Source organism: Variovorax sp. 05L425, assembly GCF_056397705.1.
Genome location: NZ_JBFTNY010000002.1, coordinates 166,625 through 384,849, shown reverse-complemented (window position 1 = coordinate 384,849; position 218,225 = coordinate 166,625). Strand labels below are relative to the sequence as shown.

Sequence of the window (218,225 nt, the reverse complement as noted above, 5' to 3'; positions counted from 1 at the left end):
CGCGTCCGGTCGCGGTCGACATTCCGATCGAAGTCCCGGACCGCGCCAAGGCAAAACCCCTGACCCTGCCGTCGACACCGGCGCCTGCACCCGCGGCCTCCGGCAAGGGCGGCGCCGCCGCATCGGCCAACGACAGCATCATCACCGAGACTGCGGACGGCACCGAGATTCCGCCCGGCAAGGTCGCCGCCGCAACACCGCCTGCGGAAGCCAAGCCCGACCCGGCGCCCGAGACGAAGCCGGAACCCAAACCCGAACCGAAACCCAAGGTGGAAGCCAAGGCCGAGCCCAAGCCCGAAGCCAAGCCGGAGCCGAAACCCGCACCTCCCAAGCCGGTAGTTCCCGCCGACGATGGCGGCCGCGCACGCGCCTTGCTCGAAGGCAAGACACCCGTGGCGTCCGCAACCGCTGCAAAGCCTACCGCGACCACCAACGCTGACGAAAACGGCCGCTTCGTGGTCCAGGTCGGCGCCTTTGCCGATGCGGACAAGGCCAAGGAAGTGCGCCAGAAACTCGAAAAGGCGGGGCTCAAGACATATACGCACGTCGCGAAGACGGCCGATGGTGAGCGCACGCGTGTGCGCGTCGGTCCGTTTGCCACACGTGCCGAGGCTGACCGTGCTGCGGGCAAGGTCAAGGGCTTGTCATTGCCGGCAGCCATCCTCAGCTTGTAGCCAGCACCGATCGACGTGGCCCTCCTCGACTGGATCGCCGTCGCCCTGGTGGTGATTTCGATGTTGCTGGGATTGATGCGCGGCCTGGTCTTCGAGGTGATATTGCTCGCAGGCTGGGTGGCTGCCTTCCTGTGCGCCCAGTGGCTGGCGGAAGACGTCGGCCGTTGGTTGCCTTTCGGCGACCCGGCCGCAACTTGGCGCTACGCGGCGGGTTTCGTGCTGGTGTTCGTGGCCGTGGCCTTCAGCGTGGGGCTGGTGGCTTCGCTCACGCGCAAACTCGTGGCGGTGATCGGACTGCGGCCAGTGGATCGTATTTTGGGCGGCGTCTTCGGCGTGGCGCGCGGCGCGACGGCGCTGCTGGCCGCCGCGGTGGTTGTTCATTTGCTGGCGTTGAGCGACAGTGCCTGGTGGCACGAATCGCGAAGCGCCATTGTTCTCGATGCGGCATTGCAGGGCCTGAAGCCCGCCTTGCCTGAAAAGTTGGCAAGCTACCTGCCCTGAGAGGATTGCTTCATGTGTGGAATCGTCGGCGTTGTCAGTAGCGCCCCCGTCAATCAACTGCTCTACGACGCGCTGCTGCTCTTGCAGCACCGCGGCCAGGATGCGGCCGGTATCGTGACGTTGCTGGAGCGCAAGTTCTTCATGCACAAGGCCAAGGGCATGGTGCGCGACGTGTTCCGTACGCGCAACATGCGCGCGCTGCCCGGTGATGTCGGACTGGGCCAGGTACGTTATCCCACCGCAGGCAATGCCTACAGCGAGGAAGAGGCCCAGCCCTTCTACGTGAACGCGCCTTTCGGCATCGTGCTGGTACACAACGGCAACCTGACCAATGCGCATGCGCTGCGGGCCGAACTGTTCTCCACCGACCACCGCCACACCAACACCGAGAGCGATTCCGAAGTGTTGCTCAACGTGCTGGCGCACGAGATCGATCGCGCGACGCGTGGCGGCGCGCTCAATTCGGCAACGCTGTTCGACGCGGTGCGCAACGTGCACAGGCGACTGCGCGGCTCGTACGCCGTGGTGGCGCTGATCGCGGGCCATGGCCTGCTCGCGTTCCGCGATCCCTACGGCATCCGCCCGCTTGCCATCGGCCGCGGCGCCGACGGCACCGTGATGGTCGCGAGCGAATCGGTCGCGCTCGAAGGCTCGGGCCATGTGTTCGAGCGCAACATCGGGCCGGGCGAGGCGGTGTTCGTCGATCTCCAGGGGCAGGTGCATGCGGAGCAATGCGCCGATTCCCCGACGCTCAAGCCTTGCATCTTCGAGTTTGTCTATCTCGCGCGGCCGGATTCCGTGCTCGACGGCATCTCCGTCTACCAGGCCCGCTTGAATCTCGGCGAGACGCTGGCCAAGCGCGTGGTCTCGACCGTGCCGCCCAGCGAGATCGACGTCATCATTCCGATCCCCGAATCGAGTCGACCGAGCGCCACACAGCTTGCTCACCTGCTCGGCGTTCCGTACCGCGAAGGCTTCGTGAAGAACCGCTATGTGGGTCGCACCTTCATCATGCCGGGCCAGGGCGTGCGCAAGAAGTCGGTGCGCCAGAAGCTGAATGTGATCGGCAGCGAGTTCAAGGGCCGTAACGTGCTGCTGGTCGACGACTCCATCGTTCGCGGCACCACCAGCCGTGAGATCGTGCAGATGGCGCGCGATGCCGGTGCACGCAAGGTGTATCTCGCGAGCGCTGCGCCGCCGGTACGCTACCCCAACGTCTACGGCATCGACATGCCCACCAAGGATGAGTTGGTGGCGCACGACCGCACCGTCGAACAGATCCGCGAACTGATCGGCTGCGATGCGCTGATCTACCAGGATGTCGATGCAATGAAGCGCGCCATCGGTTCGCTGAATCCCAAGCTCGACGGGTTCGATGCATCTTGCTTCGACGGCGTCTATGTGACGGGCGACATCGACACGGAGGCCATCTCGCGAATGAACGGAAATCGTCCCCGCGTCGAAGAGACCGAAGAGGATTCCTCGCGTCTCGCGCTGCCCAATCTGAGCTGAAACAACGTGGCCGACCAACCCCTGCCACCCGGACTTCACCGCGACACGCTCGCGGTGCGCACCGCGCTGGAGCGAAGCCAGTATGGCGAGAATTCCGAAGCACTCTTTCTGACGAGCAGCTTCGTGCAGCCCGACGCCGAGACTTCGGCGCGTCGGTTCGCCGGCACCGAAGAAGGCTTTACGTACACGCGCACGTCCAATCCGACGGTGGCCAGCTTCGAGCGACGGCTGGCGGCGCTCGAAGGCACCGAGGCTGCCATCGGCGCGTCCAGCGGGATGGCCGCCATCCTCATGATGTGCATGGGGTTGCTCAAGGCGGGCGACCACGTCGTGTGCTCACGCTCGGTGTTCGGCTCGACACTCAACCTCATTGGCCGCGAGTTCGGCAAGTTCGGCGTTGAAACCACTTTTGTTTCGCAGACGGATGTCGCCGAATGGAAATCAGCCATTCGCTCGACGACCAAGCTGCTGTTCGCCGAAACGCCGACGAATCCACTGACCGACGTGTGCGATATCCGCGCGCTGGCGGACCTTGCGCACAATGCAGGCGCGTTGCTCGTCGTGGACAACTGCTTCTGTTCGCCCGCATTGCAGCGGCCGACCGAACTCGGCGCGGACCTCGTCATTCACTCGGGGACCAAATACCTCGAAGGGCAGGGCCGCGTGCTCGCCGGCGCGATCTGCGGTTCCGCAAAGCTGATCAACGAAGTGTTCGCCCCGGTCGTGCGGACCGCCGGTATGGCGTTGTCGCCATTCAACGCCTGGGTTGTCCTCAAGGGGCTCGAAACGCTCGGCATCCGCATGCAGGCACATTGCGCAGGCGCGTTGGCGCTCGCGCAGTGGCTCGAAACGCAACCCGGTGTCGCGCGCGTCTACTACCCAGGCTTGCCGTCGCATCCGCAGCATGAACTGGCGATGCGACAGCAGTCGGGGCAGGGCGGTGCGGTCGTGTCGTTCGACGTGAGCGGCGACAGCCCCGAGACGGCACGAGCCAATGCGTTCCAGGTCATCGACAGCACGCGCGTGCTGAGCATCACGGCCAACCTCGGCGACACCAAGACCACCATCACTCATCCGGCCACCACCTCGCACGGGCGCCTCAGTGAGGCGCAGCGGCAGGCGGCAGGCATCAGCCAGGGCCTGATCCGCGTCGCGGTCGGGCTCGATCACATTGAAGACATCAAGGCCGACCTGCTGCGCGGCCTGGGCACTCTCGCATGACGCAAAAGACACGCACCCGCTTCGCACCTTCCCCGACCGGATTCATTCACCTCGGCAACATCCGTTCGGCGCTCTATCCGTGGGCCTTTGCACGCTCGACCGGCGGCGACTTCATTCTTCGGATCGAAGACACCGACGTCGAGCGTTCGACACAGGCAGCCGTCGACGTCATCCTTGAAAGCATGCAGTGGCTGGGCCTCGACCACGATGAAGGCCCGTACTACCAGATGCAGCGCACGGACCGCTACAAGTCCGTGCTCGCCGAGATGCAGGCCGCTGGCCTGGTGTATCCCTGCTACATGAGCGTGGCAGAACTCGACGCCCTGCGCGAGAAGCAGATGGCCGCCAGGGAAAAGCCGCGCTATGACGGCACCTGGCGTCCCGAGCCCGGCAAGACCCTGCCATCTGTGCCTGAAGGCGTACAGCCTGTGCTGCGCTTTCGCAATCCGCAGGGCGGTGTCGTTGCGTGGGACGACAAAGTCAAAGGCCGCATCGAAATCGGCAATGACGAACTCGACGACCTCGTGATCGCGCGCCCTGACGGAACGCCGACCTACAACTTCTGCGTCGTGGTCGATGACATCGACATGACCATCACGCACGTGATCCGCGGCGACGACCACGTGAACAACACGCCGCGCCAGATCAATATCTTCCGCGCGCTCGGCAAGGAGCCGCCGGTGTACGCGCATCTGCCTACCGTTCTGAACGAGCAGGGCGAGAAGATGAGCAAGCGCAACGGCGCAAAACCAGTCACGCAATTCCGCGATGAGGGCTTCTTGCCCGACGCGATGGTGAATTACCTTGCGCGCCTCGGCTGGAGTCATGGCGACGACGAGATCTTCTCGCGTGGGCAATTCATCGAGTGGTTCAACCTCGACCACCTGGGCCGCAGCGCTGCGCAGTTCGACGAGACCAAGCTGCGCTGGGTCAATGCGCAGCACCTCAAGGCAATGGCCGATGAGGCACTGGCTCCGCTGGTCGCTGCGCAATTGCAAAAGCGGGGCATCGCTATCGACGAGCGACTTCCCGCGATCTGCGGACTCTTCAAAGATCGTTGCGAAACCACGGTGGCGCTCGCAGACTGGGCTGCGGCCTTCTATGCGGACATCGTTGTAAGCGAAGCCGATCGCGCGCAGCACGTCACCGATGCCGTGCGACCCGCAATTGCGGCGTTGGCAGACAAGCTCGCGAACGTCGCGTGGGACAAGGCTGCGATTGCGTCCGCCATCAAGGAAGTGCTGGCCGCACATGGCCTCAAGATGCCTGCGCTCGCAATGCCGGTGCGCGTTCTTGTGATGGGAACGCCGCAGACGCCATCACTCGACGCAGTGCTCTCTCTTTTTTCTCGCGAGAAAGTGATTGAGAGATTAAAGAAGGCCTAAAAATCTGTATATAATTTGAGGCTCGACACCCACAAGGGGGTATAGCTCAGCTGGGAGAGCGCTTGCATGGCATGCAAGAGGTCAGCGGTTCGATCCCGCTTACCTCCACCAACAGGGCGTCGAGAAAATAGTCCAGGTTTTGACCCTATCGTCTAGAGGCCTAGGACATCACCCTTTCACGGTGAGTACCGGGGTTCGAATCCCCGTAGGGTCGCCAGTTTTCACCATCAGGTGAAGAAGGCACAAGTGGCAACACTTGGCTCCAGTCGGAGTGAACGTTGCCTACCAGGAGTGGTAGTTCAGTTGGTTAGAATACCGGCCTGTCACGCCGGGGGTCGCGGGTTCGAGTCCCGTCCACTCCGCCAGAAAGCAGAAAAGCCGTTGCAAGTCACTGACTTGCAACGGCTTTTTTCATTCTGACTACTACCCTGCACGCTGTTACTCCAAAGGCCCGGTCGGCACGATATCTGCTGCCTATGCTTGGCGTTCTAGTCTTCAACGACTGACCCGTCGCGCTCAATGCAGGCACGCAGCACTGCCGTTCCAACGTGCCGCGCGTAGAAAAGCCCTTGCAAGTTATTAACCTGCAACGGCTTGATTCCTCCACACCGATTCGGTCACACCATAAACGTCACGACACCGTTCGAAAGGTTGTACATCGACCCGAGAATCTTGATCTGCCCCTTCTTCTCGAGGTCGGTCAGGACAGGGCTGCCGCTGCGCACTGCGTCGATCGTCTGCTGCACGTTCGTGCGCGCCACTGCATCCACGAACTCGGGGTTCTTGCTGGATCGGTCGCCCGTGTAGGACGTCGCCGCGACTGCAGGCTTGATGACGTCGAGCAGCCCGGTCAGGCTTCCGAGCTGAACGCCGTCGATAGCGCCTTTGATGGCTCCGCAAGCGGTATGTCCCATGACAAGCACGACCTTGGCACCCGCGGCTGCGCAAGCGAACTCAAGGCTGCCGATCAGGTCCTTGTTGGCGATGTTTCCGGCGACGCGTGCATTGAAGCTGTCGCCGATGCCCATGTCGAGAATGATCTCGGCGGGTGCGCGCGAGTCGATGCAACTCAGGATGACAGCCGCAGGGTATTGCCCCGACGCGCTCGAGCGCTTCTGCGCGAGGTAGTCGTGCGTCTGCATCTTTCCGGATCGGAAGCGCTGGTTCCCTTTCTTCATCATCTCGATGACCTTGTCCGGGCTCATGGCGTCGCGTTGGGCCTGGGTCAGCGAGGCGGCTTCGGCGTCGTCCGTTCGCAGTCCGATGCTGGCCATCAGGACGGCGGCGCCGCCGCCCGCGGCCGTCTTCTTCAACCACGCCCGTCGATCGCCGTTCGCAGGGCCTTGGTTGTCCGATGCACAGCAACTGGTGATCAGTTTCATTGGAGATCCTTTCAAGAATTGGGCTCCAGCGCAGACGCATGGCCGCAAGCCTGCGGCAGATGCTAGGGACTTTGATGGGCGGCTGCCACTTCGGAGGGGCTCGTTCGATGTGCTTGACGCGAGTAAAGAACTGGGCCGCGAGCCCTCAACTTCTTCCTGCCGCTGCCGATATCCGGTTGCAACCCGGAGGAAAGAAAGTGATGCGCAGCAACTCGCGATTCGAACAAGTGTGTGGAACGACAGCGGTGCTGGCGTTGGCAATGTCCTTGTCAGCCTGCGGCGGAGGCGGTGGTGGCGGAGGAGGCGGCAGCTATGCGGGTGCGCAGACTGCTCCACCCCCGACTGTCTCGAAGCCGCCCAGCGAGGCAACGGGAAGCAACGCAGTCAAGGCGTCCTGCAGTTCGTGCGGCGCGCTCGACGACAGCACCTATGCAGGCACGGGCACGGGCATCTGGCAAGGCGTCAATGCGTCGCAGATCCCGATGGATGTTCCGCTCTCGATCGCGGGCCTCAACGGCCAGACCGTGACGCTGGTGTTGACCAACGAAGGCGATTCGGCTGAGGCGCTTCCCGGATTGAGCGTGCGCGCCAGCGAGTTGGCGACGACGGCCAACAAGGCGACGTTCCAGCCGCACGATGACATCGGCGACTATCGCAGTGCCATCGACGAATTCAACCGCTCCGGTTTCGCGAAACTGCTGGACCCTCAGGCCAAGGATCAGCCGGGCCTCATGAAGTCGATGGCGCCGCTCGCCGCGTACGTGCTCAACGACAAGCGCGACATCTATCTCTACGACCACACGCAGCGGACCGTCAAGCTCGCAGCTCAACGTGTGACCGGCGATGGCACGGCGGTGAACCTGTGGGTCGAGGCCGGAGAGCTTTCACCGTCAGCCGTCTCCGATGCACTGGTGACCCGCATGCTGGACAAATTCGCCGCCCAAGGCGGCATCTACGACATGCTGGTTCGCGTCGGCGGGCCGCTCTGGGGCGACCATGGCATGACGCAACTGGTACCGGGCAGCGGCCAGCCGGTCGACATCTTCATCGTCAACTTCGATCACGACCATGAGCCCTACGGCCTCGTCGGCTACTTCTGGGGCCTGAACAACTTCAAGAAGGGCAGCGGTGATCTGGCCTACAGCAATGAGTCGTTGAGCCTGTACCTGGATTCGGAGTCGCTTTATCTCGACGGCGAGACCGGCTTCAAGCAGATCGCAACCGTGATGGCGCACGAAGGCATGCACATGCAGAACTTCTATCGCCGCGGCGTCAAGATGGGCTCGGACTCCACCTTCGACACCTGGTTGGAGGAAATGTCCGCATTGATGATGGAGGACTGGGCGAGCTTCAACATCGACCCCACGCACAACGCGATCCGCGATTCGCGCTACCCGTACTACCTCAGCTACAACGGCGCCGGCAGCTACAACTGCGGGCTGACCGAATGGACGCCGATGGGTGCGACTTGCGAGAGCTACGCGGTGACCGGCTCGTTCGGCGGCTTCCTGAATCGCCAGTTCGGGCTCGATTTCTACAAGGCGCTCCTGAACGGTCCAGCCAAGACAAAATCGGCCGACATCCTTGACAAGGCGATCAAGGCGCGCCGGCCGGATTCGAGCATCGGACAGGAACTGCGTCGCTTCACCGCAGCGTCGGCGGGGCTGATTCCCTTGGGCGCAGGCATTGCCGAATACAGCATGCCGGCGCGCAACGAGGATGTCTTCAGCTTGCCCGCTATCGATCCGGCCAGTCTCGGCCGCGCCAACCGCAAGCTGCCGCAAGCGGCGCCGCAGTTCCTCCAGGCGCTGGCCAGCTTCCCGGTGATTCGACCGAACATCGCGGGCACCTACAGCGAAGTCGTTCGGGTACCGCCGGGCAGCACGCTGTCGGTGGTTGTCAATTAGGGCGTGACGATATTGAAGTAGGGATCGAAGGTCTCGACGTTCGCGAAAACGGTGGCCAGTGCCTTGGGGTCACCGCTCACCTTCACCGCACCGGCCTGGACCATCTCGGGCAGCTTCTTGCCTTGCAGCAGCATCGCGAGGAAAGCCGGGCGCGTCAGCGTGAGCGTGGCGTCGGGGTTCTTCAGCACGCGGCCCTTGGTGTTGTTGAGCACGGAGTTCGAGAGCTCCAGCGCCCACGTCTCGTTCAGGTCGGTGAACACCATGTTGATGTTCGCCTTCATGCCGTCGACCTTCTCGTGGTTCAGGCGCAGCGCGATGTAGTCGAACAGCAGTTCATTGTTCATGCCGCGCACGACATCGGGGCCCTGGGCCGACGTCGGCGGCTTGAGAACGCCTTCGCGCAGCTCTTTGGCGCCGACCAGATAGGAATTGCGCCACGTCCCGGCCTCCGACTGGTAGCCCAGCTGTTCGAGCGCGTCCGCCTGCAGCGCGCGCGCCGCGGTGTTGGACGGATTCGAGAACACGACATGGTTCACCAGTTCCGCCACCCAGCGGTAGTCGCCGGCATCGAAGGCCTTGCGCGCCGTGGCGAGCACCGCGTCTTCGCCGCCCATGGCCGCGACGTAGCGCTTGGCTGTCTCGGTCGGCGGCAGCTTGTGCAGGTTCGCCGGATTGCCGTCGTAGTAGCCGAGATAGAAGTTGTAGACCGCCCGCAGGTTGTGGCTGAGCGTGCCGTAGTAGCCGCGCGAACTTGCGTCTGCAGCGAGCGCCTTGGGGAAGAATTCGGCATCGCCGATCTCGTCCATCACCTGGCCCTTGTTGGCGAGGTTCAAGGCCTGGTCGTGGATGAAGCGATAGGTGTCGCGCTGGTTCGCCATGTACTGGCGGATGTTGTCGCCGCCCCAGGTCGGCCAGTGATGGCTCGCGAATGCGACTTGCACGTCAGGGTACATGTCGATCGTTTCGTTGGCGTACTTGCTCCAGGCCAGCGCATCGCGCATCTTGGCGCCGCGGATCGTGTAGACGTTGTGCATGTGCTTCGTCAACACTTCCGAGAGGCAGAGCGCCTTCTTGTCAGGGAAGTAGAACATCATCTCCGAAGGCGCCTCGGAGCCCTGCGCCATCTGGAACACGATGCGCACGCCGTCCACCGTCATCTCCTGGCCGGTCTTGCTGATGAGATCGGTCGGCGGAATCAGGCCCGTGGTGCCGCTGCTCAGCGCCTTGCCCAGTCCGGTGCCGACGCCTTGCTTCTCGTTCGAATCGAGACCCGCGCCGAACTGGTAAACCGCACGGCGCGTCATCGCCGTACCGGCGAGCACGTTCTCCGCCACGGCGTTGTCCATGAAGCCTTCGGGTGCGATTACCTTCACCTTGCCGGCCTGTACGTCGGCCTCGTTGATCACGCCGCGCACGCCGCCGAAGTGGTCGGCATGGCTGTGGGTGTAGATCACCGCGACCACCGGCTTCTTGCTGCCGAGCTTTTCCATCGCGAAGGCAAGCGTCGCGCGCGAGATCTCCGCGGTGAGCAGCGTGTCGATCACGATCCAGCCGGTCTTGCCCTCCACGAGCGTCATGTTCGCGATGTCGTAGCCGCGGATCTGGTAGATGCCGTCCGTCACCTTGAAGAGGCCGCGGGCGTTGTTGAGCTTTTCTTGCCGCCAGAGGCTGGGGTTGACTGTGGCGGGCGCATCGCCCTCGATGAAGTCGAAGCGGTTGGCGTCCCAAACGAGCTTGCCTTCGGGCGTCTTCACCAGCGGATCAGGCATGGTCGCAATCAGGCCGCGCGTCGCGTCCTCGAAGTCCCGCTTGTCGTTGAAAGACATCGTGCGCGCGACGGCCTGGTTGGCGCGTTCGGTCGCGGGTGTTGCGGGCTTCGGTGCCGTGGTCGTTTGCGCGAAGGCGCCGGGCGCCGTCGCGAGGGTCGATGCGATGAGTGCGGCGAGCGCGCCGCGTGTGCTTGTCTTCATGGGTGATGTGATGCGCCAGCATGGCGCTGCCAAGTTGTTGTTCGAATGGAAAAGGGCCGGCACCGGCGGTGCCGGCCGTGCCGCGTCAGGCGCGCGCGTCGGCGCGGATCATGTCCGCCGCCTTCTCGCCGATCATGATCGTCGGCGCGTTGGTGTTGCCGCCGCACAGGGTCGGCATGATCGATGCGTCGACCACTCGCAGGCCATCGAGGCCGCGCACGCGCAGGCGCTCATCGACCACGGCCATCAGATCGCCGTCGGCACCCATCTTGCAGGTGCCGACGGGGTGGTACTGCGTGTCAGCGCGGTTGCGGATGTCTTCTGCAATGGCCGCCTTGTCATTGCGGTCCACCGGATGCAGCATCTTGCCGCGATAAGGCGCGAAGGGGCTGCTCTGGAGCATGTCCATCTGCAACTGGACGCCTTTCACCAGCAGTTCGAGATCGCGTTCGTCGTCCAGGAACTTCGGGTCGATCAGCGGCGCGGCGCGCGGGTCGCGGCTGGCAAGGCGAACGTGTCCACGGCTCTTGGGGCGCAGGACTTCGATGTGGCAGGAGTATCCGTGACCCAGATGCAGAGTGCGATTGTGGTTGTCCACCATCGCCACGACGAAGACCATCTGCAGATCGGGCACCTTCACCTCGGGCGACGAGCGGATGAACGCGCCGGACTCCGCGAAGTTGGACGTGATCAGGCCGGTGCGTTTCTTCTTCCATTCGAGCATGGCGCCCGTGATCTTCAATCCGCCGCGCACCGACACGCCGAAGGTCGGTGAACTGCTGTTCGTGCGATAGGCCTGCACGTGGTCGATATGGTCCTGGAGGTTCTCACCCACGCCGGGCAGGTCGTGCAGGACCTCGATGCCCAGTCGCTGCAATGCTGCACCTGGTCCGACACCGGACAACATCAGCAATTGCGGTGAGCCGAAGGCCCCGGAGCTGAGGATGACCTCGCGCCGAGCCCGCACGGCGTGTTCGGCGCCGTCCACCGTGCAGACCACGCCGCGCGCACGCTTGCCGTCGAACACGATGCGCGACGAAAGCGCACCGGTCATCACCTTGAGGTTGAGTCGCGAGAGATGAGGCGTGATGTAGCCCTTGGCGGCGCTGCATCGCTCGCCGTTCTTCTGCGTCACCTGGTACATGAAGGCGCCGAACTGCTCGGCGCCGTTGTAGTCCGCGACGGGCGGAACGCCATTCAGCGCGGCCGCGGCGATGAACGCCTGGTTCAACGCGCTGGGGCTGCGAAGCTCGGCCACGTTGAGCGGGCCACCGGTGCCGTGGAAGGGGCATGCGCCGTGCGTCTCGTTGTGCTCGGCTCGCTTGAAGAACGGCAGCACATCGTTGTACGACCAGCCCTCATTGCCGAGCGAGGCCCAATGGTCGTAGTCCCAGCGGTGCCCGCGGACGTACAGCATGGCATTGGTCGAGCTCGATCCGCCGAGCACCTTGCCTCGCGGCTGGTATCCCTGGCGGCCGTTCAGGCCCTTTTGCGGGACGGTCTTGAAAGCCCAGTTCTTGAAGGGCACGGGCAGCGTGGCCGCGACGCCTGCCGGCGCATGAATGAAGACGCTGTTGTCCGCGCCGCCGGCTTCCAGCAGGCAGACCGACACGCCGGGATCCTCGCTCAGGCGCGAGGCGACGACGCAACCGGCCGAGCCGCCCCCAACGACGACGTAATCGAATTCCTCAGTGCTCATGAATGGATTTGCTTCGTTGATGAATCGGCGGCGCGTTGGGTGGCGAGCTTGGGGTCAGCGCTGCGCAGATAGAACTTGAGCGCGAACCGCTGCACGAAGCCGCCGTAGGGTGGGTAGAACAGGTCGATAGGGAAGAAGCGATTGCGCTGGAAGACCGTGCGCGCGTGCGACAGCTCGCGAAAGCCTTCCACGCCGTGGTACGTACCCATGCCCGAATTGCCGATGCCGCCAAAGGGCGCATCGTGGTTCACCACCTGCCATCCCCAGTCGTTCACGGCGACGCCGCCCGAATGCGTGCGGCGCAGCAGTTCGTCGCGCTCGGTACCGTCATGGGTGAAGCAGTAGAGCGCCAGCGGACGCGGCCTGGCATTGACGAATGCGATCGCTTCGTCCGTCGTGTCGTAGGGCACCACCGGCAGGATCGGGCCGAAGAGTTCCTCTTGCAGGATCCGCATGTCGGGCGTCAGGCCGGTCACGATATGCAGCGGCATCTGGCGTCCTGCCCCTTGAGGATCGGGCGCACAGGCCTCGATGCGCGCGCCCTTGGCTCGCGCATCGTCGAGGATGCCGTGCATGCGATCCAGTTGTCGCTGGTTGACCACGGAGGTGTAGTCCGCGTTGCCGTGGGTGCGGTCGTTGTAGAAGCGGCGGAAGGTGCGCTTGACGCCGGCGATGAAATCGTCAACGCGTTCACGCGGCACCAGTGCATAGTCGGGCGACACGCAAATCTGTCCGCTGTTGGTCGACTTGCCATGCGTGATGCGGGTGGCTGCATCGGCGATCGGGTAGTTGCGCGTGACCACCGCCGGCGACTTGCCGCCAAGCTCCAGCGTGACCGGCGTGAGGTTCTCCGCAGCGGTGCGCATCACGATGCGGCCGACGGCCGGCGAGCCGGTGAACACGATGTGATCGAAGGGCTGCGACGTGAAGACGTTGGGGTCGGCCAGTTCTTCGCCGACGACAGCCACCAGATCTTCAGAGAAGACTTCGGCGAGCAGTGTCTTGAGGACCGCATTGGTGGCCGGCGTGACCTCCGGCATCTTGATCATCACGCGATTGCCCGCGGCCAGCGCCGCGACGAGCGGCCCTATCGCGAGATAGATCGGGAAATTCCACGGCACGATGACGCCCACGACGCCCTTGGGCTGGTAGCGCACCTCGACCCGGTTGCCGAGGAACAGCAGTTCGGTCGAACGGCGACTGGGCTTCATCCACCGGCGGACATGCGAGACGGCATGGTCGATTTCGAGCACGGAGCCCAGCAGGTCGAGCATCTTCGATTCCGCCTCCGACCGATAGCCGAAGTCCTTGCTCATGGCTTCCGCGAGGACGTCCTGGTAGCGCTGGATCTGTCGCTTCAGCGCGGTCAGCCAGTCTCGGCGCCGCCCGGCCTCGGGACAGGGCTGCAGGGCGAAGGCGGCCCGTTGCGCGGCGAAGAGGCGGTGGACGCGCTCGGTTGCATCGATGGCCGCGGCCGCGTGCGCCAGATCAGTGGTGTCGTTCATGTGTTGTCTCCTTGGACGCTGCCTTGCACCTGAACCTGCCGCGTCGTGTGGCAACGAATGTAGGTCTTTGCAAGGGTTGCGCACAGGTTCAACTTCGACACATTCGGGTGAAAATCTGCCAATCCCTCCTTTCTCGATCACCGTGACCAAAGAAGCTCTCGCCACCCGGCCTGCAACGCCACGCATCGCGGCACGTTATGCGAGCGACCTGGATGCACCGGCGCACAACATGCTTGGCTTGACGGCGCTCACGGACTCCCTCGCGGAACTCGGGGTCGCGACCGAGGATTTGTTTGCCGGAACAGGCATCGCGCCGGAGGCCATCTCCGATCCGCAAGCGCGCATCTCTCACCGCCAGAAGATCGCGTTCTTCGGCAACGTCAAGCGGCTCAGCCCGGAACCGGCCATCGGCCTCATCGCCGGGCAGCGCCAGCGCCTTTCGGATTTCGGCGTCTTCGGCTACGCGGTGCTGACCAGCGCCACGCTGGCCGATGCAGTGGCCTTCGGCATCCAGCACGTGAAGCTCGCCGGTCCGGTGCTGGAAAAAAGCTTCCGGGTCGAAGGCGATGTCGCGATCTTCGAGGCGCAGGATGTGATGGACCTGGGGCCGCTGCTGCCCCTGGCGACCGAGTTCTGGTTCAGCTCGATCCGGGCGTTGACGAGCCGCGTGCTCGAGCGCGACTACGGCGGCCGGCGCCTGCTGCTGCCCTATCCGGCGCCGCCGTACGCGCAGCGCTACGAGGAAATCCTCCGATGCGAGGCGACCTTCGACACGGGCGTCATGCAATGGCAGTTCGACGCCGCCTTGCTGGGTGTGGCCTTGCCCAACGCCAACCCGATCACGGCCGAGGTGTGCGCCGACTTCTGCGGCCGGATGCTGGGGGAATTCGCGGGCGAGCACGCGCTGGTCAAGGTCATCAAGCAGGCCTGTCTCGACAACGTGGGCGACCTGCCGCGCGCCGAGCAGATGGCCGAGCGGCTGCACCTGTCGACCCGCACGCTGCATCGCCGATTGGTCGATGCAGGCACGAGCTACCAGGAAATCATCGATGGCATCCGGCAGCGCGTGGCGATCGAATTCCTTGAACGCACCGACATGTCGGTCGAGGAAATCGCCGACCGCAGCGGCTTTTCCGACGCATCGAATTTCCGCAAGGCGTTCAAGAAGTGGACCGGCCAGACGCCCGCGTACTTTCGCGATCGCGGGCGCTGAACTAGCGTTGTTGGGTCGCGTGCTCTTTCATCTTCGCGAGCGTGACGGCCAGGGCGGCGCCGCCGATCATCTTGATGAGCCCTGCGTGCTGGGCATAGAACTGGCTCACTTGGTCGACGATGCCCGGATGTGCCTGCTCGGCGTGCGCGGCGATCTCTGTGACCTGCCCGGGCGTCAGCTGCGAAGCCTGGTCGGGCGTCAACTGGGTCTGGCCCGGTGCGAGCACGCGCCCCAAGGCGCCGCCCGCCACTGCCGACAATGCGGCCGGGCCCAGCGTGGCAAGGATCTGGTTCAGAACGCCTGCCTGCTGCTGTGAGGACGACACGTTGAAGAGCTTCCCGACCGTGTCGCTGAAGGGCGGTGTCTGGTCGGACTTCATCGCGGCGGCGAGCCCTGCGCCGAGTTGATCGGTCGAAGCGTTCTGCACGACCTGATCGAAGTGAGCCTCCGGGTTTGCGCCAACCACTTGCTGTAGCAAATCGAGCAATCCCATGGTGTTCTCCCGTGATCGATGAATGCAATGAATGGCGTCAGGCGATGAGTTCCGACGGCACCTTGCCGCCGTTCGCGGCCAGCTTGGTCATGACCTGCCGGTGCAGCCAGATGTTCATCTTGGCGCTGTCGCTCGTGTCCGCGCCATAGCTCAGTTCCTGCGCGAGTTGCTTGCGCGTTTCGAGGCTGCTGTCCAGGCCGAGCAGCTTCATCAAGTCGACGATCGACGTGCGCCAGTTGAGATTCTTCGCGCCGGGCATGCCGTCGAGCAATGCTTCCACATCGACCAGCGTGATCGCGGCCGGCGGCGCTGCAGCGGCTGTCGTGGGCGCTGCAGCGGCAGAGGCCGGTGCTGCCGGCTGCTGCGCCGGGGCGGCGACTGCGGACGGAATGATCTTGGCAAGGATGCTGCTGAAAATGCTCATTGGTTCTTCCTCGAAAAGGATGGGGAGTGATTGAAGGACCGTCCCATTCTGCGACGCGGTTTCGCGATGGGCCGACGGGTGCAAACTGTTACTGACGCTGCTTCATGTTCATGTAGACCGCCATCGATTCGCATGTGGTGCCGGGTTCCACCGAGACAAATCTGTCGATCACCATGTGCTCGCGTGCCGGACCTTCCATCGGCTCCCTGACTTCCAGCCGACCGTCGAAGTTCGCGAGCAGGGGCGCTTGCGGTGCGCTGCGCCATTGCATGTAGGCGCGCTCCAGCGCCAGGTAGTCGCCGCCCATCACGACCGGCCAGCGCTTGCCGCTCGCGCAATCGGTGAATACCGCCGCGTCCGCGAAGTAGACGAAGTCGCCGCGAAAGCGCACGGGCTGCGCGTGCAGGCTGGCCGCGAGTGCGCCGAGCAATGCAGCGGTGATCCACTTCATCTTCGAGTTCGGTCTGCGCATCCGGTCGCCTTTCATGTGTCGCCGCCGTGACGAGATCGTGCACAGCTTAAGAGACGCCCGTACGACTCGCAAGGCGTTCGAAGATGTGCAGGATGGCGCAGATCGCGTACAAAGCGATGACAACACGCCACGATTCCCCCGGAAAGCACTTTCATGTCCAGTTCTCCGTTCGAACCCGATGACACAGCCGACACCAGCGGCATGCGCAAGGGCCTGACCAGCTATGGCGACCAGGGTTTCTCGCTGTTCCTGCGCAAGGCTTTCATCAAGGGCGCGGGCTTCACCGACGTGGCGCTCGACAGGCCCGTGATCGGCATCGCCGACACCGGCAGCGACTACAACCCCTGTCACGGCAATGCACCGCAACTCATCGAGGCCGTCAAGCGCGGCGTGATGCTCGCCGGCGGCCTGCCGATGGCATTCCCGACGATCTCGATCCATGAGAGCTTTGCGGCGCCGACCAGCATGTACCTGCGCAACCTGATGTCGATGGACACGGAAGAGATGCTCCGCGCGCAGCCCATGGACGCCGTGGTGCTCATCGGCGGCTGCGACAAGACAGTGCCGGCGCAGCTCATGGGTGCGGCCTCGGCTGGCATTCCGACGATCCAGCTCATCACCGGCTCGATGCTCACAGGCAGCCATCGCGGCGAGCGCGTCGGCGCCTGCACCGATTGCCGGCGCTACTGGGCGCGCTTCCGCGCCGACGAGATCGACGTCGCCGAAACGGTGGAGGTGAACAACCAGCTCGTGGCGAGCGTGGGCACCTGCTCGGTGATGGGCACCGCCAGCACCATGGCCTGCATCGCCGAAGCGCTGGGCATGACGGTGCCGGGTGGTGCATCGCCGCCGGCCGTCACCGCCGACCGTATCCGCGTTGCAGAGCAGACGGGCGCCCAGGCGGTGCAGATGGCCCGCGACCGGCTGACCATCGACAAGGTGCTGACGCCGGCCGCTTTCGAAAACGCGATGCGAGTGCTGCTGGCGATCGGCGGCTCGACCAATGGCATCGTGCATCTCGCGGCCATCGCCGGCCGCGTGGGGCTCGACATCGACCTGCAGACGCTGGACCGCATGGGCCGCGAGACGCCCGTGCTGCTGGACCTGAAACCTTCGGGCCAGCACTACATGGAAGACTTCCACGCGGCCGGCGGCATGGCAACGCTGTTGCGTGAACTCAAGCCGCTGCTTCGGCTCGACGCCCTGACCGTCACCGGCCGCACGCTGGGCGAGGAAATCGAGCGCGCCGGGCCCGGCTTCGCGCAGGAGGTGGTGCGACCCATCGACCGCCCGATCTATCCGCAAGGCGGCATCGCGGTGCTGTGCGGCAACCTGGCGCCCGGCGGCGCGATCATCAAGCAGTCGGCGGCCGATGCAGCGCTCATGGAGCACGAGGGCAGGGCGGTGGTGTTCGAGAACCTCGAAGACCTCGCGCGGCGCATCGACAGCGACGATCTCGACGTGACGCGCGACGACATCCTCGTGCTCAAGAACATCGGCCCCAAGGGTGCACCGGGCATGCCCGAAGCGGGCTACCTGCCCATTCCGCGCAAGCTGGCGCGTGCGGGCGTCAAGGACATCGTGCGCATCTCCGATGGCCGAATGAGCGGCACGGCCTTCGGCACCATCGTGCTGCACGTGACGCCGGAGTCCGCCATCGGCGGGCCGCTCGCGCATGTGCGCAGCGGCGACCGCATCCACCTCAGCGTGGCGAACCGGGAGTTGTCGCTGCTCGTGACAGACGAAGAGCTCGCGCGCCGCGCCAAGGAAACGCCGATCATCTCGCCGACAGCCGATCGCGGCTATCGCAAACTTTTCCTTCAATCGGTCACGCAGGCCGACCAGGGAGCCGACTTCGATTTCCTTCGCGCGCCGAAGGCAGGAGGATGCCCATGACCCAATACTGGTTGATGAAATCCGAACCCGACGATTGCTCGATCGACGACGCACTCGCCGCCCCGAACGCGACCGTGCCGTGGACCGGCGTGCGCGGTTACCAGGCGCGCAAATTCATGCGCGATGCGATGCATGTCGGCGACGGCGTGCTCTTCTACCACTCGAGCTGCGCCGAGCCCGGCATCGTCGGCATCGCGCGTGTGGCGTCGGACGCCCGGCCCGACCCGACGCAGTTCGATCCCGCGTCGCCCTATTACGATGCCGACTCCAAGACCGATGCCCCGCGGTGGCTGCTGCTCGACGTGCAGGCATTGCGCAAGACGCGGCTGCTGGCATTGCCCGAGATGCGCGCGACACCTGAACTCGCCGACATGCTGGTGCTGCGCAAGGGAAACCGGCTGTCGATCACGCCGGTCGACGAGACGCACTGGCGGTTGATCACCGAGAAGATGCTCGCCTGACGCCGCCGATGCCGCTCACAGGGTCTGGATGACCGCCATGATGTTGCCTTCCGTGTCCTTGAACCACGCCGCCATGGCGCCGCCCTGCGTCACGATGCCGTCTGCATCCTTGCCGGGCATGTCGTAGTCCTCGAACACGACGCCACGCGCCTTCAGTTCGGCGACTTCCTTTCGGATGTCCTGCACTTCCCAGAAGGCCTGGCTCGCCAGTGAGGTACCTGCGTTCGGCGTGGGATACAGGAAGGCACCCGTGCCGCCGCCGAACTCATAATGGACGCCGCCGCCAAGCTCGGCCTTCGGCTTGAAGCCGAGCTTGTCTTCGTAGAACTTCCTGGCTCGCGCGACGTCCTTGACGGGGATGTAGGCAAACATGGGGGATTGCTGCAACATTGCATGCTCCTTTTCGAGTCCTCGAACGGCCGCGATTTTGCGCCGCGGAGCCGTCATTTCGCGCGCGTGCAAGCCGACACCGGGAGTAAGCCATGACCCTCGCCTTCGAATCCAAATACCAGAGCAAGCGGATGTCCGCCGCCGACGCGGTGCGGCTGGTCCACGACGGCGACACGATCGTCGTGCCGACGGGGCCGGGAGAGCCGCCGCACCTGCTGACGGCGCTGTCGAACCAGCGTCGCGATTTCCGCGACGTCCGGGTTTCGCAGATCCTGCCGCTGAAGAAATACGGCTACTTCGATCCCGAGACGGTCCGGCACGTGCGGCACGTCGCCTACTTCTTCGGGCCCGCGTCGCGCGCGGGCGGGCAGGAGGGCTGGAGCGACTACGTGCCGGCCAACTTCTCGGAGCTTCCCGCCTTGATCAAGCGCGGACTCACGCCGGCCGACGTGGTGTTCAGCATGGCCTCGCCGATGGACGAAGAGGGCTACTTCTCGCTCGGCCTGGCCGCCGACTACACGATGGCGGCGGTCGCCAAGGCGCGCGCCATCGTGCTCGAAGTCAATCCCAACGTGCCGTATTCGTATGGCGCCTGCCGCGTGCATCTGTCGCAGGTGAGTGCGCTCGTCGAATCCGAAGACGATCTCCCGGCGGTCGGCCTGCCGACCATCGGCCCTGTGCAGGAGGCCATCGGCAAGCAGGTGGCCGAGATGGTTCCGGACGGCGCCACCTTGCAGATCGGCTACGGCGGCATTCCGGACGCGGTGGTGATGCAGCTCACGCACAAGCGAGACCTCGGCATCCACACGGAGATGGTCGGCGACGGCATCCTGACGCTGGTCGAAGCCGGCGCCGTCACCAACCGGCTGAAGAACATGCATCCGGGCCGGATGTTCGCGACCTTCGCGCTGGGCTCGAAGCGCCTCTACCAGTTCATGCATCGCAATCCGATGCTGGAGATGCATCCAGTGGATGTCACCAACGATCCGCACCTCGCGGGGCAGAACGACCACCTCATTTCCATCAACGCCACCATGCAGGTGGACCTGATCGGGCAGTGCGGCTCCGAAAGCCTCGGCTTCTCGCCGGTGTCGGGGACCGGCGGGCAGAGCGATTTCGTGCGTGCTGCGAATCGCTCGAACGGCGGCAAGTCCTTCATCGTGCTGCCGTCGACGGCCAAGGGCAACACCATCTCGCGCATCGTGCCGACCTTGACGCTGGGCACCCACGTCACGACCAGCAAGAACGACGTCAACTATGTGGTGAGCGAATACGGCGTCGCGCAGTTGCGCGGCAAGAGCGCGAAGCAGCGGGCGGAGGCGCTGATCGCCATCGCGCATCCGGACTTTCGCGCCGAGTTGCGGGAGGCGGCGCAGAAGATGCGGCTGGCCTGAAGCGCCTCAAAGCAAAACCAGCAGCTGTTCGAGATTGACGGGCTTGAGCAAGTGGTGGTCGAAGCCGGCCGTCTCGATGCGCTCCCGGAGGCCGAGTTGCCCCCAGAAGGAACTTGATGGCCACGGTGGTCTTGCCTGCGCCGGGCGCGCCTTCCAGCAGGTAGAGGCGGTTGGCCGTCAGGCCGCCACCCAGGACATCGTCGAGGCCAGGGACTCCGAACTGCAGCAAGGTGGTCGACGTGGCCGCAGCATGCGGCGGCGGCCTACATCGGCGCAGCCCCGGCGCTGTCACGCTATGAGGCCATGAGTTCCGACTTTGGCGGGCTCGATGCCGCAGATCCCACGGACCGCACCAGCGCACTCGCCGCGCTGGTCGTGGCTGGCCGCGCGTCCACACCGACCTTGCAGCGCGCGCTTGCGAGCCCCGACTCCGAAGTGCGCGAGAAAGCCGCGGAGGGCCTCGCTGAAATCGCCGATCCGTCGGCCGCCGAGGCCTTGGCTGGCGCGCTCGGCGATTCAGAGCCGAGAGTGCGCGCCCGCGCCGCGCAGGCGTTGGCCGCCATCGGCGACGAGCGTGCTCTGGAAGCGCTCGTGCGCACCATCGACGACTATCCCGACGATCTGCATCCGCCGCATACCGTCGCGACCTTTGTGCTGATTGCACGCGGTCGCGACGCACTGCCGGCGATCATGCCGCTGCTCGATGCGCCGAATCCCGTCACGCGTCAGCGTGCCTTCGTTGTGCTGGAGACGCTGGTGTCGGACATGCCCGAGGCCGGTGACTGGAGCGCCTTGTGGCAATCGCTCGGTGCCTATGACCCGAAGGGAGCGGACGACGCGGCGCGCCAAGCTGCCAGCATGCAGTGGCGGCAGTGGATTGCTGCGCACTGCCCGTAGAACCCCGCCAAGCAAGCTCAGGCCCGTGCAAGCGGGCCACTGGCGCGTCATGTCGCCACGTTACAGTGCATGACCCATAGCCACAGTCGAAGGGCACCGGCATGCGTCGTGTTCGTGTCGCGTCATTGATCGTCCTTGTCCTCGTCTTGATTGCCGCTTGTGCAACGGTTGCCACGCAGCGCTTCGACGATCTCTTCGGTCCGGCGGACCCGACGCGCTTCGACAAGCCCATCGCGCCGCCCGCAGGTCAGTCGTACGCGCAGACCATCCAGCCCATCCTCGATCGCCGGTGCGTGGTTTGCCACGCGTGCTATGACGCACCTTGCCAGCTGAAGGCCACGAGTTGGGAAGGACTCGCGCGGGGTGCGAACAAGACGCCGGTGTATGACGCGACCCGATTGCTCGCGGCCCCGCCGTCGCGTCTTTTTGTCGACGCCGACAAGCCCTCGGAATGGCGGACACGTGACTTCTTCCCCGTCCTGAACGAGCATGCGCCGACACCGGAAGCGAACCGCACCGCCGGGCTGATGCATCGCCTGCTGTCTCTCAAGCAGCAGCATCCGCTGCCGACCGAAGGTGTCGTCAGCGGCGGATTGGACTTCTCGATCAATCGCAAGGCGACGTGTCCTGCGGGCGAGGAGATCACGCGCTACGAGCGCGAGTCGCCATTGGGCGGGATGCCGTTCGGATTGCCGGGTCTCAGCCCTGCGGAGCACGGTACCCTCACCCAGTGGATCGAGAAGGGAGCGCCGTACGAGGGCCCGCCCGCGCCGTCGGGCCTGGCGATGCAGCGTGTCGCGCAGTGGGAGCTTTTTTTCAACGGCGAGTCGCTGAAGGAAAGGCTCTTCAGCCGCTACGCCTACGAGCACCTGTTTCTCGCGGATCTCTATTTCGACGACGATCCGCAACGCCAATATTTCAAGATGGTGCGTTCGGCCACGCCACCCGGCCAGCCGGTGCAACTTGTCGCCAGCCGTCGACCCGTCGACGATCCCGGCGTGGACCGCGTCTACTACCGGCTCGTGCCCGAGCGCGAGACCATCGTCGCCAAGACGCACATGCCCTATGCCCTGAGCGCACAACGCATGACTCGCTGGCGCTCGCTGTTTCTTGATGCGCCCTATTCGGTGGACCGCCTGCCGGGCTACAGCGCCGAGACGGCGGCGAATCCGTTCTCCACCTTTGCGGCCTTGCCGGTCGGCGCGCGCTATCGCTTCATGCTCGACGAGGCGGAATTCACGATCATGGGCTTCATCAAGGGGCCGGTGTGCCGCGGGCAGATGGCGCTGGATGTGATCGAAGACCACTTCTGGGTCGTGTTCCTCGCGCCCTCCGAGGGCTACGACAGCGCGCTTTCCGGCCAGTTGGCCCGCGATGCCAATCTGCTGCGGCTCCCCACCGGCAGCAGCAACACCGATGTCGTGGTTCCCTGGCTCTACTACGCGAGGCTGGAGAACGACTACCTGAAGGCCCGCACTCAATTTCTGGCCCGGAGCCTCGGCGGACCGCAGAAGCTCGATCTGCGGCTGATCTGGGACGGTGATGGCCGCAACGACAACGCCGCCCTGACGGTGTTCCGCCATTACGACAGCGCGAGCGTGGTCAAGGGCATGGTGGGTGAATCGCCGAAGACGGCGTGGGTCATCGGCTATCCGCTGCTCGAACGCATCCACTATCTGCTGGTCGCCAACTACGACGTCTACGGCAACATCGGACACCAGCTCAACTCGCGGCTCTACATGGACTTCCTGCGCATGGAGGGCGAGTTCAATTTCATCATGCTGCTGCCCAAGGCGCAGCGCACGGTCACGCGGGACGCGTGGTACCGCGACGACAGCCTGAGCACGCGCGAGCAGGTGTATGGCGGCCCCGCGACGACCCTGGCGATCGAGAGCGGCATCCGCTTTCGGACGGCCGACCCCAAGCGCGAGTTGCTCGAAATGATGAAGACGAAGCTGGCTCCCGTGCTCGACACGCGCTTCGATCTCGACCACCATGCGGCGCCGACGCTGAAAGCGCCGCAGCGCGAGCTGGAGGCCGTGCACGGCACCTCACTGCAATGGATGCCTGAAAGCGCGCTCCTGGTCGTCGAGGCGGCCGACGGCACCAGGACCACTTTCAGCCTGCTGCGCAACACGGCGCATTCGAGCGTGTCCCATCTGGTCGGCGAGCGCCGCGAGCTGCGGCCCGATGAGGACACGCTGACGATGGTCCCCGGCGTGATCGGCAGCTACCCGAATGCCTTCTATCGCGCCACCGTGGCCGAATTGCCGGCCATGACTGCGGCAATGCGCGAGCTTCGGTCCGAGGCCGACTACGCGGCCTTCTCGAAACGCTGGGCCGTGCGCCGCACCAATCCCGACTTCTGGGCCTTCAGCGATGCCGTCATCGATCGCTATCAGAAGGATCAGCCATTGGAAGCCGGCATCCTCGACTACAACCGGTTCGAAAATCGATAGGTGCGGGCGCGCCTACTCCGCCAGTTCGTCGAGGATCGGGCAATCGGGGCGGTGATCGCCATGACAGCACTCGGCGAGCCGCTCCAGCGTGCGCTTCATCGCCGCCATCTCCTCGATTCGACGATGCAGGTCTTCAGCGTGCGCGAGGGCGATGCGCTTGACGTCGGCGCTTGCACGGCGCTTGTTCTGCCAGAGCTTCAGCAGTTCGGCGATCTCGGCCATGCTGAAACCCAGATCGCGCGCACGGCGGATGAAGCGCAGCGTGTGCACGTTGCTCTCTGTGTACTGCCGATAGCCCGCGTCAGTGCGGGCCACGTCGGGCAACAGGCCGAGCGACTCGTAGTGCCGCACCATCTTGGCGGAAACGCCGGAGCGGGCCGCGGCCTCGCCGATGTTGAAAGGTTCCATGTCTGCTCTTGCTGCGCTCATCGCGCCTTTCCTTTCCAGCGGCGCAGCAGCAACGCATTGCTCACCACGCTCACGCTGCTGAAGGCCATCGCGGCGCCGGCGATCACAGGGCTCAGCAGGCCGAAGGCCGCCAGGGGAATGCCGACCACGTTGTACGCAAAGGCCCAGAACAGGTTCTGCCGGATCTTGGCGTAAGTGCGGCGCGAGATGTCGATGGCGTCGCTCACCAGCGCCGGATCGCCCCGCATGAGCGTGATGCCGGCTGCGTGCATCGCCACGTCGGTGCCGGTGGACATCGCGATCCCGACATCGGCGGCGGCCAGCGCAGGCGCGTCGTTGATGCCGTCGCCGACCATCGCGACGCGCTCGCCGTCGGCCTTCAGTTGCGCGACGATGGTCGCCTTGTCCTCGGGGAGTACTTCGGCGCGCACGGTGTCGATCTTCAGCACACGCGCCACCGCCTCGGCGCTGCCGCGGTTGTCACCGGAGACCAGCGCGGTGCGAATGCCTTGTGCGTGCAATTGCCGGATGGCTTCGGCCGCCGTGGCTTTCGGTGTGTCGCCGAACGCCAGCATGCCGATCAGCGTCCGGCCTTCGGTCACGTCCGCCAGCCATGAGACGGTGCGCCCTTCCGACTGCAATTGCGAGGCGCGGGCGTCGAGTTTGCCGAGTGGCACCGAGAGTTCGCGCATGAAACGGCTGCTGCCCAGGCGCATCTCGCGACCATCGACGACAGCCGACATGCCGCGTCCCGCAACAGCGCGCACGGCGCTGGCACGCGGGATGTCGATGCCGGCGTTTTTCGCGGCGGCGAGCACCGCACGAGCCAGAGGATGTTCGCTGCCGGCCTGGATGGCGGCGCTGGCGCGGAGCAGGGCTTCCGCGTGGCCGTCGACAGCCTCGCAGGCGACGAGTTCCGGGCGACCTTCGGTCAGCGTGCCGGTCTTGTCGAAGGCGACGACCTTGACGCTGTGCGCCACTTCGAGCGCCTCGGCATCCTTGATCAGCACGCCATGGCGGGCGGCGACGCCGGTCCCGGCCATGATGGCCGTCGGCGTGGCGAGGCCCAGGGCGCAAGGACACGCGATGACGAGCACGGCGACGGCATTCAATATCGCCGTCTCCCAGTTCCCCGTGGCGAGGCCCCAGCCAAGGAAAGTAAGCAGGGCGATACCGACGACCACCGGCACGAACACGCTGCTGACCTGGTCGACCAGCCGCTGAATAGGCGCCTTCTTCGCCTGGGCGGACTCGACCAGCCGAACGATGCGTGCGAGCGTGGATTCCGCGCCCACCGCGGTGGTCCGTATCAGCAGAAGGCCCTGGCCGTTGACGGAGCCGCCGGTCACGGCATCGCCCTTTTGCTTGGCGACCGGCAGACTTTCGCCGGTGATCAGCGACTCGTCGACTTCGCTGTTGCCTTCGATGACCAGCGCATCGACCGGCACCCGCTCGCCAGGGCGGACGACCACCAGGTCGTCGATCCGGACCTGCTCCACGGGCACGTCGTGCTCCGCGCCGTCTCGCCGTACGCGCGCGCGTTCGGGACGCAGCGCGTTCAGCGCCCGGATGGCCTCGGTGGTCTGGCGCTTGGCTCGCGTTTCCAGCCACTTGCCGAGCAGCACCAGCGTGATGACCACCGCCGAAGCCTCGAAATACAGGTGCGGCATGCCATGGTCGGCGTGCGCGAACAGGAGAAGGTAGACGCTGAGTCCGTACGCGGCCGACGTGCCAAGGGCGACCAGCAGGTCCATGTTGCCGGCGCGAGCCTTCAGTGCCTTCCAGCCCGAGCGATAGAAGCGCGCGCCGAGCCAGAACTGAACGGGCGTTGCCAGCGCGAGCTGCAGCCAGCCGTCGAGCATCCATTCCTCGCCGAAGAGCATGCCGAACATCGGCAACACGAGTGGCGCCGACAGAATGGCGGCGGCGATGACCGGCCATGCATCGTTGCGTCCGCGCCGCTGCACGGATGCCAAACCAGGGGTGCGCGCCACGCCGGCCAGTGCCGCCGGAGCCTCTTCCTCGCCGACGGCGTAGCCCGCCTTTTCGACGGCGGCGCGCAGGGCGGCGAGCTCCACCGACCCATCGGTCCGCACGCTGGCCGCTTCGGTCGCCAGGTTGACGCTGGCTTCGGTCACGCCCGGAACGCCGGCAAGCGACCGTTCGACCCGCGCCACGCAGGACGCGCAGGTCATGCCCTCGATCGGGAGCGACCATTCCAGGAGGCCGGTCGTCGTGCCGGGCGAGAGCGCCAAGCTGTGGTTCATGGAGATTTCCTGTCCTTCAAGCCGCCATGTGGGCGGGATGGAAGGAGTTTCAACCTTTCCATGATGGGAGGGTCAAGCGGACTTGATGGGCTTGGTGTTGGGGTCGTTCTTTCGTACTACATCGAACGCCATTTAGTATTTTTTTGTTACATCGCCTATTCTTGCGCAATCACATCGAGGAGGTTTCGATGGGCGCGAGCGAAATCGATCGGATGGCGGCCGTCACGAAGGACTGCCGCATGTGGGTGGACGACCCCCAAGGCTTCACTACGTACAAGGTGGGCAGGCTCCATCACACCTACCACTTGCATCCACTCTTTCAACTGCCTGAACTGGAAGCGCTTGCGCAGGAACTGGTGCCGCTCAAGCAGTGCCGTTTCGTCAGGCCGGGCATCACGCAGGCGTCAGGCTTTGCGCACGACAGCAAGCCTTCGGACGGACGCAGCATCGAGGAAGTGTTCAGACGCATCGAGGAGCCGGGTTCCTGGATTGCGCTCTACGACGTCGAAGCCATTCCGCGCTACAAGGCGCTTCTCGAGAACGTTCTGGACAACGTGCGCGACACCATCATGCGCGAGCAGCGCGGGATCTTCATGGTCACCGGCTTCATCTTCATCTCGGCGCCGCCGTCCGTGACGCCGTTCCACATCGACCGCGAGAACAACTTCTGGCTGATGTTGCAGGGACAGAAGGTGATGAACGTCTGGGACCATACCGACCGCGTGGTCGTGCCGATCGACGGGGTGGAGGACTACATCGTCGCCCACTCGGCGCGCAAGGTCCGGCTGAAGGACGAATTCGTCGCGCGCAGCCATGAATTCGTGACAGGACCGGGAGACGGAATCTACTTCCCGAGCACCTCGCCCCACATGACGCGCTCGGACCCGGAATGGACAACGCCCGGCGACCGCGTGGCGATCTCGGTCGGCGTGAACTTCTACACCGCCCATACACGCAAGACGGCGCGCGTGCACCAGTTCAATCGGATGCTGCGCAAGTGCGGGCTGTCGCCTGCGCAGCCGGGCGAATCGCCGATGGTGGACGCCATCAAGGCGCCCATCGGAAAAGTCATCGGCTTTGCCCATTCGTCGCTGGCCCGCGCGGCCTACGCGATGAAGACGAAGAACGAACTCACCTTCAAGCCGCCGCCCGGCTCCTACTAGGGCGCTGCTCGTCACCGGCGCATCATGTCGCGCGGTGTCACGGGGGGTGCGTCGTTGCCCCACGATCCGCGAACGTAGGTCAGCACGGCGGCGACATCGATGTCGTCGAGCACCGGGCTGAAAGGCGGCATGCCGTAAGGGCGCGGATTGCCTCCGGTCGAAGGCAGGAAACCGCCGTGGCGCACGATCTGGATCAGGTTGACCGCCGAGTCCATCAGCACGGCGCGATTGCCCGCGAGCGGCGGATAGGCGCCCACTGCTCCCTGGCCTGAGTCGCCGTGGCAGTAGGCGCAGCGCTGGTCGAAGATCCTGGCGCCGCGTTCCATGACGCGGGGGTCGCGTCGGGTGGTCGAAGTCGGCGCCGCGGCGGTCGCGGTGCTCGGCAGTTCCTTGAGGTACACACCCATCGCGTGCAGGTCCGCCTCGTCCAGATGCTGGGTGCTGCCGAATACCACGTCGGCCATCGGGCCCATGACCGAGCCGCGCGCCGACCGGCCGTTCTTGAGCAGTTCGACCACGTCCTGCGGGTCCCAGTCGGCGACGCCGGCTTCACGCTTGGAGGTGAGCGAAGGCGCATACCAGTTCTCGACCGCGATGAGGCCGCCCGAGAGGCCCAGCTTCTCCTGCGTGGCGCCGAGCACGTTGCGGGTGCCGTGGCAGGCGATGCAGTGGCCGAGGCCTTCGACGAAGTAGGCGCCGCGGTTCCACTCGGCAGATTTCGCGGGATTCGGTTCGAAGGTGCCGGGCGTGAAGGAGAGCGCACGCCACACCGCGAGCGCAGCCTGCGTGTCATAGGGAAAGCGCAACTGGTGCCGAACGTTCGGCGTCGGCGAAGGCGGGATGCTCCGCAGATACGCAAAGATCGCATCCGAATCGTCGCGCGTCACGCGCGTGAAGTTCGGGTAGGGGAAGGCGGGGTAGAGCAGGCGCCCGTTCTTCGAGCGGCCGTTGTGCAGGGCCCGCCAGAAATGGTCGGCGCTCCAGTCGCCGATGCCGGCTTTCGGGTCGGGTGTCAGGTTGCTCGCGAAGACAGTGCCGAAGGGCGTCTCGATGCCGACGCCGCCCGCGTACGGCGCGCCGCCGAGGGCCGTGTGGCATCCCGCGCAATTGCCGGCCAGCGCGAGATAGCGGCCACGTTCGACCTGGGCCGGCGTGCCATTGAAGGCGGCCGGTGTTTCCGGCAGCTTGTCCTCCCCGCGCAGGTTGAGCCCGACGATGGCCAGGCCGGCCAGCACCGCGAGCGTGACCAGGAAGACCAGCAGATAGAAAAGGCGTCGCATGGCGGGCTCAGTTGGCGTTCAGCGCGCTGCATGCCATCGGCACGGGGCTCGGCGCCGTGGCCTGGGGCTTGGGGTTGGAGGGCACCGGTTGCATCGCGAGCCAGCTCGCCGCGGCGTTGATGTCGGCTGACGTGAGCTTGCGACCCACCTCCGCCATGCAGTCGGGCGCGAGCGCGTGGCGCTCGTTGGTGATCCATGCGCCGAGCTGTGATGAAAGATACAGGCGCGGCAGGCCGACCAGCGCCGGAATTCCGGGCAACACACCGGTCAGTGCCTCGCCGTGGCAGCGCACGCAGGCCGGAATGTCGCGCGCCGCGTCGCCCTGGAACACCAGCGCCTTGCCGCGCGCCAGCATCTCGGGCGTGGCATCGGTGGTGCTGGGAACGGGCGGGTAGGGCAGGTCGATGGAGGAGAAGTACTCGGCGATTTCGCGCAAATAGGCGTCCGACAGGTGCCGGACCATATGCACCATGTCCGTGTTGAAGCGACGGCCGTCCCGGAAGCTTTGCAGCTGGTTGAAAAGATAGCCTGCAGGCTTGCCGGACAAACGCGGGTAATAGCCTGCCTCGGTGCTCGATCCCTCGCGGCCGTGACAGGCAATGCAGGCTGCGACGCGTTGTTCGATGGTGTCGGGAACGTGCCCGGGCGCAGGCGGTGCGGCAAACACCGGCGCCGCCAGGACACAGGCTGTGAGCAGGGGCGCCAGGAGGCGTGGAATGTTCATTCGTGGTTCGTTGGTTGGACGACGGGCACGCCGGAGCGTAGCGCGATCGGATCGGTTCTGCGCGTCGGACGGTTCGCCGTGCTTTTCAGATCGTTCCGCTGTCGCGGAAAGGCCGCACCTCCAGAGAATGGACGCCATGAATCAATACATGAAAGCATTCGAAAGCATCAACTGGCAACAATGGAGCGCACCCGTGCTCTCAGGCCTGCGCATCATGCTGATCATCGCGGTTGCGTGGGCCGCGATCATCGTGCTTCAAAGGGTCGTGGGGGCGGTTCGTCTTCGTGTCGAGGCCCGGCTCGGCGGAGCCGACGGCCCCCAGCGGGCCGAGACGCTCGGACGCGTGGTCCGCTACCTGATCGCCTTGGCTGTCAGCGCCATCGCGGTCATGCTGGTGCTTGCCGAAATCGGCATATCGCTGGCGCCGATTCTCGGCGCCGCCGGCGTCGTGGGATTGGCCGTCGGCTTCGGGGCGCAAAGCCTGGTGAAAGACTACTTCACCGGCTTCTTCATCCTGTTCGAGGACCAGATCCGTACCGGCGACGTCGTGAAGATCGCCGATCTCAGCGGCGTGGTGGAGGACATCACGCTTCGCCACGTCCGGCTGCGGGACTATGAAGGCAACGTTCATTTCGTGCCGAACAATCTCGTGACCACCGTCACCAACATGTCGCGGTCTTTCGCGCAGGCCGTGGTCGAGGTCGGCGTTTCCTGTCAGGAGAACATCGATGAAGTCCTGTCCGTCATGGTGCAAGTCGGCGCAACGCTGCAAGCCGACCCTTCCCATGCAGGAAAGATCCTCGCGGACCTGGAGATGGCGGGCGTCGAGCGCTTCGAGAACGGTGCCGTCGTGCTGCGCTGTCGCTTCAAGGTGTTGCCCCTGCAACAGTGGACGATTCGCCGGGAATACCTTCGGCGCCTCAAGGTCGCGTTCGATCGGGCAGACATCCAGCTGCAGCTTCCCCGCATGGCGCTGTACGGCCCGGCGCCGGCGCATTGGGCGGCTGGCGCTAAAGTCGCCGCATGCGCAAGCAATTCGCGTTGATGACGGGCTGGCAGCGTCTGCTGTGCGGCGCTGTCCTGGGTTTGGTGGTGAGCTTCGGCCTGCCGCTGTTTCATTGGCCGCTCGACGACGCCTCGCGCGGTCTGCTGGGCTGGTGCGTCGCGGCCGCCGCGTACCTGCTGCCCGCCTGGTGGCTGGCAGAGACGTCGGATGCGGAGGGCACACGGTTGCGCGCGCAGCAACTCGACCAGCCCAAGGCATGGATCCTGATCATCATGGTGATCGCGGTCGGCGTCGGTGTCGGAGTGATCGCGATGCTGCTGCAGCAGGTGCCGCGACTGTCTGGTGCGCAGCGTGTCGGCCACATCGCGCTGGGGCTGGCGGGCCTCGCGAGTTCGTGGCTGATGATTCACACCATCTACGCCTTCCACTACGCGCACCGCTACTACCAGCGCGAGAAAAAGGAGAGCGGGAAAGGCCCGAAGGCCGAGCCCCCGGGGCTGAAGTTCCCCGGCAAGTCGGAGCCGGACTACTTCGACTTTCTCTATTACTCCTTCGTGGTCGGCATGACCTCGCAGGTGTCCGATGTGCAGGTCACGTCGCGCGAGATGCGGCGCATCACGCTGATCCACGGCGTGCTCGCGTTCACCTTCAACATGCTGGTGCTGGCGCTGTCCATCAACGTGGTGGCCGCGTCGATGCAGGGCCCGTCGCCGGCGTCTTCAGGCAGCCCGGCGGCTGGTGCGGCCCAGCCTGACCAGACCCGTCGATAGCGCCACGCCGCACACGATCACCACTGCGCAGATCAGCATCCACTGCGTGATCTCTTCGCCGAGAAACACGGCGCCATAGAACAACGCGAACACCGGCACCAGGAAGGTCACCGTGAGCGCGCGCGCCGGGCCCGCGTTCTCGATCAGCCTGAAGAACAGGATGTAGGCCAGTCCGGTGCACGCCGTGCCCACGGCGACCAGCGCAAGCCACGCCTGCACGCTCGGCATCTGGGCGGGCCAGAGCCACAACGCCGGTACGGCGAGCGCGAGCGTCGCACCGATCTGGCTGCCTGTCGCCGTCGCCAATGCAGGGACGCCGACCAGGTACTTGCGCGTCAGGCTGGCGGAAAACGCGTAGCAGATGCATGCGGCAAGGCATGCAGCGATGGCCCATCGCGCGGCACCCTCGTCCGCGCCGGAATGAAAGCCCGCGCCGCGGCCCGCGAGCATCGCGACGCCGACGAAGCCGATCACCAGGCCCAGGATGCGCGAACGGCCAGGTCGATCTCCGAACCACGCCCATGCGACCAGCGCGCCGAACATCGGCACGGTCGCGTTGATCACCGCCGCGAGGCCGCTGTTGATGGTCAGCAGCGCGAACGAGAAGAACGCGAATGGCATGCCGGAGTTGAGCACGCCGATGCCGAGCGCCGGCTTCCAGTACTGCTTCAACGATGACCACTGTCCCCGCATCCCCAACAGGGGCAGCAGGAAGATCATCCCGATCGCGACGCGAACCGCCGCCGTCGGCAGCGCGCCGAATTCGGCGGCCCCGATACGCATGAAAAGAAAGGACGCGCCCCAAAGCATGCCCAGCAGCAACAAGTCCACGACCCATCGGCGGCTCGCCGCCTTCGGCTTCGAAAGAGGTGGCGCGGGATTCGCCGTCGCCGGGCCGCCCGCGGTGCATTCGGCTTCGCTCATGAACCCGTCTCCGCGAGCGGTGCGCCTAGCGCACCTTCCAGTTCGAGCAGCGCAGTCTTGCGATCGAGCCCGCCCGCATAGCCGGTGAGCGATCCGTCGGAGCCGAGAACCCGATGGCAGGGCACGATCACGCTGATCGGATTGCGGCCGACCGCAGCGCCCACGGCGCGCACGGCGGCGGGCTTGCCGACACCCGCACTGATCGAGCCATAACTGGTGGTCTCGCCCGCGGGAATCGCGAGCAGCGCCTGCCATACCGATTGCTGGAAGGGAGTGCCGTGCGAGAGATCCAGCGGCAGGTCGAAATGCTGGCGGCGTCCGGAGAAATACTCGTCGAGCTGTTCGGTCGCCTTGCGCAGCACCGGATGGTCGGTCGCGACTTCCCAGCCGGTCATGTCCGGCGAGTGGCGCTGGCGGTCGAACCAGACACCTGCCAGGCCCTTGTCGGTTGCGGCGAGCGTGATGCCGCCGAGCTTGCTGTCGAAGTGGGTGGTGTAGATCGTTGAAGTCTTGAATTTCATGGCTATCAGACGGTGACGCCGGAATCGATGGTGGGGACGATCGATGCAGCATCGACCGTGGGAGATGAGGCGGGGGCGTACCAGGCGCGCAGCACGGCATAGCCACGCCAGGGACGCCAGGCGAGTGAAGCTTCCGCAGCCGCACGTGCCGTGGTGACGCCGAGCGCCTTCTGCAGCGCGACGTCGCCTGCGGGGAATGCGTCGGGCCAGCGCAGGGCGCGCATCGCGATGTACTGCGCCGTCCAGTCGCCGATGCCTGGCAATGCCTGCAACGCAGCGAGGGTGGCGGGGACGTCGGCGCCGGCATGCAGGGCAAGCCGGCCTTCCATCACTTCGCGCGCCACCGCGAGCAATGCTGCCTGGCGCTGTCGCACGATGCCGAGCTGGCCCAGCGCGTCGCCGCTTGCACCGGCAATGGCCGCAGGTGTGGGGAAGAGCCGGTCGAGCCCGTCGATGGGCGTCGCGATCGGCTCGCCGAAGGCTTGCACCAGCCGCGAGCCCATGGTGCGCGCGGCCGCGACCGTGATCTGCTGGCCGAGGACTGCGCGCACGGCCAGTTCAAAGCCGTCGACCGTACCGGGCACGCGCAGGCCGTCGCCGTGCGGAAAGCTGGCGTGCAGCGCACCGTTGATTGCCATCGGCTCGGCATCGAGATCGAGCATGGCACGCACGCGGCTGATCACGATGGGCAAGACTGAAGCCAGCGAATCGCCCACGCGCAGCAGGACCTGCTCGCGCTGCGGATCGAAGCGAAGCTGCAGCCATCCCTGCAGCGTCCGGCCGCCTTGCGACACGCGCAGCGTGCGTGCGAACTGCTTCGTGCCGTTGCTTTCCGAGAGGAGCTCGACGCCGCGCAGCGCACGGCGCGCGAAGAAATCGAGCATCGCGGCGCTGTCATAGGGCGGACGAAAACCGAGCTTCACTTCGACGCCATCGCCTTCACGGCGATCGGCCGAGCCGCCGGCGCGGCGCAGGGCGCTCGGGTTCAGACCGTAGTGGGCCAAGAAGGCCGCGTTGAAGCGGCGCACGCTCGCAAATCCGCTGGCGAGCGCGACCTGCGTCATCGGCAGTCGCGTGTCGGCGATCAGCTGCTTGGCGGCGAGCAGGCGACGCGTCTGCAGATACTGCAACGGGGACACGCCGAACTGCGCCTCGAAGATGCGGCGCAAGTGGCGGTCGCTGACGCCGAGCCGCGCGGCAATTTGCGCCGCGCCTGGGCCGTCGTCGGACCAGGCGTCGGGCTCGTCGATCAGCCGTGCCGCCTGCAGCGCAAGGATGCGCGACGCGTCCTCGGTCGACCAACTCGCGGCGCGGGGCGCCAGTTCGGGTCGGCAACGCAGGCACGGGCGGAATCCTGCGGCCTCTGCCTGCGCCGCGTGGCGGAAGAAGCAGCAGTTCTCGCGCCGGGGCAGCTTCACGCGGCACACCGGCCGGCAATAGATGCCCGTGGATGTCACGCCGGTGAAGAAGGACCCGTCGAAGCGTGCATCATGGGCCTTCATGGCCAAATAGCATGCATCGCTCTCAAGTCCGGCAGTGGAGGCGGGGGTGGCTGGCATGAAAGGATCATACGTTCGCGCCAGGCCAAGAGTAGCCATTTCCGGACATCTGGCTTCGAAAGGCCATGCCTACAATCGTGTTCAATTTTCGAACTTCCAGGGGTTGCTTTCATGCAGATCAGCGCATCGATCTTCAAGGCCTACGACATCCGCGGCGTGGTTCCCTCCACGCTCGACCCGGAAGTCGCCGAGGCGCTCGGCAAGGCCTTCGGCAGCGCAGCGCGCGCAGCCGGGGAGAAGGCGGTGGCGGTCGGACGTGACGGGCGCCTCTCCGGCCCTTCGCTGTCGGAGGCCCTGATCAAGGGATTGGTCGCCACCGGTGTCGAGGTGATCGATGTCGGCGCCGTCACGACGCCGATGCTCTACTTCGCGGCCCATACGTTGTGCACCAGCGGCATCCAGGTGACCGGCAGCCACAACCCGAAGGACTACAACGGCTTCAAGATGGTGCTCGCCGGACGCGCGATCTACGGCGACGAGATCCAGGGCCTGCGCAAGGTGATGGAAGCCGACAGCGCGAAGCTCGCGCACGGCGGCAGCGTGCGCAAGGTCGACGTGACCGAGGCCTACACGAAGCGCATCACCGGCGACATCAAGCTCGAGCGTCCGCTCAAGATCGTGGTCGATTCGGGCAACGGCATCGCGGGCGCGTCGGCCCCGGCGATCCTGCGCGCGATCGGCTGCGAAGTGACCGAACTCTTCAGCGAGGTCGACGGCAACTTCCCCAATCACCATCCCGATCCCAGCAAGCCCGAGAACCTCCGGGATCTCATCGCCGCGCTGAAGGCCGGTGACGCCGAACTGGGACTGGCCTTCGACGGCGATGGCGATCGCCTGGGCATTGTCACCAAGGACGGCAACAACATCTTTCCCGATCGGCAGATGGCACTTTTCGCGCAGGACGTGCTGTCGCGCGTGCCGGGCGGGACCATCGTGTTCGACGTCAAGTGCTCGCAGCGTCTTGCGCCGGCCATCGAGGCAGCGGGCGGCAAGCCGATGATCTTCAAGACGGGCCATTCGCTCATCAAGGCCAAGATGAAGGAGATCGATTCGCCCCTCGGCGGCGAGATGAGCGGCCACATCTTCTTCAAGGAGCGCTGGTTCGGCTTCGACGACGGCACGTATGCCGGCTGCCGCCTGCTCGAGATCCTGAGCAAGAGCCCGAACGCGAGCGATGTGCTCAACGCATTGCCGACCAGCTTCTCGACGCCCGAACTCAATGTGAAATGCGCCGAAGGCGAGCCGCATGTGGTGGTCGATCAACTCGTCAAGACGGCGACCTTCGACGCGCCGGCCAAGGTGTCGACCATCGACGGCTTGCGCGTCGACTGGCCTGATGGTTTCGGACTCATCCGTGCCTCCAACACCACGCCCGTGCTCGTGTTGCGCTTCGAAGGCCAGACCGATGCGGCGCTCAAGCGCATTGAAAGCGAAATGCTCACGCTGCTCAAGAGCGTGAAGCCGGACGCGACGCTGGCCGAAGCCGCGCACTGAATCCGCGAAGCGTGCGTTCCTTGCTGTTGCGCCTCTACGGCGCCGTCACTACGCTGGCCAAGCCGTTGGTGCGCCGCAAGCTCCGCCGGCGTGCCGCGGCCGAGCCTGGCTACGCGCTGGCCGTCGAAGAGCGCTTCGGTCACTACGACGATGCCGCCAACGGAATGGGCTGGTGCTGGATCCATGCCGTGTCGCTGGGCGAGGCGCGCGCGGCCGGCATCCTCATCGAAGAACTTCGCCGGCAATTGCCCGGCATTCCGATCCTGCTGACCAACGGCACCGCCACCGGCCGCGAGGAGGGCGCCAAGCTGCTGGAGCCTGGGGACCTCCAGGTGTGGCAGCCCTGGGACGCGCCGGAGCCGGTCGCACGCTTTCTCGATCGCTTCCGTCCCCGCATCGGCGTGCTGATGGAAACCGAAGTCTGGCCCGAGATGACCGCCGCCTGCGCCGAGCGCGGGATTCCGCTGGTGCTGGCCAACGCACGGCTCAACGAGAAGTCGCTGGCCGGGGCCGAACGCTTCGGCTGGCTTGCGCGGCCTGCGTACTCCTCGCTGGCGGCCGTGTGGGCGCAAACGGAAGCCGATTCGCACCGGCTGGTGTCGCTGGGCGCCAAGGTCGCGGGCGTTTTCGGAAACTTGAAGTTCGACGCCACGCCGGACGCGCGGCAACTCGCCGCAGCGGCCAAGCTGCGTACGCAACTCCCTCGGCCCGTGGTCATCTTCGCGAGTTCGCGCGATGGCGAGGAGCAGCAACTGCTCGACGTGCTCAAGCGTTTCGGCGCACTGGCACCGGTGCCTCCTGCGCAGGACGCCGTCAAGTCGATCGCCAAGCGCGTGCACGACGTGCAATGGATGATCGTGCCGCGCCATCCGCAGCGTTTCGACGAAGTGGCCGCGCTGATCGAGTCGAACGGATTCGCTGTCGCGCGGCGCAGCGCTGCCGGCGCGCCGACCGAGGCCGAGATCTGGCTCGGCGATTCGCTCGGGGAAATGGCGCTCTACTACGGCCTGGCCGACGTGGCGTTGCTGGGCGGCAGCTTCGAGCCGTTGGGGGGGCAGAACCTGATCGAGGCGGCGGCCTGCGGTTGCCCGGTCATCATGGGGCCGTCGACCTTCAACTTCGCAGAAGCGGCGGAACTCTCGCTGGCCGCCGGCGCTTCCGCGCGAGTGGCCGACATGGAACACGCCGTGACGGCTGCGCTCAAGCTGGTCGAGAAACCCGAGCGTCGTGAGGCGATGGCACAGGCTGCGCTCGCATTCGCTTCATCGAATCGCGGCGCGGCTGAGCGCACGGCAGCGGCATTGCTCGACATCGCCGAACGGGCGTCGCCGACAGTTCCGGAAGAGCGCGCCGAGCCTCACCTCGAATGATTGCGGCCTTGACGACCTACCAGGCGTACTTCATGCCGGCGCGCACGGTCCAGGCTTGATACGGCTGGGACGACGACTGAGTGTTCCACTGCCACCCCAGGTCGCCCCACGCACCGAGTCCCTGCTTGAAGTCGACGTTGACGCCGGCCTTGAGTTCATAGCGATTGTTTGGATAGGTCGTCATCTGGTTGACCAACACCTCGTCGCCCAAGTCATCGTGCCACCAGTTCATGGCGGCATAGGGGCGGAAGCGCCAGCCAGAGGTCTGGACCCAGTTCGGTTGCACCCGAATCCCTATCCTCGACATCCAACCGGCGCGCTTGCTCGTCTCTATGTTGGAAAAGTCAGTGTCCAGGAGGTTGTAGTTGTTGTTGCGCAGGTAGATCAACTGGCCTTGCGGCCGGAGTGTCCAGCCGCTTGTGTCGCCCAGCGGTATCGCGTAGCCGAGCTCGGCGGACGCGATGCCGACGCGGGACTGGCCGTCCGTGCCGGCCAGAGACAGAGGGGCCGCCCGGTTGTCCGACCATGCGTACTGTCCCCGTACGTCGGCGTACCAGCCTTGCCGGGTTCGATCGTCCTGGTACCAGGTGCTGTGGATGCCCATGCTGCCGCTCGGCGTGTCACCGCGCGGCTGGAACAGGTTGCCGATCCCGCTCGAATCGGGGCGCGAGCTGTCGCTGCTGGCCGTGGCGCCGAGGTGGAGGCGGTCGGTGCCACTGAAGAGCGACCATTGCGCGGCGTCGGCCGCGGCTGGGGCGGTGCCAGCTCTGGGATCGGTGTCGAAATTGCTGGGGTTCCGCGAGGCGCACTGGGCGGCCGCGCCGAATCCCGACGAGGAGCATTGCGCATAGGCGCCGATGCTGCCGGCGCACACTGCCGCCGCGACGGCCAGCCGAGGGATGCGCCGCGCGGTCGATGCGCCCGCCAACACAGGAGATGCACTACGCACGGCCGAACCTCCTTCTGGACCGATCCGATGACTCAGGAAAGCCGTGGAGAACGGAAGGCCCGTAACCTATTGTGCGTCGATTGTGAGGGTTTGAGGCGTTGCCTGCAAACGACGATTAGCGATTTTCGTCACGGTGTCACGACGTCGAACATCGGCTCGAATTCGTCGAGCATCGACAGCAACGCCTGGACCTTTGAAGAGTCGCCCGACACCTTGACATGTCCCGTGGCAATCCCGCCGCCGATGGCGGCTGCGACGCCGTCCTGGTGTGCCAGGAGCCCGGCAAGCCCGTCACGGCTCACGGCGAGTGAGGCATCGGCCTTGGCGCCCCGCGCGGATCGCCGGTAGGTCAGGGCCGCATTGCCAAGGGTCAAGGTCCAGTGCTCGTCGGCGTCGACGATGTGCCAGACGATGGCAAGACAGTGGCCGCTGGCGCGCTCAGCAACCAGACGGATGGCAAGGCAGTCGAGGAACATCTCCATCGGGACGGCCTTGAGCAGGTCATTGCCCATGCTGCGCCGCTTCGCGGCCGGCACGCCGGTCCGCAGTTCGCGTGCCGCCAGCAGATAGGCGTTGCGCCAGGTCGCCGACTCGCTGGCGAATCCGAGCGCCTCCAATGATGCGGCGCACAAGGTGCGTGCCGCCTCGTTGGTGGGGTCGGCGAACACCAGATGGTTCGTGACTTCGGCGACCCAGCGGTGGTCGCCGCGCTCGAAATCGCGCCGCGCTTTGCCGAGCGCTGCTGCGGCGCCGCCCATGTATTCCACATAGCGCGAGCCCGCCTCGACAGGCGGAAGCGCATGCAGCCGCGCTGGATTGCCGTCGTACCAGCCGAGGTAGTGCTGCACCACGGCCTTGACGTTGTGGACCAGCGCGCCGTAGTAGCCCTGGGCATGGTCGATGTCGAGCAGCTCGGGCGGCAGGCGCAGTTCCTCGGCGATCTCCACCGCCGTCTGACCCTTGTTCATGAGCCGGACGGTCTGGTCGTGCACGTACTTGTACAGATCGCGTTGCTGGGCGATGAAGCGCGTAAGGGTGCCGTTGCCCCAGGTGGGCCAGTTGTGCTGGGCGAACACGACGTCCGAATGCGGCGCGAACTCGTGCAGCGCTTCGTCGAGGTAGCGCGACCAGAGTCGGGCGTCGCGTACCTGGGCGCCGCGCAACGGACAGAGGTTGTGCATCGTGTGCTGGCCGAGCTCCGCCAGATTGAGCGCGCGCAGCCCCGGGAAGAAGAAAAACATCTCCGACGGCGCCTCGCTCTCGGGCGCGAGTGCGAAGACGATTTCGATGCCGTCGATCACCTGGCGCTCGCGTTCCCGCTCGATCGTTCGCGTGGGCGGAATCAGCGAGACAGTGCCGTGAGGCAGGTTCTTGCCCAGGCCGCAATCTACCTGCCCGCAAACGCCGCGCTTGAGCGTCTGACCGAACTGGAACTGCGATCGCCGCGACATCGCATTGCCCGCGATCATGTTCTCGGCCACCGTGTGCCAAAGGAAACCCGCCGGCGCGATGATCGGCACGCCCTGGCGGATCACCTCCTGCTCGTCGACCACGCCGCGCACGCCGCCGAAGTGATCGACGTGGCTGTGGCTGTAGATGACGGCGGTGACCGGCCGGTCGCCGCGGTGCTCGCGGTAGAGCTTCAGGGCCGCGGCGGCCGTTTCCACGCAGGTCAGCGGGTCGATGATGATCACGCCGCGATCGCCTTCGATCAGCGTCATGTTGGCGAGGTCGAAGCCGCGCACCTGGAAGATGCGATCGGTCACCTCGAAAAGGCCATGTGCCATGTTGCGGCGGGCCTGTTCCCACAGACCGGGATGAACCGTCGGTGCGGGTTGCGGCTCGTCGAGGAATTCGTAGCCGGCCAGGGTCCAGACCACGCGGCCCGTCTCGTCGCGGACCTCGGCGTTCGGCCAGGTGCCGATGAAGCCGCGCGTGACGGGATTCTCGTTCTCGGGGCCGTCGGCGAGGGCGGCGGGCGTCAGTACGTTGGGCATCTTCATCATCAGTCCAGCTTGGCTCCCGAGACCTTCACCAGCTTTTCCCACACCGGCCAATCGGTGCCGTAGTTCTTGCGGAACTGATCGGCGGTGGTGCCCATTGGCACCATGCCCAGCACCTCGAAGCGCTTGACGAGTTCGGGCGACGTGATCGCCTGCAGCGCCGCTTGCTGCAGGCGAGCGACCACGGGCTTCGGCGTTGCCTGCGGCACGGCGATCGCCAGCCAGCCGGACATGCGGTACTCGGGGTCGGCAAAACCCGCTTCGGCGAAGGTCGGCACGTTGGAAAGCTGCGGCATCCGCTGGTCGCCGGTGATGGCGATGGCGCGCAGCTTGCCGCTGTCGAGATAGGGCTTGGCGGAGACGATGCTGCCGAAGGTAAAGCTCAGCTGACCTCCCACCAGGTCTTGCAGCATCGGCGCTTCGCCCTTGTAGGGCACGTGCGTGATGTCGGCCTTCCAGGACTGCGCCATGTGCGCGCAAGCCAGATGCGGATACGAGCCCGCACCCCAAGACCCGCAATTGGTTCCGGCCTTTGAGGCGCGGGTCTCGCGCTGCAGGTCGGCCACGGTCTTGATGGGCGAAGCTCCAGGGACCAGCAGCATCAACGGCGCGGTCGCGATCTGCGTGACCAGGCCCAGTTCCTTGCGCGGGTCGTAGGGCAGCTTGTCGTAGAGGAACTGATTGGTCAGCAGGGACTGCGTCAGCGCCACGAGTACCGTGTAACCGTCGGGCGTGGCCTTCGCCACGGCGTTGGTGCCGAGGATGCCGCTCGCTCCGGGCTTGTTGTCGATGATCACGGGCTGGCCGAACTGCCGGCTCATCTGCTCGGCGAGCGAGCGGGCCACCACGTCGGTGCCGCCGCCGGCCGCATAGGGCACCACCACGGTCACCGCCTTGTGCGGAAAGTCATCGGCGTGCGCGAGATGCATCGCCAAACCAGCCAGCACGATGCCGGCGAACTGTCTCTTGAACGCCGTCTTCATCGGCCTGTCTCCTGCGTCATTGGGATGCAGTCATTCTGGGGACGACTAAAACTAATAGCCAATGCAAAATAGGGCGAACATTTTTAAATGGAGTGCAAAATTCAACTCCGTCAGCTTCGCCACCTGATCGCCTTGGCCGAGCAAGGCAGCTTCGGGCGAGCTGCCGAAGCGGTGCATCTGTCGCAGCCCGCGTTGTCGCGCAGCATCGAAACCCTCGAGGACGTCTTGCAGGCGCGCCTGGTCGATCGGGCCTACGGGCAGGTTCGTTTCACTGCCGCCGGTGAACTTGTGTTGGCCCGCGCACGCGAGCTGGTGGCCGACGCCGCTCAGGTTCAGCGCGATGTGCTGTTGCTGCAGGGGCTTTCCACCGGCAGCCTGCAAGTGGGGCTCGGGCCTTTCGCCGCGGGCATGCTGGGGCGGCCCGCTTTGTCGTTGGTGGCCCAGCGCTATCCGCAGCTGTCGGTTCGCATCGAGGTGGCGGATCCCAATTCGCTGTGCGAGCGGCTGCACCGGCGTCAGCTCGATCTTTTCGTGGCCGACACGCGGGACCTGAAGAAGCAACCGGGGCTGCAGTTCAAGCCGCTGCCCAATGTGGCCGTGTCATTCTTCGTTCGGCCGGAGCATCCGCTGCTGCAATCGGGGGAGGTGACGCTGGACCAGGCCATGGACTATCCGGTCGCCAGCCCCAATCTGCCGAGCGCGGTGCTCGCGCATTTCGACAAACAGGTCAAACGGTCGGATCGGCCTGTGTTCAACATCGTCTGCGACGACCTGGGCACTTTGCGCCATCTGGCGCTGACCGCAAATGCGGTGATCCTCGCGCCCGATGCGGTCGGCCTGAACCACGGCACCGAGTCGCTGCTGCGCCTGCCGGTCAAGCGCATGACCCGCATGCAGACGCACTACAGCATCGTGATGCTCGCCAACCGCACCATGTCGCCCGCGGCGATGGCCTTCTCGAGCCTCGTGCACGACATGATGGATCCGAAGGCTAGCGCGTCGGCGGTGCGATCACCGGCGGCGGTGGCGGCACGGGCATCGTCGGCGGCTGCGAATTGACCGGCGGCGACAAGGTGGGCGGTGCGGTCAAGCTCGGCGTGGGTTCGACGGGCACCGGGCTCACTGTTGCCGCGGAAGGCTGGTCGGGCGAGGCGGCGCTGTCGACCGTCGCGCGGCCGTTGGTCGCGAGCGTGTTGTTGACGGCCACCAGGTCGTCCGACGTCAGTGTGCCGTTGGCCTGCCGCAGCCTGAGGTTACCCACCAGCACGTTGTAGCGCGCGACGGCGAGGTCGCGCTTGGTCTGGAAGAGCTGGCTCTGCGAGTTCAGCACATCGATGTTGATGCGAACGCCCACCTGGTAGCCCAGGCGGTTGGCGTCGAGCGCGCTCTGGCTGGACGACTCGGCCGCTTCGAGCGCCTTGACCTGCCCGGCGCCCGAGACGAGCCCCAGGAAGGCCGAACGCGTGGCCTGCGAGACGCTGCGGCGCGTCGATTCGAGGAACTGGCGCTGCTGCTCCTCGAGCGCCAGCGTTTCCTTGATGCGGTTCTCGGTCGCGAAGCCCGCGAAGAGCGGCAGGTTGAACACCACGCCGATGCTCGCGGCCCGCACGTTCACACGGCCGGTGCTGGTGCTGGTGCTGGTGCCTTGCGGGTTGTTCGTGGCGTTGTAGCCGAGCTGCGCATCGAGCGTCGGCTTGTGGCCGGCCTGGGCCTTGTCCACTTCGAGCTTGGCCACGTCGAGGCCGAGCTGCGCCTGCTGGATGGCGGGATGTACGGCCTCGGCCTGCGTCACCCAGACGTTCATGTCGGCGGGAAGCAGCGGTGGCAGCACCACCGGCGCGGCCAGTGGCGTCGGGTTGGTGCCCGGGCGGCCGACTAATTGGTCGAGCGCGATCCTCCTGACCTGCAGGTCGTTCTCGGCCGTGATCTCCTGTGCGACCACAAGGTCGTAGCGGGCCTGTGCCTCGCGCGAGTCAGTGATGGTGGACGTGCCGACCTCGAAGTTGCGCTTGGCCGAAGCGAACTGTTCGGCCACCGCGATCTTCTGCGCGCGGACCAGCGCCAGGCTGTCCTGCGCCGAGAGTACGTCGAAGTAGGCCTGGCTCACGCGCACGACCAGATCCTGCTCCGCGATGGTGAGCGTCGCCTGCGCGATGTCGACCTGCCGCTTGCTCTGCTCGTAAGCGGCCCAGTTGGCGGGACGGTACAGCGGCTGCGTCGCGTTGATGCCGGCGGACTGGTTCGGAAAGCCGCGGGTGGTGGACAGGTTGTCGGTCGACAGTTCCTGGTGGGTGGCCGAGGCACTGGCTGAAAGCCCGACTGCCGGCAGGATGCCTGCCTTGGCCTGCGCGGCCCGTGCCAGGCTCGCGTCATACTGCGCCCGCGCGCCCTGGTAGGTCGCGTCGTAGCCGCGTGCGGAATCATAAAGTTCGATCAGGCTCTGGCCATGAGCCGGCAGTGCAATCGCCGCTGCGAACAACATCGCGAGCGCTGCCGAAAGAGGAAGAAGCCTGGGAACGGGCATGAAACGTCCTTGAAAAATCAAAAGCTAAGTTGCTAGGCATCGACCGCACCACAGCCCAGCAGCCAAAGCCCAGGAACACCGCGGAACCGGCTTTGCCGGGCCGCTAGTGTTGCCCCCGGCAGGGGGTGGGCGGCTACACGAAGTGAGCCAACCTGGGGGCGAGCAACATGAACACCGCGGAACCGGCTTAGCCGGGCCGCCGGTGTTGCCCCCGGTAGGGGGTGGGCGGCTACACGAAGTGAGCCAACCTGGGGGGGAGCCATCAGTACTTTGGAACGGAGGGATCGTGCTGCGACCAGGCGTCGATGCCGCCGGCGATGTTCGCCACTTCGGCAAAACCGTTCTGAACCAGAAAGGCCGCCACCCGCTGGCTGCGCGCGCCGTGGTGGCACAGGCAGGCGATGCGCTGGCCGGCGTTCAACTCGCCGACGCGCGCGGGGATCTCGTTCATCGGAATCGTCGCCAGCGTGAAGCCCTTGGGCACGACGCTGGCGGTCTGGAGTTCCCACGGCTCGCGCACGTCGAGAACCACCGGCATCGCATTCGGGTTCTGGGCGAACCAGTCGGCAAGGTCGGCCGCTCGGATTTGATCGATCATGAAAAGGCCGGGATCAGAAATTGAAGCGCGAGGGCGCCGGGAAATTGAGAAGGCGAGGCGCAACCATGTCCCACGGCTGGATGGTGTCCCACTTGCCTTCGCTGACGCGGGTGACGAAGTGGGCGCGCATCATGGGCTCGTCGCCGACGATTGCAGCGAGCCGGCCGCCCATCTTCAGGGAGCCCAGCAGGCCTTGCGGAATGCGCGCGACCGAGCCGCTCAGCAAGATCACGTCGAAGGTCGGGCCGCTCGGTAGCGGCTTGGAGCCGTCGGCGTTACGCACTTCGACGTTCATCACGCCGTTGCGGCGCAGCGTCTCGGCGGCGGTAGCGGCCAGCTTGGGGTCGATTTCGAGCGTCAGCACCTGGGCGGCACGGTGAGCCAGCAGCGCGGCCATGAAGCCGGAGCCGGTGCCAATTTCGAGCACGGTCTCGTGCTTCTGGATGTGCAGGTCCTGCAGCATGCGCGCTTCGACCTTGGGCGAGAGCATGCATTGGCCGGGTTCCTTGGGCGTGCCGACGTCTTCGAGCGGGATTTCCATGTCGAAGAAAGCCAGCGCGCGGTGGGCCTTGGGCACGTAGTCTTCGCGCCGGACGTTGGCGAGCAGGTCGAGGATTTCGAGATCGAGCACATCCCAGGGGCGGATCTGCTGTTCGATCATGTTGAAGCGAAGGCGCTCCAGAGAAAGGGTGGGGTTCATGTGCTTTTCCTAGGTCGGGCTCAGGACAAACTTTCAATTTTAGGCGCGGGCTCCTGGGGCTCCCCGGCGGGTGCCGCCTTCGGAGCACCGCTCCAGCGGCGGCGCGCCCAGTTCGCGAGGTCGTCCATGTAGCAATAGACGACCGGCACCACGACCAGCGTCAGCAGCGACGAGGTGATCACGCCGCCGATCACGGCTTGCCCCATCGGCGCGCGCTGCTCGGAGCCTTCGCTGATCGCGAAGGCCAGCGGCACCATGCCGAAGATCATCGCCAGTGTTGTCATGAGGATGGGGCGCAGCCGCACACGGGCGGCGAGCAGCAGCGCTTCCGAGCGCGGCAGTCCCGGCACCGGCATGCCGTCGTCGCCGACGCCAGGCTCCCGCGCCCGGATCGCGAAGTCCACCAGCAGGATGGCGTTCTTCGTCACCAGCCCCATCAGCATCACGATGCCGATGATCGAGAACATCGACAACGTCGAGCCGAAGATGAGCAGCGCCAGCACCACGCCGATCAGCGTCAGCGGCAGCGCCGTCATGAGCGCCAGCGGTTGCAGGAAGCTCTTGAACTGGCTGGCCAGGATCATGTAGATGAAGATGATCGCCAGCGCAAGCGCCGACACGGCGTAGCCGAACGATTCCTGCATGTTCTTGGTCGAGCCGCTGAACTGCCAGCCATAGCCGGGCGGGAAGGGGATTTCCGCGAGCGCCTTGCGAATGTCGGCCGACACCTCGCCCGCCGATCGGCCGTCGACGTTGGCGTTGATGGCGACTTCGCGCGCCAGAGCGCGGCGATTGATCTGGTTCGGCCCGGTGGATTCGCGCACTTCCGCCACCTGCTGAAGCCGCACGATGCGGCTCGACCCGTCGGCGTTGGCGCCCACGGCCGTGCTGATGAAGGGCAGGCGCGCGAGGTCGGCCGGCGAGTTGCGCACCTCGGGCGCGAGCCGCACGTTGACGTCGTAGGTCTGGTCGTCCGGCGCGCGCCAGTTGCCGACCGTGGTGCCGGCCACCAGCGTGCGCAGCGAAGCCGCGATCGGCGCCACGCCCAGGCCGAGGTCCGATGCCGCATCGCGCCGCACCACGACGCTCACCGTGGGCTTGTTGGGCTTCTGGCTCGAATCGAGATCGACCAGCCCGGGAATGGGACGGATCGCATCCATCACACGCTGCGTGAGCCGTTCGAGTTCCTTGAAGTCGGTGCCCTGCAGCGAGAACTCGATGGGCTTGTTGCCGCCCACGGAATCGCGCAGGCCCACGTGCGTGACCGTGATGCCGGGCACCGAACGCAGCCGTTCGCGAAGCACTGTCGACATCTGGTCGACGCTGCGGCTGCGCGCCTTGCGGTCCACCAGCCGCACGTAGATGCTCGCGTACATCTTGCCCTGTGCGTCGCCAGTGTTGATGGTGGTGAGCGTGTAGCGCACCTCGGGCATCTCGCGCAGCACGGCCTCGACCTGCCGCGCCTTCGCCTCGGTCACTTCGAGCGAGGAGCCGACCGGCGTGTAGAAGTTGATGGCGGTCTCGGAGAAGTCGGCCTTGGGTACGAATTCGGTCCCGAGCAGCGGCACCATGAAGACGCTGCCGATGAAGATGCCCACTGCCGCGAGCAGCGTCGCAACCTTGTGCACCAGCGCCCAGCGCAGGATGCCCTGGTAGCCCTCGGCCAGGCGTTCCGTCGCGGCATCGAACCATCCGGTCACGCGGCCGATGGTCTTGTCGTAGAGGGTGACGGGCGCTTCGCGCTTGCCGTGCCGGTCTATGGCAGGGTCGTGCCAGATGCTCGACATCATCGGGTCGAGCGTGAAGCTCACGAACATCGAGATCATCACGGCCGCGACGATGGTGATGCCGAATTCGTGGAAGAACTTGCCGATGATCCCTTCCATGAAGCCGATCGGCAGGAACACCGCGACGATCGACAGCGTGGTCGCGAGCACGGCGAGTCCGATTTCCTGCGTGCCGTCGAGCGAAGCCGTGTAGGGCGCCTTGCCCATCTGGACGTGGCGCACGATGTTCTCGCGCACCACGATCGCGTCGTCGATCAGCAGGCCCACGCAGAGCGACAGCGCCATCAGCGTGACCATGTTGATCGTGAAGCCGAACATCGCCATGAACCAGAAGGTGCCGATCAGCGCGATCGGCAATGTCAGGCCGGTGATGACCGTCGAGCGCCACGAGTTCAGGAACAGGAAGACGATCAGCACCGTGAGCAGCGCGCCTTCGATCAGCGTATGGCGCACGTTCTCGACCGCGACGCGGATCGGCCGCGAAGCATCGGCAATGGGTTCGAGCCGCACGCCCGGCGGCAGTTGAGGCTGGATCTCGGCGATCGCCTTGGTGAGGCCGTCGACCACCTGGATGGTGTTTTCGTCCTGGGCCTTCTGGACCGACAGCAGCAGCGTGCGCTGGCCGTTGTAGAGGGCGAGGCTGTCGATTTCCTCCGCGCCGTCGTTCACGGTCGCGACCTGTTCGACGCGGATCGGCGCGCCGCCCTTGCGCATGATGATGATCTTGCCGAAGTCCTCGGGGCGCTCCATGCGGGCATCGACCTGCACGACGCGGTCCTGCTCGAGCGATCGCACGGAGCCGACCGGCAGCGCCTGGTTCTCGTTGCGTACCGCATCGACCACCTGGGTGGCGCTGACGCCGAAGGCTTCCATCGCCTGCGGATTCAGGTAGATGTTGATTTCGCGCCGGGTGCCGCCGACCAGCGTGACGGAGCCGACGCCTCGGACGTTTTCGAGGCGCTTCTTCAGGACCTGATCCGCCCAGTTCGTCAACTCAACGGCACTGGGCTGCGTGTCCTTGTTGGTGTCCGGCAGCACCGCCACCGACCAGACTGCACGCGAGGCCGGGTCGAAGCGCTGCACGCGCGGGTCTTTCACTTCGTCGCGGAACAACGGCCGCACGGACGCGACCTTCTCCCGCACGTCGTCGGCCGCCTTGCGCCCGTCGACGTAGAGCTGGAATTCGATGATGACGACCGACTGGCCTTCATAGCTGCGCGAGGTGAGGGCGTTGATGCCGGCGATCGAGTTGACGCCTTCCTCGACCTTCTTGGTGACTTCGCTCTCGACGATCTCGGGCGAGGCGCCGGGGTATTCGGTGATCACGACCACGACCGGGAAGTCGATGTTCGGAAACTGGTCGACCTGCAGGCGTTGGTATGAAAAGGCGCCGAGCACGACCAGCGCGAGCATCAGCATCGTCGCGAAGACGGGATTCTTCAGGCTGACACGGGTGAACCACATGGGCGTGCGCCGCTCAGGGGGTGGAGCGCGCGGCGGCGCTCGCAACCGGACCAGTCGAGGCGATCGGCATGAGACGCACCGCGGTGCCTTCGCGAAGCGGGCCGACGCTGCCCGCGATCACTGTCGCGCCATCGTCGATGCCGCGCACGGCGACCATCGTCTGGCCGTCCGCCTGGCCACGCAGGCCGGTCTCGATCGGTCGATGCGCGATGCGGCCGTCGATGACCAACTGCACGTAGGGAGCGGGTTTGTCGGTGCGCACGGCGGACAAGGGCAGGGCGAGCGTCTCCGTGCGGCCCACGTCGATCGTGCCTTGCGCGAACAGCCCCTGACGGAAGCCGGTGCTGCGGTCCAGTTGCAGGTAGACGAGCACGCTGCGGCTGCCTGCCTGCGCGCTGGGATTCACGCGCACCACGGTCGCGCCGACGTTGCGCTCGCCGCTCTTCGGGTCGCTGGCGCTGCCGCCTTCGATCTGGAGCGTCGCACGCTGGCCCACGCGCACGGCCACCGAATCGGCGGCCGCCAGCGTGGCTTCGACTTCGATGCGGCTCAGGTCGACGACCTCGATCACCTTCGTATCGATGGCGACGCGCTCGCCGGACTGCGCCAGCCGCTGCGCCACCTGCCCGGTGATGGGGCTCTTGAGTACGGTGTCATCGAGCGACTTGCGCGCCACATCCACTGCGGCGAGTGCCGCGCGGTGCGTGGAGAGCGCGGAATTGAGATTCGACTGCGAGGTATCCAGCGCTGTCTTGGAGATGAAGCCCTGGTCGACAAGCGCCTTGTTGTTGTCATAGGTGCGCTGGGCCACTTCGGCCTGTGCGCGGGCCGAATCGGCCTGCTCCTGGACCTGACGCATGCGCGAACGGTATTCGATCGGATCGATGCGTGCGATGACCTGACCCGCCTTGACGGTATCGCCTTCGCGCACCGTGAGGCCAATCAATTCGCCGGCCACGCGCGCCTTGACGGCCGCCCAGTCGACCGCCTTGAGCGTGCCAGAGACGGCCAGCGCTTCGGCCAGTTCGCGTCGGGTGGCCCGCACCACATCGGCCGACGAAAGCTCCACGACGGTCTCGGCCGGCTTCGCGCTCGCCGCGACTGCGGCCTGATGCGCCTTGCGCGCACCGATGGCCCGGACGATGCCGCCGAGCACAAGAATGAGGATCAGGGCCGCGACGACCCACTTGACGGAACGCTTCATACGTCGGCCTTGGGCGCACGAAGGCCGTTGAGGACGATCTCGGCCTGGAGGGCCAGGTACTTCTGGGGGTCGATTTCAGATTCTCCGTCGACGCAAATGGCAGCCGAGTGCTTCCACAGCATCAGGAACATCATCGGAGCGATGACGGCATAGATGGCAAGGTCCACGTCGACCGGCGCGAACTCACCGCTGTCGACGCCGCGTCGCACGATGCGCCGCAACAGCGCGTGCCCGGGGCGAACCACTTCGCGGCGATAGAACTCGGCCAGTTCGGGGAAGTTGCGGCCCTCGCTGAGCATGAGCTTGGCGAGACCCGAGACCTTGGTCGAGCCGATGCGCTCCCACCAGATGCGCATGCAATAACGCAACATGTCGGTCGTGGAGCCTTCGAAGGCGTCGAACTCACGGTTCCATTCGGTGAAGCGGCCGGAGAGGTTCTCGACGACCACGGCCTTGAACAGCTCTTCCTTGCTTGGAAAGTAAAGGAAGAGCGTGCCCTTGGAGACGCCGGCCCGGGCCGCCACCTCTTCGGATCGCGTGGCTGCGAAGCCTTTTTCGACGAAGAGGTCCAGCGCAGCTTCGAGCAACTCGCCGGGACGGGCTTCCTTGCGACGCTCGCGCTTGGCGCGCACCGGGCAGATCTTGTCGCTGAGGAATCGGGGGGCGGGCATGAGGGATTACTGACTGGCGGGTTAGTAATGTAGTGAGCCGCCCGATTTGCGTCAAGCCGTCAGAATGTCTGGTTTGGCAATTTCACCCGCCGGAGTTCCCATGACCGACTCGTCACCGCAAACCGAAACCATCGTCCTGGGCGGCGGCTGCTTCTGGTGCACCGAAGCGGTGTTCGATCGCGTGCGGGGCGTGGTCGATGTCGAATCCGGCTACAGCAACGGCCAGGTCATGCATCCGAGCTACGAGCAGGTCTGCACCGGCCGCACCGGGCATGCCGAGGTGGTCAAGGTGGCGTTCGACCCGGCGCAGATCTCGCTGCGGGAGATCCTGGAGATCTTCTTCGTCGTGCACGACCCGACCACGCTCAACCGGCAGGGCAACGACGTCGGCACCCAATACCGCAGCGGCATCTACTACACGAGCGATGCGCAGAAGCAGGTGGCAGAGGATGTGATCCGCGAGATCACCGAGAGCAAGACCTATCGCTCGCCCATCGTGACCGAGGTGAAGCCGCTGGACAACTACTCGACCGCCGAGGCCTATCACCAGGACTATTTCCTGAACAACCCCAACCAGGGCTATTGCGCTTTCGTGGTCGGGCCGAAGGTCGAGAAATTCCAGAAGACCTTCGCGGCGCATCTCAAGGCGTGATCCGGGGCCGGCCATGAGTTCCGGCGACATGAGCGGATTGGAAAGCCGGTTGGTGCGGCTCCACGGCCGCGTGCAGGGCGTCGGTTATCGCGAGACCTGTGTGCATCATGCACGTGCGCTCGGCGTCACGGGGTGGGTGCGCAACCGGTCGGATGGTTCGGTCGAGGTGCTGCTGCAAGGGTCGCCGAATCAACTCGCGCACATGTGCGACTGGTTGCGTACCGGCGTTCCGGGCGCGAAGGTCGACGCGATCGAAGTGAAGGACGTGCCACGGCCCTTCGATCGGCTTGACACATTCGAGCGCCATCCGACCGCGTGAGCCGTCCCGGGTGGGGTGCGCCGATCGACGGCATGTATCCTCGCCGCCGTGAATGCCTCCGTCCTTTCCTCCCTGCTGCCCGTCGTGTTGCTCATAGCCGTCGGGTTCTTCGCGGGCCGGCGGGGGTGGGTCGGCGGCGGCGCGGTGCGGGACCTGTCGAACCTGATCTTCCTGCTGCTCGCGCCGGCGCTGCTTTTCCGGTCGATGAGCACCGTGCATGTGGAGCAACTCAGTCTGCGGCCGGTCGCCGTGTACTTCGTCGCGGCGGGTTTGATCTTCGCGGCGACGATGGTGTGGCGCGGCTTCAACCGGACGGCGGCCGTGCTCGCGCTCGCCAACACCTACAGCAACACCGTGATGATCGGCATCGCGCTGATTGGCCTGGCATATGGGTCCGAGGGCATGGTCGTGCTGCTGACGCTGATCTCACTGCACTCGCTGGTGCTCCTGACGAGCGCGACCGTGGTGCTCGAAATGGCCGTGGCGCACGAGCATGCTGCGACCAGCGGGGAAGCGCGGCGTCCGATGGTGAAGGTCGTCGGCGGCGCGCTCTATCACGCGATCATCCATCCGGTGCCGTTGCCCATCATTGCCGGTCTTCTGTTCGCGCGATCAGGCCTGCAAATGCCCGAAGCCATCGACACGCCGATCGCCTTGCTCGGCGGCGCCTTCAGCCCGGTGGCGCTTGTCATGGTCGGCATCACGCTGGCGTTGACGCCCGTTGGTGAACACTGGCGCGACGCGCTGGTGCAGGCACTGGTCAAGAATGTGGCGCACCCGCTGCTGGTGGCCGGACTCGGTCTTGCACTGGGCCTGCGTGGGCTGCCGCTCACGGTGATGGTCGTGGCCGCGGCGTTGCCGATGGGCGCCAACGTCTTCCTGTTCTCGCAGCGCTACCGGACTGCCGAAGAACTCGTGACAGCCAGCGTCGTGGTGTCGACGGGCTTGGCGCTCGTCACGCTGACCGTCGTCATGGCGCTCGCGAATCGTCTGTAGCGCGGCGCGTCAAGGCGCGAGGCGCTCGCGCACCCAGGCGCCGCTTTCGATGCGATAGCGCAGGCGATCGTGCAGGCGGCTCTTGCGGCCTTGCCAGAATTCCCAGCGATCGGGCATGAGCCGGAAGCCGCCCCAGTGCGGCGGCCTTGGGGGTGAGAGCAGGTGCCGCGCGGCCTGCACGGCGGCGTTCTTCACCAGCACATCGCGGCCGCTGATGACTTCGCTTTGCGGACTGGCCCACGCGCCGATGCGCGAATCGAGCGGGCGGCTCGCAAAGTAGGCGTCGCTTTCGGCGTCGCCGACTCTTTCGACACGGCCTTCGATGCGCACCACGCGCTCAAGCTCGACCCAGTGGAATTGCAGCGCGGCATAGGGGTTGCCGGCGAGGTCCTGCCCTTTGCGGCTGTTGTAGTTGGTGTACCAGACGATGCCGCGCGCGTCGTAGCCCTTGATCAGCACGATGCGCGTGGAAGGGCGCAGGTCGCCGCCGACGGTGGCCAGCGTCATCGCGTTCGGTTCGGGGAGCTTGGCGTCGATGGCCTCGGCAAGCCAGCGCTCGAATTGCTGCAGCGGGTCGGCGGCGCTGCCGTTTTCGTCAAGTTCGGCGCGCTCGTAGCTCTTGCGCAGCGCGGCCAGCGATTCGGTGGGAGAACTCATGGCGCCATTGTTGCGCATGCGAAGCGGAGATACTGCGGATCATGAACGAAGTGAACGACACACCCGTGTCACGTCCGCCCATCGTCATCGTGCTGGCCTCGGGGCGAGGCGAGCGCTTTCTGGCCGCCGGCGGCGTCGGGCACAAGCTGCACGCGCCGCTGGGCGAAGCGACGGTGCTTGCACATACGCTGGCCGCCGTGCGCGCGAGCGGCCTGCCGTGGCACATCGAGGACGTGGGGCATCCCGGCATGGGCGATTCGATCGCCGCCGCCGTCCGGGCCACGGCCGATGCGGGCGGGTGGCTGATTCTCCCGGCCGACCTGCCCTTGGTGCAGCCGGCCACCTTGCAGGCGGTGGCGCGGGCCCTGGTCGATCCGGTGCGGGCGGCCCAGCCGCACTACCGCGGCGGGCGAGGACACCCGGTCGGCTTTGCGGCTGCGTGCGGTCCGCAACTTGCAGCGCTGTCCGGCAACCTGGGTGCGTCGCCGGTACTTCGGGCGCTGCGGGAAGCGCAGCAGGTCGCGGACATCGAAGTCGACGACATCGGCATCGTCACCGACGTCGACACCCCCGAAGAATTGGCGCGCGCCGAAGCGCTGCTGCTGGAACGACTCAGCCGCGCGTGATCACTGCGCAAGCGATGCGCGGGCCGGAATTGCCCGCCGGTTGCGTCGTGAAATCGTCGCGGTCGCGGTGAACCACGAGCGCTCGTCCGACCACGTTGTTGGCCGCGCCGTCGGTCAGCGAAATCGCGTGCACGTCGACGCTGAATCGCGCCACGCCGCTCGCGTCGGCGACCAGGCTGGGCAACTCGCCTGAATGACTGCCCGGGGCGGCGAACTTGCCGTGCGTGCCGCCGGACGGATTGAAGTGACCGCCCGAAGCGTTGCCGTTGTCACCGCAATCGCCCTTTTCGTGGATGTGGAAGCCATGCTCCGTGCCGGGCGGAAGGCCGCGCACTTCACCCGCGACGCGCACGCCATGGTCGAGCGCCGTGAAGGTCACCTTGCCCATCGTCGGATTCGGCGAGATCGCTCCGGTCGGCGCGAGGTTGGCCGTGGCACCCGCTCCCGAAGCCATGGTGCCGCAGGCGGCGAGCAGGCTGGCCGAGAGAAAAGCTGCAGCGATAGCGATGAAACGCGACATGTGTGTTACTCCTTGAATCTTGATTGCGTTGAAGGCTCCGAAGGGTATACCGGAGACGCCAACTCGCGGCTATCAGCCTGCGCCGACAGGCGGGATTCCGCCAGCTTGACCAGGCGCGCCAGCGCCGCGTCGTGGATGCCGTGGTGCTTCAGTTCCAGCAACGTCTGGTGTGCGTAGTCCAGCGAACTGCCGTAGCGGCCAACCGCGGTCTCGAAGATGTGGCGGTAACGCTCGTCGCTCAGTTCGCCGGTGAAATTGGGACTGAGCCGCGACAGCGTGAAGGCCAGTGCGCGCACCGTCGAATGGGGCGTCACGCATTCGAGCCATCGCGGGTCGTAGACGCCGGTCGGCATCTCGCGCAGCCAGAGCCGGCCCAAGGTTTCGAGCCCGTCGGCCGCCGGCACCCGAAAGACCATGCCCCGGCAACTTCCGCCCGACAGGAGCCCGAACACCAGGCCAGGGTTCTCGACCGTGCCGCGATTGACGCGGCTCCACATCTTGAGCGCACGGTGCCAGCCGTGCACCCGAGCGGGGAGTCTTTCGACGAAGCCGAACTCCGGCCGCCAGATCAACGAGCCGTAGCCGAACAGCCACAGATCCTGGTGGCCGCCCCATTCGTCGATCACGCGATCGAGCATCGGCTTCGGGTCGCGCAGCGGCTTCGGCAAAGGGTCCAGTCCGGGCGGCCCGGGATCGCCTCCCGGGTTCGGGGAGCCGACGCCTACAATTTCGCGGTCATGGTTCACCGCACCATTATTTACCGACCCCTCAATTACGGAGACCCGCCCATGTCTGCCATCAACGAAGACGAGAGCCAGCAGAATTTCATCCTCGCCTTTGTACTGGGCTTGATCGCGTTGGTGATCCTCTTTGTGATCGGTATCGTGCTCTTTCAGAGGAACCACATGACTGGCGTGCCGGCCCAACCGGTGGCCGCAACTGCGCCGGCGCCGGCGACGACGGTGGCCGTCGTGACGGAGACGGTGACCGTCGTGATCCCTGACGGCGCGAGCATTCGCGTCGCGGGCGGTGTCGTGAACTTCTACTTCGCCACCGCGAGCGCCGATATCGCGCCTGGTGCCGCCGAGGCGCTGGCGATCGTGATCAAGGGCGTCGAAAGCGGCCACAAATGCGTCGTGTCGGGCTTCCATGACACCACCGGGGACGCCGCGCTGAACGAAGAACTTGCCAAGAGGCGCGCCGAGACCGTCCGCGACGTGCTCACCGGACTTGGCGTGCCGGCGGACAAGATCGAATTGCAGCGGCCTCCTGTCACGGCGAGTACGGGCAACAACGCCGAAGCGCGCCGGGTCGAGGTCAGGCTGAAGGACTGAGATGAAACTCGCCCCCAGGTTGGCTCACTTCGTGTAGCCGCCCACCCCCTGCCGGGGGCAATACCAGCGGCCCGGCAAAGCCGGTTCCGCGGTATTCCTGGACTTGGGGTGCGCCAGTTTCACGCGTCGCCGTGGGGATCGCATCTCAAGGACGCGCCGCGGCCGCAAGGCCGTACAGAAGTAGCGCTGCTCCGACCACGGCAGTGAATCCCACGTGAATCGCGAGCAGCGTGGCCAGCACCGCCCCGGTGACTGACGCGCAGCCGTTGATGCCCCAGGCCCAGGGAATGAGCCGCGCATGGACGGCCTCCATCCTCGCCAATCCCAGCGGGAAGGGCATGCCCATGAAGAAAGCCAGCGGGGCGATGAGGCCCGCCGAAAGCAGAATCTTGACCAGGTCCGGCAACCCCATCGCGTGCCGGAAGAGCCACGGAAGCAGCAGCAGGCAAAGCGCCGCCGACACCGCGATCGCGCCCACGACCGCCGCCTCCGGACGCTTCAGGCCGGCCCCGTGCTGCAGGCGCCCTGCAACGCGGCTGCCGATGCCGGCGAACAGCAGAAAGGCGAACAGCACCACTGCGACGGCACGGAGCGGGTGACTCAGGAACAGGACGAACTTCTGGATGAACGCGATTTCGATGAACATGAAACCGAAGCCGATCGCCAGGAAGTAGGCCAGGATGCGGCCGCGCGAGCCAGCCGAAGGCGCGCGCCGGTCCTGTCGAAGGTCGGCCCGTGCGACCCAGGCCAGAGGCAGTCCGATCAGCAGCAGGCTGGCGAAGATGGCTTGAGCAAGCGTCGCCACCAGCACCGGGTAGCCCCATTCCAGCAGCGTCAGGCCGCCTTGCTCCTTGAGCGAGAGGAGTTCGTGCAGAGAGCGCCACTTGAAGAAGTGGAAGAAGTGCGGCTTGTCGTCGGTGGCCGGGGCGATGTGGAACTTGTAGTCCCGAAGGAACGCGTCTCGGCCCGGACCCAGCAGCGCCGTCGCGCCGTCGAACAGGTCGGGGCCCTGGACCACGTTGTATCGGTTGGCTTCGCCAGGCTGCATGCCGGGATAGAACCCCAGGTCGAACGAGCGGGCGACGCAGAAAGACTTGATCGCCGCGATGTCCTCGCGGTCGAAGGCGCCGTTCTTCACCAGCAGCGTGCTGGTCTTCCAGCTTCGCACCATGGCGAGCCGCGATCCGGGATCGGCGATGCCCGCTTTTTCCAACGCCGCCACGGCGGTGGCAAACAGCTTCAGTGCTTCACGCGGCGGCAGCGTGACCCAGCGTGTGATCGCCAGTAGGCCGCCGGGCTTCAGGTGCCGCAGATCGTCCAGCAAGGCCTCGACCGTGTAGAGATAGTTCTCCGACAGCGCGTAGAGGCCGGCCGAGGACGCGCTGAAGGAATCGAGCAGGGCCAGCTGGATGAGGTCGTAGCGTTCCTCGCTGGCGGCGACGAAGCCGCGTGCTTCGGCCACGTGCACGTGCGCGATCCGCGAATAGAGGCCGCCCGAAGCATCCGCGAAGCGGTGCTGCACCAGATCGACGATCTGCGGGTTGAGCTCCACCGCATCGATCCGGCTTGCGCCGTGGAAATGGGCCTGCAGCACGTCGGCCCCCGCGCCTGCGCCCAGCACCAGCACGCGTGGGTGGTGCAGCAGGTGGTAGGGCAGTGCCGAACTGATCTGGTCGAGATACTCGAGAGACGCGAGGCTGTCGCGCCGTCCGTCGAATCGGGTCAGCGCGTTGAGACCTTCGCCGTCGGTGAAGACGCCCCACTGCGGCGGCGGCTCGGTCGTTGCGTTGAGACTCAGGCCCGGCGCGTGGCGCAGCGGAATGCGCGGACTCTCGACCACGCTGACGAGGCCCAGCGGGCTCGAACGCTCCAGCACCACCCGCGCGTCGGGAATGCGCAAGATCTGCGACAGCTCCTTGTACGGCGACATGACCGGCGCCAGCCATGCTGGCGGCAACAGCAGGGGAAGACCGGCCAGCGCTGCCAGCAGCGCGGCTGGCCATCGCCTGGGGCTTCGGCACTCGATCCAGGCCACGCTGGCGGCGACCCATCCCAGGGCCCCGATCAGCTTCAAGGCCTCGGCTGGCGACAGCACGAGCAACAGCGCCACGATGCCCAGGCTTCCCGCCCCCGCACCGAGGATGTCGAAGCTGTAGATGCGCGACTGCATGCCTCGAAACGAGGCCAGGGCCATGCACGTGCAGGCGCCGGCGCACAGAAAGGGGAGCAGGAGCAGCAGATACACCGCCAGCAGGTAGGCCGGCTGGCGCGGATCCCACAGCATTTCCAGCGGATTGAAAGGCACGCGCTGGGCCAGCAGGAAGCACCCGATGGCGCTGGCACCGAAGGCCCCTGCGGCGGCGCTGAACAGCAGCGCAAAGTGCCGCTGCACCCTGGGGAGTGCCAGGGTCAGCACGGCCCCGCTGGCGCCATAGCCGAGAAGCGCCAGGCTGATGATCATGTAGGCGAAGTGGTGCCACAGCACGATGGAGAAGAGCCGCATCAGCAGGATCTCGTAGGCCAGCGCGGCAGCCGAGATCAGCGCCACGGCCATCACTGGCGCAGCAGCCGGACCGGGGGCGGACGCGCGTGTCCCGGCCATCGAATTCCCCGGCTCAACGCGTGCCCGTCAGAGGAACGAAGGCCACCGGCAGGACCTGCCGGGTCGAGACCGTCCCGTCGGCATTCTTCTCGACCAGCATCAGTTGCTGGATCATGAAGGGCGCGCCTACCGGGATCACCATCCTGCCGCCGACCTTGAGCTGCCGGATCAGCGGCGGCGGGATGTGGCTGGCCGCCGCGGTGACGAGGATCGCGTCGTACGGTGCATGTTCTTTCCACCCGTAGTAGCCGTCACCCAGGCGCACCTGGACGTTGTCGTAGCCCAGCGCCTGGAGGCGCTGCCGGGCCTGCAATCCCAGCGGCTCGATGATCTCGATGGTGTAGACCGCGCCGGCCAGTCGCGCCATCACCGCCGCCTGGTAGCCCGAACCGGTGCCGACCTCGAGCACCGTGTGGCCGGGTTCCACCCTGGCGAGGTCGGTCATGAGCGCCACGATGTAGGGCTGCGAGATGGTCTGGCCGTAGCCGATCGGAAGCGGCCGGTTGCGATAGGCCAATGTCACCTGGTCAGCGGAAACAAAGGCGTGCCGCGGCACCTGGCCCATGGCGGACATCACGCGCTCGTCGAGGGCCTGCTTGCCGGTCTCGGCGCGGGTTTCGCGCACGAACGCCGTGATCTCCTGCGTCATCTGCCGCCGCTGGGACGCAAAGTCGTCGGCTGCGGCGCCCCGTGCGCCTGCCATGGCCAAGAGGAGCGCCGCGGCAACAACGCCACGGAGAGTGGATGCGGTCATTGCTTCGGTTCGGCGACATCTTTCATTCGCCACGGGGCAGCATAGACGTGCTGATCATGGCCGAGCGCGAGATCGCGGTCCAGCGCGTGGCCGCAAGCCCATGTTGGGAAGGCGGTAGCAAATCCTGCAACGGCGACTTGATACCATGCACCTCCGAGCCGCCGCCACATGGCAGCTCACCGGAAGTGCGACAAATCCCATGACTACACACCCCACAGTCCGCGATGTCACCGACCGTATCCGCGAACGCAGCCATACGCTGCGCAGCGCCTACCTCCAGCGTCTGACCGAAACCCGCAACCGCGACCGCGGTTCCGACCGCATGGGCTGCGCCAATGTGGCGCATGCCGTGGCGGGTATTCCGGCGAGCGACAAGATCAGGGTCGTCGCCGAGCGCGCGCCCAACATCGGCGTCGTCACCGCCTACAACGACATGCTCTCGGCTCACGCGCCGTACCAGGGCTATCCGGACATCGTCAAGCACGAGGCTCGCCGTCTCGGCGCGACCGCGCAGGTGGCCGGCGGCGTGCCGGCCATGTGCGACGGCGTGACGCAGGGTACGCCCGGCATGGAGTTGAGCCTCTTCAGCCGGGACGTCATCGCGATGGGCACCGCAGTAGCGCTCACGCACGACATGTTCGATGCCGCGCTGCTGCTCGGCGTCTGCGACAAGATCGTGCCGGGGCTGCTGATCGGCGCATTGCATTTCGGCCATCTGCCGATGGTGTTCGTGCCCGCAGGGCCGATGCCTTCGGGGCTCTCCAACAGCGCCAAGTCCAAGGTCCGCGAGCAGGCCGCACAGGGGCTGGTGGGTCGGCAGGGGCTTCTCGATGCCGAGATGCAGGCCTACCACGGCCAAGGCACCTGCACGTTCTACGGCACGGCCAACAGCAACCAGATGTTGCTCGAAGCCATGGGGCTGCACGTGCCCGGCACCGCATTCATCCAGCCTGGCGACACGATGCGCGAGGCGCTGACGCGCGAGGCGGTGCGCACCGTGCTGGGGCGCGCGTCGGATGCCGCCTATGCCGTTCCGCCCATCGGCGAAATGGTCGACGAGCGCGTCATCGTCAACGCGATGGCCGCATTGCTCGCGACCGGCGGCTCGACCAACCACCTGATCCACTGGGTCGCGGTCGCGCGTGCGGCCGGCATCCTCATCGACTGGAACGATTTCTCGGAGCTGTCGGAAGTCGTGCCGCTGCTCACGCGGGTCTATCCCAACGGCAGCGCCGACGTCAACGAGTTCCAGGCCGCGGGCGGCCCGGGCTTCGTGATCGGCGAACTGCTCGATGCGGGCTTGATGCATGGGGATGTGCTGAGCGTGCGTGCCGGCGGCATTCGCGAATTCGCGAACATCCCGGTGCTGTCCGGCGCGCCATCGGACGAGCATCCACTCCAGTGGCATCCCGCTGCGCCGTCGAAGAACGATGCGGTCGCCCGACCGGTGTCGGCGCCGTTCAGCGCCACCGGCGGGCTCAAGCTGCTCAGCGGCAACCTCGGCCGCAGCGTGATCAAGGTCTCTTCGGTGCCCGACGACCGCCACGTGATCGAGGCGCCGGCCCGCGTGTTCGATTCGCAGGCGGCTTTGCAGCAGGCCTTCAATGCCGGCGAACTGGAGCGCGATGTGGTCTGCGTGGTTCGCTGGCAAGGCCCGCAGGCCAACGGCATGCCCGAACTGCACAAGCTCACCCCGCCGCTGTCGGTATTGCAGGGCAAGGGCTTCCGGGTGGCGCTGGTCACCGATGGGCGCATGAGCGGCGCGTCGGGCAAGGTGCCGGCCGCGATCCACGTGTCGCCTGAGGCCGCCGCGGGAGGCCCGCTCGCCAAGGTGCGCGATGGCGATCTGATCCGGCTCGACGCCGTGGCCGGTACGCTGACCGTGCTGCTTCCCGAAGACGAATGGGCATCGCGGGAGACCTCGACCCAACCCGAAGACCAGCGCACGGCCAACGGCCACGGCCTCGGCCGCGACCTGTTCGCCGGCATGCGCCGCAATGCATTGACAGCAGAAGAAGGAGCCTGCACATGGCTGTGAACCATTCGATTTCCGCGCTCGACGTGATGCGCGACGCGCCGGTGATTCCGGTGATCGTGCTGCACGACGTGAAAGACGCGGTGCCCCTGGCGCGTGCGCTGGTGGCGGGCGGCATCCGCATGCTGGAAGTGACGCTGCGCACGCGCGAGGCGCTCGAATGCATCGAGATCATTGCCAAGGAAGTGCCCGAGGCCGTCCCCGGCGCGGGCACGATCCGCAGTGCGGCCGACGCGCAGGCCTCGGCATTGGCAGGCGCGAAGTTCGGCGTCAGCCCGGGCTATACGCGCGCCGTCGGCAAGGCTTGCCACGACCTGGGCCTGCCGCTGCTGCCGGGCGTTGCCACAGGCAGCGAAATCATGCTGGCCCAGGAGGACGGCTTTACCGAACTCAAGTTCTTCCCGGCGGTGCAGGCCGGCGGCCTTGCCATGCTGAAGGCGTGGCAGGGGCCTTTCGGCGACGTCAAGTTCTGCCCGACCGGCGGCATTCACCTGGGCAACGCGCATGAGTTTCTCGCGCTCTCCAACGTGGCTTGCGTGGGCGGGTCGTGGATCGTGCCGACGGACGCCATCGCCGCCGGCGACTGGGCCCGCATCGAAGCGCTCGCGCGCGAGGCGAGCCAGCTTGCGCGATGAGCGCCGCCCGGCCGCCCGAAGGCGCTTGCACCGCAGTGCGTAGCACGGAGATTTCCTTGTGAACGGCACCGTTGACATCGGCGATCTGAAGGTCGTCGCCTTCGACGTCTTCGGCACGGTGGTGGACTGGTATTCCGGCATCGCGGCCGAGGCCGAGCGAATCCTGCCGGGCGTCGATGGCGGCGCCTTCGCGCTGGCCTGGCGCGCAGGCTACCAGCCTGCGATGCGGAGCGTGATGGAGCGGCTTGCGGCAGGCGAGGGCGGTTTCACGTTGCTCGACGAATTGCACATGGGCATTCTCGAACACGTGTTGCGCGACTTCGGTATCGAGGATCTGGATGCGGCGCGCAAGCGCGATCTCAACAAGGCGTGGCACCGCCTACCCGCATGGCCCGACGCGGTGGAAGGGTTGGCGCGGCTCAAGCGCAAGTACACCATCTGCACGCTCTCGAACGGCAACATCGGCCTGCTGACCGAGATGGCCAAACGCGCCGGCCTGCCGTGGGACTGCGTGCTTTCCGCCGAAGTGTTCAAGGCCTACAAGCCCGATCCGCGCACCTACGTCGGCGTGGCGGGTGTCTTCGATGTCTCGCCGGGCCAGGTGATGCTGGCGGCGGCGCATCACGATGATCTCGCCGCGGCGCGCATGTGCGGGCTTCGCACGGGCTACATCGAGCGGCCGCTGGAGTTCGGGCCTTCGCGGCCGAAGGATGTCTCGCCGCAGCCCGACAACACGCTGCACGCGCGCGACATCGGCGAATTGGCGGATCTGCTGGGCTGCTGAGGGCGGCCGCCCGCGCCGGCCGGCCAGCGGCGAAGTCATCGGTCAGAATTCGGGCTCGCCATGGTTATGCAATCCGTCAGCACGAGTAAGAGACGCCCATGATTCAATCCACGCCCCAGCAGATGGCCCAGGCTGAGCGCCATTTCCGGGCCGGGCAAGCTGCTCTTGCCGAAGATCTGTTGCGCAAGGTCATCGCCCGGGATCCCAGGGTTGCCAAGGCCTACGAGCTTCTGGCGTACATCTGCGGCAATCGCCAGGATCTGGCGGCATGCGAGGAATTCCTGGAGAAGGCCGCGGCCTTGCCCCAGTGTTCCCCGGAAGCGCTGTTCTATCTCGGGCGGGCGCAGCTGCAACGCGGCCGCGCGCGCGAGGCCGTGGAGTCCTTTGGCCGCGCCATGAAGCTGGCTGGCGAATTCTTCGAGGGGCTGCATGAACTGGGCGTCGCGCACAGCGCGCTTGGCGCGCACGAACCGGCGCTGCAGGCCTTCCGGCGCGCGGAGCGCCTCCATCCGCGCTCGCGCGAGTTGCAGTCCAACCTTGCCGACACGCTGGCAGCGCTGCAGCAGTTCGGCCCCGCGCTCCAGCACTATGACCGCGCGCTGACGCTCGATCCGAAGTTCGTGCAGGCCTGGGCGAACCGTGGCACCGTGCTGACCGAACTGGGCCGCGGGCCCGAGGCGCTCGAGAGCTACGAGCGCGCGCTGACGCTGGCCCCCGAAGACGTGCCCACCTGGATGAACCGAGCCGCCACGCTGACGGTGCTCAAACGGCATGCCGAGGCGCTGGCCTGCTACGACGAGGTCGCCCGCCTCGCGCCGGACACGGACTACCTCCGCAGCCAGCGGCTGCATGCGGCGATGTTCGTTTGCCGATGGGACGGCTGGGCGCAGCAGGTCGACGACATCGTGGCGCGCGTCGAGGCCGGCGAGAAGGCGGCGATGCCCTTTGCGCTGACCGCAGTCCCTGCGAGTTCCGCGACGTTGCTCAAATGCGCGCGCAACTTCGCGCTGGACAAGCATCCATCGCGCGGACCCGCTGGGAGTGCCGCTGCGCGCGATCCGGCGCGAAAGCTGCGTGTCGGCTATTTCTCCACCGACTTCCGCGAACATCCGGTGTCGCAACTGATTGCGCGCGTGCTGGAATGCCACGATCGCGATCGATTCGAATGGTTCGGCTTTGCCCTCGGACCGCCCGCGCGCGACGAGATGGGCACGCGCATTGCAGCCGCGTTCGATCATTTCTCCCAGGTCGGGGATCGAAGCGATGCGGCCATTGCGGCCATGGCGCGCGATGCCGGCATCGACATCGCGGTGGACCTCAACGGCTTCACCGAAGGCGCGAGGCCGGACATCTTCGCGCGACGCGCGGCGCCGGTGCAGGTCAACTACCTCGGCTATCCGGGCACGATGGGCTGCGACTACATGGACTACATCGTGGCCGACGCGACGCTCATTCCGCCCGGCGACTACGACTGTTACTCGGAGAAAGTCGTCGTGCTGCCGGGCTCCTACCAGGCGAACGACAACACCAAGCGCATCAGCGAGGCCGTGACGACGCGGGAGCACATGGGCCTGCCGCCGGATGGCTTCGTCTTCGCGTGCTTCAACAGCAACTACAAGATCACGCCGGACGTCTTCGACGTCTGGATGCGGCTGCTCCGGAATGTGCCCGGCAGCGTGCTGTGGCTGCTGCAGGGCAACGCCGATGCGCAACGCGCGATCGAGGCCGAGGCGCGCCAGCGGGGCATCGATCCCGAGCGGATCGTCTGGGCCCAGCGGATGCCCCTGGCGGAGCATCTGGCGCGGCACGCGCACGCGGATCTTTTCCTGGACACCTTCCACTACAACGCCCACACGACCGGCGGCGATGCGCTCTGGAGCGGCCTGCCGGTGCTGACGCTGGCCGGCACGACCTTCGCGTCACGCGTCTGCGCGAGTCTGCTTGGGGCAGTGGGCTTGCCCGAACTCGTGACCCACGGTGTCGAGGCATACGAAGCCTTGGCGACGACGTTGGCGACCTCGCCGCAGCGCCTGGCCGAACTGCGTGGCCGCCTGCAGGCGAATCGCAAGACCATGCCGCTGTTCGACTCGACGCAATTTGCTCGGCGTATCGAGGCGGCGTACGAGGCGATGTCGGACCGCCATCAGCGCGGACTGGCGCCCGATCACATCCGGATCGGGGACGCCGTCGAAGCGGGTTAGCGCAGTCCCCCGCCCGTCGCGCCTTCCGCGCGCTGGATGAGTTCGATCTTGTACCCGTCGGGGTCCGTCACGAAAGCGATCACCGTCGTGCCGCCCTTGACCGGACCGGCCTCCCGCGTGACGTTGCCACCGGCCGTCTTGATCTTTTCGCAGGCCGCGTACGCGTCGGGAACGCCCAGCGCGATGTGGCCGTAGGCGGTGCCGAGCTCGTAGCTTTCGGTGCCCCAGTTGTAGGTCAGCTCGATCTCGGCCTGGGCCGGATTGCCTTCGTAGCCGACGAAGGCAAGGCTGTACTTGTACTCGGGGTTTTCGGAGGTGCGCAGCACTTGCATGCCGAGCACCTTCGTGTAGAAATCGATCGAGCGCTGGAGATTGCCAACGCGCAGCATGGTGTGAAGAAGTCGCATCTCGTGGATCGCCGTTGAAATTGTGGGTCGGCGATTGTCGCGCTTCGAGGCGCGGTCAGCGATTCGGCATCTCGAACACCAGGCACGTCGTCGTTGCATGTGCATACAAGGTGCCGTCCGCGCCCACGAGCCGGGCTTCGGCGGTCGCAAGCTGGCGGCCGCAATGGATCACCTTGCCTTCGGCCCGAACGCGCTGGACCTTGGGCGTCAACGCCTTGACCAGGTTCACGCCGAGCTCCGCCGTGGTGTAGGCGCGGCCGACCGGCATCATGGTGTGCACGGCACAGCCGAGCGCCGAATCGAGCAGCGTGGCAAACCAGCCGCCGTGAATGGTGCCGAGCGGATTCAGGTGCTCTGGCAGCGGTTTCCCCTGGAACACGGCGCGTCCCGGGCCGACTTCGATCAACTGGAAATTGAGCGTCTTTGCGATGTGGGCGTAGGGGAGCTCGGCTCGAAGCATCGCTTGCATCATTTCCAGGCCGGTCTTTCCGGCGATCTGGTCCGGCCGCGCGAGACCCGGGCCAGGGCCTGCATTGAGCCGCTCGTTGATGGCGTCTTCCTCGGCGATCCAGGCAGCCAGTTGATCCGTCGATGTCATCCGATTTTCCTTGAAAGTTGCATATGCAATGATTGTAGCTACAATCATCCGCATGAACGCTATCGCAAAACCCCAGGGTTGCACCAACTTCAGGTTGCGCCACTTGATGCGTCAGGTCTCGCGGCACTATGACGCCGAGGTCGCCAAGAGCGGTCTCAAGACAACGCAGTACTCATTGCTGTCGCATGTGCTGCACCTCGGCCCGCTGCGGCCGGTGGATCTGGCGCAGGCGATGGGCATCGAGGCCTCGACACTGTCGCGCAACCTGAAGCCGATGATTGCCGCCGGCTGGCTCTTGCAGGGCGAGGGGCCTGACGCGCGCAGTCGACTCATCGAGATCACCGACGACGGCCGCAAGAAGCGCACGGAAGCCCAGCGCCACTGGCGCGCGGCCCAGGAGCAACTCAATGAATTGCTCGGCGTCGAGCGCGTGATGGCGCTGCACACGCTGGTCGACGAGAGCATCGCGCTGTTGCAGGCCGCCGACGAAGTGTGCGAGGGAGACATCGATGAGTGACCGAACCGTTGCCGGCACGACGCCCGTCGCGCGCTACGCCATCTGGCTGGTGCTTCTCGCCGCAGCCGGCACTTTCGCGCTGACCATGGGCGTGCGGCAGACGATGGGCCTGTTTCTCTCGTCGCTGAACACCTCTACCGGACTCGGCATCGGCAGCATCAGCCTCGCGTTCGCGTTCGGGCAATTGTGGTGGGGCCTGACGCAACCTTTTGCGGGTGCCGTGGCCGACCGCATCGGCACCGGGCGCGTGATCTTCATCGGCGTGTTGCTCGTCGCGCTCGGCACTTTCATCACGCCGTTGATGACGACGACGGGCGGCCTGATCTTCGCCATCGGCGTGCTGGCCGCGGGGGGCGCGGGCATGGCGGGGCCTTCGGTCCTGATGGCCGCGACGACGCGCCTCGTTCCCGTGCAAAAGCGCGGTCTTGCCACGGGTGTGGTGAACGCGGGCGGCTCGTTCGGCCAGTTCGCCATGGCGCCGATCGCGATCGGGCTGATGGCCACTGTCGGCTGGGCGAGCGCCATGCAGTGGCTGGCGGTGTTGATCCTGCTGGCGCTGCCCGCGATATTCGTGCTCAAGGGCAACTCGAATCAACTTGCGGCACAGTCCGCGGCGGTAAGCGGCGTGAAGCCGCTCACTGCGCGCCAGGCGATCAGCCAGGCGATCGGAACGCCCAGCTACCGTTACCTCAGCCTCGGTTTTCTCGTCTGCGGCTTCCACGTCGCGTTCCTGGCGACGCACCTGCCGGGCGTGGTCGCGGCTTGCGGCCTTCCGCCCGAGATCGGCGGATGGGCGCTCGGGATGATCGGCCTCTTCAACATCGTGGGCAGTCTGGCCATGGGCTGGGCAGTCGGCCGCTGGCGCATGAAGTCGCTGCTGGCGCTGCTTTACGCGACGCGCGGCATCGCGGTGCTGGTTTTCCTGCTGGCACCCAAGACGCCGGCGGTGATGCTGATCTTCGCGGCAGTGATGGGCATCACCTTCCTGTCGACGGTACCGCCGACGGCGGGGCTGGTGGCCAAGATGTTCGGCCCGGCCAACATGGCAATGCTGTTCGGCATCGTGATGCTGGCGCACCAGGTCGGCGGCTTTCTCGGTGCCTTCCTGGGCGGCTACGTGTTCCAGGCCACCGGCAGCTATGACATCGTCTGGTACATCGACATCGCCCTGGCAGCCGGTGCAGCGCTGATCAACCTGCCGATCCGCGAATCGCGGCCCGCGATGCTGGCGAAGGCCGCAGCATGAGCGAATCGACAACCATCGATCCGCGCACACGGCGCCTGCTCGAAGCGCCGATCGTCCCGACGCTGCTGCGGCTTGCCGCGCCCAACGTGCTGGTGATGATTGCGCAGGCCTCCGTTGGCCTGATCGAAACCTACTTCGTCGGCAAGCTCGGCACCGATGCACTCGCCGGCATGGCGCTGGTGTTCCCGATCGTGATGCTGATGCAGATGACGTCGGCCGGCGCGATGGGCGGCGGCATTGCTTCGTCCATCGCACGCGCGCTCGGCGCGCGGCGTCGCGATGATGCGGATTCGCTGGTGCTGCATGCGATCGCGATCGCCTTCGGCTTCGGACTGCTCTTCATGCTCGCGCTGCTGCTTGGCGGGCCCTGGCTGTACACGCTCATGGGCGGGACCGGCGCGTCGCTGGACGCGGCAATGGCCTATTCGAACGTCGTCTTCGCGGGCGCCGTGCTGGTGTGGCTCTTCAACTCGCTGGCCGCTGTGATTCGCGGCACCGGCAACATGGCGGTACCGGCGAATGTGACGGTCGCTGGCGTGGTCGTGCTCATTCCGCTGTCGCCGCTGCTGATCTTCGGCTGGGGGCCGATTCCGGGCCTGGGCATTGCCGGTGGTGCGGTCGCGTTATTGCTCTATTACCTCGGCGGATCGATCGCGCTCTGGATCTATCTTCGGTCGAAGCACAGCCTGCTGAAGCCGTCGATGGCCAATGTACGCTTCCGTTGGCCGCTGTTCCGCGACATCCTGCGCATCGGCCTCGTGGGTGCGGTGTCGACTGTGGCGACCAATCTGTCGATTGGCATCGCGACTGCGCTGTCCGGTCACTTCGGGCCCGGTGCGATTGCCGGCTACGGCACGGCCGCGCGGCTCGAATACCTGCTGGTACCGCTCGTTTTCGGTCTGGGCGCGCCGTTGGTCGCGATGGTCGGCACTTGTATTGGCGCGGGCCAGCGCGAGCGGGCATTGCACGCGACCTGGGCCGGTGCCGCCATCGCGTTCGCGCTCACCGGTGCCATCGGCGTCGCGGCGGCGTTGTTCCCGCGGCCGTGGCTGATGCTGTTCGGCAGCGACCCCGCCATGCTCGAAACGGGTTCGGAATATCTGCGTGCCGCCGGGCCGTTCTATGGCTTCTTCGGCGTCGGGCTGGTGCTGTACTTCGCGTCGCAGGGCGCAGGGCGTTTGCTGTGGCCTGTGATCGGCAACATCGCGCGCCTGATCGTCGCGGGGCTCGGCGGCTGGCTGGCCTTGCGTTGGGGTGGCACGTTGGTGCATGTGTTCCTCGTCCAGGGTATCGCGCTGATGGTGTATGGCGCTGTCAACGCATCGGCGATTGCCGGCGGCGCCTGGTTCGGCCGCATCGGCTGGCCTCGGACCACGACCGGGCTGTTGCGCCGCATCCAGCCTTCCTGAAATCTTTTCGAAACTTCCGAAAGACCGCCATGAAAGTCAAAGACTCCGTCGTATTCATCACCGGCGCCAACCGCGGGTTGGGGCTCGCCTTTGCGAAGGCCGCGGTCGCGGGCGGCGCGAAGAAGGTCTACGCGGCAGCGCGTGATCCGAAGAGCATCACGCTGGCCGGGGTGCATCCCATTGCGCTGGATGTGACGCGGCCCGAACAGGCGGAAGCTGCCGCCCGTGAATGTGGCGACGTCACGCTGCTGATCAACAACGCGGGCATCTCGCGTGGGGTGAATCTGCTCGGCGCGCCGGATGTCTTCGAATCGGCGCGGGCCGAGTTCGAAACCAATTTCTTCGGACCGTGGGCCATGAGCCGGGCCTTCGCACCCGTGCTGAAAGCGAACGGCGGCGGCGCGATCGTGAACGTGTTGTCGATCCTGAGCTGGCTCAGCCTGCCGAGTTCCGCGACCTACAGCGCGTCGAAGTCGGCCGCGTGGTCGTTGAGCAATGGCCTGCGCGACGCGTTGCGCGAGCAGGGCACGCAAGTGCTGAGCTTGCACGTTGCGTTCATGGACACCGACATGGCGAGCAATGCGCCGGGGCCCAAGGCGTTGCCGGACGACGTGGTCGCTCAGACGCTTGCGGCACTGGAAGCCGGTAAGTTCGAAGTGCTGGCGGATGAGTTGACGCGGCAGGTCAAGCAGGGGCTATCGACCGACGCGCCGCCCTACGCGGCGGCTCGTTGACCGATGAATCTTCCGCTCAATTGAAGTTGGACCCACCAGGCCTTCAAAGGGGTCGCGGCACAGGCACCAGGCGATGCAGCGCCTCGAAGAATAGATCGGACTGCTCCCTCTCCCCCTGAATCTGCGCAGCCACATGGGCGGCAAGCGCCGCGTCGACCGGCACGAGCGGCCGGCCGGTCGATTGCGCGATCACCTGGTGCAGGCAGGCGCGTTCGAGGTAGTACAGATCGTCGTAGGCGTGCGCAATGCTCGCACCGGCCACGATCACGCCGTGGTTCGCAAGAAACGCCACGTCCTTGCCCGCCATGGCGTGGGCGATGCGCTCGCCTTCGGTGTCGTCGAGCGCGAGGCCGTTGTAGCGGGCATCAACGGCGATGCGGCCCATGAAACGCATCGCGTTCTGGCTCAGCGTCGGGTCCAGAGCGCGATCGGAGGTGAGCGTTAGCGCGGTCGCGTAAGGCATGTGGCAATGCAGGACCACCGCATGGCCGGTGATGCGATGCACTGCGCCGTGGATGAAGAGCGCGGTGGGCTCGACGCGGTGTCGGCCGGCCAGCGCTTCGCCATGTACATCGATGAGCACGATGTCGTCGGGGCCGATCTCGCTCCAGTGGAGGCCGCGCGGATTGATGAGATAGCGATCCTTCGCGCCCGGCAACGCGACGCTGAAATGGTTGCACACGCCTTCGGACAATCCGTGATGCGCGGCGGCCCGCAGGGCAAGCGCGAGATCCTGGCGCAGGATGCGAACGGCAGGGCTGGCGTATTGGGAATCTGCGTTCATGAGGTCGTGATCAGGTTGACGGGGGTGTCGTCACGCGCGCAGCGTGCCGCCGAAGCCCGCGACGAAACGCCGCGCATCTTCGCGCACCGCCGCCGCACTCTTGCCCGGCTTGTACAGCGCCGAGCCGATGCCGAAGCCGGCCGCGCCGGCGGCGCGCCATGCATCCATGTTGTCGGGCGAGATGCCGCCGACAGGCATCAACGATGTTCCCTTGGGCAGCACCGCGAGCAGCGCCTTCACCACCGCGGGCGAAGCCAGTTCCGCCGGAAACAGCTTGAGGCCGGTCGCACCCGCCGCCAGCGCACCGAAGGCCTCGGTCGGCGTCATCACGCCGGGGAGGCTCACGAGGCCGAGCCGCCTGGCTTCGGCGATGACTTCGGCATTGAAGTTCGGCGCCACGATCAACTCGCCGCCGGCAGCGTGCACGTCGCGCACCTGCTGTGCATCGAGCACCGTGCCGGCACCGACCAGCGCATCCGGAAAGCGTTGGCGCAAGAGCGCGATGCTGTCGAGCGGCCTTGGCGAATTGAGCGGCACTTCAAGCAGGCGAAAGCCGGATTCGACGATGGCGTCGCCCACTTCGGGCGCTTCCTCCGGCGTCAGGCCGCGCAGGATCGCCACGAGCGGCAGGTGCTGCAAGGCAGCGGCGAACTTGTCTGAGGCAGTGGTCATTGCTTTCGATGGCTGTGTGTGTGGAGCGCGTGCAGGCCAGCCCACGTCGCCTCGGCGCCGAGCGTCCTGGCCTTGGTGCCGGAGGCCTGCAGTGCCAGCAGGTAGCGCTGCGTGAGCGCGGGAGTGCCGATCAACACCACCTCGCCGGCCGCGTGGAGGGATTGCGTGCGCAGTTCTTCTCCAATGAGGATGCCGGAGAGATAGCTCGAGAGTTCCCGTGCCGGCATGCGATCGAAGAGCGACAGGGTGCGTGCGCCGAATGCGTTGTGCAGCAGGCCCTGGCCGTTGTCGGACTGCGTGACGCCCTGCAGGAAGGCCGCCTCGTCGAGCGGTGCCGACGTATCGAGCGTGCGCGCGAGGATCGAATGCTGGCTCAGTACGGCATAGAACTCGCCGGTCATGAAGGTCCGAAAGCCGGTCACCATGCCGTTCTTCACGCGGGCCCATTTGTTGTGCGTGCCGGGCAGCACGAACAGACCGTCGCGCAGCTCGGTGAGGACCATCGCGCCGAGGATCTGCACTTCTTCCCCGCGCATCACGTCGGGCACGCCGTCGTGCGTGTCGCTGAGGCCCGGCACGATGGAGATGCGTCCCGGCTCGATTTCCATGATCTTGTTGCGAACTTCGGTGAGACCCGCGGGGCAGGGGCAGTAGGGCGCCTCGACCCATCCCTGCTTGCTTCCGGCCATGCCCGAAATCAGGCAGCGCGTGCCGAGCGGACGCATCCACTCGGCAAAGAGCGTTTCGAACACTTCGGTGAAGCCGCCGTTCTTGATGGTGAGGATGCCGCGCGGGTGGCTCTGCTCTTCCAGCACTTGCCCATCGGGGTCGAGCAGCGCACCGCGCAGCGAACTCGTTCCCCAATCGACGGCAACAAGGCGGGCGTGGCTCATGGGCGTGTCTCTCGCATCTCTCGTGTCTTTCGGTCGAATCAGCCGCGCGGCTTGTAGGCGGTCACGTCGATCTCGACCTTGGCGTCGATCATGAGGCGCGACTCGACGGTCGAGCGTGCGGGCCGATGGTCGCCGAGGCATTCCATGTACACGCGATTGAAGCTGCCGAAGTCACGCGCGTCATTCAACCACACGCTGACCTTGGCGATGTCGGCCAAAGTGCAGTCGGCCAGGGCGAGCGCCTGTTCGATGCGCTTGAAGACCTGGCGCGTCTGCGCTTCGATGCCGCCGACGATCACCTGGCCCTGGTCATCGGTCGGGACCTGGCCGGAGACGAAAACGAAATCGCCCGCGCGGGTGGCGGGCGAGAGGGGGCGAGCCTGGCGGTCCGAGGCGATGGGCGACTGACCGAGCATTTCAACGTGGGACATGGTGATGAATATGTAATGAAATTACAGAAAATGCGAGGGTAAACCCCCGTTTGACGTGGCAAACGACTGTAAATACGATCGCCGATGTAATGTTATTACTCATGGAGCCGCGATGCAAACGTCCGCCATCACTGTACCGATATCTGGTTTTTCTCCACTGAACCCGGTGCGTGCGCCGCGTTGGCGGGCTGTCGCAGGCACGCTCTTCGCTGCCTTCGCGGTGGGCCTTCTGCCCGGCGCCGCATTCGCCGAACCTGCCAAGGGAGGCGCCGCCAACCTGGCGATGGTCGGCGAACCGCAGGGCCTCGACCCGATGATCAGCACGGCCGATCTCGTCGGCACCATCATGCAGCACGTCTACGAGCCGCTCTATACCTTCGATGCGAACTGGAACATCGCTCCGATGCTGGCCGAGGGCATGCCGGTTGTCTCCAAGGACGGCCTGACCTACACCATCGCGATTCGCAAGGGCGTCAAGCTCCACAACGGACGTGACCTGAATGCCGATGACGTGGTGGCCTCGCTGCAGCGCTGGATGGACCTTTCGCCGCGCGGCAAGGCAGTGGGCAAGGAAGTGGCTTCGCTCACGGCCAAGGGCCCGCTCTCCGTCGAGTTGAAGCTCAAGAACCCCTATGCGCCGCTGCTGGCCCAACTGGCGCTGCCCAGCGGCATGGCCGCCATCATGGCCAAGGAAAGCATCGCGCCGCAGCTCAAGGAATTCATCGGCACGGGCCCCTACAAGTTCAAGGAGCGCCGGCCGGACCAATTCACCGTGCTCACGCGCTTTGACGGCTACACCGCGCGCAAGGAAGCGCCGAGTGGCTACGCGGGCCGGCGCGAGGCCTTGCTCGACGAACTGCGCTTCGTGCCGGTGCCCAACGCGAACACGCGTGTCGAAGGCTCCCTGTCGGGGCAATTCCAGTACGCCGACCTGCTGCCCGTGGAGGCCATTGGCCGCATCGAGAAGGGTGCGCCGACCGTGGTGCCGATCGTGACCAAGAACTTCGGCTTCCCTTACATCGTGTTCAACACGAAGGAAGGCGTGCTGGCCTCGCAGCCGCTGCGCCGTGCGGTGCAAGCGGCGGTGGGGCAGGGCGAACTGATGGCCGCTGGTTTCGGCGACAACCGCTTCTTCGTCGTCGAGCCCAATTTCTTCCCGAAGGGCACGCCCTATTACTCGGCCGCCGGCGCCAACGCCTACAACACGCGCAATCCGCAAGCGGCGAAGGATCTCGCAGCCAAGGCGGGCTACAACGGCCAGCCGATCCGCATCATGGCCAGCCGCCAGTACGAGTTCCACTACAACATGGCGCTCGTCATGTCCGAGCAACTCAAGAAGGCAGGCTTCAAGACCGACCTGCAGGTGGTGGACTGGGCCACGCTCGTGCAGCGCCGCAACGACGCCAAGCTGTGGGACGTCTATTTCACGCATTCGGGCCTGTTCCCCGAGCCGATGCTTTCGCCGCCGCAACTGGGCGACGGGGCGCCGGGCTGGTGGGAAACGCCGGCCAAGAAGTCCACGCTCAGCGCCTTCAACCAGGAGAGCGATGCGGCCAAGCGCGGTGCACTGTGGGGCCAGGTCCAGCAGACCGTCTATGACGAAGTCCCGTTCATCGAGGTCGGCAAGTTCAACAGCCTGTCGGCGCGCTCGGCGAAGCTGGAGGGCTACACGCCCGCGATCTGGCCGTTCTTCTGGAACACCGGACTCGCCAAGTAAGCGCCGCGAGACTTTCCCATGTTGCGCTTCCTGCTCACTCGCCTGGCCGGCGCCCTGGTGGTACTCGCCATCGTGGCCGTGCTGGTCTTCGCCCTGACACGCCTTGCCTCAGGAGACCCTGTCGCGCTGCTGCTCGGCGACCAGGCCACTGCCGAGGACATCGCCCATGCCCGCACCCAGTACGGCCTTGACAAGCCCTTGCCGACGCAGTTCGTGCTGTGGGTGGGAGAACTGCTGCAAGGCAACCTGGGGCAGTCGCTGTTCCTGCAGCGGCCGGTGGCGCAGGCGCTGATGGAGCGTGCCGAACCGACCCTGTTCCTTGCGCTTTTCGCGGTGAGCATCGCTGCACTCATCGGCATCCCGGCCGGCATGGCCGCTGCCATCTGGCGCGGCAGTTCAGCCGACCAGGCCGTGAGCGGCGTCGCGATGCTGGGTGCGAGCGTGCCGAGTTTCTGGCTGGGGCTGATCCTGATCCAGTTCTTCGCGGTCAAGCTCGGCTGGTTTCCTGCATCGGGCTACGGCGATCCGAGCGCATCGCTGGGAGAGCGGCTGCATCACCTCCTGCTGCCCGCGCTGGTGCTTGGCCTGCTCAATTCGGCGCTGATCATCCGCTTCACCCGCGCGTCGATGCTCGACATCCTCGGCGAGGACTATGTGCGAACAGCCCGCGCCAAGGGCCTGCCGGAGCACGTGATCATGGTCAAGCACGTGCTGCGCAACGCGCTGGTGCCGATCATCACGGTGCTCGGCCTCACGCTCGCGCTGATGATCGGCGGCACGGTAGTGACGGAGACGGTGTTCAACCTGCCCGGCGTCGGCAACCTCGTGGTGCGCGCGGTGCTTCGGCGCGACTATCCGGTGATCCAGGGCACGCTGCTCGTGATCGCCGCCATCTACGTGTTCATCAATCTTGGTGTCGACTTCGTGTACACGCTGGTCGATCCGCGCATTCGGTTGGAATCCAAATGAAAGCCGCCGTCTCCTCATTCCTTGGCGGTGTGCTTCCCCTCGCGCGGCGGCTGTTTTCGCGCAAGGTGGTGCTGGCTGCCGCGATCGTGCTGCTGCTGGTGGTGGGTGTCGCGGTGATTTATCCGTGGCTCTCGGATGCCGACCCGAGCGCCATCGAGATCAGCGAGCGCCTGCATGCGCCCTCGTGGACGCACTGGGCCGGCACCGACGAACTCGGTCGCGACGTCATGCTGCGCATCGTTCACGGTGCACGCTACTCGCTGCTGATCGGCTTCGTCACTGCGGCTGGCGCGGTGCTGTTCGGCACGCTGATGGGCATGCTCGCCGGCTTCTTCCCCCGTCTCGACGCGCCGCTGATGCGTGTGGTCGACGCCATGATGTCCTTCCCCGACATCCTGCTGGGCATCGCGCTGGTGTCGATCCTCGGCGTGTCGCTGTGGAACGTGATGCTGGCGCTGGTGATCGTCTACACGCCGCGCGTGGCGCGCGTCGTGCGCGCCACCACGCTCGTGCTGCGCGAACTGCTCTTTGTCGATGCGGCGCGCGCGCTCGGCGTACGCACGCCGCGCATCCTGCGCAAGCACATCCTGCCCAACCTGATGTCGCCGATCCTGGTACAGGTGACATTCATCTTCGCCTACGCCATCCTGGCCGAAGCTGGGCTTTCGTTTCTCGGCGTCGGCGTGCCGCCCGATATTCCGACCTGGGGCACCATGATCGCCGGCAGTCTCGAATACGCCGACAAGGCTTTCTGGACCATCTTCTGCCCCGGCCTCGCGATCGTGCTGACCGCCCTGTCGCTGCAGATGCTGGGCGACGGCGTGCGCGATCTGCTCGACCCCAAGCTGAGGAAGGCGACATGAACACGAGCGCTGCTATGTCGACAGAGTCGCCGCGGCTCGAAGTGCACGGGCTTTCCACCTCCTTCGCCACGGAAGCGGGCCGCATCCAGAGCGTGGCCGACGTGAGCTTCTCCATCCGTCCCGGTGAAACGCTCGCGCTCGTGGGTGAATCGGGCTCCGGCAAATCAGTCACCAGCCTCACGCTGATGGGCCTGCATGCCAAGACCTCGCACGCGCAGGTGCAGGGCGAGGCCTGGTTTGTGCGGCGCGACGGCCGGCGGGTCGACCTGCTCGCCATGCCCGAGGCCGACAAGCGGGCCCTGCGCGGCAACGAGCTGGGCATGATCTTCCAGGAGCCGATGACCAGCCTCAATCCGGTGCTCACCATCGGCGAGCAGATCGCCGAGTCGGTGCGTCTGCATCTCAAGCTGGATCGCGGCGCGGCCTTTGCGCACGCGCGGCGCATGCTCGAACTGGTGGAGATCCCCGCCGCCGGTCAGCGCGTCAACGAGTATCCGCACCAGCTCTCCGGCGGCATGCGCCAGCGCGTGATGATTGCGCTGGCGATGGCCTGCAACCCGACCTTGCTGATTGCCGACGAGCCGACCACCGCGCTCGATGTGACCATCCAGGCGCAGATCCTCGCGCTGATGGGGCGGTTGCAGAAAGAGACGGGCATGAGCATGCTCTTCGTCACGCACAACCTCGGCGTCGTTGCGCAGTACGCGGATGCGGTGGCTGTGATGTATGCCGGGCGGATCGTCGAATCCGCGCCGGTGCACGATCTCTTCGCGCGGCCGGACCATCCCTACACGCGCGGGCTTCTTGCCTGCCTGCCGGGCGTGGCGCGTCGGCGCGGTGCGCATGCTGCTTCTGCCGGGCGCCGTCCGCAATTGGTGGCCATCCCGGGTCAGGTCTCCAGCCCGTTCGCGCCGCCGCCCGGTTGTGCCTTCGCGCCGCGCTGCGCGTTCCGGCAAGAGGCGTGCGACGCGCGCATGCCCCTGCTCGAATCGGCGGGCGGCCGGCGCATGGTGCGCTGCATCGGATTCATCGAGGAGAAGGCCGCATGACGACCGCGACAGCCATGGCAACAGCGCCAACCACAGCAGCGGCGGCGGGCGACAACCTGCTCGAGATCCGCAACCTGCGCAAGTACTTCGGCAAGGGCAGCCATCCCGTGCGCGCGGTCGACGATGTGAGCTTCAGCATTCGCAAGGGCGAGACGCTGGGACTGGTCGGCGAATCGGGCTCGGGCAAGAGCACCATCGGCCGCCTGCTCACGCGGCTGGTCGACCCGACCGGCGGGCAGATGCTCTACCAGGCCAGTGGGTCGGATGCGACGCCGCAGGATCTCGCGGGGATGTCGCAATCGCAGTTCAGGCCGTTGCGCTCGAAGGTGCAGATCATCTTCCAGGACCCGTATGCCAGCCTCAACCCGCGCATGCGGATTCGCGATGTATTGGCCGAAGCGCTCGACACGCACGGACTGGCGAAAGGCAGTGCGCGCAAGCCGCGCATCGAGCAACTGCTGCAGCAAGTGGGTTTGCGCCCCGAGCATGCCGATCGCTTTCCGCACGAGTTCTCGGGCGGCCAGCGCCAGCGCATCGGCATCGCACGCGCACTGGCGGTGGAACCGCAGTTCATCGTCGCGGACGAGCCGTTGTCGGCGCTCGACGTGTCGATCCAGGCGCAGGTAGTCAATCTGCTGGGCGAGCTGAAAGAGCAACTCGGCCTCACGCTGCTTTTCATTTCACACGACCTGGACGTGGTGGAGTACCTGTGCGACCGCGTCGTCGTGCTGTACCTCGGCCGGGTGATGGAGATTGCGCCGACGGAGGCGCTCTATGCGAGCCCGCAGCATCCCTACACGCGTGCGCTGCTTGCGGCGGCGCCGATTCCCGATCCGGCGCAGCGGCGCGTGGTGCCATTGCTGCAGGGCGATCTGCCGAGCCCCGCGAATCCGCCTTCGGGCTGCGTGTTTCGCACTCGATGCCCGCTGGCGGAAGAGCGCTGCGCCAGCGCCGACATGCAGCTGCGCGAAGTGCGGCCCGGACACTGGCACGCGTGCTGGAAATGAAGCTCACCCCCAGCCTCGCCCACTTCGTGTGGCTCTGCACCCCCTTGCAGGGGGCAACACCAGCGGCCCGGCAAAGCCGGTTCCGCGGTGTTTCACCAATGGGCCTGGCTTCGCCGGCCGCGCGCGGCGCGCTCGTTCGTGGGCTGCCGTGGAACCGGCTTTGCCGGGCCACGGGCAGCGCCCCCGGTAGGGGGTGGGCGGCTACACGAAGTGAGCAAGCCTGGGGGCGAGCAACAGAAAAGGAATGAACATGACTGAAGAGCTGATCCTCGATCACCGGAGCAAGAGCTATCCGCTGGACGCCGCGCCGTGCCGCGCCGCGGACATCGGGCAAAAGGGATGGAACGTGCTGGCCGACGACCTGGCCTATCCGCTGGCTGTCATCCGCCGCTCGGCGCTCGCGCACAACATCGCCTGGATGCAGGACTATGCGCAGCGCAAGGGCGTGACGCTGGCGCCGCACGGCAAGACGACCATGTCGCCCGAGCTGTTCGCGCAACAGCTTGCCGGCGGCGCATGGGGACTGACTTTCGCCACCATCTTCCAGCTTGCGGTGGGTGTGGAGGCGGGCGCACGGCGCGCCATCATCGCCAACCAGGTCGTGTGCGATGCCGACCTCGATGGGCTCGACATGCTGCTTGCCGGGCACAACGACCTGCGGGTGTGGTTCCTGGTTGATTCGCTCGCGCAGTTGGCGCTGATCGAAGACTGGGCGAAGCGCGGGCAGTGCAAGCGTTGCTTCGACGTGCTCGTCGAGATCGGCATCCCTGGCCAGCGCACCGGTTGCCGGACGCTGGAAGAAGCGCTTGCGCTCGCCGAGGCGATATCGCGCTCGCCCGTCGCGCAGTTGGGTGGCATCGAGTGCTACGAAGGCGGCCTGGCCCGCTGCGACAGCGAACACGATGCGCGCGAAGTCACGGCGCTGGTCGAGCGCGTGCTCGAAGTGGCGCGCCGCTGCGACGCGCAGAACCTGTTCCATGAAGACACCATCATGCTCACGGCCGGCGGCTCGGCGGTGTTCGACCTCGTGGTGCCGCTGCTTCGTGCGCAAGGCTTGTCGCGGCCGGTGCAGGGCGTGTTGCGCTCCGGCTGCTACGTCACGCACGACAACGGAAACTACGCCCGCTTCCTCAAGCAGGTGGAGAAGCGCGAAGGCCTCGACGCATCGCTGCGCGCCGCGCTCGAAGTCTGGGCCATCGTGCAATCGGTGCCCGAGCCTGGCCTGGCGCTGCTGACTTGCGGCCGGCGCGACATCTCGTACGACCTCGAAATGCCGATCCCGGTCCGCCATGCGCCGCGTGGCGCACGCGTGGCGGCCGAAGCGCCCACCGGTTGGACGATCAACGCCCTCAACGACCAACATGCCTATCTGCGCTTCGATCCCGCCGGCACCGCGCCGAAGGTCGGCGATCGCGTGGCGCTCGGCATCTCGCACCCTTGCACGACCTTCGACAAATGGCGCTGGATGGCGTTGGTCGAGGACGACATGGCGATCACAGGTGCCATCAGCACTCGCTTTTGAGGACTGCGTGGCAATGAACAATCCTTCCGCCCATCTGTTGCAGCGCCTGCGCGAACGCATGGCCGAGTTGCCCGCAGCACAGCGCAGCGTGGTCCAGTGCGTGCTGGAAGATCCGCGCGCAGCGGTGGCGGCAACGGTGGAGCAACTCGCGCAGCAGGCCGGTGTCTCGATGCCGACCATCGTGCGAACCTGCCGCAGCTTCGGCTTCGAGTCGGTGCGCGAGTTCATGCTCGCGCTTGCACAGGATCTTGCGGTCACCGGCTCTTACCTGCACCGCAGCGTGCTGGCGGAAGACAGCGCGAGCGATGTCGCGAGCAAGATCATCCATGCGGCCGTGTCTTCGCTGACCGAACTCGGCCGTCGCATCGACGTCGAGGTGCTCGATCAGGTCGCGACACGACTGGCTGCCGCGCGGCGCATCGACTGTTATTCGGTGGGCGCGGCGTCCACCTTCATGGCGAGCGAACTGCAGAGCCGGCTCTTTCGCCTGGGGTGCACCTCCAACGCGATCTTCGACGCGCACCAGCAACTCGTTTCTGCCAGCACCTTGGGCCCTGACGGGGTGGCGTTCGTCATCTCGCACGTGGGGCGCATGCCCTACACGCTGGAGGCCGCGCGCTTCGCGCGCTCGCAGGGCGCAACGGTGGTGGCGCTGACGCAGCCCGATACGCAACTGGCCGAGATCGCCGATCTCGTGCTCGCCGTGTCGGTGCCGCAGGATGCGGTGATGCGCGTCGGCACCGAGGCGTACCTTGCGCATCTCGTGGTGATCGAGATCCTGATGGTGCGACTCGCTCAGAAGCTCGGCCCGGTCGCGACGCATGGTCTGCAGCAATTCAAGCAGCTTCTTCACAAGCACGGCTTCGACAGTGCCGAGTATTCAGGCGCTACCGAGACCTTGAACGACGAGAAATGATGACGCAAGACATTGGCCATTCGACGCTTCTCAAAGGCGGCAAGATCGTCGACGGCAGCGATGGCCCGGGGTGGCTCGGCGATGTGCTGCTGGCGGGCGAGCGCATCGTGTCGGTTGCACCCCCCGGAGAAACCTCGCCCGAATTGCTCGCGGCCTTGCACGCGCAGGGCGTCGTCGTCGAAGAGATCGATTGCAGCAACATGGTCATCGCGCCGGGATTCATCGATGTGCATACGCACGACGACGCCGCGGCCATCGAGAAGGCCGACATGCTGCCCAAGCTGTCGCAGGGCGTGACGACCGTGATCGTCGGCAACTGCGGAATTTCGCTCGCCCCGGTGGTCACAGGCGAACCGCTGGCGCCGCTGTCGCTGCTGGGGCGCGAGCAGTTCCGCCACGGCACGATGCATGCATACGCCGATGCGGTGAATGCCGCGCGCCCCGGCGTCAATGTTGCCGCACTCCTGGGGCATACCGCGCTGCGCATGCGTCATATGGCGTCGCTGGATCGCGCGGCCAACGAGTCGGAGCGGGCCGCGATGGCGGCGAGCATGCAGGAGGCGATGGACGCGGGCGCCTTGGGGCTTTCGTCGGGCGTGTTCTATGAAGAAGCCTACGCGGCCGATCTCGATGAACTGGTGGCGGTTGCCAGCGTGGCGGCGCGCAACGGTGGCGTGTACGCGACGCACATCCGCGATGAATTGGCCGGAATCCTTCCGGCACTGCAGGAGGCTGCGCTGACGGCACGCCAGTCCGGCTTGCCACTCGTCATCTCGCATCACAAGTGCGCGGGGCCGGACAACTGGGGACGCACGCGCGAGACGCTGCCACTCATCGAGCAACTCGCCCGCAACCAGGAGATCGGCATGGACGTGTATCCCTACACCGCCGGCTCCACGGTGCTGCGCGAGGACCTGGTCGACGGCATCATTGACGTGCTGATCACCGGCAGCCAGTCGCATCCCGAGATGGGCGGACGCTATCTCGCAGACATTGCCGCGCAGTGGGACATTTCTCAGCAAGAAGCGGCGGTGCGGCTCAAGCCCGGCAATGCTTGTTACTTCCAGATGCGCGAGGACGACGTGCAGCGCGTGATCACGCACCCGCTCTCGATGATCGGGTCCGACGGCCTGCCGCACGACGAGCGGCCGCATCCTCGCCTGTGGGGCGCATTCCCCCGTGTACTGGCGAGCTATTGGCGCGAGAAGGGACTGCTGCGGCTTGAGCAGGCGATCCACAAGATGACCGGCATGTCCGCAGCGCGCTTTCGCATCGGCGAACGTGGCCTGCTGAAGGCCGGCTACATGGCGGATGTGGTGGTGTTCGACCCGCTACGTGTCAAGGATGGTGCGACCTTCGAGCAGCCGCGCCTGTTCAGCGAAGGCATCGAACGCGTGTGGGTCAACGGCGTGTTGAGCTACACGGCAGAGGGCCGCGCGACCGGTGCGCGTGCCGGCCGCTTCGTGGTGCGCGCGAAGGCACCCTCAGACGCCAACTGACCCCGTTTCCTGACTTCGCCCATCAGGGTTTGTCCTGCCGAGCGTCGATTTCAATCATCATATGATAAGAATCGACAACGCCGAGAGGCTGGAGGGACGAACGCATGACAGCGACCAATGCCGCCAACGAGACTACTCGCCCGGAGTTGCTGGTTGTCGCGCCCTTGATGCCGTTCCTCATGGAGGCCCTGCGGCGTGACTACACGGTGCATGACCGGATTCACGTCAGCGACCCTGCAGCCTTCGCCGTCGTCGCGCCGCGTATACGCGGTGTGGTCGCCAACGGCGAAGCCAAGGTGCCGCGTGAACTGATCGCGCAACTGCCGGCGCTCGAAGTCATCTCGGTTTTCGGTGTCGGCTATGACGGCGTGGATGTGGCCGCGGCCCACGAGCGCGGCGTGCCGGTGACCAACACGCCCGAGGTCCTCAACGACGACGTGGCGGATCTCGCCATCGGGCTGCTGATCGCGGTCGCGCGCCGCATTCCGCAGGCCGATCGCTTCGTGCGTGCGAATGAATGGCCTGCCGGACCCATTTCCCTGAGTCGCAAGGTCACGGGCGGTCGTCTCGGCGTGGTGGGCATGGGTCGCATCGGGCAGGCGATCGCGCATCGCGCCAGCGCGTTCAAGATGAGCATCGCCTACACCGCGCGCTCGCCGCGCGCGAACGTCAACTACACCTACTATCCCGACGCTGTCTCGCTGGCCGCGGCAGTTGATTTTCTGGTCGTGATCACGCCGGGCGGCGCAGGGACGCGAGGCATGATCGACGCGCGCGTCCTTGCTGCATTGGGGCCCGAGGGCTACCTGGTCAATGTGGCGCGCGGCAGCGTGGTCGACGAGCCCGCGCTGATCGAGGCACTGCGCAGCGGTGTCATCGCGGGAGCGGGGCTCGACGTGTTCGCGAACGAACCCAACGTGCCCGAAGCCTTGCGCAACATGCCCAACGTGGTGCTCACACCGCACATCGGCAGCGGAACGAAACAGACGCGCGAAGCCATGGGCAAGCTCACCTTCGACAACCTGCACGCGCACTTCGCCGGCGCGCCGCTGCTGACACCCGTGGACGCCTGAAGGCACTGCATGACCAAGAACACCCACGGCCGTACATTGGACTTGCTGGGTGAGGCGATCGTCTCCCGCCGATATGCGATCGGAGCACCCATGCCTTCTGAGCCGCTGCTTTGCGAAGAGTTCGGCGTCAGTCGCACCGTCGTGCGCGAGGCCGTGAAATCGCTGGTGGCCAAGGGACTGATCGTGACCGGTCCCAAGGTCGGCACGCGCGTGCTGCCCGACGACGAATGGAACTGGTTCGACCCCGACGTCATCACCTGGCAAGCCCGCGCGGGCCTCACTCCCGAATTCCTGCGCGATCTTCAGGATCTGCGCCGCGTCGTCGAACCCGCCGCGGTGCGTCTCGCGGCCGAGCGCGCGACGCCGGAAGACATCGAGGAAATCGAGATCGCCTACGCGGGCATGAAGCACGCCGTCGAGTATGGCGGCGACTATGTCACCTTCGACCTGCGCTTTCATCACGGCCTGCTGCGCGCCGCGCGCAATCGCATGCTCGCGCAGATGAGCAAGGCGCTGCATGCGCTGCTGCGCACCAGTTTCGAGATATCGACGATCAAGAAGGATGGGCCGGCGATGTCGTTGCCGATGCACCGTGCCGTGCTCGACGCCGTGATCGCCCACAACCCCGCTCGTGCCGAAAGGGCCATCACCAAGCTGATCGACGGCGCGCGCGACGACATCGAGGAAGTGCTTCGCTCGCGACGGCGCCTGCCTCGTCTCGGCCGACCGCCCCCGCGACTCAAGGCCACCGCCTGAGGCGCACGCTCCGTTTTTCCGTTTTCCGTTTTCCGTTTCCCAACCCTCGCTCGAGCACCGAGCAATCCCGTTCAAAAAGAAGGAGACAGCAGCATGAAATTGAAGGCATTGATGATCCCCGCGCTGATGGCGATGGGCCTCACGGTCGCCGGCCAGGCGGCGGCGCAGGAGAAGCTCACCGTCTGGTGGGTCAAGGGCTTCTACAAGGCGGAAGACGACGCGCTCTTCGCCGCCATCAAGAAGTTCGAAGAGAAGCACAAGGGCGTCAAGGTCGAGCTGTCTCAATACCCGGTGCAGGACATGATTCCGAAGACCGTCTCGGCGCTCGATTCGGGAAGCCCCCCGGACGTGGCCTATGCCGACGTCTACGACTTCCAGGTCACGGGCAAGTGGGCCTTCGACGGCAAGCTGGAAGACATCAGCAGCGTGATCTCGCCGATGGTGAGCCGCTTCGCGCCCAACACGGTCGAGACGACGTTCCTCTACAACGACCAGACGAAGTCCAAGGCCTACTACGCCTTCCCGATCAAGCAGCAGACGATGCACATCAACTACTGGATCGACATGCTGGCCGAGGCGGGCTTCAAGGAGTCGGACATCCCGACCAACTGGAAGGACTACTGGTCGTTCTGGTGCGAGAAGGTCCAGCCCGCCAGCCGGCAGAAGACCGGCAAGCGCACCTTCGGCATCGGCATGCCGATGGGCGTGGATTCGAGCGATTCTTTCTACTCGTTCCTGACCTTCGCGGACGCCTACAACGTGAAGATGGTCAACGACAGCGGCAAGCTGCTGGTTGACGATCCGGCCGTGCGTACGGGCCTGATCAACGCGTTGACCGACTATGTGGCGCCCTATCAGAAGGGCTGCACGCCGCCGTCGTCCACGAGCTGGAAGGACCCGGACAACAACGTCGCCTTCCACAACAAGACCACGGTCATGACGCACAACGCGACGATCTCGCTGCCCGCCAAGTGGCTCGACGATTCGAACAACGCGTCGCTCACGCCGGAGCAGCGCGAGGAAGCCAAGAAGAACTACTTCGAACGCATCCGCACGGCGGGCTTCCCCAACAAGCCTGACGGCAGCAAGATGGTCTATCGCACGGCGGTGAAGACGGGCGTGGTGTTCAAGGACGGCAAGAACAAGCAGCGCGCCAAGGAGTTCGTGACCTTCCTGCTGCAGGAAGAAAACCTCACGCCGTATGTCGAAGGCTCGCTCGGCCGCTGGTTCCCCGTGACCAAGGCGGGTCAGGCCAGTCCGTTCTGGCAGGCCGATTCGCATCGCAAGTCCGTGTACAACCAGTACGCGGCCGGCACGGTGACCTTCGAATTCACGAAGAACTACAAGTTCACCATCCTCAACAACGAGAACGTGTGGGCCAAGGCGATGAACCGCGTCGTGAGCGACAAGGTGCCGGTGGACAAGGCGGTCGACGAGATGATCGAGCGCATCAAGACGGTCGCGCGTTAAGTCAAACCTGATCGGCGGTTGCCATGAGTTCCACTGCAACAAGCATCGCGACTACTGCTGCTGGCGCCGCCGCAACGCCTGTCTCGAAGACCGGACGCTGGCAGTTCTGGGGGCGCCTGATGGTCGTTCCCTATCTGCTGGTGTTCGTGATCTTCGTTCTCTACCCGGTGTGCTACGGCCTCTGGCTGGCACGCCATCCGCAGAGCTACGAGCACCTGGTGGCGGACCCGATCTTCTTCCGATCGGTCATCAACACCATCGTCTTCCTGGTCGTCGCCATCAATCTGAAGATGGTGGTCGCCCTGGTGCTCTCGGGCTTCTTCGTGCAGTCGCGCTGGTGGATCAAGATCCTTTCGGGGATCTTCATCCTGCCGTGGGCCGTGCCGTCGATCCCGACCATTCTTTCGGTGCGGTTCATGCTCAACCCGGAGTGGGGCGTGATCAACACCACCATCTTTCGCCTGACGGGTCTCGACGGACCGAACTGGCTCAACGACCCGACGCTGGCGCTCAGCCTTGCGATGCTGATGCACATCTGGAAGTCGCTGCCGTTCTGGACGCTGATCCTGGTGGCGGGCCGGCTTTCCATCCCGACGGAGCAGTACGAGGCTGCGTCGGTAGACGGCGCGAGCTCGTGGCAGAAGTTCAAGTTCATCAGCTGGCCGGCGTTGCGCACGCTCTATGTCACGTCGCTGATCCTGTCGATGATCTGGACGCTCGGTGATTTCAACAGCGTCTATCTGCTGACGGGTGGTGGGCCTGCGGATCTCACACACGTTCTTGCCACGCTCGGCATTCGCTACCTGCGCCTCGACCAGGTCGATCTGTCGATGGCGTCGATCGTGGTCGCGATGCCGCTCGTGCTTCCTCTTGTGTACTTCATGATGAAGAGGCTCTCGAAATGAAGCGCTGGACCATGAAGTCCGTCGGCACCGAGGCCAAGCTCCTGCTGATCGGCATCCCCGTGCTGCTATGGACGATCATCCCTGTCTATCACATGGTGCTGTTCGCGATCTCGCCGCGCGGCACCGCGACATCGGGGCGCCTGTGGCCGACGTCGCCGACGCTGGACAACTTCCACACGGTTTTCTTCCAGAAGCACTTCTACCTCGATCACTTCTGGGTGCAACTCGGCAACTCGGTGCTGATCGCGGTGGCGGTGGGCTTGCTCACGCTCTTCGTCGCGACCACGGCCGCTTTCGCGATCAGCCGGCTGCGCGTGCGCGGCGGCCGCACGGTGATGAACATGGCGCTCTTCACCTACTTCATCCCCGCAGCCTTCCTGGCAGTGCCGATGTACAAGACCATGGGCAACTACGGCCTGCTCAACAGCCAGTGGTCACTGATCCTCGCGATGGTGACCATCGCGTCGCCGTACTGCATCTGGGTGCTCAAGCAGGCTTCGGACAAGCTGCCCTATGAACTCGATGAAGCAGCGCGCATGGACGGCGCATCGCCCCTGCAACTTTTCCGGCTGGTGTACCTGCCGCTCATGGTGCCTTCGCTGGTCGCGGTCGGAACCTACGCGCTGCTGTTGGCGTGGAACGAATACCTCTATGCCTTCCTGCTGCTGTCGAACGATACGCAAGTCACTCTCGCCGTGGCGCTGGGCAATTTTCTCGCGGCCGACGATTCGCCGTGGGAACTGCTCATGGCGACTGGCTTGATCTACGCGTTGCCCCCTGCGGCGATCTACTACACCTTCAAACGCTACATGGTCGGCGGCATTACCGCCGGCGCGGTCAAGAGCTAAGGGAAGACAACGATATGGCTTCAGTCACTTTTCAGAACGTCCAGAAGTCCTACGGCAAGACGCAGATCATCGAGCGGCTCGGCTTCGAGATCGAGGATGGCGAATTCGTCGTGCTGGTCGGGCCTTCAGGTTGCGGCAAGTCGACGCTGCTGCGCATGCTCGCGGGCCTGGAGGACATCACCGGCGGCGAGATCATGATCGACGGCCGCGTGGTCAACGAACTCGAATCGAAGGACCGCGACATCGCGATGGTGTTCCAGAGCTATGCGCTCTATCCGCACATGACGGTGGGCGAGAACATGGGCTTCAGCCTGCGCCTGCGCAACGCCGACAAGGGCGTGACCGAGAAGCGCGTCGCGGATGCTGCCAAGATCCTCAATCTGGACAAGCTGCTGGGACGCTACCCGCGAGAGCTGTCGGGTGGTCAGCGGCAACGCGTCGCGATGGGGCGCGCGATTGTGCGTGATCCCAAGGTTTTTCTCTTCGACGAACCCTTGTCGAATCTCGATGCGAAGCTGCGCGTCGCGATGCGCGCCGAGATCAAGGCGCTGCACCAGCGATTGAAGACCACGACGGTGTATGTCACGCACGACCAGATCGAGGCCATGACCATGGCCGACCGCATCGTCGTCATGCACGACGGCGCGGTCGAACAGATCGGCACGCCCCTCGAACTCTATGACCGCCCGGACAACCTGTTCGTCGCGCAGTTCATCGGCTCACCGGCGATGAACGTGATCGAAGGGACTGTGAGGCGCAACAACGGGCGCTGCACCGTCGAGGCGCACGGCGCGATGTGGCCGGTGCCTGCCGGTGCCGCGACGGAAGAGGGCAAGGCCGTGCACTACGGCGTTCGGCCGGGTGACATGACGCTCTCGGATGCCTCCAACGGCGTACCGGCCAAGGTCATCGTGGTCGAGCCGACGGGTGCGGAGACGGAATTGCTGGTCGAGGTCGGGGAAGCGCAGATCACGCTCGCGGTGCACGGGCGGGTGGATGCGCAGCCTGATCAGATGGTGGGGCTCATGATTGCCAGCGAGAGCGTGCATCTGTTTGATCGGGAGAGCGGGAAGCGGTTGGGGTGAGTTCGTCGGCCTACCGCACATTGGCGATGCAAAAGTAGCGCCAATGAAAAAGGGCGCCGAAGCGCCCTTTTTCTGTTGAATGGTCGATCTCAGCGACCGAACGAGCGGCCACCGCCGCCACCACCACCGTAGCCGCCGCCGGAGCGACCGCCACCGCCACCCGAACGTCCACCGCCGCCCGAACGGTTGCCGCCGTAGCCGCCACCGCCGCCACGACGGCCGCGGCCGCCGAGGCTGTCGACGCTGGTGCGCAACGGATCAGGCTGACCCGCGGCACCGGCGATCGCTTCGGCGCGCAGGTGCGCGACCGCATCGGCTTGCGTCGGGCTATGGCTGTTGCCATGATGACGCGGCTGGCGCTCTTCGTGCGGCAGATGGTCGTGATGGTGGTGATGCACCGGTGCATGGTGCGGCGCGCGCGCCGGTCCTTGCGGTCCGCGTGCCGGACCTTGCCCACGGCCACCTTGGCCGCGTCCACCTTGACCGCCACCATTCGCGTTGCGGCTCGGTTGTGCGCCCTGGCCCTGGCCCTGGCCCTGGCCCTGGCCGTTGCCGCGGCGTTGGCCACCGCCATTGCCGCCGCCGTTGCCACCGCCACTGCGCTCGCCCTGGCCGGCCTTGTTCTCGCGGATGCGCTGCATCATTTCCTGACGGGCCGCCTTGGCAGCCGCCTGCATCACTTCGCGGCTCGGCGGACGGCCGGCGCCGCCCCAGATAGTCTGCCGACCCATCGCGATGGGTTCGGCGCGCTCACCTTCTTCAGGGCCGAAACCTTCGATGGTCTTGACCGGGATCTGCTGCTTGGTGAAGCGCTCGATCTCCTGCATGAAGCCTTCTTCGTCCAGGCAGACCAGGCTCACCGCCTCGCCGCTCGCACCCGCGCGGCCGGTACGGCCGATGCGGTGGACGTAGTCTTCGCTGACGTTCGGAATTTCGTAGTTGACGACGTGCGGCAGTTCGTCGATGTCGATGCCGCGTGCGGCGATGTCGGTCGCGACCAGCGCGCGGATGTCGCCGCTCTTGAAGCCGGCCAGTGCTTGCGTACGCGCGCTCTGGCTCTTGTTGCCGTGCAGCGCCATCGCCTGGATGCCGTTCTTGGTCAGGAATTCAGCCACACTGTTGGCGCCGAACTTGGTGCGGGTGAACACCAGCACCTGGCTCCAGTTGTGCTCGTTGATGATGTGCGCGAGCAGCGCCTTCTTCTTGCCACGTCCCACGGGATGGATCACCTGGGTGATGCGCTGGACGGTCGTGTTGCGCGGCGTGACCTGGATGCTCTGCGGATTCTTCAGCAGCGTCGCGGCGAGGTCGCGGATCTCGTCGCTGAAGGTGGCCGAGAAGAGCAGGCTCTGCTTTTCCTTGGGCACCAGCGCGAGGATCTTCTTCACGTCGTGGATGAAGCCCATGTCCAGCATGCGGTCGGCTTCGTCGAGCACCAGCATCTGCACGGTGGAGAGATCGAGCATGCCTTGCTGTTGCAGGTCGAGCAGGCGGCCGGGCGTGGCGACCAGGATGTCGACGCCGCGCTTCAGGCGATCGATCTGCGGGTTCATGCCCACACCGCCGAAGATCACGGTCGAACTCAGCTGAAGGTACTTGCCATAGGTGCGAACGGATTCTTCGACCTGGGCAGCGAGTTCACGAGTGGGGGTCAGCACCAGGGCGCGAACGCCGGTACCGCCGAACTTGTTGGTGGCGCTGCGGCTCATCGTGAGCTTGTGCAGCAGGGGGAGGGTGAAGGCAGCGGTCTTGCCGGTGCCGGTCTGGGCGCCGCCCAGAAGGTCATGGCCGTCGAGGACGGCGGGAATCGCCTGCGCCTGGATCGGCGTGGGATTTTCGTAGCCTTGCTCATGCACGGCCTTCAAGATGGCCGGGGCCAACTTCAGTTCATCAAAGTTCATTGAGTTCAATAAGCGCCCTACACGGCGCAGTGGTATCCACCCGCTCGGGCGTCACGTTGACGTCGAGCCAGTAAGGGTGAATGAAGGTCAGGGGTGGGAGCCTGAAAGCCCGCCCTTTGTCGAGGGAAATGGCCTTCTTCGTCCCCGGCGGAGAGCCGGCGTTGCGGGCAACTGGACCCGACAACAGACGGTATTGTCGCATGAGTCGATAATCGGCGGTTCGGCGCACCCCTTTCCGGGCGAACGCGCAATCCCTCTCACCCTCTGAAATGCAAGCAATCTGATGGCCCAGTACGTCTACACCATGAACAAGGTCAGCAAGACCGTGCCGCCCAAGCGGCAGATCTTGAAGGACATTTCGCTTTCGTTTTTCCCCGGCGCCAAGATTGGCGTCCTGGGCCTGAACGGCTCGGGCAAGTCCTCGCTGCTGAAGATCATGGCCGGCATCGACAAGGAAATCGAGGGCGAGGCGCTGCCGATGCCGGGCCTCACCATCGGCTACCTCGAACAGGAACCCAAGCTCAACCCGGCGCACACCGTGCGCGAATCGGTCGAGGACGCGATGGGCGCCGTCTACGCCGCCAAGGCACGCCTCGAAGAGGTGTACGTGGCCTACGGCGCGGAAGATGCCGATTTCGACGCGCTCGCAGCCGAGCAGGCCGAGCTCGAAGCCATCATTGCCACCGCCGGCACGGATTCGGAGCACCAGTTGGAAATCGCCGCCGATGCGCTGCGACTGCCGCCGTGGGACGCCAACATCGGCGTGCTTTCGGGCGGCGAGAAGCGCCGTGTCGCGCTGTGCCGGCTGCTGCTGAGCAAGCCCGACATGCTGCTGCTCGACGAGCCGACCAACCACCTGGATGCCGAGTCCGTCGAATGGCTGGAAGTGTTCCTGCAGCGCTTTCCGGGCACCGTGGTGGCCATCACCCACGATCGCTACTTCCTGGACAACGCCGCCGAGTGGATTCTCGAACTGGACCGCGGCCGCGGCATTCCATGGAAAGGCAACTACAGCACCTGGCTCGAACAGAAGGGTGAACGTCTGGCTCAGGAACAGAAGAGCGAAGAAGCCCACGCCAAGGCCCTGAAGAAGGAACTCGAATGGTCGCGCCAGAACCCCAAGGCGCGGCAGGCCAAGAGCAAGTCCCGCCTGGCCCGCTTCGAGGAACTGAGCGACTACGAATACCAGCGGCGCAACGAAACGCAGGAAATCTTCATCCCCGTGGCGGAGCGTCTGGGCAACCAGGTGTTCGAGTTCAAGAACGTCAGCAAGTCCTTCGGCGACCGGCTGCTGATCGACAATCTCAGCTTCGAAGTGCCCGCGGGCGCGATCGTCGGCATCATCGGCCCGAACGGCGCCGGCAAGTCGACCTTGTTCAAGCTGATCGCCGGCAAGGAAAAACCGGACAGCGGCGAGGTGGTGGTCGGCCAGACGGTCAAGATGGCTTTCGTCGACCAGACCCGTGACGCGCTCGCCAACGAGAAGACAGTATGGGAAGACATCTCGAACGGCCTCGACATCATCAACGTCGGCAAGTTCCAGATGGCGAGCCGTGCGTATGCAGGCCGCTTCAATTTCAACGGTGCGGATCAACAGAAGAAGGTCGGTACGCTTTCGGGCGGCGAACGCGGACGGTTGCACCTGGCCAAGACGCTCATCGCGGGCGGCAACGTTCTGATGCTCGACGAACCGTCGAACGACCTCGACGTTGAAACGCTTCGTGCGCTGGAAGATGCACTGCTGGAATTCGCGGGCTCGGTGCTGGTGATCAGCCATGACCGCTGGTTCCTCGACCGCATTGCGACGCACATCCTGGCGGCCGAAGGCGACAGCCAGTGGACCTTCTTCAACGGCAACTACCAGGAATACGAAGCCGACAAGAAGAAGCGACTGGGCGAAGAAGGCGCCAAGCCGCACCGGATGCGCTTCAAGGCGCTCAAGTAACAGAGCGCCAGTATCGGCGGTGCCGCAAGGCACCGAAGCTTCGCTACCTTTTCTCAGGCGGACCCCGGCGCAGGGTACGCGTCACCCGCGTCCTCATCGTTCTGCGCGCGCGCCAAGATGCGTTTGCGCACCGCATAGATGTTGTTGCGCAGCGCGTAGAGCTCGTCGGCGTAGGACAGCGGCACGGCCACCTTGTTGACGCGCCGGTCCAGGTCATCGAGTTCCTTGAGAAGCGCGTCGGGGTCGCCCCGGTGCGATTCGAGCCTGGCTTCCACGTCGCGCAACCGGGCATACCAGCGGAACACGCGCCGCCGCACGCGAAACTGATAAAGCGGCGGCACGATGCGGCTCAAGGGCAGCATCAACACCAGCAAGCCGCCCAGCACCAGCCACATCCGTTCCACGAGGTTGCTCGCCCAGAAGGGGAGATAGCGTTGCCAGAACGGCGGCGTGCCGTTGATCGCGCGGTCACCTTCGGGGCTCACCGGCAGTTCGCTCGTGCGCGTATTCGGGAAGTCGCGGGCGCGATTGAACCATCCTGCGCCGCCGTGCAAGGTCTGCGCGCTCTGCGCGAACAACTGCCGGATGGCCGGATGCGTCTCCTCGCGCGCCAGCAGCGACGTCGTCGCGGCGAGCAGCGACACGTCGTGCGAAGGAAGATCGGCGGCCAGGTCGACCACCCCGCGCGGCAGCGTCACGGGCTGCAGGAAAGCGAATCGCCGCGAATACGCGTCGCTCTGCGCGAAATCCAGCAACTGGATGTCGGGAGCGCGCAGCAGGCGCTGCACCAGTGGCGACTGCGGCGCAGAGGCCAGCACGATCACGTCGAGCAGGCCGGCCTGGAGCGCCTCGGTGGCGGGTGTCTGCTCGAGGTTCGACAGCTCCAGCGTGGCCGGGTCCATGTGGTTGGCGCGAAACATCCTGTCCATGATCTCGGGCACGCCGCTTCCGGCCTTGTCGACGTTGATGCGCAGATCCTTGAACTGCGTGAGCGAGGTCAATGTCGCAGTCTTGTGATCGATCTTGCGCGCGGCGTCGGTGCGATAGAAGAACCAGAGCGGCTCGAGGAACAGGCTTCCCAGGGAGGTCAGTCCAGCCTCCTGGTCCTTCACGGGATCGGCGCTCCCGCCGCGGACGAAGGCCACATCGGCTTCGCCGTTGCGAAGCAGTTGCAGGTTGTCCAATGAGCCGTCGGTCGGCTTGAGCACCACTTCGATGCCGTTGGCCTTGAGCGCTGTCGCATAGCGCTTGCCGAATGTGGCGTAGGCGCTGCCTGTGGGTCCGGTCGCCAGCGTCACCTGCTTCGGCGGTTGCGGCTGGAGCCACCAGTACGCCGCGGCCAGCAACCCGACGACGAGAAAGATGACCGGACCGGCGGACGCGATCAGGTCGCGGATGGAGAGGAGGAAGAGTCGGATGGCTTGAGGCATGCGTGGACGTGGGAGAGGACTCTGGATCGAGGCGCTTGCGGCAGCGGCATTTTCAGTTGGATTCAGGCCGGTCCTGGTTACAAAGCGCTCGCTGAGCATGTGTGGCATCGGGCGTTGGCCCGAAGATGTAGGCCGTCGCTTCATCCGAACGAAGGATTGATGGCGACACGGGCCGCGCGTCCAATACACGGACCATGACCCACCTCCACACTCGTTTGCTATTCGTGGGCAGGATCCTCACGGCGGTGCTTGGGATCTCGCTGCTCTTGCTCATCGCCGCGCACGACCTGTTTCCGCTGATTTCACCGGCGAAGCTGCTTCTCTATGCGGGCGTCGGCGCCTTGCTGCTGATCGCGGTGGTTCATGTCTATGCCTTCGCCATCGCGGGCGGCTGGAGGAAGCTGGTTCAACCGAGGTCCCCAGCGCAAGGAAAGTAATGCTCGCCGATGCGGACGGTTTGCGCCGCCCGCACGGCGCGCACCGTCGCCAGCGCAACGACTTCGGCCGCCATCGTGCCCAACACCGTCATGCCCGGCGCGTCACCCTCCAGCGGCACGCGTCCCGTGGCGAGCGCGAACAAGGTGTCGCCGTCGCTCATGGTGTGGACCGGATTGATCGAACGAGCCAGCCCGTCGTGCGCGACGGTGGCCAGACGGTTGGCCTGAACCTTGGTGAGCACCGCATCGGTCGCGATCACGCCCAGCGTGGTGTTGGTGCCCGCGAGCAGCGGCTTGGGGAGTTCGCCGCGAAGGATTGCGCGGCGGGTGTCGAGCAATGCGGCGCCATCCTCGGTGCGCGCGCCGGCGACGACTTGCGCCGTGTCGGGGTCGATCACGTCGCCGAGCGCATTGCAGGCGATCAGCGCGCCGACGGTCACCCCGTTGACCGTGACCGAGGCAGTGCCGACGCCGCCCTTCATCGCTCGATGGACGCCGAACAGCTTGCCGACGAGCGCGCCGCTGCCGGCCCCGACATTGCCTTCGGCCGGTGTCGCGGTCGAGGCCGCCTCGCAGGCCGCGTAGCCGGCTGCCGCGTCGGGCCGGATGCTTGCGTCGCCGACCGGCAGGTCGAACAGCACGGCAGCCGGCACGAGCGGCAGCGTGCCGTAGCGCACGTCGAGTCCGACGCCGCGCTCCTCGAGCCAGCGCATCGCGCCGTCCGCGGCCGCGAGGCCCCAGGCGCTGCCGCCCGCGAGCATCACCGCGTGAATGTGTTGAACGAAGTTGCCGGGCGCAAGGAGATCCGTCTCGCGGGTGCCGGGCGCCGCGCCGCGCACGTCGACGCCGGCGACCGCGCCATCGCGGGCAAGAATGACCGTGCAGCCGGTAGGGCGGCGCGGGTCGCTGAAATGGCCGACCTCGATGCCGGCAACGTCGGTGATGGCGCCCGCGTGGGGTGCCGAAGGGGAGGGGGAATCGCGCATCGGACGATTATGGTTGCTCGCTGCCTGTTTGGCAGGCAACGCAGTGGCAAGCCGCATGGGGCGGTGCTTTGAGGGTGGCTGTCCTTCTTCAACCTACAACGTTATCCACAGAAGTCCGGCGTAACTTGTCGCACGCCGCGCGAACTGCCACGATGTCGGACATGGAAGTCATTTGAGGGCAACCCGTGGTCAACCCAACACAAATCGCCGGACAAGGCTTGCGCATCGGCGAGGCCGCCGCACAAAGCGGCGTGAGCGCCGCCAACATCCGTTACTACGAGAAGGAAGGGCTCATCGAGCCCCAGGCGCGCAGCGACAACAGCTATCGCATCTACAGCGACGCCGACGTGCACCGCCTGCGCTTCATCCGGCTGTGCCGCGCGATGGACATGTCGCTCGACGAAGTGCGCACCTTGCTCGCGCTCGACCTGCGCAGCAAGGCCGATTGCGACGCCGCGTGCGTGGCGCTCGATGCGCACCTCGGCCACGTGCGTGAACGTCTGCGGGAACTGCGCACGCTCGAAAAAGACCTGATCGCCTTGCGCGACTGCTGCGACGGCACCGACGCGCAATGCCACATCATCGAGACCCTGCATGCGCGCGCGGACCGTCAACCGGCCGATCCGCCGCGCACGCGCGCGGCGCGTCACGTGTGACGCGGCAGCGCTGACGCCTCCGAGCGATTGGGCACGTCAGTGGAAGCCCACCGCGCGCTGAGTCGGCGCCTTCGTCAAAATGACTCCGGTTAAGAGTTTGGAGATGACAAATGCCACGCGAGCACGAGTATTGGTTTCCATCAAAGCGCTATGGTTGGGGGTGGGGCATTCCAACCTGCTGGCAAGGCTGGGCAGTGCTTGTCGCGTACTTCACGCTGCTCGGGTTGGCTTTGCTACTTTCCCGTCCAGACCGGGAGCCCTTCACCTTTGTCTTGCTTGTAATGGCCCTGAGCCTCGTTCTTGTCGCCGTGTGCTGGGTCAAGGGGGAGCCGCCCAGATGGCGGTGGGGCAAGGAATGAGAGGCCATTGCGTGCCCTTGCTGTAGGGTTGCGACATGAACCCTACGGCACTCGCCCCCATTCTCGACGTCAAGGATCTATGCTTTGCGCACCCAGGGCAGCCGGCGCTTGCGGCTGGATGGAGCGCGTCCATCGGCGCCGGGGTCACGCTGTTGTACGGCGACACCGGCAGCGGAAAGTCGACGGTCCTTCGATTGATTGCAGGCAGACTACCCGCTGAGGGCCGGCTGACCCTCGCAGGTGCACGCCTTGACGGAGAGCCCGAGGCCTATCAACGAAACGTGTTCTTCTGCGACCCGACGACGGTCGCATTTGATGAGGTCACCGCGGTTGAGTGCACCGCGTCGCTCAACGCCGGCGATGCGCGCTTCAGCGAGGCCAACTGGCGAACCTTCATCGAGGGATTCTCCTTGACCCCGCATCTCGACAAGCCGATGTATATGCTTTCGACCGGGTCAAAGCGCAAGGTCTGGTTGGCGGCTGCGCTCGCATCAGGACGCGCACTCACGTTGCTCGATGAACCCACGGGCGGGCTCGACGCCGCATCGATTCGCTTCTTGTGGCGCGCATTCGCTTGCCTCGTCGAGCAGCCCGATCGGGCCATCGTTGTCGCAAGCGCCGCGCGAATCGATTCGGTCCCGCTTTCCGGTTCGATTGAGCTACCACTTCGTTCAACACGACATATCGGACCGCGTGACATGTGACTTCTGGGCAGCTACCGCTGTGACAATCTCGGAGGAGCTCAGCGCCACGGCGTTCAGCGATTCCGCGCGGGCAGCGGCATGCCTTGTTCGCCCATCACATCGCGGAGGATGGCCGGATCGTCGGTGATGATCCCGTCCACGCCCCAGTCCATCAGCCGGGCCATGTCGGCGCGCTCGTTCACCGTCCACGGCAGCACCTGAAGGCCGAGCGTGTGCGCCTCTTTCACGAGCGCGGGCGTGAGGTCCTTGAAAGCAGGCGACCAGATCACCGGGCCCTTGGCGTTGCCCGCCGCGGCCTTCACCAGACGAGGCGCCGAGCCGAAATCCTCGAGCCGCAGGCCCGCAGTCCAGCGGCTGTCTTTCAGCGTGCCCGCGCTCGTCAGGTAAGCGCGTGGCATTTGCGGCGCCTGTTCGCCGACCAGCGCGAGGGTGCGCCAGTCGAAGCTCTGGATCGTCACGCGCTGTGCCATGCCCGCCTTGTCGATCTCGGCCAGCAACGCGCGCACCATCTGGTCGGGCGCTGCGGTTTCGTCGGGGTGCGTGGGATCGACCTTGGTCTCGATGTTGAAGCGCACCTGGTCTGCGCCGAGTTTGCGGACGCCCTCGAACAAGGCGGCGAGCGTCGGGATACGTTCGCCGTCGCGCGGCAACTGCTTCGGGAAGGACTTGCCGTAGTTGGTCTGCGGGTTGATGAGACCCACGTCGTAGGTCTGCAATTGCGACAGCGTGAGGGTGCGCAAGGGCGGGCCCTTCGACGCGAGGAATCGGCCTTGCGTGTCGCGGGTGTGGTCGGGGTTCAGTGACGTGTCGTGCGAGATCACGACCACGTTGTCGGCCGTCAGTCCGATGTCGAGTTCGAGCGTGTTGACGCCCAAGGCGATCGCGTTGGAGAAGGCCGCAAGCGTGTTCTCTGGCGCGAGCGCGCGACCGCCGCGGTGCGCCTGCAGGTCGATGGCCGGTTTCGCTTCGTGCATCGTCGTCGCGCAACCGCCGAGCAACGAGCCTGCGAGAAGCCAGGGCAGGCACCGTGCGGCCAGGTTGCGCGGCGATTCGTTCATGCGTTCTCCGTTCTTATTTGAGTTGCACCGTGATGCCGTTGTCCTGCACCGTGATGTCGCCGATCTCGTAGGTCTTTCGCCCGACCGTCAGTTCCTGGGCCGTGAAGGTACGCAGAGGCTGGTCGCGCAGCAGTTCCTGGGCGACGACGGCGCCGATCCGCTGGAGCCGCTCTGCGTCGCGGCCGGTCACGCCTTGCAGTTCGAGCCGCTCGGCCTGCGGATTGTCGAGGCGCAATGCACGCGCAGGCGCGTCGTACTTGAGTCCGCTGCTGACGGCGACGACGCCCTCGACCGTCGAAGGGCGAAGCAGCGGGCTGTTGATGGTGAGTGTGGCGGTGATCGCGGCACGGTTTTCACGGGCGTCCAAGCCTAGCTGCGGATCACGCAGGCTCACCGTGAAGATCTCGGCGTAGTGCTTCTGCACCGGGAATTGCTTGGCGATCTGCGCCTGGAGTTCGTCGCGGCTGGCGGTGTATTCGCTGGTGAAGAAGTTGAAACCCGCCATCGCGGCGAACGAGGCGGGCATCGCGGTTGCGCCCAGCAGTGCGCGCAGCAGGAGACGTCGGGAACGGATCGGGGAGCGGTTGCGCATACCGCTCGGAGCTTGCCATAACCGGAGGGTTCCCCGGCCGTCCTGGCCCTCAGTCGTGCAGCGACGAAAGGAACTGTTTCAATTCAGCCGTCTGAGGATTGCCGAAGAGCTCGGTGCGCGGCCCCATCTCGTGGACGCGGCCCTGGTGCATGAAGATCACCCGATCGCTGACTTTTCGCGCGAAGCTCATCTCGTGCGTGACCATCAGCAGCGTCATGCCCTCGACGGCGAGCGATTCGACCACGCGCAGGACCTCGCCCACAAGCTCGGGGTCGAGCGCCGAAGTGATCTCGTCGCACAGCAGGACTGCGGGCTCCATCGCCAGCGCGCGGGCGATGGCGACACGCTGCTGCTGGCCGCCCGAGAGCTGGTCGGGCATGGCGTCGAACTTCTCGGCGAGGCCCACGCGCGTGAGCAGCTTGCGGGCCTGCGAAGCGGCCTCCATCGTGCTGCGCTTCTTGACCAGCGTGGGCGCAAGCATCACGTTGCGTCCGACCGTCAGATGCGGAAACAGGTTGAAACTCTGGAAGATCATGCCCACGCGCTGGCGCAGTTCGCGCATTGCCATCGCGCTTTCGTGGAGCAACGGTTTGCCGTCCACCGTGAGCGAGCCCTCCTGGAACACTTCGAGGCCATTGATGCAGCGCAGGAGCGTGCTCTTGCCCGATCCGCTCTTGCCGATGATGGCGATCACCTCGCCGCGCCTGACATCGAGGTCGATCCCCTTGAGCACTTCGTTGCTGCCGTAGGACTTGCGCAGCGCCGTGATGCGCACGATGGGCGCGGCGGTCGAAACGGGGGCCGGCGCGGGAGCTTCAGCGACGAGCGCCATGGAATTTCCTCTCGAGGTTCTTGGCGTACAGGCTCACGGGAAAGCACAGCACGAAATAGAGCAGGGCGACGCTTCAGCGGCAAGGCTTGTGCCGGCCGCATCTGGGATTCCGAGAGCCGCGTGTTGATCACGATGGACGCCTACTACCGCGCCGGCCATCTGATCGATCACAAGGAAAAGGCCGACACCGCGGTGAAGGAGGCCGCCAGCCTTGGCCAGCAGGTCGACAAGGTCCTGGTCTGGCAGCGCTGCTCGGGGAAGACCTCGAGCGCCACGCCGCTTGTCGAGGGGCGCGACGTGATCGTCAATGACCTGCTCGGCAAGTTCCGCGGGCAGCGTGTCGAGCCCGTGCCGCTGCCGGCCGAGGCGCCGCTGTTTCTGATGTACACGAGCGGCACCACCGGACGGCCGAAAGGTTGCCAACATTCGACTGGCGGCTACCTCGCCTACGTCACCTGGACGTCCAAGTACATCCAGGACATCCACCCCGAGGACGTGTATTGGTGCATGGCCGACATCGGCTGGATCACGGGCCATTCCTACATCGTCTACGGCCCGTTGGCGCTCGCTGCTTCAACGGTCGCGTATGAAGGCGTTCCGACCCATCCGGACGCCGGCCGGCCATGGCGCATCGCCGAACAACTCGATGTCAACATCTTCCATACCTCGCCCACGGCCATCCGCGCGCTGCGGCGCGACGGACCCGACGAGCCGGCGAAATACCAGCACCACTTCAAGCACATGACGACCGTTGGCGAGCCGATCGAGCCTGAGGTGTGGAAGTGGTACCACCGTACGGTCGGCAAGGGCGAAGCCGTCATCGTGGACACCTGGTGGCAGACCGAAACAGGCGGGTTCCTCTGCAGCACGGTGCCGGGCATCCACCCGATGAAACCCGGCAGCGCCGGGCCCGCGATTCCCGGCATTCATCCGGTGATCTACGACGACCTGGGCAAGGAACTCACCAGCGGTTCGGGCAAGGGCGGCAACATCTGTATCCGAAATCCCTGGCCGGGTGGCTTCCAGACGATCTGGAAGGACCCCGAGCGTTATGTGCGCCAGTACTACTCGCGCTACTGCAAGGACCCCGAGAGCAAGGACTGGCGCGACTGGCCCTACCTGGCGGGCGACGGGGCGGTGCAGGCGGCCGATGGGTACTACCGCATCCTCGGCCGCATCGACGACGTGATCAACGTCGCCGGCCACCGCCTGGGCACCAAGGAAATCGAATCGGCCGCGCTGCTTGTGCCAGAGGTCGTCGAGGCGGCCGTGGTTCCGGTGGCCGACCCCATCAAGGGCAAGGTGCCTGATCCCGGCGACGTGTCCACGCTCGCCAATCCGGAGGTCGTCGAACGGATCAGGGAGTCGGCCAAATAGAACCTGTTGCGCGTCACCAAATCCCTTCCCTACTATCAAGCGTGACGCACCTTCTTGGTCTTCGCAATGGCACCAAGCACCAGCTTCTTGACCCCAAAGCGCGCGCCAGGCTCATCGCCTCAAGCATCAATCGCTCACCATAGTGATGTCCCTTGTATTGCTCGCGGACGTACAACCGCCTCACCTCGGCAACACTGGCATCGTGCTTCTGTATTGCGACACAACCGATGATTTCGCTGCCCTTTTCAAGCAACAGCAACACGCCAATCCGGAAAGGGCACCGAGACAAGACCATGGAGAGACGAGAGCATCAAGCATTTCGGAGGTCGGGGCGAGTGTCTGGTCCTGGGCCGGCAGCCGCCTCGCGGCTATTTTGACGCTTCGGCCCGTGTTTCACGGACTCGACAACTGGCTTCGAATCATCGATGACGCTACCGGGCTTCGACGTTGGCGGCGGCGTCAGCTGTCCGCCTCGTGTGCACTTCGCATTCCAATCCTGGGTCCTCATAGCCGCGACAACCGCCTCCCAGGCGCGTTCACCCTTCAACGGCCCAATCTGCCATTCCTCGAAAGAGCCCCGCGCGTTCCAGCATATGCGTCATCTGCGCTGCCGCGTGGATGGTCAAGTGGTGCCGGGTGAAGCCCGGCCGCGGAGAAATATAGGCCGCCATTTCGCGGGCAAGCACGCGCTGCGCGTCCGAGGAATCGGCGAGGAGCGAGATGACCAGATTCTCGAGCGCGATGATGCGGACCTGCAGCTGAACCAGTTCAGCGTTGGTCAACGCGGGGACAGTGGACTGCTCCTCTTCGCCATGTGAGGCCCATTGCGGTCCACATGCGCACGCACCCCCCTCGTTGTCCCATCGCGCAAGTGCCTGCTCGAGCAAGGTTCTGACGTCAGACGGTTTCGTGGCTGTGGACATAGGCGTGCAAGTGGAAATTGCGAACATTTAAACCCGAGCCGAAGCGTGGACCGTCGAAACCGACCGCCAAACCTAGCTGCGGGGTAAAGAACCAAGTACTGAACCTACTTCATCGTGACCTCCTCGACAAGGAACGCCCGCCGTTCGAAGGGCAGTAGGATGCAACTTGCGTCGCAACAGCGGTTCGCCTCGATGCGAAGCCTCAATGTTCGACAGCGCACGTACGGTTTGCCGGAATCACGCGCATACTGCACGAAGGAGTGTCTCTATGACCCCGGCCTTCCCGAGCGACGCGATAGAAAGCGAAACAACCTTTCGCTTGCTGGAAGAACCCAGCAGCGCGCTACTGAAGGGACTCGGCCGATGATGGCTGCAGGCCCCAAAATCGCCGAAGTTGCGCCTCCCCTGTCCGACGTCCGGACTATCGAGCGACTATCACCGTGGTGGCGGCGCGCGAGCCTCATCACGATGGCATTCGGCTTTGCCGTGCTGGTTCTGCTCACCTTCAAGGTCTACCACGAGGCTCCTCCAATTCCAGAGAAAGTTGTCACGTCGGATGGAACCCTCGTCTATACCGGAGCGGACGTCCAAGAAGGCCAGCAGGTTTTCCTGAAGTATGCGCTGATGGAAAATGGCTCCATCTGGGGCCATGGCGCTCTTCTGGGGCCGGATTTCTCGGCCGAGTTCCTTCACAGTTTGGCGCTGTACCAGGCAGAGAGCCTTGCGCGGCAGAAACATGGTGCAAAGCTTGAATCCTTGACGGTGACGCAGCGCGCCCTGGTCGAGGCCGAAGTGAGAACCGGGCTCAAGGACAACCGCTACGACCAGCAGAGCGCAGGCCTGGTGGTCGACCCGTCCTACCGAGAGTGGTTCGAAGGTCGGACACGCGCTTGGGAGGAGTACTTCTCATTGCCTGCGCACAACGGCGGGCTGCGGGCCAAGACAATTTCCGACCCTTCCGAGTTGAAGCAACTCAGCGCGTTCGTCGCATGGACGGCCTGGGCGTCGGTTGCAAATCGGCCGGGGACCGCGCATTCGTACACCAACAACTTCCCCTTCGACCCTGTCGCAGGCAACACGCCGCCGGCTGATGCAGTCCTGTGGAGCGCGTTGAGCCTCATCTTTCTGCTCGGCGGTACTGCCACGGTCCTTCTGGCATTCGGCAAATTCGACTACCTCGGCTGGAAGGCCAGGCCCGGTTACCTGTATCCAAAGGTGCTCGGCGCCTCGGTCACGCCTGCCCAACGCGCGACGCTGAAGTATTTCGCGTTGGTGGCTGTCTTGGTCTTGGCTCAGACTTTGGTCGGGGGCGCCGTGGCGCACTACCGCGCGGAACCGGGCAGCTTCTATGGCTTCGACCTGGCAGCGTGGCTGCCCAGCAATCTGCTGCGCACCTGGCATCTGCAGTTAGCGATATTCTGGATTGCAACCGCCTATGTGGCTGGTGCGCTCTTCCTTGCGGCCGCGTTGGGCGGGGGCGACCCCCCTGGCCAGCGAAGAAACATCGATGCGCTGTTCTGGGCCTTGGCGACGGTCGTGATTGGCAGCCTGCTGGGGGAGTGGGCGGGAATGCGACAACTTCTGCCGCAACTGTGGTTCTGGTTCGGTCATCAGGGCTGGGAGTACCTGGACCTGGGCCGAGCGTGGCAGATGATGCTGGCGGTGGCGCTCCTGTTCTGGTTCGTGCTACTTTTCCGGGCGGTGCTACCCGCACTGCACGACCCTGAGCGGCGAGAGATTGCGGCGCTGTTCTTATGTGCCGCCATTGCGATTCCCGTCTTCTACCTGCCAGCGATGTTCTTCGACGGGAGAACGCATTTTTCAGTCGTCGACGCCTGGCGCTTCTGGATTATTCACCTCTGGGTCGAGGGCTTCTTCGAATTCTTCGTGACGGTGATGGTTGCGATTATCTTTTTTCAGTTTGGCGTCGTGAGTCGCATCACCGCCACGCGCGTCATCTACCTCGATGCCATCCTCTACTTCGCCGGGGGTTTCATCGGAACTGGGCATCACTGGTACTGGACCGGACAGACGAGCTTCAATATGGCGGCGAGCGCCCTCTTTTCAGCGTTGGAGGTCGTGCCGCTCACCCTCATCACCCTGGATGCCTGGGACTTTGTCAGACTGTCGCGCCCCAGCTCTGACCCTGACCGTGAGCGAATCGAGGTGCCACACAAGTGGACCTTTTACTTCCTGATGGCTGTCGGGTTCTGGAACTTTGTCGGAGCGGGCGTCTTTGGCTTCCTCATCAACCTGCCCATCGTGAGCTACTTCGAGACCGGCACGCTCCTCACCATCAACCACGCCCATGCCACGATGATGGGCGTCTTCGGCATGTTGGGCATCGCCCTCATCGTCTTCGCCATCCGGCAGACCGTTGACGAGCCTCTTTGGAAGGTGCTTGAACGGTACGTCAGGGTCGGCTTCTGGGGCATGAACGGCGGCTTGGTGTTGATGGTCGTGCTGAGCTTGTTTCCGGCCGGTGTCTTGCAACTCGCGGACGTGCTCGAAAATGGCTATTGGCACGCTCGCAGTCAAGCGTATACGGCTGGGACGATTCCCATATTTCTGGAATGGAGCCGCCTGCCTGGGGACCTCGTCTTCATATTGCTTGGCGTCGTCCCTGTCACCATTGCGGCCGCTCGGGCTTACCTGGCAAGCAGAACTCCACCTACCGGTGCAGCGATGACCGTGCCTGCGATTCAACCTCACGCATAGGCGCACCCGCCATGGCTCGCTCGTCTCGTCCGGTCTTTCTGAACCCGTTCCAAATCCAGATGCCGGTGGGCGCCATCACCTCTATCGGGCACCGGGTGTCCGGTGTCATTCTCGCTGCGGGCGTCCCGCTCGGCGTCTATCTCTTGGCCCAGTCGCTGCGAGATGAGCAAGGCTTCGAGCGCGTCCTGGCGCTGCTGGGCCATTGGCCTGTCAAGGGCGGCGCGACTATTGTGACCTGGGCGCTCGCGCATCACATCTTCGCAGGCATTCGACATTTGTTGTCGGACTTCAACGTGGGCGCACCATTGCGGCTGGCGCGTCGAAGCGCCTATCTCGCAAATATCGGTGGTATCGCGGTCGCCCTGGCCATGGCGGTGCTCCTATGGTGAAAAGAGGATTCACGGGGTTGCCAGCGTGGTTGGTGCAACGCGTAAGCGCCATCTACATGCTGCTATTCATACTCTTCTCCCTCGCAGCCTTGGCCTTTCAGCCGAGGCGCACCTACCAGGACTGGCGGGCGTGTATCGCCGACCCGCTGGTCGGAATTGCCCTCGCCGTCTTCTTCGTCGCATTGTTCTCGCACATGTGGGTCGGCCTACGCGACGTGCTGCTGGACTATGCGAAGCCGGCCGGCCTACGCCGCACCTTGATTGCTGTCGTGGCGTTGTGCCTGCTGGGTCTGGCGGCGTGGGTCGCTCAAATCATCCTGGGCGCCAGAACATAGCCTCTTCCGTCTTCCGGAACCAAAGGTTGCCAACAATGAAGCTCTCAATCTCTCGCTACAACCCTGAAAAAGACAGCAAGCCGCACATGCGGGACTACGAGATTGAGCCCGCGCCTGAGGACCACATGTTGCTCGATGTCATCCTGAGGCTGAAGAAGCAGGACAACACCCTGACGCTGCGGAAGTCCTGCCGCGAAGGGGTTTGCGGGTCCGACGCGATGAACATCAACGGCCGCAATGGGTTGGCCTGCATCACCCGTGTCCATGGACTGAAGGAGCCGGTGGTCCTGCGCCCGTTGCCCGGCTTCCCCATCATCCGGGACTTGGTCGTTGATATGACCAACTTCTTCAAGCAGTACCGCTCCATCAGTCCATTCCTGATGAACGACGATGCGCCGCCGGAAAAGGAGCGCCTCCAGTCGCCGGCCGAAAGAGACACGCTCAACGGCGCCTACGAGTGCATTTTGTGCGGCTGTTGCAGCAGCCAGTGTCCGTCGTACTGGTGGAACCCGGACAAGTTCGTCGGGCCTGCCGGACTGCTCCAGGCATACCGGTTCATCGTGGACAGCCGGGACCGCGCCACGCCCGCGCGGTTGGAGAATCTGAAGGGCCCCTACCGTCTGTTTCGATGCAGAACCATCATGAACTGTGCAGAGGTATGTCCGAAGGGCCTGGAGCCTTCGCATGCCATCGAGAAAATCAGGTTGAGGATGCTCAACGTCACCGGCCAAGGAGGTGGGCTGGAAGTTCACGAGCCAGGCACCGGTCTCGACAAAAACCCTTAGATGCTCGGTTCACGGACAGACCGGAGCAGGTCCTTTGCGGCAAGGCGTGAACGTCCGGTTGTGGCTGACTGTAGCCGGTGGTCAGGTCCTGCTAAGAACTTGCTCCCTGGCTCGCCACTGGGCTGGACCGACCAGACAGTAGATTCCACGCAGGTGGACTCGCATCGGAGTTGCAGGGGGAGCATAGCCAGCTACCAATGCGACCGTTGCGCACCCAGGCGAAGTCGGGGTTGGGGTTGACCGTCCTTCGACTTTCGGCAACTGAGGGTACGGCATGTCGTAGGAAGTTGTTCTCTCTTGCCGCAAAACCGAGAACACCGGTAAGACCTATGAGCACGCTGTTCTGACCCACATCGGGAAATCCGGCTTCATCAAGGCGCATCAGAAGCTCCTGCCGCGACTCATTGGTGAGGTGCGGCGTCAACGGGGTCACTGCGCTCGCACCGGAGCATCCGAGCAGAAGTGCGGCGCCGGAGAGAAACCTTGAAATCACCATGCCTGTTGGCCTTTTCCTTGAACAGCGGGGACGATGAGCGGCTGCTTTGGCTCGAATTCTGCGGTCTTGACGAAGGGCCGGTCTTGGCCGACTGCGGAAGTCTAAGCGCGAGGCTTCCATTTGGGACTGGCCGCCAGTGCGCATCGCCTGCGCGCGCCGTGCTTCTTCATCGCTTGAACTACCCCGTCAGCCGCTGGAGATCGCAAAGTTTCACGATGCGGCAAAAGAACAGGAAATCGTGTCGCACTCAATGTGTTTTAGTGACGCACGACAAACCGCTCTGTCGCCCGCGGCCCGGTTGTCAAACGACCAACACGACCTTGCCTGTGTTCTTGCGAGCTTCCATGTAGGCCTGCGCTTCGCCTGCCAGTGCCAGCGGAAAGCTTCTGTCCACGTGGGGACGCACCCAACCTGCTTCCACACCATCCAGCAAGGTCCTCATCCAGGCCTGAAGCTTGGGCACCTCATGCCACAGATGGCCGAGGTTGACGCCGAAAACCGATCTGTTCTGGTTCATCAGCGCCACTGGGTTGAACCAGGGCATGCCAAGGCCCACCGAGAGCAGCTTCAGCGGGCCGGGCAGCGCCGACTCTGTCGCCGTGGAGGCGCCGAACATGCCTAGCCTGCCGGTGTGACGCAAGGCGCGATAGCTCTTCTTCCATTCCGCCCCACCCAGCGGATCGGAGATGAGCTCGACGCCGCGGCCTTGTGTGAGCCTTGCGACCTCGCGCGTCCAATCGAGCTTGGTGTAGTCGATCGCCTCGTGCAGGCCGCGTTGCTTGAGAAGAGCATGCTTGCCAGCGCTTGCGGTGCCGTAAATCGTGGCGCCGATATGGCGGGCAATATCGATCGCCGCCAGCCCGACGCCGCCGCCGGCGTTGTGGATCAGTACCGTCTCGTCCGGCTTCAGGCCGCCCATCACGACCATCAGTTGCCAGGCCGTCAGATAGTTGACCGGGATCGCCGCGGCCTGTTCGAAGCTCAAGGCGGCGGGCTTCTCGAAGACCTGGTCGTGGGGCACCACGACGGTGTCGGCATAGCCGCCAAAGCGGGTGAGGGCGAACACCTGCTTGCCGATCCAGCCTGTTTCCGACTGCGTGCCGACCGCATCGACGATGCCCGAGACTTCGTAGCCGATCACGGCCGGCAGCTTCGGTGCATCCGGATAGAGGCCCTTGCGAGCCAGGATGTCCGCAAAGTTGATGCCGCTGGCCCTGACCCTGATGCGCAGTTGCCCGGCCTGTGGTTCCGGGTCGGAAGCCTCTCGCTGCTGCAGGGCTTGCGGGCCGCCCTTGGCGGTGATCCAGACTTGCTTCATGGCGCACCCTCCGTGCTCGGCTCCTGCTGCGGCCGGTCCGCCCGCGAGGCGCGAAGCGTCGCAGCTTACGTCGAGTCAGCTTTTCTGACCACCTCAAAGCTGGCGGTCACAAACGACCGGCCTGAGCACCGCAGTCCGGATGAATGCGCCCTACGGTGCCTACGTGATCGGCGACTACACCGGAATCACGTCCCCGTTCAGAGCGCGCCTCCTGAGGATCAGGCCGTGGGCGGGTCTCGCTTGGAGTCGGACTTCGCACGGACGACCAGCGAGCGCAGTTCGCGCAAGCTGGCCAGTTGCTCGTCACTGCGAAGCTTCATCGCTTCAAGCTCGCGGACGATCTGCAAGAAGGGGTTGGGGTCTTGGGGGCGCGCGGGCGCGCAAGTAGGGTGTGCCATTGATGGCCTCCAACGATTTCGGTTTGCTACAACCGACGCACCCGCTGCTAAACGGGGGCGGCGGCTCGAACGGGTTAGCAGACCGGGAAACCGAAGGAAACCGGCGAGCCTCGCGGCTCCCCGAACGAGCCGCCAAAAAAAGTGGGGCGCGAACGACGAAGCCGCGGAACCCTTCGATTCAACTGCGGCTTCTGGTTTTCAGTTTCTGGGCTGCTAAACCCGATCACGCCATTGTGTGACGTGACGCGGCAAAGTATAGCGACGGGCTCAAGCCTTGCGCGTGGCCTTCAGCGTGATCTCCGGAACACTGGCAAGTGCTTTCGACAGCGGGCAACCCGCTTTCGCCCCGGCCGCGAGTTCCTGGAACTTCGCTTCGTCGATGCCGGGCACGGCCGCTTCCAGTTCAAGCTGGATGCGGTCGATCTTGAATCCCGGGCCGTCCTTCGCGAGGCGCACCGCGGCCTTTGTGTCGATCGACGTTGCGGTGAATCCGGCGGCCTCCAGCGCGAACGCGAAGGCCATCGTTAGGCAGCCCGCATGGGCCGCACCCAGGATCTCTTCAGGATTGGTGCCGCGCGTGTCGTCCTCGAAGCGGCTGGCGAATCCGTAGGGGTACGCTTTCAACGCGCCGGTCTCGGTGCTGATCAGGCCCTTGCCAGTCTTGCCGGCACCTTCCCAGTGAACGCTCGCGTGCTTGTCTGCTGCCATGTGAACTCCTTGACGGTGGGTTGAACGGAGCCTGCCGTTGTACGACAGATCGGCCGCGGCGTCTGTCAGCGGGGCGAGTCACCCATGTGACGCCCTGGGGGCTTCCCCGATGCAGCCGCGCCTTCGCGCGGCGTAGGCTCGCGGGCTGTTTGGAGACTGTATGGACCGCCCGCATTACAAGTTCTGGCCGCAACGCCTGCCTCGCTCGATCACCGTCCCCGCCACCTCCCTGTGGCACAACCTCAAGACCAGCGCCGAGCGCTATCCCGACAAGGCTGCGCTGGTCTTCTTCGGCAGCGAGATCACCTACCGCGAATTCGCCGCCCAGGTCGAACGCCTGGCCGGCACGCTGCATGCGCTGGGCGTGAAGCGCGGCGACCGCGTGATTCTCGACATGCAGAACTGCCCTCAACTCGTGATCGCCCATTTCGCGATCCTGCGGGCCAATGCCGTCGTGGTGCCGGTCAACCCGATGAACCGCGCCGAGGAACTGAAGCACTACATCACCGACCCGGACGCCAAGGTCGCGATCACCACCGGCGACATCGCGCCCGAACTCGCCAAGGCCAGCAATGCACTGGACGCCAAGGACCGACTGGCCCACATGATCGTCACCCAGTTCACCGACACCTTCGATGCCGAGGTGACCGGCGAGGAAGCCCCGGCGCCGGCCTGGCGCGACTGGCTGCTGACCCGCCATCCGCTGCCCGCGCTGGAAGACGGCGCCGTGACGGCGTGGACCGACGCAATGAACGCCGGCCACTCCGCGCCGGAACACGTGGTCGGCGCCAACGACATGGCCTTGCTGCCCTACACCAGCGGCACCACGGGCCTGCCCAAGGGCTGCATCCACAACCATTCGAGCCTGATGCACAACGCCATCGCGGGCCAGCTCTGGGGCCTCGGCTCGATGGAGACGGTGGTGCTGGCCGTTGTGCCGATGTTCCACATCACCGGCGTGGTGAGCATGATGCACACCACCATCATCTTCGGCGGCACCTTGGTCATCATGCCGCGCTGGGATCGCGACGTGGCCGGCCGCCTGATCTCGCGCCGCAAGGTCACGAGCTGGACCAACATCCCGACCATGGTCATCGACCTGTTGGCCAGCCCGAACTTCGCGAACTACGACCTGAGCAGCCTCGTCTACATCGGCGGCGGCGGCGCCGCGATGCCGCAGGCCATCGCCCAAAGGCTGCTGGAGCAGTTCGGCCTCAAGTACCAGGAAGGCTACGGCCTCACCGAGACCGCCGCGCCTTCGCATGCCAATCCGTTCGAGAACCCGAAGCAGCAGTGCCTCGGCATTCCCTACATGAGCACCGACGCGCGCGTGGTCGACCCTGACACGCTGCGGGAAATGCCCATCGGCGAATCGGGCGAGATCATCATCCATGGCCCCGAAGTCTTCGAGGGCTACTGGAAGCGGCCCGACGCCACGGAAGCTGCCTTCGTCGAGTTCGAGGGCAAGCGCTTCTTCCGCTCGGGCGACATGGGGCGGATGGACGAGGACGGCTACTTCTTCATGACCGACCGGCTGAAGCGCATGATCAATGCGAGCGGCTTCAAGGTCTGGCCGGCCGAAGTCGAGCTGCTGATGTTCCGCCATCCAGCGATCCAGGAAGCCTGCGTGATCGCCACCAAGGATGCCTACCGCGGCGAATCGGTGAAGGCCGTGGTCGTGCTGCGCCCGACGCACAAGGACACGACCGAGCAGCAGATCATCGACTGGTGCCGCGAGAACATGGCGGTCTACAAGATCCCGCGCGCGGTGCAGTTCGTCGATGCCTTGCCCAAGAGCGGCAGCGGCAAGGTGATGTGGCGGTTGCTGCAGGAGGCGGAGAGCGCCGAAAAATAAGGTTTTGGACACGCTGCTGCGGGTACCCCCCCATCGACGCTAGCGTCCGCCACGCATAGGCCTCACGCCAGACTCATGTCTAGCCGCCGACCGAGCGCCCGCAGCGCAGCGGCAACCGTGTCGATCTTCGTCGGGTGGTGCAGGTCGATCAGGCGCGTGACCTCCTGCGGGCGCGCGTGCATAAGCCGCGCCAGGTCTGCAGGGCGCTTGCCCTGCGCAATCATCTCGTTGAGCAATAGCACCTTTGCCGACACGCTGGCCGGCAGGTCGACCGTGATCTGTCCGCGCTTCGGAGCCGACGGCGGCGGTACCGGTCGGCGGTCTTCGAAGTAGAAATCCATCGCACTCGTCAGCGCATCGGCTGCGAGCGCAATCGCCTCATCCCGATCCTTCGCGCCGGTCAGGGCCTCGGGGATATCGGGGAAAGAAACCGTGAACCCATCGCCATCGCGGGTCACGCGTGCCGGGTAGCTAAACATTGTTCACCTCTCATCTTTGACACCGAGTTGACGCAAGATGGCCTTGCGCAATCCTTCGCCCAGATCCTGGGCACCGTGTCGCGGCAGCGTCGACTGCTTGCCGTTCAGGTACACCTTGGTGTGCTTCGCACCCTCAGTGAACGTCGCCCCCTTGGCGGCGAGGAAGCGCTTGAATTCCGAATACTTCATGGAGAGTCCCATCCTGTGGTTGTCGTTTGCGGTCCATAGCTCTTTCTCCATGATTTCGTGCACAGCGCACGCACCCTTGGGCGAGGTGCAGGCCGCCGGAATATCCGACTTGCCTGCATAAAGTATAAACAAAAATGTTGAACATTGTCTATGTAGGCAACATTGACCGGCTAGGCGCCGCCGCTGCTTCCAGATTGTCAGCAAGGCCTGCGAACGAGGGTACGGCCGGGCAGGTGAAGCAGGCGTGCGGGTCCTCGCAGAGCCACCGGTACAACTCCATCTTCTGCGAGTACTGCACGCCGTGCAGCACGAGACCAGACAGGTGCCAGATGAAACGCCCTGTTTCAATCGTGGTAACGGTTCGCGAAGGGCAGGCGCTATGGCTTGCGCAGCATATCGATCAGCCGCGCCAACGCCACTGACGGCGTGCCTTGCCACACCAGATGCGTGCGATTGGCGCGCATGCGCTCCGGCAGCACGTGCTGGCGCACATCGGCGGTGGCGCGCAGCGCCTTGAGCACGGACACCGGCACGATCGCAAAGCCGGTGCCCGCTGCCACGCAGGCGATCATGGCCTGGTAGGAAGAAAACTCCAGCGAGCGCGACGGCGATACGCCGCCCTTGCCGAGCCATTGCTCGAGCAGGCGGCGATAGGAACAGCCCTGCGCGAAGGCAATCAGCGTCGCATTGGCCAAGTCGCCGGGCCGGGTCACGGAGCTCACGCTGTGCGCGGTGATCAACACCAGTTCTTCCTCGAACACCGGCAGGGTCTCGAGCCCGGGCGCGGCGAAAGGCTCCGACACGAAGGCGGCTTCGATATCGAAGGCCTTCACCCGTTTGAGCAAAGCGCCAGTGGTGCCGGTGACGAGTTCGACCACCACCCCCGGATAAAGCTTGTGGAAGCGCGACAGCACAGGCGCCAGCCGGCTGCCCGCCGTGCTTTCGAGCGAACCCAGCCTGAAGGTGCCAAGCGGGAGATCGCTGCGCAATTCGCTCTCCGCCTCGTCGGCCAGGCGCAGCAGGCGGTCGGCATAGGGCAGCAGCTTGTGGCCGGCGGGCGCGAGCGCGAGGGTGCGCCCCTGGCGATGGAACAGCTTGTGACCCAGTCGCTCTTCAAGTTGCTGGATGCGGGTCGTGACGTTCGACTGCACGCGGTTGAGCTTGTCGGCCGCGCGGATCACGCCGCCCTCGGCCACGACAGTGCGAAAGATCTCCAGGGAGTCGAGGTCGATCGTTCTCATAAGAAGAATGATTGTTCTGAATAATTCATTTGTGGCCGTTGCGCATTCTGCGTCTAATGACGAGCCATGTCGAACCCATCCATCGCCGTATCGAGACCGTCCTTTGTCACCGTGTGCGCCGCCGGAATGCTGGCGCTGGCGATCGCGATGGGGATCGGCCGCTTCGCCTTCACGCCGATGCTGCCCCTGATGATCCGCGCCGGCAGTGTCGACGTGGCGGCCGGTGGCTGGCTGGCGGCGGCCAACTACGCGGGCTATCTGCTGGGCGCGCTCACGACTGCGCGGCTGCCGCTCACGCCGCAGCGCGTCGGGCTGTTGTCGCTGGCGGTGATCGTGCTGTCGACTGCGGTGATGGGCTGGACCGGCTCCGTCTCGATCTGGCTGCTGCTGCGCTTCGTGGCAGGGGTGGCGAGCGCATGGGCGCTGGTGAGCACCAGCGTGTGGTGTCTGGGCTGGCTGGCGCGCCTCGATCGTCCGGCAGGCGCCGGCGTGCTCTATGCAGGCGTAGGCGTGGGCATCGCGCTCGCAGGCCTCTATTGCTGGCGCGCGGGCGTGGCGGGCGTGGTGCCCGAGGGGCTCTGGATGCAGCTCGGCGCGCTCGCGCTCGTGGGTTTGGTCGTTGTCGCGGTGTTGATGCCGCGCGAGGCGGCGGGGCAGGGCGCGGCCGCGAACGGTCCTTCCGCCGCCGCGCCGACGTCGTCGCCCGGTGTGGTCCCGTGGGGACTCGTGTTGAGCTACGGTGTCCTGGGTTTCGGCTACATCCTGCCGGCGACTTTCTTGCCGGTGCTCGCGCGCGCGGTGGTCGATGACCCTTCCGTGTTCGGCGCCGCCTGGCCCGTGTTCGGCACGGCGGCGGCGTTGTCGACCGTGTTTGCCGGCGCGGCGCTGGTCCACTTGCCAAGGCGGCATGTGCTCGCCGGAAGCCATGCGCTGATGGCGCTCGGCTGCCTGCTGCCGGTGCTGCATCTGTCGGCGGCCACCGTGCTCATGGCTGCGCTGCTGGTGGGCGGCACATTCATGGTCGCGACCATGGCCGGCATGCAGGAAGCAAAGGCGAGCAGCGTGGGCGATCCGACGCGCATGCTGGGGCGAATGACCGCGGCCTTCGCGATCGGCCAGATGGCCGGGCCGGTGTTGTCCTCCGCGCTGAGCGGCAAGGCGGAAGGCTTCGGCGGACTTTTCATCGCGTTGGCGGTCGGCGCCGTGGCGCTGCTGGGCAGTGCCGCATGGTTGGTCCGGAAACCTTCACGCACCGTTTGATCGACAGAACCAGACAGGAACCCATCACATGATTCAGCAAGGTCACACCGAGCCCTGGGTCGAGCGGCTGCCCATGCCCGCCGCCGAGTCCATGAGGGATGCGCAACGCGCCGCCGCGCAGGCCCTGATCGACGGTCCGCGCAAGGCCGTGTTCGGTCCCTTCATCCCGCTGCTGCAGAGCCCGGTGTTGATGGAGCGCATCGGCAGCCTGGGCGAATACCTGCGCTTCGACAGCGCGATCGACCCGCGCGTGCGCGAACTGGTGACCTGCGCCGTCGCGCGCCACGTCGGTAATCAGTTCGAATGGGTGCTGCATGCCGCGGCGGCGGTCAAGGCCGGTGTCAGTGCCGAGGCGATCGAGGCTTTGCGACTCGGGCGCCGCGCTGTGCCGCTGGCGGACGACGAGCAACTCGCGCTCGACTTCGCTCTGGAACTGCTGCGGAACCATGGCGTGAGCGAGCCCACCTACGCGGCCGCCGAGGCGCGCTTCGGCCCGCGCACGGTGGTTGAACTCAGTGCGCTGGTCGGCTACTTCACGATGGTCTGCTGGGTCATGAACGTGGCCCATACGCCGGTCAAGCCGGCGGATGGGCAGCCCGGGCTGGACCCGTTCCCGCTCTAGGGCGCGGCGAACCCGCAGGCCGCCGCGGCGGCCGGGCATGGCGCGTGGTCAGGTTGGTGTCGCAATCGGCAGGCACAATCGCGTCGCGCCGCGGACAGGGTCCGTGAACCGACCCTTCCGATCACTCATGCTCGACAAACGCTTCTTCCCGCGCCAGGCCGTCGCGTCCGGCGGCAACCGCTGGGACTGGGCCCTCCTGCCCCTGGTGCTGGCGACCCTGTTCGCCCTGGCATTTGGTGCCGCCCAGATGGCGCGCCCCTATGAACTGGGCCAGCCGCTGCCGATCAGCCTCGACCCGTGGATGCTGCCGTACTACCTGCTGCGCACGACGCTGCGGATGTTCCTCGCGCTCGGGGCGTCACTGGTGTTCGCCTGCGTCTTCGCCGTGCTGGCGACTCGATACAAGGTGGCCGAGAAGATCCTGGTGCCGATGCTGGACATCCTGCAGTCGATCCCGATCCTGGGCTTTCTGTCGATCACGGTCACCGGCTTCATCGCGCTGTTTCCGGGCAATCTGCTGGGCGTGGAGTGCGCAGCGATCTTTGCGATCTTCACCTCGCAGGCCTGGAACATGGCGTTCAGCCTTTACCAGTCGCTTCGCACGGTGCCCGCCGAGCTGCGGGAGGCGTCGTCGGTGTTCCAGCTCTCGGCCTGGCATCGATTCTGGCGACTCGAACTGCCTTTCGCGATGCCCGGACTGCTGTGGAACATGATGATGTCGATGTCCGGCGGCTGGTTCTTCGTGGTCGCGTCCGAAGCGATCTCGGTGTCGAACCAGAACATCAAGCTGCCCGGTGTCGGCTCCTACATCGCGATGGCCATCGAGGCGCGCGACATCGGCGCGATCGGCTGGGCCATCGGCGGCATGCTGATCGGCATCACGCTGTACGACCAGCTCTTCTTTCGGCCGCTGATCGCATGGGCCGACAAGTTCCGCTTCGAGGAGGGCAGCTCCGAAGACGCGCCGCGCTCCTGGCTGCTCACGTGGCTGCGCCGCACCGATCGACTCAAGCGCATCGTGATCGGGGCGGCGAAGATGCTCGAGCGCTCGCTGGTGCTGTTCCGGCGCGATCACGACGGGACTTCCATCAAGGCGCGCCCGCAACTGCCGAACGAGGCCGTGGCGCGTGTGTGGGACGCCACGATCGCGGCGGCGGTGCTGCTGGCCATCGTGTGGCTGGTGCGCTTCATCCACACCGAGGTCGGCTGGTCCGAGGTGGGCCACGTCTTCCTGCTGGGCTTCTACACGATGCTGCGCGTGCTGGTGCTGATTGCGCTGGCCGCGCTGGTGTGGGTGCCGATCGGCGTTTGGATCGGCATGAATCCACGCTGGGCCGGGCGGCTGCAGGGCGTGGCGCAGTTCATGGCGGCGTTTCCGGCAAACCTGATGTTCCCCGTGGCGGTGCTGTTCATCGTGCGCTGGCAGCTCAACCCGAACATCTGGCTCGCGCCCCTCATGGTGCTGGGCACGCAGTGGTACCTGCTCTTCAACGTGATCGCGGGCGCCTCGACCATCCCGACCGAACTGCGCTACGCGGCCGAGAATTTCGGGCTGAAGGGATGGCTCAAGTGGCGGCGCTACCTGCTGCCGGCGGTGTTCCCGAGCTTCGTCACCGGCGCCATCACGGCCAGCGGAGGCTCATGGAACGCCAGCATCGTGGCCGAATACGTGACCTGGGGCGACACCACGCTGCAAGCCGTGGGTCTGGGCAGCTACATCGCCCACATGACCGCCATCGGCGACTTTCCGCGCATTGCGCTGGGCATCGGCGTGATGTGCGTGTTCGTGATGGCCATGAACCACTTCGTCTGGCGGCGGCTCTATGAGCTTGCAGAGAACCGGATGCATTTCTAATTTCCAATGACTGCGAATGATTGCGCGAGGAACCGCCATGGCTGAAGCCATCGTTGAACTCAGGGGTGTGGGCAAATCCTTCAAGCTCGCCGACGGCGCGGCGCGCTCGGTGCTGGAGGGCGTGGATTTTCGGCTGGCCGAAGGCGAGATCGTGGCGTTGCTCGGGCAGTCGGGTTCGGGCAAGTCGACGCTGCTGCGCATCCTGGCGGGCCTGATCGGCGTCGATGCCGGCAGCGTGAACTACCGCGGCCAACCCTTGTACGGCCCGGCGCGCGGCATCGCGATGGTGTTCCAGTCTTTCGCGCTCTTTCCGTGGCTCACGGTGCAGCAGAACGTCGAACTGGGGCTGGAGGCGCGCGGCGTCGAGCCGGTGGAGCGCGCGCGGCGTGCGAGCGACGCCATTGAATTGATCGGTCTGGCGGGCTTCGAAGGGGCATTGCCGCGCGAGTTGTCGGGCGGCATGCGGCAACGGGTGGGCATTGCACGCGCGCTCGTGGTCGAGCCCGAGGTGCTGCTGATGGACGAGGCCTTCTCCGCGCTCGACGTGCTCACCGGCGAGCGCCTGCGAGACGACATCCTCCAGCTCTGGGGCGGTGGCGAGATGCCGACCAAGGCCATGCTCATCGTGTCGCACAACATCGAGGAAGCCGTGCTGATGGCCGATCGCGTGCTGATCTTCGCGGCGGACCCCGGCCGCGTCCGCGCCGAATTGCCGATCCGCCTGCCGCGCCCGCGCGATGTCGACAGCCTGGAGGTGAGGGCGCTGATCGACGAGGCCTATGCGCTCATGACCGCCGGCGCGCCGGTGGCCGGCCGCGCCGCCGAGGAACCCGTGCGAATGCATCTGGGCGATCGCCTGCCCGACGCCGATGTCGGCCGCATGGAAGCGCTCCTGGAAATGCTCATCGAAGACGGCCGGGAGGGCCGCGCCGACCTGCCGCAACTCGCCGAGGAGGCCGAGCTCACCGACCATGACCTGCTGCCACTCACGCAGGCGCTTTCGTTGTTCGGCTTTGCGCAGCTTGCGGACGCCGACTTGCATCTCACCGAACTGGGTCGTCGCTACGTCGCTGGCACGCACACGTTGCGCCAGCAGTTGCTGGGTCAGCAGTTGCTTGCGCACGTTCCGCTCGCAGCCCACATCCGCCACAGCCTGGAACAGGCCCCCTCGGGCGAGCTGCCGCAAGAACCCTTCCTGGAGTTGCTGAAGGAGAGCCTGGACGAGGCAACCGCCGAGCGCGTCCTGCGCACGGCGATCGAATGGGGCCGATACGGCGAGGTGTTCGAGTACGACCTGCGCACCGGCCTGATCCATCTGCCCGCAGGCGAGGACGAAGCCGCCGAAGCTTCAAGCAACGGCGGCTAGACCAGCGGGCGACCGGATAATGCGGGGCCTGCGGCGCCGGCGCCAGCGATGCTGCGGTCCGGCCCGCCCTCTCTTTCATCTTCGACTGATCTCCCATGAAGCGACTTTTCCTGCAAGGTGCCCTGGCCGCCCTGATGGCCTCCTGCCTCGGCATGGCTGCGCATGCGCAAACCCCCGTCCTGCGCGTTTCGGCCATCCCCGACGAGGCGCCGACCGAGTTGCAACGCAAGTTCAAGCCCTTGGGCGACTACCTGCAGAAAGCCACCGGCATGACGGTGCAGTTCACGCCGGTGACCGACTACGCCGCCGTGGTCGAGGGCCTCGCCACGAACAAGATCGATCTCGCCTGGCTCGGCGGCTTCACCTTCGTGCAGGCCAAGCTGCGCACCAACGGCACGGCCGTGCCGATCGTGCAGCGGGCCGAGGACCAGGTCTTCACCAGCAAGTTCATCGTTCCGGTCGACAGCAAGGCGAAGACGCTGGCCGATCTCAAGGGCGACACCTTCGCCTTCGGCGCACCCTCGTCGACCTCGGGCAGCCTGATGCCGCGCTATTTCCTGATGCAGGCCGGCATCAACCCCGAGAAGGACTTCAAGAGCGTGGCTTACTCCGGCGCACATGACGCCACCGTCGCTTTCGTCGCGGCGGGCCGTGCGCAGGCCGGCGTGCTCAATGCCTCCGTGTGGGACAAGCTGGTCGAGGAAAAGAACCCGAACGCGGGCAAGGTCCGCGTGCTGGCGACGACACCGACCTTCTACGATTACAACTGGACGGTACGTCCCGGCCTCGATCCGGTGATCACGAAGAAGCTGACCGACGCCTTCCTTGCGCTCGACGCGGCGAATCCGGCGCACAAGGACATCCTTGCACTGCAGCGCGCCAGCAAGTTCATCCCCACGCAGGCTTCGAACTACGAAGGCATCGAGGCGGCGGGCAAGGCGGCCGGTCTCATCAAGTAAGGCGGGATTGGCCTTGACGCTGGTGCTGCGCGACGTCGGGCTGGTGCACCCCAACGGCCACCGCGCGCTGAAAGGGGCAACGCTGGCCGTCGAGCGCGGCGAATGTGTCGCCGTGATCGGCCCTTCGGGCGCGGGCAAGACCAGTCTGTTGCGCGTCGCGGGAACCTCGATACGACCGAGCGAAGGCCATGTCGAAGTGCTCGGCCAGGCGCCGTGGGGGTCGTCCGCCCCGGCGCTGAAGGCCTTGCGGGCGCGCATCGGCTTGATTCACCAGACGCCGCCGATCCCGCCTCGTTTGCGTGTCGTCAGCGCGGTGCTGGCGGGGCGGCTCGGCGTGTGGTCGGGGTGGCAGGGCATCGCCTCGCTGCTGCGCCCCGCCGATGCGGCCGGTGCGCAGAACGTGCTGGCGCGGCTCGATCTGGGCGAGCGTGTGTTCGATCGATGCGATCGCTTGTCGGGCGGCCAGTTGCAACGCGTCGGTATTGCGCGCGTGCTCTACCAGGCGCCGGACCTGATCCTGGCGGACGAGCCCGTGTCGGCCCTCGATCCCACGCTGGCCGATGCGGCCATCCGCGAACTCATCGCGCAGAGCGAGGCCACGGGTGCAGCGGTGGTGGCGTCTTTACACGCCGTCGATCTGGCGCTGAAGTGGTTCGGGCGCATCGTCGGCCTGCGCGATGGGGAAGTGCGGTTCGACGTGCCGGCGGCCGATGTCACCCACGCGATGCTGCAGGACCTCTACGCCACCGAAGGCGGTGTGCTGCCGACGCAGGCCCGCGAACTGCCGCTCCCCGGCCCGGATGCGCGGGCGCCGGCAATCATGTGTCGCTGACCATGCATTCCCCGAGCGCCGCGACCCTGCGCGACCCGCTGGCGCGTGGGCGCCTCACGGCAGTGCTGATCGCGCTGGTCGTGCTGTGGCCGATGGCGTTGATCGCGCAATTCAATCCGCTTGCATTGTTCGACCCTGCGAGCCTGCGCGTCATGGGTGGCTTCCTCGCGGGCTTCTTGCCGCCTTCCGCGGCGCCCGACTTCCTGGCGTTGCTCGCCAAGGCCACGCTCGAGACGCTTGCCATGGCGACTGCCGGCATCGCGTTGGCCTTTGTCGTTGCGGTTCCGCTGGCCTTCGCGATGACGCGATCCCTCTCGGTGGCGCGCATCGGGCCCGGGCCGGGGCGCTGGCGGGGGCAGGCGATCCGGTCGGCCGCAAGCGGTCTGCTCGTCGTTCTGCGCGCCATTCCGGAAGTGGTCTGGGCGCTGGTGCTGGTGCGCGCCTTCGGGCTGGGGCCGGCGGCGGGCGTGCTGGCATTGGCCATCACGTACGGCGGGATGCTTGGCAAGGTGTATGGCGAGATCCTCGAATCGGGTGATACGCGCCCGGCACGCGCATTGCTCGAAGCCGGCAGCGGACGGATCGCGGCCTTGTTCTATGGGCTGTTGCCGGGCGCGGCACAAGAACTGGTTTCGTACACCGTGTACCGCTGGGAATGCGCCGTACGCGCATCGGTCGTGATGGGTTTCGTCGGTGCTGGCGGCCTGGGCCAGCTCATGGACCAGTCGATGAAGATGCTCAACGGCGGCGAGGCCAGCAGCATCTTGATCGTCTTTCTGTTGCTGGTGCTGATGGCGGACGGCTTGAGCGCCATGTTGCGCAGGGTGCTCGCATGACGCAACGGCCGTGTGTTGCATGCATCGCGGTGAGCTTGGGCGTGCTCGTCGCGATCATTGCCAGCTTTGCCTATCTCGCGATCGACTTCCGGGCTCTGTTCGCCAGCGAGTCGATGGCATCCATGGCGAGGTTCGTCGCCGAGTTTTTCCCGCCCGATGTTTCGTCGGCCTTTCTGGCAAAGATCGCCTGGGGCGCGCTGCAAACGCTGGCGGTGTCTGCGTTGGGCACCTTGCTGGCATTCGTCGCTGGCGCGTTGCTGGCGCTGCCGGCCTCGGGGCGATTCGGGGTGGTGGGCAAGCAGGGCGCGCGGTTCATGCTGAATGTGTTGCGCAGCGTGCCCGAACTGGTTTGGGCGGCGCTGATGGTCCTGCTGGCCGGCCTGGGTCCTTTCGCGGGCGTGCTTGCACTGGCGCTCCACACCACTGGCGTCTTCGGAAGGCTGTTCGGCGAGGCACTCGAAAACGCGCCCGCAGCGCCCGAGCTCGCGCTGCGCGAGGCGGGCAGCGGCGCGGCAGCCGCCTTCGCCTACGGGAGCCTGCCGTTGGTCTGGCCGCAGTGGCTTGCCTATACGCTCTACCGATGGGAGATGAACATCCGCATGGCGGCAGTGCTCGGCTTCGTGGGTGCCGGCGGGCTCGGGCAGATGCTGTACTTCCATCTGTCGCTGTTCCAGCAGGCGCAGGCCGCGACCGTGATCGGCGCGATGTTCGTGCTGGTCTTCATCGTGGATGGCGCAAGCAGCCGGCTGCGGCGCGGGCTCGTTCCGGCCTACGCCTGAAGGCGAGAGGCTTCCAGCGCCAGCACGGCATCGGCCACGGCCTCGATGCCAGCGTCCGAAAGATCGCTCGCCTCGATTTGGCGTCGGTCGCTCCACGCCGCGAAGTGACGCGCCTGCGATCGCGCATAGTGCGGGTCGTAGTGCAGCGCCATCAGCTCCGCGAACAACGGTGAAAGCTCGCCGGCGCGCGCCCAGGCCTGCCAGCGCTGCACCGTCTCCTTGCCCTGCATTTCCTTGAGCATGCCGAGTTGGGTGGCGAGCGCTTCGGCGTTGTCGCCCAGATAGGCGTAGTCTCGCAGCAGGTAGGTCAACCGCGCCTCGGGCGTCGCGACGACCTCGATGCATGGGCTCTCGCGCATCCGGGCGACCATCGACAAAGGCACCGCGATGCGGCCGATGCGCGCGCTTTCGCCTTCCACGTACAAGGGGCGATCGAGATCGATCGTTTCAAGCACCTGCGCGATGCGCGTCTCGAAATGTTTCTGCGAAGGCTGGGGCACGCCCGGCAGGGCGCCGAGCAGCGATCCCTTGTGCCTCGCGAAATCCTCCAGGTCGAGCACCTGCGCTCCGCGCCGCGCCAGCGCCTGCAGCACGCGGGTCTTCGCGCTGCCCGTGGCGCCACAGAGAATGCGCAGTGGCAGCCGCGGGCACAGCGATTCGAGCTGTTGCAGCACGTGATGGCGAAAGCTCTTGTAGCCGCCGGCCAATTGCTGGGCATCCCAGCCCACGAGCCGCAGCCAGGTCACCATCGAGCCGCTGCGCAGGCCGCCGCGCCAGCAGTACACGAGCGGCTTCCAGTTGGCCGGGCGGTCGGCAAAGACCTCGCGCAGATGCTTCGCGAGATTGGCCGCGACCATCGCACCGCCGACGCGCCGCGCCTCGAATGCGCCCTGCTGCTTGTAGAGCGTGCCGACGATGCGGCGCTCCTCGTCGTCCAGCACCGGGCAGTTGATGGCGCCGGGGATGTGGTCCAGCGCAAACTCGGCGGGCGAGCGTGCGTCGATCAGGGTGTCGAACGCGTGACGATCGGTCACGCGCACAGGAGAACGTTGCATGATGTGTTCAGCGCCGATGCCCGGCGCGCATGGCTGGCAAAATGCCGACCCACGTCGGCTGTCTCGAACACTTCATCATGGAATCGATCGCTCTCACAAGGTTTTCCCACGGCGGCGGTTGCGGCTGCAAGATCGCCCCGGGCCTCCTGGCCGAGATTCTGGCACGCGCCCCGCAAGGCATCGTGCCGCCCGAACTGCTCGTGGGCATCGAGACCAGCGACGATGCGGCCGTCTATCGCCTCAATGCCACGCAGGCGCTGGTGGCCACCACCGATTTCTTCACACCGATCGTCGACGACCCGTACGACTTCGGCCGCATCGCCGCGACCAACGCGCTGTCGGATGTGTACGCGATGGGCGGCACGCCGATCATGGCCCTGGCGCTGGTCGGCATGCCCATCGACAAGCTGCCGCCCGAAGTGATCGGGCGCGTGCTCGAAGGCGGCGCCAGCGTCTGCCGGGAGGCCGGTATCCCCATCGCGGGCGGCCACAGCATCGATGTGCTGGAGCCGATCTACGGCCTGGTCGGGCTGGGGCTGGTCCATCCCGATCGCGTGCGCCGCAACTCGGACGCAAAGGCTGGTGACGTGCTGGTTCTGGGCAAGCCGCTCGGCGTGGGCATCCTCTCGGCGGCGCTCAAGAAAGGGCTGCTCGACGATGACGGTTACGCGCAGATGCTGCGCTACACGACACAACTCAACCGCGTGGGGATCGAACTCGCGGCCATGGACAGCGTGCATGCGATGACCGATGTCACCGGCTTCGGCCTCGCCGGCCACCTGCTGGAAATCTGCCGCGGCGCGAATCTCTCTGCGCGCGTGCAACTGAGCGCGCTGCCGATCATCGAGGCCGCGGCGAAGTTCGCCAAGGAGGGCATCATCACTGGCGCTTCGGGCCGGAACTGGATCGGCTATGGTTCACAGGTCGAATGGCCGGCGTCTGCCGCCACGTGGCAGCATTCGCTGGTGGCCGATCCGCAGACCAGCGGTGGACTGCTGGTGAGTTGCAGCGCCGATGCCGTCGATGCCGTGGTGGCGGTCTTCCGTGCCGCGGGTTTCGAGCATGCCGCACCGATGGGTGCACTCCGCCAGAGCGATGCCGGATCGGCTTCGCGTCTTGAATTCACTGCCTAAGAAAGAAAACCGAGGAGCCTATGAATCGTCGCGCCAGTGCCGTGGTGGCAAGCCTTCTGATTGCCTTGTCGTCATCCGCGGCCTGTGCGCAAGAGTCCGAGGCAGATGAATTTTCCGGAAGACCGTACTGGGAAGTCCTCATCGGACCGTTTGCGATCCACTGGAGCAACAGTACCGAGCACAAGCACGTCTATCTCCTGGGCATCGAGCGAGCCCAGGCGGACGGCTACATCTGGGGCTTCTCCGCCTTCAGCAATTCGTTCGGCCAACCCTCGGCCTACGCCTATTACGGCTATCGATGGGACGACCTGCTCGGCTATCCCAAGGTCTACGCAAAACTCACCGGCGGCATCATCTATGGCTACAAGTACCCGTACGAGAACAAGATTCCGTTCAATCACGATGGCGTCGGGCTCGGGGTCATTCCGGCAATCGGCTATCGGTTCACCCCCAGAGATGCTGTTCAGGTCGAATTGCTGGGGGCAGCCGGACTGATGTTCACATACAACCGCAGGTTCTGAATCTCGACAAAATTTCCCCCTATAATGTGAGGCTCTGCAAAATGCGGAAAAACGCGGGAATAGCTCAGTTGGTAGAGCGCAACCTTGCCAAGGTTGAGGTCGAGAGTTCGAGACTCTTTTCCCGCTCCAGTTTTCAGAAAAAGAGGCCTTGGCCTCTTTTTTTTGGTCTTCAGTCCGACGCGTTCGACGGCCCGATCCGCGCATCCGGCAGCCGGACCGGCACATAGGCCAGCCGGCGATCACGCATCACCAGCAGGGCGACGGACTGCCCGGGCGGGAGATTCGAGAGCCGGTGTCGGTAGTCCTCGACACGATCGACCCGTGCGTCGTTCACCGCAACGATCAGATCCCCCGCCCGAATGCCTTCGCTGCGGGCTGCGCCGGTGGCTTCGCGGACCATCAGACCGCCCTCGATTCCCAACTGCTGGCGTTGTGCCGGCGTCAACTCGCCAAGGCTCAGACCCAGGCCGTCGTTCCACTCGAGAGCGAGGTCGGTCCGCAAATAGCTTCTCTGCACCGGTTCTTCCGAGAGCGTCACCAACATCGTGTGTTTCGTGCCGTGGCGCCACACGTCCAGTCGAGCGCGGCTGCCGGGCGCGCGCTCGGCAATCTGGCGCAAAAGCTCCGTGAAGTGCGCGATCGGCGCACCGTCGAGCATGGTGACGACATCGCCGCGAGCCAACCCGGCCGCCTGCGCCGGACCGCCGGCATCCACGCGAACCACCAGCGCGCCGCCCGCCGTTTCCTTCGATCCGAAGGCTTGGGCCAGCGCTGGCGTCATCTCCTGGAAGTCGGCGCCGATGCGAGCCCGCCGGACCCGCCCTGAGGCCTTCAATTGCGCAGCGACTTTCATCGCGAGGTTGATAGGCACCGCAAAGGACAGGCCCATATAGCCGCCGCTGCCGCTGTAGATCATCGAATTGATGGCGACGACCTCGCCGCGATGGTTGAACAGCGGGCTGCCCGAACTGCCGGGATTGATGGCCACGTCGGTCTGGATGAAGGGAATCTCACCGGCACCTCCGATGAAGCGGTCGACGGCGCTCACCACACCGGCAGTGACGGTGCCGTGAAAGCCGAAGGGCGCTCCGATGGCAGCGACCCAGTCGCCCGGCGCGAGTTTCGACGAATCGCCGATGACGGCGGTCGGAAGGCCGGTCGCGTCGATCTTCAGCAATGCGATGTCGGTGCGCCTGTCGACGCCCAGCACCTTCGCGGGGAACCGACGACCGTCGTCCAGGCGGACTTGGGCTTCGTCGATGGCAGCGACCACGTGGGCGCTGGTCAGGATCAGGCCGTCGCTCGTGAGAACCAGGCCGGAGGCCAGGTCGCGGATCTGGCTGACCCGCACGCTGGCCCGCAACGGCCACGCCAGCCTGTCGGCGAAGTCGGCTTCGGGCGCGATCTCGTCAAGGCCGTCGATCGTTTCGTCGCGCCCGATCCGCAGGGTGCTGATATCGACCACGCTGGCGCTGCGGCTCGCGACGAGCGAAGAGAAGGAGGCCGCCCCGGTCGGTGTTCCGGGGCTGACGGCGCACGCGCCGAGAAGGCATGCAAGACCCACGATGACCACGCGCCGAGACAGGCGCGCCACTGCTTGCGCAACGCAGCCGCTGTTCCACATCCGCATGATCGAAAAATCGCACATGGCGATTCTTCAGATCGAAGAAACCTCAGGCTGGTTCCTGTGCCATGTGCCGCCGACGCGCCGCGCTCACTGCCGGGTCAGTCCGAGCTGGTGAATGATGCTTCCCCACTGTTCGTAAGTCGAATGCGTGAGCTCGTCGAGTTGCTGCGGCGTCGACGATTCGGCCTCGTACGCACCCTGCCGGAAGAAGTCTCGCGTCGCCGGCATCGCGAGCACCTGCGCGAGTGCCGCGTTGAGCTTGGCGACGACCGGTGCGGGCATGTGCGCCGGGCCGTAGAAGCCCAACCAGCTCGGCATGTCGACGCCGGTCACGCCTTGCTCGGTCATCGTCGGCACGTCGGGCAGCATGGGACTGCGCTTCGGCGCGGCGACCGCCAGCATGCGGACCTTCCCGGTCGCGGTGTTCGTGATTGCGTTGGGTGCGGCATCGAAGTAGTACTGCACACGGCCCGCGAGGAAATCCTTGGCCGCATCCGCGCCGCCCTTGTACGGCACGTGGACCACGTCGAGCCCGGCCTGGCGCGCGAAGGCTTCGCCGTAGATGTGCGACGAGGTGCCGGTGCCGAAGGAGGCGTAGCTCATCTTGCCCGGGTTGGCCTTGATGTAGGCGATCAGCTCCTGCACCGTCTTCGCGGGCACGCTGGTGTGCACGGTGAGCACCAGCGGGCCGCGCGCGCCGAGCGAAATCGGCGTGAGGTCCTTGAACGGGTCGTACCGCACCTGCGCCAGCGTCTGCGGGTTCTGCGCGACGACGGAGGAGGGCGCATACATGATCGTGTAGCCGTCAGGCGCTGCCCGGATCACCTCTTCGGTCGCGAGGATGAAGCTCGCGCCGGGCCGGTTCTCGACGATCACCGATGTCTGGAGCACTTCGGCGAGCTTGTTGGCCACGAAACGCGCCTGCGTGTCGGACGCGCCGCCCGCGGCGAGGCCCAGGACGATGCGGATCGTGCGGCCTTTTTCCGGGAAAGGCGCCGGTGCCGCCGCCGAGACGCTCGTTGCGAGCGCTGGCGCAAGACAGAGTGCGAGTGCGCCGAGCGCGCGGCGGCGGTCGATGCGAAGAGGAGGTGGATGCAATTTCATTCCTTGGTCAATCCCACTTGTTTCACCATCGCGCCCCAGCGGTCATAGGTCGACCGGGTGATGCGCGCAAATTCATCCGGCGAGGTGCCGCCGGCTTCGTAACCGCCATTGCGATAGAACGCCTGCACCTGCGGCATTGAGAGCACCTGGGCCAGCGCGCTGTTGAGGCGGGCCAGCACGGGCTTCGGCATGTTCGCCGGGCCGTAGAAGCCGAGCCAACTCGGCAGGTCGAGGCCATCCACGCCTTGTTCGGCAAAGGTGGGTACGTCCGGCAGCGCGGGAATGCGTGATGCCGAGGCCACGGCCAGGATCCTGACCTTGCCGGAAGCGGCCGTGATGACGGCGGACGAGGCCGAATCGAACATGTACTGGACGCGACCGCCGATCAGGTCCTTGGCGGCGTCCGAGCCACCCTTGTAGGGGATGTGCACGGCATCGATGCCGGTCTTCTTGACGAAAGCTTCGCCGTAGATGTGCGAAGAGGTGCCCGTGCCGAACGACGCGTAGCTGATGGTGCCGGGGTGCGCCTTCACGTAGCTCACGAGTTCGCCAACCGTCCTGGCGGGCACTGCGCTGTTCACGGTCAGCACCAGCGGGCCGCGACCGCCCATCGAGATCGCGGTGAAGTCCTTGAACGGGTCGTACGGCACCTGCGCCAGCGTGTGCGGGTTCTGGGCCATGGTGGACGACGGGGCGTAGAGCAGTGTGTAGCCATCCGCCGGGGCGCGCGCGACTTCGCTGGCGGCAAGCATGGTGCTTGCGCCGGGGCGGTTGTCCACGATCACGCTCGTGCCGAGAACGTCGCCGAGCTTCTGCGCCACGATGCGCGCCTGCCCGTCGGTGCCGCCGCCGGCGGTGAAGCCGACCACGATGCGGATCGGCTTGCCCTTGATCGGGAAGTCCTGCGCCCCGGCCACGGGGGCGAGCGCCAGCAGCGCGCAGCCGGCCAGCAGGGCGAACGCCCGGCGGAAAGCTCCCGGCCACCGTGTGGCGAATTCGTGCAACGTCTCCATTCGCTTTATATTGAACACATGATTCATAAAAAGCTAGATTGTTTAGGGAATACCCCAGTAAATGCGATATGTGATTGACAAAATGGACATGAAAATCAAAATACGCATCTAAGAGATACTACGAACCATCGCTGATCCATGAAAACCGTCGTCCGCACCGATGAGCGCATCCTGAGCTCCGACATCTTCGATCGAGACGGCCGTGTCGCCCGACTCGACCACGGCATCTGGTCTGAGCCCGGCCGCGACATCCCCGTCTACCACCGCTGCGGCGTGCTCGTCGTGGGTGGCGGTCCGTCGGGTACCGCGGCGGCGGCAGCGGCGGCGCGGGCCGGCGCAGACGTGGCCTTGCTGGAGCGCTACAACCACCTGGGCGGCCTCTCGACCGGCGGCCTGGTGATCTGGATCGACCGCATGACCGATTGGGAAGGCAAGCTCGTGATCCGCGGCTTCGCAGAGGAACTCTTCGACCGCCTGCCCGCCGATGCCATCGCAGGCCCCGCGCGGGCGGATTGGGGCTCGCAAGACACGGCCAAGGCCGCCCACTGGTCGCAACGCACGGCGGCGTACCACGGCGTCGTCACGTGGTCGCCGACCATCGACCCGGAGCGGCTCAAGCTGCTGTCGCAGGAAATCGTGCTCGAACGCAAGGTCAAGCTCATCTACCACTCGTGGGCCGCCGTGCCGATCGTGCAGGACGGTGTCGTCAAGGGCGTGGTGTTCGAGAGCAAGGAAGGGCGCATGGCGATCATGGCCGACGTGGTGGTCGACGCCACCGGCGACGGCGACCTGTTCGCGCGCGCCGGCGCCGCTTACGTGAACGACATCGAAGAGGCCGACGTGCATCACTGCATGAACACCTCGTGGCTGTTCGGCGGCGTCGACATGAACCGCTGGATCGATTTCAAGGCCGGTCGTCCCGACGAGTTCAGCGCCTTCATGGCGCGCGGGCGCGAAGAACTCGGTCTGTTCGAACGGCCCTTCGTCTCCTGGCGCAACGACGTCGCGCTGTTCATGGGGCCGCGCCAGTCGGGCTACTCGGCGCTCGACGTCGACGATCTCACCGCGGTGGAGGTGCGTTCGCATCGCGCCATGGCCGCGCATCTGGACTACTTCCGCGCGCATGCGCCGGGCTTCGAGGACGCCTACCTGATGCTGAGTGCGCCGCAGATCGGTGTTCGCCATGCGCGTCGGCTCAGCGGCGTCGGCGCGGTGCTGCGCGGCCAGTGGCCCGAAGGCCGCGCGCTGGCCGACGAGATCGGCGTTTCGCCCGCCGTGTCGCCCAAGTTTCCGAACATCTCGATTCCCTACGGCGCATTGGTGCCGCAGCAACTCGACGGCCTGCTGGCCTGCGGCCGGCACGTCTCCTGCGACCGCAATTCGCACGGCTTCATGCGCGAGATTCCGCAGTGCTGGATCACCGGGCAGGCCGCGGGCGTGGCCGCGGCGCTTGCGTCTCAGGGCCGCGTCGCGCCGCGCGCGGTCGATGTGGGCGTGCTGCAGGCGGCGTTGCTGGCGCAGGGCGTCCATCTGCGCGCCGGTGCCGATGCCGCCAACGCCGCGGTTGCCCGACCGCTCGATGCGTTGCAGGCCTGAGCCGCACCGATGAACCCGAAGGCAGCCTCTACATTGGCGGGTTCCTCCAAGGAGTTCTCCATGGCCACCGACAAGAACGATTCATTCCTTCAATCTCCCGAAACCCCCGATGCGCGCGCCGACCGCTCTGACACCGTGAGCGCGCTGGAGCGCGGCATCTCGGTGCTGCGCAGCTTCACCGAGGAACGGCCGCTGCTGAGCCACGCCGAAGTCGCGCGCATCACCGGCATCCCCAGGCCCACGATCAACCGTCTGGTGGCAACGCTGCTCGCGATGGGCATGCTCAAGGTCGCGCCCGGGAGCGATCGCTTTTCGCTGGGGCCCGGTGTCGTGTCACTGGCGCGCGTGTTTCTCGGAGGCCTCGATGTGCGCGCCATCGCGCGGCCGGTGATGCAGGGGCTGGCCGAGGAAATGGGCGCGTCGGTCTACCTCGCCGTGCGCGACGGCATGGAAATGGTGCTGATCGAAGCTTGCCGTCCGCGCTCGACAATGCTTTCGGCGCGGCTCGACGTCGGTTCGCGCGCGCCGCTGCCCAATTCAGCGCTGGGGCGCGCCTACCTCTCGGCGCTCGATGAAGGCACGCGCTCGCAACTCCTCGATTCGATGCGTCTGCTGCGCGGGCCCGAATGGGACAGCCTCGCACCCGCCATGACGCGCGCCATCGGCGAAGCGCAGCGGCTGGGCTACTGCCTGTCGCTGGGTGAATTCCATCGCGAGATCAACTCGGTGTCGGTGCCGCTGATCGGGCCGGGCGACGAGATCATGGCCCTCAATGGCGGCGGTGCGGCTTTTGTCTTCACCGAGGAGCGCTTGCGCAACGAACTCGCGCCGCGCCTGCGCGAGATCGCCGAGCGCATTGCGCACGACATCGGCGGCCGTGTGCCCGGCCTGCCGGCGAAATAGCGTCAACCCACGGAGGTCGCAGGCCATGCACTTGAGCGATGAAGAACAATCGATGCGGGACGGCCGCGACGGAGCGGCCGTGCAGAAGGCCATGGATCTCCTGATCCGCTACGGCGAAGCCCTGGGCGCGGAGCGCCTGGTCGAGACACGCAACGTGTGCGCGACCATCACATCGACCACGCCCTTCCAGCGCGATTTCGCGCTCACGCAGGGCGGCATGGATGCGGTGTTCTCCGAATTCAGCCTCGACAGCCAGGAGGCGGTGCCGATTCCGAAGTTCAAGGTCTTCACCAGCCATCTTCAATTGGGCTTCGATCCCGGACAGCCCGAACGCATGGGTGTCAGCGAAGACATCGTTCGCTTCTACGAGAAGAGCGAGCGCCATGCCGCCGGCCTGGGCGCGCAGATCATGAACACCTGCACGCCCTATCAGGTGGGCAACATCCCGACGCGCGGCGAGCACTGCGCCTGGATGGAGTCGTCGGCGGTGATCTACTGCAACTCGGTGCTCGGCGCCCGCACCAACGCCGAAGGCCGCGAGAGCACCGGTGCGGCGATGCTCACGGGCCGCATCCCTTACTGGGGTTATCACCTCGACGAGAACCGGCTCGGCACGCACGTCGTGGAACTCGACATCGAGATCGAATCGGTGCAGGACTGGGGCCTCCTGGGCTACTACATCGGCGAGCAGGTGCAGGATCGCGTGCCGGTGATCCACAGCCGGCGCGGCATCGGCCGCGTGCCGAATCTGCCGCGGCTCAAGCATTTCGGCGCGGCGGCCTCGTCCTCGGGCGGCGTCGAGATGTACCACGTGGTCGGCGTGACGCCCGAGGCGTTGAGCCTCGAGCAGGCGCTCGGCGGCCGAAAGCCCGTGCAAGTGCTGCGCTACGGCGAGGCCGAGCGCCGTGCCACCTACGAAACCATCAACGCCACGGCGCGCAGCGCGGAGATCCAGTACGTGATGCTCGGCTGCCCGCACTACACGATCGAGCAGATCTGGGAGGCCGCGCAACTCATCGAGGGCCGCAAGGTGCATTCAGATTGCGAACTGTGGATCTTCACGCCGCGCGCGATCAAGTCGCTGGCCGATCGGAACGGCTACACGAAGATCATCGAGGACGCGGGCGGCATCCTCATGACCGACAGTTGTTCGGCCATGAGCCGTGCGGTGCCCAAGGGCACGAAGACCGTTGCCCTCGATTCGGCCAAGCAGGCTCACTACCTGCCGGCCATCCTTGGCGTGCAGGCCTGGTTCGGCAGCACGGCTGAATGCATCGACGCGGCGTGTACGGGCCGCTGGAACGGGAGCCTGGCATGAGCTCGCGAGTTGGCAACACCGACAACACCCTGGTGATCCGCGGCCGCAAGGTGGTCGGCGGCGTCGCCGAAGGCGAGGCGCTGGTCACGCGCGACCGGATCTCGGGCTGGGGCGGCATCGATCCGCGCACGGGCACCGTCATCGAAACGCGGCACTCGCTGCGCGGCCAGAGCTTCGCCGGCAAGGTGCTGGTGTTCCCCGGCGCCAAGGGCTCGTCGGGCTGGTCCGCGATGTTCCATGTGGCGCGGCTGATGAACACCGTACCTGCTGCATTCCTGTTCAACGAAATGACGACCAAGGTGGCGCTCGGCACGGTGGTCACGCATTCGCCATCGATGACCGACTTCGACCGCGACCCTCTGGAGTGCATCGAGACCGGCGACTGGGTGCGCGTCGATGCCGACCGCGGCATCGTCGAGATTACAAGGAAAGCTCACCCCCAGGCTTGCTTACTTCGTGTAGCCACCAACCCCCTCGCCGGGGGCGACACCAGCGGCCTGGCGGAGCCAGTTCCGCGGTGTCTCACGAAGGGGGAAATCACACCATGACCCAGACCCAGCCCATGACCACTCGTCGTCCTCTTCGCAGCAACTTTCCGCGCGGTTCCTATCTATGGTCGGTGCGCAACGCCCACTGGCGCGCGCTCGGCATTCCTGAAGAGGACTGCGAGAAGCCCAAGATCGCGGTCGTCAACAGTTCTTCGGAGCTTGCGGCCTGCTTCAGTCATCTCGACCAGATCGCGGTGCAGGTCAAGGAAGCGATCCGCGCGGCGGGAGGTGTGCCATTCGAAATCCGCACCGCGGCGCCGAGCGACTTCATCACCGGGGCCGGCGCACGCGGCGCCTACATGCTGGCCGCGCGCGACCTGGTGACCAACGACATCGAAGTCGCCGTCGAAGGCGCGCAGCTCGACGGCATGGTGTGCCTCACCTCCTGCGACAAGACGGTGCCGGGCCAATTGATGGCGGCGGCACGGCTGAACATCCCGACGCTGCTCGTGCCGTGCGGCTACCAGCCGAGCGGTGAGTTCCGCGGCCGCCACATGGACATCGAGGAGGTCTTCATCGGCGCGATGCATGCCGTCACCGGCAAGCTGCCATTGGAAGAGCTGGTCGGCATGAGCCGCGAGGCCATTCGCGGCCCGGGCGTGTGCTCAGGCCTTGGCACGGCGAACTCGATGCACATCGTGTGCGAGGCGCTCGGCCTCGCGTTGCCCGGCAGCGCACCGGTCGCGGCACTGAGCCCGAAGATGATGGCCGATGCCCGCGCTGCAGGCGCCCGCATCGTGCAGATGGTGTGGGATGACCTGAAGCCGCGCGACATCCTCACGCCCGGCGCGTTCGCGAACGCCGTGCGTGCGGTGCTGGCCATCGGCGGTTCGCTGAACACGGCGAAGCATCTTCAGGCCGTGGCAACCGAGGGCGAATGCGGCGTCGATGTGTATGGCCTGTTCGAGCGCCTCGGCCCCGAGACGCCGGTGCTCGCGGGCGTGCGTCCGATCGGCGAACACAGCATCGAGCAGTTCGAGGCGGCGGGTGGCTGTCGCGCGCTGATGAGGCAGCTCGAACCGCTGCTCGACACGTCGGCGCGCACCGTCAGCGGTGAGACGGTCGCGGGCAATCTGCGCGACGTCGCGGTGGCCGATGTCGAGGTCATCCGGGCCATCGATCGACCGGTTGCGCAAAAGCCCGCCATCGTGTTGCTGCGCGGCAATCTCGCGCCGGAGTCCGGGCTGATCAAGACCGGCATCGTCGAACGCAAGGTGCGCCGGTTCACCGGACCGGCCGTGTGCTTCTGGAGTTCGGACGAAGCGATCGCTGCGCTGAAGCAGGGAAGCATCCGCCCCGGACAGGTGATCGTCATGCGCGGCGCCGGAGCCTGCGGCGGTCCCGCGATGGGCGGAGGCGCATCGCGTGTCGTGTTCGCGGTCGATGGGGCAGGGCTCGGCGACGACGTTGCGCTGCTGACGGACGGCCACCTCTCTGGCCTCGTGTGCAAGGGGCTGGTGGTGGCCGAGGTGTCTCCCGAGGCGGCGCTTGGCGGTCCGCTGGGGCTGCTCGAAGACGGCGATGTCATCACCATCGACCTCGACGCGCGCCGCCTCGACGTCGAACTCGATGACGCGCAGCTTCAGGCGCGCCGCGCCGGCTGGCGTCCGCCGCCGCCCGCGCACGACACCGGCTGGCTGCAGCAATATCGGCGCAACGTGGGTGCGCTCTCGCAGGGCGCCGTCCTGGTGCGGTCCGAACGGGCACGCTGAAAGGAAGCCGCGATGCAACGCAGAACAATCCTGCAAGGGGCGGCAACCATCGCCGCCGCGCTCGCGCTGCCCATCGCCGCGAGTTGGGGCGCCGAGGCCTATCCGCAGAAGCCGGTGCGCCTGATCGTCGGCTTCGCGCCGGGCGGCGGTGCCGACGTGATCACGCGGATCATGGCGGACGGTCTTTCCAGGCAACTGGGGCAGCAAGTGGTGGTCGAGAACCGACCCGGCGCCGACGGCGTGCTTGCCGCACAGGCGGTGAGCAGCGCGCGTCCCGACGGCTACACGCTGCTGATGGGCACCAACACCGCGATGGTCGCGGCGCCCACGATTCGGCCGACCGCGCCCTACGATCCGTTCAAGGCGTTCACGCCGATCAGCAGCGCGGGGCAGTTCTCGATGTTCCTGGTCGTCCCGTCCGCGCTGCCGGTCAAGAGCGTCAACGACCTGCTGGCGCTGGTCGCGGCCAAGCCTGGTACCTACAACTCGGCTTCGAGCAACAGCGCCTCGGAGCTCGCCATGCTGCAACTGCTCGGCGACCGCAAGGTGGTCAATGCACGCTACAAGGGCGACATGCAGGCGATGACCGATCTGCTTGGCGGTCAGATCCAGATGATGTTCACCACCGGAACGCTGGCGCCGGGCTTTGTCAAGGACGGCCGCATCCGCGCGCTCGTGACACTGCAACCGGAACGCAGTGCCTTGCTGCCCAACGTGCCGTCCGCCGGGGAACTCGGACTCGGCAAGCTCACCATCACACCGTGGGCCGGCTTCTTCGGCCCGCCTGGACTTCCGCCGGAGATCGTCGAGAAGCTCTCGACTGCGCTGCAGGCCACGATGAAGCGGCCCGAGGTGCGCGAGCAACTGGTCCAGCAGGGCTTCGAGGGCTACGGCATGAGCCCGGCGAATTTCGCCGCTTTCTTCCGCACGCAGTACGACGCCTTTGGTTCGACGGTGCGCGAGCACGGCGTCAGGTTCGATCAATAGCGAGTGCCTAGGCAGAGAAGCGCATGACCCCGTCGTCCACCGCGCCGTAGCGCAAGGTGAAGAAGTCCGAAAGGTAGTTCTGGTTGAGCTTCCAGGGCTTCTTTTCGCCCTGCCTGGGCAACTGACCCACGGCGCGCTGGAAGTAACCCGAGGAGAAGTCGACCCAGGGCTGCAAGGGCATGGCCGGATCGTCCGCCATCGCCACGCACCGCCGAGCGCCGGTTTGCTGCATGTGATTGAGCAAGCGACAAACGAAGGTGGCGGACAGGTCCGCCTTGAGCGTCCAGGAAGCGTTGGTGTAGCCGAAGACCGACGCGAAGTTCGGCACGCCGGCGAACATGATGCCCTTGTAGTTGACGAGATCGGCAGGCTCCAGCTTGTGACCATCGACACGAAGCTCGATGCCGCCGACCACCTTGAGCTTCAGGCCGGTTGCCGTCACCACCAGGTCTGCGGGCAACTCCGCGCCGCTCGCGAGCTTCAGGCCGGTCTCGGTGAAGGACGCGATCTGGTCTGTGACCACGCTGGCGCGCTGCGTGCGGATGGCCTTGAAGAGATCGCCATCGGGCACCAGGCACAGGCGCTGCTCCCACGGGTTGTATCGGGGGGTGAAGTGCGTATCGATGTCGTAGTCGGGACCCAACTGGCGCCGGACCTGCTTGATCAACGCGGACTTTGCGAATTCCGGCCTGTGGCGGCAAACCCTGAAGAGGACCAGGGCAAGCAGCATGTTTTTCCACCGTGCGAGGGCGTGGGCAGACGAGGGCCCGAGATGTCGGCGAAGCCAGGTGGCGATCCGGTCGACCGAGGGCTGCGTGGCCACATAGCTGGGCGAGCGCTGCAGCATCGTCACGTGCGCCGCGTGCCGGGCCAACTCGGGCACCATCGTGACGGCAGTGGCGCCGCTGCCGATCACGACCACGCGCTTGCCCGCGTAGTCGATGTCGTCGGTCCATTGCTGGGGGTGCACCACACGGCCGGCGAATCGCTCGCGGCCGGGAAAGTCCGGCGTGTAGCCCCCGGCGTAGTCGTAGTAGCCACTGCACATCAGCAGAAAGGCGCAGCGCAGCGAAAGCGGCTCTCCGTTGCCGTCTTCTGCGTCCACCGTCCACTGGGCCGCCTCCGACGACCAACTGGCGCGTCGGACGCGATGGCCGTAGCGGATCAGTGGGTCGATGCCTTGTTCATGCGCCGTGTCGCGCAGGTATTGCAGGATGGTGGGTCCATCGGCGATGGATCGGGCGTCCGTCCACGGCCGGAACGAGTAGCCCAGCGTGTACATGTCCGAATCCGAACGCACGCCCGGATAGCGAAAAAGATCCCATGTACCGCCAAGCGTCTGTCGCGCTTCCAGGATGGCGACGCTGCGGCCCGGACACAGCCGCCGCAGATGAGACGCCGCCCCGATGCCTGACAGGCCGGCGCCGACGATCAGCACGTCGACGAATTCATCGGCCATCGTTCGGTGATCTGGCGCGTGCCTCAGCCTTTCGCTGCGCCGTCACGGCGATTCGCGCCCAGCGCATAGACGACCGGCTTTTCATCCGTCACCTTCGGGGGCGCCGCCCCGCTGTCGCCGACAGGCACGTGCGAGGTGCCGTAGACCTCCCGCTCCAGTCGCTTGGCGCGGTCCGCATACATGCGGGCGAGGGCGCCGTGGTGTTCGGCGGCGGCCTGGTGCTCGATGCGCGCCAGATTCGCCTCCTCGAGCAAGGTCATGATGCGTCGCAAGTGGCCGTTTCGGCCGTGCTGAAAAATGCTGAACATCGGATTCCTCCAATCAATGCAGCGCTGAGGAAGCTGTTTTAACTTCAATCGCCCGGGCCGTGTGGGTCAGCCGACCCAACCATTGACGTAGTCCTACAGGCCGATGACCGTTCGCCTGACAAGGCAGTAAATTGGAGGGCGTTGCCCGCGGTCAGCGGTCGATGGGGGTCAGGCGTGCCAGCACAGTCGCCTCCATCTCGGCTGCCCAGTCGGAATCGGGAATTTCGATGCGCAGCAGCAGACGGTAGCGGCCTCGGCTGAGCCGATCTACATCTCGTCGATGGCGGTGCTTCGCATCTCGCCCTGAGCGGCGAGCGAATAGCGTTCGCGCGTCTTCACATAAAAGCTCGCACCGAATCGGCCGACCGGAAAGTAGTGCTGCAGGCGAACGCGCCACGCGTCGGTGTCGATGAGTTCGTCGCGCGCGTGCATCCAGCGCACCTGGCCGATGAAGATTTGCCGGCTCTCGGTTTCCAGCGTTTCCCATAGCGTGCATTCGAAGGCGACCGGTGCCTCGGCAATGCGCGGCGGCTTCACCGCATGGCTCGGCAGGGCGGTGAAGCCGACGATGTCGAGTTCGCTCACGTGCGGCGGGTGACGCTCGCCGCAACGGTGCATCTGCTCGGCGATGTCCTCGTCAGCCAGGTGGATGACGAACTCGCCGGTCCGCACGATGTTGGCGGCGGTGTCTTTCAATACGCCGTCCTGCAGCCGGTTGACGCTGATCATCACGATCGGCGGCTCCTCGCCGAGCATGTTGAACATGCTGAAGGGCGCGGCGTTGACGACGCCGTCGGCCCCCAGCGTGGTGACCAGCGCGATCGGTCGTGGCACGATCAGGCTCGCCATGAGCTTGTAGCGTTGGTATTCCGTCAGTGTCGAGAAGTCGATGTTCATGGTGTTCTCGTGGGCGGTCACAGGGCGTTACGGCAAGCCGTGCCGCAGTAGTTTCCAATGGACAGGGAAAGGAAGATTGAAACATGCCCCAACGGGACCCAGCAGAATTCAGGCCAGCTCGCGAATCCTCGATGTGGATTCCCGCGATCGTGGTCGTCGCGATCCTCGCAGCCTCCTTCGCGTGGTGGCGCTGGTCGCTGCAGAAAGAGACGCCACCCGAAGCTCCGCCGGTTGCAACAGCACCGCAGCCCCAACCGGCGCCGCCCGACGTGCCCGCGCCTGTCGCGACGGGGCCGCAGAACCTGGTCGAGCCCCTGGCCGAGCCCGACAAGACGCTCCCGCCCTTGAACGACGCCGACGCGCGCGTGACCGGCGCGCTCACCGACCTGCTGGGCAAGAAGGCGGTCGTGTCGTTTCTCCAGACCGACGGTTTCGTGCGGCGCGTCGTCGCGACGGTGGACAACCTGCCGCGCACGCAAGCGTCTTCGCGCCTGTGGCCGGTGCATCCCACGCCGCAGCGATTCGAGACTCAGGGCGATGGCGAGGTCAAGACCATCGGTATCGACAATGGCAGCCGCTACACGCCCTTCGTGCTCTTTGTCGAGTCGGTCGACACCGCTCGCGCGGCAGCGCTTTACGCGAAGCTCTATCCGCTGTTTCAGCAGGCGTACGAAGAACTGGGCTACCCGGGCCGCTATTTCAACGACCGGCTGGTGGCCGTGCTGGATCACCTGCTGAAGACGCCGGAGCCGGCGGGGCCGGTGCAGGTCAGGCTGACCGAAGTGAAGGGCGAGTTGAAGGACGAGGCGGTCTCCCAGACCCCCTGGTTGCGGTATGAATTCGCCGATCCGCAACTCGAATCGCTGTCCGCGGGCCAGAAGATCCTGATCCGCATGGGTCCGGTGAACGAGCGGCGGATGAAGGCCAAGCTTGGGGAATTTCGCCGGCTCGTCGCGACCGGCGCCGTCGCGAAGAAGTAGGGGACTTCAGTCGGTGGCCGTGTCGCTGCCGGTGCATGCCAGCGCCCGCATCAGCAGCAGCTTGCGTTCCCGGGCGTTGCGCGTGAGTTCGGCGGCACGCTTGAATTCGGCGCGTGCTTCGCGCTTGCGGCCGAGCTTGGCGAGCAGGTCGCCGCGCACGCTCGGCAGCAGGTGATAGCCCTGCAATTGAGGCTCCGAAAGCAGCGTGTCGACAAGTTCGAGACCGACGGCCGGGCCGAAAGCCATCGACAGCGCGACGGCACGATTGAGTTCCACGATGGGAGAGGGCGCGAGCTGGGCGAGCGCCTCGTAAAGCGCGGCGATGCGCGGCCAGTTCGTGTCCGCGGCGGTGCGTGCACGCGCATGGCAGGCGGCGATCGCGGCCTGCAGCGCGTACGGGCCGAGCGCTCCGCCGAGCTTCTCTGCGCGCTCCAACGCGGCGAGGCCACGGCGAATCAGCAGGCCGTCCCAGCGTGCGCGGTTCTGGTCGAGCAACAGGATCGGATCGCCCTGCGCATCGACGCGCGCCGAGGCGCGCGAAGCCTGGATTTCCATCAGCGCGGCCAGGCCGTGGACTTCGGGTTCGTCCGGTACCAGTTCGGCCAGGATGCGGCCGAGGCGCAGCGCTTCCTCACAAAGCGCGGGTCGCATCCAGTCGTCGCCGGCCGTGGCCGAATAGCCTTCGTTGAACACGAGGTAGATGACCTCGAATACCGAGGACAGCCGGGCCGCGAGCTCGTTCGCGCGAGGCGCCTCGAAAGGTACGCGCGCCGCGGCCAGCGTGCGCTTGGCCCGCACGATGCGCTGGGCGATCGTCGGCTCGGGCACGAGGAAGGAACGCGCGATCTCGTCCGTGGTGAGTCCGCCGAGCAAGCGCAGAGTCAAGGCGACCCGCCCTTCGCGCGGCAGGACCGGATGGCAGGCCGTGAACATCAGGCGAAGGATGTCGTCGCCCACCTGGTCGTCGAGCGCCGCGTCGACCGCCTCGGCGAAATCCGACGCCGCCATGGCGTGCTGCGCATCGAGTTCGCGACCGATTTCCGCTTCCTTGCCGGCGTGCAGGCTCCGCTTGCGCAGGAGATCGATGGCGCGGTGCTTCGCGGCGGCCGTGAGCCACGCGGCGGGATTCTCGGGAATGCCTTCGCGCGGCCACTGTTCGAGTGCAGCGACCAGCGCGTCCTGCGCAAGTTCTTCCGCCACGCCGACGTCGCGCACCATGCGCGCGAGCGCACCGATGATCTTGGCGGATTCGATGCGCCAGACGGCATTGAGGGCGCGATGCGCCTCGTCGGCGGGCGCGATCGACGTCATCTATTTCCTCTCGCGGAGGAGCGCTTCATGCCTGCGCATCTCGGGCGTGAACTCGGCGCCGAAGTCCTCTGGTTCGTAGATCTGGCGCAACTCCAGCTCGACATGGCCGTCGCCGTCGATGGGCGGCCAGCGCTTGACCCACTCGAGCGCTTCTTCCCTCGACTTGACCTGGATCAGGGTGAAGCCGGCGACCAGTTCCTTGGCTTCCGCAAAGGGGCCGTCGATCACCGTCGGCTTGCCCGCATTGAACTTGATGCGCGCTCCCTTCGAGCTGGGCTGGAGGCCCATGCCGTCGAACATCACGCCGGCCTTGATCATCTCTTCGTTGTACTTGAGCATGTCGGTGACGAGCTGCTCGGTGGGCATCATGCCGGCTTCGGTGTCCTTGTCGGCCTTGCGAATGATCATGAACTTCATGTCTGGATCTCCTGGGTGTCTTCTGGATGCGTCGCGAGGTCAGGCTTTCTTCGCGGCGACTTCCGCGAGCAGGCGCTCTTCCTGCTCCCTGAGTTCGGGCGTCAATTCGGCGCCGAAGTCGTCCAACTCGAAGACCTGGCGCAGCTCCACTTCGGTGTTGTCGTCGAAGGGCGCGCGCTTGAGCCATTCGATGGCTTCTTCCCGCGAGCGCACCTGCCAAAGCCAGAATCCGGCCACCAGTTCCTTGGTTTCGCTGAAAGGCCCGTCGATGACCGTGCGCTGCTTGCCGGAGAAGCGCACCCGTGCGCCCTTCGAACTCGGGTGCAGCCCATCCATCGCGAGCAGGACGCCAGCCTTGACCAGCTCCTCGTTGTACTTGCCCATGTCGGTCAGCATCTGCTCCGTGGGCATTGCGCCTGCTTCGGATTCCTTGCTGGCCTTGACGATCACCATGTATCGCATGTCGTTGCTCCTTCGAGGTTGCGAGTCCGGTTGCCTATCGATATGACGGCGATTTTCCGGCCTCTGCATGCACGTCGAAGCAGCGACGACGAAATCGACAGGCTCGACGCCTGCCGCTGTAAAAAAATGTTGTTCAGCCGGCAAGGCGCGTTTTCAGCGCCGTGCCGTCCGCCGGTTCAGCGGCAGACCACGGTCGTTCCCACCGGCTGGCAGGTTCTTCCATCGATGCTGCGAAAGCGGTCGAGTTGACCGGAGTGGGTGAAGTGGTTGCCCTGCGTGTCTTCGCAGGTTCTGGATCCGCAATTGCGGATGCGCGGCCGCATGTCGCGTGGCCGGGACGGGCGGGAGATGCCGGGCGCGGGATACAGCCCGTCGTCGATCACGATCGAGTCCACGCCGCGATCGCTCCAGCGCGAGTCGCTCGGCAGCGCGCTGCCGCCATTGCCGTCGCGGCGGCCGTCGATGATGATGGGGCCCGAAGGTGCTTGAGGCGGGATTGCCGCGACCTCCCTCGAATCGCCTGGTGGAGCGCCGGCGTCGATGCTCTGTTCGGGCCGAGGGTCATTGGGCCCGCGCACGACGCTGACCGGCTCCACCGTCGACACGCGCGCCACCTTCTTGGCGCCCGCCGGGCATGTGCCATCGGTGTAGCTCACCCTGCCCGCCGCGTCCGCGCAGCGGATCACGTCGGCGCCGGCCATCGGGCCGACCGCGAACAGAACCGCAAGAAGGACAAGGTTGCGCATGGTGCGTCTATTGTGTTCCTTCTGCGAGACAACAACACGCGAAGTGGGACGAAAGTACTCACCGAAATCTGGGGCTTCAACCCTTGATCGACGCGCTTGACATGCCTCGACGTCGCAGCGCACGATGCATCGCAGCCGGAAGAAGAGCATCCAATCCGGCTGTATGCGTGCGCGGCCGGGCATGCGTGCCGTGGACCGCGATGTGTCCATTCACACGAGGGGAATCCGTTGGAGAACGCAATGACATCGAAACTGCAAGTACGTGCGACCCTGTCGGCGGCGTGCATGGCTCTGGCGCTGACGTGCGTACCAGCCAAGGCGGCCGAAATCCCGGTTGTGACCGGCGAGCAATGGACTACGTCGAACCCCGCCGTGAAGAAGGCGTATCTCGTGGGGCTCGCCAATCTGGTTCAGGTCGAGGCGGCCTATTCGTCGAGAAACCCGCCGAGCGATGCCCAGAGCTTCATTCCGCGACTGGCGAAGGGAATGCAGGGGCAGACGCTGGACGGCGTGAGTTCCGGCATCGACAAGTGGTATGCGGCGAACCCCGACAAGCTCAAGCGTCCGGTGCTCGACATCATCTGGTTTGAAATGGCCGTTCCCGGTCTTCAGAAGAAGTGAAAGGAAACGGATCATGAAACGACTCAACTGGACACTGGCCGTGGCTGCCGCGGTGCTCGCCGTGGGCTGTACCGACATGACCCCGCAGCAACAAGGAACGATGAGTGGCGCCGCCATGGGCGCGGCGGCCGGCGCAGGCATCGCCGCGATCTCCGGAGGCGACGCCTGGACCGGTGCGGCCATCGGCGGACTTGCGGGTGGTGTCGCCGGCAATATCCACGGTGGCAGGCAGCAGCAACGTTGGTGAGCGATGGGCAACGCGAGGCCACGCCGCCTCGTGAAGCCAGGCTGACGCGAGAGATGCGGGCCCTCTTGAAGGCCCGTCGCACCGCTGCCCTGGGGACCATCGATGACGATGGCTCGCCCTTTGTCTCGATGGTTCCTTTCGCCGTGGAGCCTTGGCAAGCTTGCCTTGTCATCCATGTGAGCGGACTGGCCGCCCACAGCCGGCATCTTCAACAGAGGCCGGGACTGTCGCTTCTCGTCACGGCGCGCGAGGTGCATGGCAAGCCCGTGCATGCCTTGCCGCGCGTCACCCTCGATGGGGCGGCGGGACGGCTGGAACCCGGCAGTCCCGAGTGGAAAGCGTGCCGTGACGCGTACCTGAAGCGATTTCCCGAGGCCGAGCCCATGACACAGCTCGGCGATTTCCGGTTCGTCGCCATTCGCGTGACAGGCGGCCGGCACATCGCCGGATTCGGAGCAGCGCGAGATGTCGACGAGGAAGAGATCCGACGCGTCTTGCGCGCGATGAACTGAACCCGTCGGCCCGCGCGCGTTCAGCTCAGCGAGCGGCCGCCCAATCGCCCACCGGCACGCAACTGCAGAACAGGTTGCGATCGCCGTAGACGTTGTCGACTCTTCCGATCGGCGGCCAGTACTTGGCGCCCTTGAGCGTCGCGAGCGGGAACGCGGCCAGTTCGCGCGAATAGGGTCGCGTCCATTCGCTGCCGAGCAGGCTGGCGGCAGTATGGGGTGCGTTCTTGAGCGGGTTGTCTTCCTTCGGCCAGACGCCTTCCTCGATGCGGCGGATCTCGCCGCGAATGGCGATCATCGCGTCGATGAAGCGATCGAGTTCGGCGAGCGGTTCGCTTTCGGTGGGTTCCACCATCAGCGTGCCGGGCACGGGGAAGCTCAGGGTCGGTGCATGGAAGCCGTAGTCGATGAGCCGCTTGGCGACGTCTTCGGCGGTCACGCCGCTGGCATCCTTGAGGGGACGCAAGTCGAGGATGCACTCATGCGCGACGTGGCCATTCGGACTTGCGTAGAGCGTGGGATAGTGATCCTTCAGGCGCGCGCTGATGTAGTTGGCGCTGAGGATCGCGGTCTCGGTCGCCGCCTTCAAGCCGGGCGCGCCCATCATGCGGCAGTACATCCAGCTGATCGGCAGCACGGCCGCATTGCCCAGCGGTGCCGCCGACACCGCGCCCACGCCGTGTGAGGCGATGCCGCCCGTCGCATGGCCCGGCAGATACGGCACCAGGTCCTCGACCACGCACACAGGGCCGACGCCCGGACCGCCGCCGCCATGGGGAATGCAGAAAGTCTTGTGCAGGTTCAGGTGACTCACATCGCCGCCGAACTCGCCGGGCGCTGCCACGCCGACGAGCGCATTCATGTTGGCGCCGTCCACGTACACGCGACCGCCGTGCGCATGCACGATCTCGCACAGCTCCTTCACACGGGTCTCGAAGACGCCATGGGTGCTGGGGTAGGTGATCATCACCGCGGCCAGCTTGTCGCCATGGGCACCGCATGCGCGCTTGAGGTCGTCGATGTCGACATTGCCTTCGGCATCGCAGGCCGTGACCACCACCTTCATGCCGGCCATGTGGGCACTGGCCGGATTGGTGCCGTGCGCCGAGAAGGGAATCAGGCACACATCGCGATGGCCTTCGCCCCTGGCTTCATGAAAGGCCTTGATCGCAAGCAGGCCCGCGTACTCGCCCTGCGAGCCCGCGTTGGGCTGCAGGCTGATGCCCGCGTAGCCGGTGGCTTCGCACAGCCATGCGCGCAGCTGCTTGTCGAGTTGGGCATAGCCCTGGAGCTGTTCAGCCGGCGCGAAGGGATGGATGTTCGCGAATTCGGGCCAGGTGATCGGGATCATCTCGCTCGTCGCGTTGAGCTTCATGGTGCAGCTCCCGAGCGGGATCATGCTGCGATCGAGCGCGAGGTCCTTGTCGCCGAGGCTGCGGATGTAGCGCAGCATCGCGGTTTCGCTCTTGTGCGTGTTGAAGACCGGATGCGTCAGGAATGCGCTGGTGCGGCGCAAGTCCTCGGGGATGCGCGAGGCGATCCGGCCGGCGAGTTCGTCGAAACGCGGCATCGGCGTGCCCGCGGGCACGAACAGCGCCCAGAGCGTCTCGATGTCGGCGCGCGTCGTGGTTTCGTCGAGCGAAATGCCCAGGTGGTTCTGCACGCGCAGACCCAGGTTGATGCAGGCGGCCTCGGCGCGTTCCACGATCTTCGCGGTGTCTTCGCCGGTCTTGACGGTGAGCGTGTCGAACGCCGTCGCGTTGATCAACTCGCGGCCCATCTGTTCGAGACCTTGCGCGAGGATCGACGTGAGTGACGCGACGCGCTGCGCGATGCGACGGATGCCCTCGGGTCCGTGGTAGACCGCGTACATGCTGGCGATCACCGCGGGCAGCACTTGCGCGGTACAGATGTTGGACGTCGCCTTCTCGCGCCGGATGTGCTGCTCGCGTGTCTGCAGCGCGAGGCGGTAGGCGGGCTCGCCGTGCGTGTCGACGCTGACGCCCACGATGCGCCCGGGCAGCGAGCGCTTGAATTCGTCGCGGCATGCCAGGTAGGCGGCATGCGGGCCGCCGTTGCCCATCGGCATGCCGAAGCGCTGTGTGCTGCCGCAGACGATGTCCGCATCCCATTCGCCGGGCGGCGCGAGCAACGTGAGCGCGAGCAGGTCGGCCGCTACGCAGAAGGCTGCGTCGAACTGGTGCGCGTGGCCGGCGAGCGGTCGCAGGTCGTGTACGTGACCCGTCGTGGCGGGGTATTGCGCCAGAACGCCGAAGAATTCGCAGCTCGCCATCAGGTGGGGCAGGGTCTCCGACACCGTGCTGACCCGTACCTCGATGCCCAGCGGCGCCGCGCGCGTCTTGATGACCTCGATGGTCTGCGGGTGGCAGTCGCCCGATACCAGGAACACGTTGCTCTTGCTCTTGACGCTGCGGCGCGCGAGCGTCATCGCCTCGGCCGCCGCGGTGGCCTCGTCGAGCATCGACGCATTCGCGATGGCCATGCCTGTCAGGTCACAAACCATCGTCTGGAAATTGACCAGCGCCTCCATGCGACCTTGCGAGATTTCGGCCTGGTAGGGCGTGTAGGCGGTGTACCAGGCGGGGTTCTCCAGCACGTTGCGCAGGATCACGCCTGGCGTGTGGGTGCCGTAGTAGCCCTGTCCGATGAAGCTCTTCGCCACCTTGTTCTTCGCGGCGATGGCCTTGAGTTCGGCCAGCGCGTCGGCCTCCGTCACCGGCGCAGGCAAGCGCATCGGCCGCGTGCGCCGGATGGCCGGCGGCACGATGCCGTCGATCAGTTCGGCCCGCGTGGCCGAGCCGATCGCCGACAGCATTCGCGATTCGTCAGCAGCTTCGATGCCAATGTGGCGCGCAATGAATTCCTCGGCGTTCTCAAGCTCGCTGAGCGAAGGGAAGAGGGGCAGGACGGGTGTCGACATGGATGGAGGGCTCAGGAGGGCAGGGGACCGGGGTTAGTTCAGTTTTCGGCTGCGAACTTTTCGTACGTGGTGTCGTCGAGCAGGCTTTCGAGTTGCGTCACCTCGCTGACGCGCACCTTGAAGAACCAGCCTGCGTCCATCGGCGCGCTGTTGGCGAGCGAGGGGTCGGCGCGCAGCGCTTCGTTGACTTCGGTGATTTCGCCGGAGACCGGCATGAAGACGTCGGCGGCGGCCTTGACCGACTCGACCACACCCGCGACCTCGCCCTGGGCGAAAGTCTTGCCCACTTCAGGCAGATCGACGAAGACCACGTCACCCAGTGCGTCCTGCGCGTGGACGGTGATGCCGACGGTGACGAGCGTCGCGTCCGCTTCCTGGCGAACCCACTCGTGATCCTTGGTGTACTTGGTGGTCATGAACAAAAGCTCCTTGAGATAAGAAATCGGAACGAAATCGGCAGGACTTGAAGATCGGGTCTCAGCCGCGGAAATAGCGCGCCGGGACGAAAGGCATGGTGCTGACTTCCATCAACACCGGCTTGCCGCGCACCATCGCCTGGATGCGCGTGCCGGGCTCGGAATAGGCCAGCGCAACGTAGGCCATGGCGACGGGCCGGTCGACTGTGGGGCCGAGCAGTCCGCTGGTCACCTGGCCGATGGCGAGGCCTTCGAAGGATTCGAGCAGCGTGCCGTCGCGCACCGGAACACGCTCCAGCGCGACGAGGCCCACGCGTTTGCGCTTGAGGGTGTCGTGGTCGAGATGGCCCGCCGTGCCGTCCGCGGCAGTGAGTTGCGCCAGCACCTTGGCCGCGCCCGGGAAGCCGCCTTCGCGCGCACCACCGGAACGTCGCACTTTCTGCATGGCCCAGACGAGCGAGGCTTCGACTGGCGTGGTCGTCTCGTCGATGTCGTTGCCGTAGAGGCAAAGCCCGGCTTCGAGCCGCAACGAATTGCGCGCTCCCAGGCCGATGGGCTTGACCTCGGGTTGCGCGAGCAGCAGCCGCGCAAGGCGTTCGGCGTCCGCGGCGCCGACGGAGATCTCGAAGCCGTCTTCGCCGGTGTACCCGCTGCGGGTCACGAAAGCCGGAATGCCGCCGATCTGCACGGCGCCGCCGGTCATGAAGACAAAGCGCTCGACGCCGGGCGACAGACGCGCCAGCGTCGCGGCAGCCTGCGGTCCCTGAAGCGCGAGCAACGCGTGGTCGGGCATCGGCAGGACCTGGCAACGGTGCCCGATCTTCGCGGTGATGTGCGCGATGTCGGCCTGCTTGCAGGCGCCGTTGACGATCACGAACAGCGAGTCGTTGCCCTCGTTGAAGAACATCAGGTCGTCGAGGATGCCGCCGTCGTCATTGAGCAGCAGCCCGTAGCGCTGCTTGCCGGGCGCCAGGCCGATCACATCCACCGGCATCAGCGTCTCGAAGGCGGCCGCGGCATCGGGGCCGGACAGGCGCAACTGGCCCATGTGGGAAATATCGAAGAGCCCCGCAGCCTCGCGCGTGTGCTTGTGTTCGGCCATGAGGCCCGCCGGGTATTGCACGGGCATCGAGTAGCCGGCGAAAGGCACCATGCGCGCGCCGAGTTCCACATGCAGGGCGTGAAGCGGGGTCTTCAGAAGATCGTCAGTCGATTCGGAGGCCAAGGCTCTCTCCAAAAGGGGGCAGTCCAGATCCATGACCGAAGCCATGGGCCACCCCTGCTGTCCGCTTTACCTGAGAGATTCACCCCACGATCGGGGCTTGCTCCTTCGGTGGACGAGTCCGTCGTCGCGACGGGTCGTCTCTCTCCAGCAAGGAAACGCCCTGAATGCGGGCGCTTCGCCAGTCCTTTTGCCTGAGCGTTCGGGCCCGCGCTTCGATGGGACCTGCGCCTTCGGCGGCCCCGACGCGGCGGGGCTCTCTCCTGACTGCGCGAGTGTAAGGGATCGAAGGCGTGCCCAACGGCGAATTCAGTGAAGTTGCTGCACCGGAAGAAGCCTGTCGATGCGTTCAGTTTCAAGTTTCAGTATTTGCGACGCATCAGGTATTCGATGCACTCGAAGAATGCCTCGCTGAGCAGGGCCAGCACCGCCGCGGGTATGGCCCCGGCGACCAGCAGTTCGCGATCGTTGAGTGCCAGGCCGGTCACGATGCGTTCGCCGAAACCGCCCGCGCCGATGAAGGCCGCAATCGTCGCGGTGCCGATGGCGATGGTCGTCGCCGTCCGCACGCCGGCAAGGATCGTGGGGAGTGCCAGCGGCAGCAGCACCACCCGCAGGGTCTGGCCGCCGGTCATTCCCAGTGCGGTCCCTGCCTGCCGCAACCCGACCGGGACTTCGGCCAGGCCGGTGACCGTGTTCCGCATGATCGGCAAGAGCGAATAGAGCGTGAGCGCGATCAGCGCCGGCACCAGGCCGATCGCGCCGACGGCCGAGATCAGGATCGCCAGCAGTGCGAGCGAGGGAATGGTCTGCAGCAGGCCCGTGAGCCCCAGGACGAGCGCACGCGCGTTCAGGTGCGGAAAAACGAGGACTCCTAACGGCACCGCGATCAGGATGGCGACGCCGACCGAGACCGCCACCAGCAGCAGATGCTGACGCGCGAGGCGGACAAGGTCGGGGCCGAACAGCTTGGCGAGGAAACCCCGTGCCGCGGCCTCCTTGGGGAGGGCGGAGCCGGTTGTCTTGGCGGCGGGTGCCTGGGCGACGATCTTGCTCTGCGCCAGGAAGTCACGCGCGATCGCGTCGAACGCCACGCCCTGCAATTCGGCACGCGCATTCATTGCGATCATGGCGTGCTCGTCGACGCGGCCTTCGAGTTTCTGCAATGCCGCCCACGCCTTGGGCAATCTTGTCGGCACGTCGAGCCGGTAGAGCACCACCGCGTCGTAGCGAGGGAAATATTGGCGGTCGTCCTCGAGCACACGGAGGCCGAGATGATCGATCTTGGCGTCGGTGGTGTAGATGTCGGTGACGTCGATCTGCTTCGCCGCGATGGCGTCGTAGGCGAGCCCATGATCCAGCCCCGTCGGCGTCTGTGTGAAACCGTATCGAGCAGCCAACCCTTGCCAGCCGTCGGCGCGGCCGATGAATTCGTTCGACAGTCCGAGCTTCAGTTCAGGATGGCTGGCGAGGTCGCTCAGGCTTCGCACGCCGAGGCGGTCCGCATCGGCCGCGCGCATGGCGAGCGCATAGCCGTCGTTGAACCCGAAGGGAATCGCCGCGCCCAGGCCCAGCGGCCGGAGCGCCGCGTTCATGTCCTCGAGCGTCATCGACTGAGGGCTCTTGAGGATCTCCAGGGCGATGGTACCGGTGTATTCGGCATAGAGATCGATGCTGCCGGAACTCAAGGCCTCGTAGACGATGGCCGTGTTGCCGAGTCCCTGCCGGACCACCGGGGGGGTGGCGGTATGCGGCGCCGCAGTCTGCGCGAGAACCTCTGCCAGGATGTACGACTCGGTGAATCGCTTGGAGCCGATGCGAAGCCCGTCGGCCCCGCCTTGCGCGTGCGACGGCGTGGGGTTGCCCAGAAGGCCCATAAGGCCCAGCAGGCCCAGGCAGGCCAGGGTGGTGACCCAGATTCGGCGCAGTGGACGCATCGACCCAGTGTATCGGCGTCATGGCGGCGAGGACCATCCGATGCACAGGCTCCTTCTCCTACAAAGGATGGTGCGCCGTGCCGATGCTGCACTGCAGCGGATGAACGCAGAATGAACAAGTGCGGATCAACTATGTTCGACGCGGTGAAGGCAAGCCCCTGTTGCTGGTCCATGGCCTTGGCGGCACCTGGCGGTCGTGGCGGACCGTGCTGACGCCGCTGGCCGCACAGCGCAGTGTCGTGGCGATCGATCTGCCGGGTTTCGGCAAGAGTCCGGAGCTGAAAGGCGAAGTCTCCATTCGCACGATGTGCGACGCGGTCGCTCAGTTTCTGCATGAACACGACTTGGTGGGCATCGATGCCGCCGGCAGTTCGGAGGGGGCGCAATTGATTCTGGAACTGGCGCGGCGCGGCGGCGTGCTGGGGGCGGTCGTCTCGTTGGGGCCTGTGGGCTTCTGGGAAGGATGGGAGCGCCACGCCTACCGGGCCTCCGTCTGCCTCTCGTGGCGGCTGGCGCGCGCGCTGCAGTTCGCGATGCCCGCGATCACGACGCACGAATGGTCGCGCGTGCTCCTGCTGAGGCAGGTATCGGCCCAGGCCGCCGGCCTTTCGCCTTCGATGGTTCTGGACGAAATGCGCAACTGGGCCTCGGCATCGTCGTTCAGCATGATGCTGAAGAGCCTGGTGCAAGGGTCGCCGCAGGAAGGCGTGGCGGCCGGGAGCCTGGACAAGCAACTCGTGATCGGCTGGGGGCGCTTCGACCGGATCTGCTTCCCGAGGCAGGCCGCTCGCGCGCAGGCGCTTTTCCCCGATGCGCACATCCATTGGTTCGAGCGATGCGGCCACTATCCGCATTGGGATGCGCCGGAGGAAGCCGCACGCCTGATACTTGCGACCACGGCCGACTGAACGGCGCATCCGGGAAACACGATGGCAAAAGAGAAAGTCGAAAAAGACGCGCATCCTCTGCCCGACGTGCACGGCGCACGCGAACTGCCTTCGGTCGTGGTCGAGGGCTACAGCCTCCAGTTGCGCGACAAGGACGGCTTCATCGGCGACCAGGCCAGCCAGACCGCCTTCAGGGAACTGCTGGAACGCTGGCGCCGTCGTCGCCGAAAGAAGGGAAACGACCCGCTGGGCGGTCTTCATTCCACGGAGATGAGCAAGAAGATGCTCGACCAGGCGCTCGGCGAAAAGGCGTCCGAGGCGGCGGACGTGGTCCACGCGGTCATCGAGGAATTCGCGGAAGAACTGGCCTGGGTGATCGATCGTTTCATGCGCCAGCCGTCATGGAAAGGTGTCGAGCGCGTCGTCATCGGCGGCGGCTTCCCCGAAAGTGACGTCGGAGAGCGGGCGATCCTGCAGGCGGCGGCCATGTTGCAGGAGATGAATCAGTCGGTGCAATTGGGGCGCATCAGCCATGCGACAGACGATGGCGGCCTGCTCGGTTGGGTGCACCTCGTGCCGCCGCCGCTGCTGAAGCGCCGCGACGCCATCCTGGCGCTGGACATCGGCGGCACCAATGTGCGCTGCGGCATCGTCAAGACGCGGATCAGACGTTCGCCCGACCTCTCGCACGCCAAAGTGATCCACCGCGAAAAATGGCGCCATGCCGACGATGGCCCGAGCCGCAAGGCGCTGGTCGACCGGCTCGCGAAAATGCTTGAAAAGCAGATCCGCTATTGCAAGAAGAAAGGCATCCGACTCGCGCCGTTCGTCGGCATCGGTTGCCCCGGGCTGATTCGCAAGGACGGATCGATTTCACGCGGTGCGCAGAACCTCCCCGGCGACTGGGAGAGCGAAAACTTCCATCTGCCGAGCGAGCTGTGCAAGAGGCTCCCGCTCATCGACGGCGACCCCACCGTCGCGCTGATGCACAACGACGCGGTCGTCCAGGGGCTGAGCGAGTTGCCCTTCATGCAGGACGTGAAGCGCTGGGCCGTCCTGACCATCGGCACCGGGCTTGGCAACGCGAGCTACACCAACAAGGCCAGCAAGGCCAGCAAGGCGACCGCAAAGCGTTGAAGCGGCTGAGCCCTCAGGCGAGTTCGCGCCCGAAGAATCGCACGGTGCGATCCCACGCACGCTGTGCCCACACGGCGTCGTATTGCGTGATCGGAATGCGCCCCGGGCCTTGGGCGTCTTCATTGGCAAAGGCGTGCTGCGCCTGGTAGCGATGGCCTTCATAGCGCACGCCCGCGCCACGCAGTTTCTCTTCGAGCGCGTCGGCACCCGCGATGGCAAAGGCCGCATCCTGCGTGGCCCAGTGCGCCATCACCGGTGCGGAGATCTTCGATGCATCGACGTACTCCAGCGGCGGATACCCGTACCACACGACGATGGCGTCGGCTTCAGGTGCCATCGTCGAGGCCAGCACCGTCAACGCGCCGCCCATGCAGAAACCGGTGACGCCCACTTTGCCGCCGCGCGCCTTCAGGAACTGCACCGCGCCGCGCACATCTTGCGAGGCCGCGTCGGCGAAGTTCAAGCCGTCCATCAGGTGATGGGCTTCCTCGGCCTCGACGGTGGATTTCCCGCGATAGAGGTCGGGCACCAGGGCCGTGAAGCCGGCCCTGGCAAAGCGTTCGGCCACGCCCCGGATCTGGTCGTTCAAACCCCACCATTCCTGGATCACCACCACCGAGCCGAAGGTCTTGTCGGCCTCCGCGAGATACCCTTGAACGGCGCCGCCGTCCGGACGGTTGAACTGGACAAGCTTTCCCATGCATCTCTCCTGAAGTGTTCGAGATCGAGAAGGCGAGTATCTGACAAGGCGGCGTCGTCGGCACGCCGGCCGGCGAGTTCGATCAGAGCTGGAAGGCGATGGTGAGGAGGAGGCCTTCGGCCAAGTCACGCAGGATGCCGGGTCGGCGCGCGCGATAGTTCTCGCCGGCGGAGGCTGTCGTTTCGATCCACTGCGCGAGCCAGTCGACCTGGTCATGGCCGTAGAACACCACGGCTGCCTCGTGGTTGATCAGCAGGCTGCGCAAGTCGAGATTGATGGAACCGCACATCGCGAGATCCTCGTCCACGACCACCGCCTTGGCGTGCGCCATGAACGGCAGCATCCGGAATGTCACCCCCGCGCGCGCGAGGTCGCGCATCGCGCGTGCCCGGACGAAGTCGGCCAGGCGGTGGTTCGAATGCGCTGGAATCGCGATCGTCACCTGCACACCGCGCCGCGCGGCCAGACGCAGCGCGTCGCGCAGGCCGTCGCCGGGCACGAAGTAAGGCGTGATGGCCAGCAAGCGTTGTTCGGCGCGAAAGCAGGCGTCAACCAGCAGCGCATGTGCCGTGTCCTCGGTCTGGTCGGGGCCGCTCGGCAGGAACTGCGCGAGGTTGCCCTCGGCCGGCTTGTCCACGGCGGCCGCAGCGCGCGCCTTGCGCTTGCGCACCGACGACCAGTCATGGTCGAACTGCCGCGCTGCCGCGGCGGCCACGCTGCCCCGGAGATCGAAGGACAGATCGCGCCATGCGACCGGGTGCTCGTCGTTGCCGGTGAAGTATTCGCCGGCGAGGTTGCGGCCGCCCGACCAGAGCCAGCCGTCGTCCGCAATCGTGACCTTGCGGTGGTTGCGCAGATTGCGCGGACCGGTACGACGCAGGCTGAAGATCGGGCGGAACACGGCAACTTCGGCACCCGCTTCGCGGAGCGTGTCGAAGTGCGAGCGCGGCAGCGAAAGGGCGCCGAAGCCGTCGAGCAGCACGCGCACCGCCACGCCTTCGCCCGCACGCCGCGACAGCCTGTTGATGACCTCGTGGCCCAGCGCGTCGTCGCCGATGATGAACGTGCCCACATCGAGCCGCGTCCGCGCGCCTTCGATCACAGCGAAGAGCGCCTCGCGTGCGGCCGCGCCGTCGGAATGGAAGTGAATCTCGCAGCGGCCGGGCGGCGCCAGGCCGAAGCTCTCGATCAGATCGGCAGCCCAATGTCCCGTCGGACCCGTGCGCGGCGGCCGCGGCGACCCTGGCGGCCGCAGCTTGCGCTGGCCGAACAGCAGGTACATCGGCAGGATGATGTACGGCATCAGCGCGAATCCCATGACCCACGCGATCGCCGTCGAGGGTGCCCGCTGTTCGCGCCGGGCGCGCGTGGTCAGCACATAGACAAGCAGCGCAAACGTGACGACAAGCAAATGCTGCGACGGCGAGGGCAGCCAGTCGAGCAGGTCGTCGATCTGGTTCACGTGCGGAGGTGCGACTGCAGGAATGCAGGGACCGGTCGCCCCTGCGATGCGAGGAAGCGCATCATGGCGCCGACCACTTCGCGCACCGCCGGCCGTGCGCCGACGCGATCGCGCCAGGCCACCAGCCGTGGTGTGGAGGAGCTCATGCCTGCGCCCTTGCGGTCGGCAAATACGTGCGCCATGTAGAAGGCGATGTCGGCGTATGAATAAGGGCCGGCGAGGTAGTCGCGGCCTTCGAGCACCAGGTCCAGTTCCTTGCCGAAGCGATCGCAAGCGGCACAGGCCGCCAAGGCCGCGGGACTCTGCATGTCGTTCTGCAGGCCGAAGAGCTTCACCACCTGAGGAAAGAAGACTTCGTCCGACTTGAGCTCGATCTGCCGTGCTCGGGCGCGCGCTGCGACGCCGGCGGGCCATAGAGGAGGATCGGGAACAAGGTCTTCGAGGTATTCGAAGATCTGCGTCGAATCGAACAGCTCGACCTCGCCGTCGATCAGCACCGGCACCTGTCGCTTGGGATTGACCCGAAGCACCTCGGGGTGCCTGGGCTCGTAGTTGTCGTCCCGATCGAAGGGCACCATGATGCATTCGAACGCGAGCCCCTTTTCAAGGGCCGCGATCTGCGCCTTGGCGCCGAACATGCTGAGGGGACCGGTGAAGAGCTTCATGGACATGACGCTACTTCACCACGGTTACGCCTTCAGGTCGAGCCCCAGACCTCTTGCGCAGTCTCGACGACCAGGCGCAGCTTGGCGCGCTGGGCTTCCACCGCGATGTTGTTGCCATGCACCGTGCTCGAGAAACCGCATTGCGGCGACAGGGCGAGCTGGTCGAGCGAGACGTACTTGGAGGCGGCCTCGATGCGGCTCTTGAGTTCGTCCTTGTCTTCCATTTCGCCGAACTTGGTGGTCACCAGGCCGAGCACGACGGTCTTGCCCTTGGGCAGGAAGCGCAGCGGACGGAAGTCGCCCGAACGCGCGTCGTCGTACTCGAGGAAGTAGGCGTCGAGGTCCATTTCCTTGAGCAGTGCCTCGGCCACCGGCTCGTAATTGCCGGCCGCGGCGTGCGTGCTCTTGAAGTTGCCGCGGCACAGGTGCATCGCCAGCGTCATGCCGGCGGGCTTCTGCGCCACCACCTTGTTGATGAAGGCGGCGTAGCGGTGCGGCAGTTCGTTCGGGTCGTCGCCGCGCTGGCGGGCGGCTTCGCGCATCCTCTCGTCGCAGAGATAGGCGAGGTTGGTGTCGTCCATCTGGACATAGGTGCAACCGGCTTCGGCCAGCGAGCGCAGCTCGTCGCCGTAGGCCTTCGCGACATCGTCGTAGAAGGTCGGGTCGAGTTCGGGGTAGGCCTCCTTGCTGATACCGGCGCGGCCGCCGCGGAAGTGCAGCATCGTGGGCGAGGGGATCGTGACCTTGGGCGTGTTGCCGGCCGACACCTGGCTCTTGAGGTACTGGAAGTCCGCCAGCTGGATGTTCTTGGCGTGGCGCACCTTGTCGATGACGCGCATCACCGGCGGGGCCAATTCCTCGGTGCCATCGGGCTTGCGGATGGTGACCGGGATGTCGGTCTTCACGCCGCCGAGCTGTTCGAGGAAGTCGATGTGGAAATAGGTGCGGCGGAACTCGCCGTCCGTGATGCTCTTGAGGCCGATTTCTTCCTGGAACTTGACGATCTCGGTGATCGCCTTGTCTTCGACCTTGCGAAGCTGCTCGGGCGTGATCTCGCCGTTGGCTTTCTGCTCGCGCGCCTCGAGCAGGTATTTGGGTCGCAGGAAGCTGCCGACGTGGTCGTATCGGGCAGGCAGTTGGGCATGCTGTGACATGGGGATTGGCTCCGTCGAAATCTGGAATAGAACGGTCGATCGTATCCGCACAGGGCTGGGGGAGAGCGGATACATGGAGATGAGTGTTTACCCTCGATTCAGGGCAGAGGGCCGAAATTGTTGGTATTCATGTATACAGTCCGTATCCTGTGAGCACCCCCGCATTTCCAGTAAGCACCCATGCCGCTTCGGTCGCAACCGGCTTGAGCGTCGAACCGGTCGAAGCCGGCGGCTCGCAGGCGGTGAAGGCCCAGTTGCGGTTGCGCGAGATGGTGCTGGCGGGTGAATTGCCCGGTGGTGCACGCATCGCCGAAGTGGCGATCTCTGAAATGCTCGGCGTGTCGCGGACGCCGGTGCGCAGCGCGCTGATGCGTCTCGAACAAGAGGGCTTGCTGGAAGCGCTGCCCAACGGCGGTTATGCCGTCCGGACCTTTTCGGAGCGCGACGTGGCCGATGCGATCGAACTGCGCGGCACGCTCGAAGGCCTGTCGGCCCGGCTTGCAGCGGAGCGCGGCGTGTCGCCGGTGGTGTTGCGCGAGGCGCGCGCCTGCCTCAAACGCATCGATGAACTGTTGCGCGAGCCCGCGCTGGACGATGCGGCGTTCTCACGTTACGTGGCCTTCAACGAGGAATTCCATCGCCTGCTGTCCGAACTCTCGGCCAGTCCGTTGATTGCGTTGCAAACCGAACGCGTGACCAACTTGCCTTTCGCATCGCCTTCCGCCTTCGTCGTCGTGCAGGCGAACGCACCCGCCGCGCGCGACATACTTCTCGTTGCGCAGGACCAGCATTGGCAAGTGCTCGACGCGATCGAGAATCGCGAGGGATCCCGCGCCGAGGCGCTGATGCGCGAGCACAGCCGCATCGCGCAGCGCAACCTCCGCGAAGCGCTGCACGGCGTGCAGGCCCATCCCCTGCCGGGCGTGAATCTCATCCGCCGACGAAACTGAACATGCCCGTCAACACAACGAATCCTGGATACCTCGCCTCGTTCTCAAGTCATTGCGCGATGATCGCGCGCCGTATTCTCTGATCGCGCAGAAATCCATCGCTTCATTGGCAAGCTAGGTGTTTGCCGACGCCCCGGCGCGCTTGCATCTCGTCACAATACCCCCCGTTTCACCATTTCAGCACCTACCGAAAAAGGAGAGCTCCATGCTTCGTCGCCATCTCGTCAAGGCTGCCAGTCTGACTGCCATCGCGCTGGCCATGCCGTTGGCTTACGCCGCGGACAACACGTTCAAGATCGGCCTGATCCTTCCGATGACGGGTCAGCAAGCTTCCACCGGTCGCCAGATCGAGGCGGCAGCGCGCCTCTACATGGCGCAGAACGGCGACACCGTGGCGGGCAAGAAAGTCGAGTTGATCGTCAAGGACGACACCGGCCTGCCCGATGTCACCAAGCGCCTGGCGCAGGAATTGGTGGTCAACGACAAGGTCGACGTGCTCGCCGGCATGGGCATCACGCCGTCCGCGCTGGCGGTCGCACCGATCGCCACGCAGTCGAAGACGCCGCTGGTCGTGATGGCGGCCGCCACGTCGAGCATCACCGAAGCTTCGCCGTACGTCGTGCGCTCGAGCTTCACGCTGCCGCAGGTGTCGGTGGCAATGGGCGACTGGGCGCCCAAGAACGGCATCAAGACGGTCGTCACACTGGTCTCCGACTATGGCCCCGGCAACGACGCCGAAAAGTACTTCAAGGAGCGCTTCCAACTCAACGGCGGCAAGGTGCTCGATTCGCTGCGCGTGCCGCTGCGCAACCCGGACTTCGCGCCGTTCCTGCAGAAGGTGCGCGACGCCAAGCCTGACGCGCTGTTCGTCTTCGTGCCCTCGGGTGCGGGCTCGGCCGTGATGAAGCAGTTCCTCGAACGCGGCATGGACAAGGCCGGCATCAAGCTGATCGCCACCGGCGACGTGACGGACGACGATCAACTCAACGACATGGGCGACGGCGCGCTGGGCGTCGTCACCTCGCACCACTACTCGGCAGCCCATCCGTCGGCGATGAACAAGAAGTTCGTCGAAGCCTTCGAGAAGGCCAACAAGAACATGCGCCCGAACTTCATGGCGGTCGGCGGCTACGACGGCATGCACGTCATCTATGACGCCCTCAAGACCACGAAGGGCCAGGGCGGCGGCGAGGCATTGCTCGCGGCAATGAAGGGCCAGGTCTTCGAAAGCCCGCGCGGCCAGGTGCTCATCGACGCCCAGACCCGCGACATCGTGCAGGACGTGTACTTGCGCAAGGTCGAGAAGAAGGACGGCCAGCTCTACAACGTCGAGTTCGACGTCATCAAGGGCGTGAAAGACCCCGGCAAGACCAAGCAGTGATTCACCACCAGCCATTGACCGACATTGACGCAAAGATCCCACCAAGCGTCTGCCGTGGAACACCGCGGAACCGGCTTAGCCGGGCCGCTGGTGTTGCCCCCGGCAGGGGGTGGGCGCCCGACACGAAGTGCGGGCAACCTGGGGGCGAGCCTTGCTAACCATTCTCTTTGACGGCATCGCCTACGGCATGCTGCTGTTCGTGCTCGCGGTCGGGCTGGCCGTGACGCTCGGGCTGATGAACTTCATCAACCTTGCGCACGGCGCCTTCGCCATGGCCGGCGGCTACCTCACGGTGTTCGCCATGCAGCAGCTCGGCGTTCCCTTCCTCCTTTGCCTGCCGCTGGCGTTCGTGGTGGTGGGCGCCGCGGGCGCGCTGCTCGAGCGCACGCTCTACCGGCCGATGTATGGAAAGCCGCACCTGGACCAGGTGATGTTCTCGATCGGGCTTGCGTTCATGGCGGTTGCAGCAATCGACTACTTCGTCGGCTCCTCGCAGCAGAACATTCACCTGCCCGAATGGCTGCGCGGCCGCAGCGAAATCGGTGACGGCGCATTGCTGCTGGGCATGGGCCACTACCGGATCTTCATCATCGCGGTGTGCGCGGTGCTGACGGTGGTGCTTCAGCTCATCTTGACGAAGACGCGCTTCGGCAGCCGGCTTCGTGCAGCGGTCGACGATCCGCGCGTGGCGGCCGGCATGGGCATCAATGTCAACGTCGTGTTTCTGCTGACCTTCGCGGTCGGCTCCGGCCTTGCAGGCCTGGGAGGAGCGCTGGGCGCCGAGATCCTGGGGCTCGATCCGACCTTTCCGCTGAAGTACATGATCTACTTCCTCATCGTGGTGTCCGTCGGCGGCACCTCATCGATTACCGGGCCGCTCCTGGCCGCCCTGCTGCTCGGCATTGCCGACGTGGCAGGCAAGTACTTCATTCCGAAGATGGGCGCATTCACGGTTTACCTGTTGATGATCTTCATCCTGATGTGGCGGCCGCAGGGCCTGTTCACGCGCAAGGGAGCGCGCTGACATGGATTTCCAGCAACCGCTGCTGCGCAAGGCGCGCTGGCGTCCGTGGGAGTTCGCAGTCTGGGCCGTGGCGTTCGTGCTGCCGCTCTTGCTGCCCTCGCGCGCGCTCATGATCAACGAGATCGCGATCGTCGCGTTGTTCGCGATGTCGCTCGATCTCATCCTCGGCTACACCGGCATCGTCTCGCTGGGGCATGCGGGCTTCTTCGGCCTGGGGGCCTATACGGCGGCGCTCTTCGCCAAATATGTGATGCCCGATCCGACCGTGGGCCTCTTGGTGGCGATCGTGATGTGCGCCATCGTCGGTGCGCTGGCCAGCGTCACCATCCTGCGCGGCACCGACCTGACCCGCCTGATGGTGACGCTCGGCACGGCGTTGCTGCTGCTCGAGCTTGCCAACAAGCTCGACTGGCTCACTGGGGGCGCCGACGGCTTGCAGGGCGTGGTGATGGGGCCGGTGCTCGGTCTCTTCGACTTCGATCTGTTCGGCCGCACGGCCGCGTGGTATTCGATGACTGTGCTGCTGCTGCTCTTCCTGCTGATGCGGCGACTGGTCCATTCGCCCTTCGGCGCCACGCTCATGGCTGTGCGCGACAACCGTCTGCGCGCCATGGCGATCGGCATCCCTGTCGTCTCCCGGCTGGCCGTGATCTACACGGTCGCCGCCGCGGTGGCCGGCGCGGCGGGCGCGTTGCTCGCTCAGACCACCGGCTTTGCGTCGCTCGACGTGCTCTCGTTCGACCGCTCGGCCGATGTGCTGCTGATGCTGGTGATCGGCGGAGTGGGCTGGCTCTATGGCGGCGTCGTGGGCGCGATCGTGTTCAAGCTGTTGCAGGACACGCTCTCCACCGTCACGCCGCAATACTGGATGTTCTGGATCGGCCTGATCCTGGTGCTGATGGTGCTGGTTGGCCGTGACCGGCTGTTCAAGCCCTGGACATGGTTTGGCGCCCGCGGGGGAGCCAGGTCATGAGCGATACCGTGAAAGACATCGTCCTATCTGCGACCGGCCTCGTGATGCGCTTCGGCGGCATCACGGCCACCAACAACGTCACGCTGAATCTGCGGCGCGGCGCGCGACACGCGCTGATCGGACCGAACGGCGCCGGCAAGACAACGCTGATCAATCTGCTGACCGGGGTGCTCACGCCCACCGAGGGCCGCATCGTGCTCGAAGGCGAGGACATCACGCGTCTCGCGCCGCACCGCCGTGTGGCACGCGGGATGGTGCGTACCTTCCAGATCAACCAGTTGTTCGATTCGATGACGCCGCTGGAGACGCTCGCGCTGGTGGTCTCGCAGCACACGGGCGCGGGCACCGATTGGTGGCGGCCGCTTGGCACATCGAAGCAGGTGGCCGAACGGGCAGGGCAACTGCTGGAGCAGTTCCGGTTGGCCGATGTGGCCCGGCAGCAGACGAAGCATCTTGCGTACGGCAAGCGCCGGTTGCTGGAAATCGCCATCGCGCTGGCCTGCGAGCCGCGCGTTCTGCTGCTTGACGAACCTGTGGCTGGCGTGCCGGCGGGCGAGCGCGAAGAACTGCTCGAAACCGTCGCCGCGTTGCCTGCGGATGTCTCGGTTCTTCTCATCGAACACGACATGGACCTGGTCTTCAGTTTTGCCGATCGCATGACTGTGCTGGTCAACGGCACGCTGCTGACCGAAGGCGACCCCGACACGATCGCCAACGACCCGAAGGTGAAAGAGGTCTACCTGGGTCATGGAGCCGAGCATGTCTGAGTTGCTGCGCATTGAAAACCTGAGCGCCGGCTATGGCGAGGCAGTCGTGCTGCACGACATCAATCTCGCGATCGGAGAAGGCCAGACGCTCGCGCTGCTGGGCCGCAACGGCACCGGCAAGACCACGTTGATCAACACCCTGGCCGGCGCCACGCGCCAGCACGGCGGCAGCATCACGCTTGGCGGCGTGGCGCTCCACAAGCTTTCGTCGCACCAGCGCGCCGCAGCGGGCATCGGCTGGGTGCCGCAGGAGCGCAACATCTTCAAGTCGCTCACGGTGGACGAGAACCTCACCGCCGTGGCGCGACCGGGCAAGTGGAATCCCAAGCGCGTGTACGAAATGTTCCCTCGGCTGGCCGAGCGCAAGGGCAACCTGGGGACCCAGTTGTCGGGCGGGGAGCAACAGATGCTGGCCGTTGGACGCGCTCTCGTGGTGAACCCTGCGCTGCTGCTGCTCGACGAGCCGCTCGAAGGGCTGGCGCCCATCATCGTGGAAGAACTCCTGCGCGCCATTCGCCGCATCACGCAGGGCGAAGGACTGTCGGCGATCATCGTCGAGCAGCATCCCCAGGCAATCCTCGCGATTTCCGACGAAGCAGTGGTGCTGGACCACGGCACCGTCGTCCATGCCGACAACGCGGCCACGCTGCGCACGCAGCCCGAAGTGTTGGAGCGGCTGCTGGGGGTTTCGCGCTAGCCACGCCAACCCCCAGCCTCGCCCACTTTCGGGCCTACACTGGCGGGCCGTAATCCCGTTCGGTTGATAGGAGATCTGCTCATGGCTTCCATTCGACGCGAGATGCAGGTGGAGGCAGGCGCCGACGCCATCTGGGACGCTGTTCGTGATGTCGGCGAAATTCACCGCAGGTTGGTGCCGGGCTTCGTGATGGACTGCCGCTTGGAGGCCGACGCACGGATCGTCACTTTCGCCAACGGCATCGTGGCGCGCGAGGTGATCGTCGATGTCGACAATGCGGCGCGGCGCATCGTTTGGTCTGCCACTGGCGGCCGGCTCACGCATCACAACGCCTCGCTGCAAGTGTTCGCCGAGGACGCCGTGCACAGCCGCCTTGTCTGGATCGCCGACCTGCTGCCGCACGCAATGGCGCAGCCGATCGGCGCCATGATCGACGAGGGTATGCGCGCGATGAAGCACACCCTCGAGGCTCAGGCCTGAAGACGAGCTGAGGCGCTCAGTACCCAGCGGTAAAGCGGCGCCGCGAGTGCTTGGGTGATTCGACCTCGTCAGCCATCGCAATGGCGTAGTCCTCGATCGAAATCCAGCTCTTGCCGTTTGCATCCGTCAACAGCGCGTCGCCGCCGAGGCGGAATTTACCCGTGCGCTCGCCGGGCGCGAACAGCGCGGAGGGCGAAAGAAACGTCCAGTCCAGTTCCTTCTCGTCACGCAACGCGTTGAGGAGCCTGCCGCCTGCGCTGGCCTCCAGCTTGTAGGCCTCCGGAAAATTCGGCGTATCGATCAAGGCCTTGCCCGGCGCGACTTCCAGGCTGCCCGCGCCGCCGACGACCAGCAAGCGCGGCACGCCGGCCTTCTTTGTGGCGGCGATGAGTGTGGCGGCGTCGCTGCCGCCGACAAAGCGGGTCGCGCTGATCACCGCGTCGTGTCCGCGAAGAAGCGGGACCAGCGCGTCGAGCGACGTGGCATCCGCCGTCTTCACGGTGAGTCGGGCATGTTGCGGCACGCTTTCCGCTTTGCGGGCGATCCCGGTGACCGTGTGGCCGCGTTGAAGCAGTTCGTTGGCGATGCGCGAGCCGGCGTGGCCGGAGATACCGAGGATGGCAATCTTGCTCATGGTGTGGTCCTTGTGGCGATTGAAGAGGAAGTCGATTCGGCGATGAGGGTTCGCAGTTGCGTCGCCCACGCGTCGGGCTTGCCGAGATAGCGGCCGGCATCCAGCGTGATGAGGCGACTGCCCGGCAATTCGAGCGCGAAGGTCGGGAATCCCTGCCCGCCAGCCCTTGCGAGCCAGCGGCGGCTGTCGGCGATGTGACGCTGGGTGGCTTCGCCGGACAGGTAGTCGAAGGCTTCCGCGAACGCTGCGGGGCTCAGCCCGATCTCCGTCGCAAGCGCTTGCAGCACAGCTGAGTCGGCGATGCGGCGACCCTCCACGTAGTGGGCGCGCTGCACCCTCCGGATCATGTCGAGCCCGCGACCGGCCTCGGCCTGCGCCGCCAGGATGGCGGTCAGCGGTGGGGCGGAGTCCAGGAGCGCACCGCTGTCGTTCAGCAGGCCATCGAAGTAAGCCGCGCCGAAAGGCTGTCCGCTGAGTTGCGCGATCCGATGGTCGTGTGGCATCACGTAGGTGCGCCATTCGGGCGTGATCGTGCGGCGGTTGGGGCCGGTCATCATCCCGCCGCCGTGGAACTCGACCGCCAGACCCGGCACGCCACGTGCGGCCTCGACCAGCGGCTCGGCGGCGTAGCACCAGCCGCAGAGAGGATCGAAAACGTAGTGAAGCGTCGCGCGTTGCTTGTTGGGATTCGGTGCTGTCATGGCGGCCATCGTATGTTTCCTGGGTCGATCGAAAAATCCCGCCAGATGGTCATCTTTGTTGCAGAATTCGATCGAATATGGATCGTGTCACTGCCGCCGAGGTCTTCGTTTCAATCGCCGAGCGCGCGAGCATGACGGCGGCGGCCGAGGCGCTCGACATGTCGCGCGCCATGGTCACGCGCTACCTTGCGCAGATGGAGGAATGGGCCGGCGCCCGGCTGCTGCATCGCACGACGCGGCGATTGAGTCTCACGGAGGCTGGCGAGGAAACGCTCGCCCGCTGCCGCCGCATGCTTGAAGTTGCCGCGGAGATGGCGGTGGCGCCAGTTTCGGAAGCCGGAACGCCTCGTGGGCTGTTGCGGGTGGCCAGTTCGCAGTCGCTTGCGCAGGAGGTGCTTGCCGCCACGGTCGCCGAATTCCTGCGTCGCTACCCGCTCGCGGCCATCGATCTTCACATCGGTCCCAGGTCGGTGAACCTGGTCGAAGAGCGCATTGACCTTGCGATCCGGATCACCAACGACCTCGATCCCAACCTGATCGCCCGGCCGCTGGGTCGTTGCGATTCCGTGATCTGCGCTGCGCCGATCTATCTGGCCGCGCACGGAAGTCCGCGCAGGGTCGAAGACCTCGCGACGCACAACTGCCTGACTTACTCCTACTTCGGCAAGAGTCTTTGGGAGTTCGATGTGGCCGGGGCGCGCATTGCCGTGCCGGTCAGCGGCAATCTCAGCGCGAACGAATCACAGGTGTTGCTTGCCGCCGCCATGGAGGGCGCGGGTATCACGATGCAGCCGGTGTACGCCGCGCGCGGGCCCATTGCGCAAGGGCGGCTGGTGGCACTTCTACCCGAAGCCGTGCCGCAGGCGCTGGGCGTCTATGGTCTCTATGGATCGAGGCGCCAGATGCCGGCGTCGCTGCGCGCGCTGCTCGACCTGCTGGTAGAGCGCTTCTCCGATCCAGGCTATTGGCCGTTCAGTCCTGTGGCCCCACGGCGCGATACAACGCGCGCACGAAATCGGACTGCGTGATCATCCCGACGAGCCGCCTTTCGCTGTCGATGATCGGGATGTGGTGGTGGCCGCCTTCGGAGAACAACGGCACCAGTTCGGCCAGCGGCCGGTCTTCGCTGGCCACGCGCACTTCGCGGGTCATGATCTGCCCCACGACCTCGGGCTTGCTCGACATCACGGTGCGCGTCGCGCGGATGAAGTCGCGCAGACGACCGCCGAGGCCTTCGTGGTGCTGCAGGTCGATGTGTTTGAAGAAATCCGCCTGGGTCACGATCCCGACCACGCGCCGGGTCCTGTCGACGACCGGCAGTGCCTTGATGCGTCGGGCGTGCATCAGCGACCAGGCTTCTTGCAGCGGTGTGCCGAATTCGATGAAAACGAGATCGCGCGACATGATGTCGACGCAATGCACCGTGTCGAGCCTTCGGTGCCACGACTCGACTTCAGTCTCGCGAATCAGCGATTCGAGATCGTCACGGCTGATGTCGAGCACCTGGTTGTAGCGCGCCAGCACGGCGTCGACGTCGGCCGAGCTGAAGCGGCTGTCCGTAGCGGGCTGACGCGGCGCGATCTGGACGTGCGGATAGCGTCGCCCCGTCAGGCTGTTGTAGAGCACACCCGCCAGCACCAGCAGCAGCGAGTTGACCATGGTCGGAAAGAGGGCGAACGAGAACTCTGTGGCGTGCGTCAACACCGCCAGCAACGCGACCGCGCCGCCCGGTGGATGGAGGCAGCGAAGCGCGAACATCAGCGAGATGGCCAGGGCAACGGCGATCGCGCCGACCCAGGCACCGTCCGGCAGCCATTGAACGCAGGCGACACCCGCCAGCGCGGCGACGGTGTTGCCGCCGATCACCGACCAGGGCTGCGCCAACGGACTGCCCGGCACCGCGTACACGAGCACGGCGCTGGCGCCCAGCGGCGCGATCAGCCACGTGCTGCCCCACGTGAGGTGAAGCATCCATTGGCACAGCAGCGCCGTGACGACCAGGCCGACCAAGGCGCCGGAAGCGGCCCGAAGGCGCTCGCGGCCATTCACGGACGTGCGCCCCGGGATCCAGGCGCGGGCAAAAGTCGACAACGCTTCGAGCCGCATGACCATCAGGCGGCTCCGCCGGCGACGAGGCGCCCGATTTCCGGCCATCGCCCGTGCAGCCAGACCCAGGCGACCAGGCCGATGCCCAGCATCAGGATGGAGGTGCCGGCCAGGGCCAGCGTCGAATGCATCACCAGCGGCGCGATCACGCCTGCGACGATTCCGTTGGCGGTCGATCCGATCACGGCTTGCAGCGAAGAGGCCATGCCGCGGCGCTCCGGGTGCAGGTCGAGCACCAGCAGCGTGACCACCGGCACCATCAGCGCCCATCCGAAGGCGAACACGGCCAGGGGCCACAACGCCCAGGCGGCATGCGGAGTGAACAAGGCGTTCGCGATCACGTTCACGACCGAAGTCGCCAGCATGATGACGAAGCCGTCGCGGATCTGCCGCTTCGGCGCCACCTTGCCGGCCATGCGTCCGCTCGCCCACGCGCCGGCCATGATGCCGCCGATGGTCAGCAGGAAGAACCAGAAGAACTGCGTGGGCGCCAGCGCGAGGTGCTCGCCAAGAAAGGCGGGCGCGGCGAGCACGTACAGGAACATGCCGTTGAAGGGCACGCCGCTCGCGAGCGCCAGCAGCAGGAAGCGCGGGTCGGAGCACAGGTCCCAATATCCGCGCAACAGATGCTTCACCTCGAAGGGCTGGCGGTGTTCAGGGTGCAGCGTCTCGGGCAGGAGCTTGTAGTTGGCGACGAACAGCACGACGCCCACTCCGACCAGGAACCAGAAAATGCTGTGCCAGCCGAGGTTCACGAACAGGAAACCGCCCACGATCGGCGCGATCGCCGGCGCGATGCCGAAATAGATCGTGACCTGGCTCATCACCTTCTGCGCTTCGGCCGGCGGAAACATGTCGCGGATCACCGCCCGCGAAACCACAATACCGGCCCCTGTCGACAACCCCTGCAGCGCGCGGAACAGCACGAGTTGCCCGATGGTCTGCGAGAGCGCGCACCCCAGCGATGCGACCGTGAAGACGACGAGGCCCCAGAGCACCACCGGACGGCGGCCAAAACTGTCCGACAGTGCCCCGTGGAACAGGTTCATGAACGCGAAGCCGAAGAGATAAGCCGAGAGCGTCTGCTGCATCTCCACCGGCGTGGCGCCGATCGAGTGCGCGATGCCGGAGAAAGCGGGGATGTAGGTATCGATCGAGAACGGACCGAGCATGCCCAGCACCGCCAGCAGCACGGCCAGCGCCCAGCGCGGGGCCGGCCAGAGTTTGTGGGCGTCGGGGTTCATGCGCGATGTCTCCGGTCGATTCTTGGTGTTCTGAAAAAAGAAGGGCGCCCGAGGGCGCCTTCTTCTCTTGCTTGCAGCGAGTGCGAGCCTACAGGGTATCAATAAAGCTGCGCAGCTTGTCGGAACGCGACGGATGCTTGAGTTTGCGGAGTGCCTTCGCCTCGATCTGGCGGATGCGCTCACGCGTCACGTCGAACTGCTTGCCGACTTCTTCCAGCGTGTGGTCCGTCGACATCTCGATGCCGAAGCGCATGCGCAGCACCTTGGCTTCGCGCGGCGTGAGGCTGTCGAGGATGTCCTTGACCACGTCGCGCAGGCCGGCTTGCATCGCGGCCTCGATCGGCGCCGTGTTGCTGCTGTCCTCGATGAAGTCGCCCAGATGCGAATCGTCGTCGTCGCCGATGGGGGTTTCCATCGAGATCGGCTCCTTCGCGATCTTCATGATCTTGCGGATCTTGTCTTCCGGGATCTCCATCTTCGCGGCCAGGATGCCGGCGTCGGGCTCGAAGCCGAACTCCTGCAGATGCTGGCGGCTGATGCGGTTCATCTTGTTGATGGTCTCGATCATGTGCACCGGGATGCGGATGGTGCGCGCCTGGTCGGCGATCGAGCGGGTGATTGCCTGGCGAATCCACCACGTCGCGTACGTCGAGAATTTGTAGCCGCGACGGTATTCGAACTTGTCGACCGCCTTCATCAGGCCGATGTTGCCTTCCTGGATCAGGTCGAGGAACTGCAGGCCGCGGTTCGTGTACTTCTTGGCGATGGAGATCACGAGACGCAGGTTGGCCTCGATCATTTCCTTCTTGGCATCGCGCGAAGACGATTCGCCTTCGTTCATGCGCTTGTTGATGTCCTTGAGCTCGGCGAGCGGCACCACCACGCGCGATTGGATGTCAGCCAGACGCTGCTGCAGTTCCTGCACCGGCGGGATGTTGCGCGAGAGCACGGCGCTCCAGGGCTTGCCGGCGGCAGCCTGCTTTTCGACCCACTTGAGGTTGAGCAGGTTGGAGGCGACGCGATTGCCGTTCTTGTCATAGCCGCTGAAGTCGCGGATGAACTCTTCCTGCGGGAAGCCGCACTTGTCCACGATGATGCGGCGCAGTTCGCGCTCTTTCTTGCGGACGTCGTCGACCTGCGTGCGTACCAGGTCGCACAGCTTCTCGATCGTGCGGGCCGTGAAGCGGATGGTCATCAGCTCTTCGGAGAGCGAATGCTGTGCCTTCTGGTAGCCGGGCGTGCCGTAGCCTTCCTTGTCGTAGATCTTGTGGATCTTCTCGAACAGCACGGCGATGCGGTCGAAGCGCTCGAGCGCGTCGCGCTTGAGTTCCTCGAGCTTCTTGGTCAGCGCCTTGGAGCCGCCCTTGCCGTCGTCGTCGTCTTCCTCGTCGAACTCGTCAAAGTCTTCTTCGGCCACGTAGTCGTCGGCCTCGTTGGGGTTCGAGAAGCCGTCGACGATGGTCGAGATGACGACCTTGCCCTCGCGGATGTCTTCGCCCAGGCGCAGGATCTCGGCGATCGTCGCGGGCGAAGCCGAGATGGCTTCCATCATGGCCATCAGGCCGCCTTCGATGCGCTTGGCGATTTCGATTTCGCCTTCACGCGTAAGCAATTCGACCGTGCCCATTTCGCGCATGTACATGCGCACGGGGTCGGTGGTGCGGCCGAATTCGCTGTCCACCGTGGAAAGGGCGGCTTCGGCTTCTTCCTCGGCTTCCTCGACCGTGGTGGCGGTCGGGGCGGTGTTGTTCAGCAGCAGGGTTTCCGCGTCGGGCGTCTGCTCGTAGACGGCCACGCCCATGTCGTTGAGCATGGTGACCACGACTTCCATGGTCTCGGCGTCGACCAGCTTGTCGGGCAAGTGGTCGGAGATTTCACCATGGGTGAGATAGCCGCGGGTCTTGCCGAGCGTGATCAGGGTCTTGAGGCGCGAGCGGCGCTTGGCAAGGTCTTCCTCGGAAAGCACGGTCTCGTCGAGGCCGAATTCCTTCATCAAGGCGCGTTCCTTCGCCTTGCTGATCTTCATTCGCAGCGGCTTGACCTTTTCTTCGGTCGCTGCGACCGCCGGTTCTTCACCTGCCAGATCGTCCTCGATGTCGGACAAATCGATGTCGCTGGATACGGGCTCGTTGCCGGCCTTGGGCTTGCGGCCGCGTTTGGCGCCGCCGGCTGCGGCAGGCGTACCGGCTGCCTTGGGGGGGCGGCCGACCTTCTTGGCGGCGGGTTTCGGGGTGTCAGCGGTGGTGGTCGTTTTCGTGGGCACGGTTTTCACTTTCGTTGCTGCAGACGCCTTGGACGCGGCAGCGCCCGTCTTGGTTGCCGGCAGCGCGGCTTTTTTCAACGGCATTTCTGCAGCGGGCTTCTTGGCGGTAGACACGGCAGGCTTCTTTGAACTGGGCATAAGACCTCGAACAACAAGATGGACCAAGCGGAATCAAAGCGCCACAAACCCGGCGCAGGCAGGAGCACAAACAATGAGGCGACGAGGACTCGAGGTCCTCGAACGGCCGTCAAAAGGCAAGATGTCGGGCGAACATTTGGTGTGCAGTCCTTGCGGTGTATTGACCCGTTTCCCGTCGGGAAGTGCATTGCGCTTGGGGTCGGCCCGGAGGTGCTGCTGTCGCTCTTGCCTAATTCGCGTTCTAGCGAAGCCTCACATTATAGCGTGTTACAGATTTTTCAAGCCCCATTTGGCGTGCTCGGCTTGAGGCGCTGGCGCAATTCGAGACGGCGGGCTTCCAGCGCCTTGTAGCGCTCCAATGCCCGCGGGTCGATTTTTGCCGCCTCGACGGCCTCGGTTTGCTGCACCTTGAGCAGGTCGTCGAGCATGTAGTCGAGCACGTTGCGCAATTCCCGGATCGCGTCGGCGGCCTGTTCGCCTTCGGCATTGCCGATGGGGCTGCCGTCGGGGCCGGTCATGACACGGAGGGCCAGGGTTTCGAACGGCTGGTTTCGCAGGCCCTCGCGCAACGCGGCCCAGGATTGAACGCCGTGCTCGTGCAACTGGCTGTCGAGCCACGCGAAAAGCAGCCCGTGATCGCCGGGAAGGTCGCAGAGCAGGGCGTGCAACTCATGGGACAGGCCTTCCCACTCGGCCATGTTCGACAGGATGAGCCTTGCGGCGACGTCGGGGCGACTGGTCGGCAATTTGCGCCCGCCGGGCGGCGGACGAGGCACCGGCGCCCGGGAGGACTTGAAGCGTCGTCTTTCGGAGGTGGGCCGGGGTTGATTGTCGATCCACTCGTTTCGATCATTCCACCCGTTCCAGTCCTCATCCGGAGGGGCCGATTGAGGCGCGGGGGCATGGGTTCTTGCCGGCGCCGGCGCCCACAATTGCTCCAATTCCTGTCCGCTCAACTGCACCAGGGAGGCGATTTCACCGAGCAATTGGCGTTTCAGGGCGCCTTCGGGAAGGGCGGTCCAGAGCGGCCGCGCGTTGCTTGCCATGTGGGCGCGGCCCTCCGCCGTCCCGAGGTCGCAACCATCACTGGCGGCTTCGATCAGGAAGCGGCTCAGCGGCGTCGCGTCGTTCACGAAGCGTGCGAAGGCGTCGGCGCCGAATTCCCGGATGAAGCTGTCGGGATCGTGTTCGGTCGGCAGAAACAGGAACTTGATGCTGCGCACGTCGGTCGCGTACGACAGCGCGCCGTCAAGCGCCTTGCGCGCGGCGCGACGGCCGGCGGCATCGCCGTCGAAACTGAAAACGACCGATTCGGTGAAGCGGAACAGCTTTTGCACATGCTCGGGCGTGCAAGCGGTTCCCAACGTCGCGACGGCATTCGGGAAGCCGAGTTGCGCGAGGGCGACCACGTCCATGTATCCCTCGGTGACAAGAGCGTAGCCCCGGTCGCGGAAGGCCGCACGGGCTTCGTAAAGCCCATACAGCTCGCGCCCCTTGCTGAAAACCGGTGTTTCCGGCGAATTCAGGTACTTGGGCTTCTCGTCGCCCAGCACCCGGCCGCCGAAGCCGATGCATTCCCCCTTGACGTTGCGAATCGGGAACATCACCCGGTCGCGGAAGCGGTCGTAGCGCTTGCCTTCCCCGTTGTCGTCCGCTTCGCCGGCAATCACCAGGCCGGTTTCCACCAGCAGCGGGTCGTCGTAGTCGGGAAACACGCTGGCCAGCGAGCGCCAGCCGGCCGGCGCGTAGCCGATGCCGAACTGTCGCGCGATCTCGCCGGACACGCCACGGCCCTTGAGGTAGCTGATCGCGCCGGGTGCCTGCCGCAGATGCTTCCGATAGGCCTCGCCGGCCTTTTCCAGCACTTCGGACAAGGTGGCTTGCTTCTGGCGTTGGCCGGCGGCCCGGGCCCGTTCTTCGGGGGAGGCGTCGTCCTCGGGAACCTGCATGCCGTACTGGCCGGCAAGATCGTGCACGGCCTCGACGAATCCCATTCCGCCGTGTTCCATGAGGAAGCCGATCGCGTTGCCATGCGCACCGCAGCCGAAGCAGTGATAGAACTGCTTGGTGGGGCTGACCGAAAACGAGGGAGACTTCTCTCCGTGAAACGGGCAAAGCCCCATGAAATTGGCGCCCGCCTTTTTGAGCTGAACGTAGCGCCCGACGATTTCCACCACGTCGGCGCGTGCGATCAGTTCCTGGATGAATGAAGCGGGGATGGTCATGTAGGCGGAGAGCGGCAGATGATACGCAAGCCATCAATCAGTCGCCGGCCGGCGGCATACTGGCCTTCCCGGAATCGACGCATGATTCGCCGAACCATCATCCATGCACCGCCCTTGTTTCGACATCCGTTGAGATTCATTTGGGAGGCCCTCAAGGGCTTCAAGGCCAACCAGGGGCTGTTGCTCGCCGGTGCGGTCGCCTATTACGCGCTGCTGTCGATCGTTCCGCTCCTGATCGTGAGCGTGATCACGCTCTCCCGGTTCATCGAGCAATCCGCGCTGCTCGAGGCTGTCGGGCGCTATCTCGAATGGCTGCTGCCGGGGCAGTCGCGAGCCATCGTCGCCGAGTTGTCGAATTTCCTCGCCCATGCGGATGTCCTCGGGCCGGTGTTGTTGGTGACGATGATTTTTTTCAGTTCGCTCGCCTTCACCGTGCTCGAAAGCGCGATGGCGGTGATCTTTCATCATCGCAAGGCGGATCATTCGCGGCATTTCCTGGTGTCGGTGGTGATGCCGTATATCTACATCCTTTGCCTGTGCTTCGGGCTGCTGCTGGTCACGCTGGTGTCAGGGGCATTGCAGGTCATCGGCGAGGAGACCATCGATTTGTTCGGCCACCGCTGGTCGCTCTCGGGGGTCTCGGGGCTGCTGCTGTATTTGCTCGGATTGGCCGGCGAGATCCTGATGCTGACTTCGCTCTACCTGGTCATGCCCGTCGGCCAGCTCAGGCTGCGGCATGCACTGCTCGGCGGAGTCACCGCGGCGCTGCTCTGGGAAGTCACGCGCCGGTTGCTGGTGCTCTACTTTGCGACGCTGTCGCAGGTCAACGTCGTCTACGGTTCGCTGACAACCGCGATCGTGGTCTTGCTGAGCCTTGAAATCGCGGCGACGCTGGTGCTCTTCGGCGCCCAGGTGATTGCGCAATACGAGCGCCTGGAGCGCACCGGTAGCCTGCTGCCGGAGGACGACACCGAAGGCGCCCTCGGCAGCGTCAGCGCGGCGCCAAACGAATCGCGCCGTCGAGTCGGATCACCTCGCCGTTGAGCATGTCGTTCTCGATGATGTGCTTGGCGAGCTTGGCGTAGTCGTCCGGCGTGCCAAGGCGCGAAGGGAAGGGCACGCTCGCAGCGAGCGCATCCTGGACTTCCTGCGGCATGCCGAAAAGCATCGGCGTCCCGAAAATGCCGGGTGCGATCGTCATGTTGCGGATGCCGTTGCGCGCCAGGTCACGTGCGATCGGCAGCGTCATGCCCACCACGCCGCCCTTCGACGCGCTGTAGGCAGCCTGCCCGATCTGCCCGTCGTAGGCCGCGACCGAGGCGGTGGAAATCAACACGCCGCGTTCCCCGGTCGCTTCCGGTTCGTTCTTGCTCATGGCGTCCGCCGCGAGACGGATCATGTTGAAGCTGCCGATCAGGTTGACCGTGACAGTCTTGCTGAAGACGGCGAGCGCATGCGGCCCGGTCTTGCCAACCGTCTTCTCGGCCGGCGCGATGCCGGCGCAGTTGACCAGCCCCATCAGCTTGCCCAGTTTCAGCGCCGCGGCCACGGCCGCCTGCCCATCCGCTTCCTGACTCACGTCACACTTGACGAAAACACCGCCGATATCCTTGGCGACCGCCTCGCCCTTGTCGGCCTGCATGTCGGCAACGACCACCTTGCCCCCATTCGCCGCCAGCATCCGCGCTGTACCCTCGCCAAGGCCCGAAGCCCCGCCCGTCACGATAAAAACCTTGCCGTCAATTTGCATGTAAGTCTCCAAAGATAAGCCGCCAATTATCAAAGACCCACAGCGGACAAAAGGGCGCAAGTTCGGGAAACACCGCGGAACCGGCTTTGCCGGGCCGCTGGTGTTGCCCCCGGTAGGGGGTGGGCGGCTACACGAAGTGAGCCAACCTGGGGGCGAGCAAAAAAAAGCCCCCGTCCGAAGACGAGGGCCCTGAATTGGATCCCGAAGGACCCAAGGAGACAATCGACGCCCGCTTCAAGCGGGCTCTGAATGACTTTTATGAATTAGCGCTTGCGCGTAGCGGTTTGAGCGGTGCTCTTGGCTGCGTTCACGGCGGTGGTCGACACGGCCTGGAAGTTGGCTTCAGCGACGTCGGTCGCTTGCTTGACGGCCTTTTGCACCGATTCGAAAGCGTTGTTGGCGGCAGCCACGGCGCTCTTCATCACGGCAACGGCGGTTTCCGAACCGGCCGGGGCGTTCTTGGCGGCGCTGTCGACGAGGCCGACAAAGGCTTGCTGAGCTTCAGCGGCCTTCACTTCGAAAGCCTTGGTGAACTCGGCGCCGGTGCCTTGGGCGATGTCGTACAGGTGACGGCTGTAGGCAGCGGTCTTTTCGGCGAGGGGCTGGAACAGGCTTGCTTGCAGGGAGAGCAGCTCTTGCGCGTCCTTGACGTTCAGCAGGGCCTGGCTGGTGCCGGCGGCTTCGGTCAGTGCAGCCTTGGAGGCGGTCACGTTCAGTTCGACGAGCTTTTCGACGCCTTCGAAAGCCTTGGTGGTCAGGCCGAACAGGGTTTCGAGGTTGGCTTTTTGGGCGGCGATGAGTTGGTCAGCAGTAAGGGCCATTGAGGTGCTCCAGTTGAGGTGAAAGATGGATTCGCGGTGAGCTGCCCCTCTATCGATGTTGCGGTGCAGCATGGGCCCAAGTATAGGCAGACGCGAGTTGTAAACAAGAGGATTCTTGTTGCCATGCAGCAATTTAGAACGCTGCTTCTAAATCAAGGCTGACAATGTTTCTGATGCGTGCGTTTTATTCAGGTCAGTTCGTCCTGCCGTTGCCGCCGGGACATCGTTTTCCAATGAGCCGCTATGCCATGCTGCGCGACGGGCTTGAACGCGAGCTGCCGCAAGTCCTCATGATTCAGGCCCCGCGCGCCAGCGATGGTGAACTGGCATTGGCGCACACGCCGCAATGGATCACCGCGATCAGCGATGGCAGCGTCAGCGCCGAGGCGATGCGCGAAATCGGTTTTCCATGGAGCGAGGCGATGGTGGAGCGCTCTCGCCGCTCCACGGGTGCAACCATTGCCGCTTGCCGCGCAGCGCTCGATGAAGGCATCTCGGCGAACATGGCTGGTGGGACGCACCATGCGAGCGCGGGCAAGGGTGGCGGCTTCTGCGTCTTCAACGACGCGGCCGTGGCCGCGAGGCTCATGCAGGCGGAGCACGGGCGGCGCGGCCGCGTACCGCTCCAGGTCGCCATCGTCGACCTCGACGTGCATCAGGGCAACGGCACCGCGAGTATCTTTCGCGATGACCCAAGTGTGTTCACCCTGTCGTTGCACGGTCAGAAGAACTTCCCCTTCCGAAAAGAGGCGAGCGACCTCGACGTCGAGCTTCCGGACGGTTGCGGGGACGCCGACTATCTAGCCGCCCTCGAACAGGCGCTCGACGAACTCGAACGGCGGTTCACGCCCGGACTGGTCATCTATCTTGCCGGCGCCGACCCCTTCGAGCGCGACAGGCTGGGCCGGCTCAAGCTGAGTTTCGACGGCCTGGAGGCGCGCGACCGCCGCGTGTTCGATTTCGCCTGGCAGCGGCGCATTCCCTTGGTATTCGCGATGGCGGGCGGCTATGCGGCGGATATCGCGGAGACCGTGCAGGTGCAGCTAGGCACCTTTCGCGTGGCGTTCGAATACTGGCGGCGCTGGCAAAATGCCGCGCCATGAACGACAGACCCTCCCCGCAGAACCGCAGCAGCTACCGCGCCTTTCGCAGCATCCCGACGCGCTGGGCGGACAACGACATGTACGGGCATGTCAACAACGTCGTCTACTATGGCTGGTTCGACACCGCCGTCAACGCGTACCTGATCGAGCGCGGGGCGCTGGACATCCATCAAGGCACGACGGTGGGATTCGTGGTCGAGACGCAGTGCAACTACTTCGCCCCGCTCGCGTTTCCCCAGACTGTGGAGGCGGGCATCCGCGTGGCGCACGCCGGCAGTTCGAGTGTGCGCTACGAAATCGGCCTGTTCGCCGAGGGCGCAGAGACGGCGGCGGCCCAGGGGCATTTCGTCCATGTGTACGTTGACCGGATCACACAACGCTCCGTCAAACTTCCGCCCGCGCTGCTCGCGGTCATCGACGAACTCCGGATCTGACGGCCTCAAGAAAAACGGCGTCCAGGGACGCCGTTTTTTAGTGGTGCAAGCGATGTCGCTTACATCTTCCTCATGGTTGTCTTGATGACATCTTCATGGTCTGGATTTCGGCCTTTCCTCGAGCCTCCTCGGCCTTGGCTTCCTTTTCGCAAGCGCTCTTGGCCGCGCCCTTCTGGTCGTCGCATTTTTCCTTCGCGACTTCATAGTTGGCCTTTACCTTCTCTTCGGCGACATTGCGGGAGTGACTGTCGCTGGGCTTGTATTGCTGTTCGAGTTCAGCCTTGGCGACGTTTTCCTTGCCCTTGGCCTGCTTGTCGCATACGTCCTTGGCGTTGTCCTTCAAGGTGTCGCACTGGGCCTTGTCGACCTTGTAGTTGGCCTCGATCTTTTCCTTGGCTACTTTGTATTCATCGGACGTCATCGCGCTGGCTTGGCCGGCGACAAGGCAAGTCGATGCGATGGCGATCATGAGCAGTTGCTTTTTCATGGCTTGGTCCCTCTGTAGTTGCTGAATGGGTGGGATCGGACGGGTCTGGGCGGTTGACCGCTTCAGACGCGCTCCATCCAGATCGCAGGTGTGCGGCCGTCACGGGTTTCCCATGCAGCGACCTGCTTCTCGGCTTCGTCCCGGCTGATGCCGTGGCGTTCCTGGATGCGGCCGAGCAACTGGTCGCGCTTGCCCGCGATGACATCGAAGTCATCGTCGGTGAGCTTGCCCCACTGCTCCTTGACCTTTCCCTTGAGTTGCTTCCAGTTGCCTTCGACGGTGTCTTTGTTCATCACGTATCTCCTTCAAGATAAGGTTTCGCCACCGGCCTGGATGTCGTGTGGGCCGGCGTGAAGACACTGTCGCGTGATGCCCTCGGAATGCCGGTAGGACGCTCGGGGAACGGGTCGTAGGCACATGCCGACGCGGCCCGTGATAATCGAACGCACGCCGAACGATTACCCGGAGACCAGCGCGCCGCATCATGATCATCCACAGCCTGCTCGATACCGATCTCTACAAGTTCACGATGATGCAGGTGGTGCTGCACCAGTTTCCGGGGGCGCGCGTCGAATACCGTTTCAAGTGCCGCAATCCCGGCATCGACCTGGCCCGGTTTGCCGGGCAGATACGGGAAGAGGTGCGTCACCTCTGCTCGCTGCAGTTCAAGGATGCCGAGTTGAGCTACCTGCGCTCGATGCGGTTCATCAAGAGTGATTTCGTCGATTTCCTCGGACTGTTCCGCCTCAACGAGAAGTACATCGACATCGTTCCGCAGCCCTCCGGTGAGTTGGAGATCCGCATCAAGGGGCCGTGGCTGCACACGATCCTATTCGAGATCCCCGTGCTGGCGATCGTGAACGAGGTGTACTTCCGAAATACCCAGCCGCAGCCCGACATGGCCGAAGGCCGCCGGCGGCTCGAGACGAAGATCGCGCAGTTGCAGGACGCCGGCCTCGCAGACCTCAAGATCGCCGACTACGGCACGCGTCGTCGCTTCTCCAAGGACTGGCACGAAGAGGTGTTGCGTACGCTCGCCGCGCGCCTGGGGGCTGTCACGGCGCCACCGCAACAAGCCCACGCCCAGGCAAAGCTGCCGCAGTTCGCGGGCACGAGCAACGTGCTGTATGCGATGAAGCTCGGGGTGATCCCGCTCGGGACCATGGCGCACGAATACCTCCAGGCTTGCCAGGCACTCGGGCCGAGGCTGCGCGACAGCCAGATCTTCGGCTTCGAGATCTGGGCCAAGGAGTACCGCGGCGACCTGGGTATTGCGCTCTCCGACGTGTACGGCATGAGCGCGTTCCTGCGCGATTTCGACCTGTACTTCTGCAAGCTGTTCGATGGCGCGCGTCACGACAGCGGCGATCCCTTCCAATGGGGCGAACGCATGCTGGCCCACTACAGCACCAACCGTGTCGATCCGCTCACCAAAACGCTGATCTTCAGCGACAGCCTCACGGTGCCTCGCACCGTCGAGCTCTACCAGCAGTTCCGTGGCCGCTGCCAGCTCGCTTTCGGCATCGGCACCAACCTGACCAACGACCTGGGCTACGAGCCGCTGCAGATCGTGATCAAGATGGTCGCGTGCAACGACCAGCCGGTGGCGAAGCTGTCGGACACGCCCTCCAAGAACATGTGCGAAGACGAACGATACCTGGCCTATCTGCGCCAGGTCTTCGAGATCGCCCAGCCCGTCGCATGACGGTCGCGGCTTCGACGAGGAACGTCGCCCGGTCGCTTGCACTCGTCGCGCTCATGTTGCCGGCGATCGCGCTGGCGGCCGATTTCGACGGCGCTCGCCTGTCGCCACTGTGGGGCGTGCCTTTCGCCGGCGTCCTGCTGTCGATCGCAGTGCTGCCGCTGCTGGCGCCATCGTTCTGGCATCACCACTATGGCAAGGTCGTGGCGGGGTGGGCGTTGGCCTTCCTGCTGCCCTTTGCAGCGAGCTTCGGCGTCTCGCTGGCGCTTGCGCAACTCGTGCATGCGCTGGTCGCCGAATACATTCCCTTCATCATCCTGCTGGCTGCATTGTTCGCCGTCTCGGGAGGCATCCACATTCGCGGGAATCTCCGTGGATCGCCGAAGCTCAACACGGCGATCCTGGCGATCGGCGCGGTGCTTGCCAGCCTCATGGGAACGACTGGGGCTTCGATGCTGCTGATCCGCCCCCTGATACGCGCCAACGATGATCGCAAGCACAAGGTGCATGTGATCGTGTTCTTCATCTTCATCGTCTCGAACGTGGGCGGTTCACTGACGCCGCTGGGCGATCCACCGCTGTTCCTGGGCTTTCTGAAGGGCGTCGACTTCTTCTGGACCGCACGGAACATCTTTCCCGAGACCTTGTTTCTGGTCGGCATCCTGCTGGTGCTGTTCTACATGCTCGATGCGTGGTACTACAGGCACGGTGGCACGTACGCAGTCGACCCGACGCCGGACACACGGAGCATCGGCTTCGACGGAGCGGTCAATTTCTGGTTGCTGGCTGCCACGGTCTTTTTCGTCCTGCTGAGCGGTCTCTGGAAATCGCCGATCAGCTTCGACATTCTTGGCACCGAGATGGGATTGCCTGGCCTTGTGCGCGACGTGGCCTTGATCGCGATCATCCTTTTGTCGCTCAGGATCACCGCACCCCAGGTGCACGCCGACAACCAGTTCAACTGGGGTCCGATGGTGGAGGTTGCGAAGCTCTTCGCCGGCATTTTCCTGACCATCGTGCCGGTGATCGCGATGCTGAAGGCCGGCGTCGACGGTCCTTTCGGCGCGATCGTCTCTGCGGTCACGCATCCCGACGGACAGCCCAATCCGGCGATGTATTTCTGGGCCACCGGAATTCTCAGCTCCTTCCTCGACAATGCGCCMACGTACCTGGTGTTCTTCAATACGGCCGGCGGCGATCCGCAGGCGCTGATGACCACCTATGCGACGACGCTGGCCGCGATATCGGCGGGTGCCGTGTTCATGGGGGCCAACACTTACATCGGCAATGCGCCCAACCTGATGGTCAAGGCCATCGCGGAAAGCCGGGGCGTGCGCATGCCGAGTTTCTTCGGCTACATGGTGTGGTCGGGCGCCATCCTGGTGCCGCTTTTTGTTCTTGCCACCTTCATCTTCTTCCGTTGATCATGAGCAAACCCAAAATCCTCGTCGCGCGTTCGATCTTTCCAGAGACCATCGCGCGACTTGAAGCGCATTTCGACGTCGAGTCCAACCAGAACGACGAAAGCTGGACCAAGGCCCGGCTGATCGACAAGCTCCAGGGCAAGGCCGGTGTCTTCACCACCGGCAGCGAACGCATCGATGCCGAAGTGCTCGACGCCTGCCCCGACCTGAAGATCTGCGCCAACATGGCCGTGGGCTACAACAACTTCGACATCGAGGCCATGACCGCCCACGGCGTGCTCGGCACGAATGCGCCGGACGTGCTGACCGAGACCACGGCCGATTTCGGATTCGCGCTGCTGATGGCCACGGCCCGCCGCATCGCGGAAAGCGAGCATTTCCTGCGCGCGGGCAAGTGGGAAAAGTGGAGCTACGACATGTTCGCGGGCTCCGATATCCACGGCTCCACGCTCGGCATCATCGGCATGGGCCGGATCGGGCAAGGGATCGCGCGGCGCGGGGCGCTGGGTTTCGGCATGAAGGTGATCTATCACAACCGGTCGCGGCTCGACGCCCAACTCGAGGCCGAGTGCAAGGCCAGCTACGTGGGCAAGGAAGAGTTGCTCAAGACCGCCGATCACGTGGTGCTCGTCGTGCCCTATACCCCTGCGTCGCACCACACGATCGGCGCTGCCGAGTTGGCGCTGATGAAACCCACGGCCACCCTGGTCAACATCGCACGCGGCGGGATCGTCGACGACGCGGCGCTTGCCGCGGCTCTAGGCGAGAAGCGCATCGCCGCTGCCGGCCTCGATGTGTTCGAGGGCGAACCGAAGGTGCACCCTGATTTGCTGAAGGTGCCGAACGTCGTGCTGACGCCGCACATCGCGAGCGCCTCCGTGCCGACGCGGCGCGCCATGGCCGACCTGGCAGTGGACAACCTCATCGGCTATCTCGTCAACAACAAACCGGTCACGCCGCTCAATCCCGCCGTGGTCGCCAACCGATAGAAAACAACAAGACCCGTGATCGAAACCTGGATCCTGCTGGCCCTGGCGGCCTTGAATTTCATCCTCGTCGTCTGGCTGCTGGTGCGGAGGCCCGCTCCGCCGGATCACTCCGCGCTGATTGCGACGCTGGCCGCGAACAACGAGCGTGTCGAGCGCGAACTGCGCCACGAGATCGGGGAATCCTCGCGCGGCGCCCGACAGGAGACGGCGCAGGCGTTCTCCACGTTCCAGCAGGCGCTCGTTCATCAGGGCGCCGAAAACACGCGCACGCAAAACGCGCAGATCGACGCCTTCGCGCAGCAACTCAACCTGCTCCAGAAGACGCTGGGTGACACCCTCAACACGCAACTCCAGGGCCTGAGCGAATCGAACGCCCGGCGGCTGGCGGAAGTGCGCGCGACCATGGAGACGCAACTCGCGCAGCTCCAGCAGACCAACACCGCCAAGCTCGACGAGATGCGCAAGACGGTCGACGAGAAGCTCCAGAGTACGCTCGAAGCGCGTCTGGGCGAGAGCTTCAAGCAGGTTGCGGACCGGCTCGAGCAGGTTCACAAGGGGCTGGGCGAGATGCAGACGCTCGCTGTCGGTGTCGGCAGCCTGCAGCGGGTGCTGACCAACGTGAAAACGCGCGGCGTGTTCGGTGAGGTTCAGCTCGAAGCGCTGCTCGAACAGGTGCTGACGACCGACCAGTACGCCAAGCAGATCGAAACCAAGCCGCGCAGCGGACAGCGCGTGGACTTCGCGATCCGCTTTCCGGGGCGGGGCGACGACGGTGCCCCGGTCTGGTTGCCGATCGACGCCAAGTTTCCGCGCGACGATTACGAGCGCTTGCTCGATGCCCACGAACGGGCCGACCCTGGCGCGGCGGAAATCGCTGCCAAGGCGCTGGAGGCGCGCATTCGCACCGAGGCCCGGTCCATCGCCGAGAACTACCTGGCGGCGCCGCACACCACCGACTTCGCGATCCTTTTCCTTCCCGTGGAAAGCCTCTACGCGGAGGTGCTGCGCCGCCCCGGACTGATGGATGCCATCCAGCGCCAGCATCGCGTGACGCTGGCCGGCCCGACCACACTGCTGGCGATGCTCAACAGCCTGCACATGGGCTTTCGCACGCTGGCGCTGGAGCATCAGGCTTCCGAAGTCTGGAAGGTGCTCGGAGCAGTCAAGACCGAGTTCGAGCGCTATGGCGAATGGGTCGCGCGCATCAAGGAGCAAGTGGCGAAGGCATCCGACACGATCGACAAGGCTGACACCCGCGCCAAGCAGATGCGGCTTGCGCTGCGCAAGGTCGAAGCGCTGCCGGAGTCCCAGACACAAGGGATGCTGCCGCTCGCCGACGGCGAGGACGACGGTACCGCGTGAACGCGAGCCTGCTCAGGCTCATTGCTGCGCAGGTTTGCCTGCACGCGGCGATGACGGGCACCCGGCTGGCGGCGCCGCTGCTGGCGCTGAGCGAGGGCTACAGCGCCGCGGCGGTCGGCGTGCTGCTTTCGCTCTTTGCCCTGACGCAGGTCTTCCTGGCGTTGCCGGCGGGCCGCTTTGCTGATCGCCATGGGTTGCGGCGTCCGCTTTTCATTGCCGTGTCTGCGGCCACTGCGGGCGCGGGGCTCGCGGCGGCATTTCCCGTGTTTCCGGTGCTTTGCATTGCCGCACTCCTCACGGGCGGCGCCACCGGCATCGCGGTGATTGCATTGCAGCGTCATGTCGGGCGTGCGGCGAGCAGTCCGACGCAGCTCAAGCAGGTGTTCAGCTGGCTCGCGATCGCGCCGGCGGCCGCGAACTTCGTCGGCCCCTTTGTCACCGGGCTTCTAATCGACCATGCTGGGCCAACGGCGGGCGACCTGATCGGCTATCGGGTGGCCTTCGTGCTGTTGGCACTGTTGCCCGTCGCGTGCTGGATGCTGGCACGCGGCACGCATGAGCTGCCGACGACACGACCGCCCGATGGTGCGCCCAAGCCGCGCGCCTGGGATCTCCTGGGGCAGCCGATGTTCCGTCGCCTGCTGTTCGTGAACTGGCTGCAATCCGCCTCCTGGGACGTGCACACCTTCGTCCTGCCGATCCTGGGCCATGAACGAGGGCTGAGCGCTTCGGTGATCGGCTCCATCCTCGGCGCCTTTGCCGTGGCTGCGGCCGGCATCCGCGTCGTGCTGCCGATGGTGGCTTCGCGCCTGAGCGAACGGACTGTGATCACCGCCTCCAACGTGATCACTGCGCTCGTGTTCGCGGCCTATCCGCTGATGTCGTCGGCGATCGGCATGGGCGCATGTTCGGTGATGCTGGGTATCGCGCTCGGCGCCGTGCAGCCCATGGTGATGAGCATGCTGCACCAGATCACACCGCACGCCCGCCACGGCGAGGCGCTGGGCCTGCGTGTGATGACGCTCAATGCTTCAAGCGTCGCGATGCCGATGCTCTTCGGCGCCGCAGGCGCGGTGATCGGCATAGCGGGCGTGTTCTGGATCGTGGGCGGCGTCGTGGCACTCGGCACGCGCTCGGTCTGGGGCCTGCAGGTCCCCAGCGCGGCCGACGCAGCCTGAGCGCCGGCGCCGGGGAACGCGTCAGAGCTTGTAGAAGCGCTTGATGTAGTCCCACGCGTCTTGCGGCGCGTCGACGTATTCGATCAGCTTCACGTCCTCGGGCGAAATCACGCCTTCCTCGGCGAGAAATTCGAAATTGACGAGCTGCTTCCAATAGTCCGAGCCGAAAAGCACGATCGGGACCGGCTTCGCCTTGCGGGTCTGGACGAGCGTGATCACCTCGAAGAGTTCATCCAGCGTGCCGAACCCGCCCGGAAACGCGACCAGCGCCTTCGCCCGCATCATGAAATGCATCTTGCGGATCGCGAAGTAGTGGAACTTGAAGCTCAGGGCCGGCGTGACGTAGGGGTTGGCTTCTTCCTCCATCGGCAGCGCGATGGCGAGGCCGACAGAAAGCCCCCCGCCTTCGTACGCACCGCGATTGGCGGCCTGCATGATCCCGGGGCCGCCGCCAGTGCAGACGAAGAGCTTGTCTTCCGGCTCCCGGTCGTTGCTGTATTGCGCGACCAGCTTGCCGAAGGCGCGCGCCTTTTCGTAATAGTGCGAACTGCGCGCGAGCTTGCGCCAGCGAGTAGCGGCGACGGTGTCGCCGGCCGCCTCGGCCTGGGCGATCAGGGCGCCGGATTCCTCTTCGCTGCGGAAGCGGGCGCTGCCGAACACCACCACCGTGTTCTCGATGCCGTGGGCGCGCATTTCGATGTCGGGTTTCATCAGTTCCAGCTGCATGCGAAGTCCGCGCGTCTCGCGGCGGAGCAGGAATTCGGGATCGGCGAACGCCAGCCGCGACGGATCGGTGTTCAGCGGGAGTCCCTTGTCCGAATGGGCCTGCAGGGTGGCCCACGCGTCGGCAAGGCGTTTGTCGTGAAGGTCGTGTGTACTGTTGGGCATGTTCTTGCGGGAAAAAACGATCCTGGATCCTGAATTGTGCGCCTTGCAGTTTTTGGGCCCAGTCCGTCGGCGCAGACGCAAAAAAGGCTCCCGAAGGAGCCTTTTTCATGACCGTTCAATGGCTGAGACGGCTTAGACGCGCTTGCGGTATTCGCCGGTGCGAGTGTCGATTTCGATGCGGTCGCCTTGGGCAACGAAGAGCGGCACGCCGATTTCGAAGCCCGTGGAGATCTTGGCAGGCTTCATGACCTTGCCCGAGGTGTCGCCCTTGACGGCCGGCTCGGTCCAGGTGATTTCGCGCTCGACGCTGGTGGGCAGTTCGACCGAAATGGCCTTGCCGTCATAGAACACCACTTCGACGGGCATGCCGTCTTCGAGGTAGTTGAGCGAGTCGCCCATGTTCTCGGCTTCGACTTCGTACTGGTTGTATTCGGTGTCCATGCAGACGTACATCGGATCGGCGAAGTAGGAGTAGGTGCACTCCTTCTTGTCGAGCACGATCTGGTCGATCTTGTCGTCGGCCTTGAAAACCACTTCGGTGTTGAAGTTGGCGATCAGGCTCTTGAGCTTCATGCGCACGGTGGCGGAATTGCGGCCGCCGCGGCTGTATTCGGTCTTGAGGACGACCATCGGGTCCTTGCCGTGCATGATCACGTTGCCGGCGCGAATTTCTTGAGCGATTTTCATAATCAGGGTCTCTGGATGTAAGCCGCTCGTTGCACATGCACCGCGGCGGGTTCAGCGGAAGGCGGGCAACAGGTGAAACCCGGCCGGAAATCCGCAAAGCCCGCAATTTTAGCTTTTTTGGGCGACGAAGCGCCGCAAGCGCGTCAAAAGATCCTCTTGCGACAGCAGGGATGCACGCGCTGCCAGGGCGGTCGTGCTCCAGGTCGTGAGCGTCGGTTTGTCGAGCGGCGGAAGGGCGCCAGGGGTGACGCCGTTCCAGAGATGGTGAAAAAGCCGCAGGGAAGGAGCTGCTTGCAGCCAATCCAGGAGGGCGTCGAGCTTGTTGTGGTGCGCGTCGTCGTCCTGCGGATAGATCTGCCAGACGAAGGGCGCGCCAGCCCAGAGCGCCCGCACCAGCGAATCTTCTCCTCGGACGAAGTTGAGGTCACAGGCCCAGAGAAGATGGTCGAAATCCCGATGCGACACATAGGGCAGCCACGAAATGGAGAGCGCGCCGCGCTGGGCAGGGCCCGGCGGTAGGGCTGCAGTCGCGCGACCGGCCGTGACAAGGAGGCGAGTCGGTTGTTCAGCGCCCTGCAGTTGCGCCAGCAGATCTCCAAGCGCCCGCGGCTCGTAGCAGAACAGCGAGATGAGTCGTTCGCCCTGCCATGGAATTCCCTGCTGCGCCAACCATGCCTTGCGGTCGAAGCGCTCCCTGCGCGCCATCAGGTCGGGCTCGCGCAGCAAGCCACCGGTGGCCGTCGTGAATCCCGGATAGAAAAAGTGCTTGGTCAGGCCGGCGCCGGGTTCACGGAATACGGGGGAGGGCAATCCATGCAGCCGTTCCACATAAGGTTCGGCCGACAGGTATTCCAGGTTGATCCATCTGTTGTCCGTGCCGGCTCCGTGGCGCTGCTGCGCGAAGAGCGCGACGACCTGGGGGGCGGGATCGCAACCGAAGGCTTCGATCAGCACGTCTGGCGCCGGGGTAGCGGGCGAGTCCGCGGCCTCCCGTTCCGTCCAGGTGACGACGGAGACGCCTTCGCAGCCACCGGGCGCCATCCAGTTCAGTGCGGAGGGATCGTCGATCCAGAGGCGCACCGTCTCGCCCTCCGCCGCCAGCGCAGCTGCGAGCCGCCAGCAGACGCCGACGTCGCCATGGTTGTCGATCACCTTGCAGAAAATGTCCCAGCGCATCGCGGGATACTCTACAGCCCCTCATGGCGACATCGGAGACAGCATTCATGTCACAGCACTCGGCCGACATCCTCTGGCAGCGCGGCGACCAGGACTTCCTGGGAAACAAGTACAGCCGCCGCCACCTCATCCGCTTCGACGGCGGTGCCGAATGGCTCGGCTCGTCGTCGCCGCACGTGGTGCCGGTGCCGTTGTCCGATCCCGCGGGCGTCGACCCCGAGGAGGCTTTCGTCGCTTCGCTGTCGAGCTGCCACATGCTGTGGTTCCTGTCGATCGCCGCCGAGCGCGGCTTTTGCGTGGATCGCTACAGCGACCAAGCAATCGGGCAGATGGGCCGCAGCGCCGCGGGAAAGGTCGTGATCACCGTCGTCACGCTGCGACCGGACGTGCGGTTTTCCGGCGAGAAGCTCCCGTCGCATGCGCAGATCGAGGCCATGCACCACGCGGCGCACGACCAGTGCTTCATCGCCAATTCGGTCAAGACCGATGTGCGTTGCGAGCCGGTCCTGGCCCGCGCGGCACCACAATAAAGACGATGTCAGAAACGCATTCCGAACAGTTGCTCAGCGAAGTGGCGTCGTTGCCGCAGTTGCCCGGCGTCTACCGCTACTTCGACGCGGCGGGCGCGGTGCTCTATGTGGGCAAGGCGCGCAATCTCAAGAAGCGCGTGGCGAACTATTTCCAGAAGAATCACGCCGGCACACGCATCGGCCACATGATCTCGAAAATCTCACGCATGGAGACCACGGTGGTGCGCTCCGAGGCGGAGGCGCTGCTTCTTGAGAACAACCTGATCAAGACGCTCAAGCCGCGCTACAACATTCTCTTTCGCGACGACAAGAGCTATCCCTATCTCAAGATCGCTTCGCACACCTTTCCGCGGCTGGCCTATTACCGCGGCTCGGTCGATCGCAAGCATCGCTATTTCGGGCCGTACCCGAGCGCATGGGCGGTGAAGGAGTCGATCCAGCTGCTGCAGAAAGTCTTCAAGCTGCGCACTTGCGAGGACACGGTCTTCAGCAACCGTACGCGGCCGTGCCTGCTCTACCAGATCAAGCGCTGCAGCGGGCCTTGCGTGGATTACATCGCACCGGAAGCCTACGCACAGGACGTCGCCAACGCCGAAGCCTTCCTGATGGGCGATACCCAGGCCGTGCTCACCCAACTCGAGGCGCGAATGATGGCGCATGCCGAGAAGCTCGAGTTCGAGCAGGCGGCCGAGTTGCGCAACCAGATGTCGGCGCTTTCGCGCGTGCTGCACCAGCAGTCTGTCGAGATCGCCTCCGACAAGGATGTCGACATCCTCGCGGTCAAGGTTCAGGGCGGCAAGGCTTGCGTCAACCTGGCGATGGTGCGCGGCGGCCGGCATCTGGGCGATCGGGCGTACTTTCCGGTGCACGTCGAAGACGCAACGCTGATCCAGCATAGCGAGCGCGATGTGGAAGGCGACGACGATGTGCCGGATGTGCCGGATGTGCCGGATGTGCCGGATGTGCCGGATGCGGTCGAGGTCCAGGTTCTCGAGGCTTTCATTGCGCAGCACTACATCGATGTTCCCGTGCCCGCCACGCTGGTGTTGAGCGAGCTTGTGAGCCGTGAGTTGATCGCGGCGGTGTCGCTGCAGGCCGGCACGCGCGTCACGGCCGTATTCCAGCCGCACGAGCAGCGGCGCCACTGGCTCGAGATGGCATGCAAGAACGCCAGCCTGCAACTGGCACGCCTGCTCGCGGAAGAGGGCTCGCAGCAGGCCCGCACGCGCGCCCTGGTCGATGCGCTTGAACTCGCGCCGGATGACCTCGACACCTTCCGCGTCGAGTGCTTCGACATTTCGCACACGGCGGGTGAAGCGACGCAGGCCTCTTGCGTGGTATTCGAGCATCACGCGATGCAGAACCGCGAATACCGCCGCTTCAACATCGAAGGCATCACGCCCGGAGACGACTACGCCGCGATGCGGCAGGTGCTGCATCGCCGCTACGGCAAGCTGGCCGAGGCCATGGCGGCAGAGACCAATGCGCCGCCGGCCGGCGATGCGGCCGGCGCGGGAACGGACGCTCCACCGGGCACTCGCTCGGCCCGCATGCCGGATCTGGTGCTGGTCGACGGCGGCAAGGGCCAGGTCTCGATGGCGCGCGAGGTGTTCAGCGAGCTTGGATTGCCACTCTCGCTGATCGTCGGCGTGGAAAAGGGCGAGGGGCGCAAGGTCGGCCTCGAAGAACTGGTGTTCGCAGACGGCCGGGAAAAGGTCTACCTCGGCCGGGATTCGGCGGCACTGATGCTGGTCGCGCAGATCCGCGACGAGGCGCACCGTTTTGCCATCACCGGCATGCGCGCCAAGCGAGCCAAGGTGCGGGTGGGCGGCAGCCAGCTCGAAGACATCCCCGGTATTGGCCCCAAGCGCCGCGCCCGGTTGCTCCAGCGCTTCGGGGGCATTCGCGGCGTTGCGGCGGCCAGTGTGGAAGATATCGCGTCGGTCGACGGCATCGCGTTCGACCTTGCCGAGGAAATCTACCGGGCGCTGCACTAGACCCTTGGGCTCGAGGCTTCTCGGCGAGCACCCGAGAACAGTCTTCATGCCATGACACAATCGAGCCGATGTTCTGGACTCTGCCAACGATCATGACCTGGGCGCGCATCGTCGCGATTCCGCTGATTGTGGGCGTGTTCTACCTGCCGTTGTCCGAGCCCATGCGCAACCTCATCGCGACGGTGATGTTCATCATCTTCGCGGCGACGGACTGGCTGGACGGTTTTCTGGCGCGCAGGCTCAACCAGACTTCGGCCTTCGGTGCATTCCTCGATCCCGTCGCCGACAAGTTCCTCGTCTGCGCGTCGCTGCTCGTGCTGGTGCACCTGAATCGCGCCGATGTGTTCGTGGCGCTGATCATCATCGGACGTGAAATCGCCATCTCGGCGCTTCGCGAGTGGATGGCGCAGATCGGGGCCGGCAAGAGCGTCGCGGTCCACATGATCGGCAAGGTCAAGACCGCGGTGCAAATGGTCGCCATCCCGTTCCTGCTCTTCAACGGCATGTTGTTCGGCTGGATCGATACAGGCGCCTGGGGCCAGTGGCTGATCTGGATTTCCGCCGTGCTCACGGTCTGGTCGATGGTCTACTACCTGCAAAAAGCGATTCCCGAAATTCGGGCCCGGGCCAAATGACCGACACGGCCCGCTCTGCGGGCTGGTTGCGTGCGATGCCGGGTGTCTTCGTGCTCATCTGGAGTACCGGCTTCATCGTGGCGCGCTATGGCATGCCCTACGCGCCACCGCTCGAGTTCCTGGCGGTGCGCTATGCGCTGTCGGTCGTCTGCTTCCTGATCTGGGTGCGCCTCGCGCGTGTCGCGTGGCCCCGCAAGCGCTTGCAGTGGAGCCATCTCGCCGTCACCGGCGTGCTGATGCAGGCCGGCTATCTGGGTGGCGTGTGGGCGGCGGTTCGGGCCGGCATGGGCTCGGGGCTTGTGGCGCTGCTGGTCGGTATTCAGCCAGTGTTGACCGCGGTCTGGTTGTCTTTGCGCGGCGGCACGGTCACTCGGCGTCAATGGGCGGGACTTCTGCTCGGCTTCGTGGGGCTGGTTCTCGTTGTTTCGCGCAAGCTGGGTGAGGGCGGCGAAGTCAGCATGCTGACCATGGGGCTTGCGATCATGGCGCTGCTATCGATCACGGCGGGCACGCTGTATCAGAAGCGATTCGTGGCGCCCTGCGACGTGCGCAGCGCCAACGCCATCCAGTTGGCGGCAGCGCTGATTGTCACGTTGCCCTTCGCGGCGCTGGAGCAGGACAGCATTCACTGGAACCTGTCTTCGGGCGGCGCGATGGCTTGGTCGGTGCTGGCGTTATCGCTGGGCGGAAGCTCGCTGCTCTACATCCTGATCCAGCGCGGCACGGCGACGGCGGTCACGAGTCTGCTCTATCTGGTGCCGCCATGTACGGCGGTCATGGCATGGCTGCTTTTCGCTGAACCGATCACTGCGATGACGCTTGCAGGCATTGCGCTGACCGCCGTCGGCGTGAGTCTGGCGGTTCGCGGCGCGCGCTGAAACCGCTCAGCGTACGGCCGCGCTACCGCTCTTCCAGGGCTCCGAACGAAAACGTTCCACCAGGAAATCGATTAGCAGGCGTACGCGCTTCGGCGTCTTGGGCCGCCAAGGCGCGATCCATTGCACATCGGCATCAGGCATCGTGTACTGGGGCAACACACGGGCGAGCTTTCCCGATGCGAGCAAAGGCGCGATGTCCCAGAGACTGCGCAACATCACGCCGCGGCCGGCAAGGCACCAGTCTCGAACCAGTTCCCCCGAGTTGCTCGAAAGCGGCCCGCTCACGCGAACACGCGCGCTGGTGCTGTCTCGGGCGTGGTGCAACGTCCAGAGTGCGAATTCACGTTCGTCGGCTTGGTTGTTCTCCCGGGCAATCAGGCAATCGTGCGACGCCAGTGCAGCCGCGTCTGCTGGACGGCCGCGGCGCGCCAGATAGGCTGGGGAGGCTGCCAGGACGCGCTGGTTGCGCGCGATGCGACGGGTGACCCAGTCACTGGCGTGGCGCTCCTGAGGCGCCCACAGCCACACGGCGCCGTCGTAGCGCGCCGCACCAAGGTCGGGCAGTTTTTCCGCCAGGGTGAGCTGGATGTGCAATCCGGGATGCCTCTCGTTGAATATCGCTAGCGCCGGGCCGAGCCACAGCCTGCCGAACCCGAAGGTTGCGACGAGTCTGATGGTCCCGCTCAGTTCGGTCTGGCGCTCGCCCAGTTCGTTTTCCAGTGCCGCGAAGCCCTCGAGCAATCCCTTGGCATGCAGGCACACCGCTTCGCCCTCAGCGGTGGCGCTCAGCCGGCGCGTCGTCCTGTCGAAGAGGCGTTGCCCCAACTGCGCTTCCAGCGCCCCTAGTCGCTTCGTGACGACTGACGGCACGACGTCCAATGCGAGCGCTGCGCCGGCCAGGCTGCCGCGATCTCGGATAGCCATGACGAGTTCGAGATCGCTGCGATCCATTGCTGCCAAATCGGAAAGTATGAATTGGCTGATTGTTGCTTGATGAAGAGCTATGCGCAACGCACAATCCTTCGCATGTTCCCTTCGTTTTCCTCCTTCGATCTTTCGCGCGATGGGGTTCGATTGCACGGGCGGATCGGTGGCAGCGGCAGGCCACTGCTGCTGCTGCACGGGCATCCGCAGACACATGCCATTTGGCATCGCATAGCGCCGGGATTGGCAGAACACTTCAGGGTGGTCCTGGTCGACCTGCGCGGCTACGGCGACTCGGGCAGGCCGACTGCGGACGAAGCCCATGCGCGCTACAGCAAAAGGGAAATGGCGCTCGATGCGCTGGCGGTCATGCGTCATCACGGATTCGAGCGCTTTGGCGTACTGGCTCACGACAGGGGCGCACGAGTGGCGCATCGGCTTGCAGCGGATCATCCGCAAGCCGTGGAGCGGCAGATGCTGCTCGACATCGCGCCGACGCTCGCGATGTACGAAAACACATCGGAAGCTTTTGCGCGAGCCTACTGGCATTGGTTTTTCCTCATTCAACCGCCACCATTGCCCGAGGCACTCATCGAATCGGACCCGGTTCGATACATTCGCAGCGTCATGGGCGGACGCCATGCGGGGCTTGCGCCATTTGCGGCCGAAGCTCTCTCTGAATACGAGCGCTGTGCCGCGATCGACGGCACCGCGCAGGCTATCTGCGAGGACTATCGCGCATCGGCCAGCATCGACCTCGACCATGACCGGGCCGACGTCGCGGCCGGCCGCAAGCTGAGCCAGCCGTTGCGCGTGCTCTGGGGCGAGCATGGCGTGGTTGGCCGTTGCTTCGACGTACTGTCGATGTGGTGTGAGCGTGCCGATGACGTCTCCGGCGGCACGCTTTCGTGCAGCCACTACATTCCCGAAGAAGCGCCCGCCGAATTGCTCGCCGAGGCCCTTTCATTTTTCAACACGACTCCCAAGGATTGAGACATGAGTACCCAACGAATCGCGGTCATCGCCGGTGACGGCATCGGCAAGGAAACGATGCCGGAGGGCTTGCGCGTGCTCGACGCGGCCGCCCGGAAGTTCGGTATCGACCTGAAGTTCGATCACTTCGATTTTTCGAGTTGGGACTACTACGAGAAGCGCGGAAAAATGCTGCCCGACAACTGGAAGGACCAGATCGGTGGTCATGACGCAATCTTCTTCGGCGCGGTCGGCTGGCCAGAGAAGATTCCGGATCATGTCTCGCTCTGGGGCTCGCTGCTGTTGTTTCGGCGCGAGTTCGACCAGTACATCAACCTGCGGCCCGCGCGACTGATGCCAGGCATCGTGGCGCCCGTGGTACGCCGTGACGGCACGCCGCGGCAGCCTGGCGAGATCGACATGTACATCGTGCGCGAGAACACCGAGGGCGAGTATTCGAGCATCGGCGGGCGCATGTATGAAGGCACCGCCCGCGAGATCGTCGTGCAGGAAACGGTGATGTCGCGCGTCGGGGTGGATCGTGTGCTCAAGTTCGCCTTCGAGCTTGCGCAGTCGAGGCCGAAAAAGCATCTCACCAGCGCGACCAAGTCCAACGGCATCTCCATCACGATGCCCTACTGGGACGAACGCGTCGCAGCGATGGCGAAGACCTATCCGGGCGTGAATCTCGACAAGTTCCACATCGACATCCTCACGGCTCATTTCGTGCAGCGGCCGGACTTCTTCGACGTGGTCGTGGCGAGCAATCTTTTCGGGGACATCCTCTCGGACCTTGGGCCGGCGTGCACCGGCACGATCGGCATCGCGCCGAGCGCCAACCTGAATCCGGAGCGCACGACACCTTCGCTTTTCGAACCGGTGCATGGTTCGGCGCCCGATATCGCCGGCAAGGGCATCGCGAATCCCATCGGCCAGATCTGGTGCGGCGCGATGATGCTGGAATTCCTCGGCCACAAGGCGGCCCACGATGCCATCATGGCCGCGATCGAAAAGGTGCTTGCTCCCGACAGCGGCGCTCCGCGCACGCCGGACATCGGCGGTACGGGACGCACGATCGACCTCGGAAAGGCCATTGCCGAGGCGCTTTGAAATCGGCTTCGTCAAAACGCCACTAAAATCGCGCTCCTCGCCGTGGTCTATGGGGTGAGTGTCTTATTGACACCCCGTAGACCAGTGGTTGTAATCCTTGTCGGCAGTGCGCTGCCGGCGCGTCAGAACTGCCACCCTTTTTTCCAGCATGCACCCCGCGGCCTCGTCGCGGGGACGGGATCGCTTCTGACCCTGATCAACATTTTTTCTGCAAGGGGCCCTTGTGAACAAGACCGAACTGATTGAGCACATCGCAAAAAACGCCGATATTTCCAAAGCCGCTGCCACGCGCGCACTCGAATCCACCATCGGCGCCATTCGTACCACGCTCAAAAAGGGCGGTTCCGTGTCGCTCGTCGGTTTTGGCACTTTTGCAGTCGGCAAGCGTGCCGCCCGGACCGGTCGCAATCCGCGCACCGGCGACGCGATTAAAATCAAGGCCGCCAAGATTCCGAAGTTCCGTCCCGGCAAGGCGCTCAAGGACGCATTGAACTGAGATTACTGTTTCGGGGGTGCTTAGCTCAGCTGGTAGAGCGGCGCCCTTACAAGGCGTAGGTCGGGGGTTCGAACCCCTCAGCACCCACCACCCGATGCAAAGGCGAACACAGTGTTCGCCTTTTTTGTTGCCGTTTCGCAATCCGTCAGAGAGAGTCCTCAAGCATGTTTGATTCCTTCCGCAAGTACAACAAGGTCATCATGGTGTTCTTGTTCTTGCTGATCATTCCGTCGTTCGTGCTGTTTGGCGTCGATCGGTATCAGAGCGGCGGCCAGGGCGAGAAGGTCGCCCGCGTGGCGGGTACCGACATCACGCGTCCTGAATGGGACCAGCAGCATCGCAACGAGGTCGACCGGATTCGCCAGCAGGCGCCGAACATCGAACCTGCCATGCTCGATTCGGATGCAGCGCGCTATGCAACGCTGGAGCGCATGGTGCGTGATCGCGTGCTGGCGGCAGCGGCTTCGAAGTCGAACATGACGGTATCCGAAGAGCGGCTTGCCCGTATGTTCGCCGAAGATGCCGGCCTGGCGTCCTTCCGCACGCCCGACGGCAAGTTCGACCGCGAAACCTTCATGCGTGCGACTGGCCGGACGCCGGAGCAATATGAAGCGGCGGTGCGCGCAGACCTGGCAACGCAGCAGGTATCCCTCGGTGTGTCGGGAACTTCGTTTGCGACCGCGGCCCAGGCTGCAGCGACGCTCAATGCTTTCTACGACCGTCGCGAGATTCAGGTGGCGATGTTCAAGCCGGCCGATTTCGCGTCGAAGGTCAGCGTCAGCGACGACGATCTGCAGACTTACTATAAAGAACACACAGTGCAGTTCCGGGCGCCCGAACAAGCCAGCATCGAATACCTCGTTCTAGACCTTGAGGCAGCGAAGAAGAACATTGCGGTGAGCGAGGCTGATCTCCGCAGCTATTACGACCAGAACAGCGCGCGCTTCGGCACCAAGGAAGAGCGGCGCGCAAGCCACATCCTGATTGCCTCCCCCGCCAGCGCGCCTGCTGCTGAACGCGAAAAGGCCCGTGCGAAGGCGGAACAGTTGCTCGCAGAGGTCCGGAAGGCGCCGGCCAGTTTTGCGGACGTGGCTCGCAAGAATTCGCAGGATCCCGGATCGGCTGAAAAGGGAGGCGATCTTGATTTCGTGACGCGCGGCGCGATGGTCAAGCCTTTCGAAGACGCGATGTTTGCCCTCAAGAAGGGTGAAATCAGCAACGTGGTCGAGACTGAATTCGGCTTTCACATCATTCAGCTCAACGACATCAAGCCGGCAGTGGTGCCGCCCTTCGAGAAGGTGCGCGCCACCATCGAGAACGAGGTGCGGGGGCAGCAGGCGACGCAGGAGTTCGCCAAGGCGGCCGAGATCTTCACCGACATCGTCTATCAGCAACCCGATAGTCTGAAGCCCGCAGCCGAGAAGTTGAAACTCACGATTCAAACGGCGAGCAATGTGGGACGGACGCCCGCGCAGGGCGCAACCGGCGTGCTGGCAAGTCGCAATTTCCTGAATGCCCTGTTTGCGCCCGATTCGCTGGAGCGCAAGCACAACACTGAGGCAATTGAAATCGGACCGAACCAACTTGCATCTGGGCGCGTGACCCAATACTCGCCCGCTCGCGCTTTGGCGTTCGACGAGGTCAAGGAAAAGGTCCGCACTCAACTTATCGCGGAGCGATCGGCAGCACTTGCAAAGGCCGAGGGTTTGGCCAAGCTCGCAGCATGGCAGGCGAATCCCACTGGTGCAAACCTCGGTGCGCCGATGACCGTCTCGCGGCTGGAAACCCAGTCGCAGCCCACGTCTGTCATCGAGAGTGCGCTCCGTGCCGATGGCTCCAAGTTGCCGGTGTTCGTCGGCGCGGACCTTGGTGCGCAAGGGTTCGCCGTCGTTCGCGTCAATAAGACAGTTCCACGCACGCCGCCTGCCCCCGAGGCGGCCAAGCAGGAAAGCGAGCAAGTCGGGCAGGCGGTGGGAGCGGCCGAAACGGCGGCTTACTACAACCTGCTGAAGGATCGGTTCAAGGCAGAAATTTTGGTCCCGAAGCCGTCTGACGCCGGGGTTGCCGTCGAAAGGTAGTTTTTTCACGCTACAATTGCCGGCTCTGCGGTGGCTGTAGCTCAGTTGGTAGAGTCCCAGATTGTGATTCTGGTCGTCGTGGGTTCGAGTCCCATCAGCCACCCCAAACCATCTTGATCAAAAGCGCCGACCCATGGTCGGCGCTTTTTTTTGTTCGGCTCGTTGTGGCAATTGGGATTTGAATTAGAATTTTTGCTTTCCAATTCGGAGGATTAGCACCGATGGCCTCAACCCTTGCCGACATCAATTCCCAGATCAAGAAGCATGATGAGCAGATCGCGCAATTGCGCAAGCAAGCCGAAGAGCTCAGAAATCAAGAACGAGCTGGCGTGATCGAGGAACTGCGCAAGAAGATCGCCGAATATGGCCTGACGGCAACCGACCTCAAACTTACGGCGCGCGGTGGCAAGCGGAGCGTCGCTGCGGCACCGGTCAAGGCGGCTGCAAAGTATCGCAGCCCGACCGGTGAAACGTGGTCTGGCGGTCGCGGTCGCAAGCCACGGTGGGTCACCGAGGCCATTGCTGCCGGTAAATCGCTGTCGGAGTTCGAGATCAAGTAAAGATCTTGCACTATAAAAAAGCCCGCAGTCGCGGGCTTTTTGTTGAACTATACCGGCGGCCTCAGTTGACGAGCACCAGCTTGCCCTTCACGCCCCGCGAGCCCATGTGCGCATAGGCTGCTTTCAGTTCGGCCAAGGGCATCGTGCTGTCGATGACTGGCTTGATCTTGCCCAGGCCGTACCACTTTGCCAATTCGGCCATCATCTGCGCATTCGCTTTGGGTTCGCGCTTGGCGAAATCGCCCCAGAACACCCCGACCAGGGCTGCGCCCTTCAAGAGCATCAAATTCAATGGCAGCGAGGGAATGGGTCCAGCTGCGAACCCTACAACCAGGTAGCGACCTCGCCAGCCGATCGAGCGGAATGCCGGCTCTGCGAATTCGCCGCCGACCGGGTCGTAAATGACGTCAGGTCCTTTGCCATCGGTCGCCGCCTTCACTGCGTCACGAAATGCGTTGGGAACACTGTGCGTCGTGTAGTTGATCGTGAGATCCGCGCCAATCGATTTGCAGAGCTCGCATTTTTCGTCGGTCGACGCCGCCGCAATAACTTTTGCGCCCGCCGCTTTTGCGATCTGTATTGCGGCGGTACCGACGCCTCCTGCAGCACCGAGCACCAGCACGGTTTCGCCGGCCTTCAATTGGGCCCGGTCCATCAGTGCGTGCCATGACGTTGCGTAGATCATGATGAATGCCGCTGCGTCAACATATCCGAAACCGTCGGGCAGGGGCATGCACAAGGCCGCTGGCGCAATCGTGTGCGTTCCGAAGCCGCCGGTGCCCGACAGGCATGCAACGTTCTGACCCGCGCGCAGGTGCGTGACGCCTTCACCCACCGCGGCGATGATGCCCGCGTATTCGGACCCTGGAACGAATGGCAATGGCGGCTTCATCTGGTACTTGTTCTGTACGATCAGCAGATCAGGAAAATTCAGGCTGGCAGCCTTGATCTCGATGAGCACCTGGCCTGGACCGGGTTGAGGGGTCGGCAGTTCTTTCCACGTCAGCGCGTCGACGCCGATGGGGTTCTCGCAGAGCCATGCGTGCATGCTCGTGTCTCCTGTAATGAATCTGGATGGTGAAGAATGCGGGCCATGATAGGCGGGGTCCAATGACCGTGTTGTCCCAGTCGCGACGCACCCGCCGCCTACAATCGCGCGGACTCATAGACACCATGAAGATACTTATTTCGAACGACGACGGTTACCAGGCTCCCGGCCTCGTCGCCTTGCACGACGCGTTGATGGAAATTGCCGATGTCGAAGTGGTTGCGCCCGAGCACAACAACAGCGCCAAGTCGAACGCACTCACGCTGGCTGCGCCGCTGTATGTGCATACCGCGCACAACGGTTTTCGATACGTCACTGGAACGCCGGCCGACTGCGTGCATATCGCGCTGAAAGGCCTGCTTGACTATCGACCGGACCTGGTCGTCTCCGGCATCAACAACGGTGCCAACATGGGCGATGACACGATCTATTCGGGCACAGTCGGTGCGGCTATGGAGGCCTATCTTTTCGGCATACCGGCGATCGCCTTTTCTCAGATCGAGAAGGGATGGGCACATGTCGATGCTGCGGCACGTGCGGCGCGGCGTCTCGTCGAGCAGATCGAACAGGAGCGGATGCTTGGGGGTGGCGCATTTCTGCTGAACGTCAATGTGCCGAACCTGCCTTTTGATGCGCTGAAGCCGGTCAAGGTTTGCAGGTTGGGGCGCCGTCATGCCGCTGAAAAGGTGATCACGCAAGACAGTCCGCGCGGCGAGACGATGTACTGGATTGCCGGTGCGGGCGGCGCAAAGGACAGCGGTGAAGGCACGGATTTCCACGCGACGGCAGCTGGCCATATTGCGTTGACGCCGCTGCAGATCGACTTGACGGATCACGCCCATCTCGATCAATGGCGCGACACGGTGGCTCGCCTGGGCGAGCCATCCTGACATGGCCGCCCAGCGACCCGGCTTCCCCGTGCGGCTGACGCCCTCGGCCTCTTCCCCCGCCCGAAGTCGGGCGCCGGCAGTGCCCGCGAAGCCGACTGTTCAAGGGGCGCCCTCAATGGCCTCCGATGCAGTGCGCGCGCGCATGGTCCAACGGCTCGCTGCGCAGGGTATTGCGGACGGGCGCGTGCTGCGCGCAATGGGAGTGGTCGAGAGACATTTGTTCGTCGACAGTGCGCTGGTCAATCAGGCTTATGAAGACACCAGCCTGCCGATCGGATTGGGGCAGACGATTTCCAAGCCCAACGTGGTGGCAAGGATGGTCGAGTTGTTGCTTGGTGCGCCCGCGTTGGCGAACAAGCCGGCGGAGCGATTGGGTCGCGTGCTGGAGATAGGCACTGGATGCGGTTATCAGGCCGCGGTGCTAGGACAAGTGGCGACCGAGGTCTACAGCATCGAGCGATTGCGAGGGCTGCACGAGCGGGCTCGTTCGAATCTGCGACCCTTCCGGTTGGCGACGGTCCATCTCCTGCTCGGCGATGGCATGGTGGGGTACGCCAAGGGCGCGCCATATGCCGGCATCATCGCGGCTGCAGGTGGCGAAGTGGTGCCCGAAACATGGGTCGCGCAACTGGCCGTTGGCGGCCGGATCGTCGCGCCGACACAGTCCGCGCCGGGTGGACAAGCCTTGGTTGTCATTGACAAAACGGCACGTGGACTCGAGCGGCGCATTCTTGAGGCGGTCCACTTTGTCCCCCTAAAATCAGGAATTGCTTGAAGGAAGAACACATGCAGGGTTTTGGCAATCGGGGCTGGCTCGCCGGCATGACGCTGGTGTTCGCGCTCGTGATTGCGGGGTGTGGAGCACCGCGCGGTCCGGTGCCCGTCGAAGATCGCGGCACCATGGCTCGCGCACCGACCGCAGGGGCGAACGGAACTGCAACTCCTGGTGTACCACCTATCACCACCGACGCATCCGGCAAGCCGCTGCCTGGCATCGAGAACTATGGCAAGCCTGGCTACTATGCCGTGCGTCCTGGCGACACCATTCGCCGCATCGGCACCGAAACAGGCCAGAGCTGGCAGAACATCGCGCGCTGGAACAATCTCGATAACCCCGATCTGATTGAAGTGGGGCAGGTTCTGCGCGTCATCCCTCCAGCCGGAGGCAGTGCGACGGCGCCTGCAACATCGGCCGCCGCAGGCACGGATGCATCCGGGGTCGTGACGCGACCTGTGACGCAGCCGATTGTTGCGCCGGCAACCGCGGCGGCTGCGGCGGGTGCTACCGCGGCAACAAGCCCGGCAGCCAAGCCTGCCTCACCCGTGACAGCGTCGCCAACATCACCAGCCGCTGCGGCATCCGGTGATGAAGACGTGGGCTGGATCTGGCCGGCGCAAGGCTCCTTGATCGCCGGCTTCGACGAAGCCAAGAACAAGGGTCTCGACATTGGCGGCAAGGCGGGCGACTCCGTGCTTGCGGCGGCTGATGGGCGTGTGGTCTACGCTGGTGCGGGCTTGAGGGGCTATGGCAACCTCATCATCCTGAAGCACAACAACACTTACCTCACTGCTTACGCGCATAACCGCACGCTGCTGGTCAAGGAGGATCAGTCGGTGCAAAAGGGGCAGAAGATTGCCGAGATGGGCAACAGTGACGCAGACCGTGTCAAGCTGCACTTCGAAATTCGCCGTCAGGGCAAGCCGGTCGACCCGGCTCGGTACCTGCCACCGCGCTAGCATGCCATGGCCGCTTCTCGCCCTTATCGCACTTCGGTCGTGCGGCGAGCGGCGGGTGATGGCGGGATTTCGGGTTTCGATTCGGCGCGAGTCGCCGGAGCTGGGGTCTCGATTGCGTTCCACGGGGCTGTAGATGGGAACGCCGAAGAGGGCCGCGGCGGCAATCCGCGCGATGGCCTTCCGGTTGACGTGGCGGGTGAAGGCGGCGACTCGCTGACGCTCTATTTGCGTGAGATCCGGCGAACTCAGCTTTTCACTCCCGAAGAAGAATACCGAGCCGCGTGCGCTGCGCGTGCCGGTGATTTTGCGGCTCGGCAATCGATGATCGAGCACAACCTTCGCCTGGTGGTCAACATCGCGAAGGCCTATCTCGGACGCGGCGTGCCCATGGCCGACCTGATCGAAGAAGGCAATCTCGGCCTGATGCATGCGATCAACAAGTTCGAGCCGGAGCGCGGGTTCCGCTTCTCGACTTACGCGACATGGTGGATCCGACAGTCGATCGAGCGTGCGGCGATGATGCAAGCACGCGCGATTCGGTTGCCGGTGCATGTGGTGCGCGAACTCCAGCAAGTGATGCGTGCCCGCCGCGCTCTGGAAGGTGATTCAGAGTTTCTCGCTCGCCGGCCTGATGGCGTGCGGGTCGAAGACGTCGCGGCACTTCTCGGGCGTGAGGTGCAAGAGGTGGCGGACTTGATGGCGCTTGCGGAAGCGCCGCGTTCATTGGATGCGGGCAGCGAACGCGGCGATGAAAGCTTTACGCTTGCAGATACCGTGGCGTCGGACGATGAAGGCGCCGACCCGACCGGCGTCACTCAGACGCACGAGGTCGAGAAACTCCTCGATCAATGGATTCTTGTGCTCACCGAGCGCGAGCGCGAAGTCCTCGAAGGCCGCTACGGTTTGCATGATCGCGATCCCGAAACGCTTGAGGTCCTGAGTGTGCGTCTCGGCCTTACGCGTGAACGCGTAAGGCAGATCCAGAACGAGGCGCTCGCCAAGATGCGTCGCCAGTTGGCTCGCGCCGGTGTGCAGCGCGACGCACTTTTGTAGGGTCTGGGAATATCCGTTCCCTTGGCCTGAGACAATTCGGCCATGACGGATTCGATTGAGAAGAAAGAGGCGCAGCGTTCTGGCGGTGAATGGCTGCAGGTCGAGTCGCTCGACCTTGATGCACAAGGCGTGGCGCACAAGGCCGACGGCATGGTGGTGTTCATTGAAGGTGCCTTGCCTTTCGAAGAGGTGCAGTTCAACGTGCACCGCAAGAAGAACAATTGGGAGCAAGGCACCGTGACGGCAATTGGCCGCGAGTCTTCGCAGCGAGTGCGGCCGGGCTGTCCCCATTTCGGCTTGCATGCGGGTGCTTGCGGCGGCTGCAAGATGCAGCACCTCGATGCGGCCGCACAGGTCGCGGTCAAGCAGCGCGCGCTGGAGGACAACCTATGGCATCTCGGCAAGGTGCGTCCCGAGAACATGTTGCGTCCGCTCGAAGGGCCTGCCTGGCACTATCGCTACCGCGCGCGGCTGTCCGTACGCCACGTCGTGAAGAAGGGAACGGTGCTGATCGGCTTCCATGAGCGCAAGAGCCGCTATCTGGCAGACATGAAGGTATGCCCGGTGTTGCCAGCACAGGTCAGCGACATGCTGATGCCGTTGCGGGAACTCATCGGTTCGTTGGATGCTCGCGATACCTGTCCGCAAATCGAGTTGGCCTGTGGCGACGCACCGGACGGTCTTGGCTTGGGCGTCATCGCGCTCGTGCTGCGGCATCTGGAGCCGTTGTCGGGTGCTGACATTGCCCGGCTCAAGGCGTTCGCGGTGCAGCACGAGGGCGTCCAATGGTGGCTGCAATCCAAGGGACCCGAGACGGTCAAGTTGCTTGAAGAGGGGGGCCCCCCTCTGGCCTACCAACTGCCTGAGTTCGGCGTGAGGATGCCGTTCAAGCCGACAGATTTCACACAGGTCAACCCACACATCAATCGCGTGCTCGTAAGTCGCGCGCTTCGTCTGCTTGACGTGCGGTCGGACGAACGCGTGATCGACTGGTTTTGTGGCCTGGGGAATTTCACGCTGCCGCTTGCGAGCCGGGCGCGCGAGGTGCTGGGCATCGAAGGCAGCGATACGCTGGTGGCACGCGCCACCGACAACTTCGAGCGCAATCGACCCGCCGTGCCCGGCCGGCGCTCGCTCGTAGCGACGAGATTCGTTGCGCGCAATTTGTTCGAGATGACGCCTGAGATGCTCGTGGCTGACGGTGCTGCGGAAAAGTGGCTCGTCGACCCGCCGCGCGAAGGAGCATTTGCGCTCGCAAAGGCGCTTGCGGATCTACATCAGCAGGGCAGAGTCGGGCGCGAGGGATGGGCGCCCCCGAAGCGCATCGTCTACGTGAGCTGCAATCCTTCAACGCTTGCGCGTGATGCGGGGCTGCTGGTCCATCAGGCGGGCTATCGGTGCACGTTTGCGGGGGTGGTCAACATGTTCCCGCACACGGCGCATGTGGAGTCGATCGCGGTGTTCGACCACCCATGAAAAAGGGCCCTCAAGGGGCCCTTTTTGAAGGAAGGCGAAGCTGCGTCAATCGCGATCGCCGCCGAAGACGCCGAGCAGGATCAACAGGCTCTGGAACACATTGAAAAGATCCAGATAGAGCGCGAGCGTTGCGCTGATGTAGTTCGTCTCGCCACCGTCGATGATCTGCTTGAGGTCATACAGCATATAGGCCGAGAAGATCCCGATGGCGACAACCGAGATCGCCAGCATGCCAGCGCTCGAACCGACGAACACATTGATGATTGCGCCGACCATCAGAACCATGGCTCCAACGAACAGCCACTTCGCCATCCCCGAGAGGTCGCGTTTGATCACCGTGGCGAGCGAAGCCATCAAGAAGAACACGCCGGCGGTGCCACCGAAGGCGGTCATGATGAGTTCGGAGCCATTCTTGAATCCGAGCACCATCGCGATCAGGCGCGACAGCATCAGGCCCATGAAGAAGGTGAAGCCCAGCAGAACCGGGACGCCCGCCGCCGAATTCTTTGTCTTTTCGATCGCGAACATGAAGCCGAACGCGCCGCCCATGAACACCATGAGTCCCAGGCCGCCCGTGAGGGAGCGAGTAATGCCCGTGGCAACGCCCAACCAGGCGCCGAGGACGGTTGGCAGAAGGCTCAGGGCAAGCAGCCAGTAAGTATTGCGCAGGACGCGCTGCCGATCCGCCTGAGCCAGTGTCTGGCCGTAGGCGACTGATGTATCGAGGGTGTTGACGCGGTCGTTCATTGCTGAAACTCCAGGTGTGTGCTGCAACGCTGCAGTTTGGGCGCATTCTAGGCCGCTGCAAGGGCGGCAATTCACAAATACCCGTGTCCGGACAGTCTTAGCGCGCGCCGGGGTGGCGGCCCTGGACGATGCGAGCGCTATGCTTGGGGGTTACGCAACTTTCCCCGAAGATCATGAAGACAAAGTCATTTCTCGAACTTGCCGATGTCAAGGCGATCGCAGCGGCAGCGGAAGCCGAAGCGCTCAAGAACAACTGGGCAGTGACCATCGCCATTGCCGATGACGGCGGCAATCTGTTGTGGTTGCAGCGCCTCGACGGTGCTGCAGCGCTTTCATCGCACATCGCCCCTGCCAAGGCCCACACGGCCGCGATGGGCCGACGTGAAAGCAAGACTTATGAGGACATGATCAACGGCGGCCGTACGTCCTTCCTGACGGCTCCTGGCGTGCATGGGTTGCTTGAAGGCGGCGTACCCATCGTGAAAGATGGCCACGTGATCGGAGCAGTTGGGGTGAGCGGCGTGAAGTCGAACGAAGACGCGCAGATCGCACGGGCCGGCATCGCCGCAATCGGCCTCTGAGATTGTCGTCCGCGCAAAGCAAAAACGCCGACCTTGGGTCGGCGTTTTTTTGGGGGGCCTCATGGGGAAAAAAAGCTTGGCTGGTCGGCGAACCGTTGGCTAGCAAAAACGACCCTTTGGAGTGGAATCTCCTTGAGTCGCCCCACGATGAAACTTGCCCGAGAAGCGCAGCTGAATCTTATTTGGTCAGGATCAGCTTGCCGAGTTTGGTGGCTTGCAGACGATAGAGCGAGCCGTTGTGCAGGATACCGACCGTCTTGCCGCCTTTGAGAAGTTCCGTGCTTTCGACCAGGGCTGCAGGCCGCATTGCATCGCCTGAAGCGCGGCCGCCACCTGCATGGTCCAATGAGGGATGGCTCAATATGGGGAAGGCGTTGGGCGTAGTTTGCATTTGAAGCTCTTTATCGAAGCGATTCACAAATGATAATGATTCTCAATAAAAAGTCAATCGGATCGATGAAGATTTTTGGCTTGCACCCATGCCTCACTTGGGATCAGGTTCAGTGATGAAGCCGATCTTGCGCACGCCTGCTTCGCGAGCCGCAGACATCGCCTGCGCGACGCGCTCATACCGAACTGCCTTGTCGCCGCGAATATGCAACTCGGGTTGGGGCTCCTTGGCGGCTTCGACGGCGAGCCGCCCCTTCAATTCGGAATCATCGATTTTCTGTTCGTTCCAGTAGTAGGAGCCGTCCGCCGCTACGGTGAACAAGATGTTCTGCGGCTTCGTCTGTTCGGGTTCGCTAGTGGCGCGCGGGAGGTCGATATTCACTGCATGCTTCATGACGGGGACGGTGATGATGAAGATGATCAAGAGCACCAACATGACATCCACCAAAGGGGTCATGTTGATCTCGTTCATGACCTCATCAGGTTCGTCTTGGGTTCCGAAGGCCATGATGCTCAGCCCTTCTTGAGTGCAACGACCGTGGCCTCGCCGCCGCTTTGTACACGGGCGCCGGTTACGAAGTAGGCGTGCAGATCGTGCGCAAAGCTATTGAGCTTGGTCAGCACAAATTTGTTGCCCCGAACCAGCGCGTTGTATCCCAGAACCGCGGGAATCGCGACTGCAAGTCCCAGCGCCGTCATGATCAGCGCTTCGCCGATCGGGCCGGCTACTTTGTCGATCGTTGCTTGGCCGGCGGACCCGATGCTCATTAGCGCGTGATAGATGCCCCACACGGTGCCGAACAAACCGATGAATGGAGCGGTCGAGCCCACTGACGCCAGGATAGCGAGTCCAGTCTGCACGCGTGCTGTAAATTCGTCGATGCCATTGCGCAGTGCGCGCGTGATCCAGTCGCTCACGTCGAGCGCATCGTGGAGGTGGGCTTTCGTGTTGCGATGATGTGCGGCGGCCTCGCGGCCTTCGAGTGCAAGCGCTCGAAACGGATTGGTATCGTCCTTGCCGAGCTTGTTGAGCGCGGTCGCGAAGTCCTCGCTGTGCCAGAAGTCCTGCGAATGCTTGGCCAAGCGCTTGTACCTGATGACGTCGAGCGCTTTGACCAGGATGACGATCCACGAGGCGAGCGACATGCCGATCAACAGGAGGGCGACGGCTTTGGTGACGAAGTCACCTTGATGCCAGACGTTCATCAGGCCAAATTGGGAATTCATGCGAAATTGCTCCAGAAAGATTAATTGAGTACCCAGTTGATCGGCACGTTGAACTCCATGGGTTCAACGACTCCGTTGCGTTTACCTGGCACGTAGCGCCAACTCATGACCGCAGTGCGTGCTGCCTCATCCAGTCGTTCGTAGCCGCTTGATGTGCGAATGCTCGCCTGCTTGGGAAGGCCGTCGACGTCGATCAGTACGCGCACGACCGTCTTCCCTTGCTCGCCAAGGCGCTTGCTGATGGCGGGGTAGATTGGTTTGGGGTTTTGCAGATAGTCTGCATTGCTTGACGGCAACTGGACTGCCGGCGGTGCTGGCGGCGCAGGTGCAGGGGCCGCTGGCTCTGGAGGAGCCGGCGCCGCGATCGGTGCAGGCGGAGGCGGCGGCTCGATGCTGCCCGTCGGTGCGTTTGGCGCGGGTGTCGGCTTCGCCTCTCGAATGGCCTGCGGCCGGGGCGGCGGTGGCGTTTTCGTGATCTGCCGTTTGGGTTCGGGCGGTGGCGGTGGTGGGGGCGGTGGTGGCTCGGTTGGCTTGGGAGGTTCGATGAACTCACCCAAGATTTCCACCGGAATGACCACCTCCGCGGCGCGGCGCAAGAGGCCGCTTTGCAGTGCCCAGAGGGCGGCCACGTGCGCCAAAACTACGCCGCCCGCAATAACAGCATTGCGCGACAGCCCAAGGGCCGATGTAGAGGGGGAGGAGAAGCGGTCAGACACGATCAACCATTCGAGAATGAGCACGCCTTGAAGTGCCCCGGATGCAGCAGAACCGCTAGGCCAACTACTTGCGAAAAATCCACCAGACTGAACTGGCGACGAAGATCAGGCTGCCGACGAGGGCTGCGAAGAGTTCCATGCGTTGCTTTCCTTGATGGAATTGGCAAGCTGGATCGCCCTTGGGTTCGTTTCGCGGGTGAGCGCGGCGACCGGGTGCAAAGCGCTGCATTGGGCGACGACATCGCGCGCGCAGCCTTCACATTGGCCGCACTGGGTGGCCACGCCGAGTTCAAACTGCACTTCGTCAAAAGTCATGCCGGCGCGCACATGGCGTGCGATTTCACGGTCAGAGACACGGCGGCATACGCAAACGATCATGGCCTGGAAGCGACTTGGCTGGCTGTTTTGAAGAGGAGTTCATTATAAATACGAATTCTTCGCATTTGCAATAACTATCGCGCCGGCAAGGCGATAAACGGTGATGCCCCGTCAGTCCCTGAGCGAGTGGTCCGCTGACGCTGCCAAAAAAAGCGGGGTCGTGCCCCGCCAGCGTGATGTTGGGTAGCTCTACTCGATCTCGCCCATCTGCGATTGCAGATAGTTCTGTAACCCTACCTTGCCGACCAGATCGATCTGGGTTTCGAGGAAGTCGATATGGTCTTCCGTGTCGTCGAGGATCTCCTGCAGAAGGTCTCGCGATACATAGTCGCGCACTGCTTCGCAATGGGCGATGCCCGCCTTGATGGTCGCTTGCGCACCGGTTTCCGACTTGAGGTCGCACTCCAGAATTTCGGGGACATCTTCGCCCACGTTGAGCTTGGCCAAGTCCTGGAGGTTGGGAAGGCCATCCAGCATGAAGATGCGGTCCATGAGTTTGTCCGCGTGCTTCATCTCGCCGATCGATTCGTCGTACTCCTTCTTGGCAAGCTTGTCCAAACCCCAATGTTTGAGCATTCGGTAGTGAAGAAAGTACTGGTTGATCGCAGTCAGTTCGTTCTTCAGCTGAGCCTGGAGATGGCCGATGACTTGAGGGTCGCCCTTCATGGTTTTTCCTTGTTCTTGAAAGGGTCGATTGTGAGCTTGTCGTGCCGCGGCGCAAGCAAACCCACGCTGCGCCGCTCTGCATGCGTGTGAGGCTGATAAGTGTTCGCATTCGACGTGACCGCCCTTGCCCTCATAGGGATTGGCTCCGTTTTGCATAGAGTAAAACTATCAATATGATGCAATTGGTAGTTATACTGATTACTCGTTTTTTTCATCAGTAACAAGGAACCCATTAATGTCTCTGATCAATACCGAAATCGTCCCGTTCAAGGCCACCGCGTATCACAACGGCAAGTTCGTGCCGGTCACCAACGAGAACTTCAAGGGCAAATGGTCTGTCGTGGTTTTCTATCCGGCCGACTTCACCTTCGTGTGCCCGACCGAACTCGGCGACCTTGCCGATCACTACGCAGAGTTCAAGAAGCTGGGCGTCGAGGTGTATGGCGTGTCGACGGACACGCACTTCACGCACAAGGCTTGGCACGACACGTCGGACACGATCGGCAAGGTGCAATACCCCCTGATTGGCGACCCGAGCCAGCAACTCGCGCGTGCATTCCAGGTGCTGATCGAAGAGGGTGAGGATGCAGGCCTCGCCTATCGCGGCACCTTCGTGATCGACCCCGCAGGCAAGATCAAGACGATCGAAGTGCACGACAACGGCATCGGCCGCGATGCAGCCGAGTTGTTGCGCCGCGTAAAGGCTGCGCAATATGTCGCGGCCCACCCCGGTGAAGTCTGCCCTGCCAAATGGACGGAAGGCGCCGAAACGCTGAAGCCTTCGTTCGACCTGGTCGGCAAGATCTAAGTCACCTCCGCGCCACGGCCCGGGCGCCCCGGCTCCCGGGCTTTTTTATTTCCGTTCGCAACCACGAAGTGAGTTCCACCATGCTCGACGCCGGCACCAAGTCGCAACTCAAAAGCTACCTCGATCGCATCAGTCAGCCGGTCGAAATCGTCGCGTCGCTCGATGACACCAAGGCATCGAGCGATCTGCAATCGCTGCTGAAGGACATTGAGGAATCTTCCGCACTGGTAAAGGTCACCGAGAGCCGTGGCGACAACCAACGCAAGCCTTCCTTCTCGATCAATCGGCCGAGCGAAAACCACGGGCCACGTTTTGCCGGGCTGCCGATGGGCCATGAGTTCACTTCGCTGGTGCTTGCATTGCTCCAGGTCGGCGGTTACCCGCCCAGGGTCGATGACGCCGTGCTTCAACAGATTCGAGCGCTCGATCGTGATTTCGAGTTTGAGATCTACATCTCGTTGACGTGCCACAACTGTCCGGATGTTGTGCAGGCGCTTAACTTAATGTCGACACAGAACCCACGCATCAAGACGACGATGATCGATGGTTCGCTGTTCCAGGATGAAATCAAGGAGCGCCAGGTCATGGCCGTCCCGACCGTCTTCCTCAATGGAACGGAGTTCGGGCAAGGTCGCATGACCCTTGAAGAAATCCTCGCAAAGATCGATAGCAGCGGCGTCGAGCGCGAAGCCAAGAAGATTGCCGAAAAGGAACCGTTCGACGTACTTATTGTGGGTGGTGGTCCTGCAGGTGCGGCAGCGGCTGTCTATGCGGCGCGCAAAGGAATTCGCACGGGTGTGGCGTCCGAACGGTTCGGTGGCCAGGTGCTCGACACCATGGGTATCGAGAATTTCATCTCGATCAAGGAAACCGAAGGGCCCAAGTTCGCTCTCGCCCTCGAAGAGCATGTGCGCGACTACGACGTCGACATCATGAATTTGCAGCGGGCCGCCGCCCTTGTACCGGGCGACGAAGTGATCGAGATCAAGCTCGAAAGCGGTGCCTCGCTCAGGAGCCGTTCGGTCGTGATTTCGACCGGGGCACGCTGGCGCAATATCAATGTGCCGGGAGAGCACGAATACAAGAACAAAGGCGTGGCCTACTGCCCGCATTGCGACGGTCCGTTGTTCAAGGGCAAACGGGTCGCCGTGATCGGCGGTGGCAATTCGGGCGTCGAAGCTGCGATCGACCTGGCCGGCATCGTTGGGCACGTCACCCTGATCGAATTCGACACGCAGCTCCGAGCCGACGCCGTGCTGCAACGCAAGTTGCACAGCCTGAGCAATGTCGCGGTCGTCACCAATGCGCAGACGACCGAGATCACGGGCGACAGACAGAAGGTCAATGGCCTGATCTACAAGGATCGCGCGACAGGCGAGAGCCACCGAGTGGCACTCGAAGGCGTGTTCGTACAGATTGGATTGGTGCCGAACACCGATTGGCTCAAAGGTACCGTCGAGCTGTCGAAGCACGGGGAAATCGTGGTCGACGCGAGGGGGCAGACTTCCGTGCCGGGCGTGTTTGCAGCCGGCGACGCGACGACGGTGCCGTTCAAGCAGATCATCATCGCGGCGGGCGACGGAGCGAAGGCCGCTCTCAGCGCCTTTGATCACCTGATCCGCACCTCCGCGCCTGCCGAGGAAGCGGTCGCCGCCTGACCTCGACTCCCGGGCGGCTCAGTACGTCAGCCGCTCCGGACGCAACTCCTGCAGGATGGTGGTCGCGATTTCTTCGATCGACTTTGTGGTGGTTGAAAGCCATCGAATGCCCGCGCGTCGCATCATGGCCTCGGCCTCGCTGACTTCGTGCCGGCAGTTCTCGATGCTGGCATAACGCGAGTTTGGCCGGCGTTCGTTGCGAATCTCGCTCAGCCGTTCGGGCTGGATCGTGAGGCCGAAGATCTTCTTGCGGTGCGGCAGCAGGGCGGGCGGCAATTGGCGGCGATCGAAGTCCTCGGGGATGAGCGGATAGTTGGCCGCTTTCAGGCCATGCTGCATGGCGAGATACAGCGAGGTCGGCGTCTTCCCGCTGCGGCTGACGCCGACCAGAATCACGTCCGCTCCGTCGAGATCCCGGTTGCTCTGGCCGTCGTCGTGCGCAAGACTGAAATCGATGGCCTGGATCCGCTCGTTGTATTCCTTGCTCTTGCTCACGTCGCTGAAGCGGCCGATACGATGGTTCGACTTCATCGCCAGTTCGATTTCGAGCGGGCGAACAAAGGTGCCGAACATGTCGAGCAGCATGCCCTTGCAGCCGGTTTCGATCACCTCAAGCACTTCCATGTTTGCCAACGTCGTGAAGACGATTGGGCGCAAGCCCTCGACCTCTGCGGTGTGATTGATCCGTCGAACCGCCTGGTGCGCCTTGTCGACCGTGTCCGTGAAGGGCAGTCGCACATGGCGGGGCTTCATTTCGAATTGAGCGAGAACAGCATTCCCGAAGGTCTCGGCGGTGATGCCGGTCCCGTCAGAGACGAAGAAAACGGTGCGGGTGTGCATGATCTGGCTGCCTTTTCCATAGGCGCGCGCCGATCCGTGGCGCGCCTACAATTCGGCCCATTATCGGGAATGCGGATCGCCGTTCCCTACCGAAATCCTTCCATGCACCCCTCGTCAGCGCCCAAAGCAAGAAGAATGATCGCGTTGAGCCGCCTGCATGCAGCATCAGTTTCAACTTCTGGAGCTTCCCCATGTCTGCACTCTTCGAAGCGACCGCCCTGGTCGTACCGTTTGAAAACCTGAGGATGACCGACGTCGAGTCGGTCGGTGGCAAGAATGCCAGCCTCGGCGAGATGATTTCCCAGTTGCCCCAGGGTGTGCGTGTTCCTACGGGATTTGCGACCACGGCGCACGCATTCCGGCAGTTCCTCGCTCACGATGGCCTGGCCGACAAGATCAGCGCAAGGCTTGCAAAGCTCGATACCGAGGACGTGCGGGCCCTGGCCGCTGCCGGCGCGGAGATCCGCGCGATGGTCGAGGCGCAACCATTCCCGGCCGACCTGCAGAAAGCCATTCAAACGGCATTCGCCACCCTTTCGGCTGGCAATCCCCAGGCCAGTTTTGCCGTTCGTTCGTCGGCCACCGCCGAAGACTTGCCGGATGCTTCCTTCGCGGGTCAGCAGGAAACCTTTCTGAACGTGGTCGGCATTGAAGATGTCCTTCACAAGATGAAAGAGGTCTTCGCTTCGCTCTACAACGACCGCGCGATCAGCTACCGGGTCCACAAGGGCTTTGCGCACGATGTGGTGGCCCTCTCGGCGGGCGTCCAGCGCATGGTACGCAGCGATTTGGGAGCCGCCGGCGTGATGTTCACCATCGATACCGAATCCGGCTTCGAAGATGTGGTTTTCATCACATCCAGCTATGGTCTGGGCGAAACGGTCGTGCAGGGCGCCGTCAACCCTGACGAGTTCTATGTGCACAAGCCGACGCTGAGGGCTGGCAATCGTGCGGTCATTCGCCGGAGTCTGGGTTCGAAGCTGATCCAGATGGAGTTCGCCACCGCGGCAGAGAAGGCGGCCACTGGCAAGCTGGTCAAGACCACCGACGTTCCCGCCGAACAGCGCAACCGCTATTCGCTGAGCGATGCCGACGTCGAGCAACTTGCGAAGTACGCGCTGGTCATCGAAGAGCACTATGGCCGCCCCATGGACATCGAGTGGGGCAAGGACGGCACCGACGGACAGCTGTACATCCTGCAAGCCCGTCCTGAAACCGTGAAAAGCCAGCAGCAGGGCAAGGCTGAACAGCGCTACAAGCTGCTTGGCAGGGGTGCCGTGCTGGCTGAGGGGCGCGCAATCGGGCAGAAGATCGGCACCGGCCCCGTTCGCCTGGTCCACAGCATCAGCGAAATGGACAAGGTGCAAGCCGGCGACGTGCTCGTGACCGACATGACCGACCCCAACTGGGAGCCGGTGATGAAACGCGCCGCCGCCATCGTCACGAATCGTGGCGGGCGTACCTGCCATGCGGCCATCATCGCGCGCGAACTCGGCATTCCGGCTGTCGTCGGTTGCGGTGACGCCACGGACCTCTTGAAGGACGGCACGCTCGTCACGGTGAGCTGCGCCGAGGGCGACACGGGCTTCATCTACGACGGGCTCCTCGAAACCGAAGTGACTGAAGTCAAGCGGGGAGAGATGCCGGACATCGACCTCAAGGTGATGATGAATGTCGGCAATCCGCAATTGGCCTTCGACTTCGCTCAATTGCCGAACCATGGCGTCGGTCTGGCGCGGCTGGAATTCATCATCAACAACAACATCGGAGTGCACCCCAAGGCGATCCTCGACTACCCGAATGTCGACGCCGATCTCAAGAAGGCGGTCGAATCGGTCGCGCGTGGGCATGCATCCCCGCGTGCGTTCTACGTCGACAAGGTGGCGGAGGGTATCGCGACCATCGGCGCCGCTTTCTGGCCGAAGCCGGTGATTGTTCGCCTGTCCGACTTCAAGTCGAACGAATACCGCAAGCTGATCGGTGGCAGCCGCTACGAACCCGAGGAAGAAAACCCGATGCTCGGCTTCCGTGGCGCAGCACGCTATCTCAGCGAGGATTTTGGCGAGGCGTTTGCCATGGAGTGCGAGGCGCTCAAGCGCGTGCGCAATGAAATGGGCCTGACCAATGTCCAGATCATGGTGCCTTTCGTGCGCACGCTCGGCCAAGCCCAGCGGGTGACGGAGCTATTGGGCGAACACGGCCTGAGGCGAGGGGAAAACGAACTCAAGCTGATCATGATGTGTGAGGTGCCGAGCAATGCCGTCCTGCCGGAGGAGTTCCTGGAGTTCTTCGACGGCTTCTCGATCGGATCCAACGATCTGACCCAGCTTACGCTGGGTCTTGATCGCGACTCCGGACTCGAATTGCTCGCAGCGGACTTCGATGAGCGCGATCCGGCCGTCAAGGCTTTGCTCAGTCGCGTGATCAAGGCCTGCAAGGCGCAGGGCAAGTACGTCGGCATCTGTGGACAGGGCCCCAGCGACCATCCCGACTTTGCCCTGTGGTTGGCGGAGCAGGGTATCGAGTCGATTTCGCTCAACCCTGACAGCGTGATTGATACCTGGAAGCAACTTGCTCAACGCTAAAGGGAAGGCGCGGCGGGGACGACCGAACTGTCACCGCTGCGCAACGACTTAGGTCACACGGATCGTTGTAATCCCTATGTCAGCTTGTTGTATTTGCAACCAGATGCATCTTTGATGTCAAACTTGCCTCCCAAGGGGGCGCAGTACAGGGGGCGTACACGCTGGTCGGCTGACCAGCGTTGAGTGCGTTCCGACTTTGGCATCGAAAGCATGATTCTTGTCAAGACAGAAGCTGGGCACCAGGTGCTCAAGGATCGATCGTTGCGGCTGACCGCGCGACAGCGCTCCGCGTTCATTCTTTTTGACGGCAAGCGGTCCGTGAGCGATGTGATCGATGCCGGGGTAGGCATCACCCGAGAGGATATAGATCAACTTGTCCAACTCGGGTTGCTCGAGAATTCACATGGATCGGTGGGGAGCGCCAGCTCAGGCGCGGTGCCGGCGCAGCTCCGATCCGTTTCCGCGGAGCCGGCGCCGGCGGCCATCGTCCCTCAGCCAGTTGATGGTCGCTCGAATCAGCAGCGCTACAAGGATGCGTATCCCATCGCGACGCAGCTCACCGGAGGGCTCGGATTGCGCGGATTCAGGCTCAACCTGTCGGTGGAGAAGACCTCTACCTATGAGGAATTGCTCGACCTACTTCCAAAAATCCGGGGTGCCGTGGGCCCGGAGAAGGTCGTGGCGCTGGAGCGCGCATTGATCGGCGATTGAACGGGCAAGCGCCTGCTATAATTTCTGGCTTTGCCTTGCCACACCGCGACCGACGCTGCGGGTGGCTTAATCCCTTCTACGGAAGACCCACAAGGAGCGCTATGCGTCACTACGAAATCATCTTGCTGATCCACCCGGATCAAAGCGAACAAGTTCCAGCCATGCTGGAGCGCTACAAAGGCCTGATCACGGCCGGCGGCGGCAAGGTCCACCGCGTTGAAGACTGGGGCCGTCGTCAACTGGCCTATCAGATCAACAAGCTCAACAAGGCGCACTACCTGTGCGTGAACATCGAAGCTGAACAAGCTGTGATGGCCGAACTGGAGCATGCGTTCAAGTTCAACGACGCCGTTCTGCGCCACCTCACCGTGGTCAAGAAGAAGGCCGAAACCGGCCCTTCGTCGATGATGAAGACGGTCGAGCGCGAAGAGGCCCGCAAGGCCCAGCAGGCCGAATACGCCGCCAACAACAACTGATTGTGTGAGTGCCGCCGCAGTCAATCAGCTCGTGCTGACTGCCTGCGTCGCCGAAATCGGAGTTCTGCGTTTTACGCCCGCCGGTCTACCCGCTGTCGATTTGAGACTCGAACACGAGTCGACGATTTCCGAGGCAGGACAGCTCAGGCAGGTTAAAACGGCCCTCAAAGCCGTTGCGTTCGGCGTAGTTGCCGAACGACTCGCAAGGCAGGCTCTTGGAAGTCTCTGGCGTTTTCAGGGTTTCCTCGCCACTCCGGGCAACGGCAAGCATGCGGTTCTACACATCCAGGACTTTCAGCAAGATTAATTTTCGATAAGAGGTCCCCAAATGGCCACGTTCAAGAAATTCAACAAAGACAAGCGCCCGAAGCGCAATACCCAGTCGCTGCTGTTCAAGCGCAAGCGCTTCTGCCGCTTCACCGTCGCTGGTGTCGAAGAAATCGACTACAAGGACATCGACACCCTGCGCGATTTCATCAGCGAAAACGGCAAGATCATTCCCGCTCGCCTGACCGGCACGCGCGCTATCTATCAGCGTCAGCTCAACACTGCGATCAAGCGCGCGCGCTTCCTCGCAATGGTGCCGTACAGCGACCAACACCGCGTCTAAGGAGCAGACAACATGCAAGTCATTCTTCTCGACAAGGTTGTGAACCTCGGTGTGCTGGGCGAGATCGTCAAGGTCAAGGACGGCTACGCACGGAATTTTCTGATTCCTACGGGCCGTGCTCGCCGCGCAACTGAAGCCAACAAGGCCGAATTCGAAGCCAAGCGCGTCGAGCTCGAAAAGGCGGCGGCGGCCAAGTTGGCCGAATCGCAAGCCCAGGGCGAAAAGCTCACAGGCACTACAGTCAAGCTGACGCAGAAGGCTGGCGTTGACGGCCGTCTGTTCGGCTCTGTGACCAACCATGACATCGCTGACGAACTCAACAAGCTCGGCTACAAGGTTGCAAAGTCGCAGGTGCGTATGCCCAACGGTCCGATCAAGATCGTCGGCGACAGCACCGTCAGCGTTGCACTGCATACCGACGTGGTGGTTGAAATCGCCGTGACGGTGTACGGCGAAAGCGCCTGATCGCATTGCGGGCTCACACCCGTGCCAAGAGCCGCCTTCGGGCGGCTTTTTTTTCGGCCGGCCGTGTTGTCCCGCACGCTGCACCGGAAGATCACCGTTTATTCACAGCCTTGTCCACGTGACGCCGAGCGATGCGCGGCTTAGCATGCAGGGTTGCAAGGAACTCAATGTCCGCTGTTTTTTCCTACGCCGATAACGACCCGTCGACAGATCGCCAGATCGCGCAGCTACGCATCCCCCCGCATTCGATTGAAGCCGAATCGAGCGTGCTCGGCGGCCTTCTGCTCGACAACGGCGCTTGGGACCGCATGGGTGACGTTGTGGTGGACAGCGATTTCTATCGGCATGAGCACAAGCTGATCTATGCGGCCATCGGCACGCTGATCAACGCCAGCAAGCCTGCGGACGTGATCACCGTCTACGAGCAGTTGCAGAACCTCGGCAAGGCCGAGGAGATCGGTGGTCTTGCCTATCTCAATTCGCTCGCGCAGTACGTGCCGAGCGCGAGCAACATCCGCCGCTATGCAGAGATCGTGCGCGAGCGCTCGATCTTGCGAAAGTTGGTGAGCGCCAGCGACGAGATCGCGACCAACGCGTTCAACACGCAGGGCAAGCCGGTCGACAAGATCCTGGACGAGGCTGAGCAGAAGATCTTCAATATCGGCGAAGAAGGCTCGCGCATGAAGCAAGGCTTCCAGGGCATGGACTCCCTGGTGGTCGAGTTGCTTGACCGCGTGACCGAGATGGCCGAGAACCCCAACGACATTACCGGTGTCCGCACAGGTTTCTACGAATTCGACAAGATGACCTCGGGCCTGCAGCCGGGCGACATGATCGTGCTGGCCGCACGTCCGTCCATGGGCAAGACGTCGCTGGCAATCAATATTGCCGAGCACGTCGCGCTCAACGAAGGGTTGCCGGTTGCGGTGTTCTCGATGGAAATGGGTGCCTCGCAGCTCGCGGTGCGTATCGTCGGTTCAATCGGGCGAATCGACCAAGGGCACCTGCGGACCGGCAAGCTCACTGACGAAGAATGGCCGCGCTTGACCGAGGCGATCGAGAAGTTGCGCAACGTGTCGCTGCACATCGACGAAACACCGGGTCTCACCACCAGCGAACTGCGCGCCAATGCCCGTCGGCTCGCCCGGCAGTACGGGAAACTTGGCCTGATCGTGGTCGACTACCTTCAGCTGATGAGTGTGTCGAGCAGCATGAACGACGAGAATCGAGCCACCGCCGTTGGTGAAATCTCGCGTGGATTGAAGATGCTGGCGAAGGAGCTCAAATGCCCCGTGATCGCGCTGTCGCAGCTCAGCCGCGGGGTGGAAAGCCGGACTGACAAGCGCCCCATGATGAGCGATCTGCGCGAGTCCGGTGCCATCGAGCAGGACGCCGACATCATCATGTTCATCTACCGCGACGACTACTACGACAAGAACAGCAAAGAGCCGGGCGTCGCCGAAGTGATCATCAGCAAGCACCGGAACGGCCCGACCGGCACCGTCAAGCTTGCATTCCTCAAGCCACTCACCAAGTTTGAAAATCTCGCCATGGGTAGCGACGATTTTTGATCAGCCGTTTTGGCGCTCGGGCGAATTTGCTTTCTGCGAGTCCGACTGAAGTCGCCGAAGCATGTCGGCCAGGGTTTTGCCTGGTTCGTCGCGAAAACGCTCCGGCAGGACTTCGATCTGATTGATGCGGTCGATCCTGAAGCCGCGAAAGTCCTCGCGAAGTTCGCACCAGGCGGAGAAGGTCCATACCTTGCCCCAATAGAAGCAGCCCAGCGGTCGCACTGTGCGCTGGCTCGGCGCTCCGGTGACATCGCGATAGTCCATGCGCAGCTTCTGGCGTGCCTGCACCGCTTCGCGCAATGTCTGCAACCGGGCGCGTGTGCCGTCGTCGAGTGAATACGCTGGCGCATAAAGCGCGAGGCTCTCGGCCGACACGCGCGCCGCAGGCGGCAGTACCGACAGAATTTTTCCCAGCGCCGATTCGATGTCGCGCGCCATGGCAGCATCCACCCAACTCTGCGCCAAGCGCGCCGATGCGACCAATGCCGCGGCTTCGTCCTGGGTGAACATAAGCGGTGGCAGATCGAAGCCCGAGCCTAGTCGATAGCCGACGCCCGCTTCGCCTTCGACCGGCACTCCTTGAAGCTGCAGGTCGGCGATGTCGCGGTAAACGGTGCGTTCGGAAATCTCCAGGCGCTGTGCGAGAAAAGCGGCCGTCGTGAGACGGCGCCCGCGAATGATCTGGACGATCTGGAAAAGGCGGTCGGCACGGCGCATAGCAACGATCAGCTTCCGATCAGCTTCTTCTCGAAGTCTTCGACGAAATAGCGCCGTCCACGCTGGACCACGGTGTGGCCTTCGGATTCGAGTCGCTGCATGAGTTCATCGAGACCGCCCGGGTATTTGAGATTCAACTCGCCGTTGCCTTTCAGGGTTCGCCAGTACGGAGTGAATTCTGTCAGACCCGCCTTTCTGTCTTCGTCCGCTGCCCGCGCCGCCATGCTCGCGAAGATCGCAGTGGTCACCGCGCAGCCGATGGTTGTGCCATGCTCACGGGCGAGATGATCGCTGATGCCAAGCACGGTGGCGAGGCGGCCTTCGGGTACCCGTCTCATTGCCGCGTCGACTTCACGCGGCGAGGGTGTGACGATGGTTCCATACCCGAATCGCCCCTGCATGCGTTCCGGAATCGGCTTGACGTTCGGCAGATGCGGGTAGCCTGCGAGTCGTTCTCGCCAGCTCTTGCCGCGCCTGTCGGGGGTCGATTTCATGTCAGTCCAACTGCACCCCGATGTGGATGGCCACCTGCTCGGGGCCGCTGTAGGCCTCGAAGTCGCTGCGGTAGCAACGCTTGATTTCGGGGTGAGCCTCGAAATACTGCCAGATCGTCTGCCACACGGCGAGCACCATTTGCGGCATTTCACCCTGTCCGGTGAACACGAGGTAGTCGCCGCCTTCGATGCGCACCGCTGCAGGCGCATCAGTGACTGCGACGCCGGTGGTGATGTCGAAGGCACCGTGCGCGTCGGTCTCGTAGCCCGAATAGACGCCGTAGAGGTGCATGTCGGCCTTGCGATTCGGCGTTTTCTCGTAGATGCGCTCGTCGAAGAAGCGGGTCCACAGTGAGCCGATTCGCGCATTTTGCGGATCGGTTTCGTCGCGATTGGTGGTGCGCGCTGTGAGGCCGGCGACGTGGAAGGCATCCAGCCGCTGAAGTTCGGGTTGCATGCTTTTCTCCATGAAGAAATCAAAATTCCAATGACTGGAGGTCGGCGTTCATCGCGCCGGCGATCAGACGAATATCGTGCTCATCGACTTCGAACAGGCCGAAGCGAAACTTGGAACTCCATCGCGTGGGGTCTTCGACGAAGTCGAACCGGTCAATCAGAGGCAGGATCGGTGCTTCGCGCGCTGCCGCGTAACGTACGTCCCGACGCCATGGCACGAAGCCATTGCCCATAGCTGCTTCGTAGGGCGTGTCTCCGTGAACGACACCAATCGACACGAAGCTTTGCAGTTTGTCGGCGCGGCCGAGTTCGGTCGTGGGTGAGTAGTAGGCAACGCGGTCGCCGGCGGAGATGCGTTTGAGGGGCGCGAGCTGGCCGTGCCCCACCTGCATGAAGCCGCCTTTCGGATCGTCGCGGCCGCGACGAGCGTGCTCCGCGCTCGCGACCGCGATCCAATTCTTGCGTGTCATCGCCTTCAGACCAGCGCGTGCAGGCCGACCTCGTTGCCCTCGGTATCGCGCAGATGAGCGAAGAAGCCCATTCCCGCCGGCAATTCGGTTTTCAGGAGAATGACTTGCCCGCCCGCCTCCGCCACGCGCCCAAGTGCGGCATCGATGCTCGGTGCGCAGTCGAGGTAGATGCGGACCCCGCTGCCCGATGCAGCCACCTTGGTGGCGCCGGCCGTCAGGCATCCGCCGGTTGCGGGGCTTTCATACGGAAAGACGGCCATGACGCCGCCGCCGAAATCCTCGCGCTTCAGTGTCCGACCAAGAACCTTTTCGTAGAACGACTGCGCGCGATCCATGTTGGCAACCGGGATTTCGAACCAATTGATGGATGTGGTCATGAGTGGCTTCCTCAAGCAGTGAATGAAGCCCTCATGCTGCGCGACAGCTCCTGACAGCGTGTTGTCAGGAGCGTTGGCAGAGGCAAAAAAGGGCGCCTCAGCGCCCTGGGAGCAAGCGGCTGCGGCCTACAGAACGTCGCTCGCGAAGTCCGCCAGGCGTGAGCGTTCGCCGCGCGCCAGGGTGATGTGCCCGCTGTGCGGCCAACCCTTGAACTTGTCGACCGCGAAAGTCAGGCCCGACGAACCTTCCGTGAGATAGGGTGTATCGATCTGTGCCAGATTGCCCATGCAGATGATCTTGGTGCCAGGACCTGCACGGGTGACCAGCGTTTTCATCTGCTTCGGCGTCAGATTCTGCGCCTCGTCGATGATCACGTACTTGTTGAGGAAGGTACGCCCTCGCATGAAGTTCATGCTCTTGATCTTGATCTTGCTGCGGATCAGCTCATTGGTGGCGGCGCGGCCCCATTCGCCCGCGCCGCCGCCATCGCCCTTGGCGAGGAATTCGAGGTTGTCGTCGAGCGCACCCATCCAAGGGCCCATCTTTTCTTCTTCCGTGCCCGGAAGGAAGCCGATGTCCTCGCCCACGCTCACGGTCGCGCGAGTCATGATGATCTCCGTGTAGCGACGATCGTCGAGGACCTGCGTCAGGCCGGAGGCCAGCGCCATCAACGTCTTGCCAGTCCCTGCCGTGCCGGTCAGTGTGACGAAATCGACTTCGGGATCCATCAGCAGGTTCATCGCAAAGTTCTGCTCGCGATTGCGCGTGTTTACGCCCCAGACTGCGTTCTTGACCGAACCGTAGTCCTTGAGCGTCTTGAGGACAGCCGTCTTGTCCCGAATTTCGGTCACTCGCGCATACATGCTCGGCTCGCCAGGCGCCTCGAAGTAGACGAATTGATTGATGTACAGGTTAGGAACGATGGGTCCGCTGATCCGGTAGAACGTGCTGCTACCGCTCTGCCAGCTTTCGATCGTCTTGCTCTGGCG

General features: G+C 64.7%; 214 protein-coding genes, 6 tRNA genes, 3 pseudogenes and 2 riboswitches (2 of these 225 running past the window's edge). Of the genes and pseudogenes, 124 read left to right on the top strand and 99 right to left on the bottom strand.

Features of this window, described 5'->3' with window-relative positions; genetic code table 11:
• The 8 genes from AC1DN9_RS04045 to AC1DN9_RS04010 form a co-directional block, all read left to right on the top strand.
• Window positions 1–674, top strand: partial view of an SPOR domain-containing protein gene (locus tag AC1DN9_RS04045; RefSeq protein WP_478097494.1) — the 3' portion only. 184 nt of this gene lie to the left of the window's left edge; 674 of the gene's 858 nt are visible here — the last part of the coding sequence; its start codon lies off the left edge, out of view; the stop codon is at window positions 672–674.
• Window positions 675–689: 15 nt separating this feature from the next.
• Complete coding sequence (locus AC1DN9_RS04040) at window positions 690–1,175, top strand: CvpA family protein (protein ID WP_478097492.1); 486 nt, start codon at window positions 690–692, stop codon at window positions 1,173–1,175.
• Window positions 1,176–1,187: 12 nt separating this feature from the next.
• Window positions 1,188–2,687, top strand: coding sequence for an amidophosphoribosyltransferase (gene purF, locus AC1DN9_RS04035; protein ID WP_478097490.1), 1,500 nt, complete (start codon window positions 1,188–1,190; stop codon window positions 2,685–2,687).
• A gap of 6 nt (window positions 2,688–2,693) precedes the next feature.
• Entirely contained in the window at window positions 2,694–3,908 is a 1,215-nt protein-coding gene (locus AC1DN9_RS04030; protein WP_478097488.1) for an O-succinylhomoserine sulfhydrylase, read from the top strand.
• Window positions 3,905–5,293, top strand: coding sequence for a glutamate--tRNA ligase (gene gltX, locus AC1DN9_RS04025; protein WP_478097486.1), 1,389 nt, complete (start codon window positions 3,905–3,907; stop codon window positions 5,291–5,293). The genes AC1DN9_RS04030 and gltX overlap by 4 nt, the downstream gene beginning before the upstream one ends.
• 35 nt (window positions 5,294–5,328) lie before the next feature.
• A tRNA-Ala gene (locus AC1DN9_RS04020) sits at window positions 5,329–5,404 on the top strand.
• A gap of 30 nt (window positions 5,405–5,434) precedes the next feature.
• A tRNA-Glu gene (locus tag AC1DN9_RS04015) sits at window positions 5,435–5,510 on the top strand.
• A 71-nt stretch (window positions 5,511–5,581) separates the two neighbouring features.
• A tRNA-Asp gene (locus AC1DN9_RS04010) sits at window positions 5,582–5,658 on the top strand.
• A gap of 252 nt (window positions 5,659–5,910) precedes the next feature.
• Here the strand turns inward: AC1DN9_RS04010 and AC1DN9_RS04005 are convergent.
• Window positions 5,911–6,675, bottom strand: a complete 765-nt coding sequence (locus AC1DN9_RS04005) for a carbonic anhydrase family protein (RefSeq protein ID WP_478097484.1) — start codon at window positions 6,673–6,675, stop codon at window positions 5,911–5,913.
• 260 nt (window positions 6,676–6,935) lie between these two features.
• On the opposite strand from AC1DN9_RS04005, the gene AC1DN9_RS04000 reads away from it, so the two are divergent.
• Window positions 6,936–8,582 (top strand): M30 family zinc metallopeptidase, encoded by a 1,647-nt coding sequence (locus AC1DN9_RS04000; protein ID WP_478097482.1) that lies wholly within the window; start codon window positions 6,936–6,938, stop codon window positions 8,580–8,582.
• On the opposite strand, the gene AC1DN9_RS03995 is transcribed toward AC1DN9_RS04000, so the two are convergent.
• From AC1DN9_RS03995 to AC1DN9_RS03985, 3 genes are all read right to left on the bottom strand, one after another.
• Window positions 8,579–10,552, bottom strand: a complete 1,974-nt coding sequence (locus AC1DN9_RS03995; protein ID WP_478097480.1) for an alkyl/aryl-sulfatase — start codon at window positions 10,550–10,552, stop codon at window positions 8,579–8,581. The genes AC1DN9_RS04000 and AC1DN9_RS03995 overlap by 4 nt on opposite strands.
• An 85-nt stretch (window positions 10,553–10,637) precedes the next feature.
• Window positions 10,638–12,251: a GMC family oxidoreductase gene (locus AC1DN9_RS03990; RefSeq protein ID WP_478097478.1), complete on the bottom strand. Its 1,614-nt coding sequence runs from the start codon at window positions 12,249–12,251 to the stop codon at window positions 10,638–10,640.
• On the bottom strand, window positions 12,248–13,756 hold the full coding sequence (locus tag AC1DN9_RS03985) for a coniferyl aldehyde dehydrogenase (RefSeq protein ID WP_478097476.1): 1,509 nt from the start codon (window positions 13,754–13,756) through the stop codon (window positions 12,248–12,250). Before AC1DN9_RS03985 ends, AC1DN9_RS03990 begins: the two co-directional genes overlap by 4 nt.
• 142 nt (window positions 13,757–13,898) lie before the next feature.
• Here AC1DN9_RS03985 and AC1DN9_RS03980 point away from each other — a divergent pair, with 142 nt between their 5' ends.
• Window positions 13,899–14,969 carry an AraC family transcriptional regulator gene (locus AC1DN9_RS03980; protein WP_478097474.1) on the top strand — a complete coding sequence of 357 codons (1,071 nt, stop codon included), beginning with the start codon at window positions 13,899–13,901 and terminating at the stop codon, window positions 14,967–14,969.
• A gap of 1 nt (window position 14,970) precedes the next feature.
• Here the strand turns inward: AC1DN9_RS03980 and AC1DN9_RS03975 are convergent, their stop codons facing one another.
• From AC1DN9_RS03975 to AC1DN9_RS03965, 3 genes are all read right to left on the bottom strand, one after another.
• On the bottom strand, window positions 14,971–15,462 hold the full coding sequence (locus tag AC1DN9_RS03975; RefSeq protein ID WP_478097472.1) for a hypothetical protein: 492 nt from the start codon (window positions 15,460–15,462) through the stop codon (window positions 14,971–14,973).
• A 37-nt stretch (window positions 15,463–15,499) separates the two neighbouring features.
• Window positions 15,500–15,886 (bottom strand): DUF3597 domain-containing protein, encoded by a 387-nt coding sequence (locus AC1DN9_RS03970; RefSeq protein WP_478097470.1) that lies wholly within the window; start codon window positions 15,884–15,886, stop codon window positions 15,500–15,502.
• 88 nt (window positions 15,887–15,974) lie between these two features.
• The gene (locus AC1DN9_RS03965) at window positions 15,975–16,358 is read right to left on the bottom strand and encodes a hypothetical protein (protein ID WP_478097468.1); all 384 of its coding nucleotides are present in this window, start codon (window positions 16,356–16,358) and stop codon (window positions 15,975–15,977) included.
• Between the two features lie 153 nt (window positions 16,359–16,511).
• On the opposite strand from AC1DN9_RS03965, the gene AC1DN9_RS03960 reads away from it, so the two are divergent.
• Complete coding sequence (locus tag AC1DN9_RS03960; RefSeq protein WP_478097466.1) at window positions 16,512–18,254, top strand: IlvD/Edd family dehydratase; 1,743 nt, start codon at window positions 16,512–16,514, stop codon at window positions 18,252–18,254.
• Window positions 18,251–18,715, top strand: coding sequence for an EVE domain-containing protein (locus AC1DN9_RS03955; protein ID WP_478097464.1), 465 nt, complete (start codon window positions 18,251–18,253; stop codon window positions 18,713–18,715). The genes AC1DN9_RS03960 and AC1DN9_RS03955 overlap by 4 nt, the downstream gene beginning before the upstream one ends.
• Window positions 18,716–18,730: 15 nt before the next feature.
• Here the strand turns inward: AC1DN9_RS03955 and AC1DN9_RS03950 are convergent, their stop codons facing one another.
• Window positions 18,731–19,105 (bottom strand): VOC family protein, encoded by a 375-nt coding sequence (locus tag AC1DN9_RS03950; RefSeq protein WP_478097462.1) that lies wholly within the window; start codon window positions 19,103–19,105, stop codon window positions 18,731–18,733.
• A 92-nt stretch (window positions 19,106–19,197) separates the two neighbouring features.
• Between AC1DN9_RS03950 and AC1DN9_RS03945 the strand changes: the two genes are divergently transcribed.
• Complete coding sequence (locus tag AC1DN9_RS03945) at window positions 19,198–20,499, top strand: acetyl-CoA hydrolase/transferase family protein (protein ID WP_478097460.1); 1,302 nt, start codon at window positions 19,198–19,200, stop codon at window positions 20,497–20,499.
• A 103-nt stretch (window positions 20,500–20,602) separates the two neighbouring features.
• Here the strand turns inward: AC1DN9_RS03945 and AC1DN9_RS03940 are convergent.
• Window positions 20,603–20,728: pseudogene (locus tag AC1DN9_RS03940) on the bottom strand (ATPase domain-containing protein); the annotation flags it as partial.
• Between the two features lie 74 nt (window positions 20,729–20,802).
• Here AC1DN9_RS03940 and AC1DN9_RS03935 point away from each other — a divergent pair.
• Window positions 20,803–21,396 carry a HEAT repeat domain-containing protein gene (locus tag AC1DN9_RS03935; protein ID WP_478097458.1) on the top strand — a complete coding sequence of 198 codons (594 nt, stop codon included), beginning with the start codon at window positions 20,803–20,805 and terminating at the stop codon, window positions 21,394–21,396.
• 101 nt (window positions 21,397–21,497) lie between these two features.
• Window positions 21,498–23,855: a fatty acid cis/trans isomerase gene (locus tag AC1DN9_RS03930; RefSeq protein WP_478097456.1), complete on the top strand. Its 2,358-nt coding sequence runs from the start codon at window positions 21,498–21,500 to the stop codon at window positions 23,853–23,855.
• Between the two features lie 12 nt (window positions 23,856–23,867).
• Here the strand turns inward: AC1DN9_RS03930 and cueR are convergent, their stop codons facing one another.
• Both cueR and AC1DN9_RS03920 read right to left on the bottom strand, forming a co-directional pair.
• The gene (cueR, locus tag AC1DN9_RS03925; RefSeq protein WP_478097454.1) at window positions 23,868–24,284 is read right to left on the bottom strand and encodes a Cu(I)-responsive transcriptional regulator; all 417 of its coding nucleotides are present in this window, start codon (window positions 24,282–24,284) and stop codon (window positions 23,868–23,870) included.
• A complete protein-coding gene (locus tag AC1DN9_RS03920) occupies window positions 24,281–26,530 on the bottom strand; it encodes a heavy metal translocating P-type ATPase (protein ID WP_478097452.1) in 2,250 nt (749 codons plus the stop codon). Before AC1DN9_RS03920 ends, cueR begins: the two co-directional genes overlap by 4 nt.
• A 188-nt stretch (window positions 26,531–26,718) precedes the next feature.
• On the opposite strand from AC1DN9_RS03920, the gene AC1DN9_RS03915 reads away from it, so the two are divergent.
• Window positions 26,719–27,693: a JmjC domain-containing protein gene (locus tag AC1DN9_RS03915; protein ID WP_478097450.1), complete on the top strand. Its 975-nt coding sequence runs from the start codon at window positions 26,719–26,721 to the stop codon at window positions 27,691–27,693.
• Window positions 27,694–27,704: 11 nt separating this feature from the next.
• Here the strand turns inward: AC1DN9_RS03915 and AC1DN9_RS03910 are convergent, their stop codons facing one another.
• Window positions 27,705–28,973, bottom strand: coding sequence for a cytochrome c (locus AC1DN9_RS03910; protein WP_478097448.1), 1,269 nt, complete (start codon window positions 28,971–28,973; stop codon window positions 27,705–27,707).
• A 7-nt stretch (window positions 28,974–28,980) separates the two neighbouring features.
• Window positions 28,981–29,697 carry a c-type cytochrome gene (locus AC1DN9_RS03905; protein WP_478097446.1) on the bottom strand — a complete coding sequence of 239 codons (717 nt, stop codon included), beginning with the start codon at window positions 29,695–29,697 and terminating at the stop codon, window positions 28,981–28,983.
• Window positions 29,698–29,845: 148 nt separating this feature from the next.
• Between AC1DN9_RS03905 and AC1DN9_RS03900 the strand changes: the two genes are divergently transcribed.
• Both AC1DN9_RS03900 and AC1DN9_RS03895 read left to right on the top strand, forming a co-directional pair.
• A complete protein-coding gene (locus AC1DN9_RS03900) occupies window positions 29,846–30,742 on the top strand; it encodes a mechanosensitive ion channel family protein (protein ID WP_478097444.1) in 897 nt (298 codons plus the stop codon).
• Window positions 30,721–31,473 carry a DUF1345 domain-containing protein gene (locus AC1DN9_RS03895; RefSeq protein ID WP_478097442.1) on the top strand — a complete coding sequence of 251 codons (753 nt, stop codon included), beginning with the start codon at window positions 30,721–30,723 and terminating at the stop codon, window positions 31,471–31,473. The genes AC1DN9_RS03900 and AC1DN9_RS03895 overlap by 22 nt, the downstream gene beginning before the upstream one ends.
• Here AC1DN9_RS03895 and AC1DN9_RS03890 read toward each other — a convergent pair.
• The 3 genes from AC1DN9_RS03890 to AC1DN9_RS03880 are packed head-to-tail and all read right to left on the bottom strand — an operon-like array spanning window position 31,423 to window position 34,477.
• Complete coding sequence (locus AC1DN9_RS03890) at window positions 31,423–32,397, bottom strand: DMT family transporter (RefSeq protein WP_478097441.1); 975 nt, start codon at window positions 32,395–32,397, stop codon at window positions 31,423–31,425. The two genes, AC1DN9_RS03895 and AC1DN9_RS03890, sit on opposite strands and share 51 nt — an antisense overlap.
• Window positions 32,394–32,918 carry a methylated-DNA--[protein]-cysteine S-methyltransferase gene (locus AC1DN9_RS03885; protein ID WP_478097439.1) on the bottom strand — a complete coding sequence of 175 codons (525 nt, stop codon included), beginning with the start codon at window positions 32,916–32,918 and terminating at the stop codon, window positions 32,394–32,396. Before AC1DN9_RS03885 ends, AC1DN9_RS03890 begins: the two co-directional genes overlap by 4 nt.
• Before the next feature lie 5 nt (window positions 32,919–32,923).
• Window positions 32,924–34,477, bottom strand: coding sequence for a DNA-3-methyladenine glycosylase 2 family protein (locus tag AC1DN9_RS03880; RefSeq protein ID WP_478097437.1), 1,554 nt, complete (start codon window positions 34,475–34,477; stop codon window positions 32,924–32,926).
• Between the two features lie 111 nt (window positions 34,478–34,588).
• Between AC1DN9_RS03880 and AC1DN9_RS03875 the strand changes: the two genes are divergently transcribed.
• The gene (locus AC1DN9_RS03875) at window positions 34,589–35,971 is read left to right on the top strand and encodes a phosphomannomutase/phosphoglucomutase (RefSeq protein WP_478097435.1); all 1,383 of its coding nucleotides are present in this window, start codon (window positions 34,589–34,591) and stop codon (window positions 35,969–35,971) included.
• A gap of 11 nt (window positions 35,972–35,982) precedes the next feature.
• Window positions 35,983–37,341, top strand: a complete 1,359-nt coding sequence (locus AC1DN9_RS03870) for a 3-deoxy-D-manno-octulosonic acid transferase (RefSeq protein ID WP_478097433.1) — start codon at window positions 35,983–35,985, stop codon at window positions 37,339–37,341.
• Window positions 37,342–37,357: 16 nt separating this feature from the next.
• On the opposite strand, the gene AC1DN9_RS03865 is transcribed toward AC1DN9_RS03870, so the two are convergent.
• From AC1DN9_RS03865 to AC1DN9_RS03855, 3 genes are all read right to left on the bottom strand, one after another.
• Window positions 37,358–38,290 (bottom strand): autotransporter outer membrane beta-barrel domain-containing protein, encoded by a 933-nt coding sequence (locus AC1DN9_RS03865; protein ID WP_478097432.1) that lies wholly within the window; start codon window positions 38,288–38,290, stop codon window positions 37,358–37,360.
• Window positions 38,291–38,418: 128 nt separating this feature from the next.
• Window positions 38,419–40,293, bottom strand: a complete 1,875-nt coding sequence (locus AC1DN9_RS03860; protein WP_478097430.1) for an alkyl/aryl-sulfatase — start codon at window positions 40,291–40,293, stop codon at window positions 38,419–38,421.
• Between the two features lie 2 nt (window positions 40,294–40,295).
• Window positions 40,296–41,276, bottom strand: coding sequence for a Bug family tripartite tricarboxylate transporter substrate binding protein (locus tag AC1DN9_RS03855; protein ID WP_478097428.1), 981 nt, complete (start codon window positions 41,274–41,276; stop codon window positions 40,296–40,298).
• 87 nt (window positions 41,277–41,363) lie between these two features.
• On the opposite strand from AC1DN9_RS03855, the gene AC1DN9_RS03850 reads away from it, so the two are divergent.
• On the top strand, window positions 41,364–42,335 hold the full coding sequence (locus AC1DN9_RS03850; RefSeq protein WP_478097426.1) for a LysR family transcriptional regulator: 972 nt from the start codon (window positions 41,364–41,366) through the stop codon (window positions 42,333–42,335).
• Here the strand turns inward: AC1DN9_RS03850 and AC1DN9_RS03845 are convergent.
• The 6 genes from AC1DN9_RS03845 to AC1DN9_RS03820 form a co-directional block, all read right to left on the bottom strand.
• Window positions 42,268–43,800 (bottom strand): TolC family outer membrane protein, encoded by a 1,533-nt coding sequence (locus AC1DN9_RS03845; RefSeq protein ID WP_478097424.1) that lies wholly within the window; start codon window positions 43,798–43,800, stop codon window positions 42,268–42,270. The genes AC1DN9_RS03850 and AC1DN9_RS03845 overlap by 68 nt on opposite strands.
• 262 nt (window positions 43,801–44,062) lie before the next feature.
• Window positions 44,063–44,398: a rhodanese-like domain-containing protein gene (locus AC1DN9_RS03840; RefSeq protein WP_478097422.1), complete on the bottom strand. Its 336-nt coding sequence runs from the start codon at window positions 44,396–44,398 to the stop codon at window positions 44,063–44,065.
• A gap of 13 nt (window positions 44,399–44,411) precedes the next feature.
• Window positions 44,412–45,098: a protein-L-isoaspartate O-methyltransferase family protein gene (locus tag AC1DN9_RS03835; protein WP_478097420.1), complete on the bottom strand. Its 687-nt coding sequence runs from the start codon at window positions 45,096–45,098 to the stop codon at window positions 44,412–44,414.
• A 20-nt stretch (window positions 45,099–45,118) separates the two neighbouring features.
• Window positions 45,119–48,349, bottom strand: coding sequence for an efflux RND transporter permease subunit (locus AC1DN9_RS03830; protein ID WP_478097418.1), 3,231 nt, complete (start codon window positions 48,347–48,349; stop codon window positions 45,119–45,121).
• A gap of 13 nt (window positions 48,350–48,362) precedes the next feature.
• Complete coding sequence (locus tag AC1DN9_RS03825; RefSeq protein ID WP_478097416.1) at window positions 48,363–49,553, bottom strand: efflux RND transporter periplasmic adaptor subunit; 1,191 nt, start codon at window positions 49,551–49,553, stop codon at window positions 48,363–48,365.
• Window positions 49,550–50,224, bottom strand: coding sequence for a TetR/AcrR family transcriptional regulator (locus AC1DN9_RS03820; RefSeq protein ID WP_478097414.1), 675 nt, complete (start codon window positions 50,222–50,224; stop codon window positions 49,550–49,552). The genes AC1DN9_RS03825 and AC1DN9_RS03820 overlap by 4 nt, the downstream gene beginning before the upstream one ends.
• A gap of 100 nt (window positions 50,225–50,324) precedes the next feature.
• Between AC1DN9_RS03820 and msrA the strand changes: the two genes are divergently transcribed.
• From msrA to AC1DN9_RS03805, 3 genes are read left to right on the top strand one after another with little or no spacing between them, the layout of a single operon-like run.
• Entirely contained in the window at window positions 50,325–50,876 is a 552-nt protein-coding gene (msrA, locus tag AC1DN9_RS03815) for a peptide-methionine (S)-S-oxide reductase MsrA (protein WP_478097412.1), read from the top strand.
• A gap of 13 nt (window positions 50,877–50,889) precedes the next feature.
• Window positions 50,890–51,195 (top strand): acylphosphatase, encoded by a 306-nt coding sequence (locus AC1DN9_RS03810; protein WP_478097410.1) that lies wholly within the window; start codon window positions 50,890–50,892, stop codon window positions 51,193–51,195.
• A 48-nt stretch (window positions 51,196–51,243) separates the two neighbouring features.
• Window positions 51,244–52,191 carry an AEC family transporter gene (locus AC1DN9_RS03805; RefSeq protein ID WP_478097408.1) on the top strand — a complete coding sequence of 316 codons (948 nt, stop codon included), beginning with the start codon at window positions 51,244–51,246 and terminating at the stop codon, window positions 52,189–52,191.
• A gap of 9 nt (window positions 52,192–52,200) precedes the next feature.
• On the opposite strand, the gene pdxH is transcribed toward AC1DN9_RS03805, so the two are convergent.
• Window positions 52,201–52,866, bottom strand: a complete 666-nt coding sequence (pdxH, locus tag AC1DN9_RS03800) for a pyridoxamine 5'-phosphate oxidase (RefSeq protein WP_478097406.1) — start codon at window positions 52,864–52,866, stop codon at window positions 52,201–52,203.
• Between the two features lie 23 nt (window positions 52,867–52,889).
• On the opposite strand from pdxH, the gene AC1DN9_RS03795 reads away from it, so the two are divergent.
• Complete coding sequence (locus tag AC1DN9_RS03795; protein WP_478097404.1) at window positions 52,890–53,474, top strand: nucleotidyltransferase family protein; 585 nt, start codon at window positions 52,890–52,892, stop codon at window positions 53,472–53,474.
• On the opposite strand, the gene AC1DN9_RS03790 is transcribed toward AC1DN9_RS03795, so the two are convergent.
• Together AC1DN9_RS03790 and AC1DN9_RS03785 are read right to left on the bottom strand one after the other, a co-directional pair.
• Complete coding sequence (locus tag AC1DN9_RS03790; protein ID WP_478097402.1) at window positions 53,461–53,994, bottom strand: superoxide dismutase family protein; 534 nt, start codon at window positions 53,992–53,994, stop codon at window positions 53,461–53,463. The two genes, AC1DN9_RS03795 and AC1DN9_RS03790, sit on opposite strands and share 14 nt — an antisense overlap.
• A 5-nt stretch (window positions 53,995–53,999) precedes the next feature.
• The gene (locus tag AC1DN9_RS03785; RefSeq protein ID WP_478097400.1) at window positions 54,000–54,740 is read right to left on the bottom strand and encodes a gamma-glutamylcyclotransferase; all 741 of its coding nucleotides are present in this window, start codon (window positions 54,738–54,740) and stop codon (window positions 54,000–54,002) included.
• Window positions 54,741–54,791: 51 nt separating this feature from the next.
• Between AC1DN9_RS03785 and AC1DN9_RS03780 the strand changes: the two genes are divergently transcribed.
• Window positions 54,792–55,328: an OmpA family protein gene (locus AC1DN9_RS03780; RefSeq protein WP_478097554.1), complete on the top strand. Its 537-nt coding sequence runs from the start codon at window positions 54,792–54,794 to the stop codon at window positions 55,326–55,328.
• Between the two features lie 145 nt (window positions 55,329–55,473).
• Here AC1DN9_RS03780 and AC1DN9_RS03775 read toward each other — a convergent pair whose 3' ends face one another.
• Window positions 55,474–57,930 (bottom strand): spermidine synthase, encoded by a 2,457-nt coding sequence (locus AC1DN9_RS03775; RefSeq protein ID WP_478097398.1) that lies wholly within the window; start codon window positions 57,928–57,930, stop codon window positions 55,474–55,476.
• Between the two features lie 13 nt (window positions 57,931–57,943).
• Window positions 57,944–58,684 carry a protein-L-isoaspartate(D-aspartate) O-methyltransferase gene (locus tag AC1DN9_RS03770; protein ID WP_478097396.1) on the bottom strand — a complete coding sequence of 247 codons (741 nt, stop codon included), beginning with the start codon at window positions 58,682–58,684 and terminating at the stop codon, window positions 57,944–57,946.
• 199 nt (window positions 58,685–58,883) lie between these two features.
• On the opposite strand from AC1DN9_RS03770, the gene edd reads away from it, so the two are divergent.
• The 4 genes from edd to AC1DN9_RS03750 all read left to right on the top strand — a co-directional run bounded on the left by edd (window position 58,884) and on the right by AC1DN9_RS03750 (window position 64,339).
• Complete coding sequence (edd, locus tag AC1DN9_RS03765; RefSeq protein WP_478097395.1) at window positions 58,884–60,722, top strand: phosphogluconate dehydratase; 1,839 nt, start codon at window positions 58,884–58,886, stop codon at window positions 60,720–60,722.
• The gene (gene eda / locus AC1DN9_RS03760; RefSeq protein WP_478097394.1) at window positions 60,713–61,354 is read left to right on the top strand and encodes a bifunctional 4-hydroxy-2-oxoglutarate aldolase/2-dehydro-3-deoxy-phosphogluconate aldolase; all 642 of its coding nucleotides are present in this window, start codon (window positions 60,713–60,715) and stop codon (window positions 61,352–61,354) included. The genes edd and eda overlap by 10 nt, the downstream gene beginning before the upstream one ends.
• Before the next feature lie 58 nt (window positions 61,355–61,412).
• A complete protein-coding gene (locus AC1DN9_RS03755) occupies window positions 61,413–62,138 on the top strand; it encodes a haloacid dehalogenase type II (RefSeq protein WP_478097393.1) in 726 nt (241 codons plus the stop codon).
• A 98-nt stretch (window positions 62,139–62,236) separates the two neighbouring features.
• A complete protein-coding gene (locus tag AC1DN9_RS03750) occupies window positions 62,237–64,339 on the top strand; it encodes a tetratricopeptide repeat protein (protein WP_478097392.1) in 2,103 nt (700 codons plus the stop codon).
• Here AC1DN9_RS03750 and gloA read toward each other — a convergent pair.
• Both gloA and AC1DN9_RS03740 read right to left on the bottom strand, forming a co-directional pair.
• On the bottom strand, window positions 64,336–64,746 hold the full coding sequence (gloA, locus tag AC1DN9_RS03745) for a lactoylglutathione lyase (RefSeq protein ID WP_478097390.1): 411 nt from the start codon (window positions 64,744–64,746) through the stop codon (window positions 64,336–64,338). The two genes, AC1DN9_RS03750 and gloA, sit on opposite strands and share 4 nt — an antisense overlap.
• A 55-nt stretch (window positions 64,747–64,801) precedes the next feature.
• Entirely contained in the window at window positions 64,802–65,344 is a 543-nt protein-coding gene (locus AC1DN9_RS03740; protein ID WP_478097388.1) for a PaaI family thioesterase, read from the bottom strand.
• 52 nt (window positions 65,345–65,396) lie between these two features.
• Here AC1DN9_RS03740 and AC1DN9_RS03735 point away from each other — a divergent pair, with 52 nt between their 5' ends.
• The 4 genes from AC1DN9_RS03735 to AC1DN9_RS03720 are packed head-to-tail and all read left to right on the top strand — an operon-like array spanning window position 65,397 to window position 69,250.
• Window positions 65,397–65,861 carry a MarR family winged helix-turn-helix transcriptional regulator gene (locus tag AC1DN9_RS03735; protein ID WP_478097386.1) on the top strand — a complete coding sequence of 155 codons (465 nt, stop codon included), beginning with the start codon at window positions 65,397–65,399 and terminating at the stop codon, window positions 65,859–65,861.
• A complete protein-coding gene (locus tag AC1DN9_RS03730) occupies window positions 65,854–67,107 on the top strand; it encodes an MFS transporter (protein WP_478097385.1) in 1,254 nt (417 codons plus the stop codon). Before AC1DN9_RS03735 ends, AC1DN9_RS03730 begins: the two co-directional genes overlap by 8 nt.
• Window positions 67,104–68,516: an MATE family efflux transporter gene (locus AC1DN9_RS03725; protein WP_478097380.1), complete on the top strand. Its 1,413-nt coding sequence runs from the start codon at window positions 67,104–67,106 to the stop codon at window positions 68,514–68,516. Before AC1DN9_RS03730 ends, AC1DN9_RS03725 begins: the two co-directional genes overlap by 4 nt.
• A 29-nt stretch (window positions 68,517–68,545) precedes the next feature.
• Window positions 68,546–69,250 carry an SDR family oxidoreductase gene (locus AC1DN9_RS03720; RefSeq protein WP_478097378.1) on the top strand — a complete coding sequence of 235 codons (705 nt, stop codon included), beginning with the start codon at window positions 68,546–68,548 and terminating at the stop codon, window positions 69,248–69,250.
• 43 nt (window positions 69,251–69,293) lie between these two features.
• Here the strand turns inward: AC1DN9_RS03720 and AC1DN9_RS03715 are convergent, their stop codons facing one another.
• The 4 genes from AC1DN9_RS03715 to AC1DN9_RS03700 are packed head-to-tail and all read right to left on the bottom strand — an operon-like array spanning window position 69,294 to window position 72,030.
• The gene (locus tag AC1DN9_RS03715; RefSeq protein ID WP_478097376.1) at window positions 69,294–70,034 is read right to left on the bottom strand and encodes an aldolase; all 741 of its coding nucleotides are present in this window, start codon (window positions 70,032–70,034) and stop codon (window positions 69,294–69,296) included.
• Between the two features lie 30 nt (window positions 70,035–70,064).
• Window positions 70,065–70,706 (bottom strand): 2-dehydro-3-deoxy-6-phosphogalactonate aldolase, encoded by a 642-nt coding sequence (locus tag AC1DN9_RS03710; RefSeq protein ID WP_478097375.1) that lies wholly within the window; start codon window positions 70,704–70,706, stop codon window positions 70,065–70,067.
• Window positions 70,703–71,599, bottom strand: coding sequence for a 2-dehydro-3-deoxygalactonokinase (locus tag AC1DN9_RS03705; RefSeq protein ID WP_478097373.1), 897 nt, complete (start codon window positions 71,597–71,599; stop codon window positions 70,703–70,705). The genes AC1DN9_RS03710 and AC1DN9_RS03705 overlap by 4 nt, the downstream gene beginning before the upstream one ends.
• Window positions 71,600–71,637: 38 nt before the next feature.
• Window positions 71,638–72,030 (bottom strand): RidA family protein, encoded by a 393-nt coding sequence (locus AC1DN9_RS03700; protein WP_478097372.1) that lies wholly within the window; start codon window positions 72,028–72,030, stop codon window positions 71,638–71,640.
• Between the two features lie 112 nt (window positions 72,031–72,142).
• Between AC1DN9_RS03700 and AC1DN9_RS03695 the strand changes: the two genes are divergently transcribed.
• The 14 genes from AC1DN9_RS03695 (at window position 72,143) to AC1DN9_RS03630 (ending at window position 87,709) form a co-directional block, all read left to right on the top strand.
• Entirely contained in the window at window positions 72,143–73,747 is a 1,605-nt protein-coding gene (locus AC1DN9_RS03695) for an ABC transporter substrate-binding protein (RefSeq protein ID WP_478097370.1), read from the top strand.
• 18 nt (window positions 73,748–73,765) lie between these two features.
• Window positions 73,766–74,716 carry an ABC transporter permease gene (locus tag AC1DN9_RS03690; RefSeq protein WP_478097368.1) on the top strand — a complete coding sequence of 317 codons (951 nt, stop codon included), beginning with the start codon at window positions 73,766–73,768 and terminating at the stop codon, window positions 74,714–74,716.
• Window positions 74,713–75,579 (top strand): ABC transporter permease, encoded by an 867-nt coding sequence (locus AC1DN9_RS03685; RefSeq protein WP_478097366.1) that lies wholly within the window; start codon window positions 74,713–74,715, stop codon window positions 75,577–75,579. Before AC1DN9_RS03690 ends, AC1DN9_RS03685 begins: the two co-directional genes overlap by 4 nt.
• The gene (locus AC1DN9_RS03680) at window positions 75,576–76,628 is read left to right on the top strand and encodes an ABC transporter ATP-binding protein (RefSeq protein ID WP_478097364.1); all 1,053 of its coding nucleotides are present in this window, start codon (window positions 75,576–75,578) and stop codon (window positions 76,626–76,628) included. Before AC1DN9_RS03685 ends, AC1DN9_RS03680 begins: the two co-directional genes overlap by 4 nt.
• On the top strand, window positions 76,625–77,635 hold the full coding sequence (locus AC1DN9_RS03675) for an ABC transporter ATP-binding protein (protein ID WP_478097363.1): 1,011 nt from the start codon (window positions 76,625–76,627) through the stop codon (window positions 77,633–77,635). Before AC1DN9_RS03680 ends, AC1DN9_RS03675 begins: the two co-directional genes overlap by 4 nt.
• A 250-nt stretch (window positions 77,636–77,885) precedes the next feature.
• Window positions 77,886–79,157, top strand: coding sequence for an amino acid deaminase (locus AC1DN9_RS03670; RefSeq protein WP_478097361.1), 1,272 nt, complete (start codon window positions 77,886–77,888; stop codon window positions 79,155–79,157).
• A gap of 13 nt (window positions 79,158–79,170) precedes the next feature.
• Window positions 79,171–80,073, top strand: coding sequence for a MurR/RpiR family transcriptional regulator (locus tag AC1DN9_RS03665; protein WP_478097359.1), 903 nt, complete (start codon window positions 79,171–79,173; stop codon window positions 80,071–80,073).
• Entirely contained in the window at window positions 80,073–81,572 is a 1,500-nt protein-coding gene (locus AC1DN9_RS03660; RefSeq protein WP_478097357.1) for an N-acyl-D-amino-acid deacylase family protein, read from the top strand. The genes AC1DN9_RS03665 and AC1DN9_RS03660 overlap by 1 nt, the downstream gene beginning before the upstream one ends.
• Window positions 81,573–81,676: 104 nt before the next feature.
• Complete coding sequence (locus tag AC1DN9_RS03655; RefSeq protein ID WP_478097355.1) at window positions 81,677–82,645, top strand: 2-hydroxyacid dehydrogenase; 969 nt, start codon at window positions 81,677–81,679, stop codon at window positions 82,643–82,645.
• 9 nt (window positions 82,646–82,654) lie between these two features.
• The gene (locus AC1DN9_RS03650; protein ID WP_478097354.1) at window positions 82,655–83,401 is read left to right on the top strand and encodes a FadR/GntR family transcriptional regulator; all 747 of its coding nucleotides are present in this window, start codon (window positions 82,655–82,657) and stop codon (window positions 83,399–83,401) included.
• 93 nt (window positions 83,402–83,494) lie between these two features.
• Complete coding sequence (locus AC1DN9_RS03645) at window positions 83,495–84,871, top strand: ABC transporter substrate-binding protein (RefSeq protein ID WP_478097352.1); 1,377 nt, start codon at window positions 83,495–83,497, stop codon at window positions 84,869–84,871.
• Between the two features lie 23 nt (window positions 84,872–84,894).
• Complete coding sequence (locus AC1DN9_RS03640) at window positions 84,895–85,776, top strand: carbohydrate ABC transporter permease (RefSeq protein ID WP_478097350.1); 882 nt, start codon at window positions 84,895–84,897, stop codon at window positions 85,774–85,776.
• Entirely contained in the window at window positions 85,773–86,624 is an 852-nt protein-coding gene (locus tag AC1DN9_RS03635; protein ID WP_478097349.1) for a carbohydrate ABC transporter permease, read from the top strand. The genes AC1DN9_RS03640 and AC1DN9_RS03635 overlap by 4 nt, the downstream gene beginning before the upstream one ends.
• 14 nt (window positions 86,625–86,638) lie before the next feature.
• Window positions 86,639–87,709: an ABC transporter ATP-binding protein gene (locus AC1DN9_RS03630; protein ID WP_478097347.1), complete on the top strand. Its 1,071-nt coding sequence runs from the start codon at window positions 86,639–86,641 to the stop codon at window positions 87,707–87,709.
• A gap of 89 nt (window positions 87,710–87,798) precedes the next feature.
• Here AC1DN9_RS03630 and AC1DN9_RS03625 read toward each other — a convergent pair whose 3' ends face one another.
• A complete protein-coding gene (locus tag AC1DN9_RS03625; RefSeq protein ID WP_478097346.1) occupies window positions 87,799–89,610 on the bottom strand; it encodes a DEAD/DEAH box helicase in 1,812 nt (603 codons plus the stop codon).
• A 283-nt stretch (window positions 89,611–89,893) separates the two neighbouring features.
• Between AC1DN9_RS03625 and ettA the strand changes: the two genes are divergently transcribed.
• Complete coding sequence (gene ettA, locus AC1DN9_RS03620) at window positions 89,894–91,555, top strand: energy-dependent translational throttle protein EttA (protein WP_478097344.1); 1,662 nt, start codon at window positions 89,894–89,896, stop codon at window positions 91,553–91,555.
• A 53-nt stretch (window positions 91,556–91,608) separates the two neighbouring features.
• On the opposite strand, the gene AC1DN9_RS03615 is transcribed toward ettA, so the two are convergent.
• Window positions 91,609–92,985: a TAXI family TRAP transporter solute-binding subunit gene (locus AC1DN9_RS03615; protein WP_478097342.1), complete on the bottom strand. Its 1,377-nt coding sequence runs from the start codon at window positions 92,983–92,985 to the stop codon at window positions 91,609–91,611.
• A 194-nt stretch (window positions 92,986–93,179) separates the two neighbouring features.
• Between AC1DN9_RS03615 and AC1DN9_RS03610 the strand changes: the two genes are divergently transcribed.
• Window positions 93,180–93,422, top strand: a complete 243-nt coding sequence (locus AC1DN9_RS03610) for a hypothetical protein (protein ID WP_478097340.1) — start codon at window positions 93,180–93,182, stop codon at window positions 93,420–93,422.
• On the opposite strand, the gene AC1DN9_RS03605 is transcribed toward AC1DN9_RS03610, so the two are convergent.
• On the bottom strand, window positions 93,392–94,408 hold the full coding sequence (locus tag AC1DN9_RS03605) for a P1 family peptidase (RefSeq protein ID WP_478097338.1): 1,017 nt from the start codon (window positions 94,406–94,408) through the stop codon (window positions 93,392–93,394). The genes AC1DN9_RS03610 and AC1DN9_RS03605 overlap by 31 nt on opposite strands.
• A gap of 185 nt (window positions 94,409–94,593) precedes the next feature.
• Between AC1DN9_RS03605 and AC1DN9_RS03600 the strand changes: the two genes are divergently transcribed.
• The 3 genes from AC1DN9_RS03600 (at window position 94,594) to AC1DN9_RS03590 (ending at window position 96,127) form a co-directional block, all read left to right on the top strand.
• Window positions 94,594–95,064, top strand: coding sequence for a Cd(II)/Pb(II)-responsive transcriptional regulator (locus AC1DN9_RS03600; protein WP_478097336.1), 471 nt, complete (start codon window positions 94,594–94,596; stop codon window positions 95,062–95,064).
• A 110-nt stretch (window positions 95,065–95,174) separates the two neighbouring features.
• Complete coding sequence (locus AC1DN9_RS03595) at window positions 95,175–95,423, top strand: hypothetical protein (RefSeq protein ID WP_478097334.1); 249 nt, start codon at window positions 95,175–95,177, stop codon at window positions 95,421–95,423.
• A 35-nt stretch (window positions 95,424–95,458) separates the two neighbouring features.
• Window positions 95,459–96,127 carry an ABC transporter ATP-binding protein gene (locus AC1DN9_RS03590; protein ID WP_478097332.1) on the top strand — a complete coding sequence of 223 codons (669 nt, stop codon included), beginning with the start codon at window positions 95,459–95,461 and terminating at the stop codon, window positions 96,125–96,127.
• 53 nt (window positions 96,128–96,180) lie between these two features.
• Here AC1DN9_RS03590 and AC1DN9_RS03585 read toward each other — a convergent pair whose 3' ends face one another.
• The 4 genes and pseudogenes from AC1DN9_RS03585 to AC1DN9_RS03570 form a co-directional block, all read right to left on the bottom strand.
• A complete protein-coding gene (locus tag AC1DN9_RS03585) occupies window positions 96,181–97,185 on the bottom strand; it encodes a glycerophosphodiester phosphodiesterase (protein ID WP_478097331.1) in 1,005 nt (334 codons plus the stop codon).
• A 13-nt stretch (window positions 97,186–97,198) separates the two neighbouring features.
• On the bottom strand, window positions 97,199–97,777 hold the full coding sequence (locus AC1DN9_RS03580) for a DUF1439 domain-containing protein (protein ID WP_478097329.1): 579 nt from the start codon (window positions 97,775–97,777) through the stop codon (window positions 97,199–97,201).
• Between the two features lie 49 nt (window positions 97,778–97,826).
• Window positions 97,827–98,609, bottom strand: a complete 783-nt coding sequence (locus AC1DN9_RS03575; RefSeq protein ID WP_478097327.1) for an amino acid ABC transporter ATP-binding protein — start codon at window positions 98,607–98,609, stop codon at window positions 97,827–97,829.
• Window positions 98,593–98,679 (bottom strand): annotated as a pseudogene (locus AC1DN9_RS03570) (amino acid ABC transporter permease); the annotation flags it as partial. The pseudogene AC1DN9_RS03570 and the gene AC1DN9_RS03575, both read right to left, overlap by 17 nt.
• Before the next feature lie 50 nt (window positions 98,680–98,729).
• On the opposite strand from AC1DN9_RS03570, the gene AC1DN9_RS03565 reads away from it, so the two are divergent.
• Window positions 98,730–99,986 (top strand): AMP-binding protein, encoded by a 1,257-nt coding sequence (locus AC1DN9_RS03565; protein ID WP_478097325.1) that lies wholly within the window; start codon window positions 98,730–98,732, stop codon window positions 99,984–99,986.
• Between the two features lie 13 nt (window positions 99,987–99,999).
• Here the strand turns inward: AC1DN9_RS03565 and AC1DN9_RS03560 are convergent, their stop codons facing one another.
• Together AC1DN9_RS03560 and AC1DN9_RS03555 are read right to left on the bottom strand one after the other, a co-directional pair.
• Window positions 100,000–100,281 (bottom strand): GNAT family N-acetyltransferase, encoded by a 282-nt coding sequence (locus AC1DN9_RS03560; protein ID WP_478097323.1) that lies wholly within the window; start codon window positions 100,279–100,281, stop codon window positions 100,000–100,002.
• Window positions 100,282–100,522: 241 nt separating this feature from the next.
• Entirely contained in the window at window positions 100,523–100,768 is a 246-nt protein-coding gene (locus AC1DN9_RS03555) for a hypothetical protein (RefSeq protein WP_478097321.1), read from the bottom strand.
• Between the two features lie 609 nt (window positions 100,769–101,377).
• On the opposite strand from AC1DN9_RS03555, the gene AC1DN9_RS03550 reads away from it, so the two are divergent.
• Genes AC1DN9_RS03550 through AC1DN9_RS03535 form a run of 4 tightly spaced genes read left to right on the top strand, consistent with a single transcriptional unit; the run spans window position 101,378 to window position 105,136 of the window.
• On the top strand, window positions 101,378–103,627 hold the full coding sequence (locus tag AC1DN9_RS03550) for a nitric-oxide reductase large subunit (protein WP_478097320.1): 2,250 nt from the start codon (window positions 101,378–101,380) through the stop codon (window positions 103,625–103,627).
• An 11-nt stretch (window positions 103,628–103,638) separates the two neighbouring features.
• Window positions 103,639–104,016 carry a succinate dehydrogenase, cytochrome b556 subunit gene (sdhC, locus tag AC1DN9_RS03545; protein ID WP_478097318.1) on the top strand — a complete coding sequence of 126 codons (378 nt, stop codon included), beginning with the start codon at window positions 103,639–103,641 and terminating at the stop codon, window positions 104,014–104,016.
• Window positions 104,010–104,351: a succinate dehydrogenase, hydrophobic membrane anchor protein gene (sdhD, locus tag AC1DN9_RS03540; RefSeq protein WP_478097316.1), complete on the top strand. Its 342-nt coding sequence runs from the start codon at window positions 104,010–104,012 to the stop codon at window positions 104,349–104,351. The genes sdhC and sdhD overlap by 7 nt, the downstream gene beginning before the upstream one ends.
• A 35-nt stretch (window positions 104,352–104,386) precedes the next feature.
• The gene (locus AC1DN9_RS03535; protein WP_478097314.1) at window positions 104,387–105,136 is read left to right on the top strand and encodes a succinate dehydrogenase iron-sulfur subunit; all 750 of its coding nucleotides are present in this window, start codon (window positions 104,387–104,389) and stop codon (window positions 105,134–105,136) included.
• A gap of 797 nt (window positions 105,137–105,933) precedes the next feature.
• Here AC1DN9_RS03535 and AC1DN9_RS03530 read toward each other — a convergent pair.
• From AC1DN9_RS03530 to AC1DN9_RS03520, 3 genes are all read right to left on the bottom strand, one after another.
• Window positions 105,934–106,950, bottom strand: coding sequence for a synaptic vesicle VAT-1 family membrane protein (locus AC1DN9_RS03530; RefSeq protein WP_478097312.1), 1,017 nt, complete (start codon window positions 106,948–106,950; stop codon window positions 105,934–105,936).
• A gap of 218 nt (window positions 106,951–107,168) precedes the next feature.
• Window positions 107,169–107,348, bottom strand: a complete 180-nt coding sequence (locus AC1DN9_RS03525) for a hypothetical protein (protein WP_478097310.1) — start codon at window positions 107,346–107,348, stop codon at window positions 107,169–107,171.
• Between the two features lie 267 nt (window positions 107,349–107,615).
• On the bottom strand, window positions 107,616–108,056 hold the full coding sequence (locus AC1DN9_RS03520; protein WP_478097308.1) for an OsmC family protein: 441 nt from the start codon (window positions 108,054–108,056) through the stop codon (window positions 107,616–107,618).
• A 160-nt stretch (window positions 108,057–108,216) separates the two neighbouring features.
• Between AC1DN9_RS03520 and AC1DN9_RS03515 the strand changes: the two genes are divergently transcribed.
• Window positions 108,217–109,911, top strand: a complete 1,695-nt coding sequence (locus AC1DN9_RS03515; RefSeq protein WP_478097307.1) for a long-chain fatty acid--CoA ligase — start codon at window positions 108,217–108,219, stop codon at window positions 109,909–109,911.
• Window positions 109,912–109,973: 62 nt separating this feature from the next.
• Here AC1DN9_RS03515 and AC1DN9_RS03510 read toward each other — a convergent pair whose 3' ends face one another.
• The 3 genes from AC1DN9_RS03510 to AC1DN9_RS03500 form a co-directional block, all read right to left on the bottom strand.
• Complete coding sequence (locus AC1DN9_RS03510) at window positions 109,974–110,390, bottom strand: type II toxin-antitoxin system HicB family antitoxin (protein WP_478097305.1); 417 nt, start codon at window positions 110,388–110,390, stop codon at window positions 109,974–109,976.
• Window positions 110,391–110,393: 3 nt separating this feature from the next.
• Window positions 110,394–110,579 carry a type II toxin-antitoxin system HicA family toxin gene (locus tag AC1DN9_RS03505; protein ID WP_478097303.1) on the bottom strand — a complete coding sequence of 62 codons (186 nt, stop codon included), beginning with the start codon at window positions 110,577–110,579 and terminating at the stop codon, window positions 110,394–110,396.
• A gap of 377 nt (window positions 110,580–110,956) precedes the next feature.
• Window positions 110,957–111,820, bottom strand: coding sequence for a LysR family transcriptional regulator (locus AC1DN9_RS03500; protein WP_478097301.1), 864 nt, complete (start codon window positions 111,818–111,820; stop codon window positions 110,957–110,959).
• Between the two features lie 66 nt (window positions 111,821–111,886).
• On the opposite strand from AC1DN9_RS03500, the gene AC1DN9_RS03495 reads away from it, so the two are divergent.
• From AC1DN9_RS03495 to phnE, 8 genes are all read left to right on the top strand, one after another.
• The gene (locus AC1DN9_RS03495; protein ID WP_478097299.1) at window positions 111,887–113,080 is read left to right on the top strand and encodes a YbfB/YjiJ family MFS transporter; all 1,194 of its coding nucleotides are present in this window, start codon (window positions 111,887–111,889) and stop codon (window positions 113,078–113,080) included.
• 28 nt (window positions 113,081–113,108) lie between these two features.
• Window positions 113,109–113,702, top strand: a complete 594-nt coding sequence (locus tag AC1DN9_RS03490; RefSeq protein ID WP_478097297.1) for a carboxymuconolactone decarboxylase family protein — start codon at window positions 113,109–113,111, stop codon at window positions 113,700–113,702.
• A gap of 127 nt (window positions 113,703–113,829) precedes the next feature.
• Window positions 113,830–115,557: an ABC transporter permease gene (locus AC1DN9_RS03485; protein WP_478097295.1), complete on the top strand. Its 1,728-nt coding sequence runs from the start codon at window positions 113,830–113,832 to the stop codon at window positions 115,555–115,557.
• 37 nt (window positions 115,558–115,594) lie between these two features.
• Window positions 115,595–116,923 carry an ABC transporter ATP-binding protein gene (locus tag AC1DN9_RS03480; RefSeq protein ID WP_478097293.1) on the top strand — a complete coding sequence of 443 codons (1,329 nt, stop codon included), beginning with the start codon at window positions 115,595–115,597 and terminating at the stop codon, window positions 116,921–116,923.
• A gap of 95 nt (window positions 116,924–117,018) precedes the next feature.
• Window positions 117,019–117,882, top strand: coding sequence for a putative selenate ABC transporter substrate-binding protein (locus AC1DN9_RS03475; protein WP_478097291.1), 864 nt, complete (start codon window positions 117,019–117,021; stop codon window positions 117,880–117,882).
• A 13-nt stretch (window positions 117,883–117,895) separates the two neighbouring features.
• Window positions 117,896–118,714, top strand: a complete 819-nt coding sequence (locus tag AC1DN9_RS03470) for a phosphonate ABC transporter ATP-binding protein (RefSeq protein ID WP_478097552.1) — start codon at window positions 117,896–117,898, stop codon at window positions 118,712–118,714.
• Window positions 118,715–118,716: 2 nt separating this feature from the next.
• On the top strand, window positions 118,717–119,550 hold the full coding sequence (locus AC1DN9_RS03465) for a PhnE/PtxC family ABC transporter permease (RefSeq protein WP_478097289.1): 834 nt from the start codon (window positions 118,717–118,719) through the stop codon (window positions 119,548–119,550).
• Window positions 119,547–120,329 carry a phosphonate ABC transporter, permease protein PhnE gene (phnE, locus tag AC1DN9_RS03460; RefSeq protein ID WP_478097287.1) on the top strand — a complete coding sequence of 261 codons (783 nt, stop codon included), beginning with the start codon at window positions 119,547–119,549 and terminating at the stop codon, window positions 120,327–120,329. Before AC1DN9_RS03465 ends, phnE begins: the two co-directional genes overlap by 4 nt.
• Here phnE and mnmH read toward each other — a convergent pair.
• The gene (gene mnmH, locus AC1DN9_RS03455; protein WP_478097550.1) at window positions 120,320–121,387 is read right to left on the bottom strand and encodes a tRNA 2-selenouridine(34) synthase MnmH; all 1,068 of its coding nucleotides are present in this window, start codon (window positions 121,385–121,387) and stop codon (window positions 120,320–120,322) included. The two genes, phnE and mnmH, sit on opposite strands and share 10 nt — an antisense overlap.
• 74 nt (window positions 121,388–121,461) lie before the next feature.
• On the opposite strand from mnmH, the gene selD reads away from it, so the two are divergent.
• From selD to AC1DN9_RS03440, 3 genes are all read left to right on the top strand, one after another.
• Entirely contained in the window at window positions 121,462–122,517 is a 1,056-nt protein-coding gene (gene selD / locus AC1DN9_RS03450; protein WP_478097285.1) for a selenide, water dikinase SelD, read from the top strand.
• 20 nt (window positions 122,518–122,537) lie between these two features.
• The gene (locus AC1DN9_RS03445) at window positions 122,538–123,038 is read left to right on the top strand and encodes an ABC transporter ATP-binding protein (RefSeq protein WP_478097283.1); all 501 of its coding nucleotides are present in this window, start codon (window positions 122,538–122,540) and stop codon (window positions 123,036–123,038) included.
• A 53-nt stretch (window positions 123,039–123,091) separates the two neighbouring features.
• Window positions 123,092–123,167: transfer RNA gene (locus AC1DN9_RS03440), tRNA-Gly, on the top strand.
• A 40-nt stretch (window positions 123,168–123,207) separates the two neighbouring features.
• Here the strand turns inward: AC1DN9_RS03440 and AC1DN9_RS03435 are convergent.
• The 3 genes from AC1DN9_RS03435 to AC1DN9_RS03425 form a co-directional block, all read right to left on the bottom strand.
• Window positions 123,208–124,686, bottom strand: a complete 1,479-nt coding sequence (locus AC1DN9_RS03435) for a trypsin-like peptidase domain-containing protein (RefSeq protein WP_478097282.1) — start codon at window positions 124,684–124,686, stop codon at window positions 123,208–123,210.
• A 66-nt stretch (window positions 124,687–124,752) separates the two neighbouring features.
• Window positions 124,753–125,763 carry a Bug family tripartite tricarboxylate transporter substrate binding protein gene (locus AC1DN9_RS03430; RefSeq protein ID WP_478097280.1) on the bottom strand — a complete coding sequence of 337 codons (1,011 nt, stop codon included), beginning with the start codon at window positions 125,761–125,763 and terminating at the stop codon, window positions 124,753–124,755.
• A 2-nt stretch (window positions 125,764–125,765) separates the two neighbouring features.
• Window positions 125,766–126,782: a Bug family tripartite tricarboxylate transporter substrate binding protein gene (locus tag AC1DN9_RS03425; protein ID WP_478097278.1), complete on the bottom strand. Its 1,017-nt coding sequence runs from the start codon at window positions 126,780–126,782 to the stop codon at window positions 125,766–125,768.
• A 138-nt stretch (window positions 126,783–126,920) separates the two neighbouring features.
• Between AC1DN9_RS03425 and AC1DN9_RS03420 the strand changes: the two genes are divergently transcribed.
• From AC1DN9_RS03420 to AC1DN9_RS03395, 6 genes and pseudogenes are all read left to right on the top strand, one after another.
• Window positions 126,921–128,378 (top strand): FAD-dependent oxidoreductase, encoded by a 1,458-nt coding sequence (locus AC1DN9_RS03420; RefSeq protein WP_478097276.1) that lies wholly within the window; start codon window positions 126,921–126,923, stop codon window positions 128,376–128,378.
• Between the two features lie 60 nt (window positions 128,379–128,438).
• Window positions 128,439–129,281: an IclR family transcriptional regulator gene (locus AC1DN9_RS03415; protein WP_478097274.1), complete on the top strand. Its 843-nt coding sequence runs from the start codon at window positions 128,439–128,441 to the stop codon at window positions 129,279–129,281.
• 25 nt (window positions 129,282–129,306) lie between these two features.
• The gene (locus AC1DN9_RS03410) at window positions 129,307–130,599 is read left to right on the top strand and encodes an aconitase X (RefSeq protein WP_478097272.1); all 1,293 of its coding nucleotides are present in this window, start codon (window positions 129,307–129,309) and stop codon (window positions 130,597–130,599) included.
• A pseudogene (locus tag AC1DN9_RS03405) lies at window positions 130,596–131,033 on the top strand (aconitase X swivel domain-containing protein); the annotation flags it as partial. The gene AC1DN9_RS03410 and the pseudogene AC1DN9_RS03405, both read left to right, overlap by 4 nt.
• Before the next feature lie 110 nt (window positions 131,034–131,143).
• Window positions 131,144–132,859 carry a dihydroxy-acid dehydratase gene (gene ilvD / locus AC1DN9_RS03400; protein WP_478097271.1) on the top strand — a complete coding sequence of 572 codons (1,716 nt, stop codon included), beginning with the start codon at window positions 131,144–131,146 and terminating at the stop codon, window positions 132,857–132,859.
• A 12-nt stretch (window positions 132,860–132,871) separates the two neighbouring features.
• On the top strand, window positions 132,872–133,846 hold the full coding sequence (locus tag AC1DN9_RS03395) for a Bug family tripartite tricarboxylate transporter substrate binding protein (RefSeq protein WP_478097269.1): 975 nt from the start codon (window positions 132,872–132,874) through the stop codon (window positions 133,844–133,846).
• A gap of 7 nt (window positions 133,847–133,853) precedes the next feature.
• On the opposite strand, the gene AC1DN9_RS03390 is transcribed toward AC1DN9_RS03395, so the two are convergent.
• From AC1DN9_RS03390 to AC1DN9_RS03380, 3 genes are all read right to left on the bottom strand, one after another.
• Window positions 133,854–135,305 carry a flavin-containing monooxygenase gene (locus AC1DN9_RS03390; RefSeq protein ID WP_478097267.1) on the bottom strand — a complete coding sequence of 484 codons (1,452 nt, stop codon included), beginning with the start codon at window positions 135,303–135,305 and terminating at the stop codon, window positions 133,854–133,856.
• A gap of 23 nt (window positions 135,306–135,328) precedes the next feature.
• Entirely contained in the window at window positions 135,329–135,613 is a 285-nt protein-coding gene (locus AC1DN9_RS03385; protein WP_478097265.1) for a hypothetical protein, read from the bottom strand.
• A 267-nt stretch (window positions 135,614–135,880) separates the two neighbouring features.
• Window positions 135,881–136,510, bottom strand: a complete 630-nt coding sequence (locus tag AC1DN9_RS03380; RefSeq protein WP_478097263.1) for a flavin reductase family protein — start codon at window positions 136,508–136,510, stop codon at window positions 135,881–135,883.
• An 83-nt stretch (window positions 136,511–136,593) separates the two neighbouring features.
• On the opposite strand from AC1DN9_RS03380, the gene AC1DN9_RS03375 reads away from it, so the two are divergent.
• Window positions 136,594–137,490: a DUF3014 domain-containing protein gene (locus tag AC1DN9_RS03375; protein ID WP_478097261.1), complete on the top strand. Its 897-nt coding sequence runs from the start codon at window positions 136,594–136,596 to the stop codon at window positions 137,488–137,490.
• 6 nt (window positions 137,491–137,496) lie between these two features.
• On the opposite strand, the gene AC1DN9_RS03370 is transcribed toward AC1DN9_RS03375, so the two are convergent.
• From AC1DN9_RS03370 to AC1DN9_RS03355, 4 genes are all read right to left on the bottom strand, one after another.
• Complete coding sequence (locus AC1DN9_RS03370) at window positions 137,497–138,801, bottom strand: RNA polymerase sigma factor (protein ID WP_478097260.1); 1,305 nt, start codon at window positions 138,799–138,801, stop codon at window positions 137,497–137,499.
• Window positions 138,802–139,218 carry a YciI family protein gene (locus tag AC1DN9_RS03365; protein ID WP_478097258.1) on the bottom strand — a complete coding sequence of 139 codons (417 nt, stop codon included), beginning with the start codon at window positions 139,216–139,218 and terminating at the stop codon, window positions 138,802–138,804. It abuts the gene before it with no gap.
• Between the two features lie 39 nt (window positions 139,219–139,257).
• Window positions 139,258–139,680, bottom strand: coding sequence for a YciI family protein (locus tag AC1DN9_RS03360; protein WP_478097256.1), 423 nt, complete (start codon window positions 139,678–139,680; stop codon window positions 139,258–139,260).
• A 176-nt stretch (window positions 139,681–139,856) separates the two neighbouring features.
• Window positions 139,857–140,426, bottom strand: coding sequence for a DUF4124 domain-containing protein (locus AC1DN9_RS03355; RefSeq protein WP_478097254.1), 570 nt, complete (start codon window positions 140,424–140,426; stop codon window positions 139,857–139,859).
• Window positions 140,427–140,666: 240 nt separating this feature from the next.
• Here AC1DN9_RS03355 and AC1DN9_RS03350 point away from each other — a divergent pair, with 240 nt between their 5' ends.
• From AC1DN9_RS03350 to AC1DN9_RS03340, 3 genes are read left to right on the top strand one after another with little or no spacing between them, the layout of a single operon-like run.
• Window positions 140,667–141,047, top strand: coding sequence for a hypothetical protein (locus AC1DN9_RS03350; protein WP_478097252.1), 381 nt, complete (start codon window positions 140,667–140,669; stop codon window positions 141,045–141,047).
• A gap of 13 nt (window positions 141,048–141,060) precedes the next feature.
• The gene (locus tag AC1DN9_RS03345) at window positions 141,061–141,294 is read left to right on the top strand and encodes a hypothetical protein (protein ID WP_478097250.1); all 234 of its coding nucleotides are present in this window, start codon (window positions 141,061–141,063) and stop codon (window positions 141,292–141,294) included.
• Window positions 141,295–141,347: 53 nt separating this feature from the next.
• Complete coding sequence (locus AC1DN9_RS03340; RefSeq protein WP_478097548.1) at window positions 141,348–141,806, top strand: HugZ family pyridoxamine 5'-phosphate oxidase; 459 nt, start codon at window positions 141,348–141,350, stop codon at window positions 141,804–141,806.
• A 25-nt stretch (window positions 141,807–141,831) separates the two neighbouring features.
• Here the strand turns inward: AC1DN9_RS03340 and gcvP are convergent, their stop codons facing one another.
• From gcvP to AC1DN9_RS03320, 4 genes are all read right to left on the bottom strand, one after another.
• Window positions 141,832–144,744 carry an aminomethyl-transferring glycine dehydrogenase gene (gcvP, locus tag AC1DN9_RS03335; protein WP_478097248.1) on the bottom strand — a complete coding sequence of 971 codons (2,913 nt, stop codon included), beginning with the start codon at window positions 144,742–144,744 and terminating at the stop codon, window positions 141,832–141,834.
• Between the two features lie 38 nt (window positions 144,745–144,782).
• Window positions 144,783–145,160: a glycine cleavage system protein GcvH gene (gene gcvH, locus AC1DN9_RS03330; RefSeq protein ID WP_478097246.1), complete on the bottom strand. Its 378-nt coding sequence runs from the start codon at window positions 145,158–145,160 to the stop codon at window positions 144,783–144,785.
• Window positions 145,161–145,221: 61 nt separating this feature from the next.
• Entirely contained in the window at window positions 145,222–146,385 is a 1,164-nt protein-coding gene (gene gcvT, locus AC1DN9_RS03325) for a glycine cleavage system aminomethyltransferase GcvT (RefSeq protein WP_478097244.1), read from the bottom strand.
• Window positions 146,386–146,432: 47 nt separating this feature from the next.
• Window positions 146,433–146,543: riboswitch (glycine riboswitch) on the bottom strand.
• Between the two features lie 15 nt (window positions 146,544–146,558).
• A riboswitch (glycine riboswitch) is annotated at window positions 146,559–146,658 on the bottom strand.
• 86 nt (window positions 146,659–146,744) lie between these two features.
• Window positions 146,745–148,259 carry an ABC transporter permease/substrate-binding protein gene (locus AC1DN9_RS03320; protein WP_478097546.1) on the bottom strand — a complete coding sequence of 505 codons (1,515 nt, stop codon included), beginning with the start codon at window positions 148,257–148,259 and terminating at the stop codon, window positions 146,745–146,747.
• Window positions 148,260–148,438: 179 nt separating this feature from the next.
• On the opposite strand from AC1DN9_RS03320, the gene AC1DN9_RS03315 reads away from it, so the two are divergent.
• Window positions 148,439–149,227, top strand: a complete 789-nt coding sequence (locus AC1DN9_RS03315; RefSeq protein WP_478097242.1) for an alpha/beta fold hydrolase — start codon at window positions 148,439–148,441, stop codon at window positions 149,225–149,227.
• A 21-nt stretch (window positions 149,228–149,248) separates the two neighbouring features.
• Entirely contained in the window at window positions 149,249–150,343 is a 1,095-nt protein-coding gene (locus AC1DN9_RS03310) for an ROK family protein (RefSeq protein WP_478097240.1), read from the top strand.
• Window positions 150,344–150,356: 13 nt separating this feature from the next.
• On the opposite strand, the gene AC1DN9_RS03305 is transcribed toward AC1DN9_RS03310, so the two are convergent.
• The 4 genes from AC1DN9_RS03305 to AC1DN9_RS03290 form a co-directional block, all read right to left on the bottom strand.
• The gene (locus AC1DN9_RS03305) at window positions 150,357–151,043 is read right to left on the bottom strand and encodes a dienelactone hydrolase family protein (RefSeq protein WP_478097238.1); all 687 of its coding nucleotides are present in this window, start codon (window positions 151,041–151,043) and stop codon (window positions 150,357–150,359) included.
• A gap of 82 nt (window positions 151,044–151,125) precedes the next feature.
• Entirely contained in the window at window positions 151,126–152,505 is a 1,380-nt protein-coding gene (locus AC1DN9_RS03300; protein WP_478097236.1) for a phospholipase D-like domain-containing protein, read from the bottom strand.
• Window positions 152,502–153,170 (bottom strand): glutathione S-transferase family protein, encoded by a 669-nt coding sequence (locus AC1DN9_RS03295; RefSeq protein ID WP_478097544.1) that lies wholly within the window; start codon window positions 153,168–153,170, stop codon window positions 152,502–152,504. The genes AC1DN9_RS03300 and AC1DN9_RS03295 overlap by 4 nt, the downstream gene beginning before the upstream one ends.
• A gap of 32 nt (window positions 153,171–153,202) precedes the next feature.
• A complete protein-coding gene (locus AC1DN9_RS03290; protein ID WP_478097234.1) occupies window positions 153,203–154,324 on the bottom strand; it encodes a 5-methyltetrahydropteroyltriglutamate--homocysteine S-methyltransferase in 1,122 nt (373 codons plus the stop codon).
• A gap of 203 nt (window positions 154,325–154,527) precedes the next feature.
• On the opposite strand from AC1DN9_RS03290, the gene AC1DN9_RS03285 reads away from it, so the two are divergent.
• The 7 genes from AC1DN9_RS03285 (at window position 154,528) to AC1DN9_RS03255 (ending at window position 160,596) form a co-directional block, all read left to right on the top strand.
• Window positions 154,528–155,274 (top strand): GntR family transcriptional regulator, encoded by a 747-nt coding sequence (locus AC1DN9_RS03285; protein ID WP_478097542.1) that lies wholly within the window; start codon window positions 154,528–154,530, stop codon window positions 155,272–155,274.
• 205 nt (window positions 155,275–155,479) lie between these two features.
• Window positions 155,480–156,655 carry an ABC transporter substrate-binding protein gene (locus AC1DN9_RS03280; protein ID WP_478097232.1) on the top strand — a complete coding sequence of 392 codons (1,176 nt, stop codon included), beginning with the start codon at window positions 155,480–155,482 and terminating at the stop codon, window positions 156,653–156,655.
• Window positions 156,656–156,806: 151 nt separating this feature from the next.
• Window positions 156,807–157,679: a branched-chain amino acid ABC transporter permease gene (locus tag AC1DN9_RS03275; protein WP_478097230.1), complete on the top strand. Its 873-nt coding sequence runs from the start codon at window positions 156,807–156,809 to the stop codon at window positions 157,677–157,679.
• 1 nt (window position 157,680) lies between these two features.
• Window positions 157,681–158,652, top strand: a complete 972-nt coding sequence (locus AC1DN9_RS03270) for a branched-chain amino acid ABC transporter permease (RefSeq protein WP_478097228.1) — start codon at window positions 157,681–157,683, stop codon at window positions 158,650–158,652.
• Entirely contained in the window at window positions 158,649–159,419 is a 771-nt protein-coding gene (locus AC1DN9_RS03265; RefSeq protein WP_478097226.1) for an ABC transporter ATP-binding protein, read from the top strand. Before AC1DN9_RS03270 ends, AC1DN9_RS03265 begins: the two co-directional genes overlap by 4 nt.
• The gene (locus AC1DN9_RS03260) at window positions 159,412–160,116 is read left to right on the top strand and encodes an ABC transporter ATP-binding protein (RefSeq protein ID WP_478097224.1); all 705 of its coding nucleotides are present in this window, start codon (window positions 159,412–159,414) and stop codon (window positions 160,114–160,116) included. Before AC1DN9_RS03265 ends, AC1DN9_RS03260 begins: the two co-directional genes overlap by 8 nt.
• A gap of 81 nt (window positions 160,117–160,197) precedes the next feature.
• A complete protein-coding gene (locus AC1DN9_RS03255; RefSeq protein ID WP_478097222.1) occupies window positions 160,198–160,596 on the top strand; it encodes an SRPBCC family protein in 399 nt (132 codons plus the stop codon).
• A 16-nt stretch (window positions 160,597–160,612) separates the two neighbouring features.
• Here AC1DN9_RS03255 and AC1DN9_RS03250 read toward each other — a convergent pair whose 3' ends face one another.
• A complete protein-coding gene (locus tag AC1DN9_RS03250) occupies window positions 160,613–161,230 on the bottom strand; it encodes an NAD(P)-dependent oxidoreductase (protein ID WP_478097220.1) in 618 nt (205 codons plus the stop codon).
• Window positions 161,227–161,940, bottom strand: a complete 714-nt coding sequence (locus AC1DN9_RS03245) for a DsbA family protein (protein ID WP_478097218.1) — start codon at window positions 161,938–161,940, stop codon at window positions 161,227–161,229. Before AC1DN9_RS03245 ends, AC1DN9_RS03250 begins: the two co-directional genes overlap by 4 nt.
• Before the next feature lie 68 nt (window positions 161,941–162,008).
• On the opposite strand from AC1DN9_RS03245, the gene AC1DN9_RS03240 reads away from it, so the two are divergent.
• On the top strand, window positions 162,009–162,959 hold the full coding sequence (locus tag AC1DN9_RS03240; RefSeq protein WP_478097216.1) for a LysR family transcriptional regulator: 951 nt from the start codon (window positions 162,009–162,011) through the stop codon (window positions 162,957–162,959).
• Here AC1DN9_RS03240 and AC1DN9_RS03235 read toward each other — a convergent pair.
• The 4 genes from AC1DN9_RS03235 to dnaG form a co-directional block, all read right to left on the bottom strand.
• A complete protein-coding gene (locus tag AC1DN9_RS03235) occupies window positions 162,904–164,037 on the bottom strand; it encodes an HPP family protein (protein WP_478097540.1) in 1,134 nt (377 codons plus the stop codon). The two genes, AC1DN9_RS03240 and AC1DN9_RS03235, sit on opposite strands and share 56 nt — an antisense overlap.
• 5 nt (window positions 164,038–164,042) lie before the next feature.
• Window positions 164,043–165,281 (bottom strand): multidrug effflux MFS transporter, encoded by a 1,239-nt coding sequence (locus tag AC1DN9_RS03230; protein WP_478097214.1) that lies wholly within the window; start codon window positions 165,279–165,281, stop codon window positions 164,043–164,045.
• Between the two features lie 88 nt (window positions 165,282–165,369).
• Entirely contained in the window at window positions 165,370–167,682 is a 2,313-nt protein-coding gene (gene rpoD / locus AC1DN9_RS03225) for an RNA polymerase sigma factor RpoD (RefSeq protein ID WP_478097212.1), read from the bottom strand.
• 278 nt (window positions 167,683–167,960) lie between these two features.
• Complete coding sequence (dnaG, locus tag AC1DN9_RS03220) at window positions 167,961–169,907, bottom strand: DNA primase (RefSeq protein ID WP_478097210.1); 1,947 nt, start codon at window positions 169,905–169,907, stop codon at window positions 167,961–167,963.
• Window positions 169,908–169,988: 81 nt separating this feature from the next.
• Between dnaG and AC1DN9_RS03215 the strand changes: the two genes are divergently transcribed.
• The gene (locus tag AC1DN9_RS03215) at window positions 169,989–170,951 is read left to right on the top strand and encodes a YihY/virulence factor BrkB family protein (RefSeq protein WP_478097208.1); all 963 of its coding nucleotides are present in this window, start codon (window positions 169,989–169,991) and stop codon (window positions 170,949–170,951) included.
• Here the strand turns inward: AC1DN9_RS03215 and AC1DN9_RS03210 are convergent.
• Both AC1DN9_RS03210 and AC1DN9_RS03205 read right to left on the bottom strand, forming a co-directional pair.
• The gene (locus AC1DN9_RS03210) at window positions 170,899–171,657 is read right to left on the bottom strand and encodes a 3-hydroxyacyl-CoA dehydrogenase (RefSeq protein WP_478097206.1); all 759 of its coding nucleotides are present in this window, start codon (window positions 171,655–171,657) and stop codon (window positions 170,899–170,901) included. The two genes, AC1DN9_RS03215 and AC1DN9_RS03210, sit on opposite strands and share 53 nt — an antisense overlap.
• A 263-nt stretch (window positions 171,658–171,920) precedes the next feature.
• Window positions 171,921–172,478, bottom strand: coding sequence for a phasin family protein (locus AC1DN9_RS03205; protein WP_478097204.1), 558 nt, complete (start codon window positions 172,476–172,478; stop codon window positions 171,921–171,923).
• Window positions 172,479–172,651: 173 nt separating this feature from the next.
• Here AC1DN9_RS03205 and AC1DN9_RS03200 point away from each other — a divergent pair, with 173 nt between their 5' ends.
• Together AC1DN9_RS03200 and AC1DN9_RS03195 are read left to right on the top strand one after the other, a co-directional pair.
• The gene (locus AC1DN9_RS03200; protein WP_478097202.1) at window positions 172,652–173,581 is read left to right on the top strand and encodes a histone deacetylase family protein; all 930 of its coding nucleotides are present in this window, start codon (window positions 172,652–172,654) and stop codon (window positions 173,579–173,581) included.
• Window positions 173,578–174,015: an acyl-CoA thioesterase gene (locus tag AC1DN9_RS03195; RefSeq protein ID WP_478097200.1), complete on the top strand. Its 438-nt coding sequence runs from the start codon at window positions 173,578–173,580 to the stop codon at window positions 174,013–174,015. Before AC1DN9_RS03200 ends, AC1DN9_RS03195 begins: the two co-directional genes overlap by 4 nt.
• 70 nt (window positions 174,016–174,085) lie before the next feature.
• Here the strand turns inward: AC1DN9_RS03195 and AC1DN9_RS03190 are convergent, their stop codons facing one another.
• The gene (locus tag AC1DN9_RS03190; RefSeq protein ID WP_478097198.1) at window positions 174,086–174,502 is read right to left on the bottom strand and encodes a hypothetical protein; all 417 of its coding nucleotides are present in this window, start codon (window positions 174,500–174,502) and stop codon (window positions 174,086–174,088) included.
• A gap of 62 nt (window positions 174,503–174,564) precedes the next feature.
• Window positions 174,565–174,795, bottom strand: coding sequence for a CsbD family protein (locus AC1DN9_RS03185; protein WP_478097196.1), 231 nt, complete (start codon window positions 174,793–174,795; stop codon window positions 174,565–174,567).
• 191 nt (window positions 174,796–174,986) lie between these two features.
• On the opposite strand from AC1DN9_RS03185, the gene pncB reads away from it, so the two are divergent.
• The 5 genes from pncB to AC1DN9_RS03160 are packed head-to-tail and all read left to right on the top strand — an operon-like array spanning window position 174,987 to window position 181,157.
• Entirely contained in the window at window positions 174,987–176,207 is a 1,221-nt protein-coding gene (gene pncB, locus AC1DN9_RS03180) for a nicotinate phosphoribosyltransferase (protein WP_478097193.1), read from the top strand.
• Entirely contained in the window at window positions 176,204–177,628 is a 1,425-nt protein-coding gene (locus AC1DN9_RS03175) for a sodium:proton antiporter (RefSeq protein ID WP_478097191.1), read from the top strand. Before pncB ends, AC1DN9_RS03175 begins: the two co-directional genes overlap by 4 nt.
• Window positions 177,629–177,630: 2 nt before the next feature.
• Window positions 177,631–178,617, top strand: coding sequence for a 2-hydroxyacid dehydrogenase (locus tag AC1DN9_RS03170; protein WP_478097189.1), 987 nt, complete (start codon window positions 177,631–177,633; stop codon window positions 178,615–178,617).
• 18 nt (window positions 178,618–178,635) lie between these two features.
• Window positions 178,636–179,979, top strand: coding sequence for a DNA recombination protein RmuC (locus AC1DN9_RS03165; RefSeq protein ID WP_478097538.1), 1,344 nt, complete (start codon window positions 178,636–178,638; stop codon window positions 179,977–179,979).
• Window positions 179,976–181,157 carry an MFS transporter gene (locus AC1DN9_RS03160; RefSeq protein ID WP_478097187.1) on the top strand — a complete coding sequence of 394 codons (1,182 nt, stop codon included), beginning with the start codon at window positions 179,976–179,978 and terminating at the stop codon, window positions 181,155–181,157. Before AC1DN9_RS03165 ends, AC1DN9_RS03160 begins: the two co-directional genes overlap by 4 nt.
• Window positions 181,158–181,178: 21 nt before the next feature.
• Here the strand turns inward: AC1DN9_RS03160 and AC1DN9_RS03155 are convergent, their stop codons facing one another.
• From AC1DN9_RS03155 to earP, 3 genes are all read right to left on the bottom strand, one after another.
• Window positions 181,179–182,045, bottom strand: a complete 867-nt coding sequence (locus AC1DN9_RS03155; protein ID WP_478097185.1) for an LOG family protein — start codon at window positions 182,043–182,045, stop codon at window positions 181,179–181,181.
• A gap of 132 nt (window positions 182,046–182,177) precedes the next feature.
• Entirely contained in the window at window positions 182,178–182,732 is a 555-nt protein-coding gene (gene efp, locus AC1DN9_RS03150; protein WP_028253416.1) for an elongation factor P, read from the bottom strand.
• A 108-nt stretch (window positions 182,733–182,840) separates the two neighbouring features.
• Window positions 182,841–183,908 (bottom strand): elongation factor P maturation arginine rhamnosyltransferase EarP, encoded by a 1,068-nt coding sequence (earP, locus tag AC1DN9_RS03145; RefSeq protein WP_478097183.1) that lies wholly within the window; start codon window positions 183,906–183,908, stop codon window positions 182,841–182,843.
• 47 nt (window positions 183,909–183,955) lie between these two features.
• On the opposite strand from earP, the gene AC1DN9_RS03140 reads away from it, so the two are divergent.
• From AC1DN9_RS03140 to AC1DN9_RS03125, 4 genes are all read left to right on the top strand, one after another.
• On the top strand, window positions 183,956–184,438 hold the full coding sequence (locus tag AC1DN9_RS03140; protein WP_478097181.1) for an OsmC family protein: 483 nt from the start codon (window positions 183,956–183,958) through the stop codon (window positions 184,436–184,438).
• A gap of 5 nt (window positions 184,439–184,443) precedes the next feature.
• The gene (uvrC, locus tag AC1DN9_RS03135; RefSeq protein ID WP_478097179.1) at window positions 184,444–186,435 is read left to right on the top strand and encodes an excinuclease ABC subunit UvrC; all 1,992 of its coding nucleotides are present in this window, start codon (window positions 184,444–184,446) and stop codon (window positions 186,433–186,435) included.
• A gap of 68 nt (window positions 186,436–186,503) precedes the next feature.
• A complete protein-coding gene (gene pgsA, locus AC1DN9_RS03130) occupies window positions 186,504–187,070 on the top strand; it encodes a CDP-diacylglycerol--glycerol-3-phosphate 3-phosphatidyltransferase (protein ID WP_478097178.1) in 567 nt (188 codons plus the stop codon).
• Window positions 187,067–187,948: a DMT family transporter gene (locus AC1DN9_RS03125; RefSeq protein WP_478097176.1), complete on the top strand. Its 882-nt coding sequence runs from the start codon at window positions 187,067–187,069 to the stop codon at window positions 187,946–187,948. Before pgsA ends, AC1DN9_RS03125 begins: the two co-directional genes overlap by 4 nt.
• 6 nt (window positions 187,949–187,954) lie before the next feature.
• Here the strand turns inward: AC1DN9_RS03125 and AC1DN9_RS03120 are convergent, their stop codons facing one another.
• On the bottom strand, window positions 187,955–188,899 hold the full coding sequence (locus AC1DN9_RS03120; protein WP_478097174.1) for a LysR family transcriptional regulator: 945 nt from the start codon (window positions 188,897–188,899) through the stop codon (window positions 187,955–187,957).
• Between the two features lie 75 nt (window positions 188,900–188,974).
• Here AC1DN9_RS03120 and AC1DN9_RS03115 point away from each other — a divergent pair, with 75 nt between their 5' ends.
• The 7 genes from AC1DN9_RS03115 (at window position 188,975) to AC1DN9_RS03085 (ending at window position 194,088) form a co-directional block, all read left to right on the top strand.
• Complete coding sequence (locus tag AC1DN9_RS03115) at window positions 188,975–189,865, top strand: alpha/beta fold hydrolase (RefSeq protein ID WP_478097172.1); 891 nt, start codon at window positions 188,975–188,977, stop codon at window positions 189,863–189,865.
• A gap of 3 nt (window positions 189,866–189,868) precedes the next feature.
• Entirely contained in the window at window positions 189,869–190,954 is a 1,086-nt protein-coding gene (locus AC1DN9_RS03110; RefSeq protein WP_478097170.1) for a tartrate dehydrogenase, read from the top strand.
• Window positions 190,955–191,177: 223 nt separating this feature from the next.
• The gene (locus AC1DN9_RS03105; RefSeq protein WP_007830705.1) at window positions 191,178–191,450 is read left to right on the top strand and encodes an HU family DNA-binding protein; all 273 of its coding nucleotides are present in this window, start codon (window positions 191,178–191,180) and stop codon (window positions 191,448–191,450) included.
• Between the two features lie 14 nt (window positions 191,451–191,464).
• Window positions 191,465–191,540, top strand: a tRNA-Val gene (locus AC1DN9_RS03100).
• A 74-nt stretch (window positions 191,541–191,614) separates the two neighbouring features.
• Window positions 191,615–193,528, top strand: coding sequence for a SurA N-terminal domain-containing protein (locus tag AC1DN9_RS03095; RefSeq protein WP_478097168.1), 1,914 nt, complete (start codon window positions 191,615–191,617; stop codon window positions 193,526–193,528).
• Window positions 193,529–193,558: 30 nt separating this feature from the next.
• Window positions 193,559–193,634: transfer RNA gene (locus tag AC1DN9_RS03090), tRNA-His, on the top strand.
• A gap of 115 nt (window positions 193,635–193,749) precedes the next feature.
• Window positions 193,750–194,088 (top strand): H-NS histone family protein, encoded by a 339-nt coding sequence (locus AC1DN9_RS03085; RefSeq protein ID WP_478097166.1) that lies wholly within the window; start codon window positions 193,750–193,752, stop codon window positions 194,086–194,088.
• Window positions 194,089–194,149: 61 nt separating this feature from the next.
• On the opposite strand, the gene AC1DN9_RS03080 is transcribed toward AC1DN9_RS03085, so the two are convergent.
• Window positions 194,150–195,136, bottom strand: coding sequence for an NADPH:quinone oxidoreductase family protein (locus AC1DN9_RS03080; RefSeq protein ID WP_478097164.1), 987 nt, complete (start codon window positions 195,134–195,136; stop codon window positions 194,150–194,152).
• 125 nt (window positions 195,137–195,261) lie between these two features.
• Between AC1DN9_RS03080 and surE the strand changes: the two genes are divergently transcribed.
• From surE to rlmD, 5 genes are read left to right on the top strand one after another with little or no spacing between them, the layout of a single operon-like run.
• Window positions 195,262–196,026, top strand: coding sequence for a 5'/3'-nucleotidase SurE (gene surE / locus AC1DN9_RS03075; protein WP_478097536.1), 765 nt, complete (start codon window positions 195,262–195,264; stop codon window positions 196,024–196,026).
• 1 nt (window position 196,027) lies between these two features.
• Window positions 196,028–196,801: a protein-L-isoaspartate(D-aspartate) O-methyltransferase gene (locus AC1DN9_RS03070; protein WP_478097162.1), complete on the top strand. Its 774-nt coding sequence runs from the start codon at window positions 196,028–196,030 to the stop codon at window positions 196,799–196,801.
• A gap of 11 nt (window positions 196,802–196,812) precedes the next feature.
• Window positions 196,813–197,763 (top strand): peptidoglycan DD-metalloendopeptidase family protein, encoded by a 951-nt coding sequence (locus AC1DN9_RS03065; protein ID WP_478097160.1) that lies wholly within the window; start codon window positions 196,813–196,815, stop codon window positions 197,761–197,763.
• Between the two features lie 6 nt (window positions 197,764–197,769).
• Window positions 197,770–198,816, top strand: coding sequence for a sigma-70 family RNA polymerase sigma factor (locus AC1DN9_RS03060; RefSeq protein ID WP_478097158.1), 1,047 nt, complete (start codon window positions 197,770–197,772; stop codon window positions 198,814–198,816).
• Window positions 198,817–198,858: 42 nt separating this feature from the next.
• The gene (gene rlmD, locus AC1DN9_RS03055) at window positions 198,859–200,292 is read left to right on the top strand and encodes a 23S rRNA (uracil(1939)-C(5))-methyltransferase RlmD (RefSeq protein WP_478097156.1); all 1,434 of its coding nucleotides are present in this window, start codon (window positions 198,859–198,861) and stop codon (window positions 200,290–200,292) included.
• A gap of 45 nt (window positions 200,293–200,337) precedes the next feature.
• On the opposite strand, the gene AC1DN9_RS03050 is transcribed toward rlmD, so the two are convergent.
• A complete protein-coding gene (locus AC1DN9_RS03050; protein WP_478097154.1) occupies window positions 200,338–201,039 on the bottom strand; it encodes a Bax inhibitor-1/YccA family protein in 702 nt (233 codons plus the stop codon).
• A gap of 173 nt (window positions 201,040–201,212) precedes the next feature.
• Here AC1DN9_RS03050 and AC1DN9_RS03045 point away from each other — a divergent pair, with 173 nt between their 5' ends.
• On the top strand, window positions 201,213–201,620 hold the full coding sequence (locus tag AC1DN9_RS03045; protein ID WP_478097152.1) for a GlcG/HbpS family heme-binding protein: 408 nt from the start codon (window positions 201,213–201,215) through the stop codon (window positions 201,618–201,620).
• A 178-nt stretch (window positions 201,621–201,798) separates the two neighbouring features.
• Here the strand turns inward: AC1DN9_RS03045 and hemP are convergent, their stop codons facing one another.
• The 6 genes from hemP to bfr all read right to left on the bottom strand — a co-directional run bounded on the left by hemP (window position 201,799) and on the right by bfr (window position 204,997).
• On the bottom strand, window positions 201,799–202,011 hold the full coding sequence (gene hemP, locus AC1DN9_RS03040) for a hemin uptake protein HemP (protein ID WP_478097534.1): 213 nt from the start codon (window positions 202,009–202,011) through the stop codon (window positions 201,799–201,801).
• A 93-nt stretch (window positions 202,012–202,104) separates the two neighbouring features.
• Window positions 202,105–202,518 carry an ExbD/TolR family protein gene (locus tag AC1DN9_RS03035; protein ID WP_478097150.1) on the bottom strand — a complete coding sequence of 138 codons (414 nt, stop codon included), beginning with the start codon at window positions 202,516–202,518 and terminating at the stop codon, window positions 202,105–202,107.
• 5 nt (window positions 202,519–202,523) lie between these two features.
• A complete protein-coding gene (locus tag AC1DN9_RS03030; protein WP_478097148.1) occupies window positions 202,524–203,237 on the bottom strand; it encodes a MotA/TolQ/ExbB proton channel family protein in 714 nt (237 codons plus the stop codon).
• Between the two features lie 20 nt (window positions 203,238–203,257).
• A complete protein-coding gene (locus tag AC1DN9_RS03025) occupies window positions 203,258–203,956 on the bottom strand; it encodes an energy transducer TonB (RefSeq protein ID WP_478097532.1) in 699 nt (232 codons plus the stop codon).
• Window positions 203,957–204,058: 102 nt separating this feature from the next.
• A complete protein-coding gene (locus AC1DN9_RS03020) occupies window positions 204,059–204,331 on the bottom strand; it encodes a (2Fe-2S)-binding protein (RefSeq protein ID WP_478097146.1) in 273 nt (90 codons plus the stop codon).
• A 189-nt stretch (window positions 204,332–204,520) separates the two neighbouring features.
• Entirely contained in the window at window positions 204,521–204,997 is a 477-nt protein-coding gene (bfr, locus tag AC1DN9_RS03015) for a bacterioferritin (RefSeq protein ID WP_478097145.1), read from the bottom strand.
• Between the two features lie 235 nt (window positions 204,998–205,232).
• Between bfr and ahpC the strand changes: the two genes are divergently transcribed.
• Window positions 205,233–205,805, top strand: a complete 573-nt coding sequence (gene ahpC, locus AC1DN9_RS03010) for an alkyl hydroperoxide reductase subunit C (RefSeq protein ID WP_478097143.1) — start codon at window positions 205,233–205,235, stop codon at window positions 205,803–205,805.
• An 80-nt stretch (window positions 205,806–205,885) separates the two neighbouring features.
• Window positions 205,886–207,463, top strand: a complete 1,578-nt coding sequence (ahpF, locus tag AC1DN9_RS03005) for an alkyl hydroperoxide reductase subunit F (protein WP_478097530.1) — start codon at window positions 205,886–205,888, stop codon at window positions 207,461–207,463.
• A gap of 18 nt (window positions 207,464–207,481) precedes the next feature.
• Here the strand turns inward: ahpF and ppsR are convergent, their stop codons facing one another.
• Entirely contained in the window at window positions 207,482–208,303 is an 822-nt protein-coding gene (gene ppsR / locus AC1DN9_RS03000; protein WP_478097142.1) for a posphoenolpyruvate synthetase regulatory kinase/phosphorylase PpsR, read from the bottom strand.
• Window positions 208,304–208,494: 191 nt separating this feature from the next.
• On the opposite strand from ppsR, the gene ppsA reads away from it, so the two are divergent.
• The 7 genes from ppsA to dnaB all read left to right on the top strand — a co-directional run bounded on the left by ppsA (window position 208,495) and on the right by dnaB (window position 214,721).
• Window positions 208,495–210,888 (top strand): phosphoenolpyruvate synthase, encoded by a 2,394-nt coding sequence (gene ppsA, locus AC1DN9_RS02995; protein WP_478097140.1) that lies wholly within the window; start codon window positions 208,495–208,497, stop codon window positions 210,886–210,888.
• Window positions 210,889–211,098: 210 nt separating this feature from the next.
• Window positions 211,099–211,599 carry a hypothetical protein gene (locus AC1DN9_RS02990; protein WP_478097138.1) on the top strand — a complete coding sequence of 167 codons (501 nt, stop codon included), beginning with the start codon at window positions 211,099–211,101 and terminating at the stop codon, window positions 211,597–211,599.
• A gap of 101 nt (window positions 211,600–211,700) precedes the next feature.
• Window positions 211,701–212,075: a 30S ribosomal protein S6 gene (rpsF, locus tag AC1DN9_RS02985; protein WP_093109828.1), complete on the top strand. Its 375-nt coding sequence runs from the start codon at window positions 211,701–211,703 to the stop codon at window positions 212,073–212,075.
• Between the two features lie 4 nt (window positions 212,076–212,079).
• On the top strand, window positions 212,080–212,382 hold the full coding sequence (priB, locus tag AC1DN9_RS02980) for a primosomal replication protein N (RefSeq protein ID WP_478097136.1): 303 nt from the start codon (window positions 212,080–212,082) through the stop codon (window positions 212,380–212,382).
• Between the two features lie 21 nt (window positions 212,383–212,403).
• Window positions 212,404–212,685, top strand: a complete 282-nt coding sequence (gene rpsR, locus AC1DN9_RS02975) for a 30S ribosomal protein S18 (RefSeq protein WP_007830781.1) — start codon at window positions 212,404–212,406, stop codon at window positions 212,683–212,685.
• 12 nt (window positions 212,686–212,697) lie between these two features.
• Entirely contained in the window at window positions 212,698–213,150 is a 453-nt protein-coding gene (gene rplI / locus AC1DN9_RS02970; protein ID WP_478097134.1) for a 50S ribosomal protein L9, read from the top strand.
• 167 nt (window positions 213,151–213,317) lie between these two features.
• Window positions 213,318–214,721 carry a replicative DNA helicase gene (gene dnaB, locus AC1DN9_RS02965; protein WP_478097133.1) on the top strand — a complete coding sequence of 468 codons (1,404 nt, stop codon included), beginning with the start codon at window positions 213,318–213,320 and terminating at the stop codon, window positions 214,719–214,721.
• On the opposite strand, the gene AC1DN9_RS02960 is transcribed toward dnaB, so the two are convergent.
• The 6 genes from AC1DN9_RS02960 to AC1DN9_RS02935 form a co-directional block, all read right to left on the bottom strand.
• The gene (locus tag AC1DN9_RS02960; protein WP_478097132.1) at window positions 214,722–215,438 is read right to left on the bottom strand and encodes a helix-turn-helix transcriptional regulator; all 717 of its coding nucleotides are present in this window, start codon (window positions 215,436–215,438) and stop codon (window positions 214,722–214,724) included.
• 8 nt (window positions 215,439–215,446) lie between these two features.
• Complete coding sequence (locus AC1DN9_RS02955; protein ID WP_478097130.1) at window positions 215,447–215,932, bottom strand: MGMT family protein; 486 nt, start codon at window positions 215,930–215,932, stop codon at window positions 215,447–215,449.
• A gap of 1 nt (window position 215,933) precedes the next feature.
• On the bottom strand, window positions 215,934–216,389 hold the full coding sequence (locus AC1DN9_RS02950; RefSeq protein ID WP_478097128.1) for a GyrI-like domain-containing protein: 456 nt from the start codon (window positions 216,387–216,389) through the stop codon (window positions 215,934–215,936).
• A gap of 19 nt (window positions 216,390–216,408) precedes the next feature.
• A complete protein-coding gene (locus tag AC1DN9_RS02945) occupies window positions 216,409–216,858 on the bottom strand; it encodes an EVE domain-containing protein (protein WP_478097127.1) in 450 nt (149 codons plus the stop codon).
• Window positions 216,859–216,863: 5 nt separating this feature from the next.
• The gene (locus tag AC1DN9_RS02940; RefSeq protein ID WP_478097125.1) at window positions 216,864–217,235 is read right to left on the bottom strand and encodes a VOC family protein; all 372 of its coding nucleotides are present in this window, start codon (window positions 217,233–217,235) and stop codon (window positions 216,864–216,866) included.
• A 126-nt stretch (window positions 217,236–217,361) separates the two neighbouring features.
• Window positions 217,362–218,225, bottom strand: partial view of a PhoH family protein gene (locus AC1DN9_RS02935; RefSeq protein ID WP_478097123.1) — the end only. 879 nt of this gene lie beyond the right edge of the window; the window shows 864 of its 1,743 coding nt (coding positions 880–1,743); the start codon falls outside the window, past its right edge — the gene reads right to left on this strand; it ends in the stop codon at window positions 217,362–217,364.

What these genes read in the sequence shown, in the direction of transcription:
- purF (WP_478097490.1), top strand. Translation starts at nt 1,188, where the DNA reads ATGTGTGGAATCGTCGGCGTTGTCAGTAGCGCCCCCGTCAATCAACTG.
- gltX (WP_478097486.1), top strand. Translation starts at nt 3,905, where the DNA reads ATGACGCAAAAGACACGCACCCGCTTCGCACCTTCCCCGACCGGATTC.
- AC1DN9_RS04005 (WP_478097484.1), bottom strand. Translation starts at nt 6,675, where the DNA reads ATGAAACTGATCACCAGTTGCTGTGCATCGGACAACCAAGGCCCTGCG.
- AC1DN9_RS04000 (WP_478097482.1), top strand. Translation starts at nt 6,936, where the DNA reads ATGTCCTTGTCAGCCTGCGGCGGAGGCGGTGGTGGCGGAGGAGGCGGC.
- AC1DN9_RS03995 (WP_478097480.1), bottom strand. Translation starts at nt 10,552, where the DNA reads ATGAAGACAAGCACACGCGGCGCGCTCGCCGCACTCATCGCATCGACC.
- AC1DN9_RS03990 (WP_478097478.1), bottom strand. Translation starts at nt 12,251, where the DNA reads ATGAGCACTGAGGAATTCGATTACGTCGTCGTTGGGGGCGGCTCGGCC.
- AC1DN9_RS03985 (WP_478097476.1), bottom strand. Translation starts at nt 13,756, where the DNA reads ATGAACGACACCACTGATCTGGCGCACGCGGCCGCGGCCATCGATGCA.
- AC1DN9_RS03975 (WP_478097472.1), bottom strand. Translation starts at nt 15,462, where the DNA reads ATGGGATTGCTCGATTTGCTACAGCAAGTGGTTGGCGCAAACCCGGAG.
- AC1DN9_RS03970 (WP_478097470.1), bottom strand. Translation starts at nt 15,886, where the DNA reads ATGAGCATTTTCAGCAGCATCCTTGCCAAGATCATTCCGTCCGCAGTC.
- AC1DN9_RS03965 (WP_478097468.1), bottom strand. Translation starts at nt 16,358, where the DNA reads ATGCGCAGACCGAACTCGAAGATGAAGTGGATCACCGCTGCATTGCTC.
- AC1DN9_RS03960 (WP_478097466.1), top strand. Translation starts at nt 16,512, where the DNA reads ATGTCCAGTTCTCCGTTCGAACCCGATGACACAGCCGACACCAGCGGC.
- AC1DN9_RS03955 (WP_478097464.1), top strand. Translation starts at nt 18,251, where the DNA reads ATGACCCAATACTGGTTGATGAAATCCGAACCCGACGATTGCTCGATC.
- AC1DN9_RS03950 (WP_478097462.1), bottom strand. Translation starts at nt 19,105, where the DNA reads ATGTTGCAGCAATCCCCCATGTTTGCCTACATCCCCGTCAAGGACGTC.
- AC1DN9_RS03945 (WP_478097460.1), top strand. Translation starts at nt 19,198, where the DNA reads ATGACCCTCGCCTTCGAATCCAAATACCAGAGCAAGCGGATGTCCGCC.
- AC1DN9_RS03935 (WP_478097458.1), top strand. Translation starts at nt 20,803, where the DNA reads ATGAGTTCCGACTTTGGCGGGCTCGATGCCGCAGATCCCACGGACCGC.
- AC1DN9_RS03930 (WP_478097456.1), top strand. Translation starts at nt 21,498, where the DNA reads ATGCGTCGTGTTCGTGTCGCGTCATTGATCGTCCTTGTCCTCGTCTTG.
- cueR (WP_478097454.1), bottom strand. Translation starts at nt 24,284, where the DNA reads ATGAGCGCAGCAAGAGCAGACATGGAACCTTTCAACATCGGCGAGGCC.
- AC1DN9_RS03920 (WP_478097452.1), bottom strand. Translation starts at nt 26,530, where the DNA reads ATGAACCACAGCTTGGCGCTCTCGCCCGGCACGACGACCGGCCTCCTG.
- AC1DN9_RS03915 (WP_478097450.1), top strand. Translation starts at nt 26,719, where the DNA reads ATGGGCGCGAGCGAAATCGATCGGATGGCGGCCGTCACGAAGGACTGC.
- AC1DN9_RS03910 (WP_478097448.1), bottom strand. Translation starts at nt 28,973, where the DNA reads ATGCGACGCCTTTTCTATCTGCTGGTCTTCCTGGTCACGCTCGCGGTG.
- AC1DN9_RS03905 (WP_478097446.1), bottom strand. Translation starts at nt 29,697, where the DNA reads ATGAACATTCCACGCCTCCTGGCGCCCCTGCTCACAGCCTGTGTCCTG.
- AC1DN9_RS03900 (WP_478097444.1), top strand. Translation starts at nt 29,846, where the DNA reads ATGAAAGCATTCGAAAGCATCAACTGGCAACAATGGAGCGCACCCGTG.
- AC1DN9_RS03895 (WP_478097442.1), top strand. Translation starts at nt 30,721, where the DNA reads ATGCGCAAGCAATTCGCGTTGATGACGGGCTGGCAGCGTCTGCTGTGC.
- AC1DN9_RS03890 (WP_478097441.1), bottom strand. Translation starts at nt 32,397, where the DNA reads ATGAGCGAAGCCGAATGCACCGCGGGCGGCCCGGCGACGGCGAATCCC.
- AC1DN9_RS03885 (WP_478097439.1), bottom strand. Translation starts at nt 32,918, where the DNA reads ATGAAATTCAAGACTTCAACGATCTACACCACCCACTTCGACAGCAAG.
- AC1DN9_RS03880 (WP_478097437.1), bottom strand. Translation starts at nt 34,477, where the DNA reads ATGCCAGCCACCCCCGCCTCCACTGCCGGACTTGAGAGCGATGCATGC.
- AC1DN9_RS03875 (WP_478097435.1), top strand. Translation starts at nt 34,589, where the DNA reads ATGCAGATCAGCGCATCGATCTTCAAGGCCTACGACATCCGCGGCGTG.
- AC1DN9_RS03860 (WP_478097430.1), bottom strand. Translation starts at nt 40,293, where the DNA reads ATGAAGATGCCCAACGTACTGACGCCCGCCGCCCTCGCCGACGGCCCC.
- AC1DN9_RS03855 (WP_478097428.1), bottom strand. Translation starts at nt 41,276, where the DNA reads ATGAAGACGGCGTTCAAGAGACAGTTCGCCGGCATCGTGCTGGCTGGT.
- AC1DN9_RS03850 (WP_478097426.1), top strand. Translation starts at nt 41,364, where the DNA reads ATGGAGTGCAAAATTCAACTCCGTCAGCTTCGCCACCTGATCGCCTTG.
- AC1DN9_RS03845 (WP_478097424.1), bottom strand. Translation starts at nt 43,800, where the DNA reads ATGCCCGTTCCCAGGCTTCTTCCTCTTTCGGCAGCGCTCGCGATGTTG.
- AC1DN9_RS03840 (WP_478097422.1), bottom strand. Translation starts at nt 44,398, where the DNA reads ATGATCGATCAAATCCGAGCGGCCGACCTTGCCGACTGGTTCGCCCAG.
- AC1DN9_RS03835 (WP_478097420.1), bottom strand. Translation starts at nt 45,098, where the DNA reads ATGAACCCCACCCTTTCTCTGGAGCGCCTTCGCTTCAACATGATCGAA.
- AC1DN9_RS03830 (WP_478097418.1), bottom strand. Translation starts at nt 48,349, where the DNA reads ATGTGGTTCACCCGTGTCAGCCTGAAGAATCCCGTCTTCGCGACGATG.
- AC1DN9_RS03825 (WP_478097416.1), bottom strand. Translation starts at nt 49,553, where the DNA reads ATGAAGCGTTCCGTCAAGTGGGTCGTCGCGGCCCTGATCCTCATTCTT.
- AC1DN9_RS03820 (WP_478097414.1), bottom strand. Translation starts at nt 50,224, where the DNA reads ATGCCCGCCCCCCGATTCCTCAGCGACAAGATCTGCCCGGTGCGCGCC.
- msrA (WP_478097412.1), top strand. Translation starts at nt 50,325, where the DNA reads ATGACCGACTCGTCACCGCAAACCGAAACCATCGTCCTGGGCGGCGGC.
- AC1DN9_RS03810 (WP_478097410.1), top strand. Translation starts at nt 50,890, where the DNA reads ATGAGTTCCGGCGACATGAGCGGATTGGAAAGCCGGTTGGTGCGGCTC.
- pdxH (WP_478097406.1), bottom strand. Translation starts at nt 52,866, where the DNA reads ATGCGCAACAATGGCGCCATGAGTTCTCCCACCGAATCGCTGGCCGCG.
- AC1DN9_RS03795 (WP_478097404.1), top strand. Translation starts at nt 52,890, where the DNA reads ATGAACGAAGTGAACGACACACCCGTGTCACGTCCGCCCATCGTCATC.
- AC1DN9_RS03790 (WP_478097402.1), bottom strand. Translation starts at nt 53,994, where the DNA reads ATGTCGCGTTTCATCGCTATCGCTGCAGCTTTTCTCTCGGCCAGCCTG.
- AC1DN9_RS03775 (WP_478097398.1), bottom strand. Translation starts at nt 57,930, where the DNA reads ATGGCCGGGACACGCGCGTCCGCCCCCGGTCCGGCTGCTGCGCCAGTG.
- AC1DN9_RS03770 (WP_478097396.1), bottom strand. Translation starts at nt 58,684, where the DNA reads ATGACCGCATCCACTCTCCGTGGCGTTGTTGCCGCGGCGCTCCTCTTG.
- edd (WP_478097395.1), top strand. Translation starts at nt 58,884, where the DNA reads ATGACTACACACCCCACAGTCCGCGATGTCACCGACCGTATCCGCGAA.
- eda (WP_478097394.1), top strand. Translation starts at nt 60,713, where the DNA reads ATGGCTGTGAACCATTCGATTTCCGCGCTCGACGTGATGCGCGACGCG.
- AC1DN9_RS03750 (WP_478097392.1), top strand. Translation starts at nt 62,237, where the DNA reads ATGATTCAATCCACGCCCCAGCAGATGGCCCAGGCTGAGCGCCATTTC.
- gloA (WP_478097390.1), bottom strand. Translation starts at nt 64,746, where the DNA reads ATGCGACTTCTTCACACCATGCTGCGCGTTGGCAATCTCCAGCGCTCG.
- AC1DN9_RS03740 (WP_478097388.1), bottom strand. Translation starts at nt 65,344, where the DNA reads ATGACATCGACGGATCAACTGGCTGCCTGGATCGCCGAGGAAGACGCC.
- AC1DN9_RS03735 (WP_478097386.1), top strand. Translation starts at nt 65,397, where the DNA reads ATGAACGCTATCGCAAAACCCCAGGGTTGCACCAACTTCAGGTTGCGC.
- AC1DN9_RS03730 (WP_478097385.1), top strand. Translation starts at nt 65,854, where the DNA reads ATGAGTGACCGAACCGTTGCCGGCACGACGCCCGTCGCGCGCTACGCC.
- AC1DN9_RS03725 (WP_478097380.1), top strand. Translation starts at nt 67,104, where the DNA reads ATGAGCGAATCGACAACCATCGATCCGCGCACACGGCGCCTGCTCGAA.
- AC1DN9_RS03720 (WP_478097378.1), top strand. Translation starts at nt 68,546, where the DNA reads ATGAAAGTCAAAGACTCCGTCGTATTCATCACCGGCGCCAACCGCGGG.
- AC1DN9_RS03715 (WP_478097376.1), bottom strand. Translation starts at nt 70,034, where the DNA reads ATGAACGCAGATTCCCAATACGCCAGCCCTGCCGTTCGCATCCTGCGC.
- AC1DN9_RS03710 (WP_478097375.1), bottom strand. Translation starts at nt 70,706, where the DNA reads ATGACCACTGCCTCAGACAAGTTCGCCGCTGCCTTGCAGCACCTGCCG.
- AC1DN9_RS03705 (WP_478097373.1), bottom strand. Translation starts at nt 71,599, where the DNA reads ATGAGCCACGCCCGCCTTGTTGCCGTCGATTGGGGAACGAGTTCGCTG.
- AC1DN9_RS03700 (WP_478097372.1), bottom strand. Translation starts at nt 72,030, where the DNA reads ATGTCCCACGTTGAAATGCTCGGTCAGTCGCCCATCGCCTCGGACCGC.
- AC1DN9_RS03695 (WP_478097370.1), top strand. Translation starts at nt 72,143, where the DNA reads ATGCAAACGTCCGCCATCACTGTACCGATATCTGGTTTTTCTCCACTG.
- AC1DN9_RS03690 (WP_478097368.1), top strand. Translation starts at nt 73,766, where the DNA reads ATGTTGCGCTTCCTGCTCACTCGCCTGGCCGGCGCCCTGGTGGTACTC.
- AC1DN9_RS03685 (WP_478097366.1), top strand. Translation starts at nt 74,713, where the DNA reads ATGAAAGCCGCCGTCTCCTCATTCCTTGGCGGTGTGCTTCCCCTCGCG.
- AC1DN9_RS03680 (WP_478097364.1), top strand. Translation starts at nt 75,576, where the DNA reads ATGAACACGAGCGCTGCTATGTCGACAGAGTCGCCGCGGCTCGAAGTG.
- AC1DN9_RS03675 (WP_478097363.1), top strand. Translation starts at nt 76,625, where the DNA reads ATGACGACCGCGACAGCCATGGCAACAGCGCCAACCACAGCAGCGGCG.
- AC1DN9_RS03670 (WP_478097361.1), top strand. Translation starts at nt 77,886, where the DNA reads ATGACTGAAGAGCTGATCCTCGATCACCGGAGCAAGAGCTATCCGCTG.
- AC1DN9_RS03665 (WP_478097359.1), top strand. Translation starts at nt 79,171, where the DNA reads ATGAACAATCCTTCCGCCCATCTGTTGCAGCGCCTGCGCGAACGCATG.
- AC1DN9_RS03660 (WP_478097357.1), top strand. Translation starts at nt 80,073, where the DNA reads ATGACGCAAGACATTGGCCATTCGACGCTTCTCAAAGGCGGCAAGATC.
- AC1DN9_RS03655 (WP_478097355.1), top strand. Translation starts at nt 81,677, where the DNA reads ATGACAGCGACCAATGCCGCCAACGAGACTACTCGCCCGGAGTTGCTG.
- AC1DN9_RS03650 (WP_478097354.1), top strand. Translation starts at nt 82,655, where the DNA reads ATGACCAAGAACACCCACGGCCGTACATTGGACTTGCTGGGTGAGGCG.
- AC1DN9_RS03645 (WP_478097352.1), top strand. Translation starts at nt 83,495, where the DNA reads ATGAAATTGAAGGCATTGATGATCCCCGCGCTGATGGCGATGGGCCTC.
- AC1DN9_RS03640 (WP_478097350.1), top strand. Translation starts at nt 84,895, where the DNA reads ATGAGTTCCACTGCAACAAGCATCGCGACTACTGCTGCTGGCGCCGCC.
- AC1DN9_RS03635 (WP_478097349.1), top strand. Translation starts at nt 85,773, where the DNA reads ATGAAGCGCTGGACCATGAAGTCCGTCGGCACCGAGGCCAAGCTCCTG.
- AC1DN9_RS03630 (WP_478097347.1), top strand. Translation starts at nt 86,639, where the DNA reads ATGGCTTCAGTCACTTTTCAGAACGTCCAGAAGTCCTACGGCAAGACG.
- AC1DN9_RS03625 (WP_478097346.1), bottom strand. Translation starts at nt 89,610, where the DNA reads ATGAACTTTGATGAACTGAAGTTGGCCCCGGCCATCTTGAAGGCCGTG.
- ettA (WP_478097344.1), top strand. Translation starts at nt 89,894, where the DNA reads ATGGCCCAGTACGTCTACACCATGAACAAGGTCAGCAAGACCGTGCCG.
- AC1DN9_RS03615 (WP_478097342.1), bottom strand. Translation starts at nt 92,985, where the DNA reads ATGCCTCAAGCCATCCGACTCTTCCTCCTCTCCATCCGCGACCTGATC.
- AC1DN9_RS03610 (WP_478097340.1), top strand. Translation starts at nt 93,180, where the DNA reads ATGACCCACCTCCACACTCGTTTGCTATTCGTGGGCAGGATCCTCACG.
- AC1DN9_RS03605 (WP_478097338.1), bottom strand. Translation starts at nt 94,408, where the DNA reads ATGCGCGATTCCCCCTCCCCTTCGGCACCCCACGCGGGCGCCATCACC.
- AC1DN9_RS03595 (WP_478097334.1), top strand. Translation starts at nt 95,175, where the DNA reads ATGCCACGCGAGCACGAGTATTGGTTTCCATCAAAGCGCTATGGTTGG.
- AC1DN9_RS03590 (WP_478097332.1), top strand. Translation starts at nt 95,459, where the DNA reads ATGAACCCTACGGCACTCGCCCCCATTCTCGACGTCAAGGATCTATGC.
- AC1DN9_RS03585 (WP_478097331.1), bottom strand. Translation starts at nt 97,185, where the DNA reads ATGAACGAATCGCCGCGCAACCTGGCCGCACGGTGCCTGCCCTGGCTT.
- AC1DN9_RS03580 (WP_478097329.1), bottom strand. Translation starts at nt 97,777, where the DNA reads ATGCGCAACCGCTCCCCGATCCGTTCCCGACGTCTCCTGCTGCGCGCA.
- AC1DN9_RS03575 (WP_478097327.1), bottom strand. Translation starts at nt 98,609, where the DNA reads ATGGCGCTCGTCGCTGAAGCTCCCGCGCCGGCCCCCGTTTCGACCGCC.
- AC1DN9_RS03560 (WP_478097323.1), bottom strand. Translation starts at nt 100,281, where the DNA reads ATGGTCTTGTCTCGGTGCCCTTTCCGGATTGGCGTGTTGCTGTTGCTT.
- AC1DN9_RS03550 (WP_478097320.1), top strand. Translation starts at nt 101,378, where the DNA reads ATGGCATTCGGCTTTGCCGTGCTGGTTCTGCTCACCTTCAAGGTCTAC.
- sdhC (WP_478097318.1), top strand. Translation starts at nt 103,639, where the DNA reads ATGGCTCGCTCGTCTCGTCCGGTCTTTCTGAACCCGTTCCAAATCCAG.
- sdhD (WP_478097316.1), top strand. Translation starts at nt 104,010, where the DNA reads ATGGTGAAAAGAGGATTCACGGGGTTGCCAGCGTGGTTGGTGCAACGC.
- AC1DN9_RS03535 (WP_478097314.1), top strand. Translation starts at nt 104,387, where the DNA reads ATGAAGCTCTCAATCTCTCGCTACAACCCTGAAAAAGACAGCAAGCCG.
- AC1DN9_RS03530 (WP_478097312.1), bottom strand. Translation starts at nt 106,950, where the DNA reads ATGAAGCAAGTCTGGATCACCGCCAAGGGCGGCCCGCAAGCCCTGCAG.
- AC1DN9_RS03525 (WP_478097310.1), bottom strand. Translation starts at nt 107,348, where the DNA reads ATGGCACACCCTACTTGCGCGCCCGCGCGCCCCCAAGACCCCAACCCC.
- AC1DN9_RS03520 (WP_478097308.1), bottom strand. Translation starts at nt 108,056, where the DNA reads ATGGCAGCAGACAAGCACGCGAGCGTTCACTGGGAAGGTGCCGGCAAG.
- AC1DN9_RS03515 (WP_478097307.1), top strand. Translation starts at nt 108,217, where the DNA reads ATGGACCGCCCGCATTACAAGTTCTGGCCGCAACGCCTGCCTCGCTCG.
- AC1DN9_RS03510 (WP_478097305.1), bottom strand. Translation starts at nt 110,390, where the DNA reads ATGTTTAGCTACCCGGCACGCGTGACCCGCGATGGCGATGGGTTCACG.
- AC1DN9_RS03505 (WP_478097303.1), bottom strand. Translation starts at nt 110,579, where the DNA reads ATGAAGTATTCGGAATTCAAGCGCTTCCTCGCCGCCAAGGGGGCGACG.
- AC1DN9_RS03500 (WP_478097301.1), bottom strand. Translation starts at nt 111,820, where the DNA reads ATGAGAACGATCGACCTCGACTCCCTGGAGATCTTTCGCACTGTCGTG.
- AC1DN9_RS03495 (WP_478097299.1), top strand. Translation starts at nt 111,887, where the DNA reads ATGTCGAACCCATCCATCGCCGTATCGAGACCGTCCTTTGTCACCGTG.
- AC1DN9_RS03490 (WP_478097297.1), top strand. Translation starts at nt 113,109, where the DNA reads ATGATTCAGCAAGGTCACACCGAGCCCTGGGTCGAGCGGCTGCCCATG.
- AC1DN9_RS03485 (WP_478097295.1), top strand. Translation starts at nt 113,830, where the DNA reads ATGCTCGACAAACGCTTCTTCCCGCGCCAGGCCGTCGCGTCCGGCGGC.
- AC1DN9_RS03480 (WP_478097293.1), top strand. Translation starts at nt 115,595, where the DNA reads ATGGCTGAAGCCATCGTTGAACTCAGGGGTGTGGGCAAATCCTTCAAG.
- AC1DN9_RS03475 (WP_478097291.1), top strand. Translation starts at nt 117,019, where the DNA reads ATGAAGCGACTTTTCCTGCAAGGTGCCCTGGCCGCCCTGATGGCCTCC.
- AC1DN9_RS03465 (WP_478097289.1), top strand. Translation starts at nt 118,717, where the DNA reads ATGCATTCCCCGAGCGCCGCGACCCTGCGCGACCCGCTGGCGCGTGGG.
- phnE (WP_478097287.1), top strand. Translation starts at nt 119,547, where the DNA reads ATGACGCAACGGCCGTGTGTTGCATGCATCGCGGTGAGCTTGGGCGTG.
- selD (WP_478097285.1), top strand. Translation starts at nt 121,462, where the DNA reads ATGGAATCGATCGCTCTCACAAGGTTTTCCCACGGCGGCGGTTGCGGC.
- AC1DN9_RS03445 (WP_478097283.1), top strand. Translation starts at nt 122,538, where the DNA reads ATGAATCGTCGCGCCAGTGCCGTGGTGGCAAGCCTTCTGATTGCCTTG.
- AC1DN9_RS03435 (WP_478097282.1), bottom strand. Translation starts at nt 124,686, where the DNA reads ATGTGCGATTTTTCGATCATGCGGATGTGGAACAGCGGCTGCGTTGCG.
- AC1DN9_RS03425 (WP_478097278.1), bottom strand. Translation starts at nt 126,782, where the DNA reads ATGGAGACGTTGCACGAATTCGCCACACGGTGGCCGGGAGCTTTCCGC.
- AC1DN9_RS03420 (WP_478097276.1), top strand. Translation starts at nt 126,921, where the DNA reads ATGAAAACCGTCGTCCGCACCGATGAGCGCATCCTGAGCTCCGACATC.
- AC1DN9_RS03415 (WP_478097274.1), top strand. Translation starts at nt 128,439, where the DNA reads ATGGCCACCGACAAGAACGATTCATTCCTTCAATCTCCCGAAACCCCC.
- AC1DN9_RS03410 (WP_478097272.1), top strand. Translation starts at nt 129,307, where the DNA reads ATGCACTTGAGCGATGAAGAACAATCGATGCGGGACGGCCGCGACGGA.
- ilvD (WP_478097271.1), top strand. Translation starts at nt 131,144, where the DNA reads ATGACCCAGACCCAGCCCATGACCACTCGTCGTCCTCTTCGCAGCAAC.
- AC1DN9_RS03395 (WP_478097269.1), top strand. Translation starts at nt 132,872, where the DNA reads ATGCAACGCAGAACAATCCTGCAAGGGGCGGCAACCATCGCCGCCGCG.
- AC1DN9_RS03390 (WP_478097267.1), bottom strand. Translation starts at nt 135,305, where the DNA reads ATGGCCGATGAATTCGTCGACGTGCTGATCGTCGGCGCCGGCCTGTCA.
- AC1DN9_RS03385 (WP_478097265.1), bottom strand. Translation starts at nt 135,613, where the DNA reads ATGTTCAGCATTTTTCAGCACGGCCGAAACGGCCACTTGCGACGCATC.
- AC1DN9_RS03380 (WP_478097263.1), bottom strand. Translation starts at nt 136,510, where the DNA reads ATGAACATCGACTTCTCGACACTGACGGAATACCAACGCTACAAGCTC.
- AC1DN9_RS03375 (WP_478097261.1), top strand. Translation starts at nt 136,594, where the DNA reads ATGCCCCAACGGGACCCAGCAGAATTCAGGCCAGCTCGCGAATCCTCG.
- AC1DN9_RS03370 (WP_478097260.1), bottom strand. Translation starts at nt 138,801, where the DNA reads ATGACGTCGATCGCGCCCGCCGACGAGGCGCATCGCGCCCTCAATGCC.
- AC1DN9_RS03365 (WP_478097258.1), bottom strand. Translation starts at nt 139,218, where the DNA reads ATGAAGTTCATGATCATTCGCAAGGCCGACAAGGACACCGAAGCCGGC.
- AC1DN9_RS03360 (WP_478097256.1), bottom strand. Translation starts at nt 139,680, where the DNA reads ATGCGATACATGGTGATCGTCAAGGCCAGCAAGGAATCCGAAGCAGGC.
- AC1DN9_RS03355 (WP_478097254.1), bottom strand. Translation starts at nt 140,426, where the DNA reads ATGCGCAACCTTGTCCTTCTTGCGGTTCTGTTCGCGGTCGGCCCGATG.
- AC1DN9_RS03350 (WP_478097252.1), top strand. Translation starts at nt 140,667, where the DNA reads ATGACATCGAAACTGCAAGTACGTGCGACCCTGTCGGCGGCGTGCATG.
- AC1DN9_RS03345 (WP_478097250.1), top strand. Translation starts at nt 141,061, where the DNA reads ATGAAACGACTCAACTGGACACTGGCCGTGGCTGCCGCGGTGCTCGCC.
- AC1DN9_RS03340 (WP_478097548.1), top strand. Translation starts at nt 141,348, where the DNA reads ATGCGGGCCCTCTTGAAGGCCCGTCGCACCGCTGCCCTGGGGACCATC.
- gcvP (WP_478097248.1), bottom strand. Translation starts at nt 144,744, where the DNA reads ATGTCGACACCCGTCCTGCCCCTCTTCCCTTCGCTCAGCGAGCTTGAG.
- gcvH (WP_478097246.1), bottom strand. Translation starts at nt 145,160, where the DNA reads ATGACCACCAAGTACACCAAGGATCACGAGTGGGTTCGCCAGGAAGCG.
- AC1DN9_RS03320 (WP_478097546.1), bottom strand. Translation starts at nt 148,259, where the DNA reads ATGGGCCTTCTGGGCAACCCCACGCCGTCGCACGCGCAAGGCGGGGCC.
- AC1DN9_RS03310 (WP_478097240.1), top strand. Translation starts at nt 149,249, where the DNA reads ATGGCAAAAGAGAAAGTCGAAAAAGACGCGCATCCTCTGCCCGACGTG.
- AC1DN9_RS03305 (WP_478097238.1), bottom strand. Translation starts at nt 151,043, where the DNA reads ATGGGAAAGCTTGTCCAGTTCAACCGTCCGGACGGCGGCGCCGTTCAA.
- AC1DN9_RS03295 (WP_478097544.1), bottom strand. Translation starts at nt 153,170, where the DNA reads ATGAAGCTCTTCACCGGTCCCCTCAGCATGTTCGGCGCCAAGGCGCAG.
- AC1DN9_RS03290 (WP_478097234.1), bottom strand. Translation starts at nt 154,324, where the DNA reads ATGTCACAGCATGCCCAACTGCCTGCCCGATACGACCACGTCGGCAGC.
- AC1DN9_RS03280 (WP_478097232.1), top strand. Translation starts at nt 155,480, where the DNA reads ATGCTTCGTCGCCATCTCGTCAAGGCTGCCAGTCTGACTGCCATCGCG.
- AC1DN9_RS03270 (WP_478097228.1), top strand. Translation starts at nt 157,681, where the DNA reads ATGGATTTCCAGCAACCGCTGCTGCGCAAGGCGCGCTGGCGTCCGTGG.
- AC1DN9_RS03265 (WP_478097226.1), top strand. Translation starts at nt 158,649, where the DNA reads ATGAGCGATACCGTGAAAGACATCGTCCTATCTGCGACCGGCCTCGTG.
- AC1DN9_RS03260 (WP_478097224.1), top strand. Translation starts at nt 159,412, where the DNA reads ATGTCTGAGTTGCTGCGCATTGAAAACCTGAGCGCCGGCTATGGCGAG.
- AC1DN9_RS03255 (WP_478097222.1), top strand. Translation starts at nt 160,198, where the DNA reads ATGGCTTCCATTCGACGCGAGATGCAGGTGGAGGCAGGCGCCGACGCC.
- AC1DN9_RS03250 (WP_478097220.1), bottom strand. Translation starts at nt 161,230, where the DNA reads ATGAGCAAGATTGCCATCCTCGGTATCTCCGGCCACGCCGGCTCGCGC.
- AC1DN9_RS03245 (WP_478097218.1), bottom strand. Translation starts at nt 161,940, where the DNA reads ATGGCCGCCATGACAGCACCGAATCCCAACAAGCAACGCGCGACGCTT.
- AC1DN9_RS03240 (WP_478097216.1), top strand. Translation starts at nt 162,009, where the DNA reads ATGGATCGTGTCACTGCCGCCGAGGTCTTCGTTTCAATCGCCGAGCGC.
- AC1DN9_RS03235 (WP_478097540.1), bottom strand. Translation starts at nt 164,037, where the DNA reads ATGCGGCTCGAAGCGTTGTCGACTTTTGCCCGCGCCTGGATCCCGGGG.
- AC1DN9_RS03230 (WP_478097214.1), bottom strand. Translation starts at nt 165,281, where the DNA reads ATGAACCCCGACGCCCACAAACTCTGGCCGGCCCCGCGCTGGGCGCTG.
- rpoD (WP_478097212.1), bottom strand. Translation starts at nt 167,682, where the DNA reads ATGCCCAGTTCAAAGAAGCCTGCCGTGTCTACCGCCAAGAAGCCCGCT.
- dnaG (WP_478097210.1), bottom strand. Translation starts at nt 169,907, where the DNA reads ATGACCATCCCCGCTTCATTCATCCAGGAACTGATCGCACGCGCCGAC.
- AC1DN9_RS03215 (WP_478097208.1), top strand. Translation starts at nt 169,989, where the DNA reads ATGATTCGCCGAACCATCATCCATGCACCGCCCTTGTTTCGACATCCG.
- AC1DN9_RS03210 (WP_478097206.1), bottom strand. Translation starts at nt 171,657, where the DNA reads ATGCAAATTGACGGCAAGGTTTTTATCGTGACGGGCGGGGCTTCGGGC.
- AC1DN9_RS03205 (WP_478097204.1), bottom strand. Translation starts at nt 172,478, where the DNA reads ATGGCCCTTACTGCTGACCAACTCATCGCCGCCCAAAAAGCCAACCTC.
- AC1DN9_RS03200 (WP_478097202.1), top strand. Translation starts at nt 172,652, where the DNA reads ATGCGTGCGTTTTATTCAGGTCAGTTCGTCCTGCCGTTGCCGCCGGGA.
- AC1DN9_RS03195 (WP_478097200.1), top strand. Translation starts at nt 173,578, where the DNA reads ATGAACGACAGACCCTCCCCGCAGAACCGCAGCAGCTACCGCGCCTTT.
- AC1DN9_RS03190 (WP_478097198.1), bottom strand. Translation starts at nt 174,502, where the DNA reads ATGAAAAAGCAACTGCTCATGATCGCCATCGCATCGACTTGCCTTGTC.
- AC1DN9_RS03185 (WP_478097196.1), bottom strand. Translation starts at nt 174,795, where the DNA reads ATGAACAAAGACACCGTCGAAGGCAACTGGAAGCAACTCAAGGGAAAG.
- pncB (WP_478097193.1), top strand. Translation starts at nt 174,987, where the DNA reads ATGATCATCCACAGCCTGCTCGATACCGATCTCTACAAGTTCACGATG.
- AC1DN9_RS03170 (WP_478097189.1), top strand. Translation starts at nt 177,631, where the DNA reads ATGAGCAAACCCAAAATCCTCGTCGCGCGTTCGATCTTTCCAGAGACC.
- AC1DN9_RS03155 (WP_478097185.1), bottom strand. Translation starts at nt 182,045, where the DNA reads ATGCCCAACAGTACACACGACCTTCACGACAAACGCCTTGCCGACGCG.
- efp (WP_028253416.1), bottom strand. Translation starts at nt 182,732, where the DNA reads ATGAAAATCGCTCAAGAAATTCGCGCCGGCAACGTGATCATGCACGGC.
- earP (WP_478097183.1), bottom strand. Translation starts at nt 183,908, where the DNA reads ATGCGCTGGGACATTTTCTGCAAGGTGATCGACAACCATGGCGACGTC.
- AC1DN9_RS03140 (WP_478097181.1), top strand. Translation starts at nt 183,956, where the DNA reads ATGTCACAGCACTCGGCCGACATCCTCTGGCAGCGCGGCGACCAGGAC.
- uvrC (WP_478097179.1), top strand. Translation starts at nt 184,444, where the DNA reads ATGTCAGAAACGCATTCCGAACAGTTGCTCAGCGAAGTGGCGTCGTTG.
- pgsA (WP_478097178.1), top strand. Translation starts at nt 186,504, where the DNA reads ATGTTCTGGACTCTGCCAACGATCATGACCTGGGCGCGCATCGTCGCG.
- AC1DN9_RS03125 (WP_478097176.1), top strand. Translation starts at nt 187,067, where the DNA reads ATGACCGACACGGCCCGCTCTGCGGGCTGGTTGCGTGCGATGCCGGGT.
- AC1DN9_RS03120 (WP_478097174.1), bottom strand. Translation starts at nt 188,899, where the DNA reads ATGGATCGCAGCGATCTCGAACTCGTCATGGCTATCCGAGATCGCGGC.
- AC1DN9_RS03115 (WP_478097172.1), top strand. Translation starts at nt 188,975, where the DNA reads ATGTTCCCTTCGTTTTCCTCCTTCGATCTTTCGCGCGATGGGGTTCGA.
- AC1DN9_RS03110 (WP_478097170.1), top strand. Translation starts at nt 189,869, where the DNA reads ATGAGTACCCAACGAATCGCGGTCATCGCCGGTGACGGCATCGGCAAG.
- AC1DN9_RS03095 (WP_478097168.1), top strand. Translation starts at nt 191,615, where the DNA reads ATGTTTGATTCCTTCCGCAAGTACAACAAGGTCATCATGGTGTTCTTG.
- AC1DN9_RS03085 (WP_478097166.1), top strand. Translation starts at nt 193,750, where the DNA reads ATGGCCTCAACCCTTGCCGACATCAATTCCCAGATCAAGAAGCATGAT.
- AC1DN9_RS03080 (WP_478097164.1), bottom strand. Translation starts at nt 195,136, where the DNA reads ATGCACGCATGGCTCTGCGAGAACCCCATCGGCGTCGACGCGCTGACG.
- surE (WP_478097536.1), top strand. Translation starts at nt 195,262, where the DNA reads ATGAAGATACTTATTTCGAACGACGACGGTTACCAGGCTCCCGGCCTC.
- AC1DN9_RS03070 (WP_478097162.1), top strand. Translation starts at nt 196,028, where the DNA reads ATGGCCGCCCAGCGACCCGGCTTCCCCGTGCGGCTGACGCCCTCGGCC.
- AC1DN9_RS03065 (WP_478097160.1), top strand. Translation starts at nt 196,813, where the DNA reads ATGCAGGGTTTTGGCAATCGGGGCTGGCTCGCCGGCATGACGCTGGTG.
- AC1DN9_RS03060 (WP_478097158.1), top strand. Translation starts at nt 197,770, where the DNA reads ATGGCCGCTTCTCGCCCTTATCGCACTTCGGTCGTGCGGCGAGCGGCG.
- rlmD (WP_478097156.1), top strand. Translation starts at nt 198,859, where the DNA reads ATGACGGATTCGATTGAGAAGAAAGAGGCGCAGCGTTCTGGCGGTGAA.
- AC1DN9_RS03050 (WP_478097154.1), bottom strand. Translation starts at nt 201,039, where the DNA reads ATGAACGACCGCGTCAACACCCTCGATACATCAGTCGCCTACGGCCAG.
- AC1DN9_RS03045 (WP_478097152.1), top strand. Translation starts at nt 201,213, where the DNA reads ATGAAGACAAAGTCATTTCTCGAACTTGCCGATGTCAAGGCGATCGCA.
- hemP (WP_478097534.1), bottom strand. Translation starts at nt 202,011, where the DNA reads ATGCAAACTACGCCCAACGCCTTCCCCATATTGAGCCATCCCTCATTG.
- AC1DN9_RS03035 (WP_478097150.1), bottom strand. Translation starts at nt 202,518, where the DNA reads ATGGCCTTCGGAACCCAAGACGAACCTGATGAGGTCATGAACGAGATC.
- AC1DN9_RS03030 (WP_478097148.1), bottom strand. Translation starts at nt 203,237, where the DNA reads ATGAATTCCCAATTTGGCCTGATGAACGTCTGGCATCAAGGTGACTTC.
- AC1DN9_RS03020 (WP_478097146.1), bottom strand. Translation starts at nt 204,331, where the DNA reads ATGATCGTTTGCGTATGCCGCCGTGTCTCTGACCGTGAAATCGCACGC.
- bfr (WP_478097145.1), bottom strand. Translation starts at nt 204,997, where the DNA reads ATGAAGGGCGACCCTCAAGTCATCGGCCATCTCCAGGCTCAGCTGAAG.
- ahpC (WP_478097143.1), top strand. Translation starts at nt 205,233, where the DNA reads ATGTCTCTGATCAATACCGAAATCGTCCCGTTCAAGGCCACCGCGTAT.
- ahpF (WP_478097530.1), top strand. Translation starts at nt 205,886, where the DNA reads ATGCTCGACGCCGGCACCAAGTCGCAACTCAAAAGCTACCTCGATCGC.
- ppsR (WP_478097142.1), bottom strand. Translation starts at nt 208,303, where the DNA reads ATGCACACCCGCACCGTTTTCTTCGTCTCTGACGGGACCGGCATCACC.
- ppsA (WP_478097140.1), top strand. Translation starts at nt 208,495, where the DNA reads ATGTCTGCACTCTTCGAAGCGACCGCCCTGGTCGTACCGTTTGAAAAC.
- AC1DN9_RS02990 (WP_478097138.1), top strand. Translation starts at nt 211,099, where the DNA reads ATGATTCTTGTCAAGACAGAAGCTGGGCACCAGGTGCTCAAGGATCGA.
- rpsF (WP_093109828.1), top strand. Translation starts at nt 211,701, where the DNA reads ATGCGTCACTACGAAATCATCTTGCTGATCCACCCGGATCAAAGCGAA.
- rpsR (WP_007830781.1), top strand. Translation starts at nt 212,404, where the DNA reads ATGGCCACGTTCAAGAAATTCAACAAAGACAAGCGCCCGAAGCGCAAT.
- rplI (WP_478097134.1), top strand. Translation starts at nt 212,698, where the DNA reads ATGCAAGTCATTCTTCTCGACAAGGTTGTGAACCTCGGTGTGCTGGGC.
- dnaB (WP_478097133.1), top strand. Translation starts at nt 213,318, where the DNA reads ATGTCCGCTGTTTTTTCCTACGCCGATAACGACCCGTCGACAGATCGC.
- AC1DN9_RS02960 (WP_478097132.1), bottom strand. Translation starts at nt 215,438, where the DNA reads ATGCGCCGTGCCGACCGCCTTTTCCAGATCGTCCAGATCATTCGCGGG.
- AC1DN9_RS02955 (WP_478097130.1), bottom strand. Translation starts at nt 215,932, where the DNA reads ATGAAATCGACCCCCGACAGGCGCGGCAAGAGCTGGCGAGAACGACTC.
- AC1DN9_RS02950 (WP_478097128.1), bottom strand. Translation starts at nt 216,389, where the DNA reads ATGCAACCCGAACTTCAGCGGCTGGATGCCTTCCACGTCGCCGGCCTC.
- AC1DN9_RS02945 (WP_478097127.1), bottom strand. Translation starts at nt 216,858, where the DNA reads ATGACACGCAAGAATTGGATCGCGGTCGCGAGCGCGGAGCACGCTCGT.
- AC1DN9_RS02940 (WP_478097125.1), bottom strand. Translation starts at nt 217,235, where the DNA reads ATGACCACATCCATCAATTGGTTCGAAATCCCGGTTGCCAACATGGAT.